218 protein-coding genes, 2 tRNA genes and 2 riboswitches (2 of these 222 cut by a window edge) are annotated in these 228973 nt (G+C 68.6%); of the genes, 104 read left to right on the forward strand and 116 right to left on the reverse strand.

Features of this window, described 5'->3' with window-relative positions; genetic code table 11:
- The 7 genes from IEV93_RS14435 to IEV93_RS14465 all read left to right on the forward strand — a co-directional run.
- Positions 1-1003: the 3' portion of a condensation domain-containing protein gene (locus tag IEV93_RS14435; protein ID WP_188490699.1), read on the forward strand. The gene continues 353 nt to the left of window position 1, outside the view; 1003 of the gene's 1356 nt are visible here — the last part of the coding sequence; its start codon lies off the left edge, out of view; its stop codon occupies positions 1001-1003.
- A gap of 91 nt (positions 1004-1094) precedes the next feature.
- Positions 1095-1979 (forward strand): sulfurtransferase, encoded by an 885-nt coding sequence (locus IEV93_RS14440; protein WP_188490700.1) that lies wholly within the window; start codon positions 1095-1097, stop codon positions 1977-1979.
- On the forward strand, positions 1976-2422 hold the full coding sequence (locus tag IEV93_RS14445) for a SufE family protein (RefSeq protein ID WP_188490701.1): 447 nt from the start codon (positions 1976-1978) through the stop codon (positions 2420-2422). Before IEV93_RS14440 ends, IEV93_RS14445 begins: the two co-directional genes overlap by 4 nt.
- An 18-nt stretch (positions 2423-2440) precedes the next feature.
- The gene (locus IEV93_RS14450; protein ID WP_188490702.1) at positions 2441-3853 is read left to right on the forward strand and encodes a condensation domain-containing protein; all 1413 of its coding nucleotides are present in this window, start codon (positions 2441-2443) and stop codon (positions 3851-3853) included.
- Between the two features lie 87 nt (positions 3854-3940).
- Positions 3941-5749 (forward strand): acetyl/propionyl/methylcrotonyl-CoA carboxylase subunit alpha, encoded by a 1809-nt coding sequence (locus IEV93_RS14455; RefSeq protein WP_188490703.1) that lies wholly within the window; start codon positions 3941-3943, stop codon positions 5747-5749.
- A 20-nt stretch (positions 5750-5769) separates the two neighbouring features.
- Complete coding sequence (locus IEV93_RS14460; RefSeq protein WP_188490704.1) at positions 5770-6147, forward strand: GNAT family N-acetyltransferase; 378 nt, start codon at positions 5770-5772, stop codon at positions 6145-6147.
- Between the two features lie 139 nt (positions 6148-6286).
- The gene (locus tag IEV93_RS14465; RefSeq protein ID WP_188491572.1) at positions 6287-7255 is read left to right on the forward strand and encodes an alpha/beta hydrolase; all 969 of its coding nucleotides are present in this window, start codon (positions 6287-6289) and stop codon (positions 7253-7255) included.
- Positions 7256-7322: 67 nt separating this feature from the next.
- On the opposite strand, the gene IEV93_RS14470 is transcribed toward IEV93_RS14465, so the two are convergent.
- From IEV93_RS14470 to IEV93_RS14485, 4 genes are all read right to left on the reverse strand, one after another.
- Positions 7323-8546: an acyl-CoA dehydrogenase family protein gene (locus IEV93_RS14470; RefSeq protein WP_188490705.1), complete on the reverse strand. Its 1224-nt coding sequence runs from the start codon at positions 8544-8546 to the stop codon at positions 7323-7325.
- A gap of 66 nt (positions 8547-8612) precedes the next feature.
- Positions 8613-9260 carry a histidine phosphatase family protein gene (locus IEV93_RS14475; protein WP_229705195.1) on the reverse strand — a complete coding sequence of 216 codons (648 nt, stop codon included), beginning with the start codon at positions 9258-9260 and terminating at the stop codon, positions 8613-8615.
- A complete protein-coding gene (locus tag IEV93_RS14480; RefSeq protein WP_188490706.1) occupies positions 9170-9979 on the reverse strand; it encodes a CbtA family protein in 810 nt (269 codons plus the stop codon). Before IEV93_RS14480 ends, IEV93_RS14475 begins: the two co-directional genes overlap by 91 nt.
- Before the next feature lie 40 nt (positions 9980-10019).
- Complete coding sequence (locus IEV93_RS14485; RefSeq protein ID WP_188490707.1) at positions 10020-10253, reverse strand: CbtB domain-containing protein; 234 nt, start codon at positions 10251-10253, stop codon at positions 10020-10022.
- A 57-nt stretch (positions 10254-10310) separates the two neighbouring features.
- A riboswitch (cobalamin riboswitch) is annotated at positions 10311-10382 on the reverse strand.
- A gap of 103 nt (positions 10383-10485) precedes the next feature.
- Between IEV93_RS14485 and IEV93_RS14490 the strand changes: the two genes are divergently transcribed.
- The 5 genes from IEV93_RS14490 to IEV93_RS14510 all read left to right on the forward strand — a co-directional run bounded on the left by IEV93_RS14490 (position 10486) and on the right by IEV93_RS14510 (position 18790).
- A complete protein-coding gene (locus IEV93_RS14490) occupies positions 10486-15192 on the forward strand; it encodes an ATP-dependent helicase (protein ID WP_188490708.1) in 4707 nt (1568 codons plus the stop codon).
- A gap of 1 nt (position 15193) precedes the next feature.
- Positions 15194-15964: a DNA-formamidopyrimidine glycosylase family protein gene (locus tag IEV93_RS14495; RefSeq protein ID WP_188490709.1), complete on the forward strand. Its 771-nt coding sequence runs from the start codon at positions 15194-15196 to the stop codon at positions 15962-15964.
- 46 nt (positions 15965-16010) lie between these two features.
- The gene (locus IEV93_RS14500) at positions 16011-16433 is read left to right on the forward strand and encodes a PPOX class F420-dependent oxidoreductase (protein ID WP_188490710.1); all 423 of its coding nucleotides are present in this window, start codon (positions 16011-16013) and stop codon (positions 16431-16433) included.
- A gap of 33 nt (positions 16434-16466) precedes the next feature.
- Positions 16467-17366 (forward strand): SDR family NAD(P)-dependent oxidoreductase, encoded by a 900-nt coding sequence (locus tag IEV93_RS14505; RefSeq protein WP_188490711.1) that lies wholly within the window; start codon positions 16467-16469, stop codon positions 17364-17366.
- A gap of 86 nt (positions 17367-17452) precedes the next feature.
- Positions 17453-18790 carry an HNH endonuclease signature motif containing protein gene (locus IEV93_RS14510; RefSeq protein WP_229705196.1) on the forward strand — a complete coding sequence of 446 codons (1338 nt, stop codon included), beginning with the start codon at positions 17453-17455 and terminating at the stop codon, positions 18788-18790.
- Here the strand turns inward: IEV93_RS14510 and IEV93_RS14515 are convergent, their stop codons facing one another.
- Entirely contained in the window at positions 18791-19216 is a 426-nt protein-coding gene (locus IEV93_RS14515; RefSeq protein ID WP_188490713.1) for an HIT family protein, read from the reverse strand.
- Between the two features lie 84 nt (positions 19217-19300).
- On the opposite strand from IEV93_RS14515, the gene IEV93_RS14520 reads away from it, so the two are divergent.
- Together IEV93_RS14520 and IEV93_RS14525 are read left to right on the forward strand one after the other, a co-directional pair.
- Positions 19301-19831 carry a putative immunity protein gene (locus tag IEV93_RS14520; protein ID WP_229705197.1) on the forward strand — a complete coding sequence of 177 codons (531 nt, stop codon included), beginning with the start codon at positions 19301-19303 and terminating at the stop codon, positions 19829-19831.
- Positions 19832-19949: 118 nt separating this feature from the next.
- Entirely contained in the window at positions 19950-20561 is a 612-nt protein-coding gene (locus IEV93_RS14525; RefSeq protein WP_188490714.1) for a class I SAM-dependent methyltransferase, read from the forward strand.
- On the opposite strand, the gene IEV93_RS14530 is transcribed toward IEV93_RS14525, so the two are convergent.
- Together IEV93_RS14530 and IEV93_RS14535 are read right to left on the reverse strand one after the other, a co-directional pair.
- Positions 20550-21710, reverse strand: coding sequence for an aminotransferase-like domain-containing protein (locus IEV93_RS14530; RefSeq protein ID WP_229705198.1), 1161 nt, complete (start codon positions 21708-21710; stop codon positions 20550-20552). The two genes, IEV93_RS14525 and IEV93_RS14530, sit on opposite strands and share 12 nt — an antisense overlap.
- Positions 21711-21839: 129 nt before the next feature.
- Entirely contained in the window at positions 21840-23267 is a 1428-nt protein-coding gene (locus IEV93_RS14535; RefSeq protein WP_188490715.1) for an NAD(P)H-quinone dehydrogenase, read from the reverse strand.
- A gap of 141 nt (positions 23268-23408) precedes the next feature.
- Here IEV93_RS14535 and IEV93_RS14540 point away from each other — a divergent pair, with 141 nt between their 5' ends.
- On the forward strand, positions 23409-23894 hold the full coding sequence (locus tag IEV93_RS14540; protein ID WP_188490716.1) for a gamma-glutamylcyclotransferase family protein: 486 nt from the start codon (positions 23409-23411) through the stop codon (positions 23892-23894).
- A gap of 18 nt (positions 23895-23912) precedes the next feature.
- Here the strand turns inward: IEV93_RS14540 and IEV93_RS14545 are convergent, their stop codons facing one another.
- Positions 23913-25172: a lipase family protein gene (locus IEV93_RS14545; RefSeq protein ID WP_188490717.1), complete on the reverse strand. Its 1260-nt coding sequence runs from the start codon at positions 25170-25172 to the stop codon at positions 23913-23915.
- Between the two features lie 110 nt (positions 25173-25282).
- On the opposite strand from IEV93_RS14545, the gene IEV93_RS14550 reads away from it, so the two are divergent.
- From IEV93_RS14550 to IEV93_RS14560, 3 genes are read left to right on the forward strand one after another with little or no spacing between them, the layout of a single operon-like run.
- Positions 25283-25882 carry a TetR-like C-terminal domain-containing protein gene (locus tag IEV93_RS14550; protein WP_188490718.1) on the forward strand — a complete coding sequence of 200 codons (600 nt, stop codon included), beginning with the start codon at positions 25283-25285 and terminating at the stop codon, positions 25880-25882.
- Positions 25883-25942: 60 nt separating this feature from the next.
- On the forward strand, positions 25943-27466 hold the full coding sequence (locus tag IEV93_RS14555; RefSeq protein ID WP_188490719.1) for a TLP1 C-terminal extension domain-containing protein: 1524 nt from the start codon (positions 25943-25945) through the stop codon (positions 27464-27466).
- Complete coding sequence (locus IEV93_RS14560; protein WP_188490720.1) at positions 27463-28254, forward strand: enoyl-CoA hydratase-related protein; 792 nt, start codon at positions 27463-27465, stop codon at positions 28252-28254. Before IEV93_RS14555 ends, IEV93_RS14560 begins: the two co-directional genes overlap by 4 nt.
- 4 nt (positions 28255-28258) lie before the next feature.
- On the opposite strand, the gene IEV93_RS14565 is transcribed toward IEV93_RS14560, so the two are convergent.
- Both IEV93_RS14565 and IEV93_RS14570 read right to left on the reverse strand, forming a co-directional pair.
- Entirely contained in the window at positions 28259-29416 is a 1158-nt protein-coding gene (locus IEV93_RS14565; RefSeq protein ID WP_188490721.1) for an amidohydrolase, read from the reverse strand.
- Between the two features lie 26 nt (positions 29417-29442).
- On the reverse strand, positions 29443-30135 hold the full coding sequence (locus tag IEV93_RS14570; protein ID WP_188490722.1) for an enoyl-CoA hydratase/isomerase family protein: 693 nt from the start codon (positions 30133-30135) through the stop codon (positions 29443-29445).
- A 74-nt stretch (positions 30136-30209) separates the two neighbouring features.
- Between IEV93_RS14570 and IEV93_RS14575 the strand changes: the two genes are divergently transcribed.
- The 3 genes from IEV93_RS14575 to IEV93_RS14585 are packed head-to-tail and all read left to right on the forward strand — an operon-like array spanning position 30210 to position 33378.
- Complete coding sequence (locus tag IEV93_RS14575; RefSeq protein ID WP_188490723.1) at positions 30210-31034, forward strand: purine-nucleoside phosphorylase; 825 nt, start codon at positions 30210-30212, stop codon at positions 31032-31034.
- Positions 31031-32575 (forward strand): phospho-sugar mutase, encoded by a 1545-nt coding sequence (locus IEV93_RS14580; RefSeq protein WP_268237494.1) that lies wholly within the window; start codon positions 31031-31033, stop codon positions 32573-32575. The genes IEV93_RS14575 and IEV93_RS14580 overlap by 4 nt, the downstream gene beginning before the upstream one ends.
- A complete protein-coding gene (locus IEV93_RS14585; RefSeq protein WP_188490724.1) occupies positions 32572-33378 on the forward strand; it encodes an ABC transporter ATP-binding protein in 807 nt (268 codons plus the stop codon). Before IEV93_RS14580 ends, IEV93_RS14585 begins: the two co-directional genes overlap by 4 nt.
- An 8-nt stretch (positions 33379-33386) precedes the next feature.
- Here the strand turns inward: IEV93_RS14585 and upp are convergent, their stop codons facing one another.
- Positions 33387-34010: a uracil phosphoribosyltransferase gene (gene upp / locus IEV93_RS14590; protein ID WP_188490725.1), complete on the reverse strand. Its 624-nt coding sequence runs from the start codon at positions 34008-34010 to the stop codon at positions 33387-33389.
- A 53-nt stretch (positions 34011-34063) separates the two neighbouring features.
- On the opposite strand from upp, the gene IEV93_RS14595 reads away from it, so the two are divergent.
- From IEV93_RS14595 to IEV93_RS14605, 3 genes are all read left to right on the forward strand, one after another.
- Complete coding sequence (locus IEV93_RS14595) at positions 34064-34369, forward strand: type VII secretion target (protein WP_188490726.1); 306 nt, start codon at positions 34064-34066, stop codon at positions 34367-34369.
- Positions 34366-35340: a C40 family peptidase gene (locus tag IEV93_RS14600; RefSeq protein ID WP_188490727.1), complete on the forward strand. Its 975-nt coding sequence runs from the start codon at positions 34366-34368 to the stop codon at positions 35338-35340. The genes IEV93_RS14595 and IEV93_RS14600 overlap by 4 nt, the downstream gene beginning before the upstream one ends.
- A gap of 68 nt (positions 35341-35408) precedes the next feature.
- Entirely contained in the window at positions 35409-36689 is a 1281-nt protein-coding gene (locus IEV93_RS14605) for a SatS C-terminal domain-containing protein (RefSeq protein WP_188490728.1), read from the forward strand.
- A 7-nt stretch (positions 36690-36696) separates the two neighbouring features.
- On the opposite strand, the gene IEV93_RS14610 is transcribed toward IEV93_RS14605, so the two are convergent.
- From IEV93_RS14610 to IEV93_RS14620, 3 genes are read right to left on the reverse strand one after another with little or no spacing between them, the layout of a single operon-like run.
- On the reverse strand, positions 36697-37824 hold the full coding sequence (locus IEV93_RS14610) for an adenosine deaminase (protein ID WP_188490729.1): 1128 nt from the start codon (positions 37822-37824) through the stop codon (positions 36697-36699).
- On the reverse strand, positions 37821-39134 hold the full coding sequence (locus IEV93_RS14615; RefSeq protein ID WP_188490730.1) for a thymidine phosphorylase: 1314 nt from the start codon (positions 39132-39134) through the stop codon (positions 37821-37823). The genes IEV93_RS14610 and IEV93_RS14615 overlap by 4 nt, the downstream gene beginning before the upstream one ends.
- Positions 39131-39544, reverse strand: coding sequence for a cytidine deaminase (locus IEV93_RS14620; protein ID WP_188490731.1), 414 nt, complete (start codon positions 39542-39544; stop codon positions 39131-39133). Before IEV93_RS14620 ends, IEV93_RS14615 begins: the two co-directional genes overlap by 4 nt.
- A 220-nt stretch (positions 39545-39764) precedes the next feature.
- On the opposite strand from IEV93_RS14620, the gene sdhC reads away from it, so the two are divergent.
- The 4 genes from sdhC to IEV93_RS14640 are packed head-to-tail and all read left to right on the forward strand — an operon-like array spanning position 39765 to position 43222.
- Positions 39765-40169, forward strand: a complete 405-nt coding sequence (sdhC, locus tag IEV93_RS14625; RefSeq protein WP_188490732.1) for a succinate dehydrogenase, cytochrome b556 subunit — start codon at positions 39765-39767, stop codon at positions 40167-40169.
- Positions 40170-40180: 11 nt separating this feature from the next.
- Entirely contained in the window at positions 40181-40624 is a 444-nt protein-coding gene (locus IEV93_RS14630; RefSeq protein WP_188490733.1) for a succinate dehydrogenase hydrophobic membrane anchor subunit, read from the forward strand.
- 37 nt (positions 40625-40661) lie between these two features.
- Complete coding sequence (gene sdhA / locus IEV93_RS14635; RefSeq protein ID WP_188490734.1) at positions 40662-42416, forward strand: succinate dehydrogenase flavoprotein subunit; 1755 nt, start codon at positions 40662-40664, stop codon at positions 42414-42416.
- Entirely contained in the window at positions 42416-43222 is an 807-nt protein-coding gene (locus IEV93_RS14640) for a succinate dehydrogenase iron-sulfur subunit (RefSeq protein WP_188490735.1), read from the forward strand. Before sdhA ends, IEV93_RS14640 begins: the two co-directional genes overlap by 1 nt.
- A gap of 37 nt (positions 43223-43259) precedes the next feature.
- Here IEV93_RS14640 and IEV93_RS14645 read toward each other — a convergent pair whose 3' ends face one another.
- Positions 43260-44234: a YihY/virulence factor BrkB family protein gene (locus tag IEV93_RS14645; protein WP_188490736.1), complete on the reverse strand. Its 975-nt coding sequence runs from the start codon at positions 44232-44234 to the stop codon at positions 43260-43262.
- A gap of 77 nt (positions 44235-44311) precedes the next feature.
- Here IEV93_RS14645 and IEV93_RS14650 point away from each other — a divergent pair, with 77 nt between their 5' ends.
- Positions 44312-45571, forward strand: a complete 1260-nt coding sequence (locus tag IEV93_RS14650) for a glycoside hydrolase family 27 protein (protein WP_229705199.1) — start codon at positions 44312-44314, stop codon at positions 45569-45571.
- On the opposite strand, the gene IEV93_RS14655 is transcribed toward IEV93_RS14650, so the two are convergent.
- Positions 45565-46500, reverse strand: coding sequence for an HpcH/HpaI aldolase/citrate lyase family protein (locus IEV93_RS14655; protein WP_188490737.1), 936 nt, complete (start codon positions 46498-46500; stop codon positions 45565-45567). The two genes, IEV93_RS14650 and IEV93_RS14655, sit on opposite strands and share 7 nt — an antisense overlap.
- Positions 46501-46554: 54 nt before the next feature.
- On the opposite strand from IEV93_RS14655, the gene IEV93_RS14660 reads away from it, so the two are divergent.
- Both IEV93_RS14660 and IEV93_RS14665 read left to right on the forward strand, forming a co-directional pair.
- A complete protein-coding gene (locus IEV93_RS14660; protein WP_268237495.1) occupies positions 46555-47022 on the forward strand; it encodes an acyl-CoA thioesterase in 468 nt (155 codons plus the stop codon).
- The gene (locus IEV93_RS14665) at positions 47019-48134 is read left to right on the forward strand and encodes an alcohol dehydrogenase catalytic domain-containing protein (protein ID WP_188490738.1); all 1116 of its coding nucleotides are present in this window, start codon (positions 47019-47021) and stop codon (positions 48132-48134) included. Before IEV93_RS14660 ends, IEV93_RS14665 begins: the two co-directional genes overlap by 4 nt.
- Here the strand turns inward: IEV93_RS14665 and IEV93_RS14670 are convergent.
- Positions 48125-48763, reverse strand: coding sequence for a DedA family protein (locus IEV93_RS14670; RefSeq protein ID WP_229705200.1), 639 nt, complete (start codon positions 48761-48763; stop codon positions 48125-48127). The two genes, IEV93_RS14665 and IEV93_RS14670, sit on opposite strands and share 10 nt — an antisense overlap.
- A gap of 156 nt (positions 48764-48919) precedes the next feature.
- On the opposite strand from IEV93_RS14670, the gene IEV93_RS14675 reads away from it, so the two are divergent.
- Entirely contained in the window at positions 48920-50434 is a 1515-nt protein-coding gene (locus tag IEV93_RS14675; protein ID WP_188490739.1) for an APC family permease, read from the forward strand.
- Positions 50424-51308, forward strand: coding sequence for a universal stress protein (locus tag IEV93_RS14680; protein WP_188490740.1), 885 nt, complete (start codon positions 50424-50426; stop codon positions 51306-51308). Before IEV93_RS14675 ends, IEV93_RS14680 begins: the two co-directional genes overlap by 11 nt.
- Before the next feature lie 24 nt (positions 51309-51332).
- On the opposite strand, the gene IEV93_RS14685 is transcribed toward IEV93_RS14680, so the two are convergent.
- Genes IEV93_RS14685 through IEV93_RS14695 form a run of 3 tightly spaced genes read right to left on the reverse strand, consistent with a single transcriptional unit; the run spans position 51333 to position 54738 of the window.
- Complete coding sequence (locus IEV93_RS14685; protein ID WP_188490741.1) at positions 51333-51800, reverse strand: SRPBCC family protein; 468 nt, start codon at positions 51798-51800, stop codon at positions 51333-51335.
- A gap of 23 nt (positions 51801-51823) precedes the next feature.
- Positions 51824-53242, reverse strand: coding sequence for an NAD(P)/FAD-dependent oxidoreductase (locus IEV93_RS14690; protein WP_188490742.1), 1419 nt, complete (start codon positions 53240-53242; stop codon positions 51824-51826).
- A gap of 5 nt (positions 53243-53247) precedes the next feature.
- Entirely contained in the window at positions 53248-54738 is a 1491-nt protein-coding gene (locus IEV93_RS14695) for a gamma-aminobutyraldehyde dehydrogenase (protein ID WP_188490743.1), read from the reverse strand.
- 109 nt (positions 54739-54847) lie between these two features.
- On the opposite strand from IEV93_RS14695, the gene IEV93_RS14700 reads away from it, so the two are divergent.
- The 4 genes from IEV93_RS14700 (at position 54848) to IEV93_RS14715 (ending at position 58984) form a co-directional block, all read left to right on the forward strand.
- A complete protein-coding gene (locus IEV93_RS14700) occupies positions 54848-55300 on the forward strand; it encodes an Lrp/AsnC family transcriptional regulator (protein WP_371873843.1) in 453 nt (150 codons plus the stop codon).
- Positions 55297-56694, forward strand: a complete 1398-nt coding sequence (locus IEV93_RS14705; RefSeq protein WP_188490745.1) for an aspartate aminotransferase family protein — start codon at positions 55297-55299, stop codon at positions 56692-56694. The genes IEV93_RS14700 and IEV93_RS14705 overlap by 4 nt, the downstream gene beginning before the upstream one ends.
- Positions 56695-56839: 145 nt before the next feature.
- Complete coding sequence (locus IEV93_RS14710; RefSeq protein ID WP_229705201.1) at positions 56840-57643, forward strand: alpha/beta fold hydrolase; 804 nt, start codon at positions 56840-56842, stop codon at positions 57641-57643.
- Between the two features lie 42 nt (positions 57644-57685).
- On the forward strand, positions 57686-58984 hold the full coding sequence (locus IEV93_RS14715; RefSeq protein WP_188490747.1) for a D-alanyl-D-alanine carboxypeptidase family protein: 1299 nt from the start codon (positions 57686-57688) through the stop codon (positions 58982-58984).
- 15 nt (positions 58985-58999) lie between these two features.
- On the opposite strand, the gene yhjD is transcribed toward IEV93_RS14715, so the two are convergent.
- From yhjD to IEV93_RS14740, 5 genes are all read right to left on the reverse strand, one after another.
- Complete coding sequence (gene yhjD / locus IEV93_RS14720) at positions 59000-60064, reverse strand: inner membrane protein YhjD (RefSeq protein WP_188490748.1); 1065 nt, start codon at positions 60062-60064, stop codon at positions 59000-59002.
- A gap of 48 nt (positions 60065-60112) precedes the next feature.
- Positions 60113-61117: a tryptophan--tRNA ligase gene (gene trpS / locus IEV93_RS14725; protein WP_188490749.1), complete on the reverse strand. Its 1005-nt coding sequence runs from the start codon at positions 61115-61117 to the stop codon at positions 60113-60115.
- Between the two features lie 36 nt (positions 61118-61153).
- The gene (locus IEV93_RS14730; protein WP_188490750.1) at positions 61154-61981 is read right to left on the reverse strand and encodes an exodeoxyribonuclease III; all 828 of its coding nucleotides are present in this window, start codon (positions 61979-61981) and stop codon (positions 61154-61156) included.
- 10 nt (positions 61982-61991) lie between these two features.
- Positions 61992-63248, reverse strand: coding sequence for an MFS transporter (locus IEV93_RS14735; RefSeq protein ID WP_188490751.1), 1257 nt, complete (start codon positions 63246-63248; stop codon positions 61992-61994).
- A 149-nt stretch (positions 63249-63397) separates the two neighbouring features.
- Positions 63398-64879: a PE-PPE domain-containing protein gene (locus IEV93_RS14740; RefSeq protein ID WP_188490752.1), complete on the reverse strand. Its 1482-nt coding sequence runs from the start codon at positions 64877-64879 to the stop codon at positions 63398-63400.
- Positions 64880-65162: 283 nt separating this feature from the next.
- A riboswitch (SAM riboswitch) is annotated at positions 65163-65291 on the forward strand.
- Positions 65292-65351: 60 nt separating this feature from the next.
- Between IEV93_RS14740 and IEV93_RS14745 the strand changes: the two genes are divergently transcribed.
- Both IEV93_RS14745 and metX read left to right on the forward strand, forming a co-directional pair.
- Positions 65352-66689, forward strand: coding sequence for a bifunctional o-acetylhomoserine/o-acetylserine sulfhydrylase (locus IEV93_RS14745; RefSeq protein WP_188490753.1), 1338 nt, complete (start codon positions 65352-65354; stop codon positions 66687-66689).
- A 2-nt stretch (positions 66690-66691) separates the two neighbouring features.
- Positions 66692-67849, forward strand: a complete 1158-nt coding sequence (metX, locus tag IEV93_RS14750) for a homoserine O-acetyltransferase MetX (protein WP_229705202.1) — start codon at positions 66692-66694, stop codon at positions 67847-67849.
- Between the two features lie 25 nt (positions 67850-67874).
- Here the strand turns inward: metX and IEV93_RS14755 are convergent, their stop codons facing one another.
- From IEV93_RS14755 to IEV93_RS14775, 5 genes are all read right to left on the reverse strand, one after another.
- Positions 67875-69308, reverse strand: a complete 1434-nt coding sequence (locus tag IEV93_RS14755; protein WP_188490754.1) for an Hsp70 family protein — start codon at positions 69306-69308, stop codon at positions 67875-67877.
- Between the two features lie 110 nt (positions 69309-69418).
- Positions 69419-69760, reverse strand: coding sequence for a DUF3017 domain-containing protein (locus tag IEV93_RS14760; RefSeq protein ID WP_188490755.1), 342 nt, complete (start codon positions 69758-69760; stop codon positions 69419-69421).
- Complete coding sequence (locus tag IEV93_RS14765) at positions 69757-70629, reverse strand: bifunctional methylenetetrahydrofolate dehydrogenase/methenyltetrahydrofolate cyclohydrolase (RefSeq protein WP_188490756.1); 873 nt, start codon at positions 70627-70629, stop codon at positions 69757-69759. The genes IEV93_RS14760 and IEV93_RS14765 overlap by 4 nt, the downstream gene beginning before the upstream one ends.
- A gap of 26 nt (positions 70630-70655) precedes the next feature.
- Complete coding sequence (locus tag IEV93_RS14770; protein ID WP_188490757.1) at positions 70656-71246, reverse strand: pentapeptide repeat-containing protein; 591 nt, start codon at positions 71244-71246, stop codon at positions 70656-70658.
- A complete protein-coding gene (locus IEV93_RS14775) occupies positions 71243-72022 on the reverse strand; it encodes a rhomboid-like protein (protein ID WP_188490758.1) in 780 nt (259 codons plus the stop codon). The genes IEV93_RS14770 and IEV93_RS14775 overlap by 4 nt, the downstream gene beginning before the upstream one ends.
- 79 nt (positions 72023-72101) lie before the next feature.
- On the opposite strand from IEV93_RS14775, the gene IEV93_RS14780 reads away from it, so the two are divergent.
- Entirely contained in the window at positions 72102-72566 is a 465-nt protein-coding gene (locus IEV93_RS14780) for a tRNA (cytidine(34)-2'-O)-methyltransferase (RefSeq protein WP_188490759.1), read from the forward strand.
- 18 nt (positions 72567-72584) lie between these two features.
- On the opposite strand, the gene IEV93_RS14785 is transcribed toward IEV93_RS14780, so the two are convergent.
- Complete coding sequence (locus tag IEV93_RS14785) at positions 72585-73877, reverse strand: reverse transcriptase family protein (protein ID WP_188490760.1); 1293 nt, start codon at positions 73875-73877, stop codon at positions 72585-72587.
- Between the two features lie 190 nt (positions 73878-74067).
- Complete coding sequence (locus tag IEV93_RS14790) at positions 74068-77367, reverse strand: error-prone DNA polymerase (RefSeq protein WP_188490761.1); 3300 nt, start codon at positions 77365-77367, stop codon at positions 74068-74070.
- Between the two features lie 64 nt (positions 77368-77431).
- On the opposite strand from IEV93_RS14790, the gene IEV93_RS14795 reads away from it, so the two are divergent.
- The 4 genes from IEV93_RS14795 (at position 77432) to IEV93_RS14810 (ending at position 83036) form a co-directional block, all read left to right on the forward strand.
- A complete protein-coding gene (locus IEV93_RS14795) occupies positions 77432-78412 on the forward strand; it encodes an arsenic resistance protein (protein WP_188490762.1) in 981 nt (326 codons plus the stop codon).
- A 96-nt stretch (positions 78413-78508) separates the two neighbouring features.
- Positions 78509-80635, forward strand: coding sequence for an SDR family oxidoreductase (locus IEV93_RS14800; protein WP_188490763.1), 2127 nt, complete (start codon positions 78509-78511; stop codon positions 80633-80635).
- Entirely contained in the window at positions 80632-81714 is a 1083-nt protein-coding gene (locus IEV93_RS14805) for an alanine racemase (RefSeq protein WP_229705203.1), read from the forward strand. Before IEV93_RS14800 ends, IEV93_RS14805 begins: the two co-directional genes overlap by 4 nt.
- Positions 81715-81749: 35 nt before the next feature.
- Positions 81750-83036, forward strand: coding sequence for a serpin family protein (locus IEV93_RS14810; protein ID WP_188490764.1), 1287 nt, complete (start codon positions 81750-81752; stop codon positions 83034-83036).
- 7 nt (positions 83037-83043) lie between these two features.
- Here the strand turns inward: IEV93_RS14810 and IEV93_RS14815 are convergent, their stop codons facing one another.
- The 3 genes from IEV93_RS14815 to IEV93_RS14825 form a co-directional block, all read right to left on the reverse strand.
- On the reverse strand, positions 83044-84618 hold the full coding sequence (locus IEV93_RS14815) for a DNA polymerase Y family protein (RefSeq protein WP_188490765.1): 1575 nt from the start codon (positions 84616-84618) through the stop codon (positions 83044-83046).
- Between the two features lie 13 nt (positions 84619-84631).
- Positions 84632-85330: a DnaE2-dependent mutagenesis accessory factor ImuA' gene (gene imuA', locus IEV93_RS14820; protein WP_229705204.1), complete on the reverse strand. Its 699-nt coding sequence runs from the start codon at positions 85328-85330 to the stop codon at positions 84632-84634.
- Positions 85331-85598: 268 nt separating this feature from the next.
- Positions 85599-86564 (reverse strand): NAD(P)/FAD-dependent oxidoreductase, encoded by a 966-nt coding sequence (locus IEV93_RS14825; RefSeq protein WP_188490767.1) that lies wholly within the window; start codon positions 86562-86564, stop codon positions 85599-85601.
- A 92-nt stretch (positions 86565-86656) separates the two neighbouring features.
- Between IEV93_RS14825 and IEV93_RS14830 the strand changes: the two genes are divergently transcribed.
- The 5 genes from IEV93_RS14830 to IEV93_RS14850 all read left to right on the forward strand — a co-directional run bounded on the left by IEV93_RS14830 (position 86657) and on the right by IEV93_RS14850 (position 91462).
- The gene (locus IEV93_RS14830; RefSeq protein ID WP_188490768.1) at positions 86657-87247 is read left to right on the forward strand and encodes a helix-turn-helix domain-containing protein; all 591 of its coding nucleotides are present in this window, start codon (positions 86657-86659) and stop codon (positions 87245-87247) included.
- Positions 87248-87256: 9 nt separating this feature from the next.
- On the forward strand, positions 87257-88033 hold the full coding sequence (locus IEV93_RS14835; RefSeq protein WP_308691244.1) for a GTP pyrophosphokinase: 777 nt from the start codon (positions 87257-87259) through the stop codon (positions 88031-88033).
- 79 nt (positions 88034-88112) lie between these two features.
- Complete coding sequence (locus IEV93_RS14840; protein ID WP_188490769.1) at positions 88113-89264, forward strand: NAD(P)/FAD-dependent oxidoreductase; 1152 nt, start codon at positions 88113-88115, stop codon at positions 89262-89264.
- A complete protein-coding gene (gene sigJ, locus IEV93_RS14845) occupies positions 89240-90166 on the forward strand; it encodes an RNA polymerase sigma factor SigJ (RefSeq protein ID WP_229705205.1) in 927 nt (308 codons plus the stop codon). The genes IEV93_RS14840 and sigJ overlap by 25 nt, the downstream gene beginning before the upstream one ends.
- Before the next feature lie 69 nt (positions 90167-90235).
- A complete protein-coding gene (locus IEV93_RS14850) occupies positions 90236-91462 on the forward strand; it encodes a serine/threonine-protein kinase (RefSeq protein ID WP_229705206.1) in 1227 nt (408 codons plus the stop codon).
- A 71-nt stretch (positions 91463-91533) separates the two neighbouring features.
- Here the strand turns inward: IEV93_RS14850 and IEV93_RS14855 are convergent, their stop codons facing one another.
- Complete coding sequence (locus IEV93_RS14855) at positions 91534-92217, reverse strand: response regulator (RefSeq protein WP_188490770.1); 684 nt, start codon at positions 92215-92217, stop codon at positions 91534-91536.
- Entirely contained in the window at positions 92214-93494 is a 1281-nt protein-coding gene (locus IEV93_RS14860) for an ATP-binding protein (protein WP_229705207.1), read from the reverse strand. The genes IEV93_RS14855 and IEV93_RS14860 overlap by 4 nt, the downstream gene beginning before the upstream one ends.
- 130 nt (positions 93495-93624) lie before the next feature.
- Between IEV93_RS14860 and IEV93_RS14865 the strand changes: the two genes are divergently transcribed.
- Positions 93625-95019 (forward strand): PspC domain-containing protein, encoded by a 1395-nt coding sequence (locus IEV93_RS14865; RefSeq protein WP_188490771.1) that lies wholly within the window; start codon positions 93625-93627, stop codon positions 95017-95019.
- Complete coding sequence (locus IEV93_RS14870) at positions 95012-95203, forward strand: hypothetical protein (RefSeq protein WP_188490772.1); 192 nt, start codon at positions 95012-95014, stop codon at positions 95201-95203. Before IEV93_RS14865 ends, IEV93_RS14870 begins: the two co-directional genes overlap by 8 nt.
- A gap of 25 nt (positions 95204-95228) precedes the next feature.
- Here IEV93_RS14870 and guaA read toward each other — a convergent pair whose 3' ends face one another.
- The 4 genes from guaA to guaB form a co-directional block, all read right to left on the reverse strand.
- The gene (gene guaA / locus IEV93_RS14875) at positions 95229-96848 is read right to left on the reverse strand and encodes a glutamine-hydrolyzing GMP synthase (protein WP_188490773.1); all 1620 of its coding nucleotides are present in this window, start codon (positions 96846-96848) and stop codon (positions 95229-95231) included.
- 25 nt (positions 96849-96873) lie between these two features.
- Entirely contained in the window at positions 96874-98679 is a 1806-nt protein-coding gene (locus IEV93_RS14880) for a GMC family oxidoreductase (protein WP_188490774.1), read from the reverse strand.
- Positions 98680-98814: 135 nt separating this feature from the next.
- Complete coding sequence (locus IEV93_RS14885; RefSeq protein ID WP_188490775.1) at positions 98815-99957, reverse strand: GuaB3 family IMP dehydrogenase-related protein; 1143 nt, start codon at positions 99955-99957, stop codon at positions 98815-98817.
- Between the two features lie 78 nt (positions 99958-100035).
- Positions 100036-101595 carry an IMP dehydrogenase gene (gene guaB, locus IEV93_RS14890; protein ID WP_188490776.1) on the reverse strand — a complete coding sequence of 520 codons (1560 nt, stop codon included), beginning with the start codon at positions 101593-101595 and terminating at the stop codon, positions 100036-100038.
- A 158-nt stretch (positions 101596-101753) separates the two neighbouring features.
- Here guaB and IEV93_RS14895 point away from each other — a divergent pair, with 158 nt between their 5' ends.
- A complete protein-coding gene (locus tag IEV93_RS14895; RefSeq protein WP_188491596.1) occupies positions 101754-102146 on the forward strand; it encodes a DUF5319 domain-containing protein in 393 nt (130 codons plus the stop codon).
- 84 nt (positions 102147-102230) lie between these two features.
- On the opposite strand, the gene IEV93_RS14900 is transcribed toward IEV93_RS14895, so the two are convergent.
- The 3 genes from IEV93_RS14900 to IEV93_RS14910 all read right to left on the reverse strand — a co-directional run bounded on the left by IEV93_RS14900 (position 102231) and on the right by IEV93_RS14910 (position 104715).
- Entirely contained in the window at positions 102231-103133 is a 903-nt protein-coding gene (locus tag IEV93_RS14900; protein WP_188490777.1) for an anti-sigma-D factor RsdA, read from the reverse strand.
- Positions 103130-103705 (reverse strand): sigma-70 family RNA polymerase sigma factor, encoded by a 576-nt coding sequence (locus tag IEV93_RS14905; RefSeq protein ID WP_188490778.1) that lies wholly within the window; start codon positions 103703-103705, stop codon positions 103130-103132. Before IEV93_RS14905 ends, IEV93_RS14900 begins: the two co-directional genes overlap by 4 nt.
- A 176-nt stretch (positions 103706-103881) precedes the next feature.
- On the reverse strand, positions 103882-104715 hold the full coding sequence (locus IEV93_RS14910) for a hypothetical protein (protein WP_188490779.1): 834 nt from the start codon (positions 104713-104715) through the stop codon (positions 103882-103884).
- 450 nt (positions 104716-105165) lie between these two features.
- Here IEV93_RS14910 and IEV93_RS14915 point away from each other — a divergent pair, with 450 nt between their 5' ends.
- Entirely contained in the window at positions 105166-105462 is a 297-nt protein-coding gene (locus IEV93_RS14915) for a WhiB family transcriptional regulator (protein ID WP_188490780.1), read from the forward strand.
- A gap of 81 nt (positions 105463-105543) precedes the next feature.
- Here the strand turns inward: IEV93_RS14915 and IEV93_RS14920 are convergent, their stop codons facing one another.
- The 6 genes from IEV93_RS14920 to IEV93_RS14945 form a co-directional block, all read right to left on the reverse strand.
- Positions 105544-106575 (reverse strand): TIGR03857 family LLM class F420-dependent oxidoreductase, encoded by a 1032-nt coding sequence (locus tag IEV93_RS14920; protein WP_188490781.1) that lies wholly within the window; start codon positions 106573-106575, stop codon positions 105544-105546.
- Positions 106572-107660 carry a phosphotransferase family protein gene (locus IEV93_RS14925; protein ID WP_188490782.1) on the reverse strand — a complete coding sequence of 363 codons (1089 nt, stop codon included), beginning with the start codon at positions 107658-107660 and terminating at the stop codon, positions 106572-106574. The genes IEV93_RS14920 and IEV93_RS14925 overlap by 4 nt, the downstream gene beginning before the upstream one ends.
- A gap of 4 nt (positions 107661-107664) precedes the next feature.
- Positions 107665-108267 (reverse strand): TetR/AcrR family transcriptional regulator, encoded by a 603-nt coding sequence (locus IEV93_RS14930; RefSeq protein ID WP_188490783.1) that lies wholly within the window; start codon positions 108265-108267, stop codon positions 107665-107667.
- A 138-nt stretch (positions 108268-108405) separates the two neighbouring features.
- Positions 108406-110031 carry a chaperonin GroEL gene (gene groL / locus IEV93_RS14935; protein ID WP_188490784.1) on the reverse strand — a complete coding sequence of 542 codons (1626 nt, stop codon included), beginning with the start codon at positions 110029-110031 and terminating at the stop codon, positions 108406-108408.
- Positions 110032-110167: 136 nt separating this feature from the next.
- A complete protein-coding gene (gene groES / locus IEV93_RS14940; RefSeq protein ID WP_045822080.1) occupies positions 110168-110467 on the reverse strand; it encodes a co-chaperone GroES in 300 nt (99 codons plus the stop codon).
- A 160-nt stretch (positions 110468-110627) separates the two neighbouring features.
- Positions 110628-112136, reverse strand: coding sequence for an MFS transporter (locus IEV93_RS14945; RefSeq protein WP_188490785.1), 1509 nt, complete (start codon positions 112134-112136; stop codon positions 110628-110630).
- 85 nt (positions 112137-112221) lie between these two features.
- Here IEV93_RS14945 and IEV93_RS14950 point away from each other — a divergent pair, with 85 nt between their 5' ends.
- Positions 112222-112713 (forward strand): MarR family winged helix-turn-helix transcriptional regulator, encoded by a 492-nt coding sequence (locus IEV93_RS14950; protein WP_188490786.1) that lies wholly within the window; start codon positions 112222-112224, stop codon positions 112711-112713.
- A 51-nt stretch (positions 112714-112764) separates the two neighbouring features.
- Here the strand turns inward: IEV93_RS14950 and tsaD are convergent, their stop codons facing one another.
- From tsaD to glmS, 8 genes are read right to left on the reverse strand one after another with little or no spacing between them, the layout of a single operon-like run.
- Positions 112765-113796, reverse strand: coding sequence for a tRNA (adenosine(37)-N6)-threonylcarbamoyltransferase complex transferase subunit TsaD (tsaD, locus tag IEV93_RS14955; RefSeq protein ID WP_188490787.1), 1032 nt, complete (start codon positions 113794-113796; stop codon positions 112765-112767).
- Positions 113793-114257: a ribosomal protein S18-alanine N-acetyltransferase gene (gene rimI, locus IEV93_RS14960; RefSeq protein WP_188490788.1), complete on the reverse strand. Its 465-nt coding sequence runs from the start codon at positions 114255-114257 to the stop codon at positions 113793-113795. The genes tsaD and rimI overlap by 4 nt, the downstream gene beginning before the upstream one ends.
- Complete coding sequence (tsaB, locus tag IEV93_RS14965; RefSeq protein WP_188490789.1) at positions 114254-114916, reverse strand: tRNA (adenosine(37)-N6)-threonylcarbamoyltransferase complex dimerization subunit type 1 TsaB; 663 nt, start codon at positions 114914-114916, stop codon at positions 114254-114256. The genes rimI and tsaB overlap by 4 nt, the downstream gene beginning before the upstream one ends.
- Before the next feature lie 11 nt (positions 114917-114927).
- Positions 114928-115422, reverse strand: a complete 495-nt coding sequence (tsaE, locus tag IEV93_RS14970; protein ID WP_188490790.1) for a tRNA (adenosine(37)-N6)-threonylcarbamoyltransferase complex ATPase subunit type 1 TsaE — start codon at positions 115420-115422, stop codon at positions 114928-114930.
- Positions 115419-116468 carry an alpha/beta fold hydrolase gene (locus IEV93_RS14975; protein ID WP_188490791.1) on the reverse strand — a complete coding sequence of 350 codons (1050 nt, stop codon included), beginning with the start codon at positions 116466-116468 and terminating at the stop codon, positions 115419-115421. Before IEV93_RS14975 ends, tsaE begins: the two co-directional genes overlap by 4 nt.
- Entirely contained in the window at positions 116465-117613 is a 1149-nt protein-coding gene (gene alr, locus IEV93_RS14980; protein ID WP_188490792.1) for an alanine racemase, read from the reverse strand. Before alr ends, IEV93_RS14975 begins: the two co-directional genes overlap by 4 nt.
- A gap of 11 nt (positions 117614-117624) precedes the next feature.
- A complete protein-coding gene (locus IEV93_RS14985; RefSeq protein ID WP_229705208.1) occupies positions 117625-119061 on the reverse strand; it encodes an NAD(P)H-hydrate dehydratase in 1437 nt (478 codons plus the stop codon).
- 4 nt (positions 119062-119065) lie between these two features.
- Positions 119066-120928 (reverse strand): glutamine--fructose-6-phosphate transaminase (isomerizing), encoded by a 1863-nt coding sequence (gene glmS / locus IEV93_RS14990; RefSeq protein WP_188490793.1) that lies wholly within the window; start codon positions 120926-120928, stop codon positions 119066-119068.
- A 64-nt stretch (positions 120929-120992) separates the two neighbouring features.
- On the opposite strand from glmS, the gene IEV93_RS14995 reads away from it, so the two are divergent.
- On the forward strand, positions 120993-121838 hold the full coding sequence (locus tag IEV93_RS14995) for a dienelactone hydrolase family protein (protein ID WP_188490794.1): 846 nt from the start codon (positions 120993-120995) through the stop codon (positions 121836-121838).
- Between the two features lie 123 nt (positions 121839-121961).
- On the opposite strand, the gene IEV93_RS15000 is transcribed toward IEV93_RS14995, so the two are convergent.
- The 8 genes from IEV93_RS15000 to IEV93_RS15035 form a co-directional block, all read right to left on the reverse strand.
- Complete coding sequence (locus IEV93_RS15000; RefSeq protein ID WP_188490795.1) at positions 121962-123197, reverse strand: hypothetical protein; 1236 nt, start codon at positions 123195-123197, stop codon at positions 121962-121964.
- Complete coding sequence (locus IEV93_RS15005) at positions 123194-123544, reverse strand: hypothetical protein (RefSeq protein WP_188490796.1); 351 nt, start codon at positions 123542-123544, stop codon at positions 123194-123196. Before IEV93_RS15005 ends, IEV93_RS15000 begins: the two co-directional genes overlap by 4 nt.
- Before the next feature lie 81 nt (positions 123545-123625).
- On the reverse strand, positions 123626-124339 hold the full coding sequence (locus IEV93_RS15010) for an HAD family hydrolase (RefSeq protein WP_188490797.1): 714 nt from the start codon (positions 124337-124339) through the stop codon (positions 123626-123628).
- Positions 124336-125688 (reverse strand): phosphoglucosamine mutase, encoded by a 1353-nt coding sequence (glmM, locus tag IEV93_RS15015; protein WP_188490798.1) that lies wholly within the window; start codon positions 125686-125688, stop codon positions 124336-124338. The genes IEV93_RS15010 and glmM overlap by 4 nt, the downstream gene beginning before the upstream one ends.
- Positions 125689-125850: 162 nt before the next feature.
- A complete protein-coding gene (gene rpsI, locus IEV93_RS15020; protein ID WP_188491600.1) occupies positions 125851-126369 on the reverse strand; it encodes a 30S ribosomal protein S9 in 519 nt (172 codons plus the stop codon).
- 44 nt (positions 126370-126413) lie between these two features.
- Positions 126414-126857, reverse strand: a complete 444-nt coding sequence (gene rplM, locus IEV93_RS15025; RefSeq protein ID WP_188490799.1) for a 50S ribosomal protein L13 — start codon at positions 126855-126857, stop codon at positions 126414-126416.
- A gap of 155 nt (positions 126858-127012) precedes the next feature.
- On the reverse strand, positions 127013-128314 hold the full coding sequence (locus IEV93_RS15030; RefSeq protein ID WP_188490800.1) for a type VII secretion-associated protein: 1302 nt from the start codon (positions 128312-128314) through the stop codon (positions 127013-127015).
- 11 nt (positions 128315-128325) lie between these two features.
- A complete protein-coding gene (locus tag IEV93_RS15035) occupies positions 128326-129276 on the reverse strand; it encodes a 4-hydroxy-3-methylbut-2-enyl diphosphate reductase (protein WP_229705210.1) in 951 nt (316 codons plus the stop codon).
- Positions 129277-129346: 70 nt separating this feature from the next.
- On the opposite strand from IEV93_RS15035, the gene IEV93_RS15040 reads away from it, so the two are divergent.
- From IEV93_RS15040 to IEV93_RS15050, 3 genes are read left to right on the forward strand one after another with little or no spacing between them, the layout of a single operon-like run.
- A complete protein-coding gene (locus IEV93_RS15040; RefSeq protein ID WP_188490802.1) occupies positions 129347-130228 on the forward strand; it encodes a lipid droplet-associated protein in 882 nt (293 codons plus the stop codon).
- Positions 130229-130247: 19 nt separating this feature from the next.
- Complete coding sequence (gene xseA / locus IEV93_RS15045; protein ID WP_371873862.1) at positions 130248-131501, forward strand: exodeoxyribonuclease VII large subunit; 1254 nt, start codon at positions 130248-130250, stop codon at positions 131499-131501.
- Positions 131502-131801 carry an exodeoxyribonuclease VII small subunit gene (locus IEV93_RS15050; protein WP_188490804.1) on the forward strand — a complete coding sequence of 100 codons (300 nt, stop codon included), beginning with the start codon at positions 131502-131504 and terminating at the stop codon, positions 131799-131801.
- A gap of 10 nt (positions 131802-131811) precedes the next feature.
- Here the strand turns inward: IEV93_RS15050 and IEV93_RS15055 are convergent, their stop codons facing one another.
- Complete coding sequence (locus IEV93_RS15055; protein ID WP_188490805.1) at positions 131812-132399, reverse strand: DUF4245 domain-containing protein; 588 nt, start codon at positions 132397-132399, stop codon at positions 131812-131814.
- An 89-nt stretch (positions 132400-132488) separates the two neighbouring features.
- Here IEV93_RS15055 and glpX point away from each other — a divergent pair, with 89 nt between their 5' ends.
- Entirely contained in the window at positions 132489-133493 is a 1005-nt protein-coding gene (gene glpX / locus IEV93_RS15060) for a class II fructose-bisphosphatase (protein WP_188490806.1), read from the forward strand.
- Positions 133494-133504: 11 nt separating this feature from the next.
- Positions 133505-134923 carry a class II fumarate hydratase gene (locus IEV93_RS15065; RefSeq protein WP_188490807.1) on the forward strand — a complete coding sequence of 473 codons (1419 nt, stop codon included), beginning with the start codon at positions 133505-133507 and terminating at the stop codon, positions 134921-134923.
- A 95-nt stretch (positions 134924-135018) separates the two neighbouring features.
- On the opposite strand, the gene IEV93_RS15070 is transcribed toward IEV93_RS15065, so the two are convergent.
- From IEV93_RS15070 to phoH2, 3 genes are all read right to left on the reverse strand, one after another.
- The gene (locus IEV93_RS15070) at positions 135019-136059 is read right to left on the reverse strand and encodes a glycoside hydrolase 5 family protein (protein WP_188490808.1); all 1041 of its coding nucleotides are present in this window, start codon (positions 136057-136059) and stop codon (positions 135019-135021) included.
- An 84-nt stretch (positions 136060-136143) separates the two neighbouring features.
- Positions 136144-136848 (reverse strand): L,D-transpeptidase family protein, encoded by a 705-nt coding sequence (locus IEV93_RS15075; protein WP_229705211.1) that lies wholly within the window; start codon positions 136846-136848, stop codon positions 136144-136146.
- Between the two features lie 119 nt (positions 136849-136967).
- A complete protein-coding gene (gene phoH2, locus IEV93_RS15080) occupies positions 136968-138266 on the reverse strand; it encodes an RNA 5'-3' helicase PhoH2 (RefSeq protein ID WP_188490810.1) in 1299 nt (432 codons plus the stop codon).
- A 344-nt stretch (positions 138267-138610) separates the two neighbouring features.
- Here phoH2 and IEV93_RS15085 point away from each other — a divergent pair, with 344 nt between their 5' ends.
- A complete protein-coding gene (locus IEV93_RS15085) occupies positions 138611-140239 on the forward strand; it encodes an alkaline phosphatase D family protein (RefSeq protein ID WP_188490811.1) in 1629 nt (542 codons plus the stop codon).
- A 103-nt stretch (positions 140240-140342) separates the two neighbouring features.
- On the opposite strand, the gene IEV93_RS15090 is transcribed toward IEV93_RS15085, so the two are convergent.
- The 3 genes from IEV93_RS15090 to IEV93_RS15100 are packed head-to-tail and all read right to left on the reverse strand — an operon-like array spanning position 140343 to position 143794.
- Entirely contained in the window at positions 140343-141209 is an 867-nt protein-coding gene (locus tag IEV93_RS15090) for an acyl-ACP desaturase (protein ID WP_188490812.1), read from the reverse strand.
- A 49-nt stretch (positions 141210-141258) separates the two neighbouring features.
- On the reverse strand, positions 141259-142569 hold the full coding sequence (gene glyA / locus IEV93_RS15095) for a serine hydroxymethyltransferase (protein ID WP_188490813.1): 1311 nt from the start codon (positions 142567-142569) through the stop codon (positions 141259-141261).
- Positions 142570-142579: 10 nt separating this feature from the next.
- Entirely contained in the window at positions 142580-143794 is a 1215-nt protein-coding gene (locus IEV93_RS15100) for a DUF885 domain-containing protein (RefSeq protein WP_188490814.1), read from the reverse strand.
- Between the two features lie 137 nt (positions 143795-143931).
- Here IEV93_RS15100 and coaA point away from each other — a divergent pair, with 137 nt between their 5' ends.
- A complete protein-coding gene (coaA, locus tag IEV93_RS15105; protein WP_188490815.1) occupies positions 143932-144864 on the forward strand; it encodes a type I pantothenate kinase in 933 nt (310 codons plus the stop codon).
- A gap of 9 nt (positions 144865-144873) precedes the next feature.
- Here coaA and IEV93_RS15110 read toward each other — a convergent pair whose 3' ends face one another.
- Complete coding sequence (locus IEV93_RS15110; protein ID WP_188490816.1) at positions 144874-145656, reverse strand: isoprenyl transferase; 783 nt, start codon at positions 145654-145656, stop codon at positions 144874-144876.
- A 221-nt stretch (positions 145657-145877) separates the two neighbouring features.
- On the opposite strand from IEV93_RS15110, the gene trhA reads away from it, so the two are divergent.
- Positions 145878-146510, forward strand: coding sequence for a PAQR family membrane homeostasis protein TrhA (trhA, locus tag IEV93_RS15115; protein ID WP_188491602.1), 633 nt, complete (start codon positions 145878-145880; stop codon positions 146508-146510).
- Between the two features lie 3 nt (positions 146511-146513).
- On the opposite strand, the gene IEV93_RS15120 is transcribed toward trhA, so the two are convergent.
- On the reverse strand, positions 146514-146993 hold the full coding sequence (locus tag IEV93_RS15120; protein ID WP_188490817.1) for a carboxymuconolactone decarboxylase family protein: 480 nt from the start codon (positions 146991-146993) through the stop codon (positions 146514-146516).
- A 46-nt stretch (positions 146994-147039) separates the two neighbouring features.
- Here IEV93_RS15120 and pdxR point away from each other — a divergent pair, with 46 nt between their 5' ends.
- Positions 147040-148515, forward strand: a complete 1476-nt coding sequence (gene pdxR / locus IEV93_RS15125; protein ID WP_188490818.1) for a MocR-like pyridoxine biosynthesis transcription factor PdxR — start codon at positions 147040-147042, stop codon at positions 148513-148515.
- Here pdxR and IEV93_RS15130 read toward each other — a convergent pair.
- Positions 148401-149510, reverse strand: a complete 1110-nt coding sequence (locus tag IEV93_RS15130) for a 3-deoxy-7-phosphoheptulonate synthase (protein WP_188490819.1) — start codon at positions 149508-149510, stop codon at positions 148401-148403. The genes pdxR and IEV93_RS15130 overlap by 115 nt on opposite strands.
- A gap of 388 nt (positions 149511-149898) precedes the next feature.
- Here IEV93_RS15130 and praA point away from each other — a divergent pair, with 388 nt between their 5' ends.
- Positions 149899-150420, forward strand: a complete 522-nt coding sequence (praA, locus tag IEV93_RS15135) for an alkane oxidation protein activator PraA (protein ID WP_188490820.1) — start codon at positions 149899-149901, stop codon at positions 150418-150420.
- 77 nt (positions 150421-150497) lie between these two features.
- On the opposite strand, the gene IEV93_RS15140 is transcribed toward praA, so the two are convergent.
- Both IEV93_RS15140 and mca read right to left on the reverse strand, forming a co-directional pair.
- Positions 150498-150815 carry a hypothetical protein gene (locus tag IEV93_RS15140; protein ID WP_229705212.1) on the reverse strand — a complete coding sequence of 106 codons (318 nt, stop codon included), beginning with the start codon at positions 150813-150815 and terminating at the stop codon, positions 150498-150500.
- Positions 150812-151672, reverse strand: coding sequence for a mycothiol conjugate amidase Mca (gene mca / locus IEV93_RS15145; RefSeq protein ID WP_188491604.1), 861 nt, complete (start codon positions 151670-151672; stop codon positions 150812-150814). Before mca ends, IEV93_RS15140 begins: the two co-directional genes overlap by 4 nt.
- Before the next feature lie 156 nt (positions 151673-151828).
- Between mca and IEV93_RS15150 the strand changes: the two genes are divergently transcribed.
- The 7 genes from IEV93_RS15150 (at position 151829) to IEV93_RS15180 (ending at position 156180) form a co-directional block, all read left to right on the forward strand.
- A complete protein-coding gene (locus IEV93_RS15150; RefSeq protein ID WP_188490821.1) occupies positions 151829-152263 on the forward strand; it encodes a DUF4307 domain-containing protein in 435 nt (144 codons plus the stop codon).
- A gap of 140 nt (positions 152264-152403) precedes the next feature.
- Positions 152404-153087: an LppP/LprE family lipoprotein gene (locus IEV93_RS15155; RefSeq protein WP_188490822.1), complete on the forward strand. Its 684-nt coding sequence runs from the start codon at positions 152404-152406 to the stop codon at positions 153085-153087.
- A 37-nt stretch (positions 153088-153124) separates the two neighbouring features.
- On the forward strand, positions 153125-153754 hold the full coding sequence (locus IEV93_RS15160) for an LppP/LprE family lipoprotein (protein ID WP_188490823.1): 630 nt from the start codon (positions 153125-153127) through the stop codon (positions 153752-153754).
- Positions 153755-153799: 45 nt separating this feature from the next.
- Positions 153800-154588, forward strand: coding sequence for a queuosine precursor transporter (locus tag IEV93_RS15165; RefSeq protein WP_188490824.1), 789 nt, complete (start codon positions 153800-153802; stop codon positions 154586-154588).
- Between the two features lie 178 nt (positions 154589-154766).
- Entirely contained in the window at positions 154767-155261 is a 495-nt protein-coding gene (greA, locus tag IEV93_RS15170; protein ID WP_188490825.1) for a transcription elongation factor GreA, read from the forward strand.
- Positions 155262-155408: 147 nt separating this feature from the next.
- The gene (locus tag IEV93_RS15175; protein WP_188490826.1) at positions 155409-155753 is read left to right on the forward strand and encodes an SDR family oxidoreductase; all 345 of its coding nucleotides are present in this window, start codon (positions 155409-155411) and stop codon (positions 155751-155753) included.
- Positions 155754-155823: 70 nt separating this feature from the next.
- Positions 155824-156180 (forward strand): hypothetical protein, encoded by a 357-nt coding sequence (locus IEV93_RS15180; RefSeq protein WP_188490827.1) that lies wholly within the window; start codon positions 155824-155826, stop codon positions 156178-156180.
- 1 nt (position 156181) lies between these two features.
- On the opposite strand, the gene ilvA is transcribed toward IEV93_RS15180, so the two are convergent.
- Together ilvA and IEV93_RS15190 are read right to left on the reverse strand one after the other, a co-directional pair.
- On the reverse strand, positions 156182-157384 hold the full coding sequence (gene ilvA, locus IEV93_RS15185) for a threonine ammonia-lyase (RefSeq protein WP_188490828.1): 1203 nt from the start codon (positions 157382-157384) through the stop codon (positions 156182-156184).
- 58 nt (positions 157385-157442) lie between these two features.
- Entirely contained in the window at positions 157443-158804 is a 1362-nt protein-coding gene (locus tag IEV93_RS15190) for a neutral zinc metallopeptidase (RefSeq protein ID WP_188490829.1), read from the reverse strand.
- 95 nt (positions 158805-158899) lie between these two features.
- Between IEV93_RS15190 and IEV93_RS15195 the strand changes: the two genes are divergently transcribed.
- Positions 158900-159613, forward strand: a complete 714-nt coding sequence (locus IEV93_RS15195) for an LpqN/LpqT family lipoprotein (protein WP_188490830.1) — start codon at positions 158900-158902, stop codon at positions 159611-159613.
- 16 nt (positions 159614-159629) lie between these two features.
- Here the strand turns inward: IEV93_RS15195 and IEV93_RS15200 are convergent, their stop codons facing one another.
- The 3 genes from IEV93_RS15200 to IEV93_RS15210 form a co-directional block, all read right to left on the reverse strand.
- Positions 159630-162713 (reverse strand): ATP-binding protein, encoded by a 3084-nt coding sequence (locus IEV93_RS15200; RefSeq protein ID WP_188490831.1) that lies wholly within the window; start codon positions 162711-162713, stop codon positions 159630-159632.
- Positions 162714-162789: 76 nt separating this feature from the next.
- On the reverse strand, positions 162790-163962 hold the full coding sequence (locus IEV93_RS15205; protein WP_188490832.1) for a cystathionine gamma-synthase: 1173 nt from the start codon (positions 163960-163962) through the stop codon (positions 162790-162792).
- Complete coding sequence (locus tag IEV93_RS15210; RefSeq protein WP_188490833.1) at positions 163959-165365, reverse strand: cystathionine beta-synthase; 1407 nt, start codon at positions 165363-165365, stop codon at positions 163959-163961. Before IEV93_RS15210 ends, IEV93_RS15205 begins: the two co-directional genes overlap by 4 nt.
- Positions 165366-165443: 78 nt before the next feature.
- On the opposite strand from IEV93_RS15210, the gene IEV93_RS15215 reads away from it, so the two are divergent.
- Together IEV93_RS15215 and IEV93_RS15220 are read left to right on the forward strand one after the other, a co-directional pair.
- A complete protein-coding gene (locus IEV93_RS15215; protein WP_229705213.1) occupies positions 165444-166433 on the forward strand; it encodes an SGNH/GDSL hydrolase family protein in 990 nt (329 codons plus the stop codon).
- A 44-nt stretch (positions 166434-166477) separates the two neighbouring features.
- Positions 166478-167701 (forward strand): acetyl-CoA C-acetyltransferase, encoded by a 1224-nt coding sequence (locus IEV93_RS15220; RefSeq protein ID WP_188490834.1) that lies wholly within the window; start codon positions 166478-166480, stop codon positions 167699-167701.
- On the opposite strand, the gene IEV93_RS15225 is transcribed toward IEV93_RS15220, so the two are convergent.
- From IEV93_RS15225 to IEV93_RS15235, 3 genes are all read right to left on the reverse strand, one after another.
- Positions 167694-169244, reverse strand: a complete 1551-nt coding sequence (locus IEV93_RS15225; RefSeq protein ID WP_188490835.1) for an MDR family MFS transporter — start codon at positions 169242-169244, stop codon at positions 167694-167696. The two genes, IEV93_RS15220 and IEV93_RS15225, sit on opposite strands and share 8 nt — an antisense overlap.
- 139 nt (positions 169245-169383) lie before the next feature.
- The gene (locus IEV93_RS15230) at positions 169384-170256 is read right to left on the reverse strand and encodes a Bax inhibitor-1/YccA family protein (RefSeq protein WP_188490836.1); all 873 of its coding nucleotides are present in this window, start codon (positions 170254-170256) and stop codon (positions 169384-169386) included.
- A gap of 136 nt (positions 170257-170392) precedes the next feature.
- Positions 170393-171007, reverse strand: coding sequence for a TetR/AcrR family transcriptional regulator (locus tag IEV93_RS15235; RefSeq protein ID WP_188490837.1), 615 nt, complete (start codon positions 171005-171007; stop codon positions 170393-170395).
- A gap of 81 nt (positions 171008-171088) precedes the next feature.
- On the opposite strand from IEV93_RS15235, the gene IEV93_RS15240 reads away from it, so the two are divergent.
- Positions 171089-171964, forward strand: a complete 876-nt coding sequence (locus tag IEV93_RS15240) for an alpha/beta fold hydrolase (RefSeq protein ID WP_188490838.1) — start codon at positions 171089-171091, stop codon at positions 171962-171964.
- A 19-nt stretch (positions 171965-171983) separates the two neighbouring features.
- Here the strand turns inward: IEV93_RS15240 and IEV93_RS15245 are convergent, their stop codons facing one another.
- The 3 genes from IEV93_RS15245 to IEV93_RS15255 form a co-directional block, all read right to left on the reverse strand.
- Positions 171984-174296, reverse strand: a complete 2313-nt coding sequence (locus tag IEV93_RS15245; protein WP_188490839.1) for an MMPL family transporter — start codon at positions 174294-174296, stop codon at positions 171984-171986.
- 56 nt (positions 174297-174352) lie between these two features.
- Positions 174353-175492: a DUF5995 family protein gene (locus tag IEV93_RS15250; protein ID WP_188490840.1), complete on the reverse strand. Its 1140-nt coding sequence runs from the start codon at positions 175490-175492 to the stop codon at positions 174353-174355.
- 77 nt (positions 175493-175569) lie between these two features.
- Entirely contained in the window at positions 175570-176202 is a 633-nt protein-coding gene (locus IEV93_RS15255; protein ID WP_229705214.1) for a TetR/AcrR family transcriptional regulator, read from the reverse strand.
- An 86-nt stretch (positions 176203-176288) separates the two neighbouring features.
- Here IEV93_RS15255 and IEV93_RS15260 point away from each other — a divergent pair.
- A tRNA-Leu gene (locus IEV93_RS15260) sits at positions 176289-176362 on the forward strand.
- Between the two features lie 59 nt (positions 176363-176421).
- On the opposite strand, the gene IEV93_RS15265 is transcribed toward IEV93_RS15260, so the two are convergent.
- Positions 176422-176769, reverse strand: a complete 348-nt coding sequence (locus IEV93_RS15265) for a hypothetical protein (RefSeq protein ID WP_188490841.1) — start codon at positions 176767-176769, stop codon at positions 176422-176424.
- Positions 176770-177122: 353 nt separating this feature from the next.
- On the opposite strand from IEV93_RS15265, the gene IEV93_RS15270 reads away from it, so the two are divergent.
- On the forward strand, positions 177123-177365 hold the full coding sequence (locus IEV93_RS15270; RefSeq protein WP_188490842.1) for a DUF6480 family protein: 243 nt from the start codon (positions 177123-177125) through the stop codon (positions 177363-177365).
- Between the two features lie 9 nt (positions 177366-177374).
- Here the strand turns inward: IEV93_RS15270 and IEV93_RS15275 are convergent, their stop codons facing one another.
- Complete coding sequence (locus tag IEV93_RS15275; protein WP_188490843.1) at positions 177375-178235, reverse strand: NAD(P)-dependent oxidoreductase; 861 nt, start codon at positions 178233-178235, stop codon at positions 177375-177377.
- A 73-nt stretch (positions 178236-178308) separates the two neighbouring features.
- Between IEV93_RS15275 and IEV93_RS15280 the strand changes: the two genes are divergently transcribed.
- Entirely contained in the window at positions 178309-179136 is an 828-nt protein-coding gene (locus tag IEV93_RS15280; protein WP_188490844.1) for an SDR family NAD(P)-dependent oxidoreductase, read from the forward strand.
- A 92-nt stretch (positions 179137-179228) separates the two neighbouring features.
- Positions 179229-180233, forward strand: a complete 1005-nt coding sequence (locus tag IEV93_RS15285) for an AF_0692 family protein (RefSeq protein ID WP_188490845.1) — start codon at positions 179229-179231, stop codon at positions 180231-180233.
- Here IEV93_RS15285 and IEV93_RS15290 read toward each other — a convergent pair.
- From IEV93_RS15290 to IEV93_RS15305, 4 genes are read right to left on the reverse strand one after another with little or no spacing between them, the layout of a single operon-like run.
- Complete coding sequence (locus IEV93_RS15290) at positions 180175-180717, reverse strand: hypothetical protein (protein ID WP_229705215.1); 543 nt, start codon at positions 180715-180717, stop codon at positions 180175-180177. The genes IEV93_RS15285 and IEV93_RS15290 overlap by 59 nt on opposite strands.
- Positions 180714-181289, reverse strand: coding sequence for a TetR/AcrR family transcriptional regulator (locus IEV93_RS15295; protein ID WP_188490846.1), 576 nt, complete (start codon positions 181287-181289; stop codon positions 180714-180716). Before IEV93_RS15295 ends, IEV93_RS15290 begins: the two co-directional genes overlap by 4 nt.
- 47 nt (positions 181290-181336) lie before the next feature.
- Complete coding sequence (locus IEV93_RS15300) at positions 181337-181663, reverse strand: hypothetical protein (RefSeq protein WP_188490847.1); 327 nt, start codon at positions 181661-181663, stop codon at positions 181337-181339.
- A gap of 24 nt (positions 181664-181687) precedes the next feature.
- Complete coding sequence (locus IEV93_RS15305; RefSeq protein ID WP_188490848.1) at positions 181688-183391, reverse strand: sodium:solute symporter family protein; 1704 nt, start codon at positions 183389-183391, stop codon at positions 181688-181690.
- Between the two features lie 129 nt (positions 183392-183520).
- Here IEV93_RS15305 and IEV93_RS15310 point away from each other — a divergent pair, with 129 nt between their 5' ends.
- The 3 genes from IEV93_RS15310 to galK are packed head-to-tail and all read left to right on the forward strand — an operon-like array spanning position 183521 to position 186536.
- Entirely contained in the window at positions 183521-184324 is an 804-nt protein-coding gene (locus IEV93_RS15310) for a DeoR/GlpR family DNA-binding transcription regulator (protein ID WP_188490849.1), read from the forward strand.
- The gene (gene galT, locus IEV93_RS15315; RefSeq protein ID WP_188490850.1) at positions 184321-185445 is read left to right on the forward strand and encodes a galactose-1-phosphate uridylyltransferase; all 1125 of its coding nucleotides are present in this window, start codon (positions 184321-184323) and stop codon (positions 185443-185445) included. Before IEV93_RS15310 ends, galT begins: the two co-directional genes overlap by 4 nt.
- Complete coding sequence (gene galK, locus IEV93_RS15320; protein ID WP_188490851.1) at positions 185442-186536, forward strand: galactokinase; 1095 nt, start codon at positions 185442-185444, stop codon at positions 186534-186536. The genes galT and galK overlap by 4 nt, the downstream gene beginning before the upstream one ends.
- Before the next feature lie 14 nt (positions 186537-186550).
- On the opposite strand, the gene IEV93_RS15325 is transcribed toward galK, so the two are convergent.
- Positions 186551-186799, reverse strand: coding sequence for a hypothetical protein (locus tag IEV93_RS15325; protein ID WP_188490852.1), 249 nt, complete (start codon positions 186797-186799; stop codon positions 186551-186553).
- A gap of 97 nt (positions 186800-186896) precedes the next feature.
- A complete protein-coding gene (locus tag IEV93_RS15330) occupies positions 186897-188249 on the reverse strand; it encodes an aspartate aminotransferase family protein (protein WP_188490853.1) in 1353 nt (450 codons plus the stop codon).
- Between the two features lie 245 nt (positions 188250-188494).
- Between IEV93_RS15330 and IEV93_RS15335 the strand changes: the two genes are divergently transcribed.
- Positions 188495-189796, forward strand: coding sequence for an HNH endonuclease (locus IEV93_RS15335; protein WP_188490854.1), 1302 nt, complete (start codon positions 188495-188497; stop codon positions 189794-189796).
- Positions 189797-189906: 110 nt separating this feature from the next.
- Here the strand turns inward: IEV93_RS15335 and IEV93_RS15340 are convergent, their stop codons facing one another.
- Complete coding sequence (locus IEV93_RS15340; RefSeq protein WP_188490855.1) at positions 189907-191046, reverse strand: Rv3169 family protein; 1140 nt, start codon at positions 191044-191046, stop codon at positions 189907-189909.
- A gap of 49 nt (positions 191047-191095) precedes the next feature.
- Positions 191096-192259, reverse strand: coding sequence for a phosphotransferase family protein (locus IEV93_RS15345; RefSeq protein ID WP_188490856.1), 1164 nt, complete (start codon positions 192257-192259; stop codon positions 191096-191098).
- Between the two features lie 135 nt (positions 192260-192394).
- Between IEV93_RS15345 and IEV93_RS15350 the strand changes: the two genes are divergently transcribed.
- Positions 192395-193138, forward strand: a complete 744-nt coding sequence (locus IEV93_RS15350; protein WP_188490857.1) for an SIMPL domain-containing protein — start codon at positions 192395-192397, stop codon at positions 193136-193138.
- 24 nt (positions 193139-193162) lie between these two features.
- Here the strand turns inward: IEV93_RS15350 and IEV93_RS15355 are convergent, their stop codons facing one another.
- Entirely contained in the window at positions 193163-194020 is an 858-nt protein-coding gene (locus IEV93_RS15355; protein WP_229705216.1) for a hypothetical protein, read from the reverse strand.
- A gap of 105 nt (positions 194021-194125) precedes the next feature.
- Here IEV93_RS15355 and IEV93_RS15360 point away from each other — a divergent pair, with 105 nt between their 5' ends.
- Positions 194126-195529, forward strand: a complete 1404-nt coding sequence (locus tag IEV93_RS15360) for an esterase-like activity of phytase family protein (protein WP_188490858.1) — start codon at positions 194126-194128, stop codon at positions 195527-195529.
- Positions 195530-195585: 56 nt separating this feature from the next.
- Positions 195586-196326 carry a trypsin-like serine peptidase gene (locus IEV93_RS15365; RefSeq protein WP_188490859.1) on the forward strand — a complete coding sequence of 247 codons (741 nt, stop codon included), beginning with the start codon at positions 195586-195588 and terminating at the stop codon, positions 196324-196326.
- 18 nt (positions 196327-196344) lie between these two features.
- Here IEV93_RS15365 and IEV93_RS15370 read toward each other — a convergent pair whose 3' ends face one another.
- Together IEV93_RS15370 and IEV93_RS15375 are read right to left on the reverse strand one after the other, a co-directional pair.
- A complete protein-coding gene (locus IEV93_RS15370) occupies positions 196345-196959 on the reverse strand; it encodes a hypothetical protein (protein WP_188490860.1) in 615 nt (204 codons plus the stop codon).
- A 27-nt stretch (positions 196960-196986) separates the two neighbouring features.
- On the reverse strand, positions 196987-197682 hold the full coding sequence (locus tag IEV93_RS15375; protein ID WP_188490861.1) for a TetR family transcriptional regulator: 696 nt from the start codon (positions 197680-197682) through the stop codon (positions 196987-196989).
- 154 nt (positions 197683-197836) lie between these two features.
- Here IEV93_RS15375 and IEV93_RS15380 point away from each other — a divergent pair, with 154 nt between their 5' ends.
- From IEV93_RS15380 to IEV93_RS15400, 5 genes are all read left to right on the forward strand, one after another.
- Complete coding sequence (locus tag IEV93_RS15380; RefSeq protein ID WP_188490862.1) at positions 197837-198928, forward strand: ferredoxin reductase; 1092 nt, start codon at positions 197837-197839, stop codon at positions 198926-198928.
- Positions 198929-198948: 20 nt separating this feature from the next.
- A complete protein-coding gene (locus tag IEV93_RS15385; RefSeq protein ID WP_229705311.1) occupies positions 198949-200115 on the forward strand; it encodes a fatty acid desaturase family protein in 1167 nt (388 codons plus the stop codon).
- Positions 200116-200186: 71 nt separating this feature from the next.
- On the forward strand, positions 200187-200462 hold the full coding sequence (locus IEV93_RS15390) for a hypothetical protein (protein ID WP_229705217.1): 276 nt from the start codon (positions 200187-200189) through the stop codon (positions 200460-200462).
- 75 nt (positions 200463-200537) lie between these two features.
- Positions 200538-201971 carry a DHA2 family efflux MFS transporter permease subunit gene (locus IEV93_RS15395; protein WP_188490864.1) on the forward strand — a complete coding sequence of 478 codons (1434 nt, stop codon included), beginning with the start codon at positions 200538-200540 and terminating at the stop codon, positions 201969-201971.
- A 104-nt stretch (positions 201972-202075) separates the two neighbouring features.
- Positions 202076-202561 (forward strand): DUF4395 domain-containing protein, encoded by a 486-nt coding sequence (locus IEV93_RS15400; RefSeq protein ID WP_229705218.1) that lies wholly within the window; start codon positions 202076-202078, stop codon positions 202559-202561.
- A 32-nt stretch (positions 202562-202593) separates the two neighbouring features.
- Here IEV93_RS15400 and IEV93_RS15405 read toward each other — a convergent pair whose 3' ends face one another.
- The 5 genes from IEV93_RS15405 to IEV93_RS15425 all read right to left on the reverse strand — a co-directional run bounded on the left by IEV93_RS15405 (position 202594) and on the right by IEV93_RS15425 (position 206844).
- Positions 202594-203535 carry a Ppx/GppA phosphatase family protein gene (locus IEV93_RS15405; protein ID WP_188490866.1) on the reverse strand — a complete coding sequence of 314 codons (942 nt, stop codon included), beginning with the start codon at positions 203533-203535 and terminating at the stop codon, positions 202594-202596.
- Positions 203532-204068 (reverse strand): DUF501 domain-containing protein, encoded by a 537-nt coding sequence (locus tag IEV93_RS15410; RefSeq protein WP_188490867.1) that lies wholly within the window; start codon positions 204066-204068, stop codon positions 203532-203534. Before IEV93_RS15410 ends, IEV93_RS15405 begins: the two co-directional genes overlap by 4 nt.
- A 10-nt stretch (positions 204069-204078) precedes the next feature.
- Positions 204079-204651, reverse strand: coding sequence for a septum formation initiator family protein (locus IEV93_RS15415; RefSeq protein ID WP_229705219.1), 573 nt, complete (start codon positions 204649-204651; stop codon positions 204079-204081).
- A 13-nt stretch (positions 204652-204664) separates the two neighbouring features.
- Positions 204665-205951, reverse strand: a complete 1287-nt coding sequence (eno, locus tag IEV93_RS15420) for a phosphopyruvate hydratase (protein WP_188490868.1) — start codon at positions 205949-205951, stop codon at positions 204665-204667.
- A gap of 152 nt (positions 205952-206103) precedes the next feature.
- Complete coding sequence (locus IEV93_RS15425; RefSeq protein WP_188491617.1) at positions 206104-206844, reverse strand: lytic transglycosylase domain-containing protein; 741 nt, start codon at positions 206842-206844, stop codon at positions 206104-206106.
- 203 nt (positions 206845-207047) lie between these two features.
- Here IEV93_RS15425 and efeU point away from each other — a divergent pair, with 203 nt between their 5' ends.
- From efeU to IEV93_RS15445, 4 genes are all read left to right on the forward strand, one after another.
- Entirely contained in the window at positions 207048-207965 is a 918-nt protein-coding gene (gene efeU, locus IEV93_RS15430) for an iron uptake transporter permease EfeU (protein ID WP_188490869.1), read from the forward strand.
- A 25-nt stretch (positions 207966-207990) separates the two neighbouring features.
- Positions 207991-209205: an iron uptake system protein EfeO gene (gene efeO / locus IEV93_RS15435; RefSeq protein ID WP_188490870.1), complete on the forward strand. Its 1215-nt coding sequence runs from the start codon at positions 207991-207993 to the stop codon at positions 209203-209205.
- Positions 209202-210509: an iron uptake transporter deferrochelatase/peroxidase subunit gene (gene efeB, locus IEV93_RS15440; protein WP_188490871.1), complete on the forward strand. Its 1308-nt coding sequence runs from the start codon at positions 209202-209204 to the stop codon at positions 210507-210509. The genes efeO and efeB overlap by 4 nt, the downstream gene beginning before the upstream one ends.
- 67 nt (positions 210510-210576) lie before the next feature.
- Entirely contained in the window at positions 210577-210999 is a 423-nt protein-coding gene (locus IEV93_RS15445; RefSeq protein ID WP_229705220.1) for a hypothetical protein, read from the forward strand.
- On the opposite strand, the gene IEV93_RS15450 is transcribed toward IEV93_RS15445, so the two are convergent.
- Together IEV93_RS15450 and mfd are read right to left on the reverse strand one after the other, a co-directional pair.
- Positions 211000-211680 carry a nucleoside triphosphate pyrophosphohydrolase gene (locus IEV93_RS15450; RefSeq protein ID WP_371873844.1) on the reverse strand — a complete coding sequence of 227 codons (681 nt, stop codon included), beginning with the start codon at positions 211678-211680 and terminating at the stop codon, positions 211000-211002. It lies immediately after the preceding gene.
- On the reverse strand, positions 211677-215429 hold the full coding sequence (gene mfd / locus IEV93_RS15455) for a transcription-repair coupling factor (RefSeq protein ID WP_371873846.1): 3753 nt from the start codon (positions 215427-215429) through the stop codon (positions 211677-211679). Before mfd ends, IEV93_RS15450 begins: the two co-directional genes overlap by 4 nt.
- Positions 215430-215435: 6 nt before the next feature.
- Here mfd and IEV93_RS15460 point away from each other — a divergent pair, with 6 nt between their 5' ends.
- From IEV93_RS15460 to IEV93_RS15470, 3 genes are read left to right on the forward strand one after another with little or no spacing between them, the layout of a single operon-like run.
- A complete protein-coding gene (locus IEV93_RS15460) occupies positions 215436-216083 on the forward strand; it encodes a pyridoxamine 5'-phosphate oxidase family protein (RefSeq protein WP_188490872.1) in 648 nt (215 codons plus the stop codon).
- Positions 216084-216122: 39 nt separating this feature from the next.
- The gene (locus IEV93_RS15465) at positions 216123-217001 is read left to right on the forward strand and encodes an SDR family NAD(P)-dependent oxidoreductase (RefSeq protein ID WP_188490873.1); all 879 of its coding nucleotides are present in this window, start codon (positions 216123-216125) and stop codon (positions 216999-217001) included.
- A 2-nt stretch (positions 217002-217003) separates the two neighbouring features.
- Complete coding sequence (locus IEV93_RS15470) at positions 217004-217504, forward strand: GNAT family N-acetyltransferase (protein ID WP_229705222.1); 501 nt, start codon at positions 217004-217006, stop codon at positions 217502-217504.
- An 11-nt stretch (positions 217505-217515) separates the two neighbouring features.
- Here the strand turns inward: IEV93_RS15470 and IEV93_RS15475 are convergent, their stop codons facing one another.
- Positions 217516-218172, reverse strand: a complete 657-nt coding sequence (locus IEV93_RS15475) for a TetR/AcrR family transcriptional regulator (protein WP_188490874.1) — start codon at positions 218170-218172, stop codon at positions 217516-217518.
- A 123-nt stretch (positions 218173-218295) separates the two neighbouring features.
- On the opposite strand from IEV93_RS15475, the gene IEV93_RS15480 reads away from it, so the two are divergent.
- The gene (locus IEV93_RS15480; protein WP_188490875.1) at positions 218296-218718 is read left to right on the forward strand and encodes a nuclear transport factor 2 family protein; all 423 of its coding nucleotides are present in this window, start codon (positions 218296-218298) and stop codon (positions 218716-218718) included.
- A gap of 15 nt (positions 218719-218733) precedes the next feature.
- Here the strand turns inward: IEV93_RS15480 and IEV93_RS15485 are convergent, their stop codons facing one another.
- The 4 genes from IEV93_RS15485 to IEV93_RS15500 all read right to left on the reverse strand — a co-directional run bounded on the left by IEV93_RS15485 (position 218734) and on the right by IEV93_RS15500 (position 224475).
- Complete coding sequence (locus IEV93_RS15485; protein WP_188490876.1) at positions 218734-218970, reverse strand: hypothetical protein; 237 nt, start codon at positions 218968-218970, stop codon at positions 218734-218736.
- An 18-nt stretch (positions 218971-218988) separates the two neighbouring features.
- Positions 218989-219060 (reverse strand) — tRNA-Gln (locus IEV93_RS15490).
- A 37-nt stretch (positions 219061-219097) separates the two neighbouring features.
- On the reverse strand, positions 219098-223615 hold the full coding sequence (locus IEV93_RS15495) for an EAL domain-containing protein (RefSeq protein WP_188490877.1): 4518 nt from the start codon (positions 223613-223615) through the stop codon (positions 219098-219100).
- Positions 223616-223719: 104 nt separating this feature from the next.
- Complete coding sequence (locus IEV93_RS15500) at positions 223720-224475, reverse strand: SDR family oxidoreductase (protein WP_188490878.1); 756 nt, start codon at positions 224473-224475, stop codon at positions 223720-223722.
- Between the two features lie 95 nt (positions 224476-224570).
- Here IEV93_RS15500 and glmU point away from each other — a divergent pair, with 95 nt between their 5' ends.
- From glmU to arsC, 3 genes are read left to right on the forward strand one after another with little or no spacing between them, the layout of a single operon-like run.
- Positions 224571-226103 (forward strand): bifunctional UDP-N-acetylglucosamine diphosphorylase/glucosamine-1-phosphate N-acetyltransferase GlmU, encoded by a 1533-nt coding sequence (gene glmU / locus IEV93_RS15505; RefSeq protein ID WP_188490879.1) that lies wholly within the window; start codon positions 224571-224573, stop codon positions 226101-226103.
- The gene (locus IEV93_RS15510) at positions 226100-227077 is read left to right on the forward strand and encodes a ribose-phosphate diphosphokinase (protein ID WP_188490880.1); all 978 of its coding nucleotides are present in this window, start codon (positions 226100-226102) and stop codon (positions 227075-227077) included. Before glmU ends, IEV93_RS15510 begins: the two co-directional genes overlap by 4 nt.
- 8 nt (positions 227078-227085) lie before the next feature.
- Positions 227086-227427 (forward strand): arsenate reductase (glutaredoxin), encoded by a 342-nt coding sequence (gene arsC, locus IEV93_RS15515; protein WP_188490881.1) that lies wholly within the window; start codon positions 227086-227088, stop codon positions 227425-227427.
- Positions 227428-227430: 3 nt separating this feature from the next.
- Here arsC and IEV93_RS15520 read toward each other — a convergent pair whose 3' ends face one another.
- Both IEV93_RS15520 and IEV93_RS15525 read right to left on the reverse strand, forming a co-directional pair.
- Positions 227431-227877 carry a limonene-1,2-epoxide hydrolase family protein gene (locus IEV93_RS15520; RefSeq protein WP_188490882.1) on the reverse strand — a complete coding sequence of 149 codons (447 nt, stop codon included), beginning with the start codon at positions 227875-227877 and terminating at the stop codon, positions 227431-227433.
- Positions 227878-227903: 26 nt separating this feature from the next.
- Positions 227904-228398 carry a limonene-1,2-epoxide hydrolase family protein gene (locus tag IEV93_RS15525; protein ID WP_188490883.1) on the reverse strand — a complete coding sequence of 165 codons (495 nt, stop codon included), beginning with the start codon at positions 228396-228398 and terminating at the stop codon, positions 227904-227906.
- A gap of 242 nt (positions 228399-228640) precedes the next feature.
- On the opposite strand from IEV93_RS15525, the gene IEV93_RS15530 reads away from it, so the two are divergent.
- A protein-coding gene (locus tag IEV93_RS15530) for a 50S ribosomal protein L25/general stress protein Ctc (protein ID WP_188490884.1) crosses the window boundary here: on the forward strand, positions 228641-228973 show its beginning. The gene runs 345 nt beyond the window's last position; the window shows 333 of its 678 coding nt (coding positions 1-333); the start codon lies at positions 228641-228643; its stop codon lies beyond the right edge, outside the window.

The raw sequence follows: 228973 nt of genomic DNA on the forward strand, positions 1-228973 counted from the left end.
CGACTCCGACGGACTCCGAGCGCACCTGTGGGACGCCCTCAACGCGTCGTGCCCGATGCTCGGGCCGCCGAGCTACCTGCTCGCCGCGGTCGACCGTACCGATCGTTCGACCATCATCTGCGGTTTCGACCACGCCCACGTCGACGCCTACTCGATGGCGATCGTCATCGACGACCTGCACCAGCTGTACGAGGGGTGCCTGGCCGAGTCCGGCGGGTTCTGCCCCCGACGCCTCCCGCAGGCGAGCAGCTTCGTCGACTACTGCGCCGCCGAGGCCGACGACGATCGCGACTACCGCACCCACCCGGCCATGGCACGCTGGCTCGAGTTCTTCGAACGGCACCGCAACACCCCGCCGTCGTTCCCCCTCGATCTCGGACTCGCCCCCGGCGAGCAGGCACCCCAGGCCGTCGACCTGAGACAGGTGCTCGACCGGACCGGACTCGAGGCCTTCGAACGCGTCTGCCGCGACCACGGCGCCAGCGTGTTCGCGGGCTTCCTGGCGGCGATGGCGCAGACGGCGCACAACCTCGGTGCGGGGCGCGAGATGTCGGTGCTGTTCCCGATGCACACCCGTCGCTCGCGGCTGTGGCACAACGCCGTGGGCTGGTTCACCACCAACGCCCCGTTGACCGTCCACTGCGGCGACGACGTGCTCGACACCCTCGCAGCCACCGGGCCGGCGTTGCGGTCGGCGGTCGCGCTCGGCGAGATCCCCGTACCCCACGTCCTCGAGGCGATCGGCGGTCTCACCTGCTCGCGCAACGACATCTTCATGGTGTCCTACATCGATTACCGCCGGCTTCCCGGCGCCGCCGCCCACGCCGAGATCGACGCGCACCACATCTCCAATGTCACCACCGCCGACGACGCACAGTTCTGGATCTCACGGACCGACGACGGCGTCGCGTTGCGCAGCCGGTACCCGGACACGCCGACCGCCCACACCCAACTGGATGCGTTCTTCGCCGAGCTGGAGTACGTCGTTCGCTCGATCATCTGATCCCGATCGCGGTGATGCGACGCTCGGGGACGGTGACCACTAGGCTCGGACGCGTACTCGTCCGCCCACCTCAAGCCCCGGGAGCCGTGCCGTGACCGTCCAGACCGACCCATATCCGGGCTTCGCCGCCTACGCTCACCCCGAGCGCCTGGTCAGCACCGAGTGGCTCAGCGCCAACCTCGGGACCCCCGGACTCAAGGTCGTCGAGTCCGACGAGGACGTCCTCCTCTACGACATCGGCCACATCCCCAGCGCGCAGAAGATCGACTGGCACCTGCACCTCAACGACCCGGTGACGCGCGACTACATCGACGGTGAGCAGTTCGCGGAGTTGATGCGCGCCAAGGGCATCCGACGTGACGACACCATCGTGGTCTACGGCGACAAGTCCAACTGGTGGGCCGCCTACGCGCTGTGGGTGTTCACGCTGTTCGGCCACTCCGACGTACGCCTGCTCGACGGTGGCCGGCAGGCGTGGTTCGCCGAGGACCGCGAGACCAGCTTCGAGGTCCCGGAGTACCCGCGGTCGGACTACCCGGTCGTCGACCGCGACGACAGCACCATCCGTGCGTTCGCCCCACAGGTCCGCGAGATCATCGGCACCGAACCGCTCATCGATGTCCGTTCGCCCCAGGAGTACTCCGGCGAACGCACCCACATGCCGGACTACCCGCAGGAGGGTGCTCTGCGCGGAGGGCACATCCCGACCGCCGTCTCCATCCCGTGGGCCAGGGCCGCCGCCCCCGACGGGCGCTTTCGCAGCCGCGCCGAACTCGACGAGATCTACGGCGATTTCGCCCCGGATCAGCCGACAGTCGCCTACTGCCGCATCGGTGAGCGGTCGTCGCACACCTGGTTCGTCCTGACCCATCTGCTCGGGTTCTCCCGGGTGCGCAACTACGACGGTTCGTGGACCGAGTGGGGCAATGCGGTGCGCGCGCCGATCGCCACCGGTGACGATCCCGGCACGCTGTGACGGTGCCCGCCGCGCTCGCGGAGATCGTCGACGATTTCGAGGCGCTGGGCGAGTCCGACCGGGTGACCTTGCTGCTGGAGTTCTCCAGGGAACTGCCCGAACTCCCCGACACCCTCGCCACCGCGGCGATGGAGCCGGTGCCGGAATGTCAGTCCCCGGTGTTCCTGTCGGTCGACGCCGCCGACCCGGCGTCGGTGCAGCTGTACTTCAGCGCGCCGCCGGAGGCACCGACCACCCGCGGTTTCGCATCCATCCTGCACCAGGGGCTCAACGGGGCCTCGGCCGACGAGATCCTCACCGTGCCCGCGGATTTCTATCACGACCTCGGGCTCGACAAGGCCGTGAGCCCGTTGCGGTTGCGTGGGATGGCGGGGATGCTCGCCCGCATCAAGAACCAGATCGCCGCCCAGGCCGGTGACCCGAACCCGGCATCGACGCCGTAGTCGTCACCGCCGCCCGCCATGAAGTTCATCCAGATGATGGACCAGCCCGTCGACCCCGGCGGACTGGTCGAGTGGTCACCGCACACCCTCGGCGGGTTCGCGAACTGGAACAGCGACCCCCGGCCGACGTCACACAACCACGAACTGCACCTGCGTGGTGCGCTCGAATACCGCTGGCGGACACAGCGTGAGGGTGGTCGGGAGTCCTGGCTGGGTCTGGCCATCGAGTTCGACGAACCCATGTCGGTACCGGCGATCCGCACGGCACTGACCCGGTGGATCGACCGGCACGAGGTACTGCGCAGCCACGTCATCATCAAGAACACCGGGATGGCGCGGTTGTCCACCCCGCCGGGATCGGTGGCCCTGAAGATGGGGCGGGTCCGGTGGTACGCCGAGGCCGGTCCGCTGCTCGATCAGCTCGCGGGCACGTTCGACCGGGCCACCGCACCGCTGCAGTGGCCCGCGTACTTGTTCGCGACGGTGGCACGCGAACGCACGTTCACGCTGCTGTTCGCCGGCGACCACTCGCTGCTCGACGGCTACTCGCTGATCCTGGCCCAGCACGAACTCGTCGAGCTCTACCGCGCCGCCCGGGAACGCCGGGAACCCGAACTGCCGCCGGTGGGCAGCTACGTCGACTTCAGCGCCGAGGAACGCCGTGTCGCCGACGCCGCCGACCGTGAGCACCCCGCGGTCGTCGCCTGGGACAACTATCTGCTGGCGACCGATCGCCAGATGCCGAGGTTCGCGACATCGGGGTCGGCTCCGGGGGAGGGCGCCGACGCCCCGCCGCAGCCCCAGTCCTCGGTGACGATGGAGCTGCTCGACGACGACGCGGCCAACCGGTTCACCGCGGTGTGTTCGGCGGCCGGGGGAAACCTGTTCGCGGGCATCCTGTCCGCACTGGCGCTGGCCTACCGCGAGGTCGGTGGCGGCGAGGAATTCCGCTGCATCACACCGCGGCACACGCGGTCCGAGGGGCGTTGGCTGGGCGCACTGGGCTGGTTCGTGGCGGTGTCGCCGCTCTACCTCGACACCACCGGGGTCGTCTCGTTCGATCAGCTCATCGGCCGCGCCACCGCCGAGCTGCGGCAGGCGCGGGTGGCCGCAGGCATCCCGTTCCTACGGGTGGCGGGATTGCTGGGCTACGAGGGCGAACCGAAGTTCGTGGTGTCGTTCATCGACACCCGGCATGCGCCCAACGCCGCCGAGGCCGACGCCGGTGGGGCGCGGGTGCTCCGCAGCCACAGCTACTCCACCGACGAGGTGTTCATCTGGGTCAACCGCACCCCGTCCGGGGTACGCATATCGGCCCGGTTCCCGGCGTCGGGACCGGCGCACGGGGAGGTCAGTCGATTCCTGGTCACCTTCGGCGACATCGTGCGCGGTATCGGCGATCAGAGCACCTTCGCGCCACACAACACTTGACCGCCGAACCGATCAATCGCTCGGTGCGTTAGGGTACTTTTCGGTGCCAGCACCTCACATCCGCGTCACATCGCCACAGGAGAACACGTGCCCAGTCATGCCAGTCCGGTGATCAGCAAAGTCCTCGTCGCCAATCGCGGTGAGATCGCCGTCCGGGTGATCCGCGCCGCGCGCGATGCGGGCCTGGGCAGTGTGGCGGTCTACGCCGAGCCCGACGCCGACGCACTGTTCGTCAAGCTGGCCGACGAGGCCTTCGCACTGGGCGGTCAGAGCTCCGCGGAGTCGTACCTGGTGTTCGACAAGATCCTCGACGCCGCCGCCAAGTCCGGCGCCGATGCCATCCACCCCGGATACGGATTCCTCTCCGAGAACGCCGACTTCGCCCAGGCCGTGATCGATGCCGACCTGGTGTGGATCGGACCGTCACCGCAGTCGATCCGCGACCTCGGCGACAAGGTCACCGCCCGCCACATCGCCCTCAAGGCCGACGCCCCCATGGCGCCGGGTACCAAGGACCCCGTCAAGAACGCCGACGAGATCGTCGCGTTCGCCGAAGAGCACGGTGTCCCGGTCGCGATCAAGGCGGCGTTCGGTGGCGGTGGCCGCGGCATGAAGGTCGCCTACACGATCGCCGAGATCCCGGAGCTGTTCGACTCGGCCACCCGCGAGGCCGTCTCGGCCTTCGGTCGCGGCGAGTGCTTCGTCGAGCGCTACCTCGACAAGGCCCGTCACGTCGAGGCCCAGGTGATCGCCGACCAGCACGGCAACGTCATCGTCGCCGGCACCCGCGACTGCTCGCTGCAGCGGCGCTTCCAGAAGCTCGTCGAGGAGGCCCCCGCGCCCTTCCTGACCACCGAGCAGCGCGAGAAGATCCACTCATCGGCCAAGGCCATCTGCCGCGAGGCGGGCTACTACGGCGCCGGGACCGTCGAGTTCCTCGTCGGCTCCGACGGCCTCGTCTCGTTCCTCGAGGTCAACACCCGCCTGCAGGTCGAACACCCCGTCACCGAGGAGACCGCGGGCATCGACCTCGTCCGCCAGCAGTTCCGCATCGCCGCCGGCGAGAAGCTCGAGTTCACCGAGGACCCCACACCGCGCGGACACTCCTTCGAGTTCCGCATCAACGGCGAGGACGCGGGCCGCAACTTCCTGCCCGCCCCCGGCCCCATCACCGTCTACAAGGAGCCGACCGGCCCGGGCGTGCGCGTCGACTCCGGTGTCGTCCAGGGCGATGTCATCGGCGGCGGATTCGACTCGATGCTGGCCAAGCTGATCGTGACCGGCGAGAACCGCGAGCAGGCGCTGGAGCGATCGCGTCGCGCGCTGGCCGAGTTCGAGGTCGAGGGCCTGGCCACCGTGCTGCCCTTCCACCGCCACATCGTCTCCAACCCCGCTTTCATGGCGTCTGTGGACGACAACGGCGTGGAGAAGTTCGACATCTACACCAAGTGGATCGAAACCGACTGGGACAACCCGATCGAGCCCTACACCGGTGGCCAGCCCATCGAGGAGGACGACGCCGCGCCGCGACACAACGTGGTGGTCGAGGTCGGTGGCCGTCGAGTGGAGGTCTCCCTGCCCGGCGACCTCGCCCTGGCCGGCGCGAACGGCGCGGGAGGCGGCGCGATCCGCAAGAAGCCCAAGGCCCGCACGCGCACCAAGGGAGGGGCCGCAGCCGTGTCCGGTGACGCCGTGGCCGCCCCGATGCAGGGCACCGTGGTCAAGGTCGCCGTCACCGAGGGCCAGGAGGTCTCCGCCGGTGAACTCGTCGTCGTGCTCGAGGCGATGAAGATGGAGAACCCGGTCACCGCGCACAAGGACGGCACGGTCACCGGCCTGTCCGTCGAGCCCGGCTCCGCGGTCACCCAGGGCACCGTCCTGCTCGAGCTCAAGTAGCACCGGCCCCGGCCTCCGCGATGGAACCCGTGGAGATCAACGCGGGCGCGTGGTACCTGCGCGCTCTGCGCGACGACGACCGGGTCACCGACGTGACCGCGCTCGGCGAGACCGGCCTGCTCGGGACCGCGAGCGACTCGCCCGCGCAGTTCGTCACCGACGCCGCATCGTGGTGGGCCGACGAGACGCGGTTCACCTGGGCGGTGTGCGAACCGACCACCGGCGAACTGATCGCGCTCATCGCGGTCACCAGGGACGACCGGCGGCCGGACCATGCGTACCTGACCTCGGCGTACCGCGCCGATCATACCGAGGCGCTCGCGGTGGGCAGTGCGGCGGTCACCCGCTTCGTCGAGGGCGCACTCGGTCTGACTGTCGCCCCTTCGGCCGAACTGTAAGACCTTGGCGTCTGCGAGCGATAGTCGAGGATAGGATCGACCAACCTCCTTCGAAAGGCCAGGACCCTTGTCTCACCGGACCCCGGTTGCCCGTGTGCGCACCGCACTGCTGACCGCAGCCGCGGCCGCCGCAGTCGTCATGGCGGGGACCGTCGTCGTCCCGACCGCGACCGCAGCCCCTCTCCCCGTTCCCGGCGCCACGTCGCCGGACGGTTCGAAACTCGTCTCGGTCACCAAGACCGGCGATCGACAGCTGAACATCGAGGTGCGTTCGGCCGCGATGAACAAGGTCATCCCGCTGTCGGTGATCCTGCCCAAGGATCGCAGTGCCCCGCGGCCCACGCTCTACCTGCTCAACGGCGCGGGTGGCGGTGAGGACGCGGCGACCTGGGAGCGACAGACCGACGTCGTGAAGTTCTTCTCCGACAAGAACGTCAACGTCATCACGCCCAATGCGGGCGCCTACAGCTACTACACCGACTGGGAACGCACCGACAAGGTGCTGGGCAAGCCGTTGTGGTCGACGTTCCTCGGCAAGGAACTGCCCACGATCATCGATCAGGCGTTCTCGACCACCGGTCGCAACGCGATCGCCGGCATCTCGTCCTCGGCGTCGTCGGTGCTGAACCTGGCCGTCGAACATCCGGGTCTGTACCGCGCGGTCGGCGCCTACAGCGGTTGTGCCGCGTCGTCGAGCCCGGCGGGTCAGGCCTACGTCCGCCTCGTGGTCGAGAGCCGCGGTGGCGCGAACGTGACCAACATGTGGGGGCGCTACCCCGGACCGAACTGGTCCGCGCACGACGCCCTGGTGACCGCCCCCAAGCTGCGCGGGACGAGCCTCTACATCTCCAGCGGTAGCGGACTGCCCGGCAAGTACGACAACCAGGCGGACCTGCGCCCGGGTGCCGACCTCGGCTCGCAGATCATCCTCGGTGGTCCGATCGAGGCCGCCACCAACGCCTGCACCCATCAGCTGGCAGAACGCCTGGGCCAGTTGAAGATCCCCGCCACGTTCCACTTCCCCGACGGGGGCACGCATTCGTGGGGGTACTGGGAGGACGAGCTGCACCGGTCCTGGCCGCAGCTCGGGCGCGCGATCGGCGCCTAGGCGCGACAGCCACAGACGAAACGACCGCCGGGCCCTGTGGGCTCGGCGGTCGTCTCGTTCTGCTCGATCACGTACCCGCGAGAAGTCCCTTGGCCACGTGGGTCACCTGGATCTCGTTGCTACCGGCATAGATCATGAGCGACTTCGCGTCGCGCGCCAGCTGCTCCACGCGGTACTCGGCCATGTAGCCGTTGCCGCCGAACAGCTGCACGGCCTCCATGGCCACGTCGGTGGCCGCCTTCGACGAGTACAGCTTCATCGCCGACGCCTCCGACAGGCTGATCGATTTCCGGTCCTTGCCGCGCTCGAGCGCGCTGAAGATCATGTTCTGCACGTTGATCCGCGCGATCTCCATCTCGGCGAGCTTGAGCTGGATGAGCTGGAACTGTCCGATGTTCTTGCCCCACAGCGTGCGGTTGCGGGCGTAGTCGACCGACAGGCGCAGGCACTCGTTGATGATGCCCAGCGACAGCGCCGCGATCCCGACACGCTCCATGGTGAAGCCGGCCTTCGCGCCCTCGCCGCCGCGCTTGTCCGCTCCGGTGTCCTCGGTCTCGCCGAGGAGACGGTCCGGCGACACGCGGACGTTGTCGAAGAACAGCTCGCCGGTGGGCGAGCTCATCATCCCCATCTTCTTGAACGGCTTGCCCTGGGTGAGTCCCTCCATGCCCTTGTCGAGCACGAAGGACAGGACCTTGCGGTCGCGGATCGGGGTGCCGTCTCCCTCGTCGAGCTTCGCGAACACGACGATGGTGTCGGCGTAGGGGCCGTTCGTGATGAAGGTCTTGTTGCCCTTGAGGATGTAGTCCTCACCGTCGCGCTTGACGGTTGTCTTCATGCCGCCCAGCGCATCGGACCCGGAGTCGGGTTCGGTGATGGCCCAGGCGCCGATCTTCTCGAGCGTCACCAGCTCGGGCAGCCAACGCTTCTTCTGCGCCAACGTGCCCTTCGATCGGATCGTCCCGACGGTGAGCTGACAGACACCCAGCGATGCGATGATGCCGAGGCTGACGCCCGCGAGCTCGGTGTTGAGCAGCATGAAGGTGCTGTCACCCATGCCGCCGCTGACGGCACCGGGCTTGGCCTCACCGGTGGCCTCGGACTCGAGTTCCTTCTCCAGCCCCTCCCGCGCCATCTGGTCGACGCCGAAGGTGGTGTACAGCTTCCGCGCGATGTCATAGGGCGGGAGCACGCCGGTCTCGAGCTCGTCGAGGTGCGGTCGGACCTCTTTGTCGATGAACCCGCGAAGGGCATCGCGGATCATGAGATCTTCTTCGGACCATTCGTACATGGGGCATTTCCTCCGCGCTGATGGCGTCACTGTCGGACAACGATGAAACAAAAAGTGAAACTTGCTTCATTTCTGTGTATCAGAGTGACACCGATCCTCGCCACTGTCCAGTGGCAGAAACACCGTGTGCTCGGAGGCCGGTTCCACCTCGATCGCCCAATAGTCGTCCGGACCGCCGTGCCGGGTGTACGCGAGGACGGCCTGCGCCACCGGCATGGAGACGACGAGGATCATCTCCGGGGTCCTGGTCCGGTCGATCCAGTCGCCTATGCGTGCAACGAAATCCGCGATGCTCTCGCCGCCGTGGGGCACCGAGGCGATGTCGGTGAACCAGTCGCGCAGTTCGCCGACCGGGATGTCCTCCGGCGCCCGACCGCGCCAGCGTCCCAGGTCGAGGGTGCTCAGGTCGGTGTCGACGCGGGCGTCGACACCGAGCACGTCGGCGGTCTGCACCACCGACGCCTCCGGACCGCAGAGCGCCACACCGTCCGGCGGGGAACCCACCGAACTCTCGACGAGCCGGCGGCAGTCCCGCCGGCCGGTCTCGTCGAGGTCGTGGTGCTCTGATCCGAACCTCAGGTCCCGGTTGGGACCCGTGCGCCCGGCGGCGATGACCCGGACGGTCAGCGAAGCGACTCCGCCGAGGCCGCCGTGGTGCGACGTGTGGCCAGTCGTGTGAGCACGACCGCGAAGACGAGTCCGAGAACCGTCCACAGGATCATCTGGTTGGCGATCGAGTAGAAGCGGAACGTCCCGACGACGTCACCGGGGAATCCCGGGAACACGATTGCCCCGTCCGGGGCGGTCAGGGCCGTGGGCACCTCGTCGAAACTCGGCAGCAGCGCCATCGCGACACCGACGACGGTGAGATAGCCGACCGCCGAGACGATCAACGCGTACAGGCCGCCGATGCGGGGCAGCAACCAGAAGGCCAGGACCACTGCTGCGATCGCGACGACCAACGACACCAGCGTCATCGTCAGGTAGGACCCGCTGCGCGAGCCGATGGTGTCGTCGTTGCCGACGGCGGGCGGGTTGGCCGGGTACTTGCCGAACGGCACGAGGTAGACCGCGACGAATCCGCCGAACGCCAGCAGTCCGGCGACGAGACGGGGATCGACCAGCGGGTACCGCCGACCGACGTAGGCCCACAGGACGGTGAAGATCACCGCGAAGACCGCGCCCATGGCCAGTCCGAAGACGATCGAGCCGACGCCGGCACCGATGTTCTCCTGTACCGAGCGGGTGAAGACCTCACCGTGCTCGTGGGCACCGTGCTCGCCGGCGAGCATCTCCTCGGCTGCGCTGCGGCCACCCTCGTAATCGATGGCCTTGGCCACCTGCGGCTCGATGAAGATCCGAGCGAACACGAACGCGAACAATCCGGCGACGAGACCCGAGATGAGTCCGGCGCCGATGAATTTCTTCTCCATGGAGTTGTCGACTTCCTTCGCTACGAGGCGTGTGGGGTGCTCAGTGGCAGGGGAAGCCGAGGAAGTGACGGGCGTCGTGGACGAACTCGTGCACGTGGGTGTCGGCGCCGAACACCGAGACGGCGCCCTGGTCGTAGCCGAGGAAGTAGTAGGCCAGCGCCGCGACTGCGGTGGTGGCGGTGAGCCACAGGGCGGTGTTGACCACCGAGATGTCCGGGGTGTCGAGAACCAGCGAACCGGGGCGGCTCGCGGTGGCGACAGATGTGTTCGACATGTTGCTCCTCTACGGGATTGCGCGTCCCGTGTCGTGGGGTGATGTGTGCCGTGCGTCGGTTACCTGACTCGCTCACCTCGCGGGTGACCTCACAGTGGCGCGACCGTCCCGGATTCTCACCGGGTTCCCCGCGCACAGCTCGCATGACTGTATTGCCGACCATCACCGCTGGTCAATACGCATCGCCCGGCGAGGCGGGAGAGTTGTCGGTGGTGTGGTGGATCATGGACCGATGACCACCACCGTCGCTGCCGACGTGCTCGCGCGGTTCAGCGCGCCCACCCGCGACTGGTTCACCGGTGCGTTCTCGGCCCCGACCCCGGCCCAGATCGGGGCGTGGAACGCCATCGCCGACGGAGCCCACACCCTGGTGGTGGCGCCGACGGGGTCCGGCAAGACGCTCTCGGCGTTCCTGTGGGCGCTCGACCGTCTCGCGTCCGAACACGCCGCACCGACCCCGGGTTCTCCCGACGCGCCGTCCCGCGTAGGCACCACGGTCCTCTACATCTCCCCGCTCAAGGCCCTCGCGGTCGACGTCGAGCGCAACCTGCGGGCCCCGTTGGCGGGGATCACACGCTCTGCGGTCGCCCTGGGTCTGCCCGCCCCCGACATCACCGTGGGCGTCCGATCCGGCGACACCCCGACCGCGCAACGCCGACTGCTGCTGCGCACACCACCGGACATCCTCATCACCACGCCCGAGTCGTTGTTCCTGATGCTGACGTCGTCGGCGCGCGAGACGTTGACGTCGGTGCACACGGTCATCGTCGACGAGGTGCACGCGGTCGCGGCCACCAAACGCGGTACCCACCTGGCGTTGTCGCTGGAACGCCTGGACGACTTGCTGACCGCGCCGGTGCAGCGCATCGGGTTGTCGGCGACGGTCCGACCCGCCGACCGCGTCGCGGGGTTCCTGGCCGGGGCCGCACCGTGCACCATCGTCTCGCCGCCCGCGGCCAAGACGTTCGATCTGCAGGTCGACGTCCCCGTCCCGGACATGGCCAACATCCCCGCCCCGCCCGGGGTCGGGGAGTTCGATGACGAGACCGCGCCCACGGCCGGCTCGTTGTGGCCCTACGTGGAGAACGGCATCGTCGATCTGGTCGAGAAGAACCGGTCCACCATCGTGTTCACCAACTCGCGGCGGCTTTCCGAGCGGCTCACCGCACGGCTCAACGAGATCCACGCCGAACGGATCGGCGATCCCGTGGAGAAGGGGCCGAACCCGTCCGTGCCCGGCGGGGCGCCCGCCTACGTCATGGGCAGCGGTGCCAGCTCCGGTGCCGAGCCGCTGCTCGCCCGCGCCCACCACGGGTCGGTGTCGAAGGAGCAGCGCGCGCTCATCGAGGACGACCTCAAGGCCGGTCGGCTGCGCTGCGTCGTGGCGACGAGCTCACTCGAACTCGGTATCGACATGGGCGCGGTCGATCTCGTCATCCAGGTCGAGACGCCGCCGTCGGTGGCCAGCGGGCTGCAGCGCGTGGGTCGCGCCGGGCACCAGGTGGGCGAGATCAGCAAGGGCGTGCTGTTCCCCAAACACCGGGCCGACCTCATCCACAGCACCGTGGCGGTCTCGCGCATGCGTGACGGGCTGATCGAGGAGATCGCGGTTCCCGCCAATCCGCTCGACATCCTCGCCCAGCACACCGTGGCGGCCAGCGCCGTCGACGTCCTCGACGTCGAGGCGTGGTTCGACACCGTGCGTCGTTCCGCGCCCTACAAGACGCTGCCCCGGTCGGCGTACGAGGCGACCCTCGACCTGCTGTCGGGGCGGTATCCGTCCGACGAGTTCGCCGAGCTACGGCCCCGCGTCGTCTGGGATCGCGACGCGTCGACGATCTCCGGGCGCCCGGGCGCACAACGACTCGCGGTGACCTCGGGCGGTTCCATCCCCGACCGCGGCATGTTCGCCGTGTTCATGGTCGGCGAGAAGGGCACGCGCGTCGGCGAACTCGACGAGGAGATGGTCTACGAGTCCCGCGTGGGCGACGTCTTCGCACTCGGCGCGTCGAGCTGGCGCATCGAGGACATCACCCATGACCGCGTGCTGGTGTCACCGGCATTCGGGTCGCCGGGCCGGCTGCCGTTCTGGATCGGCGACGCGGTGGGTCGGCCCAGCGAGCTCGGGGCCGCCATCGGCAAGTTCATGGGTGAGATCGCCGACGACCTCAGTTCGGGCACGTCGACCGTTCTCGAGGACCGTGCACGTGAGCTCGGTCTGACCGACTACGCGCGGGACAACCTGCGCACCCTCGTCGCCGAGCAGCGCGATGCGACCGGTCACCTCCCCACCGACCGCACCCTGGTCGTCGAGAGGTTCCGTGACGAACTCGGCGACTGGCGGGTCATCCTGCACTCCCCCTACGGCCTGCGGGTGCACGCGCCGTGGGCCAGTGCCATCGGTGCGCGACTGCGGGATCGACTCGGGCTCGACGGGGCCACCACCGCGTCCGACGACGGCATCATCGTGCGCCTGCCCGACACCGACGACGACCCGCCCGGCGCCTCGCTGTTCGTCATCGACCCCGACGAGATCGAGGACATCGTCACCGAGGAGCTGGGCGGATCGGCGATGTTCGCGAGCCGCTTCCGCGAGTGTGCAGCCCGCGCGTTGCTGCTCCCCCGCCGCAACCCCGGCAAGCGCGCGCCCCTGTGGCAGCAGCGTCAACGCAGCGCCCAGTTGCTCTCCGTCGCAGCCAAGTTCCCCCAGTTCCCGATCATCCTCGAGACGATGCGCGAATGCCTGCAGGACGTCTACGACCTACCTGCGCTCACCGACCTGCTCACCGGCATCTCGACCCGGAAGATCCGCATCGTCGAGACCGAGACCGACTCCCCGTCACCGTTGGCCGCATCACTGCTGTTCGGCTACGTCGGCGCGTTCATGTACGCCGACGACGCCCCACTGGCCGAGCGGCGTGCTGCGGCACTGTCGTTGGACACCGCGCTGCTGGCCCAGCTCCTCGGACGCGTCGACCTGCGCGAGCTGCTCGACCCCGGCGTCATCGCCGACGTCGAGGCCAAGCTGCAACGCACCCACCCGGATCGCCGTGCACACGACGCCGAGGGCATCGCCGACCTGCTCCGCTGGCTCGGGCCGCTCACCGACGAGCAGATCGCCGAGCGCTTCACTCTCGACGATTCCCCCGCGACTCCACGCGAGCTGGTCGAGAACCTGCAGCTGACCAACCGCGTCATCTCGGTCAACCACGCCGGCGCCGTCCTGTGGGCGGCCATCGAGGACACCGCCCGCCTGCGCGACGCCCTCGGCATCCCGGCGCCGATGGGTGTGCCTGCCGCGTTCAGCGAACCGGTGCCCGACCCCGTCGGCGACCTCGTCGCCCGTTTCGCCCGCACACACGGGCCGTTCACGGTGGCCGAGGCCTCGACCTCGGTCGGCATCCCGGTCGCGGTGGTCCGGGACACCTTGCGCAGGTTGGCATCCGAGCGGCGCGTGATCGAGGGTGATTTCCGTCCGGAGCCGGCCGACACCACCCCCGACGCCCAGCAGTGGTGCAACACCGAGGTGCTCGCCCAGATCCGCCGGGGGTCGCTCGCCGCGAGTCGCGCCGAGATCGCCCCGGTCTCGGTCGACGCGTTCTCGCGATTCCTGCTCGACTGGCAACATCTCCGACCCTCCGACCCGCAGGCGAGCGACTCCCGAAAACCCCTGCGCGGCCCGGACGGAGTGTCCACCGTGATCGACCAACTCGCCGGTGTGCCCATCCCGGCGTCGGCGTGGGAGTCGCTGATCCTGCCCGCCCGGGTCGCCGACTACCGGGCGGGGATGCTCGACGAGCTCATGTCGAGCGGCGAGGTGGCGTGGGCCGGGCACGGCCGACTCGGCACCGCCGACGGGTGGATCAGCCTGCACCCCACCGATCTGGCGCCGCTGACGCTTCCCGAACCCGCCGAGATCGACATCACCGACGTCCATCGCGGGCTGCTCGGACACCTCGAGCACGGCGGCGCCTACCAGTTCCGTCAGCTCGCCCCCGCGAGCACCGACGACGGCCCGGTTCCCGGTGACGCCGATCTCGAGCGCGCCCTGTGGGACCTGGTGTGGGCCGGTCAGATCAGCAACGACACCTTCGCGCCGGTGCGGGCATTGCTCAGCCCACGGAAGTCGCCGGGCACACCACGCGGTACGCCCGCGCATCGCAGTCGCGGACGGGCACCACGGTTGCGGGGACACCGGCTGTCCACCCGATACCTCAGCGAGTCGCAGATGTCGTTGCGGCAGACGCCGCCCACCGTCTCCGGCCGCTGGTTCGCACTCGACGCGCGGGTCGACGACCCGACGGTGTCGACGCACGGGATCTGCGAGCAGTTGCTCGAGCGGTACGGGGTCGTCACCAAGGGCTCGGTGAGCAACGAGGGGGTGTTGGGCGGGTTCGCGCGGATCTACAAGGCGCTGAGCGGTTTCGAGGACAGCGGCAAAGTCCGGCGCGGCTATTACGTTGACGGTCTCGGTGGCGCGCAGTTCGCTGCGACCGGCACCGTCGACGCACTACGCGAGCACACCGAGGACGCGACCGACGAACGTGGCGGCCCGCAGAACGCCACCGTGCTGGCCGCCACCGACCCGGCCAACCCGTTCGGCGCGGCGTTGACGTGGCCGGAGTCGACGACCACCGAGAACGCGGGGCACCGACCCGGTCGCAAACCGGGCGCCCTGGTGGTGCTCGTCGACGGGCGTCTGACGCTGTTCGTCGAGCGCGGCGGCAAGACGGTCCTGACCTTCGGCGAGCGTGCCGCCGACCTCGTGCCCGCGGCCACCGCGCTCGCCGCGACCGTCCGATCCGGCGGCGTCAGCAAACTGCTGATCGAACGCGTCGACGGCGACCCGATCTTCGGGACCGATCTGGCCACCGCGCTCACCGAATCAGGTTTCACGGCCACACCTCGGGGCATCCGACTGCGACACATGGTGCGCTGAGGTGCCCGAGGGCGACTCCGTGTACCAGGCCGCCGCTCGCGTCCGTAAGGCGTTCGAGGGCAAGGTGATCGAGTACTGCCAGTTCCGCGTGCCGCGGTTCGCCACGGTTGATCTGAGCGGGCGGACGGTCGAATCGGTGCGATCGGTGGGCAAGCACCATCTGATCGACGTCGGAGACGACCTCTCCATCCACACCCATCTGAAGATGGAGGGGGCGTGGCATGTCCATCCGATCGGGACGAAGTGGCGTCGACCCGCGTTCCACGCACGGCTGGTACTGCGCACCGACACCCACGAGGCGGTCGCCTTCGAGATGGGGATCTGCGAGATGGTGGAGGATGCCGACGGGGCGTTGGCGTACATCGGCCCCGACCTGCTCGGCCCCACCTGGGACACCGATGTCGCCGTCGCAAACCTCCTGCGCGACCCCGATCGGCCCATCGGCCTCGCGCTGCTCGACCAGCACCTGATGGCCGGCGTCGGCAACGTCTTCCGCTGTGAGGCCTGCTTCCTGCGCGGGGTGGATCCGCGCCGGAAGGTTGCCGACGTGGACGTCCCGGCGATGGTCGATCTGTGTCACCGGCTGTTGCAGGCGAACCGCTCCCGCATCCGGACGACGACCGGTGTGAACGTGAACGGCAAGCGCTACTACGTCTACGGACGCGGGCGGAAGCCGTGCTTTCGCTGCGGTACCCCGATCAGCCGGGACTTCCTGGGTGAGGGTGACAGCGAGGAACGCGTCCTCTATCACTGCACCCGCTGCCAGACCTGAGTCGACGGTTGGGAATACCCGCTCGTCGGACGGCCTTGGATGTGCCATGAGGCTGAACGACTCGGCGCGCGCACTGGTCGGATCCGGCGCGGACGCGACCCTGGTGACCCTGAACCCCGACGGCAGCCCGCAGGTGTCGGTCGTCTGGGTGGCGCTGCGCTCGACGCCCGAGGGCGACGAGCTGCTCACCGCTCACCTGGGGGTCTATCAGAAGGTGCGCAACGTCCGCCGTGACCCGCGCGTCGCGGTCACCATCCTGGGATCAGCCCCGGCGGCTCTCATGACGCCCTACCTGGCGATCAACGGCACAGCCGACATCCTCGAGGGCGGTGCGCCCGAGTTGCTGTCCGACCTCGCGGCCACGCTCGCACCTGCCGACTCCGGCTTCCCGCCACAGGACGCGCCGCCCGGATACATCACCCGCATCCGAATCGAGAAGGTCGGCGGCGTCGGCCCCTGGAAGGACTGAGCCGGCCGTACCGGCTGCCCTACCCTGGGCCCCATGGCCTCAGATCAGCACTGGACCCCGGCACGCCTCGGCGATCGCAGCGGTCAACGCATCATCGTCACCGGCGCGACGAACGGCGTCGGGCTCGCGACCGCACGCGCCCTCGCCGACGCAGGCGCACACGTCATCCTCGCGGTCCGCAACACCGAACTGGGTGCTCGTCGGGCTACCGAGATCGGCGGGTCCACCGAGGTCGCGCACATCGATCTGTCCAATCTGGCGTCGGTCCGGGCGTTCGCCGAGCGTCTCGACGACGATGTCGACATCCTGATCAACAACGCCGGCCTCGTCTCCCAGAGCCGCGAGGAGACCGCCGACGGGTTCGAGAAGACGATCGGCACGAACTTCCTCGGCCCGTTCGCGCTCACCAACCTGCTTCTCCCCCGGGTGCGGTCGCAGATCGTCAACGTCGGTTCCGACGCCCACAAGCAGGCCACCATCCGACTCGACGACCTGCACCTGCGGTCGCGGAAGTGGAACATCATGGGCGCCTACTCCCGGTCGAAGCTGGCCGTGATGCTGTGGGGGCTCGAGCTCGATCGGCGTCTACGCGAGTCGGGGTCGCCGGTGACCTCTCAGCTGACGCATCCGGGATGGGTCGCGTCGAACATCTCGAACGTCTCCGACACCCCGTTGATGTCTACCTTCCACAAGGGCGTCCAGATGGTGGCCAGCCGCCTCGCCAACGACATCGCCGCCGGTGCGGCCCCGACCCTGTACTGCCTCACCGAACCGATCCCGCCGGGCAGCTACGTCGGCATCGACAGCAGGTTCGGCTACAAGGGTGGGCCCACTCTGGCCGGGCGAACCGGCAACGCCTGCGATTTCGCCGCCGCCCGGCAACTGTGGGAGATGGCCGAGAGCCAGACCGGTACGTCGTGGCCGCTCAGCTGATCCACACCGCGTTCCGCGGAACGTTTTTGTCGGTGCCCGTCGATATCCTTCCCCCATAGATTCACCACATCCGGGGAGGGATGGCAATGGATTTCGTGGACATGTCAGACGGGGAACTCGAGGACACGGTCATCGGTCACGCCGGCCAGCTGGCCGCACAGACCTGCACGTTCCTGGATGCGCTGCGGGAGTTCGACACCCGGGGCGCGTGGAACGGGGTCAACATCCGGTCGTGCGCACAGTGGTTGTCGTGGAAGACCGGACTGTCACGGCGGACCGCGCAGGATCAGTTGCGCGTCGCCCATGCGCTCGCCGACCTCCCACACCTGCACGACGCATTCGCGCACGGGCGGCTGTCCTATTCGAAGGTGCGCGCCGTCTCGCGCGTGGCCACCGCCGACAGCGAACCCGAACTGGTCGACATCGCTCTGTCGTCGACCGCCGAACAGGTCGAACGCCTCTGCCGTGGACTGCGCACCATCAACCGGCGCGGGGCACCCGACGCCGCGCCCGCCGATTTCACGGCCAGGTGGAACTGGGACGACGACGGGACCTTGCGAGTGTCGATGCGGCTCAACCCGGTCGACGGCGCACGGTTCCTTGCCGGCGTCGTGCGCAGCGACTACGAGCGGACCCGCACCATCGACGATCCCGATGTACCGGCACCACCGGAATCGCCAGAATTGCCGGGATCGCCGGGCGACTCGGGCCTGCCCACCGATCTGTGGCGCAACGTCCCGTCGAACATCGCACCTGCGGTCATTGCGATGTCCGACATCGCCTGCGACATGATCGACGTCCCCGAAACCGCCCCCGGCGCCGAGGTGTTGATCGTGGAGGACTCCGCCACCGGCGACGCGCACATCGACGACGGCCCACCGCTCGACACCCACGAGCGTGACGAGGCCCGCTGCGACGCCATCGTTCGCGCGGTGCGTGTGCAGCAGGGCGCCGTGCTGGCCTGGGGACGCCGGCGCCGCACACCCAGCCCGGCACAGATCCGGGCGGTCTTCATGCGGGACCGCTGCTGCACGATGCCCGGGTGTGGCCGCACCCGATTCCTGCACGTCCACCACGTCGCCTTCTGGTCACACGGTGGTGCCACGGATCTCGACAACCTCGTGCTGCTCTGCGGCGAGCACCACCGTCGGCTGCACCGCGACGAATTCAGCATCGTCCCCACTGCGCCGCAACAGTTCGAGTTCCACACTGCCGCAGGCGACCTCATCGAGGTGGCGCCACCGATCGCCGCAGAACCCCGGTTCCGCCCCGACCGCACCACAGCTCCTGCAGCCATCCTGCCCAACTGGGGCGGCGAGAAGCTCGACCTGTCCTACGCCACGGATGTTCTCACCCACATCTGGGCGCTGCGCGCGCGAGAGAAGGCCGCGGACACGACACCGGCAGAGGCGATGGCCGCCTGATCAGTTCGCGGCAGCACTGAGCCGGGCGCCCAGTTCGGCGATCGTGTCCATGCGCCCCCGCGTCGGTGTCCACGGCAGGGTGAGGCGATCTCTGGCCTTGTCGACGTACCTCGGGATGACGTGCAGATGGAAATGGAACACGGTCTGCCACGCGTCGGCCCCGCAGCAGTTGAGCAGATTGACGCCGTCGGCACCGAGTTCCCGGACGGCGACCGCGGCAATGCGCTGAGCCGACAGAGTCACCGCGGTCAGGTCCTCGGCCGGGATGTCGAGCAGATCGGTGCTGTGCCGCTTCGGTATCACCAACAGGTGTCCGTCGGACGCCGGATTGATGTCCATGAACGCGAGGGTCGTATCGTCCTCGGCCACCGTCACACTCGGACTGTCACCGGCGACGATGTCGCAGAACACGCACTGTTTGCTCATCTCCTGACAGTAGGTCAGCGCGACCGGCATCCGACGACCTTCGCCGCAGGTGCGTTCAGCGGAACGCGCGCTAGTCTGCCGTTCGTGACGGACTCGATTGCCCTCACCACAGAGGAGCTACGCGCGGTGACCCGGTTTGCGACCAACTGTGCCCGGGAGGTCCTCGCTGTTTTCGAGAACGACCATCCCCTCGACGGTCGCCCACGGGCCGCAATTCGATCAGCGCAGGATTTCGTCGACGGCGGCCGCCGGACCCGATTCATGCGAATCAGCGCCTTTGCAGCGAACACCGCGGCGACCGAAGCGACTACCACGGCGGCCGCTCACGCCGCCCGTTCGGCTGGTCATGCGGCAGCAGCGGCCTACCTGCATCCATTGACGAACGGCCATCAGGTAAAACACATTCTTGGATCCGCCGGCCATGCGGCGCGCGCCGCCGAACTCGCGTACCCCGGTTTGTTCGATGCCACGCGCAACCTGCGCACTGCCACTGAACAAGCCACGTCGACGGTCGTGTCTGTCCTGAAGCGGTATCCACCCGCCCCTTCGGGCGGAGGGCGTGTGGGCGAACTCGTTCGCGAACTGGACTCCGCTCTTCGGGCTCGATCTCTCTGATGCGAGGGGACCATGCGACCGGCGCCGGAACTATCGAGGTCGTGGCCGACGGGCCCCACGTTTGCCGGAACGGCAACAGTGCTGGCGCCGGGCGGGTCTCATCCGACAGGCTGCACACATGACGGATTCACAGGCGGTCGCTGCGGAGTGGGACGAACGCTTCAGCAGTTCCGAGCAGTTGTTCAGTGGTCGACCCAATGGTTCCCTGGTCGCCGAGGTCGGTGAGCTGCCCGCCGGCCGGGCCCTGGACGTCGGTTGCGGTGAGGGCGCCGACGCCATCTGGTTGGCGCAGCAGGGCTGGACGGTCACCGCGCTCGACGTGTCCCGCGTGGCGATCGATCGCGGCGCCGAGGCTGCCCGGCGGGCCGGGGTCGAGGTGACGTGGCAGGTGTCCGACCTGTCCGGACTCGCTGCCTCCGATCAGTACGACCTGGTGACCGTGCACTACCCGGCGCTGCCCAGCTCCCCCGATCGCCGGGCCGAGCACGCCCTGATGTCCGCGGTCGCACCGGGCGGACTCCTGCTCGTCGTGCACCACGCCGACATGGACGCGGAGACGGCACGCGCGCACGGGTTCGATCCCGCCGACTACGTGGGGACCACCGACATGGTCACCGCGCTCCTGGAGGGCGCCTGGCGTGTCGATCTGGACACCCGCCGACCACGCGACGTGGCCGCCGGGGGCGGACGCCACACTCACGACGTCGTGCTGCGCGCGCTACACGCCTGACGCCGCCGCGAGGCGGGTGACCGCCCGGTCGATGTCGGCGGGGGCGAGGGTGGCGAAGCTGAGCCGCAGACAATCGCCGGCGTCGCGGGAGACCGCGAACGCAGACCCCGGGACGTAGGCCACGCCGTGTTCGACGGCTTCGCCGAGCAGTGCGGTCGTGTCCACCCCGGGAAGACGGACCCAGCAGAACATGCCGCCCTCCGGCGCGGTGAACTCCGCGGCCGATCCGAGGTGGGTCGTGAGCGCATCGACCAGTGCGGTGGCACGCGAGCGGTACGCGTCGCGGACGCTCTCGACGTGTCCGTCGAGCCAGTCGCGGTCGGTCAGCAGGTCGGCCACCATCGCCTGGGTGAAGGTCGATCCACACAGATCTGCGCCCTGGCGCAGTCGCTCCACGAGCGCGATCACCGCCGTCGGCGCCACACACCATCCGACGCGCAGCGCCGGGGCGAGGATCTTCGACACGGTGCCCAGGCTGATGATGCGGTCGCCGAAGTGCCGCCACGGCGTCGGCTCCGTCCCTCGAAACCGCAACTGCCCGTAGGGGTTGTCGTCGATGATCCAGAACCCGTACCGCTCGGCGAGGCGGGCGAGGTGAGCGCGCCTGCCGTCGTCGGCGGTCACGCCGCCCGGGTTGTGGAAGGAACTGACGGTGTGCACGATCACCGGCCGCGCTCCGGCCTCGCACCATTGCTCGAGCAGGTCGGTGTCGATGCCGCGGTCGGTCAGCGGCAGACCCCGGACGTCGGCCCGCACCGACTGGAACACCTGCAGAGCACCGACGTACACCGGATCGTCGACGACGACGAGGTCGCCGGGATCGACGAGCGCATGCGCGAGCAGGAACAACGCCTGCTGCGATCCGTGGGTGATGAGAACCTGCTCGGGATCGTCGATTCCCTCGTGCCGCGCGATGGCGTCGCGGCACTCGCGCAGCCCCGCGCTGACCGTGTACTGCAGAAGGTTTCGATCACCGACCGCTCGCTGCGCGGCCAGGGCGATCCGTTCCTGCGGGATCAACTCGGTGGCCGGCAGCCCACCGGCCATGCTGAGGACGTCGGGGCGCTCGGTGAGGCTGAGCAGGTCGCGGATCGCCGAACCGCGGACGTTGGACAGGGCGGCGGACGGGGTGACGACGGGTGCGGACACGTGGGACTCCAGGAAGTACGAGGTGAGTCGGTGATACGTGTGGTCACCAGATGACGGGGGATGTCCCGTTGCTCACGCTACGCTCCGCATTCCACAGGATGAAAGCATGTTCCCAGATGTCGAGACGACTCAATCCAGATCGTCGTGCCGGATCAACTGTCGCGCCGCCTCGGTCACCGACCCGGTGAGCGAGGGGTAGACCGAGAACGTCTGGGCCAGATCGTTGACCATCAGCTTGTTCTGGACGGCCAGTGCGATCGGCAGGATCAGCTCGGATGCATTGGGCGCCACGACGACTCCGCCGATGACAACACCGGTGGCCGGGCGGCAGAAGATCTTGACGAAGCCCCGGCGCAGCCCGCTCATCTTGGCGCGCGGATTGGTCGAGAGCGGCAACATCACGGTGCGGGCCGGGTACTCACCGTCGTCGATGGCCTGCTGGCTGACGCCGACGGTGGCGATCTCCGGACGGGTGAAGATCGCCGACGCGACCGTCTTGAGCTTGATCGGGACGACGCCCTCGCCGAGCGCGTGGTACATCGCGATGCGGCCCTGCATGGCCGCGACGGAGGCCAACGGCAACAGCCCGGTGCAGTCACCGGCGGCGTAGATGCCGGGCACCGACGTCCGCGACACCCGGTCGACGCTGAGGTAGCCGCCCTTCGACAACTCGATGCCGACGTTCTCCAGCCCGAGCCCACCGGTGTTGGGTACGGATCCGACCGTCATCAACACGTGTGATCCCGAGACGACGTTGCCGTCGGCCAGGTGGACGTCGACACCGTCATCGGTCCGGCGGACCGCGTCGGCGCGGGCGTGCTTGATGAGCGTGACACCGCGTTCGGCGAGGACGTCCTCGAGCACGAGCGCCGCATCCTCGTCCTCACCGGGCAGCACGCGGTCTCGGCTCGACACCAACGTGACCCGAACCCCCAGCTCGGTGTAGGCGTGCACGAACTCCGCACCCGTGACACCGGAACCGACCACCACGAGGTGCTCGGGCAGCTCCTCGAGGTCGTAGAGCTGACGCCAGGTGAGGATGCGCTCCCCGTCCGGCTGTGCGTCGGGCAGCACACGCGGCGACGCGCCCGTGGCGATGAGGACCACGTCGGCGTCGATGGTGATGTCCGGATCGGGTTCGACGCCGTCGGCGCGCTCGGCCACCGGGGTGACGATCACCCGGTGGGTCGACATGCCGATCTCGGCGTCACCGAGGCGTGCGCGGCCGGCGACCAGGTGGACGCCCTCGCTGACCAGACGGGACCGGATGTCGGCGGACTGCGCGAAGGCCAGGTCACGGACCCGCTGATGGATCTGCGGCAACGACACCAGCGCGTCGTCGTGATGCAGGTTGATGCCCAGGTCCACCGCTCGACGCACCTCGGTGCGGATTCCGGTCGAGGCGATGAAGGTCTTCGACGGAACGCAATCCCACAGCACGCACGCGCCGCCGATCCCGTCCGAGTCGACGACCGTCACGTCCGCGCCGTAGGCGGTCGCGGCGAGCGCGGCCTCATATCCTGCGGGCCCGCCGCCGATGATCGCGATCCTGGTCATGCGCTGACATCACTCCTGTGGTTGTGAGTTCGTGGACGGCCGTCTTGTGGACATGCCTCGCGAAGAAACGCTAGTCGATCCATGACCGACTTCGCCGACCGCGCTCTCACATGACCACCGAGGCTCATCTAGGCTTTCGCCGTGCCGATATACGCCGCCTACGGGTCGAACATGCACCCGGACCAGATGATGGAACGGGCCCCGCACTCCCCGATGGCGGGTACCGGATGGCTCAACGGCTGGCGGCTGACGTTCGGCGGCGGCGACATCGGCTGGGAGGGCGCCCTGGCGACCGTCACCGAGGACCCCGACGATCCGGATGCGCGCGTGTTCGTCGTCCTCTACGACGTCACCCCCGAGGACGAACTCACCCTGGACAGCTGGGAGGGATCCGAGCTCGGGATCCATCGCAAGATCCGCGCCCGGGTGCACACCGACGACGGCGCGGTCCTGGCGTGGCTCTACGTGCTCGACGCGTTCGAGGGCGGACTGCCGTCGGCCCGCTACCTCGGCGTGATGTCGGAGGCCGCGGAAATCGCGGGCGCACCGGCCGACTACGTCCACGCGCTGCGGGTCCGCGACGCCCGCAACGTGGGGCCCGGCCCCGGCGACACGCTCGACACCTGAGCCGTCTCGGCCGGCGGTTCAGCAGTTGCTCGGCGGCTCGGTTCCTGAGAAGCGCGCCTGAAGCCATTGCAATGCGGGCGCGACGGTGGCGAGACCGAGGACATGGCCGAGTGCGGTCTTCGGCAGGATCTGCGGCAGCGGGAGGTTCGCCGATTCGACGGTGACACCGCGTGAACACCACGCGCGCTGGAGTCTGAGCGTCCCCCGTGCCGCCACCAGGTCGTCGCCCAGATTCTGTCCGACGTACACCGGCATCGACGGCGTCAGGTTTCCCAACGTCTGCGCAGCGGTCAACGACTTCAGCGGCTCGGTACGCAGATACGCCGAGATGGACCGCCCGTCGCGGGTGTAGTCCGTCGTCGATCCGAACGGATTCATCTGTAGCGCGTTGAACACGCAGTAGCTTTGCGAGCGATACAGGAGTTCACGCCCCCGCGCGTTGAACACCGACAACAACTCTCGGGCGTGCTCGGGGTAGGCGGCGACGAATCCGCTGATCACCCACCCGATCCCGCCGGACAGGACAGAGCGGTCACCGTACTCGGCGAGATCGTTCAGATCCGGTGCTGGCGCTCCGACGAACGCGCCGACGAACGGCAACTCGGGCGCGTAACTCGACGCGAGTTCCGCCGCGGCTCCGGACGCCTGACCGCCCTGCGAATACCCCCACAGAGCAATTGGTGCGTCACGGGAGACACCCTGGGAGCCCATCGACCCTGCCGCGCGGGCGATGTCGAGCAGCGCGCGTCCCGCGTCGACGCGGTTCAGATACGGATGCACCCCCGGCGTGCCCAGCCCCATGTAGTCGGTCAACGCCACGCTGTAACCCGACGCGAGTAGCAGCCCTATCTGCAGATTCTCGTACTCCTGACCGAACACCATCAGCTTCGACGGCGCGCACTGGTCACCCATGCCCTGCGTTCCCGGGGCCATCGCAACCACCGGCCGGGGGCGCTTTCCGGTCCACGGACGTGTCGGCACCAGCAGTGTTCCGGTCACAGCGACGGGCTGATCCTTGACGTTCTGGCTGAGGTACATCACCCGGGTGACGCGAGCGTCGATGACGGCGCCGGTTCCCGGGATCAGAGCATCGACGGACGGCGCGGTCCGCAGAACGTCACCCGGCGCGCCGACGGGCAGTGGAACCGGTGGCCGATAGAAATCCGTGCCCACATTCGGCGTCGGCGCGGCGACGACCACAGGTGTCGCGGCGACTCCCAGGACCGCGAACAGGACGGTCGCCACGGCGATGGTTCGGGTGACGTGACGCCTGTACATGGGGCCTCCTGGGGTCGTTCGGCGGGTGTGATCGCGCTCACCCTATTTCAGACATTTCTTGTCCGCAATAGGCCGACAGCGTTCGGGGTCAGAGGTGAGACAATCGCCGGATGCCTCAGGACCAGCGCCGCGGCCCCGGCAGGCCTCGCGACGCCGACATGGAGGCCCGGGTCTTCGACGCCGTCCTGGAGGTCTACTGGGAGACGAGCTGGCGGGGGTTCACCTTCGACGCCGTGGCCCGTCGGGCCCGGGTGGGGCGGGCTGCCCTGTACCGGCGCTGGGCGAGCAAGGAGGACCTGCTCGTCGCCGCGCTCGAGGCCCGCAGTCCCCTGCCCGCACCCATCGACACCGGCTCGGTGCGCGGCGACCTCGTCGAACTGTCCGACCAGCTCGCGCGGGGGTACGCCGAGCTGGCCGGACTGGTCTCGATCCGCGTGACCCTCGACGCGATGGTCAACCCGGACCTGCTGGCCCACCTCACCGACACCCTCAACCAGAGCCGGTTGGTCACCACCCGGGCGATCGTCAGTCGGGCGGTCGCCCGCGGCGAACTGCCCCCGAACACGTCGACCACGCTGCTGCTCGAACTCGTCACCGGTGCGGTGCTGAGCCACGCGTTGTTCTCCCATCCGCACCGGAGCGCCGAGACCGATGCGTCCCCCCGGCACTCGGAGATCGTGGTGGAGACGGTCCTGCGGGCCCTCGTCTAGGTCTGAATCACAGCGGCGGACCTTTTACAGACAGTCACTGTCTGTATTAACGTCGACAGCGTGGCAGACCCCAGCACCGTCCCCGTCATCATCGGCGTGTCCGACCTGCGTTCTGGCGGCGCCGGCGGCGCTGTCGACCCGCGGGAACCGGCCGCGTTGATCACCGAGGCGACCGACGGCGCGATCGTCGACACCGGCGTCGCCGATCTCGGGCCGCGGATCGACACCATCTTCGCCGTCAAGACCGCGAGTTGGTCCTACGACGATCTGCCCGGCCTGATCGCGCGGCACGTCGGCGCCACATCGCCGCAGACCCTGACCAGCTCGATCGGCGGGCACTGGCCCGCCGCGTTGCTCGACCGCATCGGGTCACAGATCGCTGCGGGGACCACGTCGGTGGCTCTGCTGATCGGCGGTGAATCCGCCGCCTCGACGCGGGCACTGTCGAAGTCGGGCCTCGATCCGGTCGGGCAGGGATGGCTCTGCGAGCCCGGCGGTCCGCCGGATTTCAGCACCGACGACCTCGGCAGCGACGACATGCGCCGGGCGAACGTCGTCGCGCCGACCCGCGTGTACCCGCTGTTCGAGAACCGGTTCGGCCACGAGCGTGGCCTCACCCCGCGGGAGGCCCTGCGTGAGTCGGCGACGATGTACGCGCGTTTCTCCGAGATCGCCGCCGGACATCCCGTGGCCTGGACGCCCACCGTCCGCTCGGCCGACGAGATCGCCACGGTCGGACCCCGCAACCGTTCGGTGAGCGACACCTATCCGTTGATGATGAACGCCATGCCGTTCGTCGATCAGGCCGCGGCCGTGGTGGTCTGCTCGCTCGCCGTGGCCCGGGAGCTCGGCGTGGCGGAGGACCGAGTGATCCATCTGTGGGGCGGGGCCGGTGCCACCGACACCCCCGACGTCGTCGCACGGGAGCACTTCGGGCACTCCCCCGCTCTGACGTCGGCGGTCGACCGGACCCTGAGCCGCGCCGGTATCAGCGGTCACGACGTCGGGATCGTCGACGCGTACAGCTGCTTCCCGATCGTGCCGAAACTGCTCCTGCGCGCACTCGATCTGCCGGATTCCGTGGTGCCGAGCGTGCTCGGCGGACACTGCTCGTTCGGCGGTCCCCTCAACAGCTATTCGTTGCACGCCGTCGCCGAGGTCACCCGACTCCTGCGGGCCGGCGATCCGGGCGCGGTGGCGATGGTGCATGCAAACGGTGGCTACCTCACCTACCAGCACACTGTGCTGCTCTCGCGCGACGCACATCCCGACGGCTACATCGGTGACCCGGACCACGTCCGCATCGAGTCCGCGGCACCGGAACTCGCGATCGACTACGCCGGCGACGCCGAGATCGTCACGGCCACCGTCGAATACGACCGCGATGGTGACCCGAGAATGGCGGTGATCATCGCCGAGACCGCGGACGGACGTCGGGTGGCCGGGCACACCGACGCGGTCGACGCAGCCGAACTACTCGGCCACACCGCCGGCGGGACACGCTCGCTCGTCGGCACCGCGATCGCAGTGACCGACCGTGACGGCCTGCTCGCCGTGACCATCCGAGAAGAGGCGCACACATGACCGCAGTCGTACTCACCGAGCAGCGGGGACACACCCTGCTCGTGACCATCAACCGCCCGAAGGCGGCCAACAGCATCAATGCCGAGGTCCACCAGCTCCTCGGGCAGGCCTGGGAAACAGCGCAATCGACCGACTCGATACGTGCGGTGGTGCTGACCGGCGCCGGTGAGGCGACGTTCTGCGCCGGGGCCGACCTGAAGGCCCTCGGCACCGCGGGCCCCGAGGGCATCACCCCGCCCGACACCGCGCACTGGGGTTTCGCCGGCGTCGTCCGACACCCGATCACCAAACCGATCATCTGCGCGGTGAACGGCAACGCGCTCGGGGGCGGCACCGAACTCGCCCTGACCGGCGACCTCGTGGTGGCCGCCGACACCGCCACGTTCGGTCTGCCCGAGGTGCGCCGCGGCCTCATCGCCGGAGCCGGCGGGGTGTTCCGGCTCGTCTCGGCCATCCCCCGGGCGATCGCGATGGAACTGCTGCTCACCGGAACGCCTCTGCCCGTCGCGGACGCCGCGCGGTGGGGTCTGGTCAACCGCGTCGTCCCGGCCGCCGACGTCGTCACGGCCGCACTGGAACTGGCCGACACCATCGCCGAATGCGCACCCCTGGCCGTGCAGGCGAGCAAGGTCGTCGCGCGCGGGATCGTCGACGGTGCGATCCCGTCGGAGTCGCAGGGGTGGGAGCAGACCGAGGAGGCACTGGCGCGGTTGACCGCCTCGTCGGACACCGTCGAGGGCATCGTCGCGTTCATGGAGAAGCGTGCCCCGGTGTGGACCGGCCGGTGAGGTCCTAGGCCGCAGGCGCCCCGAGGACCAGACCGGCCAGCGTCCGCACCCCGATCGCCAGGGCACGCTCGTCGAGGTCGAAGTTGGGTTGATGCAGATCCACCGGTGACCCCGCGCCACTCCAGACACCCAGGCGTCCCATGGCGCCGGGCACGTGTTCGAGGTACCACGAGAAGTCCTCGCCGCCACCGGACTGCGGGGTGTCGGCGACAGCGTCGTCCGAAATGGCCGCGACGCTGCTCCGCAGCATGGCGGTCGCCTCGATGTCGTTCACGACCGGCGGTACACCGCGGTGGTAGTTCAACTCGTACGGCACCGCCAAGGGGGCCAACAGGCCGCCGATGACCTCGCGGACGAGCGGCTCGAGCAACGCCCATGTCGCATGGTCGCCAGTGCGCACGGTGCCCTTGAGCCGCCCCTCCTGCGGGATCGCGTTGGCGGCGTTGCCCGCATGCGCGGCACCCCACACCATGACGGTGCCGGTGCGGGGGTCGATGCGCCGCGACAACACCGCGGGCAGCCCGGTGATGACGGTGCCCATCGCGTGGATGAGGTCGGCGGTGAGGTGCGGTCGCGAGGTGTGGCCACCGGGCGAGTGCAGCAGCAGGTCGACGTGGTCGGCGGCCGAGGTGATGGCCCCCTGCCGCAGACCCACCTTGCCGACCTCCAGCTTCGGGTCGCAGTGCAGCGCGAAGAACCGGGAGACCCCCTGGGTGACACCGGCTTCCACCGCGTCACGGGCACCACCCGGCATGACCTCCTCGGCCGGCTGGAACACCAACCGGACACCGACGGGCAGGTCGCCCGCCGAGGCCAGGATCTTCGCGACCGCGATCAGGATCGAGGTGTGCGCGTCGTGTCCACACGAGTGGGACACCCCGTCGACCGTCGAGGCGAACGGCAGCCCAGTCCGTTCGGCGATCGGCAATGCGTCCATGTCGGCCCGCAAGGCGATCACCGGGCCGGCCGGACCCAGGTCGCACACCACGCCGGTACCGAGAGGCAGTCGCTGCGGGGACAGTCCGGCGGCGGTGAGTTCGGCGAGCACGAAGTCGGTGGTGCGGAACTCCTGTCGCGACAGCTCCGGGTGCGCGTGCAGGTCGCGCCGCCAGCCGATGAGTTCGTCGCCGTGGCGCGCGAGCCAGTCATCGACGTGCCGCATCGCCTCCGGGCCCGATCTGATCGGGCTCACGAACCGTTGGCCGACGGAGTCGCCAGGTCGGTGAGCAGTGTGCGACGCAGGCCCTTCTTGATCACGGCCAGATTCGGTCCCGCGAACGGCACCCGGTCAGCGGCGACCGCACGGGCCGTCTGCATCAGGTCGTCGGCACCGACCGCCTGGTCGACGATGCCGAACTCGGCCGCCTCGACCGCGCCGTAGCGGCGTCCGGTGGTCATCGCCTCGGTCACCGTGGCGTTCGGGATGCGTTCACGCAGCAGCGAGGTCATGCCCACCGGGAACGGCATGCCGAGGACGACCTCGGGCAGCGACCAGTAGCCGCGCTCGGTCCGCATCACGCGGTGATCGGCGCACTGCGCCAACATCGCACCGGCGCCGAACGCGTGGCCGTTGATCGCGGCGACGGTGGCCACCGGCAGCGACAGGACGCGGGCGTAGAGCCCGTGGACGAGGTCGATGTACGGGTCGATCTTCGACGGGTCGGAGATCTGCGCGATCTCGAGCCCGTTGCTGAAGTACTTACCGGTGGCGGTGATGACCAGGGCGCCCGAGGGCTCTTTCTCGACGGTGTCGAGCAGGCCGTGCACGGTGCTCATCCAGGTGGAACCGAACCGGTTCTCCGGGTTGTCCGGATCCAGCTCGGCACCCTCGGCGCCCAGGTAGAGCTCCCACACGGCATCGGTACGACTCAGATACGGCATCGCACGACCATATCGTGTGCACCAGAGCGGGCTCAGGTCGTGCGCACCGTTGGGATCGCTCTACCCTTTTCTCCATGAGCCGGCCGAACCCCGTCACCGATCCGACCGTCGACGCCGAGGCCGCGGCGGCTGCTGCGGCCGCGATGATCGGCGAACGCACCGGCGTCGCCGCACACGACGTCGCGGTGGTGCTCGGATCGGGGTGGGCACCGGCCGCCGAGACCCTGGGCAGCGCGTCGACGACGATCCCGATGGCCGAGCTCCCCGGTTTCACCCCTCCCAGCGCGGCCGGTCACGCCGGTGTCGTGCACTCGGTCCCCATCGGGACGCGGCGCGTGTTGGTGCTGCTCGGGCGCACCCACGCCTACGAGGGCAATCCCCTTGCGCGCGTGGTGCACGCCGTTCGCACCGCGGCGGCCGCGGGTGTGCACACGGTGATCCTCACCAACGCCGCGGGCGGTCTACGCGATGGCATGTCGGTCGGCCAGCCGGTCCTGATCAGCGATCACCTCAATCTCACCGCGCGGTCGCCGCTGGAGGGCGCGCAGTTCGTCGACATGGTCGATGCATACACACCGCGTCTGCGCGACATCGCCCGTTCGGTGAGCCCCGACCTCGCCGAAGGTGTGTACGCGGGGCTGCCCGGTCCGCACTACGAGACGCCGGCCGAGATCCGGATGCTGCGCACCCTGGGGGCCGACCTGGTCGGGATGTCCACCGTGCACGAGACCATCGCCGCACGGGCAGCCGGACTCGACGTGCTGGGGATGTCGCTGGTCACCAACCTGGCCGCCGGCATCACCGGCGAACCCCTCGATCACACCGAGGTCCTCGAGGTGGGACGCAACTCGGCCGGCGCGATGGGGGCACTACTGGCCCAGGTCATCGAGGGGCTGTGACCCGATTGCGTTTCGGCACCGCGGGACTGCGCGGTCGGGTCGGTCCCGGTGCCGATGAGATGAACGTCGAGGTCGTCGGGCGCACCACCGCCGCGCTGGCGCAGTGGCTGCTCTCCCACGGGCACCGTGGCGCGACCGTGGTCGTCGGACGCGACGCCCGGCACGGATCGGCGGAGTTCTTCGCCACCACGGTCACCGAACTCGGGGCCGCGGGCTTCGATGTCGTGGCGTTGGACTCCCCGTTGCCGACCCCGGTGCTCGCGTTCACCACCCGCGAACTCGGCGCGGCGGCCGGGGTGATGATCACCGCATCGCACAACCCGCCCGCCGACAACGGCTACAAGGTGTACCTCGACGGTGGGGCCCAACTCATCCCGCCCGCCGACGCCGAGATCGAGGAGCTCGTCGACGCCGACGCGGCCCCGCCGCCTGATCCCGCCCCCACCGCGCCGCACCCCGATCCCCGCGCCACCGCGGCCCCGGATCGCTATCTCGCCCGCATCGCGACCCGGCTGGGGACCCGCCACTCCTCGGTACGGATCGCGCTGACCCCCATGCACGGTGTCGGGGGCGATCTTGCGCTGCGTGCACTCGCCGCCGCCGGTTTCGCGGACGTCGTGGTGGTCGACGAGCAGTTCGCCCCCGACCCGGACTTCCCCACCGTCGCCTTCCCCAACCCGGAGGAACCCGGGGCGTCGGATCTGCTTCTCGCACTGGCCCAGCGGCGCGGCGCCGACATCGCGATCGCGCTCGATCCCGACGCCGACCGGTGTGCGGTCGGTGCCGTCGTCGACGGCCGCTGGCGGATGCTGACCGGGGACGAGACCGGGGCGTTGCTCGGATCGGCCGTGCTCGCCGAGGCCGACCCCGGCGTCGAGCCCTCCGTCGAGCCCCTCGTCGCCAGCACCATTGTCTCGGGCAGCATGTTGGCCGAGATCGCCGCGGCCGCGGGCGCGCGACACGTGCGAACCCTCACCGGATTCAAGTGGCTGGTGCGGGCCGGCGACGGCCTGCGGTACGCCTATGAGGAGGCCATCGGCCACTGCGTCGACCCGGATGCAGTGCGCGACAAGGACGGAATCAGTGCCGCGGTCGCGCTGGCGATCCTCGCGCACGATCGTGTGGCCGCGGGCGGCGGTCTCGGCGACGCCCTCGACGACCTCTTCATCCACCACGGCGTGCACCGCACCGGGCAGGTCGCCATCCGGGCCGAGCGCCTGTCCGACATCGCCGACACCATGGCCCGACTCCGCGCCACGCCGCCGACGACGTTGGCGGGTGTGGCCGTCGACATGAGCGACCACGCCACGCGGTCCGACGAACTGCGGACCGACGCCGTCGCGTTCACCGGGTCGTCGGATGGTGCCCGGATCCGTCTCGTCGCCCGACCGTCCGGTACCGAACCCAAGCTGAAGTTCTACCTCGAGGTGGCACTCACGCCGACCGACCTGGACCATCTGCGGGCGCACAAGGATCGGGCCGACACGGTGCTCGACCAGCTCCGGGACGAGGCGGGACAACTCGCGGGAGGTGGGTCATGATCGAGGCCGAGGCGTCGACGGTGGTCTCGGCATCCGGGATCGACGTGGTCCGCGGCGGGCGATTCCTGTTGCGCGACATCAGCCTGCAGGTGGCCGCCGGGGAACACTGGGCGCTGCTCGGCCCCAACGGGGCGGGCAAGTCGACGCTGCTGCACATCCTCGGGGCGTTCGGTCACCCGACGAGTGGCACCGTCGACGTATTGGGCAATCGTCTGGGCCGGGTCGACATGCGTGAACTACGCACCCACATCGGCCACGTCGACCCCCGACACCGACTCGATCTGCCGCTCCCCGCCCACGAAGTGGTCCTGACCGGGCTCACGAACACACCGGAACTCGACGCCCGACGCACCTACACCGCCACAGAGCACCGTCATGCCGACGAGCTGCTGGACGTGCTCGGCATGGGCGATCGCCGATCGCTGGTGTGGACGACGATGAGTCAGGGCGAACGCGGTCGGGCCCTCGTGGCGCGTGCCCTGATGGCGCGCCCGTCCCTACTGCTGCTCGACGAGCCAGCCACCGGCCTCGATCTGGCCGCGCGCGAACAGTTGCTGATCGGCATCGATCAGCTGCGCTCGGAGGTCAGCGATCTCGCGAGCATCCTGGTCACGCACCATCTCGAGGACCTCCCCGCCAGCACGACGCACGCGCTGCTGCTCCGCGACGGCGTGGCCACGGCTCAGGGTCCGGTCGACGAGGCGCTCACCTCGGAGTCGATCAGCGACTGCTTCCGACATCCGGTGGTGCTGCGCCGTGACGGGGGCCGATGGTCGGCGATGTCGTCGGCCGGGCGGGCCTGAGGGACCGCTCAGCGAGGACCGAACTGGCGGTCACCCGCGTCGCCGAGGCCCGGGACGATGTAGGCGTTGTCGTTGAGTCCGTCGTCGACGGCCGCGGTCACCAACCGGACCGGGTGTCCCGATTCGGCCAGCGCGCTCACGCCCTCGGGCGCGGCGACCACGCAGACCGCAGTGATGTCGACGGCACCGCGACCGACGAGCAGCTCGATCGTGTGCAGCATCGATCCGCCCGTCGCCAGCATGGGATCGAGCACGAACACCGGTGTACGCGACAGGTCGTCGGGAAGCGACTCCAGGTACGGCACCGGCTGGTGGGTCTGCTCGTCACGTGCGATCCCGACGAAACCGACGTTGGACTCGGGGACCATCGCGTGTGCCTGCTCCACCATCCCCAGGCCGGCGCGCAGCACCGGCACCAGCAACGGCGGGTTCGCCAGTTTCGCGCCGGTCATCGTCGCGACCGGGGTGGTGATCTCCACATCGGCGACCGGCGCGCCGGACAGCGCCTCGTAGATCAGCATCTGGGTGAGGTCGGCGAGCGCGCCGCGGAACGACGCGTTGTCGGTGCGTTCGTCTCGCAGCGTCGTCAGTCGTGCTCGTGCCAGCGGGTGATCGACGACGGTGACATCCATGGGGTGATCGTAATGGTCGGAACCGTCCGGGCGCGCGCACCGTCGAACCACCCATGAACCCCATCTCGGTCGATCCGACCACCCTCACCTCCGTGGCCGCCACCCACGCCACGGTCGCCTCCGACATCGACTCGGTGGTGTCGCACGCCGATCTCGACGCCATCGCGCTCGGTGTCGTATTCGGCATCATCGGAACGGATTTCGCGGTCGCCGCACAGTCGGCCACCCACCGGTACCGCGAACAGGTCTCGGCGGTGGCCCGGGAGTCCCACCGGATCACCCGCGACGTCGGTGCCGCCGCCACGGCGTATCGCACCACCGACCAGGACGCGGGTACCGGCATCGCGGCCACCGCATGACGCCAATCGATGCGCTCGCAGCCCCCATCCGGTCACTGCTCGACTCGGTGGGGACCGGGGCGACCTCGGCCACCGACCCGTCGGTGTCGGTGCGCGAGACAACCGCCGAGCTCGAGCGAACCGACGCGCGATTGCGCCATGCACTCGATGCCGCGATCCGCGACTGGGAGTCGACGGCCGGAGACGACGCGCAGACGACACTGGGTCGCCATCGCTCGCAGACGAGACACGCCGCCAAGGACGGCACCAGCTTGACGTCGGTGATCGAGCAGGCGGCACAGTCGGTACGGCGGGCCGCGGTCGAGCTCCGCGGCATCCTCGACTCGTTCGTCGCCGCGGCGGATGCGATGGGTCCCGCGCTGTACACGCCGACCGGCGTCGCGATGATCCTGCCCGTGGCCGCCGACCACCTGCGGCGCGCGGTGGCCGTCGTCGAGCGCACCCGGGCCGACCTCGACGGCCAGTCGCGTCGACTGCAGACCATCGGGAGAACCATCACCCCCGGCGATCCACACAGGGTCGCCGTCGTCGGCGCCGTCAGGACGCACGCGGCCTCGGCCGGCCCGCCGACTCCCGGCGCGATCCCGATCACCCTGCCGGACGGCTCGGTCGCCTACGCCCCGAACCGACGAGCGGCCACCGCGGTGCGCGCCGCGCTCGCGCAGCAGGGTGTCCCCTACGTCTGGGGCGGTACGACACCCGGGCGAGGTCTGGACTGCAGTGCCCTCACCCAGTACGCGTATCGGCGAGCCGGAGTGGAGCTGCCGCGGCTCGCCCAGGACCAGGACACCGCGGGCTACCGCGTCGATCGGGGCGAGCTGCTGCCCGGCGACCTCGCGGTGTGGTCCGGACACGTCGCGATGTACGTCGGCAACGACCAGATGGTCGAAGCGGGCAACCCGGTCCAGGTGTCACCGGTGCGCACGAACAACCTCAACCAGGCCTTCGAGGGCTTCTATCGTCCCCGCTGACACCGTTGGAAAGGCCCCGACCAGGGCCACTGGCCCGCTCACAGAACCAATGATTAGGCTTCATCCCCATGGCCGGAGACATCGTACCGATCGAGCTCGGATTGACCGACGGAAACGCGTTCACCCTCTGGGCGCCCCGTTGGCGCGAGGGCGACGACGAATGGGAGGCCTTCCTCGGCCTCGACGAAGATCTCTACGGGTTCCCCGGCGTCGCCGAACTCGTCGCGTTCATCCGTAACAACGACGACAACGACCTCGTCGAGCACCCGGCCTGGGAAACCGTGGTCGGTCTCAAGGCCGAGGAGCTGGTGCCGGCGCAGGACAAGTCCTATGACCTGATCGGTGTGCCCGAGCTTGCCTCGGAGGAGCCGACGCCCGAGGTCATCGCCGAGCTCGAAGACGTCCTGGAGATCGTCCGCATCATCGGTGAGGTCTGCGAGTTGACCACCGTCACCAAGTTTTTCAACGGGAACCCGATCCTCGGCGCGGTCACCACCGGCACGCGGAACTTCGTCGGCAAAGAGGGACAGGAGCTGTGGGGACGCATCGGCGGCCTCATCGACAAGCACTGGGATGACGTGGTCGACGCGATCGACGACGTCATCAGCAGCCCCGACGTCGACGCCACCGCGGTCACGACCGCGGAGGCCGAGTTGGAGGCCGCCGCGAGCGCCGAGGACGAGGACGAGCCCGATGACGACGACATCGAGATCGTCGGCACCGGAGCAGAGTCCACGGCGACCGACGACGACACCGAGGACGACGAATCCGACGAGGAGGAGGACGACGACGACCTCGAGGACGACTTCTGGGCCGGTGTCGGCATCGATCCCATCCGGATCGTCACCGACGCCGCCGAATACCTCACCCTCCGGTGCTACCTCGGCGACGACCCGATCTTCCTGGGCCGCAACGGGAAGATCTTCGTCTTCACCTCCGAGCGTGCGCTGACCCGCTACCTCGCCGACAACGACGACCATGAACTGTCCGAGGTGAGCACGTTCTCCGAGGTGCAGGTCGCGGCCACCGACGGGTCGCTCGAGGTCGACGTGTTCGACGAGAACGTCTACGTCTTCCCGGGCCTGGCCGCCGACATCGCCGACGGACCGCGCCGCATCGACCGCAAGCAGTTGGAGCTCGCCGTCGAGTTGCTCAACGACGCGGCCGATTTCGCCGACGACGACTCGGTGAGCGAGGCCCTCGGGTCGACGACCCCGCTGGGCTTCTTCGTCAGCTACGCCGTCAACCCGGATCCCAAGCGCCTCGCTCCGAGCGGCCCGTTCGACAACGAATCAGAGGCGTGGCGCGCGCTCGTCCACGAGCTCGAGGGTCGTCTGACCAAGAAGTAGGTCCGCGTCAGCCGATCAGGACGGCGTATCCCGGCTTGATCACATCGTCGATGAGCGCGAGCCGCTCGTCGAAGTGCACGAAGGCCGACTTCATCGCGTTGACCGTGAAGCGTTCGAAATCGGCCCAGCCGTAGCCGAACTGGTCGTGCAGCGTGATGAACTCCTTGCTCATCGACGTGTCGCTCATCAGGCGGTTGTCGGTGTTCACCGTCACCCGGAAGCGCAACCGTGCCAGCACGTTGAACGGGTGATCGGCGATGCTCGCCACCGCACCGGTCTGCACGTTCGAGCTCGGGCAGAGCTCCAGTGGGATCCGCTTGTCCCGCACGTAGTTCGCGACATCGCCGAGTTCGGCGCCTGCAAAGGTGTGCGCCGCGAGGTCGGAACCCGCGGGCAGGGAGATGTCGTCGATGACCCGCACGCCGTGACCGAGCCGGTCGGTGCCGCAGAAGCTGATGGCCTCATGGATCGACGGGAGCCCGAAGGCCTCGCCCGCGTGGATGGTGAACGGCGCGTTGTTGGCGCGCATGTACTCGAAGGCGTCGAGGTGGCGGCTCGGCGGGTACCCGGCCTCGGCGCCGGCGATGTCGAAGCCGACCACGCCGCGATGTCGGAACCGAACGGCCAACTCGGCGATCTCGCGCGAGCGGGCCGCATGCCGCATCGCCGTCACCAGGCAGCGCATCACGATCGTCCGACCCGCGTCCGCGGCGGCGGCCACGCCCTCGGCGAAGCCGTCGAGGACTGCCTCGACCACCTCGTCGAGCGACAGCCCGGCGGTGAGGTGCTGTTCGGGAGCGAAGCGCACCTCCGCGTAGACGACACCGTCGTCGGCGAGGTCCTCGGCACACTCGCGGGCCACCCGCGCGAGAGCGGCCGCGGTCTGCATGACCGCCACCGTGTGGGTGAACGTCTCGAGGTAGCGGACCAGGGAGCCGCTGTCGGCCGACTCCCGGAACCAGCGGGCCAGCGACTCGGCGTCGTCTGCGGGCAGGTCGCCGTAACCGACCTCGTGAGCGAGGTCGAGGACGGTCGCCGGACGCAGTCCGCCGTCGAGATGGTCGTGCAGCAACACTTTCGGCGCCAGTCGGAGTGCACCGGGATCGAGGGGCGCCACGGCGCGGAGATCGTTCATGATCCGACGGTAACGCGATCGATCACCAGAGGCCCCGCCAGATCGCTCACACCGTCGTGCGCGTCGGCGACGGTGACCGCGTCTCTCAGCGCTTCCCGCGCCGCGGCAAACCGCTCGGGGGTCCGGGTCGACAGGGTGAACAGCGGATCGCCGGCACGAACGCGATCACCGGGACGGGCGTGCCAGCGCACCCCGGCCTCATGTTGGACGGCCTCGCCCTGCCGAGCGCGACCGGCACCGAGTCGCCAGGCGGCCACCCCGACACCCATCGCGTCGAGTCGCGTGAGCACGCCGTCGTTCTCGACGGTGATGACGTCCTCGTGCTCGGCCCGGGGCAACGGCGCATCCGGGTCGCCACCCTGGGCGGTGATCATCGCCCGCCAGGTGTCCATCGCGCGGCCGTTGGCCAGATTGGTCGCGGGGTCGGCGTCGACGCCCCCGGCAGCGAGCATCTCCGCCGCCAACGCGAGCGTCAGTTCGACGACGTCGTCCGGGCCGCCGCCGGCGAGGACCTCCACCGACTCCGCCACCTCGATGGCGTTGCCGGCGGTGTGTCCCAACGGGGTCGACATCGCGGTCAGCAGCGCGACGGTCTGCACGCCCGCGTCGGCACCGAGCGCGACCATGGTCTCGGCCAGCTCTCGCGCGTCGTCGATCGACTTCATGAACGCACCGCCGCCGACCTTCACGTCGAGCACCAACGCCGCGGTGCCCTCGGCGATCTTCTTGCTCATGATCGACGACGCGATCAGGGGGATCGACTCCACGGTCGCGGTGACGTCGCGCAGCGCGTAGAGCCGCTTGTCGGCGGGGGCCAGACCCGACCCCGCGGCGCAGACGACCGCCCCTACGTCGGCGAGCTGGGTCATCATCTCGGCGGAGGTGACGTCGGCACGCCACCCCGGGATCGACTCGAGTTTGTCCAGAGTGCCGCCGGTGTGGCCGAGTCCGCGACCGGAGAGCTGCGGCACCGCGAGTCCGTACGAGGCGACCAACGGGGCGAGTGGGAGCGTGATCTTGTCCCCGACACCGCCGGTGGAGTGTTTGTCGACCGTGCGCAGTCCTCGGCCGTCCCGCCGCAACGCACCGAAGTCCATTCGTTCGCCGGAGTTGATCATCGCCTGTGTCCAGCGGGCGATCTCACGACGATCCATCCCTCGCAGGAAGATCGCCATGGTCAGGGCCGACATCTGCTCGTCGGCCACGGCACCGGTGGTGAAGGCGTCGACCACCCAGTCGATCTGCTCATCGGTGAGGGCGTGGCCGTCCCGCTTGGAGGCGATCACCGAGACCGCGTCGTGGGTGCTCACGCGTCGAGTCCCCGGGCGGCGGCGATGTCGTCGGGACCGAACGCGTGCGGCAGGAGATCGGACAGCGGGAGCGGACCGTCGCGGTGGTCGACGAGCAACGCCGCCCCGCCGTGCTCGAGCAGAATCTGCCGACACCGGCCGCACGGCATCAGGGCGAGGCCCCGCCGATCGGTCACCGACAGGGCGATCAGACGCCCCCCGCCGGTACGTCGCAGGTCCCCTGCCAGCGAACACTCCGCGCACAGGCCGAGACCGTATGAGACATTCTCCACATTGCATCCGAGGACTATCCGTCCGTCGTCGACCAGGGCGGCGGCGCCCACCGGGAAATCCGAATAGGGCGCATACGCGTGGGCCATGATCTCTGTTGCCTTGCTGCGCAACAGATCCCAGTCGATCGAGGGCGACATCCCGGCGTCTCCTCCCGCGCGGGGATCCGACGACTCCCGCACTGAGCTGCGATGGAAGTGATGTAAGGCAAACCTAATTCGCGAGAATCGCGACCGAGCGAGAACTCGGGCCGGTTCTTGCAACGCTCAGCATAGGTTTAAAGTCGTTGGGGTAGGCATGTCCGAGCCGGGAGAACGCTGGCTCACCGCATCCATCGACGTTGTTGGAGGCCCTTCCCTGATGAGTACTCAAACCGAGGTCGCGCCAGATCCGGTGCGCCGCCGTTCCCTGTATCGCGGGGACCCGGGAATGTGGTCGTGGGTCCTCCACCGCATCACCGGCGTGTCGATCTTCTTCTTCCTCTTCGTGCACGTCCTGGACACCGCGATGATCCGCGTCAACCCGGACACCTACGACAAGATCATCGACACGTACAAGACGCCGATCATCGGCCTGATGGAGATCGGTCTCGTCGCCTGTGTGCTGTACCACGCACTCAACGGCGTGCGGATCATCCTCATCGACTTCTGGTCGAAGGGTCCCAAGTACCAGCGTCAGATGCTCTGGACCATTCTCAGCGTCTTCGTGATCGTCTTCGCCGCAGGCGCGATCCGGATGCTCCAGCTCCTGATCCACAACCTGTAAGGGCTCCGGACATGACGACTTCGCAAGCACCCAACATCGCCAAAACAGTTGGCACCGCTCACGACCGCCCGGCGAGCCTGGACAACCCGCGTTCGCCGCGTCGCCCCAAGGGCGGCAACTTCGAGAAGAACGCATGGCTGTTCATGCGCTTCTCCGGACTCGCGCTGATCATCCTCACGCTGGGCCACATGACGATCATGCTGACCCTCGACAACGGCGTGCACCGGATCGACTCGGCCTTCGTCGCACAGCGCTGGGGACAGCCGTTCTGGCAGATCTGGGACCTGTCCATGCTCTGGCTCGCCCAGCTGCACGGCGGCAACGGCGTGCGCACCGTGATCGCGGACTACTCCCGCAAGGACTCCACGCGCTTCTGGCTCAACGTGGTTCTCGCGCTGTCGATGATCCTCACCGTGGGGCTCGGCACGTACGCAATCCTCACCTTCAACGTGTAGTTCGACCACGCCCACCAGGCTCGCAAGGAGACATCACATGCAGGAACATCGTTACGACGTGTTGATCGTCGGCGCCGGTGGAGCGGGGATGCGCGCGGCCATCGAGGCCGGCCCCCGTGCCCGTACCGCCGTGCTCACCAAGCTCTACCCCACCCGTAGCCACACCGGCGCGGCTCAGGGCGGCATGTGCGCCGCACTGGCCAACGTCGAGGAGGACAACTGGGAGTGGCACACCTTCGACACCGTCAAGGGCGGCGACTACCTCGCCGACCAGGACGCCGTGGAGATCATGTGCAAGGAGGCGATCGACGCCGTCCTCGACCTCGAGAAGATGGGGCTGCCGTTCAACCGCACCCCCGAGGGCAAGATCGACCAGCGCCGCTTCGGCGGGCACACGCGTGACCACGGCAAGAGCCCGGTCCGCCGCGCCTGTTACGCCGCCGACCGCACCGGCCACATGATCCTGCAGACGCTGTACCAGAACTGCGTCAAGCACGACGTGGAGTTCTTCAACGAGTTCTACGCGCTCGACCTGTGCCTGAGCGAGAACGAGGCCGGCGAGAAGGTCGCCACCGGCATCGTGGCCTACGAGCTCGCCACCGGTGAGATCCACGTCTTCCACGCCAAGTCGATCGTCTTCGCGACCGGCGGCTCGGGACGCATGTTCAAGACCACCTCGAACGCGCACACCCTGACCGGCGACGGCATGGGCATCGTGTTCCGCAAGGGCCTGCCGCTCGAGGACATGGAGTTCCACCAGTTCCACCCGACCGGTCTGGCCGGCCTGGGCATCCTGATCTCCGAGGCCGTCCGCGGCGAGGGCGGGATCCTGCGCAACGCCGACGGTGAACGCTTCATGGAGCGCTACGCCCCGACCATCAAGGACCTGGCGCCACGCGACATCGTCGCCCGGTCGATGGTGCTCGAGGTGCTCGAGGGCCGCGGCGCCGGACCGAACAAGGACTACGTCTACATCGACGTGACCCACCTCGGCGCCGAGGTGCTCGAGGAGAAGCTCCCCGACATCACCGAGTTCGCCCGTACCTACCTCGGTGTCGACCCGGTGACCGAGTACGTGCCGGTGTTCCCCACCTGCCACTACGTCATGGGCGGCATCCCCACCAACATCCACGGTGAGGTCCTCGCCGACGCCGACACGGTCGTCAAGGGTCTCTACGCCGCCGGTGAGTGTGCCTGCGTCTCGGTGCACGGCTCGAACCGCCTCGGCACCAACTCGCTGCTCGACATCAACGTGTTCGGCCGTCGCGCCGGCATCGCTGCCGCCGACTACGCGACCTCGGCCGAGTTCGTCGACCTGCCCGAGACCCCCACCAAGATGGTCGACGAGTGGCTCGAGCTGGTGCTCTCCGAGCACGGCCACGAGCGTGTCGCCGACATCCGCACCGAGCTGCAGGCGTCGATGGACGCCAACGCGTCGGTGTTCCGCACCGAGGAGACCCTCAAGCAGGCCCTCACCGATGTGCACGCTCTCAAGGAGCGCTACAACCACATCCGGGTGCACGACAAGGGGACGCGGTTCAACAGCGATCTCCTCGAGGCCATCGAGCTCGGCTTCCTCCTGGAGATGGCGGAGGTGACCGTGGTGGGCGCACTCAACCGCAAGGAGTCGCGCGGCGGACACGCCCGCGAGGACTACCCCGACCGCGACGACACCAACTACATGCGGCACACGATGGCGTACAAGAAGGGCAACGAGCTCCTCTCGGACATCGAACTGGGCTGGAAGCCCGTCGTGCAGACCCGCTACGAGCCGATGGAGCGTAAGTACTGATGACCACCGCCCCCGACATCGCACGTGACCCGCGGACCGACGATCCGCCGTTGCCCCCCGTCCCCGACGAGGCGACGATGGTCACGCTCAAGATCTCCCGGTTCAACCCCGAGGAGCCCGACGCGCAGGGCTGGGAGAGCTTCCGCGTCCCCGCTCTGGAGACCGACCGGCTCCTGAACCTGCTGCTGTACGTCAAGGGCTACCTCGACGGCACGCTGACCTTCCGTCGCAGCTGCGCCCACGGCGTCTGCGGCAGTGACGCGATGCGCGTCAACGGCGTCAACCGTCTGGCCTGCAAGCTGCTGATGAAGGACCTGCTGCCCAAGAACAAGGACGGCTCGTTCAAGGACAAAGAGGTCACCATCACGGTGGAGCCGATCAAGGGTCTCCCCGTGGAGAAGGATCTCGTCGTCGACATGGAGCCGTTCTTCGACGCGTACCGCAAGGTCAAGCCGTTCCTGATGACCAGCGGCAACGAGCCGACGCGTGAGCGCATCCAGAGCCAGACCGACCGCGCCCGGTTCGACGACACCACCAAGTGCATCCTGTGTGCGTGCTGCACCACGAGTTGCCCGGTGTTCTGGAACGAGGGCAGCTACTTCGGTCCCGCGGCCATCGTCAACGCGCACCGGTTCATCTTCGACAGCCGCGACGAGGGTGCCGCCGAGCGTCTCGACATCCTCAACGAGGTCGACGGTGTGTGGCGCTGCCGCACCACCTTCAACTGCACCGACGCGTGCCCCCGCGGCATCCAGGTCACGCAGGCCATCCAGGAGGTCAAGCGCGCGCTGATGTTCTCGCGCTAGACCGCACCGACAGCTCGACACGAGACGCCGTGGGACATCAGTCCCGCGGCGTCTTCTCGTCGTCCTGGTCGAATCGGACCACGATCTGCTCGAACCCCTTGGCGCGCTGCGCTTTCGCCTGCTGTGTGTAGGCCCGACGGTCCCCCTTGGTGAGGTCGACAGCGTCGGTGAACGGGGTGAGCAGGGCGCGAGGGAAGAGCTGGTTGACCCACACCGCGTTGATCTCGGCGCAGAACACCACCGCCGCAGAGGTCAGGTAGAGGAAGGCCAGCAGGCCGAGGACGACGGCGAAGACACTGTTGGTCGCGCTGGCGTTGCGGACCACACCGCCGACGTACACCGCGCCGAACGTCTGGAGCAGCTGCCAGGCCACCGCCATCACGATGGCGCCGGGCGCGACGTCGCGCAGTCGCAGCGAACGCGCGGTCCCGATCCGGTAGCCCTGCGAGAAGATGAACGCGTTCAGCACAACCGCGGCGACGGTCAGCCCCCCGGTCGACCATGCGCCCAGGGAATCGAAGAAGTTGCCCAGCAGCGACAACGCCGTGGTCGCGGCCAGGGCCATCACCAACACGACCACCAGCCGCAGGCTGTGCAGCCGCGACAGCAACGGGTTGGGGCGCGAGTTGCGCGGCACCGCCCAGATGACGTTCATCGCGTTCTGGGCGGCCTGTCCGATGCCGGACGCGCCGTAGAGCGCCACGATCACACCGATGACGACGCCGGCGGTGCCGCCGCCGAGTTGCCGGGGCTGACCGAGTTGGTCACCGATGATGGGGAACTCCCCCAACGCCGAATCCAGGAGGTTGGCCTGCATGGCCGGGTCGTCGGCGAGCAGGAACCCGAGGATCGTCGTCACCAGCAGCAGGATCGGGAACAGCGACAGGAACGCGTAGTAGGTGATCAACGCGGCGAGATACCCGCCCTGGTCGTCGATGAACTTGTAGATCACGCCGATCACGTAACCGACGGCGCGATTGCGTCGTTGCAGCGCATCGACGCGGGCCACCATCTGTACAACGCTAGTACACCGACCTCACAGCCTCGCGAGGGGAAACCTGCCAGGGTCGATGCCTACGCTCGCGGCTTGTGAGGACATCCCGAACGGTGCGGGCGATCGCCGCCGGCGCCGCGCTGTGCGTCGCCGTCGCCTGCGCCCCCGCGCCGGGTGACGTGATCGACGACGCGTCGGTGGCGATCCCCGGTGTCGCGGCCACCCCGCCGATGGGGTGGAACAGCTGGAACGCGTTCGGGTGTGACATCGACGAGACGACCATCCGGTCCCAGGCCGACGCGCTGGTCTCGTCCGGCCTGGCCGCGGCCGGATACCGGTACGTGGTTGTCGACGACTGCTGGTACTCGCCGCAGCGCGCCGCCGACGGCACCCTGACGGCGTCGTCGCAACGGTTTCCCTCCGGCATGGCCGCACTCGGCCGCTACCTTCACGCACGCGGTCTGCGGTTCGGGATCTATGCAGGCGCGAGCGAGCAGACGTGCGCCCAACTCTCGGGCACCTACCCGGGACGGACCGGGAGCGCCGGTCACGAGACGACCGACGCGCGGACGTTCGCGTCGTGGGGCGTGGACTACGTCAAATACGACTGGTGCTCGGCGAACTCCGATCTCGACGATCAGAAGGAGGCTTTCACAGCGATGCGTGACGCCATCCGGGCGACGGGACGGCCGATGGTCTACAGCATCAATCCCAACAGCGGCGTGACGAGCGACGACGGGGTGCCCGGGGCGCGCCACGACTGGGGCGGTGTCGCGACCATGACCCGATTGACCAACGACATCAGTCCGCAGTGGACCACCGACTCCGGGTCGAACGGATATCAGGGCATCGCCGACATCATCGACGCGTCCGCCGACGCCACCGCACGGGTGTCGGCCGGACGGTGGACCGATCTCGACATGCTCGAGATCGGTGTCGGGACGAGTCTGACCGCCGCGCAACAACGCTCACATCTGGCCCTGTGGGCGATGATGGCCGCACCCCTGGTGGCGGGCAACGACCTGACCGTCATGGATTCCGCGACCGCGGCGCTGCTGCGCACACCGGGTGTCCTGGCGATCGATCAGGACCGGGCCGCGCGCCCGGCGACGGCGGTGACCGCCGACGGCACCGTGCGCACCCGCGAGCTGTCCGGTGGACGACGGGCGGTGTCGCTGAGCAATCGGGGCGCCACGGCCACGACGATGTCGTTCACGCCGGGGACGGGTGTACCGGTCCACGACGTGTGGACCGGTACGAGCGTCCCGGTCGGGTCCGACGGGACGGTGCGGGTCACCGTCGCGCCCGACGACACCGCGCTGTTCGAGACGACGTCGGGCGGCTCGGGTCAGTAGTGGTAGGTGTCCGACGGCGCCGGGATGTGATCGGGATCGTCGTGGTCGGGGTGGATCTCGATGCCGTACGAGCGGGCGAGGTCGATGATCTTCGTGGCCCGCGCGATACGCGGGAGATCTGACCCGTTGCGGATCTCGCCGCCGTCACGTTCGAACTCGGTGAAGAACTCACGCGCCCAGGCGATCTCCTCCTGCGAGGGTGAGAGACCCTCGTTGACCGCGGCGCACTGGTCCGGGGCGAGACAGATCTTGCCGGTCATACCGAACTCGGAGCTCACCGCGGTCGCCTCGCTGAGCTTGAGCGCCGAGGAGCCGACGGTGGGTCCGTCGATCGCACTGGGCAGATGTGCTGCCTTGGCGGCGATGGTGAACCGCGAGCGGGCGTACGCCAGCGTGGCGGGCTGGTCGCCGAAGCCGGTGTCGCGGCGGAAGTCGCCGATACCGAACGCGAGACGGAACGTTCCTTTCGCCGCGGCGATCTCGCTGATGCGCTCCAGCCCACGCGCGGTCTCGACGAGGGCGACGATGCGCACCCCGGGGAGTTTCTTGGCGGTCTCGGTGACGTGGTCGACCGACTCCACCATCGCCAACATCACCCCGCCGACGGTGGCGCCGCTCTCCCCCACGGCACGCAGGGCGTCGAGATCGTCGGCCCACCACGGCGTGCCGAAGCCGTTGACGCGGACCCAGTCCGAGTTGCCCGCGGCGATCCATTCGATGACGTTGTCGCGGGCGGAGACCTTGTCCTTCGGGGCGACGGCGTCCTCGATGTCGAGGACGACGATGTCGGCCCTGGAGTGCGCGGCCGCCTGGAAACGGTCGGCCGACACACCGTTGACCAGGAGCCAGCTACGGGCGAGCACGGGGTCGATGCGTGAGCCGATATCCTCGGCATCGACATCGCTGTCGGTTTTCGGTGGCGGGTTCATCGCCGACCATCGTCTCCCACCGGGACGGCCAGGGCAATCGAAGGGGCGTCGAACGTGACAGAGCGAGAGCCGCGCTCGGAGCGGGAGCTCACCGCCGCCGACTACCCGGTGCAGTGGCCGGTGACGACCCGGTGGGCCGACAACGACATGTACGGCCACCTCAACAACGCCGTGTACTACCAGCTCTTCGATACCGCGATCAACGGGTGGATCATCGGCGCGACCGGAATCGATCCGATCAGCGCGCCCGCGCAGGGTGTCGTCGTCCAATCCGGCTGCAAGTACTTCCGTTCCGTCGAGTTCCCTCACGCTCTCACGGTCGGGATCCGCGTCTCGCGGCTGGGGAACTCCAGCGTCACCTACGATCTGGGCCTCGTCGACGCCGAGGGGGACGACGCCACGATCGCCGCCCGGGGCAGCTGGGTGCACGTCTACGTCGACACCGACACCCGACGCCCGGTCGCCATCCCCGAACCGATCCGCAACCTGCTCACGGGAGCAGAGACCGAGGCCCCGTCATGAAGATCGATGCAGCCGTCCTGGTCGAGTCCGGCCGGACCCGTCCCTACGCCGAGTCCGAACCGCTCGTCGTCACCGCCCTCGAGCTCGACGAGCCGGGACCCGGGGAGATCGGGGTCCGGATCGAGGCCGCGGGCGTCTGCCACTCCGACCTGTCGGTCGTCGACGGCAACCGTCCCCGCCCCCTGCCGATGGCGCTGGGCCACGAGGCCGCGGGCATCGTGGAATCACTCGGTGAGGGCGTCGACGACATCGAGATCGGCACCCGCGTCGTGATGGCGTTCCTGCCACGGTGCGGGGAGTGCGCGGAGTGCGCGACCGACGGACGCCTGCCCTGCGCCCCGGGTTCGGCGGCGAACAACGCGGGCACCCTGCTCGGCGGAGACAAGCGGCTGCACGGCACCGACGACTCCGAGATCTTCCACCATCTCGGCGTGTCCGGGTTCGCGACCCACGTCGTCGTCGACCGTCGATCGGCGGTCGCCGTCGGCGCGGACGTCCCGCCGGAGGTCGCCGCGGTCCTCGGATGTGCGGTCCTGACCGGCGGAGGCGCGGTCATCAACGCGGGCAAGCCGTCACCGGGCGACACCGTGATGGTGGTCGGGCTCGGAGGCGTCGGCATGGCCGCGGTCCTGACCGCGGTGTCGCTGGGCACCGGAGACGTCATCGCCGTCGACTCCCTGCCGGAGAAGCTGGCCGCGGCCACCGCGGCGGGCGCGTCGGCGGTGTACACGCCGGCCGAACTCGTCGATCAGGGCATCACCGCGGCGGTCGTCATCGAGGCGGCAGGCAACGCACGGGCCTTCGAGACCGCGGTCGCGGCGACCGCCGCGGGCGGCATCACCGTGACGGTGGGACTCCCCGCGCCCGACGCCCGGTCGTCGATCTCACCGCTGGGGCTGACCGCACAGGCCCGCACGATCGTCGGCAGCTACCTGGGGTCGGCCGTCCCCAGCCGGGACATCCCCATCTACGAGCAGCTGTGGCGCGAGGGCAAGCTGCCGGTGGAACAGCTCATCTCCTCGCGCATCGCGCTGCGCGACATCAACGCCGCGATGGACTCACTGGCCGACGGGGCCGCGATCCGACAGGTCATCGTCTTCGATCAGGAGTGATCGAGAGCGGGTGACGACGGGCGGTTCTTCTTCATCCGGTTGCGGATCACCAGCGCGATGATCGCGACCACGAACAGCGCGATGAAGACGTACGACGTGTAGCCGAGATCTTTCTCGACGGTCTTGTACGACTTGCCCGCGATGAATCCCAGCGAACCGACCACGCACGCCCAGATGGTGCCGCCGATCGCGTTCGCGATGACGAAGGTGCGCAGACGCACGTTCGACATGCCCGCGAGTCCGGGTATGAGAGCGCGCAGCGCGGCGATCCACCGACCGAACAGCACCGCCACCGCGCCGCGTTTGCGCAACGCCTCCCGGCCGCGTTCGACGTGTTCGGGCTTGACCAGCCGCTTGGGGAGCTTTTCCAGCAGGGCCGCACCCCATCGGCGACCGACCTCGAATCCCACGAAGTCACCGATCACCGCACCCACGCTGGCGGCGACGAGCACCTGCCACAGCTCGAGGCGGCCACCGTTGGCGATGACGCCGGCGATGAGCACGGCGATCTCACCGGGCACCACCACACCGACGAAGATCGACGCCTCGAGGGCCGGGAACGCGAAGGCCATCAGCAGGGCCACCCACGGAGGGAGGTCGAGCAGCCACTCCACCAGTGCATCGATCACCCGTTGACGATAGCCGCACGCGGTCGTGACGCGACCGGTCGATCAGACCGGCGGTTAGCGCGGGTAAAAACGACTGAATCAGTCGCTGTGTTACCGCATCGAAAACAAATCCGTCGTTCGAGCGCGGACTGGGTGCGGAAATCGTAGTGTCGGCGCATGGCCGTATCAAAGCCGGTGTCCACGCTGCCGGCACCGTCGTCCGACAAAGGACTCCGAGCGGGATCCCTGGGGCTCGTCGGGAACGTGGTGATCGGGTTGTCGGCGGTCGCGCCGGCCTACAGCCTCGCCGCCACCCTGGGGTTCGTGGTCGCCGAGGTGGGGACCAAGGCCCCGGCGATGTTCGTCCTCGCGTTCATCCCGATGCTGCTCATCGCCTTCGCCTACCGCGAACTCGGGGAGGACACCCCCGACTGCGGCACCACGTTCACGTGGGGGACCAAGGCGTTCGGGCCGTGGATCGGCTGGATGGGCGGGTGGGGCCTCGCGGTCTCGGCGATCATCGTGCTGGCCAACGTCGCCGAGATCGCGGCCATCTACATGTTCAAGTTCCTCGGCCTCGACTCGCTGGCCGACAATCTGCTCGTCAAGGTCGGTGTGGGCTGCTTCTTCATCATCGCGATGACCTGGGTGAGCATCCGCGGCATCCTGATCAGTGAACGCATGCAGAACGTCCTGATCGCGGTTCAGTTCGGGGTGTTGATCGTCGCCAGCGTGATCGCACTGGTCAAGGTCGGTTTCGACAAGGCGGGCCCGCAGGCGATCACCCCGAGTTGGAGCTGGTTGTGGCCGAGCGGGGTCTCGTCCTCATCGCTGGCGGCGGCGATCATCCTGTGCATCTTCATCTACTGGGGGTGGGACGCCTGCCTGGCGGTCGGCGAGGAGACCAAGGACTCCACGAAGACGCCCGGACGCGCTGCCGTTCTCACCACTCTGATCCTGGTCTGCACATACGTCCTCGTGGCGTACGCGGTGCAGTCGTTCGCGGGGTTCGGCGACACCGGCATCGGCCTCAACAATCCCGACAACGCCGATGACGTACTCACCATCCTGGGCAAGCCGGTCGCCGGCGTGGTCATGTCGGCGTTGCTGCTGCTCACCGTGTCGATCTCAGCGTTGTCGTCCACACAGTCGACCATCCTGCCGACCGCCCGTGGCACGCTGTCGATGGCCGTCTACAAGGCGATCCCGTCACGCTTCGCGCGGGTTCATCCGCGATACATGACACCGGCATTCGGCACCGCGGTGATGGGTGCGGCGGCATTGTTCTTCTACCTGGTGCTCGCCCTCGCCAGCGAGGACACCCTCGGCGACTCGGTGTCGTCGTTGGGCCTGGCCGTCGCCTTCTACTACGGCATCACCGCCTACGCGTGCGTCTGGTACTTCCGCCGGACGTTGTTCGCCTCGGCACGCAACTTCTTCATGCGCGGCCTGTTCCCGCTGCTCGGCGCGCTCGCGATGACCTGGGCGTTCGTACAGAGCTCGATAGACATGATCAAGCCCGACTACGGCTCGACATCCTTCGGCGGCGTCGGCGGCGTGTTCATCCTCGGGGTCGGCATGTTGGTCCTGGGCATCCCGTTGATGCTGCTGTGCGTCGCCGGCGGCAAGGACTTCTTCCGCGGCAAGACCCTCAACGCCACCACCGAGGTCAAGGTCCCCGATGTCTACTGACACCCACCCGCGCATCACCGTCGGCTATCTGGCCACACAGTCCGGCGACGACGGGGTCGCGCTCGCGGTCGCGCTGGCCGAGTCGACCGGCGCCGCGGTCGATCTCGTCTGCGTGGTCCGGTCGGAGGAACCCGACGGCACGCCCGGTCGTGCGGCGTATCAGGACATGCTCGTCGCCCGGGCGCAGGAGTGGTTGGCGCAGGGGGCGAAGCTCGTACCCGACACGGTCGGTGTCGAACTGCATGCGCCGGTGGCCGAGTCGTTCACGGAGGGGTTGATCGATTTCGCCTCGGCCACCGGTGCCGAGATGATCGTCGTCGGCGGTACCCGGGACGGACTGTTCGGTCGGCACACCCTGGGGTCGATCAGTTCCGAGCTGGTGCACTGCTCCCCGCTGCCGGTTGCGCTGGCACCCCGCGGGTACTCCGATCGCGCCGATGTGCCATTGGCGTCGATCACCGTGGCGGTGCCCACCACGACCCGCGGTGACAACCCCCTGCCGTTCGCACTGTCCCTCGCCGAGAAGGCACAGTTGTCGATCCGGCTGGTGTCCCTCGTGTCGTTGGACGACGGGCCGCTGGCCGATTCGGAGACCTCGGCACAGACCCGTGCGCGTCACGTCGCGGCGGCCACCGCCATCCTGGACGAGGCACGGGACGGCGCGGACACGGCTCAGGAGATCGAATCGGTTGTCGCCGAGGGCGACACGCTGGATGAGGCGATGGAGATGCTGCGCTGGACCGAGGGCGACATCGTCGCCGTCGGGTCCGCCCGACTCGGTCCGCCGAGTCGGGCGTTCCTCGGGTCCACCGCAGCGCGCATCCTGCGTGGCACCACCGCCCCGATCATCGTGGTCCCGAAGTCGGGCGGCTGAGATCCGAGCGGCGGCGCCGTCGGGCTATGCGCCCGTGGTCGCCGCGGCGAGGCGTCCGAGGGTGTCCTCGAGCTCTTTCTCGCTGACCAGCGGGAAGGAGATCTGCTTGAGCAGCTCCTTGTCGGTCACGTTCGACCAGTCGTAGGTGTGGCGCACGAGGGTGGCGTCGGGCCCCTGGGGCTCGAGCTCCCACAGCCACTCCCACCCGGGAGGCTCGGTGCCCGCGGGCGCGGTCTTCCACGCGAGCAGCTTGTCGTTGGCGTAGCCGCTGACGTGGTTGTCGGTCTTGTACTCGCCACCCATGTGCGGGCCGTCCATGTTCATGGTGAACACATCGCCGACCTTGCTGATCCGCTCGCCGTTCTCGTCACCGCGGACGAAGCCCGATCCGTCGAGTTCGACGTGGCGTTTCGGGTTGGACAGGATCTCGAAGATGTCCTTCGCGGACGCGTCGATGAGACGCTCGACCGTGACACTCGTCTGGTTGCTCATGTGATCCAACGTACGCGAAGCGCTCAGCTGTCGAAGCCGAGTCCGACGGCATCCATCGCTCGCAGCCACAGTCCGCGTCGGCCCTTGCGTCGATCGGATCGGGCGAATTCCTTACGGGTGATGGTGATGCCGATCCAGCGCAACGGTTCCGGCGGGAACGGGATCGGACGACTACGGACCATGGCGCTGCGCGTGCGTTCGGTGTCGCGGCCGTCGAGGAGGTCGAGCGCGGTGCGCGCACCGAAATGCGCTGCGCCCACACCGAGTCCGGTGAAGCCGAGGACCGACACGACCCGACCGCCCATGCTCGTGTCCCAGAAGGCCGAGAACCGCGAGCAGGTGTCGATGGCCCCACCCCACGCGTGACTGATCCCGATCCCCTCGAGCTGCGGGAACATCTGCAGCAGATGCTCGGCGAGCAGCGCGAACTCGTGGTCGTCGTAGGCGTGCCGGGGATCGTGGTCGGAACCGTAGTGGTAGACCGCGTCCCATCCGCCGAACAGGATGCGGTCGTCGGCGGTGACACGGAAGTAGTGGAAGCGGGAGCCGCTGTCGGCCAGCCCTTCCCGACCCGACCATCCGATGGCGGCACGCTGTTGCGCGGTGAGCGGTTCGGTCATCAGGACGTAGTCCCACACCGGGACCATCGCCCACCGGTTGCGCCGGAGCAGCGGTCGTGCGGCCGCGGTGGCCACCACCACGCGGTCGGCGGTGACGGTGCCGGTGGCGGTCCGCGCGCAGATCGAACCCTTCCGCCGGCGCAGCGACACGATCTCGGTGTTCTCCACGATCCGGACACCGAGCCGCTCGGCCGCGTCGGCCAACCCCCAGGCGAGCTTGCCCGGGTCGACCATCATCACGTTCGGATCGTGCGCGGCGGCGGCGACCATCGGCGAGTTCACCCGCGCCCTGGCCTCGGCCCGGTCGTAGAAGGTCGCCGGTTGGTCGTAGAGCAGCGCTTCGGTGACGTGCTCACGGACATCGTCGACCTGCCAGTCGAAGTTCGCGATGTCGAGCTCCCCGACACGTTCGGCGGCGGCGTCGACACCGAGCCGACCCAGCGTCGACTCGATGTCGTCGAGGGTCTCGACGCCGAGCCGCAGCAGGGTCGGCAACTCGTCGCGGTAACGCGCCACACCGTTGGCCAGGCCGTGGGTGAGGCTCGCCGAACAGAAGCCGCCGTTGCGACCCGAGGCGCCGTCGGCGATCCGCGCGCCCTCGACGAGCAGGATCCGTCGGTCGGGGTTCTCCTCCGCGGCCTGCACAGCGGCCCACAGTCCGGTGAAACCACCGCCGACGATCAGCAGGTCGGTGTCGGTGTCGCCGTCGAGACCCGGTCGTGCGTCGGGACGTTCGGGACGGTCCAGCCAGTACGGCGCCCGGGTCGCGCCGGAGACCATCGCGACGCCACGCGGGGTGGGCGTCTCGAGCCATGCCGACATCGCGATCACTCGCCTCTCGGAAGGCTGAAGACCGTGCGGTGCCAGTCCTTGCGGGCCACGCCGGTGATGTCGCTCATCACGTGTTTGACGCTGAGGTACTCGTCGAGCGAGTAGGCGGACATGTCCTTGCCGAACCCCGAGGCGCCGAAACCCCCGTGTGGCATCTCGCTGACGATGGGGATGTGGTCGTTGATCCACACGCAGCCGGCGTGGATCTCGCGTCCGGCGCGCTGCGCGCGGTAGACGTCCCGCGTCCACGCCGAGGCCGCCAACCCGAAGTCGGTGTCGTTCGCCCGCCGGATCGCGTCGTCGTCGTCGTCGAATGCGCTAACCGTGAGCACCGGACCGAAGACCTCGTCGCGGTAGACCTCCGCGTCCTCGCCGACGTCGGCCAGCAGGGTGGGCGGATAGTAGGCGCCGGGACCGTCGGGCACCGATCCCCCGGTGATCACCCGGATCCCGGAATCGGCGGCGCGGGACACCATCGCGGCCACCTTGTCGCGGTGCGCGCGGGAGATCAGCGGCCCCATGTCGGTCGCGGGATCGGACGGATCGCCCACGCGGACCCTCGACATCAGATCCCCGACCCCGGCGACGAAGTCGTCGTAGAGATCACGGGCGACGATCGCTCGGGTGGCGGCGGTGCAGTCCTGCCCGGAGTTGATCAGCGCCCCGGCGACCGCACCGTGGACCGCGGCGGTGAGATCGGCGTCGTCGAACACCACGAAGGGCGCCTTGCCACCGAGTTCGAGCTGTACGCGCGTGCCGTTCGTGGCGGCGGCCGCCATGACACGTCGTCCCACGCCGGTGGATCCGGTGAACGTCACGATGTCGACACCGCGGTGGCCCGCGAGGTGGGCGCCGACCTCTGCGCCGGTCCCGGTGAGGACGTTGAGCACCCCGTCCGGCACGCCGGCCTCGGTCGCCAGGGCGGCGAGGGTGATGGTGGTCAGCGGGGTCAGCTCCGACGGCTTGAGGACGACGGTGCACCCGGCGGCCAAGGCGGGCATGACCTTCCACACCGCCATGCCGAGTGGATAGTTCCACGGCGTGATGGACGCGACGACACCGATGGCCTCCCGCCGGATCGTCGAGGTGTGGTCGGCGGAGTACTCGGCACTGGCCTTGCCCTCGAGATTGCGCGCGATACCGGCGAAGAAGTCGGTGTTGTCGACGGCGCCGGGAAGGTCGAACTCGGTGGCCAGCCGGATGGGTTTGCCGGTCTGCGACACCTCCTGCGCCGCGAGGGCGTCGGCGTCGCGCTCGATCAACCGGGCCAGGCGACCGAGAACGGTGCTGCGTTCACCCGGGGTGGATCCGGCCCAACCGGGCAGAGCGGCCCGCGCGACGGCGATCGCGGCGTCGACATCGGCGGCGGTGGCGAGCGCCATGTGCGCCACCGGCCGGTCGGTCGCCGGATCGATGACGGTGTGCACGGCGCCGGTGCCGACGAACTCGGCACCGGACACCCAGCCTGCGGGCAGAGTGGACGTCATGGCCCGATGGTAAGGGAACGAAGACGGAATCCGCCACGAAAGCGGTCGTTGAACGACCGAATCGATGGCTTTTCTTGCGGAAAACTACGGAATCCGTCACCATTGGCTCGTGGCCAAGGACCTCGATCATGTCTCGAAACAGATCATCGAGGCGTTGCAGACCGACGGTCGTCGGTCCTACGCATCGGTGGGCAAATCGGTCGGTCTCTCCGAGGCCGCCGTGCGCAATCGTGTCCAGAAGCTCAGCGACAGTGGGGTTCTGCAGATCGTCGCGGTCACCGATCCGTTGCAGGTGGGATTCGCCCGGCAGGCGATGATCGGCATCCGCTGCACCGGCGACTCGGTGGTGTTGGCCGACAAGCTCGCCGAGATCGACGAGATCGACTACGTGGTCCTCACCGCCGGATCGTTCGACATCATGATCGAGGTGGTCTGCGAGGACGACGACGGTCTGCTCGAACTGTTGAACCAGAAGGTGCGCACCCAACCGGGTGTGACCGGCACCGAGACGCTCGTCTACCTGAAACTCGTCAAACAGCAATACAACTGGGGTACCCGATGACAACGACACCACTTCCCGTGAGCTCCGACTCCGATGCGGCCGGTACCGATCTCGGGGCCCGCAGCGCCCGACATCTCTGGGGGCACTTCGCCCGTCACGGCGAGGGCATCACCCCACCGGTCATCACCCGGGGCGAGGGGGTCCGGATCTTCGACGACCGCGGCCGCAGTTACATCGACGGCCTGTCGGGCCTGTTCGTGGTGCAGGTCGGCCACGGCCGGGAGGAACTCGCCCGCGCCGCCGCGAACCAGGCCCAGACCCTGGGATTCTTCCCGCTGTGGTCCTACGCCACCCCACCCGCGATCGAACTCGCCGAGCGACTGGCCCACCACGCCCCCGCGGACCTCAACCGTGTCTTCTTCACCACCGGCGGTGGCGAGGCGGTCGAGAGTGCCTGGAAGCTGGCCAAGAAGTACTTCAAGCTCAAGGGAAAGCCATACAAGCACAAGGTGATCTCGCGTGCCGTCGCCTATCACGGCACGCCGCAGGGAGCGCTCGCCATCACCGGGATCCCGGCGATGAAGCAGGATTTCGAGCCGCTGACCCCCGGCGCGTTCCGCGTGCCCAACACCAACATCTACCGCGCCACCGAACACGGTGACGACCCGAAGGCGTTCGGGCGGTGGGCCGCCGACCGGATCGCCGAGGCGATCGAGTTCGAAGGTCCGGAGACGGTGGCCGCGGTGTTCCTGGAGCCCGTGCAGAATGCGGGCGGTTGCTTCCCGCCCCCACCCGGATACTTCGAACGGGTACGCGAGATCTGCGACGAGTACGACGTGCTGCTGGTGTCGGACGAGGTGATCTGCGCCTTCGGGCGGATCGGCTCGATGTTCGCCTGCGACGACTTCGGTTACGTCCCCGACATCATCACGTGCGCGAAGGGCATGACCTCCGGGTACTCCCCCATCGGCGCGATGATCGCCAGCGATCGCCTGTTCGAGCCGTTCGACGACGGCATCACCTCGTTCGCGCACGGCTACACGTTCGGTGGTCACCCGGTCTCGGCGGCGGTGGCGCTGGCCAACCTCGACATCTTCGAGCGCGAGGGCATCAACGACAACGTCAAGAACAACGCGGGCGCGTTCCGCTCGACCCTGGAACGGCTGAAGGATCTGCCGATCGTCGGCGACGTCCGCGGTGAGGGCTATTTCTACGGGATCGAACTGGTCAAGGACCAGGCGACCAAGGAGACGTTCACCGCCGACGAGTCCGAAAGGGTCCTGCGCGGGTTCCTGTCGCACGCCCTGTTCGAGGCGGGGCTGTACTGCCGGGCCGACGACCGGGGCGATCCGGTCGTGCAGCTCGCACCTCCGCTCATCTGCGGTCAGTCGGAGTTCGACGAGATCGAGCAGATCCTGCGGTCGGTGCTCACCGAGGCGTACTCGCTGATCTGAGGTAGGTGACGGTGCCCGCCATTGCGCCTCTCGGCAGAAGGCCGCTCGTGGCGGCAAATGGGGTGGTACCCGGGGCAGTGGGTCGGGCACCGTCATGGGTGTTCAACCCGCGTGCGCACACGGGTATTCCGCCTACCCTGACACCATGTCCGACGCCCAGCTCCCCCGTCCCGGAACGGCCCTCGTCTTCGCCCCCGCCCCGACCGACGACGGCAGGCGTGTCGTCGTCTCCGCGCACGGCCTGACCTCGAGTCGTGCCGACGAGGACGCGCGCGGCATCTTCGACTGGCCTGCCGTCGACGACGTCGACGCCGTGCTCGTGCGCTACGACGCGCGGGGTCACGGCGAGTCCACCGGTCGTCCGGAGCCGGCCGACTACGCCTGGACCACCCTGGCCGACGACCTCCTCGCACTGATCGACGCCGTGTCACCGGACGCCCCGGTCGACGCCATCGGGGCATCGATGGGCACGGCCACCATCGTCTGGGCGGCGCTACGCCGTCCCGACCGGTTCCGTCGGTTGGTGTTGGCCATCCCGCCCACCGCCTGGCAGACGCGGGCCGCCCAGGTCGAGGGATATCTGGCCGCGGCATCGATCGCGGAGCAGCACGGCATCGACGCCTTCGTCGAGGCGATGGCCGAGCAGCCGCAGGCGGAGATCCTCACCGCGGGCGGCTGGGCCGACGAGCCGACGCGGCCGTCGGTCGGCATCGACCTGCTGCCGTCGGTGCTGCGCGGGGCCGCGATCTCCGATCTCCCCGACACCGCGGAGGTGGCCCGCCTGCGGCACCCGACCCTGCTCCTGCCGTGGGCCACCGATCCCGGCCACCCGGTGAGCACGGCGCAGGTGCTGGCCGACGCGCTCCCCGCGTCGACCCTCGAGGTCGCCGAGGACCCCGACGCCATCCGCGGCTGGGGTCGCCGGGCCGCCGAGTTCTTGCGATCCTGATATACCGGGTTTGCGTTCGTTCGCGCGGTACGTTCGACAGCAATGTCCCCGCTCTCGCGCTCGTTCCGCGTTCTCGTCGCGTCCGCCCTCCTCGCGGCGTGTGTCGCGGTCGGCGCACCCGCCCAGGCCGACCCGGTGGTCGCGACCCCCGACGTCGCCGCGCCGTCCACCCCGAACACCGAGAGATGTCCGTACCGGTCGCAACCCGCGGCTGCCGTCGACTCCTCCGAGGTGCCACCGCCCGGCCAGTCCGCACCCGCGCCGCTGCCGGTCCCCGATCCCACCGTCGGCGGTGAACGGCTCTCGGCCTGCGGCGTCGTGACGGCCGGGTCGTCGGCGATCCCACGCGGGATCACCTCAGCCGGGTGGCTCGTCGCCGACGCAGGGTCGGGCGCGGTGCTCGCCGCCAAGGACCCACACGGCAGATACCGTCCGGCCAGCACCATCAAGACCCTGCTCGCGTTGGTCGCGCTCGACGAACTCGACCTCGACAAGGTCGTGACCGGGACGCGCGAGGACTACGGCATGGAGGGTGACTCGGCGGGTATCGGTCCCGGCGGCACCTACACCGTGCGACAGCTGCTGCAGGGCCTGCTGATGGTGTCGGGAAACGACTGCGCCAACGCCCTGGCCCGCGAACTCGGTGGTTACGACGTGGCCGTGGGCAAGATGAACGAACTGGCGCACGACCTCGGCGCCGAGGACACCCGCGCGGCATCACCGTCGGGACTGGACGCACCCGGCATGAGCACATCGCCCTACGATCTGGCGCTGATCTTCCGTGCGGCGCTGCAGAACTCGACCTTCCGGGAGCTGGTGTCGAACGTCAGCGCCCCGTTCCCGGGTTACCCGAAACTCGCCGACGTCCCCGGCGACAAAGACCACCCCGGGTACCTCATGCAGACGCAGAACCGACTGCTGCTCGACCAGTATCCCGGCACCATCGGCGGCAAGACCGGTTACACCGACGACGCCCGCAAGACCTTCGTCGGCGCCGTCGAACGCGACGGCCGCACGCTCATCGTGGTGCAGATGTACGGCCTCAACGAGGCGGGCGACTCGTACTGGGATCAGGCGAAGGCACTGCTCGACCTCGGATTCGCGACCGGCGCGCAGGCGTCGGTGGGCACGCTGGTGTCGGGTCCCGCGGGCGCAGGCGCGTCGACCACGCCGTCGGCGGACACCGGCTCGGACCGGTCGGGGAATCTGGCCTACCCCTCGTCACCGGACGGACCCGGCGGCTCGGACTGGACCGGTCGCCTGCTCGTCGGCGGCGTCGGCGTAGTGGTGGTCATCGGGCTCGTCTACGCCGCGATTCGGGTCAACCGCCGCTCTCGCTGAACCAGCCGAGACCAGCTACCTCCGGCGCGACCGGAACCGGGAGAACGTCAGCGCCGCAACCGCGCCCGCGGCGATGGACGCTGCGACGGTCGTGGGTGACGGCTCCGGACGGACCACCACGGTCGGCGCGATGGTGACGGGGTCGGGCACCGCCGTCTGTTCGAAGCGGGCGTTCGCCTCGTCGGTGGCCGCCCAGGCCGTGGCGAACAGGATGATGCGGGTGGTGAAGAAAGCGAACACCATGATGCCGATGATCGGACCGAAGGTCGCGCCCGCGGGGCCACTGGTGACGCCCTTGAGGTAGAAGGTCGCGATGAACTTGAAGACCTCGAAGACGACCGCGGTCAGCAGGCCCGCCTTGACCGCGTTGCGGTACGGCAACGGGATCCGCGGCAGCCGCGCGATCACCCAGGTGAACAGCAGCGTGGAGGCGGCGAGCGAGACCACGATCGAGAGCACGCGGACCAGGATGGACACGCCGGGCAGGTGGTCGAGGTTGACCAGCTCGAGGATGGTTGTCGTCAGCCCGCTTCCCGCCAGCGCGGACAGCCCGAACGACACGACCAGGGCCACGAACAGACCGAGCAGTGCACCGAGGTCACCGAGCTTGGTCTTGACGAACGACGACGACGGCGGCTCGGTCCCCCACTGCACGGTCAGTGCGTTGCGCAGGTTGGCCATCCATCCGAGGCCGGAGTAGACCGCGAGGACCAGACCGATGACACCGATCGACGCCCGCGACGAGATCGCCTGGTCCATCAGATCCTGCAACTGGTTGCCCATGTCGCCCTGCACCGAATCGGCGATCTTGTTCTTCGCGTCGTCGAGGAGATCGGGGCTCGCGACGAACACGAAACCCGCCGCGGCGAACCCGATCATCAGCAGGGGGAACAGCGCCAGGATGCTGAAGTACGTGGCACCCGCCGCGAAGAAGTCGCCCTTGCTGCTCTGATAGCGGCCGCCGGCACGGATCAGATGATCGAGCCACGGGTACTTCGCACGCAGGGTCTCCAGGCGGGAGGGTGTGTCGTCGGAGGACTCCGCGGTCTCGGGGGTCGTGGTCTTCTGCGTGTCGGCCATCATCGCTCCCTGCTCGTCGGCGGTGGGCTGCTGCGTGCCTCGCCGAAGCTACGTCCTCGGCAGGAACCCCACCCTGTCATAGGCCGTTGCCAGCGTCTGCGCGGCCACGTCTCGGGCCCGCGCGGCCCCCCGCGCCAGGATGGCGTCCAGCTCGCCCCGATCGGCGAGCAGGTCGGTGACCCGGCCGCGCAGCGGCTCGACGAACTCGACGAGCACCTCGGCGGTCTCGACCTTCAGATCGCCGTATCCCTTGCCCTCGTATCCGGCCACCAGGTCGGCGATCGGGGTACCCGTCAGCGCGGACTGGATCGAGAGCAGATTGGACACACCGGGTTTGTGCTCGACGTCGAACCGGATCTCGCGCTCGTTGTCGGTGACCGCCGACCGGATCTTCTTCGCCGACCGCTTCGGGTCGTCGAGCAGGTTGATCAGTCCGGCGTCGCTGTCGGCCGACTTGCTCATCTTGGCCGTGGGGTTCTGCAGGTCGTAGATCTTGGCCGTCTCGCTGACGATGTGCGCGGTCGGGACGACGAACGTCTCCCCGAACCGGGAGTTGAACCGCTGGGCCAGGTTTCGGGTCAGCTCGAGATGCTGCCGCTGGTCCTCCCCGACCGGGACGCGGTCGACCTGGAATGCGAGGATGTCCGCGGCCATCAGGATGGGGTAGGTGAACAGCCCGACGCTGGAGGAATCCGCGCCCTGCTTGGCCGACTTGTCCTTGAACTGCGTCATCCGGCTCGCCTCGCCGAACCCCGTGATGCACGACAGCACCCAGGTCAGCTGCGCGATCTCCGGGACGTGGGACTGCACGTAGATCGTCGCGCGCTCGGGATCGACACCGACGGCGAGCAACTGGGCGACACTGACGTGCGTGCGCTCACGCAGCGCGGCGGGATCGTGCGGCGCGGTGATCGCGTGCATGTCCGGGATGAAGTAGAACGCCTCGAAATCGTCCTGCAGCGCCACCCACTGCCGCACCGCACCCAGGTAGTTGCCGAGGTGGAACGAATCGCTGGTGGGCTGGATACCGGACAGTACCCGGGGGCTGGTCATGGTTGCCGATTCTTCCATCCGTGCACAAACAGGTTTCTAGGCGTACTCGACGGTGACCGGGGCGTGGTCCGACCAGCGCCGGTCGTATGCCTCGGCCCGCTCCACGCGGGCCGAGGACGCGAGCCTCGCCGCCGTCGCGTTGGCCAGGTGGTAGTCGATCCGCCATCCGGAATCGTTGTCGAAGGCCTTGCCGCGCCACGACCACCAGGAGTACGGCCCCGGCTCGTCACCGCGCAGCGACCGCACCACGTCGGTCCACCGACCGGCGAGCAGGTCGGCGACCCACTGCCGCTCCTCGGGGAGGAACCCGGGACTCTTCGCGTTCGTCTTCCACGCCTTGAGGTCCAGCTCGGTGTGCGCGATGTTCCAGTCACCGCCCACGACGACCGCACGCCGCTTGCGCGCGAGGGTGTCGAGGTGGGTCGCGAAGGAATCCATGAAGCGGAACTTGTCGTCGCGCTTGGATCCGTCCGAAGCACCCTTGGGGAGGTACAGCGACCCCACCGTGAGCGCGGGCCGGTCGTCGGCGGCGGCGAAATCGGCCTCCAGGTACCGGCCGGTGTGATCGAACTCGTCGCTGCCGAAACCTCGGCGCACCGCGGTGGGCGGGAGCGTGCTCAGCACCCCGACGCCGGCGTGGCCCTTGACCGACGAGTCGACCATCGACAGGTGCCATCCGGCCTCGAGCGCGGGAGCCAGGGCCTCTCGGGCCTGCTCCTCGGTGGCCCGGATCTCCTGCATCAGCACGAAGCGTGAGCCGATCGGCTCGCCCAGCCAGGGCAGCATCCCGGGGTTGTGCGGATTGCGTTCCTTGACCGCGGCGCGGACACCGTTGACGTTGGCTGTGGTGATCGTGAAGGGCACGGCCGCGAGACTAGTGGACGGCCATCGGCGTATCGATATCGGCCGCAACGGAGTTGGCCTTGCCGGTGGTGCGTCGCTGCGCGAGGACCGCCACCGCGAGCATCACCAGTCCGGCGACGCCGAGGCCGGCCCCGAGCACCGACGGTGCGCGGTAACCGAACCCTCCTGCGATGACCAGGCCACCGAGCCAGGCACCGCCGGCGTTGGCGACGTTGAGCGCGGAGTGGTTGAGTGCGGCGGCCAGGGTCTGGGCGTCGTCGGCGACGTCCATGAGTCGTGTCTGCAGTGCGGGCACCAGCGCCGAGCCGGTCACACCGACGACGAAGACCAGGACCAGCGCGGTCCAGACGTTGCCCGCCACGGCGACGAACACCAGCAGGGCGACGACGATCGAGACCAGTCCGGCGACGAGCGTCCCGACGACGTTGCGGTCGGCGAGCGCGCCGCCGACGATGTTGCCGACGACCATGCCGATCCCGAAGAGCATGAGTGCGATCGGGACGAGGCCCCCGGGGAGACCGGAGACGTCGGTCAGGGTCGTGTGGATGTAGGTGTAGAACGCGAACATGCCGCCGAAGCCGACGATCCCGATCAGCAGGGTGAACCACACCTGCGGGCGGGCGAGGGCGCCGAGTTCGGTCATCGGATTGGTCATCGTCATGCCCGTCAGCGTGGGCAGGTACCGGATCAGGGCGGCGATGGTGAGCAGTCCGATGACGACGACCACGCCGAACGCGGTGCGCCACCCGAGCGAGTCGCCGAGCCACGTGGCGGCCGGGACACCGACCACGTTGGCCACCGACAGGCCCATCATGACCTGACCGACGGCCTTGGCGCGGCTGCCCGCACCGGCGAGGTGGGCCGCGACGAGCGCGGCGACACCGAAGTAGGCACCGTGGGGCAGACCCGCGACGAACCGGGCCGCCATCAGCGTCCCGTAGGTGGGAGCGAAGACCGTCGCGGCGTTGCCGATCACGAACGCGACCATCAGAGCGATGAGCAGGGTCCGTCGCGACATCCGCGCGGTGGCCGCGGCGATCAGGGGCGCGCCGACGACAACACCGAGCGCGTAGGCGGAGATGACGTGGCCGGCGGTGGGTTCGCTGATGTCGAGCGAGCCGGCGATGTTCGGGAGCAGCCCCATCGAGACGAACTCGGTGGTGCCGATGCCGAAGCCGCCAAGGGCGAGCGCGAGGATCGCGACCCGTCGGGTGCGGGCGACCGCCGCGCAGGACGAGTCGGGGTGGGTGTTCAGCGCGGTGGCCATGGCGCACTCCTCTCACACAGGGTGAACCGTCAGGTCCGCTTGCGATGGGGCGCAGCGCACACCGGTGGGCGCCACGAGTCACCTCAACGGTCGACCTCGTGAGAAAGATTCCGAGGATGCGGGTGAGTTGCTTCACACCCGCCCCGAGGTCAGGACGCTTCTGCGCCACCGTGGGAGTCGTCGGTGGTCGACGACTGGTCCGAGTGGGAGCCCGCCGACGGCGTGCCCGTTGTTCGGTCGGGGGTCGGCGGCGCGGTGGGCGACGCCGTGTCCGGGGACGTGGTCGGGGTCGACGGCGACGGTTTCGTCGGCCGGAACCTCGTGAGGACTTCACCGAGCCGTTCTCTCACCGCCGCCCGCAACGGACCGGGAGAGGAACCGGGCGTGGACGGGGTCATCGGGCGCGGGGGTATCGGGCTCGGGCTCGGGCTCGGGCCGTTGTTCGAGGTCAGTGCAGGCGGAGTGGACGCGGTCGGGACATCGACGTTTGCCCCGGCGCCCCGAACGGGTGCGGTGGCAGGCACACGACCGGCTACGCGCTCGCGGACGACCACGGCCCAATCGCTCGCGAATCGAATCGGGTACCGGGCGATGCCGCGAAGGGAGACGAGCAGCCGAGCCTGTGCTGCGGGATCTCCCCGGAGCGCGCTGCCGATCGTGAGCAGATCGGGAAGCGTGGCCCCGTGGCCCAACTCCGGGTACTGCGGACCCCTCGCCTGGAAGAACGCGAGCACCGGTTGGATCCGCGCGAGTTCGGGATACCGAAGCGGGATGTAGTACGAGTGGACATCGTCGAGGGCGTGCACTCCGACACGGTTGAGCAGGATCGAGATCGCCATCGGTCGGGCGAGCAGGACGGGCCCGGTCGGTTCAGGACCTTGCCCCAGCGCGGCGGGGTCCCTCATGTACTGGCCGTACTCGAAATGCTTCGTACCGAATGCGAGCAGCGCATCGAGGGCGCCGACCGGATCATGGAGGGGATCGGGCAGGTCGCAGATGGGGTCGCCGTCGACGCACACGTCGAGCACCGGGATGTCGCCGTAGCCACCGGGCCCACGCGGCCCGCGCATCCCGAGCCCCGGTATGACACCGACCATGGACAGTTCGACACCGCGCCCGCGGGAGTCCCCGGTGCGACGCGGATCGGAGTACAGCTCGCCGGACACGATCGGGGCGCCGTTGCTGTCCTTGGTCGCGATGGCCTGGTCCGGATCGGAGGCGAGCGCGTGGAGCTCGTCGCCGGCGATGGCTGCCCCTTGCGAGTAGCCCACGATGACGACCGGGCTCTCCGAACACCCGGGCGTCGCCCGGTAGGCCGCGATGTCGCGGTGCACGGCGGTACGACCGGCGGCCGCACTCGCCGCATAGGACGTGGCACCCAACGGCCACACATTTGCCGGATAGTCCACGTGTTCCACGTCGTATCCCTCGTAGCGCGAGGCGATGTCCCGGGTGTGGTAATTCAACGGATCGTCGTTGGTCCCGTCGAGGATGAAGACCTTTCCCGACGAAGGACAGGCGGCGCTCTGGGCCTCGACAGCGGACGCGACACCGCCCTGGAACAGCACCAACACGACCGGTATCGATGCCGACGCAACGGTGAGCGCGAGTCGCGCACGCAAGATCTTCACTGAAGAAACCACTTTCGTCCGGTGCCGACACCAGCACGCCTGGTTTCTCAGAATATGGATTCACGACATTGTCGGAAATCGTTTGAACGCACGAATAATTCACAGAACAATGCGCAAATGAATGCATTCATTGTGCATTCGCTAACAATTCTTTTCCTCGCGCGCGGGGGTCCGGCGACCCGATCCCCGAGGACCATCGCGAACGCAAGGCGGGCCGCCGTTGCGATCGCTCTGCGTCAGAGCCTTCCGTCGGCGAAATCCCGGTGTTATATCCTTGACGCCAGGTCATGAGTATCAGCGTCAAGCCCCGGCTTGCTGATCGGCAACCCTCCAACCGCGGTGGGGTGCTCCGGGTGATTGACCGGGTTGTGGACGCCCACCGCATGCGGTGAGGCCACGGCAAGCGCGGGTCCGAAGGTCGGACCCACACCGGGCACCGTTGCCCGGCCGACCGAAAGAGAGCTCCATTCAGATGTCTGATCTCCCGTACGACGGCACCCTCGAGCCCGAGGATCCCACTCTGAACTGGTCCTTCGAGACCAAGCAGATCCATGCCGGCCAGACCGTGGACGCGGCCACCTCGGCACGCGCACTGCCGATCTACCAGACCACCTCGTACACGTTCCGCGACACCCAACACGCGGCCGACCTGTTCGGACTCGCCGAACCGGGCAACATCTACACCCGCATCATGAATCCGACGCAGGATGCCGTCGAGCAGCGCATCGCCGCGCTGGAGGGTGGCGTCGCGGCGCTGCTGGTGGCGTCGGGGCAGGCGGCCGAGACCTACTCGATCCTCAACATCGTCGAGACCGGCGGACACGTCGTGTCCAGCCCGCGCCTCTACGGCGGTACCTACAACCTCTTCCACTACACGCTGCCGAAGTTCGGCATCGAGGTCACCTTCGTCGACGACCCGGAGAACCTCGACTCGTGGCGGGCCGCGGTCAAGCCCAACACCCGGGCGTTCTACGGCGAGACGATCTCGAACCCCAACAACGAGATCCTCGACCTCCCCGGGGTGTCCGGCGTCGCGCACGAGAACGGCGTCCCGCTCATCGTCGACAACACCGTCGCCACCCCCTACCTGATCAAGCCGCTCGAGCACGGCGCCGACATCGTCGTGCACTCCGCCACCAAGTACCTCGGTGGCCACGGCACCGCGGTCGGCGGCGTCATCGTCGACGGCGGCACGTTCGACTGGCGCGATCAGCGCGACGGAGTCGACCTGTTCCCCGGGTTCACCACGCCCGACGCGAGCTACCACGGCGCGGTGTTCGCCGACCTCGGCGCCCCGGCCTTCGCGCTCAAGGCCCGCGTGCAGTGGCTGCGTGACACCGGTGCGGCCATCTCGCCGTTCAACGCATTCCTGATCTCGCAGGGCATCGAGACCCTGAGCCTGCGCATCGAGCGGCACGTCGCGAACGCACAGAAGGTGGCGGAGTTCCTCGAGGGTCATGCTCAGGTCGAGTCGGTGGCCTACGCCGGCCTGCAGTCGTCGCGGTGGTACGAGCGCGGGCAACAGCTCGCCCCCAAGGGTCAGGGCGCCATCGTGGCGTTCGAGATCACCGGCGGCGTGGACGCGGGCAAGCGCTTCGTCGACGCGTTGACGCTGCACAGCCACGTCGCCAACATCGGCGACGTCCGCTCGCTGGTCATCCACCCGGCGTCGACCACGCACTCGCAGCTGGCTCCCGAGGAGCAGCTCGCCGCCGGCGTGGCCCCGGGACTGGTGCGCCTCGCGGTGGGCATCGAGGGGATCGACGACATCATCGCCGATCTGGAGACAGGATTCGGAGCGGCCAGGTAACTGTGAGCATCGACCCACGGGCACTCTCGGTGTCTGCACCCTCGGAGACGACATCCGACTGGGAGACCCTCCCGGACGGGCAGCTCACCAGCGTGTCCGTGGGTCCGATCTCGCTCGACAACGGCGAACGGATCGACGACGTCACCATGGCGTTCCAGCGCTGGGGCCGTCTGTCACCCGACCGTGACAACGTCGTCCTCGCCCTGCACGCGCTCACCGGCGACAGCCACGTGACCGGCCCGGCCGGTCCCGGTCAACTCTCCCCCGGCTGGTGGGACGGTCTGATCGGACCGGGGTGCGCGGTCGACACCGACGAGTGGTGCGTCGTATCGGCCAACGTGCTCGGCGGGTGCAACGGATCCACCGGCCCCTCCTCCCCCGACTCCGACGGCAACACCTGGGGGTCGAGGTTCCCGCAGATCACCGTGCTGGATCAGGTCCGGGCCGAGGTCGCCCTGATGGATGCGCTCGGGATCGACTCGGTGGCAGCGGTTCTCGGCGGATCTATGGGCGGCGCCCGTTCGCTCGAGTGGGTCATCGGCTTTCCCGAACGCGTGCGCAGCGCCTTGATCCTGGCCGTCGGACCGCGGGCCACCGCCGACCAGATCGGCACGCAGACAACGCAGATCGCCGCGATCAAGGCCGATCCGCACTGGCACGGCGGCGACTACCACGGCACGCCCGACCGGCCCACCGCCGGCCTCGGCATCGCCCGTCGGATCGCGCACATGTACTACCGTTCCGAGCCCGAACTCGACAGCCGCTTCACCAATGAGCCTCAGGGCGACGAGGATCCGCTGGTGGGCGGGCGCTACGCGGTACAGAGCTACCTCGAGCACCAGGCCGACAAACTCGTCGCGCGATTCGATGCCGGCAGCTATGTGGTGCTCAGTGAGGTGCTCAACCATCACGACGTGGGACGCAACCGTGGCGGGACGCGCGCGGCTCTGCAGGGGTGCCACGTCCCGGTGGTCGTCGGCGGCATCACCTCCGATCGGCTCTACCCGCTGCGGACCCAGGCCGAGTTGGCCGAGCAGATGCCCGGCTGCGTCGGCGGACTGCAGATCGTGCACTCCGACAACGGACACGACGGATTCCTGACCGAGTTCGACGCCATCGCCGATCTCCTCAAGCGCACCCTGGAACTCGCGCGGCGCTGACCCGGTCCCTGCGACGCAGGGGGCCTCAGCCGACCGGGGCGGTGGTGGGTGTCCCCGGCGCCGATCTGCTCGGGGCGCGGTCCAGCGGATTGGGGTAAGGCGTCAGTGTGCGCGTGGGCGCGTCCTTCGGCGGCGGCACCGATCCCGAGTACGGATTCGGCGAGCCCGTCTGCGACCCCGGCACCGCCGGTGTACTCGGACCCGGCGCCGAGTTCTCCGGCGTGATCGTGGAGGTCGGCACCTGCGACGAGGGCATGGTCGGCAATTCTGTTGTCGCCCAACCGGGACGATTCGGCACCCGCGGTGACGCGGGTGTGAAGGTCTCCACCGGCGCCTGCTCGGTCGTCGTCTCCGGTGCGATCGTCGTCGAGGACTCCGGGACCGCCGGGGCGACCGAACGAGTGGGCGAGATCGACGTCGCCGAGGTCGCGGTGGCGACGTTGACCGCCGGTTCGCCGACCACCGAGGACGCCGGGCCGGACGGGGTGAGCACCTCCGGCGAGGAGTTGCCGGTGAGGGCGGCTCCGACGGCGTAGACGGTCAACATCGTGCCTGCGAGCAGAGCACCGACGACGGCCAGCGGGACCGCGGAGAGCCAGTCCCGGTGGCGACGACCGCCGATGAAGGCCAGCCGCAGTGGGGCCGCACCACCCGACCCGGCCAGCAAGGCGGCACCGATGGCGCACAACAGTTCCGGTGACTCCGGGCGGATCACCTGGGTCGGTCCGTCGCGCTCGACGACGGCGTGCAGTGCGGGGATGTTGGCGAGACCACCGACGAGGACCACGGGCACCGACGCGGAGTCGACGAACCCGGTCACCTCGGTGATCAGCCTCTCGGCCATCGTGGCGATCGCCGCCTCGAGCATCGACACCGACATCTCCCGGTCGACCCCGGCGACCTGGAAAGTGGTCGAGTCCTCCTGCGACAGATCTTCTTTGGCCGTACGGCAGCCCGAGACGAGCGCGGCCCACCCGGCCCGCGACGTCATCGGGCTGGTCTGGGCGGCCACCTGATCGGCCAGCGCGGCGTCGAGGGCGAACCCGGACACGGCGGTCGAGCGGGTGATGTCCGAGATCGCCCCGGATGAGGTGTCGAGACGGAACATGGTCACGCCGGTGTCGCCGCAGTCGACGACGACGACGTCGGGATGCGCTGCTATCTCGCCGGATTCGGCGAGCGCACGTGCCACCGACTCGGCGTCGCCCACGAGGTGGATCTGGCGACGCGGACCGGCGCCCCGGGAGGCGATCTCGCGACCCTGGGCTGTGGTGCGACAGGCCACGCCGATCGAACCCACCGCCGTACCGTTGCTGCGTGCACGGTCGAGCATCAGGTCGATGCCGGAGTTGACCCGTCCGGCACGATCGAACCGGTCGGTGGGGTCGACGTCGATGACCCGTGAATCGACCGACCGCCGACCCCCGTCGTCCACCGTGACGAGGGCACAGTGGATCATGCCGTTACCGGCAGAGACGCCAAGGGTGGTAGCAGGACCGGAAGTCATATGGGTACAACGGTAACAGTTCGGTCACGGCGAGCACCAACCTTTTTGCCGTGACCAGGACCTCAGTCGGTTCCGAGGGGGTCGATCGAGGTGGCCAGCCAGAGGATCGCCGCACCCGCAGCGGCCATCGCCCCGACATCGAACACCCGACTGCGGACCTGCAGCAGTCCCACGCGCGAGGTGGGCAGCACGGCGCGGAGCAGCGCGGCGAGCACCGCTCCGGCGCCGAAGACGAACGCGCCGCGTCGCCAGCGGTCGAGCACCAGGAACACCACGGCCACCGCGACGAAGATCAGGACGATGGCGAACGGGATCTGCACCACGAACGCGCGGACCCGTCGGGCACGCTGGAACGCGACCGCGGCATCGCGTCGATCGGTGTCCGACGGGCGGTCGGCGGTCATCGGGCCTGCGCGCGCTGCGCGGCCAACTGCTTCTCCGCGCGCTCCACGACGTTGACGAGCAGGAAAGCCCGGGTCAGCGGCCCGACCCCGCCGGGGTTCGGCGACACGTGCCCGGCGACCTCCCACACGTCCGGGGCGACGTCGCCGACCAGTCCGGCGTCGGTACGGCTGACACCGACGTCGAGCACCGCGGCACCGGGTTTGACCATGTCGGCGGTGATCAGGTGCGGGACACCGGCGGCCGCGACGACGATGTCGGCGCGCGACACCTCTGAGGCGAGGTCGGCGGTTCCGGTGTGGCACAACGTGACCGTCGCGTTCTCGCTGCGTCGGGTCAGCAGGAGGCCGATGGGGCGGCCGATGGTGACGCCGCGGCCGACCACGACGACGCGGGCGCCGGCGAGGGGGACGTCGTAGCGACGGAGCAGGTGGACGACGCCGCGCGGGGTGCACGGCAGCGTCGACTCCGTGCCGAGGACCAACCGTCCGAGGTTGATCGGGTGCAGACCGTCGGCGTCCTTCTCGGGGGCGATGCGCTCGAGTGCGGCGTTGTCGTCGAGGTGCGCGGGCAGCGGGAGCTGGACGATGTAGCCGGTGCACGCGGGATCGGCGTTGAGTTCGTCGATGACGGCGTTGAGCTGCTCGGTGGTGGTGTCGGCGGGCAGGTCACGTCGGAGCGAGGCGATGCCGACCTTGGCGCAGTCGGAGTGCTTTCCGCGCACGTAGGCCTGGGATCCCGGGTCGTCGCCCACGAGGACCGTCCCGAGGCCGGGCGCGATGCCCGCCTCGCCGAGTGCACGCACCCGTTCGGTCAGATCGACGAAGATCTCGTCGCGGGTGGCCTTGCCGTCGAGTGCAGTCGCAGTCACCGGTCCAGTGTCCCCGACCGCGCCTGCTAGCCCAACCTCAGCCCGTGCGCCACCGCGAAATCCACGGCGTGCGCCGGGTCGACGGTGGTCTCGGTGACCGTCGCCTGCAGCCAGAACGTCGCGTCGACGCGCGCACCCCGCAGATCCGAGCCGGACACCGTCGTCCCGACCGCCCGGGCCCCCGACAGGTCGACGCCCGTCAGATCGGCGTCGACGAGGGTCGTCCCCGACAGGTTGACCTCGCGCAGACGAGACCCACGGAGGACGGGCTTGTGGATCTTCAGGCCACCCAGGGACACCAGCGTGAGGTCGCAATCGGTCATTGTCACCGCCCGCATCGTCGACTCGGAGATCGCCGAGCCCATCAGGCTGCAGTCGGAGAAGACCGCGGCGGGCATCGGACTGCGTCGGAACGTGCAGTTGCGGAACGCGCTCTGGCGGTGCCGCGAGTCGGCGAGGTTGGCCCCGGAGAAGTCACAGTCGGTGAACACGACGGTGTCGGTGATCAGTTCGCGCAGATCAGCGTCCCGGAAGGTGCAGTTCTCGAACGTGTCGTGGGAGAACTGTCGTTCGCTCAGGTCGGCTTCGTCGAACGATTCGTCGATGTGGTCGGTCACGTCCCCAGTGCATCACGAGGCGTCGACACCGTGTCGCGCGACAGTGTCCGCTCGAGCAGGTGCGGCGAGACCGGCGGCAGGCTGACCGTCCGCTCGACGATGTGCGCGGACACCGGGGGCAGTTCGACGCGCAGCGGCGTCGCGCGACCCAGTCGGGTCAGCGGGTAGCAGAGCAGCCCGATCAGGACGGCGCAGAGGTGTCCGATGTCGGTGAAGGTCCCGTGGCTGCCGTTGACCAACGGCCAGACGACCGGCGTCGCCGCGACCACCAGCAGCGCGGCGAGGTATCCGTACCGCCAGGGTCCGCGGAGTCGGTAGACCAGGATCCCGGCCACACCGGCGAGTCCGTAGCTGACGCCGATGTCGATGACGTTGAGGTCGCTCTGCGGCGCGTGGCCGGTGTTGATCGCCCACAGCAGGACCGACTGGCTGATGTAGGTGGCGCCGACGTGGGCGATGACGACGACCGCCAGCCAGCGGGCCGTACCGAGCCACCGTTCGATGGTGGCGTGGATGAGCACGTACGGCAGTACGTAGACGAACCACCCGTTCCCGTCGATCCAGAAGGCGCTGCGGAACAGGCTGGGCAGCGGATCGTGCATCAGGTGGCGCAGGTTCGTCGAACGGTTCCGCAGGATGTCGGTGAGCTGGTCGTGTCCGACGCGGTGCGCGATGACCGTGGTGACGAACAGGATGGCCAGCCAGATGAAGGTGCCCGGAGCGGATCGCACGTAGCGCCATGTGGCGGTCGCGCCCGCGCGTGACACACCGATCATCGTCTTCTGCCTTTCGGGATCGCCCGATCCCTGCCCTGCGCACCCGAACATGACGGGTGGTCAGGCAATGTAGACGCCTGTGTTCCGACTTTTGTTCCATGAGCCCCGCATACCACCCAATACGGGCAACGCGATCCGGTTGGCGGCCAACACCGGCTGCGAACTCCACCTGGTCGAACCCATGGGTTTCGACCTGACCGAGGCGAAGGTCAAGCGTGCGGGACTGGACTACCACGAGATGGCGTCGGTGACCGTCCACGCCGATCTCGCGGCCGCCTGGGCAGCACTGGCCCCCGAGCGGGTCTACGCGTTCACCGCACATGCCGAGAAGTTCCACACGGAGGTGGCGTACCGACCAGGCGATGTGTTGCTGTTCGGACCGGAGCCGACTGGATTGTCGGCCGAGGTGCTCGCCGATCCGCACGTCAGCGAGCGGCTGCGCATCCCCATGTTGGCCGGCCGCAGGTCGCTGAACCTCGCCAACGCCGCGAGCATCGTCATGTACGAGGCCTGGCGTCAGAACGGATTCGACGGCGCCGTCTGACCCGACCGCCGCGACTGGTCACCAGTCGACGTGGGACGCCATGTCGAGGAGTTTGTCTCGCCGGGCCGGACTCGTTGCGCCGATCCAGGCGATCTTGCCGTACACGTGGGCACGGAAATCGGGGTGTCCGTCGTGGTTCTGGGCCGCCCCGCCGGTCCGGATCGCGTTGTGCAGCAACGCGCGCAGGGCGTCGTGGTCGGCGCGCGACACCTGTGGGCGATCGTTGACCACGAGACCCGCCAGACGCTGCTGCTGGTGCGCATGCATGATCCGGGTCTTGGCCGGGTGCACGGTGAAACCCTCGTCGGCGACGACACGGAGTACGGTCCACAACACCCGATCAGCATCCATTCGATCGCCGGAGAGCGCGAGGTCGTCGCCGTAGCGGGTGTACCGCAGGTCGTTGTGCGCGGCGAATCCCGCCAGCCGCCGATCCATCCCGCGGAGAACGAGATTCGCGAGGTGCGGCGACGTCGGCGCACCCTGCGGGAGATGCCGCTCGCGGAGGAGACCGGCATGGACTGGGTCGAGTCCATGGATTGCGTCGGGTGGGGTCGCGGTGGTGCAGAGTTCGGTGAGGATCCGGGCGATCGCCGGCGAGCACCCGGCCGCGGAGAACACGTGTCGGACCCGCCGGGCGTCGATCGACTCGAAGCAGTGCCGCAGATCGACCCGGAGCACCACCGGACGGTCGGTGTGCGGCCAGGCGAACGCGGCCGTGGACGATCCCCGCACGAATCCGCGGGCGGCCGGATGCGGCGGGATCCGCTCGACCAGTCGGCGCAGCAGTCGTCGCTGCGTCTCGCGCATGCGCGGTTTCGGGGCCTCGATGACCCGGAACCCGTCCCGCTTCTCGACGCGGAACACCCGATAGTGGCGCAATGGCTCTCGTGCGTTTCGCAGCCATCGACCCCGGTCGGCGAACCATTCCAGCTCGGGAACCGTGAAGTTCAGCCAGTGCGCGAGTTGCTCTACGTCGTAGATGTCGGGCAGGTCGTCGCGGACCCTGCCGGTCGACGACGGTTCCGTCAACTCCCATACGGCCGGAGCCGACCGGTCATCGGTCTCGGGAAGCGGCGCGGTCCGGTCGCGCAGTGCTCCCAGAATTCTCGACTCGATGTCCGACGCCCCGGCGACGACGTCGTCCGACGGGTCGAACAGGCGTAGGCCGACGACGTCGGCGAACTCGGGCGACAAGCCCGCGGCGATCAGCGCCCTCTGCATCTCGGGCCAGGTCCATGCGGTGAGATGCGCCTCGACGTGCGCGGCGATCTCGGCGGCCTCATCCGGCGAGAACAGTGGATCAGACATTGGCGATGGACTGCGGGCGAGGTGACCGAGAACTCGTATCGCGGCGCCGCGAAGCACGCGCAGCGTGCCGCATGGCGTCGGACGCAGGGACCAACTGTGAGGTGTACCCAGGGGTTACCCCTGAGACGGGTCGTGACGACCCACTCTCATCTCGCCCGCCGTCCATCGCCACCGATGGTGCCACGACCGATCACTGCCAGTCGCGGGATCGGGTACCGACCTTGAGGTCGAGTCGCTGCAGATGTTCGGCCACCACGGTGACCGCACCCTCGGCGTTCTGCACCGTTCCGCGGATCATCAGGGCCGTCGCGCTCTGGGCGAGCTTGCGGTATCGCTTCCACAATCCGACCGAACAGACGACATTGACCATGCCGGTCTCGTCCTCGAGGTTGATGAACGTGACCCCCGACGCGGTGGCGGGTCGTTGGCGATGGGTGACGGCGCCCGCCACGAGCACCCGGGACCCGTCACGCACCGACAGCAACCCGTCGGCCGGGACGACCCCCATCGCCGACAGCCGCGGCCGGAGGAACTGCGTCGGGTAGACCGTCGGCGTCACCCCGGTGGCCCACGCATCGGCCGCGGCGAGTTCGACGTCGGTCATCCCGGGCAGCGTGGGCGCGACACCCGACGCCTGCAACGCCAGGTGATCGGCACGTTCCAGCGACGCCGCACCCGCGTCCCACAGCGCCTGCCGACGGGTTCCGCCGAAGCAGTCGAAGGCACCTGCGGTGGCGAGCGCCTCGAGTTGGCGTTCGCTCAACTCGGCCCTGCGGGCGAGATCGGCCGGGCTGCGGTACGGACCGTCGGCCACCCGACGGTCGACGACGACCTGCGCCAGCTCGTCACCGATGTGCCGCACCGAACCGAGAGCCATCCGGACCTCGAGCCCGTCGTTCTCCAGGTTCGCGTGGGCCAGGGAGATGTTGATGTCGGGTCCGTGCACGCGGACGCCGTGCCTCCGGGCGTCGGCCACCAGCGACTGCGGCGAGTAGAAACCCATCGGCTGCGCCCGCAGCAGCGCGGCACAGAACGCCGCGGGATGGTGCAGCTTGAACCACGACGAGTAGAAGACCAGCGCCGCGAAACTCTGCGAATGACTCTCCGGGAAACCGAAGTTGGCGAAGGCGGCCATCTTCTCGAACACTCGGTCGGCCACGTCGCCGACGATCCCGTGGGTCTGTTCCATCCCGGCGTAGAACCGCTCCTTGAGCTTCTGCATCTTCTCCGGCGACCGCTTCGACCCCATCGCGCGACGCAGTTGATCGGCCTCGGACGCGTCGAAACCGGCGACGTCGACGGCCAGCTGCATCAACTGTTCCTGGAACAGCGGCACGCCCAGCGTGCGTTCCAACGCGGTTTTCATCGACGGGTGCTCGTAGCTGGTGACCTCGAGCCCGTTGCGTCGTCGGATGTAGGGGTGCACCGACCCGCCCTGGATGGGACCGGGGCGGATCAGCGCGACCTCCACCACCAGGTCGTAGAACCGTCTCGGTTTGAGCCGGGGCAGCGTCGCCATCTGCGCCCGCGACTCAACCTGGAACACACCGACCGAGTCGGCGGCGCAGAGCATGTCGTACACCGCGGTCTCCGCGAGATCGATCCGCGCGAGGTCGACGTGGATGTCCTTGTGCTCGGCGACGAGGTCGATGGCGTAGTGCAGCGCCGAGAGCATGCCGAGACCGAGCAGATCGAACTTCACCAGACCGATTGCGGCACAGTCATCCTTGTCCCACTGCAGCACACTGCGACCGGCCATCCGCGCCCATTCGGTGGGGCAGACGTCGGCGATGGGGCGATCGCAGATGACCATGCCGCCGGAGTGGATGCCGAGGTGTCGCGGCATCCCCGCGATCTGCCCGGCGAGATCCATGACGTCGTCGGGGACATCGTGCTCCGGGTTCTCCTCCTCATCGACGGTGCGGCCCCACCGGCTCACCTGCTTGCTCCACGCATCCTGCTGACCGATCGAATACCCCAGTGCGCGAGCCATGTCCCGCACCGACGACCGACCACGGTAGGTGATGACGTTGGCCACCTGGGCGCTGTACTCACGGCCGTAGGTGGCGTACACGTGCTGAATGGCCTCCTCACGGCGATCGGACTCGATGTCGACATCGATGTCGGGCGGACCGTCCCGTTCCGGGGACAGGAAGCGTTCGAACAGCAGGCTGTTGCGTACGGGGTCGACGTTGGTGACCCCGAGCGCGTAACAGACCGCGGAGTTGGCGGCACTCCCCCGCCCCTGACAGAGGATGTCGGAGCGCTTGCAGAAGTCGACGATGTCGTGGACCACGAGGAAATAGCCCGGGAAGTTCAGCGAGTTGATGACCGCGAGTTCGTGCTCGATCTGCCGGTACGCCTTGGGGTTCGACGTCGGTGATCCGTAACGGTTCGCGGCGCCGGTCATCGTGAGCTCTCGCAGCCACGACTTCTCGGTGTGTCCGTTCGGGACGTCGAACGGCGGTAGTTCCGGTGCGATCAGGCGCAACTCGAAGGCACAGTCGCGACCTATCTGCGCCGAGTTGTCGATGGCCTCGGGGTGGGCGGCCAGTAGCCGCGCCATCTCGTCGCCGCTGCGCAGGTGGGCGCCGCCCACCGGACCGAGCCAGCCGGCGATCTCGTCGAGGCTCGCCCGGGCGCGCACCGCGGCCATGGCCATGGCCAGGCGGCGGCGGTCGGGGCCCGCGAAGTGGGCGCCGGTGGTGGCGACGGTGACAAGACCGTGCGCCGCAGCCAGTTCGGCGAGGGCGGCGTTGCGTTCGTCGTCGGTCGGCATGGACTGGGTGGTGAGTTCGACGGCGACGTTGTCGCGGCCGAATCGATCGACCAGCAGTCGCAGTTCTTGTGCGGCCGCCTCGGGTCCCCGGGTGGCCAGGGCCTGGCGCACGGTCCCCTTCCGGCAGCCGGTGAGAATCAGCCACGACCCGTCGGCGGCGGTGGCCAACTCGTCCATGTCGTAGCGCAGCAATCCTTTCTCACCGGCCGCCATGTGTGCGGCGGCCATCTGCCTCGACAGCCGTCGGTACCCGTCCTGACCCCTGGCCAGCACCAGCAGATGACCGCCCTCCGGATCGTTGACGCCGGTGCGGGCCGCGTCGTGCTGCATCGACAGTTCCGCGCCGAACACCGTCGGGAGTCGCCACTCCCGGGCCGCCTCGGCGAACCGGACCACTCCGTAGAAACCGTCGTGATCGGTGACGGCGAGCGCCTCGAGTCCGAGGCGGTGTGCCTCGGTGACCATGTCCTCGGGCGAGCTGGCACCGTCGAGGAAGCTGTAGGAGGTGTGCGCGTGAAGTTCGGCGTAGCGCGTCGCGCTCCGTCCCCGAGCACTGTCGTCAGCCTGGAACGGGTCACGTTTACGGGACCAGGCGGGGCTGTCACCGCCGTCGCCGGGGAACGTCTCACCCGGCCGACCACCGCTGTTCGGGCGCCCCGACAGCACCCGCTCCATCTCCGCCCAGGTGGGCGGGCCCTCGTTCCAGCCCACACCCGATGGTATCGGTATTCGAACACATATTCGACCCCGATCGGCTCGGATTAGTCTTGAGCCCATGCCTGCCCCGTGGTCCGGACGCAGCGTCGTCGCCACCGGTGAGCGGTTCCAGATCCCGTTCTATCTGCTCGCCCTCGCCGCGGGCGCGGCCCTCGGCCTGGCCGCCCCCGGTACGGCTCCGACCCTCGAACAAGCGATCAACCCCGTGTTGATCGTCCTGCTCTACGCCACCTTCCTCGCCGTGCCGTTCGCGCGGATCGGCGCCGCCCTGCGCGACGTCCGTTTCCTCGTCGGCGCCGTGGCCCTCAACTTCGTCGTCGTCCCGGTCGTGGTCTTCGCGCTCACACGGTTCGTGGCGGATGACCGGGCCGTCCTCGTCGGCGTCGTCCTCGTGCTGTGCGCGCCGTGCATCGACTACGTGATCGTCTTCAGCGGGCTCGCCGGTGCCGCGTCCGATCGCCTTCTCGCCGGCGCGCCCGTGCTGATGCTGCTCCAGATCGCGCTGCTGCCGCTCTACCTCTGGCTGTTCGTGGGCGCAGACGTGGTGGACACGATCGAGGTGGCGCCGTTCGTCGAGGCGTTCCTGGTCCTGATCGTCGTGCCGATGGCCCTTGCCGCGACCACGCAGGTGCTGGCGCGTCGGCATCGGCTCGCGACGAGGGTCACCGACGTCATGGCGGCGACCATGGTCCCGATCATGATGGTGACGCTGGCCGTCGTCGTCGCCTCGCAGATCGATGCCGTCCGGACGCGCTGGGCCGACCTCGTCGGCGCCGCCGTCGTCTTCGTCGCCTTCCTGGTGGTCATGGCCGTCCTCGGACGCGTCGCGGCGGGCGTCGCCCGACTCGACGTCCCGGCCGGTCGCGCGCTCGTGTTCTCCGGTGCCACCCGCAACTCACTGGTGGTGCTTCCGCTCGCACTGGCCCTGCCGTCGGCCCTGGCCCTGGCGCCGGTCGTGGTGGTCACGCAGACACTGGTCGAGTTGGTCGGCATGATCGCCTACGTTCGCCTGGTCCCCCGTCTGATCCCGGCCGACTGATCCCGGCTGACTGATCCGGCGACCGTACAAAAGTTACTGTTACTCTCGTAACACAAACACGGGTGAATCCCGATCATGACGGCGTCAGGATGTGCCATGAGCAGCTACTTCATCACCGGCGCGACCGGTTTCATCGGCCGTCGCGTCCTACCACGTCTGCTCGCCGCGCAGCCCGACGCAGTGGTGTACGCACTGATCCGCCCCCGGTCGGTCGAGGGCTTCACCGACATCGCCACCGGGTGGGACGGCTCGGGCCGGCTGCATCTGGTGCCCGGCGATCTGACGGCCGACGCGTTGGGTATCGCCGACGACGCCGCGATCCCCGACCACGTCGATCACGTGCTGCACCTCGGCGCCGTCTACGACATGACCGCCGACGCGACCAGTCAGCAGGCCGCGAACGTCGAGGGCACCTCCCGGGTCGCCGACTTCGCGCTGGCACACGACGCGATGATGCATCACGTCTCGTCGATCGCGGTGTCGGGCGATCACCGCGGTATCTACACCGAGGACGATTTCGATCTCGGTCAGCGCTTCCCCACGCCCTATCACCGCACCAAGTTCGGGGCCGAGAAGGCGGTCCGCGAACGAGCCGGGTTGCGGTGGCGCGTCTACCGCCCGGCGATCGTGGTCGGCGACTCCACGACCGGAGAGATGAACAAGATCGACGGTCCCTACTACTTCTTCGGCCATCTGCGTCGCCTGGGCACATTACCTTCTGGCGCAACGGTTCCGATGCCCAATCTGGGGGACACGAATGTCGTGCCGGTCGACTTCGTGGCCGATGCGATCGTAGCGTTGCTCGGACACCGGCCGGACCAGACCGGTCGGGTGTACCACCTCGTCGACCCGGACAGGCGGTCGATCACCGATCTGTACAACGCGGTGGCCCCGGCGTTCGGCGGCCCCCGCGGACGCCACGTGATCCCCCGACGCATCGTCGCCCCGGTGGTGGCGGCCGGCAGCCGTGGCGTGATCCGGACCGCACGCGATCTCGTTGCGCTGCAACAGAAGATCCCACCCGCAGTGCTCGACACGACCGAACTGCCCGCCGTGTTCATCACCGCGCGGACCACCCCGGTGCTCGATCGGTACGGCATCTCGGTGCCCGATCTCGCCGAGTACGGCCCGCGACTCTTCGAGTACTGGGCCGAGAACCTCGACCCGAACCGGTTCGCCCGCACCGACCCCCGCGGTCCGCTGGTGGGCAAGCACGTACTGATCACCGGCGGATCGGCCGGTATCGGACTCGAGACGGCCCGTATCTGCGCCCGCAAGGGCGCCACGGTGTTCATCCTCGCCCGCAAGCAGGACGACCTCGACACCGCGGTGCGTGACATCGGTTCTGACCTGCGCACCGCACCGACGGACCCGGACGCGCCGACCGGATCGGTACACGCCTACGTCTGTGACATCACCGACGCCGAGGCGGTCGCGGTGACCGTGAAGACGATCCTTACCGAGCACGATCACGTCGACGTGCTGGTCAACAACGCCGGACGGTCCATCCGCCGGGCCACCATCAACGCCACCGACCGCTCGCACGACTACCACCGCACCATGGCGGTCAACTACTTCGGTGCGGTCGAGATGGTGCTGGCGTTGCTCCCCCACATGACGGGTCGCCGCATCGGCCACATCGTCAACGTGTCCAGCATCGGCGTACAGGCCCGCGGCCCACGGTTTGCCGCCTACGTCGCGTCGAAGTCGGCACTGGAGGCGTTCAGCGACATCACCGCGGCGGAGACACTGTCCGATCGCGTCACGTTCACCAACATCCACATGCCGCTGACCAGGACCCGGATGATCGCGCCCACCGACTCCTACGACAAGGCCCTGGCGCTGACGGCCGAGAAGGCCGCCGCGATCGTGGTCCGCGGCATCGTGGAGAAGCCCAAACGCATCGACACCCCGTTGGGCACCCTGGCGCAGGTCGGCCAGTTCCTTCTACCCGGTCTGACCGCGCGAGTCCAGCACCAGGGGTTCCTGCTGTTCGGTGAATCGACTGCGGCACAGGGAAAGGCCGAGCCGACCGATGTGGTGGCCGCCGACGGCACAACCGCTGCGTCGGCGGCGCCGGTGTCGCCGACGATGTCGATCGTGCACAGCGTGCGCGACCGTGCGCAGGCCGTGGCCCACCCGGTGAAGTCCGCGGTGGTCGACAGCGGTGCGCGACGGATCGTCCGCCGTTCGCTCAACCTGGTCCCCGGGGTGCACTGGTGACCGGCGCGTTCTCCGACCTCGCGCCGGACACCCCGTACGTGACGGTCGACGCCGACGTTCTCGACGCCAACATCGCCGCGCTCGCCACGCAGACCGCCGGATCGGGCATGGCGGTGCGTCCGCACGGAAAGACCCACAAGTGCGCGCAGATCGCTCGACGCCAGGTGGCCGCGGGAGCTGTCGGACTGACGGTCGCGACGATCGGCGAGGCCGAGGCATTCGCCCGATCGGGGATCGATGACCTGTTCATCGCCTATCCGCTCTGGCTCACCGAGAACAAGGGCGCGCGACTGCGTGAACTGTCCGAGCGGGCAGCATTGCGTCTGGCCGTCGATTCGGGCGCGGGAGCTGAGTCGATGGCGCGCGCACTCGGGGATGCGCGGGACGCCGTGGAGGTTCTGGTCGAGGTCGACAGCGGTCAGCACCGCACCGGGTGCGACCCCACGGAGGCGGGTTCGGTTGCCGCACGAGCACTCTCGGTCGGTCTGCGGGTGGTGGGAGTCTTCACGTTCCCGGGCCACGGTTATCGGCCCGGCCATCGTGAGGAGACAGCCCGTCAGGAGTCCGCAGCGCTCTCGACCGCTGCCGACGCGTTGACGTCGGTCCGGGTCGACCCCGTGGTCCGCAGCGGTGGGTCGACCCCCACGGTGGAGTTCGCCGACCCCGGCGTCCTCACCGAGGTGCGTCCCGGCGTCTACCCCTTCAACGACGCTCAACAGGTGGCATTGGGACGAGCAGGCATCACCGATGTCTCGCTGGCGGCGATGGCGACCGTGGTGCATCGCGAGCCGGGGCGGTTCGTGCTCGACTGTGGCAGCAAGATCCTGGGGACCGAGCGACCCGAGTGGGTGAGCGGTTTCGGGCTCCTGCTCGATCACCCCGATGCGCAGGTGGTGGCGCTGTCGGAGCATCACGCGACCGTGGTCACCGACGCCCCGGTCCCCGAACTCGGTTCGGTGCTGCGGGTGGCACCGAACCACGTGTGCATCACCGTCAACCTCGTCGACGACCTGTTCCTGACGGCGGGCGGTGCGGTCGTCGACCGGTGGCCGGTCATGGCCCGGGGTGCCAACACCTGATCACCGCACCCATCGGGGTCGGGCACACTGTGGACATGTCATCTCGTCGCCGACTCGGCCTGTCGGTGGGCGTCGCTAGCGTGCTGCTGTTCAGCGGGTGTGCCACCGATCCGGCGCCCCCGACCACCGCACAGCTCACCAAGGCGCCCAGCGTGACGTTCCGACAGATCGGCATAGACCAGGTCCGTGCAGAATCAGCCGAGGTGGTCACTGCTACGCGGGATCTCGGTGTTGCCCTCGCGCAGGCAGAGCCCGACGCCGGCGGCGCCAACCGGGTGGTGTCGCCGTGGAGTGCGATGACCGCTCTCGGCATGGTGCGGGCGGGCGCCGACGGGGCCACCGCCGACGAACTGGACCGGGTCCTCGGCCCGTACCGACCCAAGGCCCTGGCCGCACTGCTCGGGCAACTCGACTTCATCGGCGGCGACCCCGGCACGGTCGACGAGGACAACCCGCCGACCCCACCGGTCTATCGGCAGGGCACCGGCGCCTTCATACAGAATTCCTCCTCCCTGGGCAGGCGGTATCTCACCGACCTGAGCTCGTTCTTCGACACCGGCGTCTACCCCATCGACTTCCGCACCCCGCAGGCGGCGAATGCGATCAACGAGTGGATCGCGGTCAACACCGGCGGTCAGATCACGCAGGCTCCGATCCCACCGGACCCGGACACCGTGCTCAGTCTGCTGAGCACGGTCTACCTCGGGGCCGCCTGGGACCGACCGTTCACGCAGACGATCGACGACGGCACGTTCACCACCGGCCCGGGTCGGACGGTCCCCACGGCGATGATGTCGCAGACCGACGACTTCCGACTCGCCCGCGGGGCGGGGTGGACCGCGCTCGAACTCCCCTACGGCGGAGGTGGTCTGGCCATGCAGGTCGTGCTGCCCGACCTCGGTGCGTCGGTGGGCTCCACTCTTTCCGGCGCGGTGCTCGGGGCGGTGTCGGACGGCCTGAAGCGGGCGCGACCCGCCGAGGTGTCGGTGACGATGCCCCGCTGGAAGATCGCGCAGACCGTCGATCTGACCACGGTGCTCGAAGGCCTCGGCGCCCGACGGATGTTCACCCCGGACGCCGATCTGAGCGCGATCGGTGAGGACGTGTTCGTCTCCGGTGCTGCGCAGTCGGCGACGATCACCGTCGGCGAGAAGGGCACGGTCGCCGCGGCGGTCACGCAGGTGCCGATGACGACGACCGGCCTTCCCCCGGCGCCGCCCGACACCTTCGACGCCGACCGCCCGTTCGTGTACCAGATCGTCGACACCTCGACCTCGCTGCCACTGTTCCTCGGTGTGGTGGCCAACCCGACGGCCAACTGACCCCGACTCATTCGTAGACACCCTCGACGGTCCAGTTCTGCTGTTGGTACCGCAGCAGCAGTGCCCGCGAATCATCCAGCAGCACCTGGGCTCTCGCGTGCGTTCCCACCTGCTCGGAGGGACTCGCCCACCACTGCTCGTCGGCGGGCCACGGACCGGCCCACCACCGCAGCTCCCAGGTACGCGATCCCCAGATCACGGTGGTCGGCTCGGCGCTGAACACGCCGCGTCGGGTGACCTGCACCGGCTCGTCGTACATGTCGCACACCCGCACCGGGGCGCTGAGCAACACCGACGGGGCCGGCTCTGGGACCCGCCCCGGCCAGGGCGCATCCGGGTCCGAACGCGGGGTCAGCTCGTCCCCCAACGGGACCAGGGTGATCCGCTCGGCCGTACCCCGACCACCACTGCGCACCGGCACCCGGACCGCCTCACCACCGAGCAGTCCCTGCACCCGGACCAGTGCGCGGCGGGCCCGGTCGGCCACCTCACCATCCCCTCCGGGGATACCCGCGCCGCGGAAACCGAACTGCAGCGCACCGGAATCCACCAGCTCGACCGGTTCCAGACGCAACGACGCGATGGGGGAATCCGGACGGTCCCCGGCCTTGCCGCTGAGCCATCCGTCGAGTTGCCAGCGGATGCGGTCGGCGGTGGCCTCCGGGGTCAACGGTTCGGCACAGCGCCAGGTGCGCGAGGAGTGCTGACCACCGGTGGTCGTCGCGTGGACGGTGAGGCGGGTGCAGGCCACCGCGGCCGCCATCAGCGCCCGATGCAACTCGTCGGCCAACCGGCGACCCACGAACGCGGCCGCGTCGACCCGGTCGATGGGCGGATCGCACTCGTGGGAGATGACGACGTCGGTCGCCGACAGCCGCCCCGAGGGTTGCCGGCCCGGCATCGCACGGGCGGCACGATGGGCCACCACGGCGTCGGAACCGAAACGCGTCGCGACATCGCTCGAGGCCAACTGCGCGAACCCGCCCACGGTGCGCACCCCGAGCCGCCACAGCAGATCGATCAACTGATCGCGATCGTCGGCGGACAGACTCGGCTCCGCACCGAGTTCCGAGATCGGCAGGCCGGCAAGGAACTCCGCGTCGGAGCCGGTCGGCACGATCTGTCCGTGACGCGCGGCGACGACGCTGGTGAACAGTTCGTCGGCGATCCCCGTCTGCGATTCCACCCCGCAGGCGGAGATCACGTCGATCAGCTTCTCGGCGGCCACCTCCTCACCGTCGAAATACCGGGCCGCCCCGGCGGCGGGCAACACCATCAGCCCCGGCCGCAGCACCTCGACCGTCGGGATCACCTCGGCCACCGCCGCGACCACCGGGTCGAAGTGGCGTCCGTCGCGGCCGGCGTCGACGGTGACCACGTACAGGCTCGGGCACCGGGCCTGGGACTCCCGCTTGCGCATCCCGCGTCGGACGCCCATCGCGCGGGCGGTGGCCGAGCAGGTGACCACCCGGTTGGCCGAGATCACCGCCACGGGCTGGTCCGGGGACATGTCGGCGTCGGCCGCGGCGGCCACCGCGGGCCAGTCGGGGCACCACACCGCGAGGGTGCGTCGTCCGGTCATCGGTCGGCCCCCATCAGTTCGCCACCGTCAGCGACACCGGACGCACCGTGGGCGAGTCCGCGGGCGCGGTCGTCGACGAACCGGCCGCGACCAGTTGCACCCGGTCGTCGAGGTGCACCACGTCGACACGGGCGTGTGAGCCCCGTGTCCCCCGTCCGCGCGCCTCGACCGACAGCGACATCCCCGCGATGCGCCCGTGTCCGAGATGGCGGAACGGCAGGTGCCGGTAGTCGGCGACCTGTGCGGTCAGCGACGCCTGTACGCCGGACCACCGTCCGTCGGTGACCACCAGCGCGGCCCCCTTGGCCCTCGCCCGTGCCATCACCGCCCGCGACCGGGACGGCGGGACCGAGACGCCGCCGAGCCCGACCACGACCAGATCCAGGCCGTCGAGCAGCACCGCGGCGACTTCCACGGGATCGAATCCGGGCGCTCCGTCGATGGTCGCGATGCGAGACAGGTCGGCCCCCATCTCGGCCGCGGCGTGCAGGCTCAGATGGGGCTGGCCGATCACTGCGACGTAGCCGCCCGCGGCCGTGATGGCCGCGATCATCGACAGCAACATCGACCGTGCGCCGTCGACCGAGACCACCGAGCCGCGGGCCAGACCGCCACCGGGCAACAGCTCGGCGAGGACCTCCGGGATCGGCAGCAACTCCCGCGCGCGCTGCTCCGATGCCGACACCGTGACCGTCTGCTGGTTCTGGGGCACAACCGATTTCGCTCGTCCTGCCGACGCCGCCGCCAAGCGTGCGCGCAGCAGCGCAACAGTGTCCTCTACCGTCTCTCCGGTATCAATTTTCCCAACGCTCACAGGCGACATGGCACTTCCTCAACCGACTCAGGGCCGCGTGGAAGGTGTGCACAGGGAAGGTGCGAACACTCACGACAGTTCGAACATGTTTTCGATTTCGATCGTAGGTCCGGGGTCCGACAACCGTCAATCGTGAGCCGCTGACGAGGCGATCCGCACCCATCGGCTACCCGACGGCGGTCATCGCACGCCGCGTCGCGACCGCGTCGGCGATGTCGTCCTCCATGAGACTCGCGTGCACCGCCATCGCGACGTTCACCCCGCCCGCGGCCGATGCGACCACGGTCGCACGCGCGTCGGCGACGTTGCCGGCCGCCCACACCCCGGGCACCCCGGTGGCGCCCATGGGATCGGTCGCGATCACCGTCGCCATCAGGTGATCGCCGACCCGCACCTCCTCTACGGTCAGGCCCAGCGACTCCACCACCGCGCCACCGACCCGTCCGGTGCTCGCCACCACCACCGCGTCACACGCCACCTCGGCCCCGGAGGCGAGCCGGACCCCGACGAGTCGGTCGTCGCGCACGACCACCTCGGTGACGAGGCCGTCGACGACACCGATGTCGCGTGCGGTGAGCGTCTCGAGTTGCTCACCGACGAACTCCGGCGCCGTGTGCCGGGCGATGGTCACGTCGGCACTCAGGTTCCGGAACATGTGCGCCTGATGCGCCGACATCACACTCGTGGCGATGACGACGACGGCCCGATCGCGCACCTCCCATCCGTGACAGAACGGGCAGTGCAGCACGTCGCGTCCCCACCGTTGCGCGAGTCCGGCGACGTCGGGGAGCTCGTCGACGACGCCGGTCGTGACGACCAGCCGTCGCGCACGCACGGCGCTCCCGTCGTCGAGCGTCACGGTGAAGTCGCCGACCCCACCGTCGACCCGCGACGCGGTACCGCTGACCACCCGGCCGCCGTAGAGCTCGACCTCCGCGCGGCCGGTCGTCACCAGTTCCGTCGGCGAGATCCCCTCGCGCGTCAGGAAATTGTGCACCCCGTCCGCGGGGAGGTTACGTGGCGACCCGGCGTCGACGACGACCACCGATCGCCGCTGGCGTCCCAGTGTCACCGCCGCCGCGAGCCCTGCCGCACCGCCACCGATCACGGCCACGTCCATCATCTCGTCCATCGATCTCTCCTCTGCTCGGTTCGCACTGCACCCACTGTGCGACCGCACCCAAGAGCTGGCAACGTTCTTTGCCGATCTGGCAAACTGTCGGGATGGACGACCCCACCACCGACACCGACGCCGTGCTCGCCGCCGTCGGTCCACGCCTGCGTGCGCTGCGCAACCAGCGCGACATCACCCTGTCCGACCTCTCGGAGAGCACCGGGATCTCGGTCAGCACGCTCTCGCGCCTCGAATCCGGTCAACGCCGGCCGACGCTCGAACAGCTGCTCCCCCTGGCGAGTGCGTACCGGGTGCAGCTCGACGACCTGGTGGGCGCTCCCCGTACCGGCGATCCACGCGTGGTGCTGCGACCGACGACAAGGCATGGGATGACGTTCATCCCGCTGACCGGACGTGCGGGCGGTCTGCAGGCCTACAAGATGATCCTGCCGGTGGCGCCGCAGACCCCGGTCCCGGAATTGCGGACCCACGAGGGGTACGAGTGGCTCTACGTGCTCGACGGCAGGCTTCGGCTGATCCTCGGTGATCGCGACCTGATCCTGACGCCGGGTGAGGCCGCCGAGTTCGACACCCACGTGCCGCACTGGCTCGGCGGGGCCGGCGACCACCCGGTGGAGGTCCTCGCCCTGTTCGGCAAGCAGGGCGAACGAGCACATCTGCGCACCGGTCCGCGACCGTAGAGTGCAGGCGTGAGCCGTACCGAACCCGACCATCGCCGAGCCGACGCGCGACTGACCGACCTGATGCCCACCACCGACCTGGCCGATCTGCACCAGCTGCGAGATGACTTCGCGCGCTTCATGATGCAGTACAAGTTCGGTATCGACACGGTCAACACCAAGATCACCATCCTGCGTGACGAGCTCACCCACCTGCACGACTACAACCCGATCGAGAACCTCTCGTCGCGGTTGAAGGCGCCGGAGAGCATTCTCGCCAAGATCGGGCGCAAGGGGTGCGCACCGTCGTTCGAGGCCATCCGCGCGACCATCACCGACATCGCCGGGGTCCGGGTGACCACGTCGTTCGTCTCCGACGTCTATCACGTGATGGACATGCTCTCGCGGCAGGACGATGTCACGGTGCTCGAGATCCGCGACTACATCGCGAACCCGAAACCCAACGGGTACCGCAGCCTGCACGCGCTCCTCGAGGTGCCGGTCAACATGTCCGACCGGGTCGTGCCTGTCGTCGTCGAGGTGCAGATCCGCACCATCGCGATGGATTTCTGGGCGAGTCTCGAGCACAAGATCTACTACAAGTACGCCAGAGACGTGCCGAGGGATCTGCTCGACGAACTCGGCCAGGCCGCCGAGACCGCACATCGACTCGACGCGACCATGGAACACCTGCACGAGGAGATCCGCGGTGCCGATCGCGGGTCCGCGGTCGGGGACGTGGTGCCGTCGGACGCGGTGTTGCACGAGTGGGTGGCCGCACGGACCAGGTTCATCACCGAGCAGTGACGCGGCGTTGTCACGTTTGCGCGGCCCGCGGTGTCTTGAGGGGGAGAGAATTCCCCACGAGGTACACGAGGAGCATCCGATGAGCGCACGCACCAGCGACAACCGACACGTGGTGGTGGTCGGCGGCGGCTACGCCGGCACCATGGCCGCCAACCGTCTCGCGGCCACCGACACTGCCGCGGTCACGCTGATCAGCCCCACCACCGAGTTCGTCGAGCGGATCCGGCTGCATCAGCTCGCCGCGGGTACCGGCGTGGCCACCGTCGGCTACGACACCCTGCTGCACGCCGGCATCGAACGGATGACCGCGGCGGTCGAGAACATCGACACCGCCGCACACACGGTGCTCACCTCGACCGGTGACGTCATCGGATACGACCGGATGATCTATGCGGTCGGCAGCGGGGCGGGCTCGGCGCCGGTTCCCGGTGTCGCCGAGTTCGCCCACACCGTCTCCGACCTCGACGACGCGTCCCGGCTGGCCGCCGTGCTGGCCGACACCCCCGCCCGGGCATCGGTCGTCGTGGTCGGTGGCGGGTTGACCGGTGTCGAGGTGGCCGCGGAACTCGCGCAGGCGCGCGACGACCTCGGCGTGACACTGATCTGCGGCGCCGGGGTGGTGCCGTCGGCCGGCATCCGCGGCGGCGCGTCGGTGACCAGGCGGTTGCGGCGGCTCGGTGTGGACCTCGTCGAGCACGCGCCGGTCGTCGAGGTCTCCGACACCGAGGTCGTCCTGGCCGACGGCCGGGTGATCTCCGCCGACATCACCGTCTGGACAGCCGGTTTCGCCGTCCCCGATCTCGCGACACGGAGTGGACTGAGCACCGATCCGATCGGTCGGTTGAGGGTCGATGAGACGCTCGTCAGCGTCGACGATCCCCACGTCGTCGGCGCGGGTGATGCGATCACCGTGGCCGGGCGCGAGCTGCGGATGAGCTGTCAGGCGGCGCTGCCGTTGGGCGCGCAGGCCGCGAACACGGTGCGCGCGTCCCTCGACGGCACCGCCGCCGACGAGGTGGATCAGGGGTTCGCCGCCCAGTGCATCAGCCTCGGCCGGACCGCGGGAACCGTGGTGGCCACCCACCGCGACGACCGCCCCCGCCCGATCTTCGTGGGTGGTCGGGCCGGCGCGGTGGTCAAGGAGCAGGTGTGCCGGATGACGTTGCGATGGATCGCCGGTGAGGGCCGACGCGGTGGTTCGTACTCGTGGACGAAGGGACCGCGCCGGTGACCGGGTCGTCGACGCACGCCGACACGTTCACCCACCTGCGTCCGCTGCTGTTCACGATCGCCTACGAGATCACCGGGTCGACGACCGACGCCGACGACATCCTGCAGGAGAGCTATCTGCGCTGGGCCGCTGTCGATCTCGACACGGTGCGCGACGTGCGGTCCTACGTCGCGTCGATCGTCACGCGGCAGTCGTTGAACACCCTGCGGGCCTCGGCGCGTCGTCGCGAGGAGTACGTGGGTCCGTGGTTGCCCGAACCCCTGCGGATGCCCGAGACCATCGGCGCCGCGGGTGATCCCGAGGCCGACGTCGTACTCGGCGAGTCGGTGTCGATGGCGATGATGGTGGTCCTCGAGTCGTTGGGTCCCGACGAACGGGCCGTGTTCGTCCTGCGGGAGGTGTTCGGGTTCAGTCACTCCGAGATCGCCGAGGCCGTCGGGAAGTCCGTCGACGCCGTCCGCCAGAGTGCGGGTCGCGCCCGCTCCCACGTGCAGGCCCGCCGCCGACGCTTCGAGTCGACACCGGCCGCCGTCGACGAGATCACCACAGCGTTCCTGTCCACCACCCTCTCCGGCGACCTGCAGGGATTGATGAACATCCTCGCGCCGGACGCGGTACTCATCTCCGACGGTGGCGGCAAGGTCAACGCGGCACGGCGCCCCATCCACGGTGCCGACAAGATCGCGCGGTTCCTGATCGGCATCGCCCGGTGGGAGCTGCCCGAACTCGGCCTCGAGTCCGCGATCTACAACGGCGGTCCCGCGCTGGTGATCTCGTCGCGCGGGGTGGTCGATTCCGTGTTCGTCCTCGAGGTCGTGGGCGGCGTGGTCGCCGGGGTGTACGCCGTCCGCAATCCCGACAAGCTCGCGGCGGTGCTGACCCCGTTCGACATCGCACGCTGACGACCGGTCCTGGACGCGCACAGTCGCACGTCCGAACGACTCGCGGTGGCGTCCACTAATCTTGTGGTCGTGACCGTTCCCCACCACCCCCGACAGGTTCCCGGACCCGGCTTTCTCGTCGCCGGACGCTATCGGCTCCGGTCCAAGCTCGGTGGTGGCGGGATGGGCGCGGTCTGGTTGGCGACCGATCAACTGCTCGAGCGCGAGGTCGCCGTCAAACAGGTCGTGTCCACCGAGGGCCTGACCGAGGAGTCCGCGAGCGACGTCCGTTCGAGGGCGCTGCGCGAGGGCCGGATGGCGGCCCGACTGAGTCATCGCAACGCGATCGCCATGCACGACCTCGCGCTCGAGAGCGGCGAGCCGTGGCTGGTCATGGAATACCTGCCGTCGCGCAGCGTCGCACAGATCCTGCACACCACGACGACCCTGCCGGTCGCGTACGCCGCTCACATCGGGGCGCAGGTCGCCGCGGCGATGGCCACCGCACACTCCGAGGGGATCGTGCACCGCGACATCAAACCCGGCAACATCCTCATCGCCAACACCGGTCGTGCGGCGGGCACGGTCAAGATCTCCGACTTCGGCATCTCCCGGGCCAAGGACGACATCGCCAACGTCGAGAGCGGCGTGATCACCGGTACCCCGGCATATTTCGCGCCGGAGCTCGCCCGGGGAGGGGAACCCACCGAGGCCTCCGACGTCTACTCGCTGGGCGCCACGGTCTACACGGCCGTGGAGGGCGAGCCGCCGTTCGGCGTCGACGAGGACTCGCTGGTCCTGCTGCACCGAGTGGCTCGTGGCGAGATCACTCCTCCGACCCGCGCCGGTGACCTCACGCCTGCGTTGCTGGCCATGCTCGAGCCGAGTCCGGGCCGCCGCCCGACCATGGCACAGGCCCGAGATCAGTTGGCGCGCATCGCCGCCGGCCCCGGCGGCAACGTGGGTGCGGTGCTCCAGTCGCCCCTGCCCCGCAACGACAGCGCGATCCCGATCTGGGGGCTGTCGGGACGGTCGTCGACGCGATCGAACCGCTCGGCGCCGCGCACCGAGTCGGGGCTGCCCGCCGCCCGTGTGCTGCACCCCACCTCGGCGCGACCCGCTGCCGGTCCCGCACCGGAGCCGACTCCCCCGACCCCGACACCCACACCGTCGGAACCGGTTGCCGGCCCACCCGCGCCCCCGACGCCACCGACACCTCCGACCGCGCCCACCCTGCCCATCTCACCGGCGGTGATCGGCGTGGGTGCCGTGATCCTGCTGGTGCTGCTGATGATCGTGCTCGTCGTGGCCCTCTGACGGCGGTGCGGATGTGAGTACGAGCAGCTCCTCCCACGGTGAGTCGCCCGGCGTGAACCAGCCGGCTGTCCTCAGCTGATCTGCCGGTTGGCGGCCCAGCGGGTCAGAGCATTGCGGTTGGACTGCTGTGTCTTGCGGAGCACGTTCGACGCATGTGTCTCCACGGTCTTGATCGAGATCACCAGGTCCTCGGCGATCTCCCGGTAGGTGTAGCCGCGCGCCAGCAACCGCAGGACCTCCATCTCGCGCGGCGTCAGCGAGTCGAGTTCGGGATCCAGGTGCGGTTCCGGGGCGGCGGAGCGTCCGGTGAACGAATCGAGAACGAACCCGGCCAGACGCGGGCTGAACACGGCGTCGCCCTCGGCGACTCGGCGCACCGCGTCGGCGAGGTCGGCCCCGGCGATGGTCTTGGTGACGTAACCGCGGGCACCGGCGCGGATCGTGGCGATCACGTCCTCGGCGGCGTCGGACACACTGAGCGCCAGGTACACCGGCTGGGTGTCGATGCGGGAGTCGGCGACCCCACGCACCACCGCGACCCCGCCGCCGTCGGGCATGTGCACGTCGAGGAGCACGACATCGGGTCCGGTGGCGACGATCCCGCGCACGGAGTCGGCGACGTTCCCGGCCTCGCCGACGATCTGCAGGCCGGACTCCGACGACAGCTCGGCCCGCACGCCGGACCGGAACACCGCGTGGTCGTCGACCAGGAAGACGCGACACACCGCGGCGTCGGTGGTGGTGGGCACGGTCATCGATTCCTCTTCTCGCGCTGCGGCGCCGGGGCGGAGACGTGTTCACGACGCGGCATCGACATCGCCACCTCGGTGCCGCGATCCGGCGCCGTCTTGATGACGACCGTCCCGTCGCTGCGTTCGAGTCGAGCACGGATCGACCTCGCCACGCCCTGCCGGTCCTCGGGTATCCGGTCAGGGTCGAACCCTCGTCCGCGGTCGCGGACGAAGACGTCGACCGCGTCCCCGGTCACCTCCGCGAACACGTCGACCTTGCGTTCGCCGGAGTGCTTGGCCGCGTTGATCAACGCCTCTCGGGTGGCACCGATCAGAGCCGCCCACCGTTTCGACTCGGCCACGTCGGGAGCGCCCGCGCCGCGCGGCCAGGCCAGATCACCGACCGTCACCACGTCGACCTCGATGCCGTAGGAGTCCTCGACGTCGCCCGCCACGATCTGAAGTGCAGCGGCCAACGAACTCCCCGACCGCTCCCGCTCGCCGAACAACCAGCGGCGCAGTTCCCGCTCCTGGCCGCGGGCCAGGCGGGCGACCTCGTCGGGGCGGTTGGCCTGTTTCTGGATGAGCGCCAAGGTCTGCAACACCGAATCGTGCAGGTGCGCGGCGATCTCGTCGCGTTCGGCGGTGCGGATGCGCGCGGCGCGTTCGGCGTTGACCGTGCGTAGCATGCGCATCCACAGGGGCACGGTCAGCAGCACCACGCCGAGAAGGGTCGCGCCGACGGCGAGCAGCGTCGCACTGAGACCACCGAAGGACCGGTTCGTGGCCAGCACGACCACGGCGAGACCGGCGATGACCAGCACGCCACCGCCGATGACCCGCGTCCACGTCAGAACCGCGCTGGGTGAATCCTGCTCGGGCGAAACGTGTTCGGGAGAATCGAACTCACGCCACACCAGGGTCGCACCGATCGCGACCACGACGAGCGGGACGAGGTATTCCGCCGGGGTCCCCGACGCGGCGAATCCGACGACGATCACCGCGACGATGCCCACCACCGCCAGTCCGTAGGACTGGGCTCGCTCCCCGCGTGCGGGCGGCGCCGTGTCCGTGCCGGGAGGGCAGAAGAACCAGAGGAGTCCGTAGGCGCAGACCCCGGCGCCGGCCAGCGCGCTGAGCACCACGAACACGATGCGTACACGGACCGGGTCGACGCCGAGATGGTCGGCCACGCCGCCCGCGACACCGCCGATGATGCGGCCGCCGTCGCGCCGCACGATGCGCTCGGGCAGCGGCGCCGAGCCACCCTCGGTTGAGCGTTGTCGTGTCGGTGCGTCCACACGTCGATACTGACACGGGAGCCCGCACCGGCACATCAGGGAGAGCCCTGAGTCCGACGACGCGGTCGGGGCCGATTTCAGGGTGAATCCTGATGGTGCCGAGGGCGGCGGGCCGGTGAAGATGATCGGTATGAACACGACAACCACCACGCCGAGTGCCGAATCGTTGCTGCGCATGTGGAACACGCGACCGGTCCGGCCGAACGCAGACGGCACCGTCGCCGGGGTGTGCGCCGGTATCGCGCGGCGCTACCGGGTGGATCCGACACTGGTGAAGATCGCGTTCGTCGTCGCCACCCTCTTCGGTGGCAGCGGCGTCATCCTCTACGTCCTGGCGTGGATCACATTGCCCGCGGGCGACGACCCGCCGTCGGAGTACATGAACCGCCGCCAGCGCAAGGCGGTGTACCGGCAGGCCCGCTCCGACTACCGGCGGGCGCGGCGGGAACACCGTGACGGTCGGCATCCCGGCCACGACGATGCCCGGCACCGTTCCCATCCACCGACGATCGTGCTGATCGTCATCGCGGTGATCGTGGTGACGTCGTTCACCCCGAACGTCGCGTGGAGCTCGGGTGGCCTGCTCGGCGCCGCGTTGATGCTGCTCGGCTGGTGGTTGCTCTACCAGCGCAGCCCGGACGCGGAGCCGGGTACCTCGGCCGACACGATCGGCACCGCGCCCATCGTCGCGACCGAGACGTTCACCCGGTGGATGCCCCGGGCGTGGGCCGACAACGTCACCGCCGCAACCACGTCCGGGGTACCGACATCCGGCGAGCCGGGCGTCGATGACGATCCGACCGTCCCGACACAGCGGGTCGATCTCGAGAAGCCGATCGAGGCCCCGTCCGGCCCGCCGACCCCACCGGCGTGGGATCCCCTCGGCGCGGCCCCGTTCGCCTGGGATCTGCCCGAGCCGTCGGTCGCGCCGCCGCCCACCCCGGTTCGTCGCCGCTCCGCGCTCACCCCGATCACTCTCGGTGTCGCCCTGCTCGTCGCAGCCGGTGCGAGCACCGCGGCCTTCGCCGGGGTCGACGCGCTGACCCCGGCTCGTATCGCCGCTCTGACCCTCGTCGTCGTCTGCATGGGCCTGCTCGTCGGGGCGGTCACCCGTCGCGGACCGGGTCTCGTCCCGGTTGCGGTGCTCCTGGCCGTCGTCGTGGTGTTCACCTCGGCCGCTTCGGGTCTGGGATCGCTACCGGGGGGCGGCGTCGGTGATCGTGACTGGCGCCCGGTCACCGCCGGCGACATCGAGCCGAACTACGAACTCACCGTCGGATCGGCGACCGTGGATCTGCGGTCGGTGACGTTGACCGGCAACCGGTCGGTCCGGCTGAGCGTCGGTCTCGGTGAGGCGATCGTGATCGCACCGGCCGGCATGAACCTGAAGGTGCGGTGCCGCACCACGATCGGCGACGAGACCTGCCGCAGCGGACTCGACGGCGGGTCGGACGGGACCGCGGGACCGGTGCTCGACATCGACGCGTCGAGCATCGTGGGACACGTGGAGGTCCGCCGTGGATGACCACCGCTTCTCCCCCACCCAGGCGGTGGTCGGTGTCGTCGGGCTCGCGGTCGCGGTCTGGGGACTCACCGGGGCGCCCGACATCGCCGACAGCGGCGCGGTCCGCTGGGGCGTGGTCGGCATAGCCGTACTGATCGGCGTGGTGCTGATCGTCGTCGGCGGTCTCAGCGGCCGGAACCGCTGAGCCACAACTCAGTCGGGGTGGCGGGTCACTCCCACTCGATGGTGCCCGGGGGCTTGCTCGTCACGTCGAGAACCACGCGGTTGACCTCGGCGACCTCGTTGGTGATGCGGGTGGAGATGATCTCCAACACCTCGTACGGCACGCGGGTCCAGTCGGCGGTCATGGCGTCCTCGCTCGACACCGGTCGCAGCACGATCGGGTGGCCGTAGGTCCGGCCGTCGCCCTGGACCCCGACACTGCGGACGTCGGCGAGCAACACGACCGGGCACTGCCAGATCGTGTTGTCGAGGCCCGCGCTGGTCAGCTCCTCGCGGGCGATCAGGTCGGCCGCGCGTAGGGTCTCGAGACGGTCCGCGGTGACCTCGCCCACGATGCGGATGGCGAGCCCGGGTCCGGGGAACGGCTGGCGACCGACGATGTCCTCGGGCAGACCGAGCTCGCGTCCCACTGCACGGACCTCGTCCTTGAACAGCAGCCGCAACGGCTCGACCAGCGAGAACTCCAGGTCCTCGGGTAGTCCGCCCACGTTGTGGTGGCTCTTGATGTTGGCCGTGCCGGTGCCGCCACCGGACTCGACGACGTCGGGGTACAGCGTCCCCTGGACCAGGAAGTCAATGGCTTGCGGCCCGCTCGCTTCGCTCCCGGCGCCGGTGGTGCCCTCGCTGCCGTCGAGCACGTCGGTGACCGCACCCTCGAACGACCGGATGAACTCACGGCCGATGATCTTGCGCTTGGTCTCGGGATCGCTGTGCCCGGCCAACTCCCGCAGGAAAGTCTCCTCGGCGTCGACGGTGACCAGTCGTGCCCCTGTGGCGGCGACGAAGTCGGTCTGGACCTGCTCGCGCTCGCCGGCCCGCAGCAGCCCGTGGTCGACAAACACACACGTCAGACGGTTGCCGATGGCCCGCTGGACGAGCGCGGCGGCCACCGCGGAATCGACACCGCCGGACAGCCCGCACAGGGCGCGGCCGTCGCCGACCTGCGCGCGAACCTGCTCGACGAGCGCGTCGGCGATGTTCGCGGCGGTCCAGTCGGCCTCGAGACCGGCGATCTCGTAGAGGAACTTGGTCAGGATGTGCTGACCATGAGGGGTGTGCATCACCTCGGGGTGGTACTGCACACCGGCCATCCGACGCTCGAGGTTCTCGAACGCGGCCACCGGCGCACCGGGCGTGGACGCGGTGACCGTGAAACCTGCGGGCGCTTCCTGCACGGCGTCGTTGTGGCTCATCCACACCGGTTGGGTCTCGGGCGTGCCGGCCATCAGTACCGACTCCCCGATCGACGACAGCGTCGTGCGACCGAACTCACGGCCACCGGTGTTGGCGACCACGCCGCCGAGCTCCTTGGCCATCGCCTGGTAGCCGTAGCAGATGCCGAACACCGGGATGTCGAGGTCGAGGACGGCGGGGTCCAGACCGGGGGCGTCGTCGGCGTAGACCGACGCCGGCCCTCCCGAGAGGACCAGGGCCACCGGGTTTTTCGCGGTTATCTCCTCGATGGTCGCGGTGTGCGCGATCACCTCGGAGTACACGCGGGCCTCGCGGACCCGGCGCGCGATCAACTGCGCGTACTGGGCGCCGAAATCGACGACGAGGACCGGGCGGGGTGCGGCCGATTCGACCGGATCAGGGGCTTCGCTCACCCGTGAGAGTCTACGGTGCGGCCGGTCAGGCGCTCACGCCGTCGCGTCGCACTCCCGCGACCGGGAACAGCGACGACCCGTCGACCTGTGCCCCGCTGCCGTTGGTGATGGCCACGATCGGCAGACGCAGGGCGCCGGGTGCCGATTCCGGGACGACCGGCGACTGCGGCGCGACCGCGGTGATGCGACGGTAGGCCTCGCCCTGCGTGGGTCGGGTGTCGACGCTGTTCTTGTTGGGCCAGAACGACATCGCCCGCTCGGCCTGCGCGCTGATCGACAGCGACGGGTTCACACCCAGGTTGGCGCTGATCGCGGACCCGTCGGTCACGTGCAGGGTCGGGTAGTTCCAGACGCGGTGGAACGGGTCGATCACGCCGGTCGACGGCTTGTCGGAGATCACACAACCGCCCAGGTAGTGCGCGGTCATCGGCATGTTGAACACGTCGCCCCAGGTGCCACCAGCCAGGCCACCGAGCTTGGCCGCCACACGCTGCGCTGCCTCGTTGCCCTTCGGGATCCAGGTGGGGTTGGGCTCGCCGTGGCCCTGTCGGCTGTTGACGAAGCGGAACGGTCCGAGCTTCTGCACGAACGTCGTCAGCGAGTTGTTCTTGTTCTGCATCACCAGCAGGATCACCGTGCGCTGCGACCAGTGCCGGACGTTGATCAGCGACAGCAGCGCGAACGGGTTCTTGCGCACCTCGTCGAGGAACTTGAGGAACCGGTTCCGGCCGGGCTCACCGTCGGTGAGCATCGTCTGCAGCAGGCCCATCGCGTTGGACCCCTTGCCGTAACGGCAGGGCTCGATGTGGGTGTCGGAGTCGGGGTGGATCGACGACGTGATCGCGACGCCCTCGGAGAAATCGTCGGTCGGATCGACCTTGGTGCGCATCGCGCCGAGGATCGCCTCGGAGTTGGTGCGGGTGAGTTCGCCGAGCGCGTCGGACAGCTCCGGCAGCGACCCGTCGTCCTTGGCCAGGTGCAGCAGCTTCTGGCTGTTGTAGGTGCCTGCCGCGACGATGACCTGGCCCGCGGTCAGGGTGCGGCGCCTGGCGCGCAGCTTCGTCCAGGTCCCGGTGCGCTCGGTGTCCACCGACCACGTCCCGTCGGCGTGCGGGTGCAGCCCGGTGACGGTCGTGCGATCGAGAATCTGCGCGCCGTTGCTCTCGGCGAGACCGAGGTAGTTCTTGAGCAGGGTGTTCTTCGCACCCACCCGGCACCCGGTCATGCACGATCCGCACTCGGTACAGGCGGTGCGCGTGGGACCGGCCCCACCGAAGTACGGGTCGGGAACCGTCGCACCCGGGGCGCCGTCGCCGCCGGTCTTGGCGCCGAAGAACACGCCCACCGTCGTGGGTACGAACGTCTCGGCGACCCCCATCTCCTGCGCCAGGTCCTTCATGACCCGGTCGGAGTTGGTGAACGTCGGGTTGGTGACCACGCCGAGCATGCGACGAGCCTGGTCGTAGTACGGAGTGAGTTCGTCATCCCAGTCGGTGATGTGACCCCACTGCGGATCGGTGAAGAACGGCCTCGACGGCTTGTAGAGCGTGTTCGCGTAGTTCAGCGAACCGCCACCGACACCCGCGCCGGCCAGGACCATGACGTCGCGCAGCATGTGGATGCGCTGGATGCCGAACAGGCCGAGCTTGGGTGCCCACACGAACTTGTTCAGACGCCAGCTGGTCTTCGCATGATCGGAGTCCTCGAAGCGACGTCCCGCCTCGATCACGCCGACGCGATACCCCTTCTCCACCAGACGCAGTGCACTGACACTGCCGCCGAAGCCCGAACCGATGATCAGGACGTCAAAATCAGTGGAGTCGTGCGCCATTGCAGAACCTCTCGCCGTACCGGGGGTTGTCTCACGTACCGCGGCTGTGTCACACGTCTCTGTGACCGCCGTCAACAGACAAAATGCTACCCGCCCGGTCCGCAATCCGGCGACACCTACGACGACACGGATCGGTCAGCTGCAGGCGGTGAGCCCGACCTTCTGGAATTCCTTGAGGTCGGAGTAGCCCGCCTTGGCCATCGACCGACGCAGACCACCGACGACGTTGAGCTGGCCGAACGGCTCCGACGACGGTCCGTGCAGCACCTCGGACAGCGGCGGACGGTCCTGCTCGCCGGCCACCTGCAGCAGCGCGCCCCGGGGCAGCGACGGGTGCGCTGCGGCCGCGGTCCAGAACCACCCGCGACCGGGGGCCTCGGCTGACGCGGCCAACGGGGTACCGAGCATCGCGGCGTCGGCACCGCAGGCGATCGCCTTCGCGAGGGTGCCCGACGAGTGGATGTCGCCGTCGGCGATGACATGGACGTACCGACCGCCGGTCTCGTCGAGGTACTCCCGACGGGCGGCGGCCGCGTCGGCGATGGCGGTCGCCATCGGGACGCCGATGCCGAGCACCTCGCCGGTCGTGGTCGACCCGGCGGCCGAGCCGTACCCGACCACGACACCCGCGGCGCCGGTCCGCATCAGGTGCAGGGCGGTGCGGTGGTCGTGCACGCCACCGGCGACGACCGGGATGTCGAGTTCGCTGATGAAGGTCTTGAGGTTGAGCGGTTCGCGATCGTCGTGCGAGACGTGCTCGGCGGAGATGATCGTGCCGTGCACGACGAGCAGATCGATACCTGCCTTGACCAGCGCGGGGGTCAGCTCCTGCGCGTTCTGCGGGCTGACCCGGACCGCGGTGGTGACGCCGGCGTCGCGCACGCGGGCGACGTTCTCGGCGAGCAGACCGGTGTCGAGGGGCGCGGCGTGCAGTTCCTGTAGCCGACGGATGGCCGCGGCCGGATCGACATCGTCGACCGCGATGGCGATCACCTCGGCGAGCTTGGCCTCCACGTCGCGGTGGCGGGCCCACAGTCCCTCACCGTTGAGCACACCGAGCGCGCCGAGTCGGCCGAGTTCGATCGCCGACTCCGGCGAGACGAGCGCATCGGTGGGATGCGACAGGATCGGGGTGTCGAACCGGTAGGCATCGAGCTGCCATGCCGTCGACACCTCGCTCGACGACCGGGTACGACGCGACGGGACGATGTTGATGTCGTCGAGTTCGAAGGTCTGCCGGGCGGTTCTGCCCATGCCGATGTCCACAAGATCCCGCACCGATGCGCCCTTCTGTCAACCATGGCTCAACCGACCGGGACCCGGTCGGGGCTTACGTCTACGACGATCGCTGCGCGATCACCGGGAATAGTAGTTGGGCGCCTCGACGGTCATGGTGATGTCGTGCGGGTGGCTCTCCTTGAGGCCCGCCGACGTGATCTGCACGAACCGCGCCTGCTGGAGATCCTCGATGGTCGCGGCACCGGTGTAGCCCATCGCGGCCCGCAATCCGCCGCGCAGCTGATGGATCACCTGGGTCAGGGGACCACGGAACGGCACGCGTCCCTCGATGCCCTCGGGGACCAACTTCTCCTCCGAGAGCACGTCGTCCTGGAAGTAGCGGTCCTTGGAGAACGACTTGCGGTCGCCACGACCCTGCATCGCGCCCAGCGACCCCATCCCGCGGTAGCTCTTGAACTGCTTGCCGTTCACCAGGATCAGCTCACCCGGAGCCTCGGCGGTACCCGCCAGCAACGACCCCAACATCACGGTCGACGCACCGGCGGCCAGCGCCTTGGCGATGTCGCCGGAGAACTGCAGCCCACCGTCGGCGATGACCGGGACGCCCGCGCGCTTGCACACCGCGACCGCCTCCATCACCGCGGTGATCTGCGGTGCGCCGACGCCCGCCACGACACGGGTGGTGCAGATCGATCCCGGCCCGACACCGACCTTGACCGCGTCGGCCCCGGCGTCGACCAGGGCCTGGGCCGCCTCGCGGGTCGCGACGTTGCCGCCGACGATCTGCACGCGGTCACCGATCTCGGCCTTGAGCTTCGCGACCATGTCGAGCACGAGGCGATTGTGGGCGTGCGCGGTGTCGACGATGATCACGTCCGCGCCCGCGTCGGCGAGCGCCATCGCACGGGTCCACTGGCTGTCGCCGGTACCGATGGCCGCACCGACCAGCAGACGTCCGTCGGAGTCTTTGGTGGCGTCGGGGTGCTGCTCGGTCTTGACGAAGTCCTTCACCGTGATCAGACCGGTGAGCTTGCCGTTGCCGTCGACGATCGGCAGCTTCTCGAGCTTGTTGCGTCGCAGCAGTCCGAGAGCGGCCTCTGCCGACACGCCCTCCTGGGCGGTGATCAGCGGCGCCTTGGTCATGACCTCCGACACCGGACGGTTCTGGTCGACCTCGAAACGCATGTCCCGGTTGGTGATGATGCCCAGCAGGTTGTCGTCGGAGTCGGTGACGGGCAGCCCGGAGATACGGAAGCGCGCACACATCGCGTCGACCTCGGCGAGGGTGTTGGTCGGGCTGCAGGTCACCGGATCGGTGACCATCCCGGCCTCGGAGCGCTTGACGGTCTCGACCTGCCCGGCCTGCTCGTCGATGGACAGGTTGCGGTGTAGAACGCCCATGCCGCCGGCGCGGGCCATCGAGATGGCCATCCGCGACTCGGTGACGGTGTCCATGGCGGAGCTGACCAGCGGCACCTTGAGCCGGATCTCACGGGTCACCTGCGAGGAGGTGTCGACCTCGCTCGGGATCACGTCCGACGCCGCCGGGAGGAGAAGGACGTCGTCGAAGGTGAGGCCGAGCATGGCGACCTTGTTCGGGTCGTCGCCGCCGGTCCGTACCGCGGGGACGACCGGAGCCGTCTCGGATGAGCCGTTGCGGTCTGTGGGGTGAGTCATCGCCAGTGCGCCTCTCTGGTGAAGTGCCGAGTGAAGGAACGAGTGCACTCGGGCGAAGTACTTCGGTCCATCGTATAAGCCGATCCCCCATGCACGAATTCCGCTCGGCGCGCGCGCGAGAGTGGCGCGGCGTGACAGTCGCTGACTACGGTGGTCGTGTGCGTGACCACCTGCCGCCGGGACTGCCCCCGGACCCCTTCGCCGACGATCCCGGCGGCGATCCGTCGGCCGCTCTGGATTCGGTCGAGCCGGCCCAGCCGCTCGACGCCGACGAGCGCCTGGCGGTCGAGGAGGATCTCGCGGACCTCGCCGTGTACGAGGCGTTGTTGGCCCGTCGCGGTGTACGCGGACTCGTCGTGGTCTGCGAGGACTGCCAGCAGGATCACTATCACGACTGGGACATGCTGCGCGCCAACCTGCTGCAGCTCCTGGTCGAGGGCACGGTGCGTCCGCACGAGCCCGCCGTGGACCCGTCGCCGGACGCCTACGTCACGTGGGACTACTGCCGGGGATACGCCGACGCGATGATGCACACCTCCGACGACGACTGATCGTCGCCATCGACTCGACACACCGACTCACACACGACAACGGCCGACGGGATCACCGTCGGCCGTTGTCGTGTCCGGAGAGAATCAGCCCGCGGGCGTCGTGGTGGTCGTCGTCGTCGGCGAGCCGCTCGGCTCCTCGTCGGCCGGGGTCGATGCGGGGACCTGCGGCGTGGTGGTCACCGGCGTCGACGGTTTCGTCGTCGGCTTCGTCGGCCTGGTGGGCACGATCGCGCGGGCCCGCATCTGCTTCTGCTTGTCGAGGACGCTCGACGGGATCGACGGGATGACCTGGTCGGTCGGGACCTGGATCTCGATCGGCGGCAGACCGGGGATCGACGGCAGCGACGTGAGTGAGGTCAGCGGGTTGTCGGCGATCGGACCGACCTGGGTGGCCAGTCGCTGTGCCCAGTCCTGCATCCGCTGGCGGGCGTCGTCCCCGCTCATGCCGCTCACTTCTTGCTGAGCGCTGACCAGGTACTGCGCGGCCTCGCGCTTGTCGCCGGACGACAGTGCCTGTTCGGCCTTCTCCAGGTTCGACTGTGCGTTCGCCGAGGCGACGGTCTGACTCGCCGCACTGCCGAACATCGCCTCCTTGACCTTCCACAGCGGATCTCCGGGGGTGGAGTTCTGGGCGAGGACGGTGACGGCCCCGAAGGCGACGACGGCGACCGCCGCCGCGCCACTCACCATCCGGAGTCGCTTGAGCGCGGTGTGTCGGGATCCGGCACGCTTGGTCCGGGCGATCTCGGCCTCGACCTCGTCGAGGGTGGGACCTGCCGGCATGGGACGGGCGTCGATCTCGTGGCGCCACTCGGCCAACAGCGACGCCAACTGGTAGTCGGCGGCACCGTCGAGCCCGTTGCCCGGGACCTGGTTGCGGGACAGGGCGTCCAACAGCCGGTCGTCGGCGCGTAGCGATGCCAGATCGATCGGGGTGGCGTCGTCGGGGTCCTGGGGTGAGGACACGGGATAGTCACGGTCGTTCATCTGCCCTCACCTGCTCTCATCATCTCGCTCTTCAACTTGTTCAGTGCTCTGTGCTGTGCGACGCGCACCGCTCCCGCGGTGCTGCCGATCGCGTCGGCCGTCTCCTCCGCCGACATCCCCATCACCAATCGCATGACCAGGACCTCGCGCTGCTTCTCCGGGAGCCGGTCGAGCAGCTCACTCATGCGCCGACTCGCGTCGGCGTTGAGCGCCATCTGTTCGGGCCCGTCGTCGACATCCATCGCCTCCGGGATGGTCTCGACGGGATCGGCCTTGACCCGGGCGGCCCCACGATGTGCGTCGGCGACCTTGTGGGCGGCGATGCCGTACACAAAGGCCATGAACGGCCGCCCCTGGTCTGAATACCTGGGCAGCGCGGTCATCACGGCCATACAGACCTCCTGCGCCACATCGTCGGCGGACAGCGAATGCCGTTCACCAGCCCCCACCCTCGCCCTGCAATACCGCACGACAAGGGGCCGAACACTCTCGAGAACATCAGAGAGAGCTGACCGACTGCCCCGCCCTGCGGCGGCGACAGCGCGATCTAACTCGTCACCTGTGAGGATCATCGTCGAGTGGGGTCCCTGCGTTACATGTGGCCGAACGAACGGGTCTGCGGTACGACCAGGTCGGAGTCCGTGGTCATGGCTGTGGTCGTGGAAGTCCGCTCGTCAGCTTAGCGAGCGGAGCCGGGGAAAATCGTGACCACGGGTACAGATGGGTCACGAGATGACCCCGCGCACGCTCACACGGGCGTGAATCCGCCCCCGCGGGCGTTCAGTTCCCGGCGCAGACGTGCCTCGGAGTCGATCAGGTCCTCATCTCCCTGTGCGGTGGTCCCGATCCCGACGAGCAGACTCGTCGCCGCCCACTCGAGAGGCAGCTGACCGTGCGTCCGTGCCGCGTCGGCACATTCGATGGCCACCTGCGCCGCCTCGGCCGTCGCACCGGTCGCGGCCGACGCCGCGGCGGCGATCAGGTCGGTCTTGATCCGATGTCGCACCGATGGGCACGCGTCGAGCAGCTCGACGCGTTCGAGCATCGCCGTGCGTGCCCGGTGTGCCTCACCCCGGTACAGGGCCGACTCGGTCCGCACCCACAGATGTCGTAGCCGCAGTCGGCCGGTCCAGATCCAGGGCTCGCCGTCGTCCATGCCGGCCAGGACGATCTCACAGCGGGCCAGCAGCCGGTCCGCCAGATCGAATCGGGCCGACCCGAGGCTGTCCGCGGCCAACCCGATCAACGCGTCGAGGACCGCCGCCCGGGCCACCGCGTCGGTTGCCTCACCGGTCGCCCACCACAGCGCCTCGCCGTCGTGTCGGCGTGCCCTCGCATGCCGACCGGCCTGCCGCAGGTGTGAGGCCCGGGTGGAGTACGCCAGCGAACGGACGGCCGGGTCCGCCGTCGACCTGTCCGCGCGGTCGAGTTCCGCCGATGCCGCGGCGTAGTGACCGCGGGCTCCCGCGGCAACCGCTCGCATCCACGAATCGATCGCCGTCTCGCCGCCCCGGGATCGCATCGGGGTGATCGCGGAACCCGGTCGGGATCCGAATGCGATGGCCTGCAGATCGTCATTCATGGGTATATCGTGCTGCGCTCGGCGATGTAGCGAGAAATTAACCTTGTGTTGACGCGGCACAATGGCCACTTTATGTCACCGGCATGTCACTCGAATGTGTACTCCATGTGACCCGATCCCACGCAAACGGGCAATTGTCCACCGATTCCCGGTGCACCGACCGCCGCGGCCTCGAACCCGAATTATTGTGCCTGACGAGCATTTTGATCGTCGACGACGATGCAGACCGTGGTCCGTTTGTGGGAGTCACCGCATGACAGAACTTGGCAACCCACCGTTAACATCGGGGCGATCTCGAGCCTTTTTGCGCAGGCCGGATGGCTTGTTGACTCGTTTTCACGGGTTTGCTTACCTAGATCGAGTCGGACGGGAACAACGTTGTACTCGGCCACGGAGAACTGCTTCACCCAACCAGTTCACGCCGATCTCGGCAGTTCAAGGAGCCAGCAGATGCCTCAGCCAAACAGCCTTCCCGGACCCAACGCGGATATCTGGGACTGGCAGATGAAGGGACTCTGCCGGGGCGTCGACTCGTCGATGTTCTTCCACCCGGACGGTGAGCGCGGTCGCGCCCGGGCCCATCGTGAGCGCCGCGCCAAGGAGCTGTGCCACCAGTGCCCCGTCATCGCACAGTGCCGTGAGCACGCCCTCGCCGTCGCCGAGCCGTACGGCATCTGGGGAGGACTCTCGGAGTCCGAGCGCGGGATCCTGATGAAGCGCGGCGTCGGTCGCCGCATGGCCGGCTGACCGACCCACACACACGACGCCGCGAGGGGCATCCGGGATCCGGGTGCCCCTCGAGGCGTGTTCGGCAGTGGTGTGAGCGCGTCACCGACGCCCGTAGGCCTCGATGATCGGTTCGAGTTCGCCCGGAGTGGCCCCGTGCAGTATCACCGCGTCGCACCCCAGGTCGAACTGATGTCGGATGGCGGCGACGCATCGATCGGGCGTGCCGGTGGCCGCGGCGGCCAACCACTCCTGCGGGATCAGCGTCGCCGCGTGCTCGAGTTGATCCGGCGTGCCGACGATGTCGAGGCCCGCCACGCTGCTGATCACCGGATCGGTCAGGAAACGCTGCAGGACGGCGGGATCCCATCGGTTGGTCTCGACCATGAGGGCGCCGTATCCCTGCAGATAGGTCCCCAGGCGCCCGACGGTCTTGCGCATCCGGTCCGCCTCGGGCACGTGGTCGCCGACGGTGGCCAGACACGCCCACACCCGCACGCGGTCCGGATCCCTCCCGGCGCGCTCGGCCGCCGTCTTCACGGTCTCGACGCACCGTCGGGTGGTCTCGTCGGTGAAGTAGGTGTGCAGGATGACGTCGTCGAACAGGCGGCCGCCCAGTTCGAGCGTGCGGGGTCCGAACGCGACCAACGCCATCGGCAGGTACTCGTCGAGCGACCCGTCGAGGTGCAGCACCGGGAACTTCCCGGCCGGTCCGTCGTGGCCGATGATCGTCTCCCCCCGGAACAACGCCCGCATGATGCCCACGAAGTCCTCGATGGCCGCGGTCGTGATCGGCGGGATCCCGTAGGCGTCCTGCAGCATTCGGATCCCCCGGCCCAGTCCGAGGGTGAAGCGGCCGCCGGTGAGGTCCCGCGCCGTCCGCGTCATGCCCGCGGTCACCATCGGGTGTCGGGTGTTGTGGTTCGTCGCGGCCGTGCAGATGCCGATGTCGTCGCTCGCCGCACCTGCGGCGCCGGTCAGGACGGCGGCCTCCTTCTTGTTGTAGCGCTCGGAGATGAACGCCGTTCCCAGGCCGAGTCGTTGGGCGCCGCGGACCTCCTCGACGATGTCGCGGACGCCGCCGGGCTGCCCCGCCAACAGGTACGCCCCGAGTTCGGGGTGGCGTGGGGTCACGACCGGTCGCCGACGAGATCGAGGGTTCCCAGGTCGCGTATCGCCTCGCAGCCCCGCTCGATCATCGCGATGAACATGTCGTCACCGCGGTCGGATCCGGCGGCGAAGGCGAACCCCAGCGTGGTGATGAGCGGGATCGACAACATCCCGGATCGGTAGTCCCGCCAACACGTCTGGGCGTCGTATCCGGCGACACCGTGCTCCGACAACGCCTGGTGGTAGGCCGCGACGAGGTCACGTTCGTGTTCGGCGCGGGTGTGGGGGTCGAGGCTGGTGGCGACGAAGTAGGCGAGATCACGCGCAGGCAGCCCCACGCTCAAGGTCTGCCAGTCGACCACGGTGACCTCGTCGGTCTCGGGGTGGAACAACAGGTTGTCCAGTCGGAAGTCGCCGTGCAGCAACGAGAAACGTTCGGTGTCCGAACGCAGCCACGGCGTGATGGCCTCGGCGCAGTCGGTGAGGGTGGCGCGGTCGGTGGCACTGAGCGAGTGCCCGAGTCGGTCGATCGTGGTGGTGGTGGCGATGCGCGCGAGGTCGCCGAACCCGCCGGCGCCGGCCGCGTCCGGGACCGGCATGACGACACCGTCGAGGGTCAGCCACGTCGGGTCGCACCACCGCGGACCGTGCAGCCCGGCCAACGCCCGGACCGCCGCGCGGGCCTGCGCCGGTGTGCATCCGGCGATCTGGTCGCCCTGTACAGCCGGCGCGAGATCGGCCAACACCAGCACGAAGTCGGCGGCGTCGTCGCTGATGTCGATGTGCAGACAGTCCGGGATCGGGACGGCGACGGTGTCGGCGACGCGGGAGTAGAAGACGTGCTCGGAGCGATATCCCAGCGCCACCCGCTCGCGCACGCCCGCGTCCTGCGACGGCAACTTCACCACGAGCGTGGCCGGTGCCGACTCGGTCGGGTCGGCGTAGGTGACACTCAGCCGGTAGGTCGCCCCCGTCTGGCCGGTTCCCACCGGCTCGACCGTCACCGTGTCGACGGACACCGGGTGGTCGTCGGTGCCGAGGACCGACTCGAGCCACCGGCCGGTCAACTCCTGCGGGCTCGAGGGGATCGCTGATGCTGTCGGCGACATCTGTTCACCTTTCGTCGTCGATGGGTGCGATGAGCGCGAGGCACCGGGAGACCAACTCCGACAGCCGAACCCGACCTGGCGGGGCCGTCAGCCATCGGTGGAAGGCGAACTCGCCTGCGGCGAGGAACACCTCGACCATCAGTCCCGGCCGGACGCTGTCCTGTGGTGAGACACCGAGGCGTACCGCGACCAGGTCGACGAGGGCCGTACGGTCCGACGAACCGATGAGCGAGACACGTTCGAGCAGGTGCGGTGCGCTGAGCACGGCGGTCCGCCAGTGGTCGACGTCGATGTCGTCGAAACCCGACATGCGTTCGGTGATCGCGGTGGTCAGGGCGTCGTGGGCCTCGACGTGCTCCGGCTGCGCCCGCAGCGCACGCACGATCGCCGCCCCACCGGCTCGGACGGTGTCGAGCAGCAACCCCTCCTTGGTGGGGACGTAGCGGAAGTACGTGCTCATCGACACCCCGGCGGCCGCGGCGATCTCCTCGGTGCTGACCGAGTCGTAGCCGCGTTCGGCGATCAGGGCCAGGGCTGCGCGCTGGATGTCCTCGCGCACACGCGCGCGCTGTCGCTCACGCAGTGTGCCCGCGCGCGGTTCCGGCATACCGGATGTCTAGCCCTCGTGGGAGTCACTGTCAACAGGCGATCCCATCCCAGAAACAGCATCGCAGACGACGAACGAGGGGCATCCGGGATTCCGGATGCCCCTCGTGTCGGGAGATCTGTTGCGCCGCGACCTCGGTCAGTGGCTGTGGCCGTGGTGGCCGTGTCCCTCGTGGTCGTCCTCGGAGTCGGCGGGCTTGTCGACGATGGCGCTCTCGGTGGTGAGCACCATGCGGGCGACCGACGCGGCGTTCACGACGGCCGAGCGGGTGACTTTCACCGGGTCGACGATGCCCTCGGCGAGCAGATCGCCGTAGGTCAGGGTCGCGGCGTTGAAGCCGTGTCCCCTCTCCGCGGCGGCAACGGTCGCGGTGACCACCGACCCGTCGGCTCCGGCGTTGGTGGCGATCCAGTGCAGCGGCGCCTTGACCGCGGTGCGGACCACGGCGACACCGAGTGCCTCGTCACCGCTCAGGGTCGCCGCCAGATCGTCGAGCGCTGCCGACGCCTGCACGATGGCCGAGCCGCCGCCGGGGATGATGCCCTCCTCGACCGCTGCCTTGGCCGCGGCGACCGCGTCCTCGACGCGGTGCTTGCGCTCCTTGAGCGCGGTCTCGGTCGCCGCACCGACGCGGATGACCGCGACGCCGCCGGACAGCTTGGCCAGCCGCTCGGACAGCTTCTCGCGATCCCAGTCGGAGTCGCTGGCCTCGATCTCGCGGCGCAGCTGATCGGTACGCGCGGAGATGGCCTCGGCGGTGCCTGCACCGTCGACGATGGTGGTGGCGTCCTTGGTGACGACGACACGACGCACCGAACCGAGCGAGTCGAGACCGGCCTCGGCCAGGCTGAGACCGATGTCGGTGTTGATCACGGTGGCGCCGGTGACGACGGCGAGGTCGTCGAGGAACGCCTTGCGACGGTCACCGAAGAACGGCGCCTTGACCGCGACCGCGCGGATGGTCTTGCGGATCGAGTTGACCACCAGGGTCGAGAGCGGCTCGCCCTCGATGTCCTCGGCGATGATCAGCAGCGGCTTGCCCGCCTCGGCGACCTTCTCCAGCAGCGGCAGGAAGTCGGGCAGCGAGCTGATCTTCTCGCGGTAGAGCAGGACGCTGGCGTCCTCGAGGACGGCCTCCTGGCTGTCGACGTCGGTGACGAAGTACGGCGAGAGGAAGCCCTTGTCGAACTGGACGCCCTCGGTGATCTCGAGGTCGGTGCTCAGACCCGAGCTCTCCTCGACGGTGACGACACCGTCGACCCCGACCTGCGACATGGCCTTGCCGACCATCTCGCCGATCTCCTCGTCACGCGACGAGACGGATGCGACCTGGGCGATCGCCTTCTCCCCCTCGACCGGGGTGGCGGCGGCGAGCAGGGCCTGCGAGATCGCGTCGGCGGCCTGCGAGATGCCCGAGCCGAGTGCGATGGGGTTGGCGCCGGCCGCGACGTTGCGCAGACCGTTCTTGATGATCGCCTGCGCGAGAACGGTCGCGGTGGTCGTGCCGTCACCGGCGACGTCGTTGGTCTTGGTGGCGACGGACTTGACCAGCTGCGCGCCGAGGTCCTCGAACGGGTCCTCCAGGTCGATCTCGCGAGCGATGGTCACGCCGTCGTTGGTCACGGTCGGTCCGCCGAACGCCTTGGCGAGGACCACGTGCCGGCCGCGGGGGCCGAGGGTCACCTTGACGGTGTCGGCGAGCTTGTCGACGCCGCGTTCCAGGGAGCGCCGGGCCTGGTCGCTGAATTCGAGTTTCTTGGACATGTGGTGCCTAGCTCCTTCAGGAGTCAATGCAGTGCTGTGGGGTCGTACTGGTGGAACGAAACCGCCCCGGCCACCCCCAGCAGGGAGTGTCCGGGGCGGGTCGTCCTCGACAGGCGGTACAGCCTGCGGATGAGGACTACTTCGAGATGACTGCCAGCACGTCGCGCGCGGACAGGATCAGGTACTCCTCGCCGGAGTACTTGATCTCGGTTCCGCCGTACTTGCTGTAGATGACGGTGTCGCCTTCTTTGACGTCGACCGGGACCCGGTTGCCCTGCTCGGTGACACGTCCCTCGCCCACGGCGATGACGGTGCCCTCCTGGGGCTTCTCCTTCGCCGTGTCAGGGATGACCAGGCCGGAGGCGGTCGTCGTCTCAGCCTCATTGGCCTGGACGAGGATCTTGTCCTCGAGCGGCTTGATGTTCACGCTCGCCACGATGTGAGCCCTCCACTTTCGGGGTTCTGGGCCGGACGGTGCGTCCGACCTCTTTGGAGAAAGATTTCGATGCTTATGGCGCCTAGCTCGGTTGCGTCGTCGCGGGAGCCGTAACCGCACTCGGTGCCACCTGGCACTCTATACATGCGAGTGCCAGCACTCAAGTACCTGTGAGTGCCAGAACCTCGGGACGCCGACGTCGCGCGATCACGAGCAGGCTCCCGGCCACACCGAGCATCGAGAGCACGGAGATGACCGTGATCGCGGTCGGCATCCCGCCGATCATCTGCCCGGGCACCTGCGTCCCACCCGAACTGGCCGTGATCGCGGTGACCACGGCGATCATGATCGCCCCGCCGATCTGGATGCTGGTGTTGACCAGACCGGAGGCCAGGCCCTGTTCGGCGTCGGAGACACCGGCGGTGGCCTGCGAGTTGACCGCCGGGAAGCAGAGCGCGAAGCCCAGGCCCAGCAGCAGGATCGTCGGCAGCAGGAAGTTCGCGTACCCCATGCCCGGCTGCGCACGCAGGAACAGCAGGTAACCGCCGACGAAGGCGGTCAGCCCGATCGCGATCAGGATCGGGGTGCCGACGCGGTCGAGCACGCGGTCCATGCCGAACGCACTCGCGACGACCAGCAGGCCGGCGGGGAGGAACCCGAGGGACATCGCGATCGGCGACCAGCCGAGCGAGTCCTGCAGATAGAGCGTCACCAGGAACTGGAACGAGACGTAGCTGCCGAACATGACCGCGGCGGAGACGTTCGCGTGGACCAGGGTGAGTGAACGCAGGATCCCGAGGCGCAGCAGAGGGTTGCGATGCCGGGCCTCGATGGTGAGGAAGGCGATCAACAGCGCAGCCGACGCCACGAACAATCCGATGGTCGACGGGGCGGCCCAGCCGACGTCGGGTGCGCGCACGACGGCGTAGACCACGATCAGCAGGGCCCCGGTGCTGGTGAGGGCGCCGCCGACGTCGAGGTGCCCCCAGTTGACCGCGGGACGTGCGACCGACGGGATGACCTTGATGCCCGCGAGGAGCAGCAAGACCGCGACCGGACCCGGGAACAGCAAGGTGGCCTGCCACCCGACCTCGGTGAGCAGTCCGCCGAAGACGAGGCCCAGCGAGAAGCCACTCGCGCCGCACACCGTGTAGATGCTGAGCGCCTTGTTGCGCGCGGGTCCCTCGGCGAACGTCGTGGTGATGATGGACAGGCCGGCCGGGACGGTGAACGCCGCGGCGACACCCTTGATGAACCGCAGCGCGACGATCGCCGAGTCGACCTCGACCAACGCGCTGACCACCGAGGCGACACCGAACACCGCGAGCGCGGCCAGGAACACCGTCCGCCTCCCGAAGAGATCACTGGCGCGCCCGCCCAGCAGCAGGAAGCCGCCGTATCCGAGCACGTAACCGCTCACGATCCATTGCAGTTGCGACTGATCCATCCCGAGGTCGGCGCCCATGGACGGCAGGGCGACTCCCACCATCGAGACGTCGAGCCCGTCGAGGAACAGCGCCCCCGCCAGCACCACGAGGAGGATCCATGTCGCCGTGGACCACCCCCGCGCGGTCGTGACGACCGCGGACCTCGCACCACCCCCATCCGCCGACGATGCGGTGCGCACGTCGGTCTCGTTTCCTGATGAATCACTGAGTTCCAGAGTCATGCGGAGGACTATATGCACATGCATTCAATGTGTCTACAAATAATGTCAGTGCAATAAATGACTAGACATGTGATAGTCTTCGGCCATGTCCATCGGTGAGCATGCGTCGGCGCAACCCGCCCCGGCCACCGGTCCGTGCGACGAGGACGCCCTCGCCGCCGCGTGGCATCAGCTCACCGTCCGCTATCACCGTCTGCACTGCGAGATCGACCGCGCACTCGAGGCCAGTCATCAGATCAGTGGGAGCGAGTTCGAGGTCCTCGAACTGCTGGCGTCAGCGCCGGACCACAAGCTGCGGATGAGCGAGCTGGCCGCACAGGTACACCTGAGTCAGAGCGCTCTGTCCCGTCTGGTCGCGGGGCTCGACAAGTGCGGGCTCGCCCGACGATCGATGTGCGAGAACGATCGTCGGTCGGTGTTCGCCGAACTGACCGACGATGGCTGCGCCCGGTACGAGTCCGCGCGTCCCACTCAGAGGGCCATCCTGCGGAGTCAGGCCGTCGACACCGACGGGTCGTCACTCTGCGGAGCAGACGATTTCGCCGACGTCGCACGCGCGGTCCGCACCGAGTCCTGACCCCCGGCGGAACGAAGCCCCGGCACGCGAGGTCGGGGACGTCCGACGACGTCAGTAGGCGCTGATCTGCACCGACATCCCGGGGTCGGTGGCCACGGTCAGCGCCGACGGCGGCGCTCCCCCGGCGATGACGTGGGCTCCCAGCGTCGCGATCATCACGCCGTTGTCGGTGCACAGGCGCGGCTTCGGGATCCGCAGCGTCACACCGGCGTCCGCGCACCGCGCCTCGGTGAGCGACCGGATCCGCGAGTTCGCCGTCGCACCGCCGCCCAGCACGAGGGTGTCCACGCCCGTGTCCTCGCACGCGCGCATCGCCTTGCGTGTCAACACGTCGGCCACCGCCTCCTGGAACGACGCCGCGACGTCGGCGACCGGCACGGGGTCACCTGCTCGCTCGCACTTCTCGACGAAGCGCGCGACGGCGGTCTTCACGCCGCTGAAAGAGAAGTCGTACCGTGCGTCGCGAGGTCCTGTCATGCCACGAGGGAACGCGATGGCGGTCGGATCCCCCTGCGCGGCAATCGCATCGAGAGCCGGGCCGCCGGGGTAGCCGAGTCCCAGGAGTCGAGCGACCTTGTCGAAGGCCTCCCCCGCCGCGTCGTCGACCGTCGTCCCCAGCTCGACGATGGGCGAACCCAGATCGTCCACCCGCAACAGGTGGGTGTGCCCGCCGGAGACGAGCAGCGCGATGCATGCGGGCATCGGCCCGTGTTCGAGGGTGTCGACCGCGACGTGTCCGCCCAGATGGTTGACCGCGTACAACGGGACATCCCACGCCGCGGCATACGCTTTCGCCGCCGCGACACCGACCAGCAGCGCCCCGGCCAGGCCGGGCCCGATCGTCACGGCGATGGCGTCGGGTCGGTCGACCCCGGCCGCCGCCCTCGCCCGCTGCATCGTCGGGACCATTGCCTCGAGGTGGGCACGCGACGCCACCTCCGGCACCACGCCGCCGTAGCGCGCGTGCTCGTCGACGCTGGATGCGACCTCGTCGGCCAGCAGGGTGGTCGTCGCGTCGTCATTCCATTCGACGATCCCGACACCGGTCTCGTCGCAGGAACTCTCGATCCCCATGACGATCATCTCGATGCCCCGCCGCGCCGCCGCCGCATCGTATACGCGTCGGCGCCGCTGGGCTGGTAGTAGCCCTTGCGCAGGCCGACCCGGACGAAGCCGTTGTGTTCGTAGAGCTCGATGGCGCGGTCGTTGTCGGTGCGGACCTCAAGGAACACCTCGGCGTCGACCTCGTCGGCGACCACGAGCATCTCGGCCATCAGAGCTCGTCCGTACCCGCCACCACGATGGTCGGGATCGACGGCGATGGTGTGGATCTCGCACTCCATGTCCCCGGATCGCCCCAGGACCGAGATGCCCGCGTATCCGATGAGCACGTCGTCGTCGTCGCGAACCGCGAAATACCGGTTATGGGGTGAGGCGATCTCGGCGGTGAACGCCTCGACCGGCCACGGCGAGTCACCGGCGAAGATGGCGGCCTCGAGTCGGGCGCAGCGGGGTGCGTCGGTCGCGAGCAGTGGTCCGATCATCGTTTCCGGTCCTTCAACTCGACGGCATCGGGGCGGCGGAGATAGAGCGGGACAACAGGTTCGGGTGCAGCACCGGATTCCAGCGCACGACGTGCCGTCGCCACGAGTCCCGCGGTCGTCGGTGCGGCGTAACCGTCGACGGCGTGACCACCGAACAGCCGGGTGTGCTCCGGCGATCCCAGGATCGCGTCCACGTCCTGCTCACCACGCAGGCGATCGATCAGGTCGGCGGGGGTGTCGACCGCAGGTCCGGCCACCCGTCCATCAGGGCCGTAGAGCGCCCAGTAGACCTCACGACGCCGGGCATCGGTGACGACGAGAACCCGCCCCGCGTGGGCGTCGGACCGGATCGCGTCGAGCGAGCACACGCCGTGCAGCGGGATCGCGAGCGCATCGGCGAACGCGGCGGCGGTCGCCATGCCGACGCGGAGCCCGGTGAACGGTCCGGGGCCGGCGCCGACGACGACCGCGTCCAGATCGGATCGGGCCACACCGGCCTCGGCCAGGCACTCGAGGATCAGGGTCGTCAGGATCTCGGCGTGCCCGCGTGGGGTGTCCACCCTGCGCTCGGCGCGCACGTCGACCGCGCGGCCCGGGGTCAGCTCGGCGACCCCGGTGGTCACCGTGGGTGTGGAGGTGTCGACGGCCAGAACGAGCACGGTGAGCCAGCCTATTCCGAACCGTCGGCAGACCGAACCCAGCCCCAGGTGGCGGTGCGGACGTCGGAGTCCGGTTCGCGTCGCAACCGCACCAGCAGATGACGGTCGGCGAGGCGCTCGGCCACCCCCGCGCCCCATTCCACGACGACGACGTTCTCGGTGATGTCGGTGTCGAGGTCGAGCCCGTCGAGATCGGCGAGGACGTCGCCGCCGGTCGAGCCGAGGCGGTAGGCGTCGACGTGCACCAACCCCACTCCGCCCGGACGCCCGGGGGCGTGCGCGCGGGCGATGATGAACGTCGGCGACGTCACGCGTCCGGTGACCCCGAGTCCGGCGCCGATCCCTCGGGCCAGAGCGGTCTTGCCTGCGCCCAATGGCCCATCGGTGATGACCAGGTCACCGGCGCGCAGGTCGGCGGCGAGTTCGGCGCCGAAGGCCTCGGTGTCCTCGACGGTCGTCAGGGTGCGTCGGTGCGGGAGTTGCGTGGGGTGGGGTTCCGGGCTCACCGGACGCTCCGCTGAACCAACCGCTCGATGGCCTCGGTGATCACCTCGGGTCGTTCCAGCAGCACGAGGTGACCGCAGTCCGGCACGCCCACGAGTTCGCAGTCCTTCAGCGCGCCGTGCAGCTCGACCGAGTTGGGCAGCGGGGTGACCTTGTCCTCGTAACCGCACGCGACGAGGGTCGGGATCCGCGACAGGACGGCGAGCGCGGCACTCTCGTCGTGACTCTCCAACGATCGGAGGAAGTCGACGACGGTGTCGATGGGGGTGTTCTGGATCATCGCCGCGACGAACTGGCTCAACGCCGGCGAATGAAAGGTCGAGCCGAAGCTCGCCGCGGTGAGCACCGGCAGCATGACCGCACGGGTGACGCCGCGACCGGCGCGGACCGCCCGCGGAACCCGGCGAACCGACAGTCGGAACGCGTCGACCAGCGGATTCTGCAATCCCTGGCCCAGGCCCGCCTCGGTGATCCCGCGTGCCGCCGTGGCGATGAGTCCCACGCCGATGATCCTGTCGCCGAACAGCTCCGGTGCGCGGGTCGCTAGACCCATGATGGCCATCGCCCCCATGGAGTGGCCGACGAGCACGACCGGGCCCTCGGGGACGACCGATCGGATCACGGCGTCGATGTCGGCTCCGAGCTGGGTGATGGTCGCGGTGTGCGCGGGCGCCGCCCCCGACCGGCCGTGTCCGCGGTGATCCATGAACACCAGACGGACGTTGTCGCCCCACACCGCGGCCAGCTGTTGACGCTGGAAATGCCAGCTCGACATCCGCAGGCTGAAACCGTGCGAGAACAGCACGGTCACCGCGGCGTCGGCCGGACCGACCTCGCGGATGGCCAGCGGGACACCGTCGTCGGCGGTCGCGAAGCTGGCACGATCGGCGTAGATCGCACGGAAGTCCTCGATGGAATTCGGGTCGACGCGGGCATCGGCCCGGCGGGTGACGTTGCGGGCCACGCCGCCGATCGCAACCGCGCCGAGCGCAGCGAATCCCGCTGCGCCCGCCAGGATCCCGAGGCGTTGCGGTCGGTCGGGGCTCACGTGGACACCTCCGTGTCGCCGGGCACCGACGAGGTCACGTAGCGCCGCTGCGCCCGACCACGGATGCCGGAGACGATCTCGTAGTCGATCGTCCCGATGGTCGCCGCCCACTCCTTGGCGGTGGTGCCCCCGTCGGCGCCGGAACCGAAGAGCACGGCCCGATCCCCCTCCGCCACATCGCTGTCGGTACCGAGATCGACGACCATCTGATCCATGCAGACCCGTCCGACGCCGGGATAGGAGCGTCCGTTGATCTGTACCCGCAGCCGGTTGGACAGCAGTCGAGGTACCCCGTCGGCGTATCCGGCGGGCAGCAACGCGAGCGTCGTGTCGTGCGGCGCGGTCCAGGTGTGTCCGTAGGACACCCCCTGACCGGCCGCGACCTTCTTCACCATCGACACCTCCGCCGAGAGGGTCATCGCCGGGATGAGTCCGTACCCGTCCGGCAGTGGCGAGGTGCCGTAGACGGCGATCCCCGCCCGTACGAGATCCCGGGACAGATCCGGCCGGGCCAGCGCCGCGGCGGAATTGGAGATGTGCACGACCTGCGGCGCGACACCGAGGTGGTCGAGTTCCCGGACGCACTCGTCGAGGCGACCGGCCTGCACATCGTTGAGCGGGTGCTCCGGTTCGTCACCGCGGGCGAGGTGACACATCGCCGCCCGCAGCACGATCGACTCGTCGGCCACGGCCTTGGCCAGGGCGTCGCGCAGCTCGGGCCACTCCTGCGGGCCGACGCCGTTGCGGGCCAGGCCGGTGTCGATCTTGACGCTGACCACAGCGGTCCGGCCCTCGTGCGTCGCGGCGGCCACGACCCGGTCGAGTTGCCCGGTCGACGACACCGCCAGTTCGACCCCCGCGTCGACCGCCGGTCGGAAATCCGTGGTCGGGGTGTGCAGCCAGGCGACGATCGGTGCGGTGACGCCGTCCGCACGTATTGCGAGTGCCTCGGCGACGGTCGCCACGCCGAGGTCGGTCGCACCGGCGGCCAGCGCCGCGCGCGCCACCGGCGTCGCGCCGTGCCCGTAACCGTCCGCCTTCACCACGGCCATGACCGCCGACCCCGATCGCTGCGCCACCACCGCGACGTTGTGGGCAATCGCGGCGAGGTCGATGGTCGCCTCGAGCGCGGGACGTTCCGCCATGTCCTCGACGATCATGCGCGCGAACGCATCTCGCGGATGGCCGGCCGGATGCCCGCGAGTAGGTCCGACGCGCCGATGGGGGCGCCCGCGGAGGTGTCGGCGTCTCCCCGAGCAGCCAGGATCGCGGCGTGTGCGTGGACACGTGCGGCCGACGCGGCGGCGACCCGGGCGGTGAGGCCGGCGGCCAGCAACGCACCGGCCAGCCCCGACAGCACGTCCCCGGCGCCCGCGGTCGCCGCCCAGGACGCGCCCGCGTCGTTGACCAACACCGGCCCGGTACCGTCGGCGACGACGGTGATGCGGCCCTTGAGCAACACGGTCGCACCCAACTGCACCGCGAGGTCGGTGACGGCGGCGACGCGGTCCGAACCCACCTCGGCGCCGGCCAGACGCGCGAACTCGCCCGCGTGCGGGGTGAGCAGAGTGGGTGCGTCTCGCTGCTGCACCCAGTCGAGATGCTCTGCGAGAACGGTCAACCCGTCGGCGTCGACGAGCACCGGCAGATCCGTCGCGAGGATGGCGCGCACCCTCTCGGCGGCCGCGTCGTCGGTGCCCGCGCCGGGTCCGACGACCCAGGCCTGGACGCGCCCCGCGGAGTCCAGGTCAGGTGCGGCGACGACCTCGGGGTGACGCGCGACGATGTCGCCGGCGGCGGAACCGACGTAGCGGACCATGCCCGACGTCGCCGCGACCGCGGCTCCGGTGCAGAGCATGGCGGCACCGGGGAACGTGTCGGACCCGGCGATGATCCCGGTGACCCCCTGCGAGTACTTGTCGTCCGACGGCCCCGGGACCGGCCAGTTCGTGGCGACGTCGTGGTCGTCGAGGGCGACGAGCTGCGCACCGTGGACGTCGATGCCGATGTCGATGCACTCGACCCGACCGCACTGCTCGGCGGCCAGGATGTGTGCTCGGCGCCGGGCGCCGAAGGTGACGGTCACCGCGGCGCGCACCGACGGATCGTTGACGACTCCGGTGTCGGCGTCGACGCCCGACGGGATGTCCACGGCGATGACCGGCGCGGTCACGAGTTCGAAAACTGCCGCGGCCGTGGGGCGCAGCGGCCCGGATCCGCCGAGCCCCACCACCCCGTCGACGACCAGGTCGAGATCATGCGCGACGGCCTCGACGATTCGCCCGCCGGCACGCCGGAACGCGACCAGCCCCGCGGCGTGCGCACGATCGGGCGCGAGGAGCAGGGCGCTGACGGCCACCCCGCGGGCGCGGAGGAACGCACCGGCGAACAGCGCGTCGCCACCGTTGTCGCCGGCCCCGACGACGAGTCCCACGCGCGACCCGTACACGGCACCGCGGCGGGCCCGGAGCTCGACCGCGACCACCCCGGCGAGGCCGGCGGCGGCCCGTCGCATCAGGACACCGGACGCCAGCAGGTCCCCCGTCGCCGCCTCGGCGGCGCGGATCTCGTCGGCGCAGTGGTAGCCGAGCACGGCCCTACTCCACCGTCACGGACTTGGCGAGGTTGCGCGGCTTGTCGACGTCGTAGCCACGCGCCTGGGCGACCGCGGCGGCGAAGACCTGCAGGGGGACGGTGGAGACCAACGGCTGCAGGAGCGTCGGGACCCGTGGGATCTGGATGAGGTGATCGGCGAACGCGCCGACCGCGACGTCGTCGTCCTCGGCGATCACGATGGTCCGTGCGCCGCGGGCCTGGATCTCACGGATGTTGCTGACCATCTTCGAGTGCAGCAGCGGCCGACCACTGGCCGACGGCATCACGATGATGACGGGCAGACCGTCCTCGATCAGCGCGATCGGACCGTGCTTGAGCTCACCGGCGGCGAACCCCTCGGCGTGCATGTAGGCCAGCTCCTTGAGCTTGAGCGCCCCCTCCAGGGCCACCGGGTAGCCGACGTGCCTGCCGATGAACAACACGGTCGGGCTGGTCGCCAGCGAACGGGCCAGCGCACGAACCGGTTCGACGGTGCCGAGCACCTTCTCGACGGCTGCGGGCATGGCCTCGAGCTCGGCGAACTCACGGGCCACCTCGTCGGGGTACTTGGTCCCGCGGGCCTGTGCGAGCGCCAGACCGACGAGGTAGGCGGCGGCGATCTGCGCCAGGAAGCACTTGGTCGACGCGACGCCGATCTCCGGGCCTGCGTGGGTGTAGAGGACGGCGTCGGACTCACGTGGGATCTGCGCACCGTTGGTGTTGCAGATGGCGAGCACGCGGGCCTTCTGCTCCTTGGCGTGTCGCACCGCCTCGAGGGTGTCGGCGGTCTCGCCGGACTGCGAGATGGCGACGACGAGGGTGGATCGGTCGAGAACCGGGTCGCGGTAACGGAACTCGCTGGCCAGTTCGACCTCGACCGGCAGGCGCGTCCAGTGCTCGATCGCGTACTTGGCGAGCAGACCGGCGTGATACGCCGTACCGCAGGCCACGACGAACACCTTGTCGATGTCGCGGAGGTCCTGATCGGTGATGCGTTGCTCGTCGAGGACGATGCGACCGTTCTCGAAGTGACCGACCAGGGTGTCGGCGAGCGCCTGCGGCTGCTCGGCGATCTCCTTGAGCATGAAGAAGTCGTGGCCACCCTTCTCGGCGGCGGCGAGATCCCAGTCGATGTGGAACGGCTTGCCCTCCTGCGGCGTGCCGTCGAACGAGGTGATCGTGTAGTCGTCGGCGGTGATGACGACCACCTGGTCGTGGCCGAGTTCGACCGCCTCGCGGGTGTGCTCGATGAACGCGGCGACATCCGAACCGACGAACATCTCACCGTCGCCGACACCGACGACGAGCGGGGTCGATCGACGCGCGGCGACGATCGTGCCCGGGTGATCGGAGTGGGTGAACACCAGGGTGAACGCGCCCTCGAGTCGCCCCAGGACGGCGTAGGCGCTGGCCACGAAGTCACCGGAGTTCTCGCCGGAGGCGTACTCGAGGTCGAGCATGTGGACCGCGGTCTCGGTGTCGGTGTCGGACTCGAACTCGATCCCGGCCCGCTCGACCTCGGCGCGCAACGCCACGTAGTTCTCGATGATCCCGTTGTGGACGACCGCGAACTTCCCGTCCCGACTGGTGTGGGGATGGGCGTTGCGGTCGGTGGGACGCCCGTGGGTGGCCCAACGGGTGTGTCCCATGCCGCTGGTCCCTGCGAACTCACTGCGTCCGACGGTCGCCAGCTGCTTGTCCAGGTTCTCCAGACGGCCGGCCTTCTTCTCCACGGCGGTGTGACCGTGACCGTCGAGGATGGCGACACCGGCCGAGTCGTACCCGCGGTACTCCATCCGCCGGAGAGCCTCGACGACTATCTCGAGAGCATCCCGGTTTCCCACGTATCCGACGATTCCGCACATTCGTCACAGGGTACTGGGGGTAGGACCGTCCGATCTGCTCCCCTGGTGTCATAGGCTCGTGCAGGTGACCTCGGTGAAGAAGTTGTTCGGGCAGCTACAGCGACGTGGACCACATCGCGTCCTACGCGGTGACATGGCCATCGTCGGTCTGCCCGGGGTGGTCTACACCCCCGAATCCGGTACGAACCTGCCCGGCATAGCCTTCGGCCACGGCTGGCTGACCCGCAGCAAGCAGTACATCGACACCCTCGAGCACCTCGCCTCGTGGGGGATCGTCGTGGCCGTACCCGACACCGAGCGCGGCCCGCTGGCGTCCGATCGCGCGCTCGCGGCCGACCTGGAGACCGCGTTGCAGGTGATCAGCAGCGTGCGCCTGGGCTCCGGCGACATCACGGTGCATCCCGAGCGCCTCGGACTGGCCGGCCACGGGTTGGGCGCGTCCGCCGCGGTGCTCGCCGCGGGCAACTCGTCGCGGGCCGCGGCGCTGGCGGCGCTCTTCCCCGCACCCACCAGCCCGGCGGTGCTGCCCGCCGCCCACCGGGCGCGGGTGCCCGCGCTGATCCTGGCCGCACCGAAGGATCTCGACGGTGTGACGTCCAACGCACTCGCGCTGCGCAACGCCCTGCAAGGCGACGGCGTGTCGCTACGCACCGTTCCCAAGTCCTCCAACCGCGGGCTCGCGGAGGGCTTCAGCATCCGCAAACGCCTCGGTGACGGATCCGACGACAAGAAGACCCAGCGGGCCACCCGCGCGGTGCTCGCCGGGTTCCTGCTGGCCCATCTCGGACCGGACAAGACCTACTCGGACTTCGGCGACCCCTCCACGGCGCTCGGGAAGCTGCAGACCGTCGACCCCGCCACCGCGGAGATCGAGGATCTCGACCCGGTCAGTCGTCTGCTTCGTCGCTGACCGGCTCGCGATCGGTCTCCCCGACGTCGGTACCGGGTCTTCTGCGTCTCGAGTGGGCAGCGCGGAGCTCGGTGAGGTCGGCGACCGCACGGTCGGCGGTCGCCTCGATCTGATCGGCCGGCCTCATCGGTCCCCCGCCAACGCGAGTCCACCACTGTCATCGGGGTCCGGACGACCGCGAGACGGTTCGCGATCACGCTGACGCGGCCCCACCGACGGGACGCCCAGTACCTCGGCAGGGTCCGGCGACGGCGTGTCGGAGGCGTCCGGAGCGCGAACACCCGGCACCGGGGGAACGACCTCCGGCTCGATTAGCCTGACCGACGGTGACGACGGCTCGACGCCGCCCGGAGGCTGCGGCGCCGGGGGAACCGGAGCGACGGCGGTCGGCTCGGACGGATCGGTTGTGCGCGAGGGACGTTCGGTTGCGGGAGCCTCCGGTTCGGCGCGCCTCGGCACCACCGGGGTGATCGCCCGTTCGTCGCCGTCCACCGCATCCGCACCGATCAGGTGGGTCATCACCGCTGACACTCCGCCGGCGACGGCCGTTCCCACCGACGACGCGGCCGCGAGAGCGGCACCGGCGATCGTCGCGCCTGCCGAGATGGCCGCGACCACGACGTCGGTGTCCGGCGCTCCCCGACCGGAACCGGATCCCGGCGTCGGGGTGACGACGATGTCGGTGCGACGGCGCGCGCGGGGGTCCCGACGCGGAGTCGATCGGTGGGTGGACCCCGGGCGGTGCGGCGGGCCGATCTCCCGCGGCGCGGGCAGGGCGCGGAACGACTCGGTGAGAGCGGTCAGGATCGACGCGGCGGCGGCATCGACGACGTCCATGGTGCGGGTGAAGAGTTCGGTCGCGGCGGTGATGTCGGCTCGACAGGGCTCGGGGTCGGCGGCGATGTCCTCGACGCTGATGGTCGACATGGATTGCCCCGCAATGCTGTCGGTACGCAGAATCGCCAGCGTCCGATGCTTCTCCTCCTGCACCCGACCCAGCGCGGTGGCCGCGGCGGCGATGGTCGCCGACACCGTACGGACCCCGTCGGCGACGTCCCGCGCCGACCGGAGATGCGTGCCGACCGCAGCGTCGGCGGCGTCGGCGGCGTCTCCATGCCAGACGTGGGTGAGACCGCGGCGGACGTCGTGGGCGGTGTCGGCCGTACCGCGCAGGGTGACCACGACGTCGTCGAGCATCGCCGCATCGGCGGCGAGCGCGGCCAGGTCGATGCTGTCGGTCGCGGCGAAGCGGGCGGCGATCACCGCGTCCTCGGGCACGACGACGCCGACCTGCGTCGCGATGGCGCGCACGTCGGTGAAGTACTGCAGTCCGGCGAGCGCGGCCGCGCGGGTGGTCACGGCACTCCGTCCGCGGCGCGAATCCCCGTCCCGGCGTCGGCGTCGGTCGCGTGCAGGGCACGTGCGGCCACGTCGAGATGATCGGCCAGTTCTCCGGCGGATCCCGCCAGCGCGTCGACGACGGCACCCAGATCCCGGAAGCCACGCACGTAGGCGACACCGTGCTCACGCAGGTCGGCCGCGACCGAGTGGGGGCCGAAACGCGCCGATTCCGTGTCGACGACGGCCCGACTCAGCTCATCGACGGCTGCGTCGAGACGGTGCCCGACCGCAGCCACCGCCGACGGATCGATCCGTATCCCGTTACCCACACCGAACCCCCTGATCGCGGCGTCATCGTCGGCCACCCTCAGACCATCTGACGCACCGACGACTCGTTCGGTTCCGGTCGTCGACGCCGATATGTCCGTTTCGGGCGACTGATCGGGTCAGATTATCGCGAGGGACGCGACCGCGCCCAGGAGTCCGTCGGGTCGCTCGGATATGGGCAGCGGTTCGACGTGCGCGAACGCACACCCGATCGCACGGGCGCCGCCGTCTGCCTCGACACTGTCGCCGACCATCAGGGCCCGTTCGGGGGCCACACCGAGATCGTCCAGCGCGGCGGTGAAGATGCCTGCGTCCGGTTTGATGATCCCGACCTCGTGGGACAGGGCCCACGCGCCGACGAGGTGGTCCCAGCCGTGCAGGGCGAACACCGCTCGCAGGTCGAAGGCGATGTTGCTGACGATGCCGACCGCGACACCCAGCTCGGACAGCAGCGTGAGCACCTCACCGGTGTCGGGATAGGGCATCCAGGACTCGGGGTCGGCAACCCGCGCGTACAACGACTCCGCATGACCGGGCACCGTCAGACCCGACGCCCGCAGGATCGCGAGATAGGCGGTCCGATGCAGCGTCGGGTCCAGGTCGCGGCGGTACCAGGCGTCGGTCGACTCGGCGTCGAGCTCGGCCGGGAGGCCGGTGGGCGCGGTCATCCGTCGCATGAGCTCCGCCTGCAACGCCCCGTCGATCGGGTTGCCGGACGCGTCGTGCAGCTCGGCGAACCAGTCGTCGCGTTCGGTCAGGCGGAACAGCGTCCCGGAGAAGTCGAACAGGACGGCGTCGAAGTTCAGGTCCGCGTTCACCGGTCCACCGCTCATCGGCCGACCGCGCCGACGATGTCGGCGATCCGCCCGGCGACCTCTTTCGCGTGGGGCTCGGTGGTCGCCTCCACCATCACCCGCACCAACTGTTCGGTCCCCGACGGGCGCAACAGGACCCGGCCCTGCTCCCCCAGCTCGGCCTCGGCGGCGAGCACGGCCTGCTGCACCGACTCGGCGACGGCCACCGAGTGCTTGTCGAGCACCGGCACGTTGATGAGCACCTGCGGCAGCGCGGTGATCACCGACGCCAACTCGGCGAGGGAGCGACCGGTGGTGGCCATCCGCGCCATCAACGCCAGGCCGGTGAGGATGCCGTCGCCGGTGGTCGCGAAGGACGGCAGCACGACGTGACCGGACTGCTCACCGCCGAGGCTGAACGATCCGCTGCGCAGCTCTTCGAGGACGTAGCGGTCACCGACTCCGGTGGTGCGCACCGTGATCCCGGCCGAGCGCATCGCGATGTGCAGGCCGAGGTTGCTCATCACCGTGGCCACGAGGGTGTCCGAGGCGAGCGAGCCGGAGTCCTTCATGGCGAGTGCGAGGACGGCGAGGATCGCGTCGCCGTCGACGACCGCACCGGTGTGGTCGACCGCGAGACACCGATCGGCGTCACCGTCGTGGGCGAGCCCGAGATCGGCTCCGTGTTCGAGGACCGCCGCCGCGACCACGTCGAGATGGGTGGACCCGCAGCGGTCGTTGATGTTGAGACCGTCCGGTGCGGCGTTGATGGCGATGACCCGAGCACCCGCGTCCCGATACGCCTGCGGCGCCGTCGCACTCGCGGCTCCGTGGGCACAGTCGACGACCACGGTGACGCCGTCGAGACGGGTGGGGACGGTCTGGGCGAGATGGGCCAGGTACGGCAACGCGGGATCGACGGCATCGACGACCCGGCCGATGTCCGACCCGACCGGGCCGGTCGCGGTCCACGCCGACGCGGGGTCGGCCATCGCCGACTCGATCTGCGCCTCGAGGTCGTCGGGCAGCTTGTGGCCACCGGCGGCGAAGAGCTTGATGCCGTTGTCCGGCATGGGATTGTGCGAGGCCGAGATCATCACACCGAACGCCGCACCGTGGTGCGCGGTCAGGAACGCGACGCCGGGCGTCGGCAGCACGCCGACCCGCAGTGCGTCGACGCCGGAGGCGGCCAGACCGGCGCAGACGGCGGCCTCGAGCATCTCGCCCGAGGCGCGTGGATCGCGTCCGACGACGGCGACGGCACGACCGTCACCGGCCGACGGCCCCAGGACTCGTGCGGCCGCGCGCGCGATCTCCAGCGCGAGGGCCGGGGTGAGGTCGACGTTCGCGAGTCCGCGAACGCCGTCGGTACCGAAGAGTCGTCCCATCGACGTCGTTCCCCTCATTCGTCTTCGAGGATGCGATCGCACCGGTGCCGGCACCGATGCGATCGTGGTGGCCGTGAACGCAGACGAGCAGGTGTCCAGACGTTCCTGAACACCTGCTCGTTGCCACGACCTACAGCAAGGATCCGCGCGTGAGCGCGTCGATCAGCGCTTCGAGTACTGCGAGGCCTTACGGGCCTTCTTGAGGCCGTACTTCTTGCGCTCCACCGCACGCGGGTCACGCGTGAGGTAGCCGGCCTTCTTCAGGACGCCACGGTCGTCCGGCTGCACCTCGATGAGTGCGCGGGCGATCGCGAGACGCAGCGCGCCTGCCTGTCCGGACGGGCCGCCACCATGCAGCTTGGCGATGATGTCGAAGGACTCTGCACGCTCGACCAGCACCAACGGCGCCTTGATGAGCTGCTGGTGCACCTTGTTCGGGAAGTACGCCTCGAGGCTGCGGCCGTTGAGGGTGAAGCCACCGGTACCCGGCGACACGCGGACGCGGACGACGGCTTCCTTACGACGACCCACGGTCACGATCGGACCGTCGAGCACGATGGGGGCGGCCGGTGCGGCGTACTCGCCGTCATCGGTGGCGGCACCGGTGGTCTCGTCGACCACGTAGTCGTCAGCGGCGACCTCGACCGAATCGGCCGACGTGTCACCGACGGACTCGCCGATGGACTGGGTCTCGACCTCGGGGGTCTCGGTTGCGATGGGCTCGGTCACTGGGACACCTGCTTGATCTCGAAGGGAGCGGGGCTCTGCGCCACGTGCGGATGATCCGGGCCTGCGTAGACCTTGAGCTTGCTGCTCATGGCGCGACCCAGCTTGGTCTTGGGGAGCATGCCGACGACGGCCTTCTCGATCACGCGCGTGGGCTGGGTTGCGAGCAACTCGGCCGTGGTGCGCGAGGAGAGTCCACCCGGGTGACCCGAGTGCCGGTAGTTGAGCTTGCGCTCCGCCTTGTTGCTGGTCAGAACGACCTTCTCGGCGTTGATGATGACGACGAAGTCGCCACCGTCCATGTGGGGGGCGTAGGTCGCCTTGTGCTTGCCGCGCAGCAGCGTGGCGACCTGCACGGCGAGGCGGCCGAGCACCACGTCGGTGGCGTCGATGACGTGCCACGCGTGCGTGATGTCACCGGCCTTGGGGGTATAGGTGGACACAGGTGTGATCCGTTCCGTGTGATCGGGGCTGGTCAGATACGACGGCGGGGCGCTCCCGGCGACCAGTGGGGACCCGGGACCCGGTGTGTGCCGTGTACCAGCGGTCCAGAGTACGTGGCGGGGTCTGACCAGTCAAAATGCTCCAGCGGCGACGTTCAGGGGGCGATCGCGACCGACCGCACGGCCGCCAGACAGTCGGTGTCGACCGACTGGCCCTGACCGCCGTCCTGGCACCCGACACTCACCTGGAGCGCGGACTCGACGACGACGTACCAGCGGATCTGCCCGCCCGAGACGGGTGTCTCGCGATATCCGATCACGTCGCGGTCTCCGTAGCGGGTGCGCGGAGAGAACTCGGTGACCACGTCGGACCCCCGCTGGTCGAGACGGTTGCGCAGGCTCACCGCCACGGTGTCGAGGGTGGAGTCGGTCCGGACCGAGTTCTGGACCAGGATGATCCGACGATCGTCCGAACGCGCCGCGAACGTGGTGAACGGGACGGCGCCGTCGTCGTCGACCGGGTCGCTCGTGCGGCGCCACCCGGCGGGCACGGACATCGACACCCGTCCGACGTCGGCGGTGACCCCGGGCGGGGACGTGGTGGTGTCGGCGGCCTGCCGCTCGTCGTCGGTGTCGGCGCGCCAGGGCGCGATGACGACGCCCGCGACGACGGCGATCAGCACCGCCGTCGCACCGGCGACGACCACGGCCGTCTTCGTCCGGGACCGGGGCGTGACGGATCCGACGGGAGCGCAGGCGAGCGGCGGCGCAGGCAGTCTCGTACCGCCGTACCGGTGCAGCAGGATGCGTTCGACGGCGGCGATGCGGCCGGTCGGCGTGTGATCTTCGAGAAGTCGCAGCGTGGTGGCCACCCGATCGCGGTTGTCTCCGTCGACGAGGATCGCCTCCACGGCGTCGCCGACGAGGGGCTCGAGAACATCGGCGGCCTCCTCGTCGTCGAGCGTCTCGTCGAAGACCGACGTGGCCGCGATCGACCAGTGACTCGCGTCGCGGGTCAGCCGGTGGACGTCGAGGCGACCGTCGTGACATTCCGTGACCACGCACATCTGTGCCGAGGCCTCCATGTGCGACTCCGCGATCGCCACCGCCCGCGGAATCAGCGTGATGGCGACGCCGTCGCCGACGGCCATCCCGATCGACTCGGCGAGCAACGACGTCCGCAGCGTGCCCCACGCACTCGGGTGGGCCAGGGTGATCTCCGGCGCATCGCTCCCGGTCAACACGTCGGCGAACGCCGCCGTCCATGCCTCACGCGCGGACCGGACGACACCGTCGGAGACGACGTGATCGCTGTTGATCGCGTCGACGAGGGCACCGATGCGCAGACCGGGCCGACCGGTCACCTCGAGCCGGGAGTAGGCGATGTCGACCACCGCGGCACGACGTGACGACCGCCCCGCCGCATCCCCGCGCGGCACCGTCACGGTCGACGCCATCGCCGAAGAGATCAGCCCGCGGTGCGGGCGGGACGCAACTCCCGCGGCAGCGCGAAGGTGAGGGTCTCGTTGGCCGTGGTGACCGTCTCGACGGTGCCGTATCCGTGCTCGGCGAGCAGGTCGATGACGCCACGGACCAGGACCTCGGGCACGGACGCCCCGGAGGTGACGCCCACGGTGTCCACGCCCTCGAACCAGGCGGTGTCGATGTCGCGGGCGTAGTCGACGAGGTAGGACGCGCGGGCGCCGGCCTGCAGGGCCACCTCGACCAGGCGCACCGAGTTGGACGAGTTGGTCGAACCCACGACGATGACGAGATCGCAGTGCGGCGCCATCGCCTTGACCGCGACCTGGCGGTTCTGGGTGGCGTAGCAGATGTCGTCGCTGGGCGGGTCCTGCAGCAGCGGGAACCGCTCACGCAGACGCCCCACGGTCTCCATGGTCTCGTCGACCGAGAGCGTGGTCTGCGAGAGCCAGATCACCTTGGACTCGTCGCGCACCTCGACCGCGTCGACGCCGGCCGGGCCGTCGACGAGCTGGATGTGTTCGGGCGCCTCACCCGCGGTGCCCTCCACCTCCTCGTGGCCCTCGTGGCCGATGAGCAGGATGTCGAAGTCGTCGCGGGCGAATCGCTTGGCCTCCTGGTGGACCTTGGTCACCAGGGGGCAGGCGGCGTCGATGGTGCGCAGGTTGCGTGCTGCCGCCGAGGCGTGCACGGCCGGGGAGACGCCGTGGGCGGAGAAGACGACGAGCGCACCCTCGGGCACCTCGTCGGTCTCCTCGACGAAGACCACGCCGCGCTCGGTCAGGGTCTCGACGACGTGCCGGTTGTGCACGATCTCCTTGCGCACGTACACCGGCGCACCGTGCTTCTCCAGGGCGCGCTCCACTGTCTCGATCGCCCGATCGACTCCCGCGCAGTATCCGCGGGGTTCGGCCAGAAGTACTTTTTTGGCGGTCATGGGCACCAGACTACGTGCCTTTCTCACCCCATTTGTGGTGACCACCGCGGCGATGAGGCAGAGTTGACCCATGATTCGCCCACCGTTCGCGGCTCGCGTCGTCACCGGCCTCATCGTGACCGCGCTCGAGGAGACCCGGAAGCTGCCGAGTACCGCCGTCACCCTCCCGATGACCGCAGTCAGCCAGACCCTGCAGGCCGGAATGCGTTTCCAGCAGGGAATCGCCGAGCTGGCCATCAAGGGCGACGAGGTCCTCGACGCGCTGTTCCATCGCGCGCAGGAGGAACCCGAGTGGGCGACCTTCGACGACGATGCGCCCGCGGATGTGACGCACGACCCGAAATCACAGCCGCCGAGTGGCTCGGGATCGGCGTCGGGCACCGCGACGGTGACCCCCATCACGGCTGCGCCGACCGCCACGGCGGCAACCGGGGACACGACCACCCCGAGCGCGACCCCCGGGCACATCCCGACCGCACCGGACGAGCCCACCCCCGCCGACATGCCGTCCGAACAGGCCGACACCGTGGAGCCCACTCCCCCGGTGAAGGCGGCCAAGGCCCCGGCCAAGAAGGCCGCCGCGAAGAAGGCCCCCGCCGCCAAGAAGCCCGCACCCGCGAAGGCTGCGCCCCCGAAGCCGTCGGCGGACGAGTCGGCGAACGGCGACGGCGCGCCGTCGAACACCGGACGTTTTGCGCTCTACAGCTCCGCGCCGGAGAACGTCGTGCGGTCCGACGTCGAGGCGACACCGATTGCGCCGTCCGCGGACGCACCGGAGATCGTCGAGTACCTCGACTACGACGGCCTGACCCTGGCCCAGCTCCGTTCCAAGATCCGCTCCGTCGATCTCGACGACCTGCAGGCGTTGGCCGATTACGAGCGCAGCCATCGCGGCCGTGCCCCGTTCCAGACGATGCTCGACAACCGGATCACGGCCGCGGCAGGCAAGTGAGCGCGTCGATCCACCCCGGATCGCCGCGGTGAGCGGGCCTGGCAAGTCCACGCCGGAGGACCCGTGGCCCGTACGTACGCTCAACACCAAGATCGCCGACTGGATCCACCGTCTCGGTCAGGTCTGGGTCGAGGGTCAGATCACCCAGATCAGTCGACGCGGATCGAAGACCGCGTTCCTGCAGCTTCGTGACCCGTCGGCCGACATCTCCATCTCGGTGACCTGCTCACCTGCTGTGCTCGACCGGTGCGAGGTCCCGCTCACCGAGGGCATCCGCGTGGTGATGGCCGGACGGCCGAGTTTCTACACCGGCCGGGCGACGTTGTCGTTGCGCGTCACCGAGATCCGTCCGATGGGCATCGGCGAGCTGCTCGCGCGGATCGAGCGCCTACGCCGGCTGCTCGCCGCCGAGGGACTGTTCGAACCGGGACTCAAACGTCCGCTTCCCTTCCTGCCGCACGGGGTCGGACTCATCACCGGTCGCTCCAGCGCCGCCGAACGCGACGTCCTCTCGGTCGCGCAGGGACGATGGCCGTCGGTGCGGATCGAGGTCCGCAACACCCCGGTCCAGGGGCCGACCGCGGTCCCGGCGATCCTGCGTGCGCTGGCCGAACTCGAGGCCGATCCGACCGTGTCGGTGATCATCATCGCCCGCGGTGGGGGCAGCGTCGAGGACCTGTTGCCCTTCTCCGACGAGGCACTGCTGCGCGCGGTGTCACAGGCCCGGACGCCGGTGGTCTCGGCGATCGGGCACGAACCTGACCACCCGTTGCTCGACCTGGTCGCCGACCTGCGGGCCGCGACCCCGACCGACGCCGCCAAGCGCGTGGTCCCCGACGTCGCCGCCGAGTTGGCGCTGATCGCCGAGCTCCGCGCGAGAACGGCGGGCGCACTGCGCAACTGGGTGTCACGCGAGCACCGGGGGTTGCTCGGTCTGCGCGCCCGACCGGTGTTGGCCGACCCGCTGCGGATGATCGACGAGCGCACCGAGTCCCTCGACCGAACCCTGCGCGAGGTGCGTCGAGAGGTGGCACGCTTCGTCGGACACGAGGAGCACCGCGTCGAGAGCCTGGCCGCACGCCTGTCCACGCTGGGTCCCGCGCAGACGCTGGCCCGCGGATACGCGGTGGTGCAGCGGATACACGGCGACGATCCACCCGAGGTGGTCGCGTCCGTGGGCGACATGCCCATCGGGTCGCAGCTGCGAGTACGAGTCGCCGACGGCGCCATGCGCGCCGCGGTGATGGGCACCGACAAGAAGAGGGATGCATAGATGGCCACCCGCAAGACCGACGCCGACACCGAGGAGCCCTCGGTCGACGAGCTCGGCTACGAGCAGGCCCGCGACGAGCTGGTCGCGGTCGTCCGCACGCTGGAGCAGGGCGGGCTCGACCTCGACGCGTCCCTGACCCTGTGGGAGCGCGGCGAGGCGTTGGCGCGCCGGTGTGAGGAACATCTCGAGGGTGCGCGCAGGCGTATCGAGACCGCGCTCGGCGATGTCGACGCGGACACCGACGGCGTGATCGTCGACGACGATGACGACGGCGACCTCGACGAGGACACCGGGGACTGAGTCCCGCCCTCTAGCCCGTGGGAACCGGACGGTCGCGTTGCGGCGTCAGCACCTTGGCCGACGTCACCGCGGACGCCATCGTCTGGAAGTCGCTCTCGTTTGCCTTGCTGTACAGCGCGACACGAGTCTCCCGGGTGTCGGTCACCCATACGGATTTGCCGTCGTCGGCGGCGTACCGAACCCACTGTGCGCCACCGACCTCGATGATCCCGCGGCCCAGGACCTGACCGGCGCTGAGGTATCCGACGAGGGAGTCCTCGGTCGCGTCGGTCTGGCTGAGCTGCATGTACACCCCGTCGCCGGTGAGGTAGCCGGCGTTGCTGACGGTCTTGCCGTCGATCCCGCCCCGGCTACCGGAATTGGGCTTCCAGCCGGCCGGGGTCTCGGGGAGTCGGATCGGGAACGACATGGTCTGGGCATCGGCGGTGAGGCCGGCGGTCACGTCGTAGGCGGGCGTCTTGTCGTCCCGGGCCCCGCCGGTCAGACCGACCGAACAGTTCCCGGAGACGACGGCGATCACCGCACAGATCGCGATGAGCGGGATCAGCGACCAGATCATGTCTTTGTGATCGGTCAGTATCCGGGGTTTGGCAGCCACGACACCAGTATCCACGCACGCCCGTGAAAGGATGATCACCACACCCGCCGTGGGCTCCCACCACGCGCGACCGAGCACTGGAGGCCTCCATGTCCGACCCCGTCCGCTCCCCGCAAGCCCCGGATCGAAATCTGGCGATGGAGCTGGTCCGGGTGACCGAGGCGGCGGCGCTCGCGGCCGGACGCTGGGTCGGGCGCGGTGACAAGAACGGCGGCGACGGCGCGGCGGTCGACGCCATGCGTCAGCTGCTGTCGACGGTGTCGATGCGTGGCGTCGTGGTCATCGGCGAGGGCGAGAAGGACGAGGCCCCGATGCTCTACAACGGCGAGGAGGTCGGCAACGGCGAGGGCCCCGAGGTCGACGTCGCCGTCGACCCCATCGACGGCACCACCCTGATGGCCGAGGGCCGCCCGAACTCCATCGCCGTGATCGCGGTGTCCGAGCGCGGCACGATGTACGACCCGTCCGCGGTGTTCTACATGGAGAAGATCGCCGTCGGCCCCGAGGCCGCGGGCGCCATCGACATCGACCAGTCGGTCGAGTGGAACGTGACGTCGGTGGCCAAGGCGAAGAACATCGCCGTCGCCGACACCACCGTCGTCGTGCTCGACCGTCCCCGTCACGCCGATCTGATCGGCGAGATCCGCGCTGCGGGCGCCAAGGTGCGGCTCATCTCCGACGGTGACGTCGCCGGTGCGATCGCCGCCGCGCAGGCGGAGAGCTCGGTGGACATGCTGATGGGCATCGGTGGCACGCCCGAGGGCATCATCACCGCCGTCGCGATGAAGTGCATGGGCGGCGAGATCCAGGGCAAACTGTGGCCGCAGACCGAGGCCGAGCGCCAGAAGGCGCTCGACGCCGGCCTCGAACTCGACCAGAAGCTGACCACCAACGACCTGGTCAAGGGCGAGAACATGTTCTTCTGCGCCACCGGCGTCACCAACGGCGACATGCTGCGCGGCGTGAGCTACCGCTCGACCGGCGCCACCACCCGCTCGCTGGTGATGCGGTCGAAGTCCGGGACGATCCGACGGATCGAGGGCTTCCACCAGGTGGACAAGCTGCGTGAATTCGCGACCATCGACTTCGGTTAAGGTCGTTGTCCATGAGTGATTCTGACGCCGACGGCACACCGCAGTTCCGTATCGAACACGACACCATGGGCGAGGTCCGGGTACCCATCGACGCACTGTGGCGGGCCCAGACCCAGCGTGCGGTCGAGAACTTCCCGATCTCCCACCGCCCGCTGGAGCGCACGCAGATCCGCGCGATGGGGCTGCTCAAGTCCGCGTGCGCACAGGTGAACAAGGATCTCGGACTGCTCGACGCCGAGAAGGCCGACGCGATCATCGCCGCCGCCGCCGAGATCGCCGCCGGCGCCCACGACGACCAGTTCCCGATCGACGTGTTCCAGACCGGCTCGGGCACCAGCTCGAACATGAACGCCAACGAGGTCATCGCCTCGATCGCGAAGGCCGCCGGTGTCGACGTGCACCCCAACGACCACGTCAACATGTCGCAGTCGTCGAACGACACCTTCCCCACCGCAACGCATGTGGCCGCCACGGAGGCCGCGGTGACCGACCTGATTCCCGCACTCGAGCACCTGCACGAGGCCCTCGCGGCCAAGGCCATCGAGTGGCGTGAGGTCGTCAAGTCCGGTCGCACCCACCTGATGGACGCCGTCCCGGTCACGTTGGGTCAGGAGTTCGGCGGCTACGCCCGCCAGATCGAGGCCGGCGTCGAGCGCGTGCAGGCCGCCCTCGTCCGCGTCGGCGAACTGCCCATCGGCGGCACCGCCGTCGGCACCGGGCTGAACGCGCCCGATGAGTTCGGCACCAAGGTCGTCGCCGACCTCGTCAAACAGACCGGCGTGCAGCACCTCTCGCTGGCTGTCGACAACTTCGAGGCGCAGGCCGCGCGCGACGGTCTCGTCGAGCTGTCCGGCGTCCTCAAGACCGTCGCGGTGTCGCTGACCAAGATCGCCAACGACGTCCGCTGGATGGGATCAGGGCCGCTGACCGGTCTCGGCGAGATCCGGCTCCCCGACCTGCAGCCCGGCAGCTCGATCATGCCCGGCAAGGTCAATCCCGTTCTGCCCGAGGCGGTCACGCAGGTCGCCGCGCAGGTCATCGGCAACGACGCCGCGGTCACGTGGGGCGGCGGCAACGGCGCGTTCGAGCTCAACGTCTACATCCCGATGATGGCCCGCAACGTGCTCGAGTCACTGAAGTTGTTGGCCAACGTCTCCCACCTGTTCGCCGACCGGTGTATCGCCGGCCTCGAGGCCAACGTCGACCACCTCAAGACCCTCGCCGAGAGCTCTCCGTCGATCGTGACGCCGCTCAACAGCGCGATCGGGTACGAGGAGGCTGCCGCTGTGGCCAAGCAGGCCCTCAAGGAGGGCAAGACGATTCGTCAGACGGTGATCGATCGCGGTCTCATCGGCGACTCGCTGAGCGAGGCCGAGCTCGACAAGCGGCTCGATGTGCTGAAGATGGCCAACCTCGACCACAAGCGCTGAGCACTGCGGGTTCACTCCCGCGACAACAATCCGCTCCCGCGACCGGCATTTCGGTCGCGGGAGCGAATTTGTGTCGCGGGAGTGCCGGCCGAGATCTAGCGGCGCAGCAGGTCGAACGTGGGCTTGCGCTTGTAGTCGTAGGTCAGCAGCGCGCCGAAGCGGGTCTCCCGATTCGCCAGTGACTGCGGGTCGCCCGCCGTGTCACGAATGCTGTAGATGAACGCCGGTCCGGAGTACGGCAGACGGGCCAGGAACGCCAACGTGTCGCGGATCTGGTCGCGCTGCTGGATCGGGGTGTTGCCGCCGAAACGCGGGCCGTTCGTGGGCGCACCGAATTCGGTGAACCAGATCTTCTTCCCGCCGTCGCCGTTACGCGACATGATCCCGTGGACCACCGCGATGTCGGAGATCCCGTTCTCCTGGTTGGCCCGCAGTCCGCCCGGGAACGTGTACGGGTGCATGGCCGCCGCGTCGAAGAAGCCCTTGGCCCCGTAGCGGTACATGGCGTTGATGAAGGCCGGCGGCGAGAGCGCACCGATCTGACGGCTCAGGCCGGCCGCGATCACGGTCGCTCGGGGCTGGACACGCTTGATCGCCGGGTAGGCGGCGCGCAGCAGCTGGGTGTACTTCAACGCCGGATTGGGCACGTTGCCGAAGAACAGCGGCAGGTTGGGCTCGTTCCAGATCTCCCAGTTCGACACCCGACCCTGATAACGCTGGGCCGCACGCGAGGTGAACACGGCGAAGTCGTTGACGTTGGCCGGCGGTGCGGTGCGGAGCAGTCCGCCACCCTGCAGGAGCGGCGTGTAGGCGATCACGGCCAGGACGGTGAGTCCGCGCGCGCGGGCCGCGTTGATGACCCGATCCGAGGTGCTCCAGTTGTAGACCCCGGGACCGGTCTCGATCTGGCTACGGTCGACGCCGACACGCAACCACCGGGCACCCGTCGCCGCGACGGCGTCGAGCTCACGGTTCAGGTCTCCCTGCGACAGCGCGAGCAGATCCGCACCACCGGAGAAGCCGTACCCGGCCGAGGGCGCGAGTGGTGCCGCCGACGCGGAGGGAACGGTCGAGAACCCGAGTGTGACCGCGAGGATCAGGCCGGTGATGAGAGTGCGCAGGGAAAGCCGTGACATGCGGAACATTGTTACATCACCAACGTGAATCCAGCGCATCGAAAGTGTAGGCTCACAGGAAAATCGGGAGCTCGGTCGGCAATGTCAGGCCTGGTTGGCGGTCAACCCGATCGTGATGACCGGGTCCTTGCTCGGGTCCAGCCACTTGAGTACGGAGACCATGCTCGCCTTGTCCACCGCGACGCAACCCTGCGTCGGCGAACCGTCGGTCACGTGCAGGAAGATGCCCGATGCGTAACCGGGACGACGCTGCGGGTTGTGCGCGATGTTCACCGCGTAGTCGTAGACGGGGCCGCTGTCGTACAGGTTCTCGCTGTCACCGCCGGGGCTCTTCACCTGGCGGACGTGGGTGTTGTAGGTCGGTGACGACGGGAACTCGTCCCACCAGTCCTGCCGGTCGGCCTGGAAGTAGGGAAGCTTCGTCCCCGGGTTCGGCTGACGACCGAAGGCCTGGTCGAAGGCGAATGTGCCCTCGGGGGTCCTCGGCACGTTGTCCTGCGGTGCGCCGATCCCCTGCGAACCCACGAATGCCTTGACGGGACCGATGGTGGCCTTCCAGGCGCCGTCGACCTTGTCCCAGGCCGTCAGGGTGGCGGTCGTGCTCGACCGTGCGTCCGACATCACGGTGACCATCTGCGTGGTGCTCGGGAAATCGGCGGGTGAGACGACCGTCGCCGCGTTCGCAGGTGCCAACCCCACAGCACCCGACAACGCAGCGACCATCACCACCCCGGCCGCGATAGCAGGAGACAACACACGCCACTTGAACAACTCTCGTAACTCGAACACCATAGAAGTATGGGTTCGCGCCGGCCGATGATCGATATCGACAGGGTCACAACACTGCACTGATACGGTCACCGACCGGCGTGGTGACGTGAGTCACCAACCGATATCGAACTCGCTCGCTACGCTCCCGGCGCGAACTCCTCCAGCATCTCCGTCACGAGCGCCGCGATCGGCGATCGCTCGCTACGGGTCAGCGTGATGTGGGCGAAGAGCGGATGCCCCTTGAGCTTCTCGATGACCGCCGCGACGCCGTCGTGCCTACCGACGCGGAGGTTGTCGCGCTGTGCGACGTCGTGGGTGAGGACAACCCGGGAGCCGGAACCCAGGCGCGAGAGCACGGTGAGCAGGACGTTGCGTTCGAGCGACTGCGCCTCGTCGACGATGACGAACGAGTCGTGCAGCGACCGGCCGCGGATGTGCGTGAGCGGCAGGACCTCCAGCATCCCCCGACTGAGCACCTCCTCGATCACCTCGGTCGAGGCCAGCCCCTCGAGGGTGTCGAACACCGCCTGCGCCCAGGGGCCCATCTTGTCCGACTCGCTACCGGGCAGATAGCCGAGGTTCTGACCGCCCACCGCGTAGAGCGGACGGAACACGACGACCTTGCGCTGCGTGCGACGCTCGAGGACGGCCTCGAGTCCGGCGCACAGGGCCAGCGCCGACTTACCGGTGCCCGCCTTGCCGCCCATCGACACGATCCCGACGCTCTCGTCGAGCAGCAGATCGAGCGCCACCCGCTGTTCGGCCGAACGCCCGCGCAGCCCGAAGGCCTCGCGATCGCCACGGACCAACTGCACCTGCTTGTCCGCGTTGACGCGGCCGAGCGCACTCGACGAACCGCCGAGCAGCCGAACGCCGGTGTGGCACGGCAGTTCCCGGGCCACATCGATGTCGGCGACGCCCTCGGCGAAGAGACGGTCGATGTCGGCGGATTCCACCTCGACCTCGGTCATCCCCGCCCATCCCGACACGACCACGTCCTGGGCGTGGTACTCGTCGGCGGCCAGGCCCACCGCGCCCGCCTTGACCCGCAGCGGCGTGTCCTTGGACACCAGGACGACATCGTTGCCTTCGGCCCGAAGGTTCAACGCGCACGCCAGAATTCGCGAGTCGTTGGTGTCGGTTCGAAAGCCTGCCGGCAGGACCGCGGGGTCGGTGTGGTTCAACTCGACCTGAACGGTGCCGTCCTCGTCGCCGATCGGGACGGGGAGATCGAGGCGCCCGTGTTCGATCCGGAGATCGTCGAGCATCCGCAACGACTCGCGCGCGAACCATCCCAGCTCGTGATGGTGTCGCTTGCCCTCGAGTTCGCTGATCACCACCAGCGGCAGGACGACGCGATGCTCGGCGAATCGCGTCACCGCCCACGGGTCGGACAGCAGCACGGAGGTGTCAAGGACATAGGTGCGTGTGGTCACGAAGGGCTCCTCGGCCGGCACGGCTCCCGCGCAAGCAGTTTCGACAGGACCGGGCCGGCACAGGGACCGGGGCCGGTCCCCTCGCGGTGTGTGAACAGACCACGAATAGAACCTCCCGGACGGACCACTTCCCCGCGATCCGTCATTCGCCAAGCTACGCCCGACCGACCCGGACTTCGCGTCATGCGTCCCGCGTGTCCGTGAACAACACGTAACGCCCAGACCCGCCGCGTTCGGTCGGTGTTCACCCGGCGAGGCGTTCACGATCCGAGTTCATGTGGGGGTCACCCGCACACCACCGCAGCGACCCGTGGAGGTCAACGCAACCTGGTCCGCTGGCCACCATGAGCCCACGTACTCCCGCGCCCTCGGTCGTCGTCGGCGCCGACAAGACCATCCGGCACGGTGTGACCCGCCGCCGCTTCCTGACGTGGACCGGTGTCGCCGGCGCGCTGGCCTTCACACCCGGACTGTTCGCCGACGCCGCTCCCCTGGCCGCGGCGCCGTCGTCCGGCGATCACCTGTTCACCCTCGGCGTCGCGTCCGGCGATCCGCTGCCCGACGGTGTCGTGCTGTGGACCCGACTCGCGTCGGCCCCGTTGGCCCGCGGCGGCGGGATGGGTACGGCGCCGGTGCCGGTCGAATGGGAACTGGCCACCGACGAGAAGATGACGTCGGTCGTCCGACGGGGACGCGTCATCGCGACCGCCGCCGACGGGCACAGCGTGCACGTCGACGTCCGCGGACTGTCCCCGGCGCGCGAGTACTTCTACCGGTTCCGCTCGGGAGCGCACATCTCCGATGTCGGCCGGACCCGCACCGCACCCGCGGCCGGATCCCCGCTGGCCGCGCTGACCTTCGCGTGGGCCTCCTGCCAGTCGTGGGGCGATGGGTTCTTCAACGCCTACGAGGACATGGCGTCGTTCGCGCCCGACGTCGTCTTCCATCTCGGTGACTATGTCTACGAGAAGGGGATCCCGGCCGGCGGCGGTCGACGCAACACCACCGCGCTGCCTGCCTCGTGCCTGTCCGAGATGATGACGCTGGACGACTATCGCGACCGGTACGCGCTCTACAAGCTCGACCCGCAGCTGCAGCGCGCCCACCGCGTCAGTCCGTTCATCACCGTGTTCGACGACCACGAGGTCGAGAACAACTGGGCGGGGGCCATCTCCGAGGACAACGCCCCGATCCCGCAGTTCCTGGCACGGCGTGCGCAGGCGATGAAGGCGTGGTGGGAGAACACCCCGGTGCGCGCGGCCCAACGCCCGCTCGGACCCGACGTCCAGGCCTACCGCCGTTTCGATTTCGGTGATCTCGCACGGTTCGACGTTCTCGACACGCGGCAGTACCGCAGCGATCAGGTCAACGGCGACATGGACTCCCCGCAGAACGCGCAGACCGCCGACCCCCGCCGGACCATCACCGGCGCCCGGCAGGAACGCTGGATTCTCGACAGCCTCGGGTCGAGTCGTCGGCGCTGGAATGTGTTGGCGCACCAGACGACCATCGCCGACCTCGCACGCGAGACCGGCGGCGAGCGCAAGGTCAGCATGGACGGGTGGAGCGGCTACGAGGCGTCGCGTGCGCGCATCCTCGACGGTGCCCGCGAGCGTCGGGTGCGCAATCTGGTCTCGATCGTCGGCGACATCCACCGCAGCGTCGTGTCCGATCTGCGGTCGACCTATACCCGCGAATCCCCCACCGTCGGAATCGAATTGGCGGGTACGTCGGTCGCCTCGGGCAAGGACGGCGCCGACAGCGACGCGAGCGACAAGCAGCTCAAGGCCGCATCACCGCACATCCGTTTCGGCAACGCCCAGCGTGGATACGTCCTGAACCGCCTGACGCGGGCGCAGTGGCAGGCCGAGTTCCGGGTCGCCGACTCGATCGCCGATCCACGGAACCCGTTGCACCGCAGGGCGGTCGTCACCATCCCCGACGGCCGCCCACAGGCCGACGTGTCCGCATAGGCGCACCGACCACGCACTCCACCGACGACAAAGGTCACCTCTGCGCACTCATCCGGACTCATCGTCGGAGACCGTGCACCAGAGGTGACCTCTGTGGATTGAGCTACGCGTTCGCGCGCGCGAAGAGCTCCTGGCGGGCGGCCTCGGCGTTCTCGCCGAGACCGTCGAGGGAGTTCAGGCCGAGCGAGGAGATCAGGCTCTTCGCGACACCGCCGAGCACCGCCGAATCGGTGTAGTCGCCGAGCAGCGCGTACTCCTGCTCGAAGTTCGCGATGTCGGCGCCGATCGGCACCGCGGCGTTCACCGCGGCAGCGACCGCGAGCACCGTCTCATCGGGTTCGGCGTTGAGCGCGGCGTTGAGGAACGCGATGAACGTGGCGGCCTGCACCTCGTCGTCCTTGGCCACGAGTCCGAGCATGTCGGCGAGGCTCTTCGTCTCGACCTTCTCGGCGAGAGCGCGCGCGAATCGCGAGGCCTGCAGTTCGTGCACGGCCATCAGCGCCAGCGCCAGCGCGGGACCGGTGGACTCCCGGAAGTCGCTGTTCTGCTGGTACCCCTGGGTCACGTGCGAGAGGCGCAGGGCCTCGAGCGCCTCGGGGTCGATCTGCCGGGTGACCACGAGGTGGTCGCGCAGCGCGATCGAGTGCCGGTTGTCCTCGGCGGTCCAGCGACCGACCAGATCACGCCATTCGGAGAACGGCGGGAAGTGAAGGCCCAGCACGCGGTGGAACGACGGCAGGTTCTCCTTGGTGAGGAGCAGTGCGAGAACGGCCGCACGAACCTCCGCCGACATCGTCGATTCGGCGGCGTCCCAGTCCGATCCGCCCAGGAACGCGAAGTTGCGGCCCTCGTCCCACGGCACCAGGTCGTGCGGATTCCATGTGATGGAATCCTCCTCGTGCGCGGCGGCGATCTCCGGCAGAGCCTTCTCCAGAGCCAGGATCAGGTCGTCGTAGGCAATGTTCTTCACGCGGAACACGATAGAGACTCGGCGGGACGGAAGCCAACGAACGCCGTTTTCACGCGTGCACCCCGGTGCTCAGCATGCCCCACTCCTCGAGTCCCTCGTACAGCGGGAAATCCAGGGCGAGCTGCGAGACCCGTCCGCGTAGTGCCGCGACGTCTGCATCGGCTCCGGCGGCCAGCGCGGTGCCGATGATGTCGGCGACCTCGGTGAACTCGGTGGCCGAGAAACCACGGGTCGCGAGGGCCGGGGTGCCGATGCGCAACCCGGAGGTCACCATCGGCGGACGCGGGTCGAACGGAACGGCGTTGCGGTTGACCGTGATACCGACCTGGTGCAGGAGGTCCTCGGCCTGCTGACCGTCCATCTCGCTGTTGCGCAGATCGGCGAGCACCAGGTGGACGTCGGTGCCGCCGGTGAGGACGGACACGCCCGCGGCGGACACGTCCGAGCCGGTGAGCCGGTCGGCGAGCAACTGCGCGCCCTCGATGGTGCGGCGCTGCCGGTCGACGAACTCCTCGGTGGCCGCGATCTTCAGGGCGACGGCCTTGGCCGCGATGACGTGCATGAGCGGGCCGCCCTGCTGTCCGGGGAACACCGCGGAGTTGAGCTTCTTGGCCCACTCCTGCTTGGCCAGGATGATGCCCGAGCGCGGACCGCCGAGCGTCTTGTGGACGGTGCTGGTCACGACGTCGGCGTACGGCACGGGCGACGGGTGCAGTCCGGCCGCGACCAGACCGGCGAAGTGCGCCATGTCGACCCACAGGTACGCACCGACCTCGTCGGCGATCGACCGGAACGCCTCGAAGTCGAGGGTGCGCGGGTAGGCCGACCAGCCGGCGACGATCACCTTCGGCTTCTCGGCCACCGCGATCGACCGGACCTCGTCCATGTCGATCCGGTAGTCCTCTTTGCTCACGCCGTAGGCGGCGGTGTCGTAGAGCTTCCCGGAGAAGTTCAGCCGCATGCCGTGGGTGAGGTGCCCGCCGTGCGCGAGGTCGAGACCGAGCAGCTTCTCACCCGGGTTCATCAGGGCCATCAGGACGGCGGCGTTGGCCTGCGCGCCCGAGTGGGGCTGGACGTTCGCGAAGTCCGCCCCGAACAGCGACTTCGCGCGTTCACGGGCGATGTTCTCGACGACGTCGACGTACTCGCAACCGCCGTAGTAGCGCCGACCCGGATAGCCCTCGGCGTACTTGTTGGTCAGCACGCTGCCCTGCGCCTGCAGAATCGCCCGGGGGACGAAGTTCTCGGAGGCGATCATCTCGAGCGTGTCGCGCTGTCGGCTCAGCTCACCGTTCATCGCGGCGGCGACGTCGGGGTCGAGCTCGGCCAGGGATGCGGTGTTCAGATCCTGCGCGGTCATGCCGATCAGTCTATTGCGCCAATTCCGCCCGCAACGCCGCCGGGGTCAGCGGCTCGTCGAGCAGCCGCCCGAACCGGGCGGCTCTGTCCGAACCGGACGGCCCGTCCGCGTCGGCGTCGAGCCATGTCCCCAGGAGCCGGTAGCCCTCCACGTAGGTGGTGATGTAGGCGCGCCACAGCGGCGACGACAGGAATCGGAGCATCTGTCGGGCCCGGGGCTGCGACGCCAGCAGCCACGTCTGGAGGTACTCGGCGACGGTGTCGTGGTCGGCGCCCCGATCGTGCAGCAGCAGGGCCGCGTCCTGGCGGACACCGAGCAGTCCGCCGGTGGCGCGGGAGATCCGCTGGGCTCGGTCGCCGTCGAAACGCAGTCCGAGGTCGGCGTAGATCTCCTGGGCCCAGAGCCCCCAGTCGGGACCGATGGCCGATTCCAGCGCGTGGTCGGCCAACCCCTCTGCCATCAGGCACTGCGGGGTGTTGACCAGGAAGATGCTCTGTTCACGCTGCCCGCCCGCCACCAGGATCTCCTCCTTGCGGCAGTGCTCGGTGTGATGCCCGGGGTAGGCCTCGTGCGCGATCAGGTGTGGCAGCGACGCCATGTGCTGGGTGAGATCGACATTGATGGCGACCCGCGAGCGGAAGTCGCCGAGGTAGTAGTTGAACCCCGACCACGGCTTGTCGGTGACCACCTCGAACTCGACGATCTCGGTGTCGGGTAGCGGGTGGGCGGCCCGGACGCGTTCGCGTAGGGCCGAGCTGAACGCCGCGACGCAGTCGGCGACCCGGTCGCCGGGGATCTCGTCGGAGGTGCGGTGCGCCGCGTACCGCTCGGCGAGGTCGCCGGATCCGCCGAGCACGTCCGACAGTGCAGCGTGTGCGCGTCGATAGTGGTCGGGATCACCGAGTGCGATGTCGACGTCGAAGTAGTTCCGCACCTCGTCGACGAACCCGATCTCCTCGCCGGCGAACCGGCGCGCGGAGCACTCCATGGCGCTCAGGTGCGCGACGACGAAGTCACGGCGCTGCTCGGGCAGATCGGATCCGGCGACGTCACCGCGCAGGTCGCGGATCCGTCGGGCGAGCTCCACCGGCTCGGGGGCCGGTCCGTTCACCGATTCGACGCGGAGGCGCGGGTCGCCGGTGTACGCGTCGACGAAGCCCTCCTCGAGCCGGTCGAACGCCAGACCGGCGCGCAGGTAATCGGTGATCAACGACTCGGAATCCACGGCGTCGACGCTACCCAAACGACCCCCGAGTTTCGGATTCCGCGCCGATTGGCGAGACTAGGTGCCATGTCGCCGGAGCTTGCCGAACAACCCGCATGTCCGGCCCAGGGGTCCGTGCGTCCGGCCGAGAGGCTCTTATGTCACGGGTAGCCGAGCCGAGCCCCTACATCGAGCTCGATCGCGCGCAGTGGCGAAAGCTGCGTCAGTCGGTCCCGCTGGTGATGAACGAGGAAGAGCTCCGCGGCTTGCGCGGGCTGGGTGAGCAGATCGACCTGTCCGAGGTCGCCGACGTCTACCTGCCGCTCTCCCGCCTGATCCACCTGCAGGTCGCGGCGAGGCAACGTCTGTTCGCGGCCACCTCGACGTTTCTCGGCGAGCGCCAACCCGAACGCCAGGTGCCGTTCGTCATCGGGGTCGCGGGCAGCGTGGCGGTCGGCAAATCGACGACCGCTCGCGTGCTGCAGGCGCTGCTCGCGCGGTGGGACGCCCACCCCAAGGTCGACCTCGTGACGACCGACGGGTTCCTCTACCCCACCGCCGAACTCGAGCGGCGAGGGATCATGCACCGCAAGGGTTTCCCCGAGTCGTACAACCGACGGGCGTTGTTGCGCTTCGTGACCGAGGTCAAGGCAGGCGCCGTCGACGTCCCCGCGCCGGTCTACTCGCACCTGAGCTACGACATCGTCCGCGGCCAGGAACACCATGTGGAGCAGCCCGACATCCTCATCCTCGAGGGGCTGAACGTGCTCCAGACCGGGCCGCGACTGATGGTGTCGGACCTGTTCGACTTCTCGGTCTACGTCGATGCCCGCATCGAGGACATCGAGGACTGGTACGTGCACCGGTTCCTCGCCATGCGGTCGACCGCGTTCGCCGACCCTAATTCGCACTTCCACAGCTACTCGTCGCTCGGTGATCAGGACGCGACGTCGGCGGCCCGCGACATCTGGCACGGGATCAATCTGCCCAACCTCGTGCAGAACATCCTGCCGACGCGTCCGCGCGCCACGTTGGTCCTGCGCAAGGACGCCGACCACGCGATCAACCGCGTGCGGCTCCGCAAGATCTGATCGGTCCGGTCAGCGGCCGAACCGACGGCTGCGCGCGCCGTAGTCGCGCAGGGCACGAAGGAAGTCGACGCGTCGGAACTCGGGCCAGTAGGCATCGGTGAACCAGATCTCGGAGTAGGCGCTCTGCCACAGCAGGAAGCCGGAGAGTCGTTGTTCGCCAGAGGTTCTGATGACCAGGTCCGGATCGGCCTGCCCCTTGGTGTAGAGATGGGCGTCGATCGCGTCCACCGACACCGCCTCCACGAGGTCGGCCGCGTCTGCGCCGGACCGCAGCCGGTCGACCAGCAGCGACCGCACGGCGTCGACGATCTCCTGGCGACCGCCGTAGCCGACCGCGACGTTCACGTGCATGCCGCCGTTGTCGACGGTGCGTTCCTGCGCGGTCTGGAGTCTGCGCGCGACGGGCTCGGGCAACTGATCGAGGGTGCCGACGATGTGGACCTTCCAGTCCTGCCCGGGCGCGGCGATCTCGTCGACGATGTCGGGGACGATCTCCATCAACGCGTCGAGCTCCTCGGACGCGCGCTGCAGGTTCTCCGTGGACAACAGGTAGATGGTCACCGTCTCTATCGACAGGGCAGTGCACCAGTGCAGCATCTCGGCGATCTTCTGGGCGCCGACCCGGTGCCCGTGGCTCACGTCCTCGAAGCCGGCCTCCCGCGCCCAGCGTCGGTTCCCGTCGCAGATGATCGCGATGTGTCGGGGCATGCGCTCGGGGTCCATGAGTTGAACCAGTCGGGTCTCGTAGACCCGGTAGAGCGGGATGCGGAATTGTCCGGGGATCAATTTCACCGGATGGACTCCCCAGGATCGGCGCGTTCTCGGACTTCCTCCACGCAACGAGAGGATACTCGTGAATTCACCGCCGGTTCAGGCCCCACGGGCAGAACCTACGGTAGCGTAGGTTCTGTCCGAAGAAGTCCGGCCCGTCCGCGGAGGTGAGTGCGATCGTCATCGAGACGAGCAAACAGGATCTTGCCGAGCTCTCGGTGCTCGCCGATCTCCGTCCCCGGATGCGTGGGTGGATACACCTGTATTCCGGCTTCGTCGCCATCGTCACCGGCGCCACCCTGGTCACCGTGGCGTGGGCGATGGCCGGTCCGGTCGCGGCGTTGGCCTGCGGTATCTACGCGTTGACGGTCTGCGGCGTGTTCGGGGTGAGCGCCACCTATCACCGCGTCCTTTGGACGACGGCGGCCGCGCGAACCTGGATGAAACGCGCCGACCACTCCATGATCTTCATCTTCATCGCGGGCAGCTACACCCCGTTCTGCGTGCTGGCCCTGCCTGCGCCGGAGAAGTGGGTCGTGCTCGCGGTCGTGTGGACCGGTGCACTCGCCGGGGTCACATTGAAGATGATCTGGCCGGGCGCGCCGCGCTGGCTCGGGGTGCCGCTGTACATGATCCTGGGCTGGACGATCGTGTTCGTGGCACCCGAGCTGACCGCCCGTGCCGGCGTCGCGGTGATGGTGTTGCTCGCTGTCGGTGGCCTGTTCTACACCGTGGGCGCTGTCCTCTACGCGACCCGGTGGCCCAACCCGTGGCCGTCGACGTTCGGTCACCACGAGTTCTTCCACTCCGCGACGGTCATCGCGGCACTGGTGCACTACGTCGCGGTGTGGCTCGTCGTCTTCACCGCCGTCTGATCGTCACTGGCCCCGCTCGTCGTCCCCGGCGGGATACCGGCTCGTCACCGCCACCCGGTTCCACGCGTTGATCATGATCACGTTCGCCAGCAACTGCCCCATGCCGAATTCGTCGAAATGTGCGGCCGCGCGGGCGTAGACGTCGTCGCCGACACCGTGCTCGCCGAGCCGGGTGACGGCCTCGGTGAACTCCAGCACGGCCTGTTCTCGTTCCGAGAAGAAGTTCGGTGCCTCACGCCAGACCGCGATCATGTGCAGCTTCCGGTCCGAGATGCCCATCGCGGATGCGTCCGAGACGTGCATGTGCAGGCAGTACGCGCAGCCGTTGATCTGCGAGGCCCGGATCTTGATCAGCTCGGCGAGTTCGGCGTCGAAGTCGGCCGCGGCGGCCATCTGTAGGGCGACGAGAGCCTTGTAGACCTTTGGGTTGGTCGTCGGGACGGTCAGGCGTTGGGTGGATACCGGGTGCGTGTCGGTGGTCATACACGCAACGCTAGATCTGGATTGACCCGCAGTAGAGTCCAATTCGATGACGAATTCATGGGCCGATCTGGCGGGTCGGCTGGGCGTCGACCTACTGCTCGATGTCGATACCGCGCCGGGTGTGCGCGGGCGGCGGACCGCGCTGGCGGCCGCTCTGCGTTCGGCGATCACCGACGGCCGACTGACACCGGGCACTGCACTGCCGCCGTACCGTTCGCTGGCCGCCGATCTGCAGATGGCCCGCGGCACCGTCGCGGGCGTGTACCAGGAGCTGATAGCCGAGGGGTGGCTCGTCGCCCGGGTCGGATCGGCCACCCGCGTCGCCGATCTCGCGCACCCCGTGTCGACGCCGCGCGCCCGACCGGAGCCATCGCCTGCGCCGTCCCACGACTTCTGTCTGGGCCAGCCGCAACCGGCCCTCTTCCCGCGCACGGACTGGATCCGCAGCACCCGTCGCGTCGTCGGCACCGCTGCGAACTCGGCGTTCGGTATCGGTGATCCCCAGGGGCATCCCGCGACCCGCCGATCGCTGGCCGCCTACCTGGGGCGCGTCCGAGGGGTCCGTACCGACGAACATCACATCGTGCTGACCACCGGGGTCTCGCAGTCGTTGGAATTGCTCTCGCGCAGCGTGTTCGGCGACGCGGTCGCGGTGGAGAGTCACGGACTCCCCTTCCACCGCGAGGTCATCGAGCGATCGGGCACCCGGGTCAGACCGATCCCGATCGACCGCGACGGTCTCGACGTCGGCCGACTCGCGGCATCGTCGCTGACGGGCGTCGTCCTCACGCCGAGCCATCAGTACCCCACCGGTCACGCCCTCGCCCCTCGGCGGCGCGCGACGCTGGTGGACTGGGCGCGCGAACGCGGCGGTGTCATCGTCGAGGACGACTACGACGGCGAATTGCGCTACGACCGCGACCCGATCGGCGCGGTGCAGGGGCTGGCACCCGACGACGTGATCTACCTCGGGTCGGCCAGCAAAGCACTGTCGCCCGCGGTGCGCATCGGGTGGATGGTCGTCCCGGATCGACTTCTCGCCGACGTCCTGCACGCCAAGGGATCACGCGAGGCGACGGCGAGTGTCCTCGACCAGATGGTCTTCGCCGACCTGATCGACTCGGGTGCCTACGACCGACACGTGCGGCGCAGCCGATCGTATTATCGCGCGCGCCGCGATGCGCTCACCGAGACCATGCGGAACCGAGGGGTCGAGTGCTCCGGCGTGTCCGCGGGCCTGCACGCCGTGCTGACGGTTTCCCGGGCCATGGAACCGCAGATCCTCTCCGTGGCCGCCGACCGGGGGTTCGTCGTCGCCGGGCTCGACGGTTTCCGGCACCCCGACGCCGAGCCGTCACCGTCCGGGGGCATCGTCGTCGGGTTCTCGACGCCCCCCAAGCATCGGTTTCAGGCCGACGTCGCCGCGCTCGCAGACCTGGTCGCGACCGCCCTCGCCAACGACTCGACGACCTCGACCGTCGCGGCGAAGTCCATGCACTTGTCGGTCACCGACTGTCCGTAAACCAGCGGGGCGTCGGCCGGGGACCTGCCGTCGAGCGACTGGGCTCCGGCGACGAGGAAACTCTCCAACATCACCCCGGAAACCGCCGCCTCGCCGTCACCGATCAGATCGGCGACCTCGTGGGCCACGACGACCTGTTGCCGATGATCCTTGTGGGAGTTGGCGTGTGAACAGTCGATCATGAGCCGGGCGGGCAGTCCCTGTGCGTGCAGGCGGCGCGCCGCGTCGGCCACCGAATCGGCGTCGTAGTTCGTCCCGGCCCGACCGCCGCGCAGGATGACATGGCAGTCGCCGTTGCCCACCGTCGCGACCACCGCCGCCGAACCCGCGTCGTCGACACCGAAGAACACGTGTTCGGCCGCAGCCGCCCGCACCCCGTCGATCGCCGCCTGGACATCGCCGTCGGTCCCGTTCTTGAAACCGATCGGCATGGACAGCCCCGAGGCGAGCTGGCGGTGCACCTGCGACTCCGTGGTCCGGGCGCCGATGGCACCCCAGGAGACCGCGTCGGCGATGTACTGCGGGCTGGTCGGTTCGAGGAACTCGCAGCCGACGGGCAGTCCGAGATCGATGACATCGAGCAGAAGTGCACGCGCGGTACGCAATCCACGCTCGATGTCGAAACTGTGGTCCATGCCCGGATCGTTGATGAGCCCCTTCCACCCGACCGTCGTCCGCGGCTTCTCGAAGTAGACACGCATGACGATCTTCAGTCGGTCGGCGTGCTGCTCGGCAACCCGCGCGAGACGCCGGGCGTAGTCCAGGGCGGCGGCGGGGTCGTGCACCGAGCACGGACCCACGACGACCAGGAGTCGGTCGTCACGGCCGGCGAGGATGTCGGCGATCTCGGCGCGGTCGCGGCGCACCGCGTGAGCCTGTTCCGCGGTGAGGGGCAACTCGGTGCGCAGGGTGTCCGGTGATCCGATGGTGCGGAAGGACCGGATACGTCGATCCGAGGTCCCGGTGTCGGGCGCGGTGGTGAGTCCGCTCGTCATGGCGTGCCTTTCTCGAGGAAGGGCACACGTGAGGAAATCGTCCGGTGCCCTGAAAAACAGGAGAGCAGTGACCATTCGGTCACTGCTCGGGGCTCCGGGGGGTGTGATCTCACGCGTGCGTCAGCGGCGCGCTCCATCGTCGACTCCACCCGGAGCCTCGATAAAACGACGCCAGCGATAGGCGCGCGTCACGGAGATCATGTGATCGAAAGTAGCACCCGATCGGACGCCCGTGCCACATCCGGTTGTCGGGCACCCAAATTCGTTATTTGTCATAAAGAACTTCGGAATCGGATTATTCGCCTACTTCGTTGCCCTAACGTCCGTTCTGGCACCGGACCACCGGCCGCCACTCGCAAGCTCTTCTCGCACATGGAGGACACCGAAGATGACGTTCAACACCTCAGCTCGCTCGCGCACATTCGCGACCGCCGTCGGAACCGCAGCGGCTGCCGTCGCGGTCGTCGGCGCAACGCTGGGAGCCGGCGTTGCCGGTGCCGCGACGATCTCGCCCGCCAACACCGCGTTCACCGCTCCCGGATCGATTGTCGTCACCTCGCCCGCCTCGTTCGGCCAGCCGGTGTCGTGCTCGATCACCCTGACCGGATCCACTGCGGCCGACGGCGCGACGGCGACCATCACCGCGGCGCAGGTCAGCGGCAGCAACCGCCTGTGCAACGTGCCGGTGATCAAGGGCCTGCCGTGGACGCTGACCCCCACCAGCGCCACCACCGGCGAGGTCTCGAACGTCGGGTTCTCCATCCTGGGCTCCAACTGCGGACCGGCCACCCTGGCCGGATCGTTCGACAACATGACCAACACGCTGACCTCGACCGATCAGTCGCTCTCGGGCAACTGCAAGATCAACAGCCTCTCGGTCCAGCCGAACCCGGCCTTCACCCTCTCCTGATCTCCGCGCACGACAACTCAGCACGACGACGATGCCCCCTCGAGAGATCGAGGGGGCATCGTCGTGAGGTGGGGCGATCAGCCGGTCGGGTTCCGGCCGGGCTCGTCGCGCCCGGATGAGGCGTCATCGGGGGTGGGCGCGGCGTCCGCGGGCTGTTCGGGCAGCAGTCCGGCGCTGTCGGTGCCCTCGTCGGCGGCCTGATCCGGGCCGGGCTCGCCGCGCATGAACGAACTCGGCAACTTGCGCAGGTGCTTGTTCATCGAGCGGATCAGGAAGACCGTGCCGACCAGCAGGAGCAGGACCAGCAACAGTCCCAGCGGGGACGCCTTGCCGAACTCCGGACCGTCGGCGTCACGCGCCAGTATCTCGGAGACGGCCAGGGTCGCCGAGGTCATGACGTCACCGCGTCGTCGAGACCAGCGAACAGGTCGGTCTCGGGGATGGCGGTGGTGACCCGGGTCTTGGCCAACTCGAACTCCTCGGTCGGCCACAACCGCTGCTGCCAGTCCATGGGTACCGCGAAGAAGACGCCGTTCGGGTCGATCTGGGTCGCGTGGGCGCGCAGGGCCTCGTCGCGCTGGGGGAAGAACTCGCCGCACGTCACCTGCGTGGTGACGCGACCCATGAGATCACCGCGACTCGGATCCCAGTTCGAGAGCCACTCTTTGTAGGGGCTCTCCTGATCGTGGAGCTCGAACTCCTCGGAGAAGCGGACCATGCGGTCGCGGATGAACCCGTGTGTGTAGTAGATCTTCGAGACCGTCCACGGCTCACCGGCGTCCGGGAAGCGTTCCGGGTCGCCCGCTGCCTCGTACGCGGCCATCGAGACCTCATGGCACCGGATGTGGTCGGGATGCGGATACCCGCCGCGCTCGTCGTAGGTGATCATCACGTGCGGTTTGAAGTCGCGGACGACCTTCACGAGAGCCTCGGTCGACTCCTCCAGCGGAACCAGGGCGAAGCAGCCCTCGGGAAGCGGGGGCAGCGGATCACCCTCGGGCAGACCGGAGTCGACGTAGCCCAGCCAGACCTGCGAGACGCCGAGAGCGGCGGCGGCCTTGGCCATCTCCTCCTTGCGCACCTCGGGCATCCGGTCCTTGATGCCGGGGAGATCCATCGCCGGGTTCAGGATGTCGCCGCGCTCACCACCGGTGAGGGTGACCACGAGAACCTCGTGCCCCTCGCTGGAGTACTTGGCCATCGTCCCGGCACCTTTGCTGGACTCGTCGTCGGGATGCGCGTGCACCGCCATGAGCCGAAGTCCACTCACCTGTAACGTCCTCACCTTCGTATGCCACCGGACGAGCCCCTGGCGTGCTCATTCCCTCGACCGGCCCATTCTCCCACCGACGCCTGCTCGGTGTGGTGGCGGGATACGGCCGTCGCATCTCATGGTAGGTATTGATCCATGAGCACCGGTGTCTCTCTTCCCCCCGGCCGGTACCCCACCGAACGGTCGGCGGGCAACCGTCGGCGCTGGCTCATCGGGCTGTCGGTGCTCGTCGTGGTCGCAGGCGTGGCCATCGCCTACCTCGGCTACTCGAAGTTCGCCGACCCCGCGGTGTCGGGCGAGGCCACCGGCTACCAGGTCATCGACGAGTCCACGGTGGACGTGCAGTTCACCGTCACCCGGAGCGATCCACGTCGACCCGCCGCGTGCGTGATCCGCGCCCGGTCGCGCGACGGGGCCGAGACCGGTCGCCGTGAGGTCCTGATCCCGGGCAGCAACGCCCAGCAGACCGGCGTCAGATCGCAGGTCCGAACGTCCCAGCCGCCGGCGATCGGCGAGGTTTTCGGCTGCACCGAGAACGTACCGGCGTATCTGACGGCCCCGGCCGACTGATCTGGCCGTGCGCCCCGTGGTCCGATCGGACGACAAACGATAACGGATTGATCTCAGTCCCTTCCGCGCGCTAACGAACTGCGGTGGTACTCCGAAATACCAGCATCACCCCTGGGCTTCGGACGTAGAGGACATCGAACATGGTCGCTCCACCCGGTTTCTCGCGACTGACGACTTCCGTCGCGCTGTTCTCCGCCGCGGTCGTGTCGGCCGTGGCCGTCCTCGCCGCCTGTGGCGCCGACGATTCACTGCCACGCGCATCCGAGGCGAGCGTGTCGATCGCGGCGGACCCCGCACCGACATCCGTCGCCCCGGCGACCACCGAACTCCCGCCGCTGTCGGCGACGGAGACCGTCGACCCCGGTCGCGGTTCCACCGCTCTCGGCGACGACGCCGACCGGTGCGCACCCGACATCGGTGCCGCGGCGGCCGCCGAACGGGACATCGCGACCATCCCCGCACCCGGTCCGCAGGGGCGCTGGCGTGCGTACAACTCCGGCGGCCTCTGGTGTCCGGGACTGAGTTGGATCGAGCTCGACTCCACGAGCAGCGGGAGTCCGGTTCGCCCACACCAGTTGCTGATCTACCACGCGGGACGTTTCCAGGGCACCGGGATCACCTGCGACGCACGGCACGGGCAGTACGTGCTCGCCACCACCGGCGACGCCATCACCGTCCGCTACAGCTACGTCGATGTCGCCGATCCCGAGCAGCGGACAACACAGAACCCGGTCGGCAAAGTCGTGGTGACGTTCCGCTGGAACGGATCCCGTGTCGTCATGGACGGCGCCCTGCCGTATGCGTTCACCAAAGGGAAGTGCTGACATGCCCATCATCCGAGTCCGATCCACAGGAGAACATATGCGTTCCATGATTCGTTTCGGCACATCACTTCTCGCGTTCGGCGCGATGTCGATGCTCGCCGGGTGCGGCAGCGACACACCGACCGCACAGACTCCGACCGTCACCTCGACGATCACCGCGGCCCCCTCGTCGACGCAGTCCACCTCGCCGGACCCGGCCGGTCAGGGCGGCGGCACTGCGACCGACACCGTCACGCCCGCAGCCGATCCCGCCCCGGCCACGCCCGACTGCGCCACACCCGACGTGACCGCCGATATCGGCAGGATCGCCGGGCCGCTCCGCAGCATCCCGGATGCGTACTGGGTGCGAGGCGAGTCGGGCGGGACCCGCTGCCCGGGTCTGAGCTGGGTGAGTCTGGACACCGACGGCGCGACGGCGTCGTCACCGATGCAGCTGCTGATCTACCACAACGGCTACTTCCAGGGCACCGGGATCAAGTGCAACGCGGGCTACCAGACCGTCCTGAGTTCGACGCCGAACTCGATCCAGGTCCGGTACCGATACCTGCAGGGAGATGACATCAGCGCGCGCCCGAGCGGCTCGGCGACGGTGACGTTCCGGTGGAACGGGTCCGCGGTCGTCATGGACGGAGCCCTGCCCTACGGCGTGACGCTCGGGCAGTGCTGACGCGGGGACGATCGGCGGGGCACGGACACGGCATACTTGGCCACCATGACCACTGCCAAGTCTGGGCAGCCGGTTTCGCGATCTGACAGCGATCAGCGGGCAGCACGCCCGGCGGAACCGGCCTTCGCCTCACTCTCCAGCCACTACTTCCCCATGCTCGTCGCGCTGTTCGTCGGCGTGATGATCATCAGCAACATCACCGGCACCAAGGGCGTGTTGCTGTTCCCCTCCCTCAACTTCGACATCGGTCCGTTGGCCGTGCACGGACTCGTCACCGACGGCGCGTTCTACCTGTTCCCCCTCGCCTACGTCCTCGGGGACGTGATCAGCGAGGTCTACGGGTTCCGGGCCATGCGCCGCGTCATCCTCAGCGGTTTCGCGGTCCTGCTCATCGCGTCGATCTGCTTCTGGATCACCATCGAACTCCCCGCCGCACCGTTCTACGACGGCCAGGAATCGTTCAAGACCGTCGCCGGGGTCGTGCCGCAGTTCCTGCTCGCCGGACTCGCCGGATACGTCGTCGGTGAGTTCCTCAACTCCTACGTGCTCGTCGCCATGAAGAAGCGCAGCGGCGAGAAACGCCTGTGGGCCCGCCTGATCGGGTCGACCGTCGTGGGCGAGTTCTTCGACACCCTCGTCTTCTGCTCGATCGCCGCGACCGCCCTGGGTATCTCGACCTGGGAGGACTTCGTCAACTACACCGTCATCGGATTCGTCTGGAAGACGCTCGTGGAGTTGGTCGTCATGCCCGTGACCTACGCGGTGGTGGCCGCCCTCAAGCGGGCGGAGCCGAGCTATCAGGAGGCGCTGGGGCGCACGCCGTCGACGGCCTGAGTCCCCACGCCCGGCGGGCTCGATCAGACGACGGAACACATTCATCACCCGGTAGAGCTGGTAGTATGGATCGACACACGGTCCCGCGAGGGGCCGTGTTGCTGCATTTTGCAGGTGCCTGCAGGCGATGGGCACTGCGGCCCGATTCGCGGGCACGACGATAGAAGGAGTGACACCGATGACCGATACACAGGTGACCTGGCTGACCCAGGAGTCCCACGATCGGCTCAAGGACGAACTCGATTCGCTCATCGCCAACCGTCCGATCATCGCCGCCGAGATCAACGAGCGTCGCGAAGAGGGCGATCTGAAGGAGAACGGTGGATACCACGCCGCTCGCGATGAGCAGGGCCAGCAGGAAGCTCGCATCCGCCAGCTCCAGGAACTGCTGAACAACGCCAAGGTCGGCGAGACGCCGACGCAGTCGGGCGTCGCACTGCCCGGATCGGTCGTCAAGGTCTACTACGACGACGACGAGTCCGACACCGAGACGTTCCTCATCGCCACCCGTGAGCAGGGTGCCGAGGCCGAGACGCTCGAGGTCTACTCGCCCAGCTCGCCGCTCGGCGGTGCGTTGATCGACGCCTCCGTCGGTGACACCCGTGAGTACACCGTGCCCAGCGGAGCGACCGTCAAGGTGACGTTGCTCAGCGCGGAGCCGTACCACTCCTGATCCACTCGCACTCGGTAGCCGCTGTTCCTCACCGAACACCGGCTACCGATTGCGTTGTGGCCGAAACACACAGGTGGGTCGCAGGCCGTCCACAGCCGGCCGAGGTCTCATGAGGTGAGAAGTTCACACCACGACAGGAAGACCACCATGGCAATCACCCACACCCCGGACATCGACGATGTCATCGTCGTCGCCGTCGGCGATCACTCGGCCGTCGAACTCGCCCGCGACCTCATCGGTCGCGGCCATCGCGTCGCCGTCGCCGGTACGGCGGTCGGTCACCTCGTACCGCTCGTCGCCGGCCACGCCGACACCACCATGGCCATCGTCGCCGATCTCACCGACCCCGCGCAGGTGCGGTCGATGATCGACCGCGTCGAGCGACGGTTGGGACCGATCACGGTGATGACCGACCCGGGAGGCGCCTTCGGGTCGACCCCGTGGCGCCTGCACACCATCGGTCGAGCCACGGAACATCCGGTGGCGGCCTGACAGAGAACCGTGGCCCTCTTTTCACAGGGGCAACAGAGATTCTTTAGACACCGCGGGTGTCATGGAATACATGACCAGCACAGTGATTCTCACGATCAGCACCCACTCCGACGCCGGCACCCTCGCGCAGCGACTGCTCCGCCGGGGGTGTCGCGTCGCGGTCCTCGGACCCGACGTCGGCGTCCTGCTCGACGCGGTCCGCGGGTACGGGGCCGGCCGCGCCGCGGTGTTCGTCGGCGACGTCGACGACCCCGCCGAGGCGGCCCGGCTGCGCGCCCGCGCCGAAGCGGTGATGGGCCCCGCCGACGTCATCATCCCGGCCGAGATCAGCACGGCCACACACGGGATGGCGTCGGTGCATCGCCTCCCGGTCCGATCGGCCGCCACCCGTCCGGTTCCGGCACCGCAGCACAGCGCGGTCGCCTGAGTCACCCGGCCAGATACCCCGCGTCCGCGAGCGCGGTACGCACGAGGTGCTGGTGGTCGGGTCCGCGCGTCTCCACACTGACCGTCACCTGGACCTCCCCGAGACGTAGTTCACCGGACACCCGCGAATGGATGACGTCGACCACGCTCGCGCCGGTGTCCCGCAGCAACTCGAGCAGTGCGGCCAAGCCGCCCGGCCGATCGGGAACCGTCACGGCCACGGTCAGATAGCGTCCCGCCGCCTGTAGTCCGTGCGTGGTCAGATGGGACAGCAGCAGCGGGTCCACGTTCCCGCCCGAGAGCACCGCACAGACCGGCCCCACCAACCCCAGCCCGACCGGGTTCATCATGGCGGCGACCGCTGCGGCACCCGCCGGCTCCACCAACAGCTTCGCGCGCTCCAACATCATCAGGACCGCCCGGCTGATCGCGTCCTCACTGACCGTCACCACCTGGTCGACGAACTCCGCCACATGGGTGAACGTCACCGCGCCGGGCATGGCCACGGCTATCCCGTCGGCCATCGTGCTCATCGACACCGCCCGGGTGGGTGCACCCGCGGCGAGCGAATCCGGCCACGCCGCAGCCTGTTCGGCCTGCACACCGATCACCCGAACATCCGGCTTGGCCATCTTGATCGCGATGGCCAACCCCGCCAGCAGACCGCCACCACCGAGGGGGACGACAACGGTCCCCACGTCCGGCATCTGCGCGGCGATCTCCACCCCCACCGACGCCTGGCCGGCGACGATGTCCTCGTGGTCGAAGGGATGGATGAGCGTCGCGCCGGTGTCGTCGGCGAACTGCTGTGCGTGGGCGAGACTCTCGTCGATGATGGCGCCGGCCAACACCACCTCGGCACCGTAGGCGCGGGTGGCGGTGACCTTCGGCAGCGACGCACCGGTCGGCATGTAGACGCGTGAGCTGATGCCCAGCGTGGAGGCCGACCACGCCACGCCCTGTGCGTGATTACCCGCGCTCGCCGCGACCACACCACCGGCACGCTGCTCGTCGGTCAGTCCCGAGATGCGCACGTAGGCCCCGCGGGGCTTGAACGAACCGGTGCGCTGCAGGTTCTCGCACTTGAGCCACACCTCGTGACCGCAGGCGTCCGAGAGCGCACGGGAGGCGACCATCGGCGTGCGCCGCATGACCGGTGCCAACAGGGCCACGGCCCGATCGATCTGCTCGGCGGTGATCAACATCCCTCGACGGTAACCGCTGCTGCGACGGGCCGCGGGACCGTCGCCGGACAAGCCGACCTCAGGACGTCGCGAGGCAGTTCTTCGCGCCGTCGATGACGCCGCTGCGGTATGCCTCGGTCCGGACGAACCCCGCACCCTGCCGGTCGGCGTCACCGGGACCGCGGAACGTCAGCAGGGCCTCGATGGCCTCGTCGAGGTCGCCGGGCGACAACGAGTAGCCGCTCGTCGCGTTCCGGTTCTGCAGCAGCACACTCGCGGTCCAGGCGCCCGCGAGACAGTCGGCACGCTGCGAGCTCATCGCCTCGTCGGAGGAATCCCCCATCTGCGTCAGGGCCGCGATCCCCCACTGCGTAGCCAACAGCGCGGCGACCGCGAAGTCGCCACCCTCGGCGTAGAAGTCCTGCATCGAGTCGTTCTCGAAGCCGACGTAGTTGTCCGGGACGCAGTAGAACAGCAGATACCCCTCCGCCGAGGTGTCGCCGCACGCCGGGGCCTGTGACCCGAACGGGACGACGCGTCGCACCGGTGTCCACCGCTTCCCGGTCAGCTCGGGATAGACCTGCGACCAGTAGTCCTCGAGGTCCACCGGCACGCCGGCGATGATGTCCTCGTACGGCGCGTCCCCACCGGCAGCGGCGTCGGCGGCACTCCCGAAGGGCAACTCGACCACCGCGGGCGCGCCGTCGCGATAGCCGGCGCACGTCGTCGGTCCGTTCTCGTACCCGTTCTGGAATGCGTTGATGCGGTCGAAACCACTGCCGTGCGCCGATGGATCGTCCGCGGCGGTACCGGGTTCGTCACGCAGGGAGAGGAACCCGGCGAGCGCGCGGTCGAGATCGACACTCGAGACCCGGTACTCACCGGCGTCGATCGCGTGCCTGCTCCACGCGCCGGAGAAGCAGTCGGCCTGGATCTCCCGCGTGATGGTCATGCCCTCGAAGTCCGACCGCGCCTGCAGCGCATGACCCCACTCGTGGGCGAGAACCACCGGGATCACGAAGTCGCCATACGTCTTTCGGAGGTCCGGCAGCAATCCCTTCACATCCCAGGCGACGACGTCCTTCGTCGCGCAGTAGAAGGCGTTACCCGCGATGTCCGACGCCGACTCGGCACACGGCGGAAGCGGGCCCGTACCGGGATCCACCGCGTAGAAGCCTCCGGTCACGGGTTCATACACTGCTCCGTCGTATACCCGCGGATACTCGGTCGTCCAGTAGCCCTGGATGTCAACGATCGCTCGCGCCACCAGGACGTTGACGGGGTCGGAGCGGTCACCCGTGATCGGTACCGAGGGAGCATTCGCCGACGAGGACGTCTGGGGGCCCTGGCCGACTGTTTGTCCGGACGAGCACGCGGTCGCCATCGTGACGATCGCCGCGATGGTGACGACGACAGCGGGTCGAACTCGGCTCAGACGCATGTCGCGCAGTCAACCAAGGCAGGATTGAATTATTCATGGACCGTCGGCGCGGAGGATCCAATCGAATTCCAATTCACGATCTTTATCTTGCGTCCATGAAACTCACGAAGATCGGATCGGCGACCGTCGTCGTCGGCGCAGCGCTCACCCTCGTCCTCGCCGGCTGCTCCAGCAGCTCCGATTCCGCATCGGAATCGTCCACGTCCGCATCCGCCCCGAGCTCGACCTCGAGTGCGGCGGCCCCGTCCACCGGCGAGCTCACCCCTCGCTCGGTCGACGCGACCGGCGCCAACATGACCATCGCCGACTACATCAAGCAGAACAACATCACCGAGACGCCGATCAAGATGGGCGACACGGCTGCACCCGCCATCGACCTCCCGATCCCCGAGGGATGGACCCCCGCAGGCGGCAAGACACCGGACTACGCCTACGCCGCAATCGAATACACCGGACCCGACGCGTCGTCGGCGTCCTACACCCCGAACTTCGTCGCCCTGCTGTCGCGGCTCGAGGGAGATGTCGATCCACAGAAGCTGATCGACCTGGCACCCGGCGAGGTGAAGAACCTCAAGGACGCCGACATCGTCGACCAACGCACGACGACCCTGTCGGGTTACCCCGCGTACGACATCGCCGCGACCTACGACCTCGAGGGCACCGAGGCGCTGAGCGCACAGAAGACCGTGGTCATCCCCGGCGACGGCGTGATGTACATCCTGCAGCTCAACGGCACCAGCGATCAGGCGCAGGCCGAGATCCTCGGTGCGGCCGCCAAGGCGATCGACGCGGCAACCATCTCGCAATAGGGCGAGCGGACCGCTCTCAACCGGCACTGCCGGAGAAGTGACCGTCGACGACGCGTCCGTCGGTGGACCGTGACACCCGGTTCACCGACGGACGCCTCTCCCATGCCATCTCGCCGGTGGCGCGCGCGAGGAGCTCGGCTTGTTGGTTCGAGGCGCGGGCATCGTTGACGTGGCCGTGCGCGTTCTCGACCTCGGCCAGCAGCCGGAGGTAGAACGGCGCGAAGATTCGCATGCCGCCCGCGGTGTGCAGCGCCAGGCCCTGACGGATCGCCGCGGTCGTGTCCGGCCCGCCCACGGCCATCCCACGCGCCCACCCGGCGATGATCTGCGTCGACCCGAGAAGGTCCACCGCGCCGGCCCGGTTCAGCATCCCGATCAGCTCCTCGGCCTCGGCGGCGGTACCGGGCACCACGCCACAGAACGCGTTGACCTGCAACGCGTTCACGGAGATGATCGCCTCGGCGAATGCGTTCGATCGGGCCCGGGCCAGCTGTATCCCGTTGTGCGCCATCGCTCGGCCCGTCGCAGCATCCCCCAGCGTGGCGTGGGCCAGAGCCGCGACACCGAATGCGCGGACGTCGAACAGCAGCAGATTGTCGCGCGCGGGCACCGGGGGCACCTGGGTCTGCAGGCGTTCGACGGTGCGCACCGCCGCGGCGGGTTCCCCGCGCATCAGTTCGACGACCGCACGGACGTAGAACCCGGCGGCGCCGGCCGCCGGATCGCCGTCGACGTCGAACGTCGCGATGAGTTTCTCGCCGAGCGCGGTGGCCTCGCGATACCCGGCGGTGCCCACCAGCATCGCGCAGCGCAGCGCGACCGCGGAGGTGAACAACGATGTCGCCGACATCGCCGACCCGACCTCGAACGCCCGCGCCAGAGCCTGCTCGGCGTCGGCCGACGTGTGCCCCTTGAGAACGGCGAGCACCGATGCGCGCTGCATCCAGTGTCGGGCCTCGCGCTCGAGCCGGGAATCACCGGGCGGCAACCGTTGCGCCATGTCGAGGGCGTGTTCGGTGAGATCGGCGATGTCCTGGTACTCGGCGCGTGTCACCGAGTGCTGCAGCGCGCGGTCGATGAGATTCGCCGCGACCTCGGGCGGTAGCTGCGCTCCGGCGCGCCACGCGTGGTCGGCCGCGGCGATCGTCTGGTCGTAGGCACCGACGTCGGCCCGTGCGGCGTACGCAGCGGCGATCCGCGCGTGGCCCCACTCGCGGCGCTCGGCGGGCAGCTCCTCGGCGGACACGTGCCGGATCACCGCGTGGGTGAACCAATAGCGTTGCGGTGTCTGCGCACTCGGGGTGAGAACCCCGATCCGACACGCCGGACCCAGGCGCTCGCGGAGTTCGGAGTCGCTGAGGCCGAGCACCCCGGCGAGAAACGCCGACTCGACGACGACCCCGAGCAGTGCACCGATGCCCAACGCATCCCGGGTGCGGCGCGGCAGTCCGGCCAGGCGTCGACGTACCACCCCTGCCACCGCGTCCGGCGGGACGTCGATGTCGATTCGCCGGGTGTCGGCGTCGAGGTGTCCACCGGCATGGAGCAACCGCGCCAGTTCGCGGGTGTGGAACGGGTTGCCCCCGGTCCGGTCGTGGACGGCCGCGACCAGATCAGGATGCGCTCGTACCCGGGTCTCGACGGCGACCAGCTCGCCGACGGCCTCGGGCGCGAGCGGCCCCAACCGGATGGTCACGGTGTCGGACCTGCTCAACAGGCGGTCGAATGCCTTGGGGCGCAGGGGCCGATCCGGGCCCGCGTCCTGCCAGGTGACCACGATGAGCAGGGGGAGCTCGCGGAGACGGTGTGACACCACCTCTAGCACCGCGCGGGTCGGCCGGTCCGCGCGGTGCAGGTCGTCGAGGACCAGGACGGTCGGCGTGGTCCCGATGAGCATGGCGATCACGGTCGCGATCTTCTCGGCGTCCTCGAAACGTGACGCCACCGCCGAATCCGGCTCCGGGAGGACCGATCCCGGACGCCGCGCCGAGAGGAGGTCGGGAGCGAACGCCGTCGCACGGGTGACGGCGTCGGGGTGGGCGTGTTCGACGAGTCGGTCGACGATGTGCACCCAGGTCCACATGGGCGGTTCGCGGATGCCGTCGGTCTGGGTCGACCACGCGAAGACGAAACCCTGTTCGACGGCGTCGTCGACCACGGCTGCGGCCATCGAGGACTTGCCGGTGCCGGAGTCACCACGGATGACGGTCATCGCGCCGCGCCCGCGGGGCGTGGCCGCCACCAGGTCGGCGAGCACCGACAACTCGCGGTCGCGCCCGACGATCCGGTGGTTGCGCGGGGTGTCGACCACCGCGGTCCGCAGCTCCATGCGCAGCGGCGTGAAGTCGAGCCCGGTGGATTCCTTGGCGATCTCACGCCGCAGGTGCTCGAGCGCCGCTCCCGGCGCGACACCGAGCTCGTCATCGAGCACCGTCCGGGCACGCTGGTACGTCGCCAGCGCCTCCGCGCGTCGGCCGGATCGGTACAGCGCGACCATCAGCTGGCCCCACAGTCGTTCGTGCAGCGGATCGATGCGCACCTGCTCCTCGAGCCCCGGGATCAACTCGGCGTCGCGGCCGAGCTGCAGTCCGGCCTCGTAGAGCCCCTCGGCGGCCATCGTGCGTAGCGCGCTGAACCGGTGGACCGCCGCGTCGGCGAAGCGGTGATCGCGGAAGTCGGCCAGTGCGGGCCCGCGCCACAGGTCGAGCGCGATGCGGAGGGACTCCTCCGCCCGGGCGGCCTCACCGACGGTGAGCGCCTCTCGACCCTCGGTCGTGAGGCGTTCGAATGTCGTGGTGTCCAACTCATCGGCGGCGACGTCGAGGCGGTAGCCGGTCGTGTCCGTCATCAGCGCCTGCGCGCCCATCGGGTCTGCGTCGGCGAAGGCCCGGCGCAGGTTCGCGATGTAGGCGCGGACCGAGGAGATCGGCTTGGCCGGCGGGGTGTCGTCCCACACCAGGTCGACGAGGGTGTCGAGGTCGACGCTCGACCCGGCGTTGAGCAGCAGGATCGCGAGTACCGCCCGTTGCTTGATCCCGCCCACGGAGAGATCACGCCCGTCGGCGCGCACCACCATGTGTCCGAGAAGTCGGTACTCCACTCGCGGATTCTAAGCAGTTTCTCAGCTTCGCGGGTGGCTTGTCGCGCAGCCGTACGGCCACCCGACTGTGCCGGTGTCAGCCGAGCGCGTTCTCCACGTCGCCGAGCAGGTCGTCGATGTCCTCGATACCGACCGACAGGCGCACGAGATGCGGGGGCACCTCGAGCAGCGACCCCGCGGTCGAGGCGTGGGTCATCGCGGCGGGATGCTCGATCAGCGATTCGATGCCGCCCAGCGACTCGGCGAGGGTGAAGATCTCGGTCTTCGCGCAGAACTCCTGCGCGGCCGGGGCTCCGCCCGCGACCAACACCGAGATCATGCCGCCGAAACGCTTCATCTGCTTGGCCGCGACGGCGTGGTTCGGGTGCGTCTCGAGACCGGGGTAGAGCACCGACTCGATCTTCGGGTGCGACTGCAGGTAGTCGACGATCTTCTCGGCGTTGTCACTGTGCCGGTCCATCCGCACCGCGAGGGTCTTGATGCCCCGCATCGTGAGGTAGGCGTCGAACGGTCCCGGGACCGCGCCTGCACCGTTCTGCAGGAACGCCAGATCGGCGTCGAGCTGCTCGTCGTCGGTGACCAGTGCGCCACCGACGACATCGGAATGCCCGCCGAGGTACTTGGTGGTGGAGTGCAGGACAACGTCGGCACCGAGGCGCAGCGGCTGTTGCAGGTAGGGCGAGGCGAAGGTGTTGTCGACCACGAGCTTCGTGCCTGCCTCGTGGGCGACGCCGGCCAGGGCCTCTATGTCGCCGATGTTGAGCAGCGGGTTGGTGGGCGTCTCCACCCACACGAGCTTGGTCGCGGGTGTGATGGCCGCGCGGACCGCGTCGACGTCGGAGACCGCGGCCACCGAGTAGGTGATCCCCCACTGCGTGAACACCTTGTCGATCAGGCGGAAGGTGCCGCCGTAGGCGTCGTTGGGGATGACGAGGTGATCGCCCGGGCGCAGGGTGGCCCGCAGCAGAGCGTCGGTGGCGGCCATGCCGGAGGCGAAACCGCGGCCGTACGACCCGCCCTCGATGGCGGCGAGGTTGCCCTCGAGCGCCTGACGGGTCGGGTTGCCGGTGCGCGCGTACTCGAACCCGCCGCGCATGCCGCCTACGCCGTCCTGGGCGAAGGTGGAGCTGGCGTAGATCGGGACGTTGACCGCACCGGTCAGCGGATCGGGTTCGTATCCCGCGTGGATGGCCTTGGTGCCGAAGCCCTGCCAACTGCTCGCGTCGACGCGGCTGCGCTGTTCACTCATGACGAGGCTCCGATCTTGGGTGCGGAACTGACGAATGCGAGGAGGTCGTGTCGGGTGATGACGCCGATGGGCTTGCCGTCCTCGACCACCATCAGCGCGTCGGACTCCGACAGCGCCTTCGTCGCGGCCGACACCGGCTCGCCGGAGCCGATCAGCGGGAAGGGTTCGCCCATGAACGACGACACCGGGTCGGCGAGGCTCGCGCGTCCCTCGAAGACCGCGCTGAGCAGTTCGCGCTCGGTGACCGCGCCGGCCACCTCGCCGGCCATGATCGGCGGTTCCGCCCCGACGACAGGCATCTGCGACACCTCGAACTCACGAAGGATCTCGATCGCGTCGCGCAGCGTCTCCGACGGGTGGGTGTGCACGAAGTCGGGAAGCGATCCGGACTTGCCGCGCAGCACGTCACCGACCGACGGATCGCCCTTGTCCTTGCCGTCGAGCGGGGTGCGCAGGAACCCGTAACTGCTCATCCATTTGTCGTTGAAGATCTTGCCCATGTAGCCGCGCCCGCCGTCGGGCAGCAGGACGACGACGATCGCGTCCGGGCCCTCCCGCTCGGCGACCTTGAGCGCGGCCACCATCGCCATGCCGCAGGATCCGCCGACGAGCAGCCCCTCCTCGCGGGCGAGGCGGCGGGTCATGTCGAAGGAGTCGGCGTCGGAGACGGCGATGATCTCGTCCGGGATCGACGGGTCGTAGGCGGTGGGCCAGAAGTCCTCACCGACACCCTCGACGAGGTAGGGCCGGCCGGTGCCACCGGAGTACACCGAACCCTCGGGGTCGGCGCCGATGATCTTCACGCGACCGTCCGACATCTCTTTGAGATAGCGACCGGTGCCGGTGATGGTGCCGCCGGTGCCGACGCCGGCGACGAAATGCGTCACCTTGCCGTCGGTGTCGGCCCAGACCTCGGGGCCGGTGGTCTCGTAGTGGCTCTGCGGGCCGGCCGGGTTCGCGTACTGGTTGGGCTTCCACGCACCCTCGATCTCGCGGACCAACCGGTCGGAGACGCTGTAGTAGCTGCCCGGGTCCTCCGGGGCCACCGCGGTGGGGCACACCACGACCTCGGCGCCGTACGCCTTGAGCACGTTGCGCTTGTCCTCGCCGACCTTGTCGGGGCACACGAACACGCAGTGGTATCCGCGCTGCTGGGCGACCAGGGCCAATCCCACACCGGTGTTGCCGGAGGTCGGTTCGACGATGGTGCCGCCGGGCTTCAGTTCACCGGAGGCCTCGGCCGCATCGACCATCTTGACGGCGATGCGGTCTTTCGACGACCCGCCCGGATTGAGGTACTCGACCTTGGCGGCGACCAGACCCGAACCCGGGGTGACAACCGAGTTCAGACGGACCAGCGGGGTGCCGCCGACGAGGTCCACGACGTGATTTGCGATGCGCATGTCTCCATCGTTCCAGATCCGCGCCGACGCGGTTGCGGCGTCCCGCTGAACTTTCCCCCGCACCGATAGGCTCGGGGGGTGCCAGCATCCCGACGGCGAGTGGTCCGCGACGTGACCGCGTCCATCGCGGCCACCGCGGGCAGCGCCGGGGCCGGGTGGGCAGCATGGAATTTCCTCAACGGTCAGGCGCGCGCGGCACGCGCGGTCATCCCCCATCGCACCGACAACGCACCCAACGGTGACGGCATCTATCTCCCCGACGGCTCGGGCCCGATCCGCGTCACCCCGCGCGTGACCGCCGACCTCCACATGATGGTGTTCGGCGACTCCACCGCAGCCGGGCTCGGGGCGGAGTCGCCCGACGAGACCCCCGGCGTCGCCCTGACCCGGATGGTGGTGCGCGAGACCGGCCGGTCGGTGCGGTTGAGCACGAAGGCGATCGTCGGGGCCACCTCGCGCGGGTTGTCCGGCCAGGTCGACGCGATGCTGATCGCGGGCAGGCCGCCGGACGTCGCGGTCATCCTGATCGGCGCCAACGACATCACCGCGGTCAACGCGCCCTCGCCCGCGGCCAAGCGGGTCGGATCGGCGGTCCGTCGTCTCGTCGAGGTCGACGCGAAGGTGATCGTGGGTACCTGCCCGGATCTCGGCGTGGTGACAGCCATCCCGCAGCCGCTGCGCTCGGTGCTGCGACAGTGGGGCTTTCGGCTCGCCGCCGCCCAGACCCACGAGGTGCGGGCGGCCGGTGGGCGGCCGGTGCCGCTGGCCGACCTGTTGTCGCCGGTGTTCCTCGCGTCCCCCGACCGGATGTTCTCGTCGGACAACTACCACCCGTCGGCGGCGGGGTACCAACTCGCTGCGGAGACCCTGCTGCCCGAGGTACTCGCCTCGATGGGCGAATGGGGCGCGGGTCCACTCCCCGACCCGCCGGAGGTCTCGGAGTTCGCCGAGAACAACCGGCTCGTCGTCCGGATGCGAAGGCGACTGGGGATACCCGTCCGATTGCGCCGCCGACGTGCCGACGCGACGGTCGGGAGCGATCGATCTGCGGGTCGGAGCATGGCGTAACGTCCGGTTCGCCATCCTGTTGTGCACACACGAGGAGTCACGTCATGCCCGAAGCCGTCATCGTCTCCACCGCTCGATCCCCCATCGGACGCGCGGTCAAGGGATCGCTCAAGGACCTCCGACCCGACGATCTCGCCGCGCAGATGGTCCAGGTCGCTCTCGACAAGGTCCCCGAGCTCGATCGTGCGGACGTCGAGGACATCCACCTCGGCATCGGCCAGCCCGGCGGTGGCGGTGGCTTCAACATCGCGCGCGTCGTCGCGGTGCAGCTCGGCCTCGACCACGTGCCCGGCGTGACGGTCAACCGGTACTGCTCCTCCTCGCTGCAGACCACTCGCATGGCGCTGCACGCCATCCGGGCGGGCGAGGGTGATGTCTTCATCTCCGCGGGCGTGGAGAGCGTGTCGAGCTACGGCACCCTGGGCAACTCCGACGGGTGGCCCAACAGCAAGAACCCGATCTACGCCGACGCGCAGGCCCGCACCGAGAAGAACTCGCAGGGTGGCGCCCCGGTCTGGACCGATCCGCGTGCGGAGGGGCTGATCCCCGACGTCTACATCCCGATGGGTCAGACCGCGGAGAACGTCGCGAGCTTCATGGGCATCTCGCGTGAGGACCAGGACCGCTGGGGCGTGCAGAGCCAGAACCGCGCCGAGGCCGCCATCAACTCGGGCTTCTTCGAGCGCGAGATCGATCCGGTCACGCTGCCCGACGGCACCGTCGTGTCCACCGACGACGGCCCCCGCGCGGGCACCACCTACGAGAAGGTGTCGCAGCTCAAGCCGGTGTTCCGTCCGGACGGCACGATCACCGCGGGCAACGCCTGCCCGCTCAACGACGGCGCCGCCGCGCTGGTCATCATGAGCGACACCAAGGCCAAGGAACTCGGCCTCACGCCGCTCGCGCGCATCGTCGCCACCGCGGCCACCGGGTTGTCGCCGGAGATCATGGGGCTCGGTCCGATCGAGGCGATCCGCAAGGTGCTGCGCCTGTCGGGCAAGACCATCTCCGACATCGACCTCGTCGAGATCAACGAGGCGTTCGCGGTGCAGGTGCTGGGTTCGGCCGCCGAGTTGGGCATCGACCACGACAAGCTCAACGTCTCCGGCGGCGCGATCGCGCTGGGTCACCCCTTTGGCATGACCGGCGCCCGCATCACCACCACGCTGATCAACAACCTGCGCACCCACGACAAGACCTTCGGCATCGAGTCGATGTGTGTCGGTGGCGGACAGGGTATGGCGATGGTGCTCGAGCGCCTCAGCTGAGTCGCGTCAACTCGTCCGACGAGCCCTGCACCGAGATCGTGGGTGCGGGGCTCGTCCCGTCGGGGAGCGTCTCGGCAGTAAACGTCTCGGCGGCGTTCGTGTGCTCGGGGTGGACCGACGACTTCGGCGCCCGAACGAACGCGACGATCACGATCAACACCAGACCGAGGACGCCGGCCACGGTGAACACGGTCCGGACACCGTCGGTGATCGCCTGTGCGTCGGCCTCGCCCGAGGCCCGGCCGTCGGCCGCGACCACGGTCATCACGGTGATGAACAGCGCCGTACCGGCGGCACCGGCCACCTGCTGGAACGTCCCGAGCGCGGCCGATGCGTGCGAGTAACGCGCCGGCGCAACCGATCCCAGCGCTGATGTCATGAGCGGGGTGAAGGTCGCCGCCAGCCCGAGGCACAGGGTCATGTTGGCGCCGGTCAGCAGCCAGGCCGACGTCGTCGTGTCGACGGTGGTGAGCAACCACACCCCGGCGGTGATCAACAACGCACCGGGCATGACAAGGACTCGTGGTCCGCGCCGATCGTAGATGCGTCCGACCACCGGTCCCGCGATGCTCATCAGCAGACCACCGGGCAGGGTCAGCAGACCCGTCGCCAGCGGGCTGAACCCGAGGACGGCCTGGGCGAAATACGGCACCACGATGAACGTGCCCATCATGGTGGACATCGCGACGACCATGGCCGCGATCGCCAGCGAGAACTGGAACGACGCGAACACGCGGAGATCGAGCAGCGCGCGGTCGGTCCGTTGCAGCAGTAGCTGCCGGGAAACGAAGGCGCACAGTCCGATCACGCCGACCGTGAACGGGATCCACACGGGTACCGCCGATCCGTGATCGGCGGCCTCACCGATCCCGACCAGTCCATAGACCAGACCGCCGAACCCGAGGACCGCCATCGGCACCGAAACGACGTCGATCGGGACGCTCACCGTCGGCGACACCGACCGCACGCAGACCGCGCCGACGACGAGAGCGGCCCCGGCGATGGGGATCATCACGCCGAAGATCCACCGCCACCCCAGGTGGTCGAGAACCAACCCCGACAGCGTGGGGCCCAGCGCAGGCGCCACCGCGATGACCACGGAGATGTTGCCCATCATCACGCCCCGGCGGTTCTCCGGCACGAGCGTCATGACCGTGGTCATCAGCAGCGGCAACATGATCGCCGTGCCCACCGCCTGGATGACCCGAGCGACGAGCAGCACCTCGAAACCGGGTGCGACGAATGCGAGGACTGTGCCCGCGGTGAACGACGACATCGCCGTGACGAACAACGGTCGGGTGCCGATCCGCTGGATCAGGAAACCGGTCAGCGGGATCACGACGGCCATCGTCAGCATGAACACGGTCGTGAGCCACTGACCGACGCTGGGTGGGACGCCGAGTTCGGACTGGAGCACCGGGATCGCGACGCTCATCACCGTCTCGTTGAGGATCACGACGAAGGTCGCGACCAGCAGCAGACCGATCACGAGCACGTGCTCACGCGCCAGCCGGTCGGTCGCGTCGGTGCGCGTGGTGGTCATGGGTCCCCTCGTCGTCGGTTGGGAGAAGTGTCGCCGGGTGAGACTCGTGCGCGCAAGGAAAATAATCGCCCGCCGCACGACAGCGGCCCCACACCCGGAGGTGTGGGGCCGCTGAGGTCTACTGCGTGGTGCCCGGCGACTAGTCGGAGTTGAAGTAGCTCAGCAGTCGCAGGATCTCGACGTAGAGCCAGACCAGGGTCACGGTGAGGCCGAGGGCGATGCCCCAGGCGGCCTTGGCCGGCGCGCCCGCGCGGATGAGACGGTCCGCCGAGTCGAAGTCGATCAGGAAGCAGAACGCGGCCAGACCGATGCAGACGAGCGAGAAGATGATCGCGATCGGACCACCGCTGCGCAGGCCCAGACCCTCACCGCCGTTGAAGAACCCGACGACCAGGTTGGCCAGGATGAGCACGATGACGCCCACGAGACCGGCGAACAGCATGCGGGTGAAGCGCGGGGTGACTCGGATGGCGCCCGTCTTGTAGACGATCAGCATGCCGCCGAACACACCGAACGTGCCCAGTACGGCCTGTCCGATGAGCATCCCGGCACTCACACCGACGACGACGTAGTTCGCGAAGACGAACGAGATCGCTCCGACGAAGAGCCCCTCGAGCGCCGCGTACGACAGCACGATCGCCGGGTTGTCCTGCTTGCGACCGAAGGTCGCGATCATCACGAGGACGAATCCACCGAGGCCGCCGACGAGCAGCAGCGGCATCGCCAGGCCCTCGTTCTGGTGGATCAGGAAGTAGGAGATGAGGGCGGTGACGATCAGGACGCCGAGTGTCGACGCGGTCTTGGTGACGACGTCGTCGATGGTCATCGACCGCGCGCCGACCGGTTGTCCCGGGCGGGCGTACGGGTCGGTCTGCTGCGGCTGGCCCAGCTGCTGGCCCATCACGGCGCCCTGGCCGGCCCCGGCCATCCCGCTCCCGAACCCGGCGTAACCACCATTCTTCTGGTTGTCGCGGAGAACACCCCGCATGACCGGATTGCTACTTTCTCGCACCGTCTGGTCCCTTCACTAAGTTCGATCGGCTCGATCAATTCGTCCACACTGCCCATGGCCGTCAATGGCTTCCGGTGTCACCGTGAGCGACTGTCACGTCAACGATCGACACGGTGTCCGAGTTCCGAGACCGACTTTACCTACTCTTGACCATTGCCGCAGCGACCGCCGGGCCCTCGGTCAGTCGCACGCCGCGGTAGCGGTGCGCGACCGTGGCCCCCGCGGCGAGCAGGGGTTCGGTGCTGCGCAGGGTGCGGGCCATGACGAATGCGCCCTCGAGGGCGCAGATCACCGAGATGGCCACCTCGCGGGCGACGTCGGCCTCGACGCCCCGACGTGCGCAGAACTCCGCCGCCCCGCTCACCCAGGACTCGAAGATCTCCGCCGCGGCGACTCGCAGCGATTCATCGGAATCGGCCACCTCGCCCGCCACGGTGGAGACCGGACACATGTTGGCGAAGCCGATCGACTCCATGGTGGTCGCGGCGGCGTCGAAGGCGTGGGCAATGGCGTCGCCGAGGTCGTCGTACCCCTCCATCAGGGTCGGGACCAACTGCGCGTAGGCCGCTCCGGAGTCGACCAGTGCGGCACGGGCGATCTGCGACTTGCCGCCCGGGAAGTGGTGATAGATGGAGCCGATCGGCGCCCCGGATCCGGCGACGATCTGTTTGATGCTCACCGCGGCGTACCCCTGACGGCGCATCAGTTCCGCGGTCGCGGTCACGATCGACTCCCGCGTGGATCTCGACATCGCCACCGCCCTCCTCTGGTAATCACTGGAATGATAGTTCTAGAATGATCGCTCTAGGGAGATTCGTCGAGAGGGAGCCACATGGAACTCGCGAACAGGGAGCGCCGGTCGGTGGAGTTGAGCGCAGGGCTCCTCGAGTACGCCGAGGCGGGCGATCCACACGGTCCGCCGGTCGTCCTGCTGCACGGTCTGTTCATGAACGACGCGCAGTGGGATCTGGTTCTCCCCCGGTTGCCGGAGTCGTGCCGGTACGTGATGCCCGTGCTGCCGTTGGGCGGTCACCGGGTACCGATGTCCCCCGATGCCGACCTGACGCTCGCAGCAATGGTCGACCTGCTGGCCGAATTCCTCGACACGCTCGAACTGTCGGACGTGACCTTGGTGGTCACCGACTGGGGCGGACCGCTGTTCCTTCCCGCACGCGGACGCGATGACCGGATCGGGCGGATGATCGTCCTGCCGTGCGAGGCGTACGACAACTTCCCACCGGGGCTGGCCGGGAAGATGGTCGCGCTGGCCGTGCACACGCCGGGCGGCATGCGGTTCGCCGCCTGGCAGCTGCGCATCCCGTTCCTCCGACGCATGCGACCACTCATGGGCGACATGGCGATACGCGACATCCCACAGGACATCGTCGAACGGTGGACGGACGGCGCACTGGCGTCGGCGGGCGTGCGCTCCGACGTCCGGCGGTACGCGTCGACCCGCTTCGACAAGCAGGCGTTGATCGCCGACACCGGGAGGCTGTCCGGATTCGACCGGCCGGTACTGATCATCTGGGCACCGCAGAACCGGATGATGCCGCCCGAGCACGGTCCTGCGCTGGCCGAACTGCTACCGAACGCCCGGCTCGTCGAGATCGAGGACTCCTACGTCCTGACGATGCTCGACCGGCCGGACCGCACCGCCGAGGTGATGTCGGAGTTCCTCCGCGCCGAACTGTCGCTGCCCGCCTGAAAGAGCCGACCGGTCGTCGTCACCGCAGGCGGGTGGACGCACGACCGGGTACGGCAGGAGCTGGATCGATCACGGGATTGATGGCGGCATCCGAATCGTCGCCGTCGGATTCGGTCAGCCCGAAGCGATCGTGGAACCTGCGGAGCGGACCGGGCGCCCACCAGTTGGCCCGACCGGCCAGCCGCATGAACGCCGGCACCAGCAGCACCCGCACCAGCGTGGCGTCGACGAGCACGGCGAGCATCAGCCCGAGTCCGAACATGCGCATGAACGACACCTGCGAGGCAATGATGCCCGCGAACACGATCGCCATCAGCACCGCTGCGGCGGTGACCACCCGACCGGTCCGCGCGAGTCCCATGGCGACCGCCTGCTCGTTGTCGGCGCGGGTCGACTGCCCCGTGCGCAACCACTCCTCACGGATCCGCGAGAGCAGGAAGACCTCGTAGTCCATCGACAGCCCGAAGGCGATACAGAACATCAGCACCGGCATGGTCGCGGCCAGTGAGCCGGTCACCGTGGTGCCCAACCCACCCAGGTGCCCGTCCTGGAAGATCCACACCATCGCACCGAACGTCGCGCTCAACGAGAACGCGTTGAGCACCAGTGCCTTCAGAGGCAGCAGGACACTCCCGCTGAGCAGGAACAGCAGGATGAAGGTCGTGACGGCGATCAACCCGAGCACCAGTGGGAGTCGGTCGATGATCGCGTCGACGTTGTCGCGGTTCTGCTGCGCCAGCCCGGTGAACAGGACCTGCGTCCCGCCCGGCGTCGGCACCGCACGCAACGCGTCGAGCTGGTCGGAACCCGCGCGCGACAACGGATCCAGGGACGTCGCGACGGTCACGAACTGTGCTCGGTCGATGCTGGCGCCCGGGTCGCCGCGGGCGAACTCCTGTCCGTCGACGAACGCCGCCTGCGCGGTGGTCACGCCGTTGACGTCGGCGATCCGCGACATCGTGTCGGCGTAGGCGGCCACCGCGGAATTCGCTGCCGCGTCGCCACCGACGTCAGGGAGCACGGCGGTGATGGACACACTGGCGTTCTGCGGGAAGTCCTCTCGCAGCTGCGAACCGATCTGGTACGACGACGCCGAGGTGGGCAGGACCCGCTCGTCGGGGAACCCCACCTTCATCCCGAGGAACGGCGCACCGAGCAGCAGGAGGAAGGCGATGATCGACACCCCGACCACCAGGTGGTGTCGGAACACGAATTTCGTCGACCGGTAGAACGCGGAGTCCTCCGGGTCGATGGCCGCCGGCGGCGGCTTGCGCAGCAGTCGACGGATCGGTCGGCGGACGTCGAGCGCGTCGACACGGTCACCGAGCGCGAACAGGATCGCCGGGGTCACGATGAGTGCGGCGGCGGCCGCCACGATGATCACCCCGATGCCCGCGTAGGCGAACGACCGAAGAAAATACATCGGGAAGATCGCCATGGCGCACAACGACAAGCCGACCGTGGCCGCCGAGAACAGCACCGTCCGTCCCGCGGTGCTGACCGTGCGGACCAACGCGTCCGCGCGACTGCGCCCCGCCGCCTGTTCCTCGCGATAACGGCTGATGATCAGCAGGGTGTAGTCGATGGCCAGGGCCAGTCCGAGCGCGGTGGCCAGGTTCAGGGCGAAGACCGACACGTCGGTGAACAGCGTCATCATCCGCAGGATCGCGGCGGCGCCGATGATGGCGATCAGGCCGATGACCACGGGGATCGCGGCCGCGACGAGCCCGCCGAAGACCCAGATCAGCAGGCAGAAGCTGATGGGGATCGCGATGGCCTCGGCGATGGCCAGGTCGCGCGACGTCTGGTCGTTGATCTGCTGGTAGACCAGGGCCTCGCCGCCGACGGTCACGGTGATCCCGGAGCGGACCCCGGCGAACTCGTCGTCGATGGCCTGCGCGTGCAGCGCCCCGTCGCGTTCGCCGCCCGACACCGTGAACACGATCAGTCCGGTCGTCTGATCGGCGCTCTGCAGCGCGGGCGCGAGATCGGAGTTGCGCCACAGCGACAGCACCGGTTGCTGGACGAACGTCTCGGTCTCGAGAGTGTCGGTGATCTGTTTCGCGACCCCGAGAGCCGTCGGGTCCTGGGAGATGTCGCCGGTCGTCGGCAGGCGGAGCGCGATGACGACCTGTAGACCGCCGCGGTTGAACGTGTCGCCGAGTTGCGCACCGGCGCGAGCGGATTCCGATGTCGGATCGCTGTAGCCACCGGCCGAGAGGGCTGAGCCGACGCCGAACCCCAGCGCACCGCAGACGATCACGATCGCCAGCGTGACGAGCAGGACACGGCGCGGGGCGGCGATGACACCCTTGGTCAGACGGGAGAGCATCGTGGTGCTCCTTCGGCGCCGACACGGGTGGACGGCGTCAAGTTAACACTGCGTCCTCAGAAGGTCCGCCGGGCGATGTCGTACCCGCGGTCGAAGGCCCGCATCCGGTCCACCTCGACGTCGTAGTAGAGCCGTCGGACGACCATGTCACGCAGCTCCGGCGACAACCGCCGAGCAAGCCGCAGCGGACGTGGGACGAGGTCGGCGGGGAGTTCGTCGATGAGTCGATCACCACATGTGCCGTGCAGACTCCCCAACCGGATGAAGTCGGCCCGGAATTCTTTGTAGTGCCTGGTGTCGCGGTAGTTCACACCCCACACCTCTGCGAGCGCCGCAGGTGTGTCCTCGGCGAGGTGGGCTCGGGATCCCGCCCGGATCCCGCCGAGGACTCCTCCGAACGCGCGACGCGGCGAGGTCTCCTCACACCGGGCCCACGCCGAACGCCAGACCGGCGAGATCGGGCCACCGGTGCGGTAGGCGTGCAGGTTCGAGACGTACCGACGGTGCTGATTCGACATCAGGTGCAGCAGCCAATCGGGGTTCTCGATGACGCGTGCGTCGACGAGCGCCAACGCCTCCTCGTTCGCGAGGACATGACTGCGGGCCAACCAGTACTTGGGGTCACCGGTGCGCGCGAACTCGTCGGCGATCAGTCGTTGGTGGCCGAGTTGGCGGTCGACCTCGGGGCGCAACACCGACGCCGGCGAGCGACGCGGTCGTCTCGGGTGCGGCCGACGGGCGGTCACCGCAGCGGGCGGCGGCATGAGTTTGGACTGTTCGGAGAGCCCGGCGAGGGACTTCTCCATCTCGCGTCGCAGCGTCGGCGTGGCGATCTTGCCCAGTTTCGTCGTGAACGACACGTCGACGGTCCATCGGACGGCGCATCCCGCGGGGGTCGTCTCGATGTCGATGCGGCCGTGGTGATCTCGGAGCAGCGGAGCACCCTTGTAGACCATGTAGTCGAGCCGGTGTGGTTCGTCGGCCACCGTCACCACCTCGTGCACCCGGGTGCGCAGGGGGGCGGAGATCTCCACCTCGCGCAGCGCACCGGCACGGTCGCACCGATCGTCCTCGCCGACGTCCTCGACGTGAAAGGGCGACGCGGACCAGATGGTCTTCAGATCGGGATCGGTCAGCAAGCCCCAGGCCTGCTCGGCGCTACAGGCGAGTTGTGTCGCCACATCGATACGCGTCACGTCGCCTCACCGCGCGCAGAGGTCGGTCGCGTGTACGAGAGGCACAAAAGACATGGTGTCTATTTCGGGGTCGGGAGTCAAGGGTCGGAGGGCGGTTGCGCTCCCTGGAAGCCGGACCAGAGCAGACTGGTCAGGTGGTCGACGAGTTCGTCGCGATCCATGGTGCGCTCGCGGACCCACCATCCCACAGTGACCGAGATCGCGCCGATCAGAGCGCGTGCCCACGGCCCGGCCGCGCGGACGTCGCTTCCCAGCGTCGCGAACCCCTGTTCCAGCAAAGTCTCGAGGTACCCGGTGATCGCCGAGTGACCCACCCCTCGATGCATCTGCGGCATCAGCACCGGCGCCAGCGAGGACTCGTTCTCCACCCACTCGACCAGGACCTCGACGGCCGCACGCGTCGCCGCCTGCAGGTCCGGCGCGCCGGTGACCGCGGCCCCGAGATGATCGGTGATCCGAGCCGTGTGTCGCCGTGTCAGCGACGCGATGAGGTCGTTCTTGTCATCGAAGACCGCGTAGACGGCCGACCGCGTCAGCCCGGCGAGGTCGGCGACCTGACCCAGACTGAACTCGTTGCCGCTGGCGCCGATCGCCAATTCCGCGGCGTCCAGTAGCGTCTCGCGACGCGCGAGGAGGTCGACGCCGGGTCCCGGCGGGCGGCCGCGGATGCGACGGACATCGTCGGGCCGACTCACCGCGTCCGATGTCACGCCCGACAGTCTCTCACCTCGTCGGTGGGTCGATGCGCGACCGTGAGATTCTGGACGCCGGCCGCATCAGACGTCGCGAGCCGAGCGCCCCCATAGCCCAATTGGCAGAGGCAGCGGACTTAAAATCCGCCAAGTGTCGGTTCGAGTCCGACTGGGGGCACGAGACTTGCTCCGAAACTCCAAACACCGGTCGGAGCAGTCAGACAGACCTGGCGAGAATCAGGTGACCGTTCGGTCGTCGGTGTCCTCGCGCTGGTTCTGCTGCTGCTGCTGGTGGGCCGGGTAGGCACTGCGGTAGCGAGCCCGACGAAGTCGGTTCGACCGACGCTGGACGTCGGGATCCTGCCGAACCTGCGAATTGACGCGCGTACCGACCACGGTCACACCGAACAGAACGACGGCGACGACCAGGGCGATGACACCCAGGACCGTGCGTCCGGTCAGCAGACCGACCACGCCGAGGGCGACGAGAACCACCCCGACCGCGCCGGCGAGCGATCCCACCTTGCTCAGCACCGCCGCCTTGCGTGCTTGGACGATCCGGTCATGCGTGTCGTCGTGAGTCATACGTCCTCCTCAGGATCTCCACGAAGTGAACCAAATGTTCAATAATGGAACACTAGACCAGTAGAAACACATTCCATCCAGAGGCCGAGATCACATGAGACCGGATGCACATAAACGGTAGTGACCCGGATTACTGGACAGGAAGTTCAAGATCTCCGGCCGCTCGGCGTACCGTTGCCATCAGACGCAGCGTGACTTCCGCGCTTCGCAGCCGTCGCCTCACCAGGCGTCGACGACCAGTGCGGAGCCCGTCGCACGGCCGCCGGTTCACACCCGAGCCCGGCCCGGTCCCAGACCACACGCCCCCTCCACCCGTCGGGTGGTGGCGGTTCACGTCTCAGTTCAGGAGTCCCATGACCACCGAGCCCAACCCGTACAAGCCCGACGCCGACCTCGAGGCCGGCGGAGAACTCGCCCCGGGCGCGACGCCGCCCGACAGCGGATCCACCTCGATGGGTTCGGACGGCCGTCAGACCGTGCCGAAGCGGTTCTCCCCCACCATCATCACGGTGATGATCATCGTGGGCATCATCATCGTTCTCGCTGTCGCCGGTGGCATCGCGGTCATCTTCGACGCCTTCCAACTGTTCACCTAGGCCGAACGCTCAGGCCTCGAAACCGTGGATGACCGCGGCCATGTCGTCGTGGCTGTGGCCGGCGTCCGCCGCGGCCGCGAAGCGCGACCGGATCGCCCGCATCACCGTCGAGTCCATCCCCGCCCCGTCCATGGCGTCGGCGATCAGACCGCTGTCCTTGGCCGCCCCGTCCAGTGCGAAGGACGGGTCCAAGGAGCCGGTGATCATCGCGTCACCCTTGAGCTGTGCGTACCCGCAGTCGAGCGGTCCGCCGGCGATGGAGTCGAGGAACTGCCGAGGATCGATGTCCAGTCGCTGCGCCATCCCCACCGCCTGGGCGGTCGCGGTCGTGATCGACAGCACCCATGAGTTGGCGACCAGCTTGAGTCGGTGACCGTCTCCAGCCTGCTCGCCGACCCACACCGTCGAGGCTCCGATCGCGTCGAACAGCGGTGCCACCTGATCACGGACATCCTGCGGACCGCCCGCGAGCACGGTGAGAGCACCGTTCTCGGCGGGTGCTCGCGTGCCGAGGACCGGCGCGTCGACGAACGTGACGTCGTGCTCCGCAGCGAGCGCGGCGAGACGTTCCACGCCGGCGATGCCGACGGTGCTGGTCTGTACCCACGGCACGCCGTCCGCGATTGCGCCGATGGCCTCGGACATGACCGCTTCGACCGAATCGACGTCGAACAACATCGTCACGACGATGTCAGCGTCGCGAACCGCGTCGGCGGGATCATCGGCCACCCGCGCCCCGGCCTCACCGAGATCGGCGGTCTTGTCCGCGGACCGGTTCCAGACGGTCACATCGAGTCCGGCGCGCAGCATGCTTCGCGCCATTCCCGCACCCATCAGACCGGTCCCCAGCAGAGCCACTCGCAACGCCATCACATCTCCCATTCGTCGACACCGACTACCGTTGTACCCGTCCGCACCTCGGCACGGCGAAAGCGCGAAGCACATGGCGAAGACGATTGTGATCACCGGAGCGAGTGACGGCATCGGCGCCTCGGCGGCGAAACGGTTGGCCCACAACGGTGACGAGGTCATCGTCGTCGGACGCTCAGCGGAGAAGACCAAGGCCGTGGCCGGATCGATCGGCGCGCACTTCCACGTCGCCGACTTCGCAGATCTGTCCGAGGTACGCGGGTTGGCGGAGACGCTGAAGACAGCGCACCCACAGATCGATGTCCTCGCGAACAACGCCGGCGGCATGTTCGGACAGCCGGCGCGGACGGTCGACGGGTTCGAGAAGACGCTCCAGGTGAACCACCTCGCGCCGTTCCTGCTCACCAACCTTCTCCTCGACACCCTCATCGCCAGTCGCGCAGCGGTCCTCAACACCTCCAGCATCGGCGCCCGACTCTTCGGCGACATCGACATCGACGACCTCAACAACGAGAAGAACCCGTCCCCCCACAAGTCCTACGGTGACAGCAAGCTCGAGAACATCCTCTTCACCAAGGAGCTGCACCGACGGTTCTCCGACCGCGGCCTGACGTCGGCGGCGTTCCACCCGGGCAACGTCGCGACGAATTTCGCGTCCGACACGACCAGCCCCATGCGCTTTCTCTACGCGACGCCGTTGCGCCGACTGGCGATGATCGGCCCGGACAAGGGCGCTCGGACGCTTGTGTGGCTGGCGCAGGGTACTGCCGGAGACGACTGGCAGTCCGGTGAGTTCTACATCAAACACAAGGTGCGCAAGACCAACAAGCAGGCCTACGACGTGGATCTGGCCCGGCGGCTCTGGGACGTCAGCGCGGAGATGGTCGGCGTGCCCGCCTGAGCACCGCCGTGGTCACCGTGTGACACCTGCACCACTCGATCCATGACAGGTGTCACTGTCGCTCGGCCCGCATCGCGACCACAGTCGACGACATGAGATTTCTGCGCAACCCCGTTGTCGGACTGTTCTTCCTGGCCCCGTTGATCGCCGAGTTCTTCCTCGGTGACTTCCCGGTGTACATGCTGCCGCTGATCCTGCCGCTGTCCCTCTGGTACGGCGCCGGCGCAGTGCTGATCCGCGAGGTGACCCGCAGGCTCGGTCGCGGCCGGCCGACGATCCTGTTGCTCGGCCTCGCGTTCGGTGTCGCGGAGGAAGGACTGCTGACGATGTCGTTGTTCAACCCGAACTACGCCGATCAACGCCTGCTGGACCCCGGTCACATCGCGGCACTGGGTATCGGCGTGCCCTGGACCATTTTCGTCCTGACCCTCCATGTGCTCTGGAGCGTCGCCGCGCCCATTGCCTTGATCGAGAGCGCACAGCCGCAGCGGCGGACCACACCGTGGCTGAGCAACCGCGCGATGGCGGGTGTGGGAGTGCTTCTCGTCGCCGGCGCAGCAGTGACCTTTGCCTCCAACCACAGGCTGTACGGGCACTTCGTCGCATCTCCGACGCAACTCGCCACGACGGCGGTGATCGTGATCGCGCTCGTCATCCTGGCCGTGACCCTGACCCGACGCTCGTCGGCTATGACACCGGACCGGAATGTACCGGCCCCGTGGATCGTCGGCGCCGCCACCATGATCTGCGCGGGGGCGTTCCAGGTCACCGGCCACACCGACAACGCGTGGATCGCGGTTCCCGGGATGGTCGTCTCGCTCGTCACACTGGCCGCGGCGATCTCCTGGTGGTCGCGGTCGACCGGTTGGACTGAGACGCATCGGTTCGCCGTCGCCGCCGGTCTCGTGCTGACCTATACCTGGCGCGCCTTCTTCGCGGGCTACGGACACAGCACGGCCGAACTGATCACCGCCGTGGCGAGTTACGTGCTGTACGCCTTCGCCTCGGTGGTCATCCTGGCGGTGATCGCACGGCGGATCACGATTGCTGCTCCAGCGCGATCCGCGACACCGTCGCAAGCATGTCCCGCCGTATGAGGCCACTGCCCCACCGGATCACCGCCCAGTAGGCCGCGAACCGCCACCGGGATCCCGCGTCGGTTGAACACCCGCGGGTCTCGGTGGACAGTTCGGTTCCGCCGTCGACCTCACGGAGCCGGAAGTCGGTGAGCACCTTCGTCCACCCGTGGGTGTCAAAGGATGCGAACTCGGCGAGCGAGTCGATCACCGGTCGAGGGGTGCGCGGTCGCCCTGGCGCCATGATGGCGGCCCCGACCGCGTACCACGGCTGGTCGGTCTCGAGAATCCGGATGGGGCCGTCGCTGAACAGGTTTCGTGTCTTCGTCCATTCCTTCGATCGGGGGTGGCGGATGGCCATCAGCGCACGGGTGATGCGCAGCTGACCAGCGTCGAGCGCGATCAGGGCAGCCCACACGTCATCGGCCGGCGCGGGAATCCGCCGGCGGTGATGTTCGCGGAAATCCGCCTCGGAGATGAGGTCCTGCAGGGTCGTCATCGTCATGCCTCCATCGCGGCCAACACGGATCGAACCGTTCTACGGGTGAAGTCTTCCGTGGTGCGGTCGTCGATGAGATGGACCCACGCGAAGACCATGCCGAGCACGTGGGCGTGCACATCGTCCGGGTCGACCCCGTCGCGCAACTCACCGCGCCGTGCCGCCCGCGTCACGATCGTCGTCACGACAGCGCGTTCGGGCACGATCACCGACGTCCGGAACCGTTCGGCGATCTGGGGATTCGCGCGGAGATCGGCGAGGAGAGCAGGGAGACACCCACGCACCGCGGGCGCCGCGATGAGTTCGACGATGCGCTCGACCAGCGCGGTCACCTCGCCTCGCAGATCCCCGCGATCCGCCGGTGCGGCGATCTCGGACCCGTGAATGGCCGATGCGAAGACCATCTCGGCCTTCGACGGCCACCGGCGATAGATCGCCGTCTTCGCGACCCCCGCGTCTCGAGCCACGCCGTCGACGGTCATCGCCGCGTATCCGTGGTGCGCCAGCGCGGCCATCACGGCGTCGCGCACCGCGGAGTCGATGGTCGTCGACCTGGGTCGTCCACGAGCTGGCGCCATGAGACGAACCGTATACGCTACCGACAGTAGCGTAAAGGGCGCATCGACTACGACATCGTCGCCTTCTGCTCTCCGTCTGCGTCGGCGTCGGAAACCAGTGGCCGCCACAGTGCCCAGATCACGAACACGGCGGCGACCGCCACCATGATCAGACCCACCCAGGTGTTGGCGTCGGTTCCCGCGGCCATGTCGACCCGGTTCGCGTCGCGGGGTTGGTGTTCACGGGTGCCGAAGGCGTCGGGCATCAACCCGGCGAGAACCAGCAGGATGCCGTAGATCCCGATGAGGGCGGCGATGATGTTCCGGATGTCGAACAGCCGGGCCAGGATTCGCGTCTTACGCGAGGCGCCGGGCGTGGTGTCGGGGGTGATCATGAGGACTCCTGATCTCGTGAGGCGTCAGTGGAAGACGAGGTTGAGAGCGAGGACGAGCACCAGGCCCACGCCGGCCAGCGGCACCGGCCGCTTGAACCACGGGTTGTTCGCGTCCTCGGGATCGGTGAAGTGCGACTTCGGTGTCTCTGAGTAGACGAGGCCGACCAGCGCGGCGACCGGCTTCGCAGTGGTCACCATGCTGACGGACACGCTGACCGCGATGTCGACGACGAACGCCGCCGACGCCGCCACGAACGGCATACCCTGCCCCGGCAGGTTGATCACCCCGACCTCAGACAGGATGAAAACGGTGACCGCGGAGAGGGTTCCGGCGACCAGCCCCATCCAGCCGGCCGTGGGTGTCATCTTCTTCCAGAACATGCCCAACAGGAACGTGGCGAACAGCGGTGCGTTGAAGAACCCGAACAGGGTCTGCAGATAGTCCATCAGGTTCGAGTAACCCGACGCGATCAACGCGGTGAAGATCGCCAGGATCGTCGCGCGGACCGTGGCGAGACGGCCGACGCCGATGTAGTAGTTGTCGGGCTTGTTCTTCACGATGTACTGCTGCCAGATGTCGTAACTGAACACGGTGTTGAACGCCGAGATGTTGGCCGCCATACCGGCCATGAACGACGCGATCAGTCCGGCCACGGCCACACCGAGCAGGCCGTTGGGCAGGATGTCGCGGATCATCAGCAACATCGCGTCGTTGTAGGTGACGCCACCGGCGTTGGGCCCGTTCTTCAGCGAGATCATGTCGCCGACGACCGCCGCGCAGATCATGCCGGGCACCACCACGACGAACGGGATGAACATCTTCGGGATGGCGCCGATGATGGGGGCGCGTCGCGAGGCCGACATCGACTTCGACGCCATGGCGCGCTGCACCTCGACGAAGTTGGTGGTCCAGTAGCCGAAGGACAGCACGAAGCCGAGTCCGAACACGATGCCGATCACCGACCAGACCGGACTGTCGAAGCCACTCAGCGCATTTCCCGGCCACGACGACATCTGATCGCCCACCGTGGCTGTCACCTTGCCGTCGGTGGTGGTGGCGACGATCTTCTCCTTCATCCCGTTCCAGCCACCGACCTTGATCAGGCCGATCACGGTCAGCGGCACCAACGCCGCGAGGATGACGAAGAACTGCAACACCTCGTTGTAGATCGCGGCGGACAGGCCACCGAGCGCGGTGTAGGTGAGCACGATCGCCGCCGCTGCGATGAGCGAGACCCATTGGCTCCAGCCCAGGATCACGTTGACGACGGTGGCCAGGAGGTAGAGGTTGACGCCGGCGATGAGCACCTGGGCCACTGCGAAGCTGATCGCGTTGACCAGGTGCGCGCCGGTACCGAAACGCCGACGCATGAACTCGGGGACGCTGCGCACCTTGGAGCCGTAGTAGAACGGCATCATCACGACGCCGAGGAACAGCATCGCGGGGATGGCGCCGATCCAGTAGTAGTGCATCGTCGCCAGGCCGATCTGCGCACCGTTGGCGGACATGCCCATGATCTCGACCGCACCGAGATTGGCCGAGACGAAAGCGATTCCGGTGACCCAGGCCGGGAGCCGTCGGCCGGACAGGAAGAAGTCGAGGCTCGACGAGATCTGACTGCGTGCGAGATATCCGATCCCCAGCACGAACACGAAGTAGAGCGCGATGAACACGTAGTCCAGAGCTCCGGCATCGAGGCGGAGCACATTGCCCGACGCGAGGTTCATTCGACAACTCCTTTGTTGGCGGTGAGCTGGGTCACTAGCTCAGACAACCTCACACATTTTCGAACAATTAGCAACACCGCCGATGTTTGATACTGTTCGACAACCGACCACCCGATTCAGGAGGTGTTGATGCTCGCCGTCGAGCGCCGCCGCCGGATCCTCGATGCCCTCCAACGGGACGGCACGGTTCGGGTCGCCTCTCTCGCAGCCGAACTCGGGGTGTCGGAGATGACCGTTCGGCGCGACCTGGACACCCTCGACGACCGGGAGGCCCTGCACAAGGTGCACGGCGGCGCGGTGTCACGGCACAACCGCGGCGAAGAACCGTGGTCGGCGATCAAGGCGACCCAGCAGCGGACCGAGAAGGTCGCGATCGCGCACACCGCGCTCGAACTGGTCGAGAACGGCATGACCGTGGCGATAAGCGCGGGTACCACCACCCTCGAGTTGGCTCGTCTCCTCACCGAACGCACCTCGATCACCGTTGTCACGAACTCGATCTCGATCTTCCAGGAGCTCACCGATCCGCAGCGTCCACAGTCGTCGAGCACCCCTGAGGTGTTCCTCACCGGCGGCTCGCGGACACCGTCGGACGCGTTGGTCGGACCGATCGCCGACGCCGCACTGTCGACCTTTCGCGTCGACGTCAGCTTCCTGGGTGTGCACGGGGTGGATCCCGAGGCGGGACTCACCACCCCGAACATCGCCGAAGCCCAGACCAACCGCCGGCTCGTCGACATCGGTCGCAGCCTGGTCGTACTCGCCGACCACACGAAGTACCTGGAGGTGGGCGCGAACGTCATCGCTCCGCTGAGTCGCGTGGACACCCTGGTCACCGACGTCGCGTTGACCGAGCCTGCGCGCACCGAGCTGTCCGGCCACATCTGCGACCTGCGCGTCGCACCCGTCGACCACGATCGGACGCGTCCGTGAGGGAGACCGACGGACCGGAACCGGTGCGCGCCTCGCTGGCCGACGGACGCGAGATCTTGTTCTTCGCGCTGCCGGGACACCAGCCCGATCCCCGACCCGACATCCGTCCCCTCCCCGATCGCGCACAGCTCGCGTCGGAGGTCCGCTTCGATCGGGCCACCGGCGACTGGGTGGCGGTGGCCGCACTCCGACAGGACCGCACCTACAAGCCGCCGGCGGACCAGTGCCCCCTCTGTCCGTCGGCCACCGGCGCGGTCAGCGAGGTACCCGCGGCCGATTACGACGTCGTCGTGTTCGAGAACCGGTTCCCGAGTCTGTCCGGCGCGCGGCCGGACTCGGATTTCGTTCTGCCGCAGCCCCTCGACGGGCAGCCGGTCGCAGCCGACGGGTACGGCCGATGCGAGGTCATCTCGTTCTCCAGCGACCACGACGCGTCGTTCGCGTCGCTGAACCACGCCCACGCACGTCTGGTGGTCGACGCGTGGCGCCACCGCACCCGATCACTGCTGGCCCTACCCGAGGTAGCCCAGGTGTTCTGCTTCGAGAACCGCGGCGAGGACATCGGCGTGACCCTCACCCATCCGCACGGTCAGATCTACGCGTACCCCTACCTCACGCCTCGCACGCGCTCGATGCTCGATCGGGCCGACGCCCACCGCCGCGACCACGACACCAACCTCTTCGCCGACATACTGGCCTCCGAACGCTCGCAGATCAGCCGCATCGTGACCGGCGACGAGCTCACCACCGCGTTCGTGCCGTTCGCCGCGCGGTGGCCCGTAGAGGTCCACATCTATCCGAATCGGCAGGTAAACAACCTCACCGACCTCGACGACGACGAACTCGACTCGCTGACCGCGGTCTACCTCGATGTACTCACCCGGTTCGACTCGCTGTACCCCACACAGCTTCCGTACATCTCCGCGCTGCACCAGTACTCGTCGGATCCTGCACAGCAGGAGGGCTTTTTCCACATCGAGTTGATGTCCGTGCGGCGCAGTGCCACCAAGCTCAAATTCCTCGCCGGATCGGAGTCCGCCATGGACGCGTTCATCACCGACGTCACGCCGGAGAGCATCGCAGCACGGCTGCGCGACGTCGACCCCGCGAGCCGACGATGACCGCCACGGTGGTGTGTTCGGCACCGGGCCGGGTCAACCTCCTGGGCGAACACACCGACTACAACGGTGGTTTCGCCCTGCCGATCGCCCTTGAGCAACGCACCGAGGTCGAGTTCACCCCGGACGGGTCGACCGCGATCGACATCGACGCGCACGACCACGGCACGGCCACCGTGAGCACCTCACCCAGGCCGGGAGAGGTCACGGGGTGGTCGTCCTACGTCGCAGGCGTCGTGTGGGCGTTGCGGGAGAACGGGATCGCCGTGCCCGGCGGGCGGATGACGATCCGCAGTGACGTGCCGGTCGGGGCAGGTCTGTCGTCGTCGGCAGCCCTGGAATGCGCGGCCATCGGCGCCCTGGCGGCAGCCGCCGACATCACTCTCGACCGATTGGCTTGGGCGCGGGCGGCCCAGCGCGCGGAGAACGACTTCGTCGGTGCACCGACGGGACTGCTGGATCAGCTGGCGTCACTGCACGGCCGGGTCGACCACGCACTCCTGATCGACTTCGAGTCCCTCCACGTCACACCCGTTCCCTTTCAACTCGATCCGGCCGGGATGACGCTCGTGGTGCTGGACTCGTTGTCGTCACACGGGCACGCAGGGGGCGAATACGCACAGCGCAGGGCGTCGTGTGAACGTGCGGCCGCCGCGCTCGGAGTCGAGTCGCTGCGAGCCATCACCGACATCACTGATCTGAGCGCGATCAGCGATCCCACCGATCGTCGGCGCGCCCGACACGTCGTCACCGAGAATCAACGGGTGCTCGACGCGTGCGCGGCGCTACGCGTTCAAGACCATTCCCGCGTGGGCGCGGCGATGATCGGATCCCACTCGTCGATGCGCGACGACTTCGAGATCACCACGCCCGGGATCGATCTGATGGTGGAGTCGGCCGTGCGCGCGGGCGCCGTGGGCGCACGGATGACCGGCGGCGGTTTCGGGGGGTGCGTGATCGCACTCGTGAAGTCGGCTCGCGCGGCCGCCATGATCGACGCGGTCACCGCCGACGTCGTCGCGGCGGGGTTCCCGCGACCGCGAGCCTTTGTCGCGCGCGCGGGCGACGGCGCCATGGTGCGTTCCGCCCTGTAGACGTGCCGCGCTGACTACGGCGCTCTGCGGGCGATACGGCGCACCCGCGCATCGATCAGCAGGATGAGCGCAAAGCCGACGGGCACGGTGACCCACAGGCTGATCGCAAACGCGTCGTGCACGACCCACACGCCGAACAGGACTGCGAAGTTGGCCAGTTCGAGCAACCACACCTCCGGATCGAGCCACCATCTGCGGCGGTCGACATCCACTCGGTCGACCGGTCTCATGCCGTGGTCGATGGGGAGATCGTCATCGCGCATGGTTCCCCGATCGTGGGGCGGCTCGATCGGAGACCGCGAGAACGAATACATGTTCGCAACCATGGTCGCACGACCGCGGACACCGTCTGCGAAGTCGTCAGCCTGGAGTCACCCGGGCCAGGTCGTAGCGTGTCAGGACCTGCTCGGCGGCCTCGAGGATCGCATCGATGTGGGTGTCGTCGTGCAGCAGCGACAGGTACACATGGTTCGAGCCGGGCAGGCTCAACAGGATCCCCTCGCTGATCATCGCGAGGTAGAACGACTCGACGAGCGTCATGTCGAGGGACGCGTATGTCTCGAAGTCGGGTACCGCGTCGGTGACGAACAACTGCAGCATCGAGCCGATGTGGTTGACGTGCAGCGGGATCTGGTGGTCGGCGAAGACCCGTATGAGTCCGTCGGCAAGCCGGTTCGCGAGTCCCTCCACTGCTGCATAGGCACCACCGCGCACATCCATCGTGCGGTAGACCTGAAGCGCGGCGTCGGCGGCGGCCAAGGCGACGGTGCCGTCATTGGTGGTCCCGGATTGGAACACCTGCGCTCGACGGCCGGACGGGTCTGGCGCGGTCACCTCCAGGATCTCGGCGCGGCCGGCCACCGCGGACAGCTTCTCGCCTGCGCTGAGCGCCTTGGCGAACACGGCGAGATCCGGGACCACCGAATAGAACTCCTGCGCGCCGCCTCTGGCCAGACGGAATCCGGTGATCACCTCGTCGAAGATCAGCACCGTTCCGTGCCGACCGCAGAGATCGCGGATTGCGCTGAGATGGGCGTGGTCACTCCCCCACAGGCCACCGACGTGCATCGCCGGGTCGAGGATCACCGCGGCGACATCTCGTCGGGCGAGAGTCGACCCGAGGGAAGCGAGGTCTCGGAACGAGACCGTGCGTGTGTCGGCGACCGCAGCGTCCGACACCCCGGCTCCCATCGCCGCGCGGGTCGGCCCCACACCGACCAGGAACTGGTCGTCCTGACCGTGATAATGCCCGAAGAACTTCACCACCACCGGCCGCCCGGTGTACGCCCGGGCACATCGCACCGCGGTCATCGTGGCCTCGGAGCCGGAGTTCAAAAAGCGGACCGACTCAGCACACGGCACGGCGTCCATCACGCGTTCGGCGACGTCCGCCGCCAACGACGGGTTCACCAGGAGCAGTCCCCTGCGGAGGTGCCGAGCAATCGAGTCCATCACCTCGGGGTGATTGTGCCCCAACAAGAGTGGTCCGTTGCCCAGAAAACAGTCGAGGTATCGGTGCCCGTCTGCGTCGGTGACGTGAACGCCCTCGCCGGAGTCGAAGTAGAGCGGGTACGGATCGAAATGACGAAGGTTGCCGGTGGTACCACTGACCAGGCTCCGGCGGGCACGATGGAACAGAGCATGCGAGGCGGGGGTGCGGCGTTCGTAGTCGGCGACGATCTCTGCGACGACCTCTACGGCCTTCGTTCCCATGAGCTCGATTCAAGCGGCGATCGACGCAGCCGACGCCCTCGATCAGGCCTGCGACTCACACGATCGGCATGTCGCAAAGTACTCATCCTTGGCTGTGGACAACTCTCGCGATGTCAGCTCAGATGTCGGACGTCTCGCGTAGCCTGTCGCACCCTCCGTTGAGTTCTCTCGAAATACGGTCATGTTCAACAACATTCACTGAAATCAATCATTGCCCTTTGATCGAACATGTGTACGATGGAAGCATGAGTGGGGGAACGCTTACCGACATCGCCAACGCGGTGGTCGATGAATACGGTTGTAGAGAAACGGTTGTCGGCGATGTCGATGACGAGATCGTGGCTGCGATCCGGGGTGCGGTCGCACTGCGGGCGGTGGCTGACGATGTGTTGGCGCGGTTGAGCGCGCAGGCCGAGCGCGTGGGCACCGCGAAGCGATCCGGTATGTCGCTGCGGGAGTTGTTGTGTGCGAACGGGATGGCACCTGCGGTCGCGGCACGGGTCATCCGACTGGGCCGGGCGATGCAGGTGTTGACGCGGGTGGCGCGGCACAGTCGCGACGCATCGGTGTCGGCGGAGCATCTCGATGCGGTCGCGCGAGGTGTCGAGCACGTCGTGCGCCGCACCGGCGAGACGGTCGATTCCGAGGCGATCGGCGGGTTGGAGGGCAGTCTGATCGGCCAGGCGGTCGCCGGGGCAGCACCCGCGGAGATCGTCGAACGGGCGCGCGCGGTCGCGATCGAGATGACCGTCGCTGCCCCCGGCGATGGCGACGATCCGGACCGGTTGCCTCCGGCAGAGGATTCGACCGTCAACGAGCTGGCCTGGCGAACAGGCGACGACGGGCGTCTCCGGGGTGAATTCGACCTCGACGCACTGACTGCCGAACGGTTCATCACCACACTCGACACCGCATCACGCCCACGCCCGGAACCCGACGGCTCCGACGATCCACGAACGGCCACGCGTCGGCGGGCCGACGCGTTCTCTCAGCTTCTCGAGTGCGGTAGCCGTGGCCTCTCACCGGACGCGTCGCACGGGCCACCACGAACCGAGGTGCTGCTGACCATCCCTGTCGACGCCGACGCGGCCTCCGGCACCGCCGGGCCGGCGTGGTTGTCGTGGATGGGCCCCATCAGCGACCTGTCGGCGAAACTCGTGTCGTGTGATGCACGTCTGGCGGGCGTCGGCCTCGACCTCAACGGAGCACCGGTCTCGGTCACCGCACCGGAACGATTGTTCACCGGAGCCGCCCGCAAGGTCGTGCTGCAGCGGGACCGCGGTTGCATCAAATGCGGAGCACCCGCCTCCTGGTGCGACGTCCACCACATCATTTACTTCGCAGACGGCGGACCCACCACCGTCGACAACGGTTGCCTGCTCTGCCGGTCCTGTCACGCCGCCGTCCACCATGCCGGCTGGGACATCGTCATGGGGGCGGACCGTCACCCCTGGCTCATCCCACCCGCGTCCGTCGACCCACAACGACGACCACTACCCGCCTACAACCGACGAACCCTGCGACTCGACGACCCCGTCGCCGCCTGACCGGCCGAACCCGCGGAACAGACCACCCGAATACATGCACCCGCCCCGCGGGACCGCATCAGCTCTTTGACAACTTCACAGTGTGGGGTCGAGCAGCTCGTGTCTCGACGTCAGTCTGCAACGTCGGTGTAGTCGGTGAAGCCGTACTGCTCATGCGGACCGATGACCGCGAATTCGAACAACCCTCGGGCGTGTTCGGCGCCGTGGCGCTCCGATTCGGCGCCGTCGCTGACCGTGAACTCGGTGAGATGGTCGATCGGGCAGAACAGTTTCATGGTGTCGTCGAGATCGCTGACGAGCGTGTGGCTGTTCTGTACTTCGAGCTCGCCTTGCCACATCCCGTGCCGCCAGTCCTGTTCCAACCCGTAACCCGTTCCGAATCCCAGGAAGTTGGCCAGCTGGGGTACACACTCGACGGTGGTCACGGAGCCCCCGGGACGGGTGAAGACGAGCCTGGCGGAGGCCGGTTCGCGCGTGCCGGGCCGGAACGTGATGGTGTGCTCCGCCCGACCGAGCCATTCGGCGGGCCGGTCCCGGTCATGCCAGATCCTTTGGGTCTGGTCGACCACCCGCTCGCCGGTGGAGGTCTCCTGCAGCAGAACGACGATGGAGTGGTCGCGGCACGCGATCACGGCATAGATCCAGAAGAACGACCCGTGCGTCTCGGTCACCGCACGACCGGGTGGTTCGGGCTCGCCGACAGGTCGCACACCCCAGGAGCGATCCCGGTTGCCGCGCCAGATGTCCGGAGTGACGTCGAAGGTCTCGTCGGCAACAGTCAGGCTGCCCGACCAGGAGCCGGTCTGCACGAAACGCATCGTGTCGATGAAGACCCGGTCGAGACGACGCTGGAAATGTCGGGCCTCCAATGTCGCCGGACTGATCCCGGTGAACGTCAGGTCGAACGACATGCCCGTGTTGTCGTCGTCGAGGACCAGTCGGAGTCGTTCCAGGCCCTGCTCGATCTCGATGCGGAACGGCCCGACGGCGAGGTCGGATCGCTCGGCACCGAGGGCGCGTGACGCGCGGAACACACGGTGGTCGCCGCCATGTCGCAGGACCGCGAAACAGTCGGTGACGCCCAGGTTCGGATAGACGCCGAAACCCACGATCAACCAGGGCAGGGTGGGATCGCCACCGTGACAGTTGAAGTAGTAACGGTCGTAGAAGTTGCGATCGGAGGTTCCCGGGTGGCGAATCACCTCGGCGACCTGGTGGACGGGGTAGTCATCCATGCTCGACAGGGTCATCGACTGCTCGCCCCCGGGGTCGGTGTCAGTGTTGTTCGTGGTGCCGATCTCACGATCCGCTGCTCCCGAGGTTCTTGTCGGTCCAGTAGGTCCCGGCGATCAACGCGTCCACCGTGGCACGGTGCATGATCATGTCGTCGGGGTCATCGGGGACGGTGGCGTGACCGAACGTGATCGCACGGATCTGGATGCGATACATGATGACCGCGTGAATGATCGACGCGTAGGTGATGTAGAAGTCCAGATCTCGGACCTCGTATCCGGTTGCCTCCCGGTAGATCTCGGTGACTCTCGCCGGTCTGAGGAAGTCCGGGAGTCCCGGTAGCCCCGCCATCTCGGTGATGTCCTGGAAGAAGCGGTGCAGGAAGATCGCCCACCCGAGATCCAGTTCGCGCGGACCGAGACAGGCCATCTCCCAGTCCAGTACGGCCACCGGCCGGAATTCGCCGAAGACGATGTTGCCGATACGCGCGTCTCCCCACGACAGGGCCGGGTCGGACTCGACCGGGACGTTGTCGTCGATCCACCGGAAGGCCCGCTCGATCAGCGGCGAGCGCGGGTGCCCGTCGCAGGCCCACTCGTAGAAGGTCCGGAGTCGTCGGACGTGTGCACGCAGCGGCGTCTCTCCCTCGGCGGGCGCCTCGAGCAGATCGCCGTCCACCGGTGTCGCGTGGATTGCCGCGATTGTCTCCACCGCGCTGCGTTCGAGCACCGCACGGTCGTCGTCGCTCGCCTCGGTCACCCACGAACCGAAGGTGTAGGGCATGACATCGGGAGGGATGACGCCGTCGATCCGTGCCATCACGAAGAACGGCGACCCGAGCGGGCCCGGATCGGGTTCCGACCAGAACAGGGTGGGCACGGGGACCTCGGTGGTCTCGGAGACGCGCCTCATCACCGCGTACTGGCGGTCGAGGTCATAGGTCGCGAACACCGGGTCGGACTCCGCCAGCGGCGCGACCCGGGCGACGAGTCGGTGGACCTGCCCGGACCACCGGGCATCGAACAGGAGGGTCTCGCTGGACATGCCGTTCGCCGACGGGATCTGCAGGTCCTCGATCACCGCGTCGGCGCCCTGCACCTCCTGCAACCAGACCCCGAGCCGGTCACGCAGCATCACCGGATCGCGTTGCGACTCCGTGGGGCGCGCGACGTCACCGTGGCCCGCGTCGGCACCATGACGCTGCTCGGCAGGCGAGATACCCTCAGCCATAGGCGATCCCAATCGTCACCCACGATCGTCGTCGATCTGCGGTGGTTGTGGATGCTACGCCGGGAGACCGGAACTAGAACACGTTTTAGTTCGATTCGTCGCTCGCCCCACCAGGGCATCGGGGACACTGTTCCGATGACACGTCTTCGCCAATCCCCGCGGGCTGCACTCGGCGCCGGCGCCCTACTGCTCGTCCTGACGCTGGTCACGGCATGTGGCAGCGACAGCTCGCCCGCCTCGTCCTCGGCCGACGGCCCGCCCGCGGTGACCGTCAACGGTGTCGGTGAGGTGCAGGGCACCCCGGACACACTCACCGCACAGATCGGCGTCGAGACCCAGGCCGCCGACGTGACCGCGGCGATCGCTCAGGCCAACAGCAGCGTCCGCACCGTCACCGACGCGGTGGTGTCCGCAGGCGTCGACCGCAAGGACGTGCAGACCCAGCAGGTCTCCATCACCCCGCAATACGCGGGTGCCCTCCCGGGCGGCAGCAACGCGATCTCCGGATATCAGGCCACCAACACCCTGCGGGTCACCGTCCGTGACCTGGCCAAGGCGTCCACGGTGCTCGGCGACGCGGTGTCGGCCGGTGGCAACGCCACGCGACTGTCCGGCGTGTCGTTCCGGGTCGACGACAACTCGAAACTGCTGTCCGACGCCCGGTCCCGCGCCTTCGCCGACGCGAAGGACCGCGCCGAACAGTACGCGAAGCTCTCCGACGCCGGTCTCGGGAAGGTGCTGTCGATCTCGGAGAACATCAGCGGCCAGGAGCAGTCGGCGAACTCGGACCGCAGCGCATCGTCCAGCCTGGCGGTCCCCATCGAACCGGGACAACAGACCATCAACGTCTCGGTCAGCGTGAAGTGGGCACTGGACTGACCCGACCGAGCGCCCCGGACCGGACTAGAGCCGGTCGAGGATCAGTTCGGTCTTGAGGATGTCCCCGTGGTACAGCCACGCGTTCGAGTCGGTGAGTGAGATGGCCTTCGCCCGCAAACCGGCCGCCTCGGAGCGGGTGTCGGCAGTGAACGACAACTCGATGACCGTCTGCGTCCCACTGCCCGACGCCGCGGGGACCGTCAGCACCTCGATGCTCGGCTCGGTCCCCTGCCAGGACCCGCTGTAGACCTTGGTCGTCACCGGTCCATGGGCCGCCGACTCGGTCAGGCGATCGGTACCCCAGTGCTTCCCGGTCCAGTCGTCGAGCTTGCCGGGGATGTTCGTCACGAGCAGTGACCGCGCGGTCGACACCGCGGGCAGCGAGGTCCCCGAGTAGTTCGACCCGCTCGCCGACTTGTCGTTGCTGAAGCTGAGCTCCTGCCGGCTGTACCCCCAGTCGACCTGGGCGTCGTAGTTCGTGTCCGACGAATCGAATCCGGCCCGGTTGGCGGTGTCGAGTGCCGACGTCACGTCGTCGTTCGACACGTCGAATCGCTTCTTGTAGTTGAGTTCCAGGTTCTTGCCGGTCTTGTGCCGCAGTCGCACACTCCAGCCCTGCGCCCCCAGGGCACCCGAACTGGTGTCGAAGTACTCGTAGGAGCGCGACGACGCGGTCGACGACAGCCCGAAGGCGCTGCGCACGGCCGCCGACGGCACACCCGAACTGTCCAGCGACGACGCGAGCAGATCCAGCTTGACCTCGTAGTCCGGCGTGGCGTTGGCGTCGGCCGAGGCGACCCCGGCGGCGGCGGTGATCGAGACGACGGTGGCCGCCGCGGTGACGAGGACGCGCAGGGAAAGGGGCAGTCGGATGCGGCTCATGAGCGAGAAGTTATGCCGAGGTAATGAACGGCAGGGTGCGGACACCCGCATCGTTGTTCATCTGACCGCCACCTGCGATTCGACCACGGCTGGTATCCCTTCCCGATGCACATGGTCCGAAAGTTGTTGGTCCCCGCCGGAATTGCGCTGATTGTCGCATCCAGCGCCTGCTCGTCGTCCTCGGAGTCGGGCACCGGTTCCGACACCGCGAGCGCCACCGCGACCTCCGCCGCGGGCGCATCGCGAGCGGTCACGCTCTACACCACCGACATCGCGCCACTGGCGACCATCGGCGGCGTCACGATCGGCGGGAGCGCCTACGGGTCCGCGCTGACCCCGGTACCGGGTACCCGCGACGAGTTCTACGGACTGACCGACCGCGGGCCGAACGTCGACGGCCGCACCGACACCGAGAAGGTGTTGCCGCTCCCCGACTTCCATCCGGCCATCGGACGGTTCCGGCTGTCCGACGGCCGCGCCGAACTGACAAAGACGATCACCCTGTCCGGCACCGACGGCGTCCCACTGAACGGTCGGGTGGACCCACGCGCCGACACCGGTGAATCCCTCGTCGACATCGACGGCCGCGCACTGCCGCGATCCGACCACGGCCTCGACACCGAGGGGCTGGTCGCCCTGGCCGACGGGACCTTCTGGGTGTCCGACGAATACGGCCCCTACCTCGTGCACTTCGACGCCACCGGCAAGGAGATCGCCCGCCTGTCACCGTTCGACGGCACGCTGCCGCGGGAGCTGTCGCTGCGCACCCCGAACCAGGGCATGGAGGGACTCACCATCACCCCCGACGGCACCACCCTCGTCGGCGTCATGCAGTCGGCCCTCAAGACCCCCGGGCTGAAGGGATCCGCCAAATCCGTTCCGCTGACCCGCATCGTGACGGTGAACCTGACCAGCAAGGCGGTGTCGGAGTACCTGTACCCGCTGGCCAATCCGCAGAAGACCAAGGTCGCCGTCTCGGAGATCACCGCGCTGAGCAACACACGTTTCATCGTCGACGAACGCGACGGCAAGCTCGAACCCGGAGCCGACAAGAAGCTCTACGTCGCCGACATCGCCGACGCGACCGACGTCGGGCCACGGTCGACGGTCCCCGGCGCGCGATACGTGGCCGACGCCGGCGGCCTGCAGATCGCCGGGCGCGCCATCGAGACCACGGTGGGCGTCGGCACCGACACCGCGGCGATCGAGACGCTGCGAGCGGCCCGGATCACCACCGCGACAAAGACCCTCGACCTCGATCTGGGCGCGCTGGTCACCCGGATCGACCCGTCCGGGGCGTTCTTCGGCCACGACAAGGTGGAGGGTGTCGCCGTCCTCGACGGCGGGTCGACCCTGGTCATCTCCAACGACAGCGACTTCGGACTGACCGGCCTCGCCAAGGACACCCCGCCGTTCACGCTGAGGCCGAAGATCCTGCCCGACGGCAAGCAGGACTCCGGCGAGATCCTGGTCGTCGACACGACCCGGCTCCCGCAAGCGGGCAAATGACCCACCGGCCCGACTGACCAGCGCAGTCTGCGACCGGCGTCGCTAGCATCACAGCGATGCGGCACGTGTTGATCTTCGTGGTGGTCGTCGTGGCCTCGGCGTTGATCGGTGGCGCGGCCTCGTCGACGTCGATCGACGTCCACGCCAACCGCAGGATCGGCGCGCTCTTCGTCGGGGACACCGACCGACACACCTGCACCGCGGAATCGGTCCACAGTCGCTCCGGCGATCTCGTCCTCACCGCGGCGCACTGCCTGACCGGCGAGACCGGTCCGATCACCTACGTTCCCGCATACCGGGTGTCGCAGGCACCCTTCGGTGAGTGGACGGTCACGTCGGTCTATCTCGATCCCGGCTGGCTCACGGGCCAGGACGTCAACCGGGACTACGCGGTGCTCCGCGTGCGATCCGACCCGACGACCGCGCATCGCACACTCGAGTCGGTGACCGGCCGCGGCTTCACAGTCGGGTCGTTCGGTATCGGGAGGGCCGTCCGGGTCGTCGGGTACGGCGCCGGGTCGGGTGACACCCCCATCGGCTGCCGCGGCCGTACCCGGGAGGCGCGGGACTCCCCGACGGTGACCTGCCGCGGACTCGTGGACGGGACGAGTGGCTCACCCTGGATGACCGGTCGCACCACGACGATCGGCCTGGTCGGCGGCTACAACCAGGGCGGCTGCGTCAGCTTCATCTCCCACTCCCCCGTCTTCGACTCCGATCTGACCGCGCTGATCGCACGCGCCGACGACGGCGGACCGGGCGACACGGCACCGTCCACCGGCGCCGCGGTCTGCTGAACCGCCGCACCCGATCGATCAGTACAGGTAGACCAGGGCGTCGTCGCCGCCGTTGCACGTCACGATCGGCCCCTGCGCCGCGCACATCATCGCGATCCGCTGCCCGGTCTCCGGACTCGTCGCCCGCACCGTGCGCGGGAGCTGTCCGGGCGGGCCGCTGGCGGAGTAGGCCAGCCGGACCTGCTCGGCGAAACCACAGGTCGTGGCCGATGTCCCGACCGACGACGCCTCGTAGAGGCCGGTCTGCCCGTAGACGATCGGGCACGCCCGGGAACCCTCAGGCGCCCCCGGCGCCGTGGTCACCGGCGTCGAACCGGTGGTCGACGACGTACTGCTCGCGGGTCCGCGGGTGGTGGTCGCCGGCTCGCCCGACGGTGTCACCGTGACCGTCGACGTACTCGGTGCCGTCGACGCGCTCGGTGCCGCGGACTCGATCGGCGCCGTGGTGGGAAGGGCGCCACCCGAGTCGGATCGACCGAGCACCCAGTACCCGACGATGGCCGCGAGACCGAAGACGAACACCACGATCAGCACGCCGAGCGTGATGACGACACCGCGCGACGGGCCCACGTGGCCGGTCGGCGGCGGTGCGTCGGTGTGGTCGGGGTCAGGCGGTGTCGGGTCGCCGGTCATGACAGGCAGTTTCTCACCGACGGTCGACTATTGCCGGGACGTGCGCCACGAATTCATGCCGAGGATGACCATGACCAGCTTGCGCTCCGAGCGCGCCGTCACCTCGCGGTCGTCACCGTTGTCACGCCGGTTGGCCTCGAGCATCTCGGCCACCGCCTGCAGCAGCACGTTCACCATGAGATCGGCGGCCAGTTCCAGATCGTCGGCGCCCCAGTGCGCCAGCTCGGGTATCCGGGACAGGTCGATGGCCAGTTCCTTCACGAACAACCGCAACTCGGTGTCGATGGCGCGGCGGATCTCCGACACCCCGCCGTGCTGCTCGCGGATCAGGAACCGGAACTGCTCCTCGTTCTCGCGCACCTGTGTGACGAGGATCGCCACCGAACTCTTCACGGTGGGTACGGCATTGCGGGTCGCGAGGTCGCGACGTCCCTCACGCAGCGTCTTGCGGAGGACGCGCATGGAGTCCTCGACCACGGTGACACCGAGGTCTTCCATCGAGGCGAAGTGCCGGTAGAAGGCGGTGGGGACGATGCCCGCGGCCTTGGCCACCTCACGCAGGCTCAGGCTCGCGAAACTGCGGTCGGAGACGAGCGCAAGGGTCTCGTCGAGCAGCGCCTGCCGGGTACGCCCCTTGCGCGCTGAACGACTCTCGGACGCGTCGACCGCAGCCGACCGGGTCGGCGGTCGGGGAGGCGAGGCGTGGTTTCTGGACCGCGACACGGGGCAAGTGTAGGAGAACCGGCCCTGTGACGGTTGTTACATCCCACGATGCTTGACCATCACACCCGTCGGGATGGCACACTATCCGTGTACAAGTGTTCACCGAAATCTGATGGACCGCACAGCCCCATTCCCGCACCCTCTGGAGGCAGCGATGCTCGACCGCTTTCCGTCGATGCTGAGCTCGGTGATCGAAGCCGCGCTGGCACCGCACCCGGTGGACCGCTATCTCGAACTCGTCGACCCCATGATCACGTGGAGCGATCTGCGTGGCCGCGTGGTCGACGTCCGACGGGACACCGCCCGCACCGTGACGCTCACCCTGGCGCCGACACGACAGTGGACCGGCTTCCGCGCAGGGCAGTACATCCAGCTCAGCACCGTCATCAAGGGCGTCCGCCACACCCGCTGTTTCTCGCCGGCCAACGCCGAGTGCGGTCCGGACGGGTTCATCGAGCTGACGATCACCGCGCACGACGACGGCTTCGTCTCCCGCCATCTCCGCGACCACGCGGCCACCGGCGACGTGATGGGCCTGCAGCCCGCCACTGGCGACTTCGTCCTGCCGCAGCAGCGACCCGAGCAGGCCGTGTTCATCAGTGGGGGCAGTGGGATTACACCTGTACTCTCAATGCTGCGCACGCTCGTGGCCGAACGGCACAACGGTTCGGCTGTGTTCATCCACTACGCGACCACCCCGGCCGACGCCGTCTACGCCGACGAGCTGAACGCGCTCGCCGCCGCGAACCCGTGGATCGATGTCCACACCATCTACACCCGCCACACCGACACCGACGGTCCGAACGGACATTTCCGGCCGGAGCATCTCACCGAACTCGCGCCTCGGTTCGCCCAGGCGCAGACCTTCCTCTGCGGCCCCGCCGGCCTGATGGACGCGGTTCGGGAGTTCTACACCGAACGCGACCTCGACGACGCTCTGCACAGCGAGGCGTTCACCGCGCCGTCGGTGGCGCCGGACCCGAATGAGCCGGTCAGCGGCACGCTGTCGTTCGCGTCGTCGGCCCGCTCGGCCGAGAACGACGGCCACACGATCCTCGAGCAGGCCGAGGCCGCCGGGTTGACGCCGGAGTTCGGGTGCCGCATGGGCATCTGCTTCTCCTGCAGCGCGGTGAAGAAGTCCGGGTGCACCCGCAACGTGCTCACCGGGGACGTCGACACCGATTCCGACACCCACATCCAACTCTGTATCTCCGCGCCGGTCGGCGACGTCGAGATCGACATCTAGAAGGAGACACCATGACGATCATGCAGCTTTCCACCAGCACCGAGGCCGACGACAAGTCGACCGGGTCGAAAAAGACCGAACTGATCCTGTCCTACGAGGAGGTCGAGGCCCTCGGGCGCGAGCTCGACGAACTGCGTGCGCGCATCGTCGCCGACCTCGGTCAGTCGGACCGCGACTACATCTACAAGATCATCAAGGCGCAGCGTGGATTCGAGGTCGCCGGTCGCGGATTGGCCTACCTCGGTTGGTTCCCGCCGGCCTGGATCGCCGGTGTCGGTTCGCTCGCGGTGTCGAAGATCCTCGACAACATGGAGATCGGCCACAACGTCATGCACGGCCAGTACGACTGGATGCGTGAGCCGTCGCTGAACTCCCGCGAGTTCGAGTGGGACACCGTGTGCCCCGCCGACCAGTGGCGCCACAGCCACAACTACATGCACCACACCTTCACCAACATCGTCGGCGAGGACCGCGACATCGGGTACGGCATCATGCGCATGGACCGTGACCAGGAGTGGAACCCCTACTACCTCGGCAACCTGCTGTACGCATCGATGCTGATGGTCGGTTTCGAGTGGGGCGTCATGCTGCACGACCTCGAGGCCGAGAACATCGTGCAGGGCAAGCGCAAGTGGACCGACATCAAGGGCCTCGCGAAGGGCATGTGGCGCAAGGCCAGCAAGCAGGTCCTCAAGGACTACATCGTCTTCCCCGCCCTGACCGGACCGCTGTTCCCGATCACGGTCGCGGGCAACGTCAGCGCGAACCTGGTCCGCAACCTGTGGACGTTCTCGATCATCTTCTGCGGACACTTCCCGTCCGGAGTCCAGACGTTCACCCCGGAAGAGTGCGAGAACGAGACCAAGGGTCAGTGGTACCTGCGTCAGATGCTCGGCTCGGCCAACATCACCGGCACCCCGCTGTTCCACATCATGAGCGGGAACCTCTCGCACCAGATCGAGCACCACCTGTTCCCCGACATCCCGGCCAACCGGTACCCGGAGATCGCCCCCGAGGTGCGCGCGATCTGCGAGAAGCACGGATTGCCCTACAACACAGGCACTTTCAGCCACCAGATCTTCTCGACCTGGAAGAAGATCGCGAAGCTCTCGCTGCCCAATTCCTGGACCGAGGACGACGACAACTTCAGTGTTAAGGTCGAGCGCGAACGCAAGGGAGTCGCCTGATCGGTGTGTGGGGCGCCGCGAGGCGACCCGCACACGGTGACGGCCCCGGACCGATGAGGGTGGTGTAGCCGATGGTCGGCAAGTTCGAACGCAACAAGGACCTGCTGCAGGAGGCCGTGGAGTCGACGGCCTCGCACGTCGGACGTATCGCCACCATCATCACCGGGGCCATCGTCGACATCACGCGCGAGATCGGCGACCTGGTCGCCGACGGCGTCGAGATGCGCGAGGCGGCGAAGAAGGCGCAGATCGACGAGGGCGACCTCGACGATCTGCCGCAACTCCCCTCCCCCGACGACGTGATCGACACCCAGGGTGAATATCTGCCCGACGAGCGTCGCTCCTAGCCGTTCGGCACTCCTGGTCGTTCCGCACGCTCACGGTCGTACATCTGTCCGACCTGACCGTTACTCTCTGAGCCCATGACCCGCTTCCGCGGCCTGGCCATGGCCGTTCTGACGTTCGCGATGTTCATGGATCTCATGGACGTCACCATCGTGAACGTGGCCCTGCCCGCGATCCGCGACGATCTAGGCAGCACGCCGTCACAGCTCGAGTGGATCGTCAGCGGCTATGTCCTGGCCTTCGCCGGCGTCCTGATCACCTCGGGCCGGCTGGGTGACCGCTACGGTCGCCAACGGGTCTTCATCGCGGGCATCACCGGGTTCACGCTCGCGTCGTTGACCGCGTCGCTGGCCCAGAACGGGGAGACCCTCGTCGCGTCCCGGGTGGCCCAGGGTCTCTTCGCGGGGTTGATGGTGCCGCAGGTGCTCGCCAGCGTGCAGGTGCTCTACAAGCCCAGGGAGCGGGCCGCGATCTTCGCCGTCATCGGTGTGATCACCGCGATGGCGGCCGTCATCGGCCCCGTCCTGGGCGGCTGGCTGGTCACGAACAACCCGCTCGGCGGCGGCTGGCGCTCCATTTTCTTCATCAACATCCCCATCGGGATCGTCATCGTCATCGCAGCCCTTGTGCTGGTGCCGAACTCGAAGGCCGATCGGCCCTCGCCCCTGGATCCACTCGGGGTGTTGCTCGCGGTCGGCGGCATCCTGCTGATCGTGTACCCACTGGTCGAGGGACGACAGCTCGGCTGGCCGATCTGGTCCTATCTGCTGATGGCGCTCTCACCGGTGGTGCTCGCACTGTTCGTGCTCAACGAACGTCGCCACGGCGCCGACAGCGCGATGATGCCGCTGCGGCTGTTCGCCAACCGCGGGTTCACCGGCGGCCTGACGATCCAGTTCCTGTTCCAGGGATCGATCAACGCGTTCTTCCTCATCCTCGCGCTCTACGTACAGACCGGTCTGGGGTTCACCGCCATGGTGTCGGGCGCTCTGACGCTGCCGTTCAGCATCGGCGCGACGTTGGCCGCCGGGGTGGCCGCGGCCCTCGTGGCCCGTCTCGGGCGCATCCTGCCCGCCATCGGCGGGACGTTGATGGCCGTCGGCACGGCCTGGACGATCTACGTGTTCGATTCCACCGGCGCGGACTACTCGGCGTGGGACACGGTGATCCCGATGGCCATCGCCGGGATCGGTCTCACCGTGATGATGGTCCCCCTGCTCGACATCGCCCTCGCCACGGTCGACGCGGCGGACTCCGGGGCCGCGTCCGGCGTCCTCGGCACGTTCCAACAGGTCGGCGGCGCACTCGGGATCGCGGTCACCGGGGTGCTGTTCTTCGGTGCCGCCGGCCGATACACCCAGTCCGAACTCCTCCATGCGCTCACCATCGCGGCATGGGTGCCGATCATCGGCTACGCGCTGGCGGCGCTGTGCAGTGCTCTGCTGCCCGGCATCTCCGAGGTCAAGGCACACCTGGAGACGGTCGTGGACGAGGAGTCCGTCACCGCCTGACCCTCCGGTCGGCACCGACGCGGAGAATATTCCCGATGCGGGATAAAACACCACCGTGCGGTGAACACTTGTCGCGCAGGTCAGACCCCATTACGGTCGTCACCGTGCTGCCGACATCGCTGAAGTTCCCGAACCCGGTCAACGAGTACGCCGCCCGGACCACCGCCGGACTCGTGGTGATCCTCGCGATCGTCACCATCGCGGTCGACCAGCCCGTCCTCTACGGGATCCTCGCCTTCGGCTTCCTGTTGCGTGTCATCTCCGGGCCGACGCTGTCGCCGTTCGGACAGCTGTCGGTGCGCGTCATCGTGCCGAGGCTCGGTCTCACCAAGATGGTGCCGGGGCCACCCAAGCGGTTCGCGCAGGCCATCGGCCTCACCATCACCGGGGTCGCATTCGTGCTCAGTCTGCTGGGCCACGGCCTGGCGGCGCAGATCGTCGCGGCACTGGTCGTGGTCGCCGCACTGTTGGAGTCGGTTCTGGGTATCTGCCTGGGCTGCATCGTCTTCGGCTTCCTGCAGCGTCGCGGAGTGATCCCGCAGAGCGTGTGCGAGGCCTGCAACAACATCTCGCTGCGCCAGCCGGCCTGACGTCAGGCCCGTCCCGGCCTCAGCTGATCGGCTCAGCTGATCGACAGTGCGATGCCGTCGAGGATGTCATGCTCGCTGACCACCAGTTCGGTGATGCCCGCCTCTGCCTCGAGCACGCTCGCGAGTTCCAGGGTCACCAGGGAACCGCCACCGATGACGTCGACGCGGCCGGGGTGCATCGGGCCCAGTGCCGCACGTTCGGCGCGGGTCATCGCGATCAGTCGTTCGCAGACCTCGCGTAGGCGTTCGAAGGACATCCGTGAGCGGTGGATCAGCTCGGGATCGTAGGTCGACAGATCCGCGGCCAACGCGGCCAGTGTGGTCATGGTGCCCGCGACACCGACCCACGTCGACGCCTGGGCGACCGGCACGGCGCCGAACGCGCGCGCCAGCTCGTCGCGGACAACTCCCCGAGCCGTGGTGATCTCGTCGGCGGTCGGCGGATCGGACGCCAGCACCCGTTCGGTCAGTCGGACGCACCCGATGTTCGCGGAGAACGCCGCGGTGACGTCGCCATCGCGGCCGAGGACGACCTCGGTGGACCCGCCACCGAGATCGGTGACCACGAACGGTCCGTCGGCCGTGTCGAACTCGCCGACGGCGCCGGCGAACGACAACCGCGCCTCCTCGTCACCGGTGATCACCTCGGCCACCGACCCCGCCACGATGGGGTCGAGCAGCTCGCGGGTCATGTCGAAGAACTCGCCCCGGTTGGATGCGTCGCGGGTCGCCGAGGTGGCGACCATCCGGACGGCGGTGACGTGGTGGTCGGCCATGATCGCCGCGTAGTCCGACAGTGCCGCTCGCGTTCTGGCCACGGCCGCGTCGGTGAACGACCCGGTGGCGTCGACCCCCTCGCCGAGTCGCACGACACGCATCTCGCGATGCAGGTCGACGAGTCCGTCGTCGCCACGCCGGGCGATGAGCAGCCGGATGGAGTTGGTTCCGCAGTCCACCGCGGCGACGACGCTCACGACTCGTCGCCCTCGGTCAGATCGGGGAAGTCCGACACCTGCGGCCAGTCCGCGGGCAGGGCCGTCCCCCGCAGCCGCGACTGCGCGGCCAGCGCGACCGCCTCGTCACCGAGCGGGTTGACCCCCACCCCCTTGGCCAGCGAGTGCGCCATCAACACGTGCAGGCATTTCACGCGATCGGGCATGCCGCCACCGGTGAAATCTGTTCCGAGAGAATCGATCTCGTCGCGCTCGGCCAGGTAGGCCTCGTGGGCGCGACGGTAACGCTGCGCCAGGTCGGTGTCGGTGGTCAGGCGTCGGCTCATGGCCCGCATGACACCGGCCGATTCCAACCGACTTGCCTCGGCGGTCAGTCGCGGATCGGTGAGGTAGTACAGGGTCGGGAACGGGGTCCCGTCGGGCAGCCGGGGCGCGGTCATGACGACCGCGGGCACCCCGTCGGGGGTGCGGTAGCTGACGGCCAGCACCCCACGCGGCTCACGACCGAGCTGCTCGGCGACCGCGTCGAGATCGGCCTGCGACACAGAAGTCACCGGCGCGGGCTCACTTCTCCGCCGGCGTGGACACCGACTCCAGCAGCTGCGAGTACCAGGGGTCGCCCGCACGGCGCTCGGCGCGTTTCTGCTCGTCGCTCTTCTCCGGCGGCGTCGGGAACTGCATCACCAGCGCCTTGTCCCCCGGCATGACGAACTGCAGCCGATCACGAGCCAGTGCGGCGATGTTCGCCGGATCGCTCTGCTCGTCGACCTTGGCCTGGTAATCCGAGACCTCCTGCCGCAGCGAGGAGTTGGTGCTGCGCAGCTGATCGAACTCGGACCGCTGCGAGAAGTAGGTCCGCAGCGGGACCGCGAGCGTGAGCGCGACGACGCTGAGGACCAGCGCGAGGACAACCGCGCGCTTGGGGCTCAGTCCCCGCACCCGCCCCGTGGTCGCACCGCTCTCGACGACGCCGCCGTCGGCCGCGGCGTCCGGGCGTTCGGACGACATCCGCCCCTGCAGACCACCGTCGGCACGGCGGAGGTCGCGTCGTTGTTCGCGCCTGCCCTCGACACGGCGACCCGAGGTCGGACGCGCAGTCCTCCGCGTCCGACCGTCCGGCTTCTTCCGCTGTGCCATGGCAGTTCTCGATTCAGCTCTCGAACGAGAAGCGCGGGAACGCGAGATCGCCCGCATACCGCGCGGCGTCGCCGAGTCCCTCTTCGATACGGAGCAGCTGGTTGTACTTCGCGACGCGCTCGCTGCGTGCCGGCGCACCGGTCTTGATCTGACCGCAGCTGCAGGCCACGGCGAGATCGGCGATGGTGGTGTCCTCGGTCTCGCCGGACCGATGGCTCATCATCGTCTTGTAGCCGTTGTTGTGGGCCAGCGCGACGGCGTCGAGGGTCTCGGTCAGCGTGCCGATCTGGTTGACCTTCACCAGCAGCGCGTTGGCGGCACCCTTGTTGATGCCGTCCTCGAGGCGCTCGGGGTTGGTGACGAACAGATCGTCACCCACGAGCTGGACCTTGTCGCCGATCGACTCGGTCAGCGACACCCAGCCGTCCCAGTCGTTCTCGTCGAGCGGATCCTCGATGGACACCAGCGGGTAGGCGTCGACGAGTTCGGAGTAGAACGCCGACATCTCCTGCGCCGACTTCGTCTCACGCTCGAAGGCGTATCCGGTTCCCGCGGTGTAGAACTCGGTGGCCGCGACGTCGAGGGCCAGCGCGATGTCGCGGCCCGGGGTCAGTCCGGCCTTGGTGATGGCCTCGAGGATGAGGTCGAGCGCGGCCTTGGTGCCCGCGAGGTCGGGGGCGAAACCGCCCTCGTCGCCGAGACCGGTGGACAGGCCCTTGGCCTTGAGCACCGACTTCAGCGAGTGGTAGACCTCGGCGCCCCAGCGCAGGGCCTCCTTGAAGGTGGGGGCACCCACCGGCGCGATCATGAACTCCTGCACGTCGACGCCGCTGTCGGCGTGCGCGCCTCCGTTGATGATGTTCATCATCGGGACGGGCAGGATGTGGGCGTTCGGCCCACCGATGTAGCGGAAGAGCGGCAGACCGGCGGACTCGGCCGCACCCTTGGCCACGGCGAGCGAGACGCCGAGGAGCGAGTTCGCGCCGAGGCGGGACTTGTCGGCGGTGCCGTCGAGGTCGAGCAGGGCCTGATCGACCACGCGCTGGTCGTCGGCTTCGATGCCGATCACGGCCGGGGCGATCTCGCCGAGCACCGACTCCACGGCCTTGGTGACACCCTTGCCGCCGTAGCGGTCGCCACCGTCACGGAGCTCGACGGCCTCGTGCTCACCGGTCGATGCGCCGGACGGGACCGCCGCGCGGGTGAAGGTTCCGTCATCGAGGACGACCTCGACCTCGACGGTCGGATTTCCGCGGGAGTCGAGGATCTCTCGCGCTCCCACCTGTTCGATGATGGCCACAGTTGCCCCTTCGTTGTTTTCAAACGTTCTCGGTCTCGGCACCGGGTGAGGGCACCGACCACCGACCGAGTGACGACGTCGGATCAAAGACTAGTGCCAAACACCGCGCGGTCCGGCTCTGGCTCGCCGAGCATCACCGGACCGACCCCGCCCTAGAACGCGACGTTCACCGAGTAGGCGTTCGCGTGGTCGCGGACGTCGAGGACGTATTGCATCGAACGGTTGTAGACCATCACGGCCTTCTCCCACCCCTCGGGCGTCGTCAGATCCTTGCCCGAGACGCACAGATAGCGCGCGGCCGACAGCGCGGCGTCATCGATGTTGTCCGGGTCGGCGACACCGTCCCCGTTCGCGTCGACGCCGAAGCGCTTCCACGTCTCCGGGATGAACTGGAACGGCCCCATCGCACGGTCGAGCGTCGCGTCGCCGTCGAGCTGACCGTCGTCGGTGTCGGCGATCCTGGCGTTACCGCTGGTCCCGTCGAGGAGTACACCGCGGATGGGCGGGGCGACATCACCGTTGGCGGCGATGCGCGCGCCGCGATAGGTGCCGTGTTTGCTCTCCACACCGGCGATGCCCGCCAGCGTCGTCCAGGCGATACCGCACTCGGGTCGCTGCTGGCGCTGGATCTCGGCGGCGTTGCCGTAGGCCTCGAGCGAGATACGCGGGATGCCCGTCGATTCGGCCAGCGGCGTGGCCCAGGTGGCGAGCCGGTCGGCGGTGCGCCCGGGGGCGTTGATGTCGAGGAACGGGATCGGGGCGCCCGCCCCCGGCGGGAGGCCCTCGGGGATGTCCACCGAGTCGCGACCGGGGAGGTCGACGCACGACGCCAGGGTCACCGCGGCCACGCAGGCGATCGCCGCGGCGCCGAGTGCGCGCCGGGCCCTGGTCAACGGATTCACGCCGCGTCCTCGTCTCTCGGTAGATCGTGTGGTTTGTTCACAATGCCAACTGGTCGCGGTTGGTTATGGTTCCCACGCCGCATCGGGGTACTCTCCCCAAGTTAGGCTTACCGAACGATGCATAGGCTTGGCTCCCCTCGGATCGCCGCAGCCCTGCGCGCGGCCCGCTGATCCCCGAAGGACACACACGCGACATGATCGATGCCTCCAGCGCCGTCCTCGCCGCTGACTCGACCGGACCGTCGGTTCTGTCGCAGTTGTTCGGCAGCGGTCTGATCGGCGTCCGCGAGGGTCTCGAGACCGGCATCGTCGTGATGATCCTCGTCGCCTTCCTCGTGAAATCCGACCGCCGCGACTCGCTCAAGTGGGTCTGGACCGGCGTGGCGATCGCCGTCGTGATGGTCCTGGCGGTGTTCGCGGGCATCCACTACGGCACCTCGACGATCTCCGGCCTCGCCGCCGAGGCGGTGGCGGGTGTCGCCTCCCTGGTCGCGGTCGTCATCGTCACCTTCATGGTGCTGTGGATGCGCGGCGCCGCCGCGCACATCTCCGGCGACCTCAGAGCCGGCATGGGGCGAGCCCTGGAACTCGGGGCGCCCGCCGTTCTCGCGCTGTCGTTCCTCGCGGTCGGTCGTGAGGGTCTCGAGACCGCACTGCTGATGGTCGGCTACGCAGAGAACACCTCCGGCAGCAGTTGGCCGCTGGTGGGACTGCTGATCGGTGTGGTGATCGCGGTCGTGATCACGATCGGCCTCTACTTCGGCACCGTGCGCATCAACCTGCAGAAATTCTTCACCTATACCGGCGCGTTCCTCGTGGTGGTGGCCGCGGGCATCCTCGCCTACGGGATCCGCGCGATCCAGACGGTCGGCTGGCTGCCCGGACTGAACACCCGCGCCTTCGACTTCTCGTCGGTCTACGACCAGTCATCCTGGTACGGAACGCTTCTCGGGGGCATCTTCAACTTCCGTCCGGACCCGACGCTGCTCCAGGTCATCGGCTGGGTCATCTACCTGGCCATCGTCATGACCCTGTTCTTCCGCCCTCGACGTCCGCAGGACTCCAGCCCGAGTTCTGTCGAGACGTCGAAAGTCGAGACTCCGGCCGCATAGGCGCCGGCACTGAAAGGGAACCGGTGTGAAATCACGGGTCATCACCACCGCCGCCGCCTGCGCGGCGTTGTCTGCACCACTGCTGTTCGCCGCCTGCACCGACAAGGCGTCGTCGGACTCCGAGGGGACCATCGCGGTCACCTCGACCGACAACTCATGTGACCTCGCGACCTCGGAGGCACAGACGGGCAACATCGACTTCACGGTCAACAACAACGGCAACAAGGTCACCGAGTTCTACGTCTACGGCAACAACAACCGCGTGCTGGGCGAGGTCGAGAACATCGGACCCGGCCTCACCGGCAAGCTGACCGTCGAGATCGTCGACCCCGCCACCTACCAGGTCGCGTGCAAGCCGGGCATGGTCGGCGACGGCATCCGCAAGGACCTGACGGTCTCCGGTGAGAAGAAGGAGCGCTCGGAGGCACCCGCGAGCGTCACCACCGCCAAGCAGACCTATCTCAACTACGTCCGCGGGCAGCTCAACGGCCTGCAGGCGCAGACGAAGACGTTCACCGACGCCGTCATCGCGGGCGACCTCGACGCCGCCCGCGCCCAGTTCGGTCTGACACGCACGTTCTACGAGCGGATCGAGCCGGTCGCCGAGTCCTTCCCCGATCTCGACCCGGCGATCGACATGCGCTGGGACGACACCGCTGACGGCACCGAGCCGTTCACCGGTTTCCACCGCCTCGAGCGGTTCCTGTGGCCGCCGAAGCAGTCCGACGTGGGTGAGGCGGGCAGCGACGTCGCCGCCGCCGATCTCGCCAACGCCCAGAAGACCGACACCAAGCCCGAGATCGACAAGATCGCCGCGCAGCTGAACACCGACGTGGGCCGTCTGGTCACCGAGGTCGCCAAGCCGGACTTCACCTTCGAGACGCAGTCGTTCGTCAAGGGCCCCCAGGCCCTCGTCGACGAGATCGCGGCGACCAAGGTCGGCGGTGAGGAGGACCGCTACTCGCACACCGACCTGTTCGACTTCGCGGCCAACATCGACGGCTCGGAGACGCTGATCGCGGACCTGCAGCCGATCATCTCGGCGAAGAACCCACAGCTGATGGACAAGATCACCGCGCAGTTCCAGACCATCCGCAACGACATCAACTCGTTCCGATCGGGCGACGGATACGTCTCCTACGACACGGTGCCCGCCGAGAAGCGCAAGTCGCTCTCGGATCAGATCGACGCGCTCTCGCAGTCGCTGAGCCAGGTGCCGGGATTGGTTCTGCAGCAGTGACCGAACCCACCCCCGCTCCCGACGAACCGACGAACAAGCGGCGGTTCTCCCGTCGTGCGCTCTTCGGGGCGACGGGCGCGGGGGTGGTGGTCGCCGCCGCGGGTGGTGTCACCGCCGCGAAGCTCGCCGACGACGACTCGTCGTCTAGTTCGAACGTGGTGGCGTTCCGCGGAACCCGGCAGGCCGGCATCATCACCGAGGCCCAGGATCGTCTGCACTTCGCGTCGTTCGATGTCATCACCGACTCCCGTGACGACCTGATCGACATGCTGCAGCGGTGGACCGCCGCCGCCGAGCGGATGACCACCGGCGCCGAGACGGTCGACGGTGGCGCGGTGGACCACGGCGAGTACAACCCGCCCGCCGATACCGGCGAGGCGCTGGGGCTCGACGCGTCGTCACTCACCCTGACCATCGGGTTCGGGCCGGGCCTGTTCGGTCCGAGCGCGTCGGACCCGAACCGCCCCGACCGCTTCGGGATCGCGAACCGCAAACCCGCTGCGTTGAAGGACCTCCCGGCGTTCGCCAAGGACGCCATCGAGCCGTCGCGCAGCTACGGCGACATCTGTGTGCAGGCGTGCGCGAACGACCCGCAGGTCGCGGTTCACGCCATCCGCAACCTGGCCCGGATGGGTTTCGGCGTGGTCAGCGTGCGGTGGTCGCAGCTCGGGTTCGGTCGTACCTCGACCACCACGGTGAGCCAGCAGACACCGCGGAACATGTTCGGGTTCAAGGACGGGACGGCCAACATCCGCGCGGAGCAGACCGATGTGGTCAACCGCTGGGTCTGGGTCGATCCGGCCGACAACGCCGACCCGGCGCAGTGGATGACCGGCGGCAGCTACCTCGTCGCCCGCCGCATCCGTATGGACATCGAACCGTGGGATCGCGCGAACCTCAGCGAGCAGGAGGCGATCGTCGGCCGCACCAAGGGTGCCGGCGCTCCCCTGGGCATGACGCGCGAGGACGACACCCCGGACTTCGCGGTGGCGACCGCCGACGGCCCGATGATCGCCCGCGACGCGCACGTCCGACTCGCCCACCCGGACAACCTGAACGGGATCCAGATCCTGCGACGGGGCTACAACTTCACCGACGGGTCCGACGGGTTCGGACATCTCGACGCGGGCTTGTTCTTCATCGCCTACTGTCGCGATCCGGACAAGCAGTTCGTCCCGATGCAGAAACAGTTGGCCTCCAAGGACGCGATGATGGAGTACCTCACCCACAACGGCAGCGCGTTGTTCGCCTGCCCGCCCGGGCTCAAGGCCGGCGAGTGGTGGGGTCAGCACCTCTTCACCTGACGGGTCAGCAGTTCTTCCCGCTCAGCGGGACACCCTGCTGACCATCGCGTCTCGGTACGGTGGAGCTGTGGACATCGATCGCTGGCGGGGCCGCCTCCCGGTTCGCCGACCGTCCGACCGTGAGATCGTCGGCTGGACTGTTTCTGATCAGCCGGACGACGACACCGTCGACGCGGTGAACCCGGTCGGGCAGGTCGTGGCCGCGGGCATCGACATCGCCGACGCCTACGACGTGCTGCTCGAGCGCGGGCTCGCGTCGTTGACGGCGCCCTGCTGGGCGCGCGCCCCCATACCGATCACCCGCGACACCGACTTCACTCGCCCGCAGGATGATTGGCTGTGGCGGCGTATCGCGATGACCCAGCTCGACGACACCCAGGTGTGGGTGCGCGCGGCGTATCCGCACTACTTCGAACGGTTCACCGAGGTCCCGCTGCGGTTGCCCGCCGACGACATCCTGCTGTTCGATCCGCCGACCACCGACGAGTGATCAGTCCCTCGGGAAGTGATCGCGCCAGGCCTGCGTCGAGCGCGGCTCCCCCGTCGCACGCATGCCGGCCTCGGCGCGCCGGACCCGGACCATGAACTCGCCCAGACGATTACGTTGACGGTCCTCGACACTGATCTCGGCGTCGACGGACAGGTCGGCGGCCAGGTGGATGGTCAGCAGGGCCTCGGGGATGAGGTCACGCGGGAACGACGCGGCGTCGAGCCGCTCGATCACCTTCTGGGTCAGCGCGAGCGCCGGCTGCGACACCGCGACCCCGTCGAGCACCGACTCCCGTGCCTTCTCCGCGGCCTTGCTCTCCTCCCACTGCTTGAGCTGGGTCTCGAGATCCGTCTCCCCCGCCAGCACCCCGGCGGTACGCGAGGAGATCTTCGCGGTGAACGCCCGGGCGACGTCGTCGATGTCGAACGGCTGCTCGGGGTGATCGGCCGCGATGCGCGCGTGGAACAGCACCTGCAACAGGATGTCGGCGAGTTCCTCGATGAGATCGTCGCGGTCGCCGCCGGTGATCGCGTCGAGCAGCTCGTAGGTCTCCTCGAGCAGGTAGCGCCGCAGCGACTCGTGGGTCTGCGCGGCCTCCCACGGTCCGTCCCGTCGCAGCCGGTCCATCAGTGCCACCGCGTCGAGCAAAGCCTCACCCGGGCGCGGCGAGGTGCCGGTCACGGCGCCGGACGGTCGTCGACCGTCGGTCCGCGCATGTCGCGCGATCCTGGATCGGATCCGTTGATCACCAACAGGAGATCGGCCACCACCTGGATCAGGTCGACGTCGCGGACCCGGGTGCTGCCGACCCCCGCGGTACGCGGGATCGGCATCGTGAGCACCGACGTCGTCTCGCGGTAGTTCGAGCCGGGGAACAGTCGCCGCACCCGGATCTGCTGGCTGTCGAGGAGCGTGACCGGGGCGATCTTGAGTTGTGTTCCGGCCACACCGACCTCGGTGACCCCGAGCTCACGGGCCAACAGCCGCAGCTTGGCCACCGACACCAACCGCGACACCTCGGCGGGCAGCGGTCCGTATCGGTCGAGCAGTTCGTCGACGATGCCGTTGATGTCGCCGTCGTCGAGCGCGGCGGCCAGTTTGCGGTAGGCCTCGAGTCGCAGCCGGTCGGAATCGACGTAGTCGGCCGGGATGTGGGCGTCGACCGGGAGATCGATCCGGACCTCGCGGGTCTCCTCGGACACGATCGTCTTGCCGTCGGCGGCGGCACGGTAGGCCTCCACCGCCTCGCCGACCAGCCGCACGTAGAGGTCGAAACCCACGCCGGCGACGTGTCCGGACTGCTCGGCGCCCAACACATTTCCGGCGCCACGCAGTTCGAGGTCCTTCAGCGCGACGGCCATGCCCGCGCCGAGTTCGTTGTTCTGCGCGATCGTCGAGAGACGGTCGTAGGCGGTCTCGGTGAGCGGCTTCTCCGGGCTGTAGAGCAGGTAGGCGTACCCCCGCTCGCGGCTGCGGCCGACACGGCCACGCAGCTGGTGCAGCTGCGACAGACCCAGCGCCTCGGCCCGGTCGACGATCAGCGTGTTGGCGTTGGAGATGTCCAGACCGGTCTCGATGATGGTGGTGCAGACCAGCACGTCGAACTCCCGGTTCCAGAAACCGGCGACGGTCCGCTCGAGCTGGTCCTCGCCCATCTGCCCGTGTGCCACGACCACCCGCGCCTCGGGCACCATGTCCTGGATCTGCTTGGCGGCCTTGTCGATCGAGCTGACCCGGTTGTGCACGAAGAAGACCTGGCCGTCACGCAGGATCTCGCGGCGGATCGCCGCGGCGACCTGTTTCGACTGGTAGGCACCGACGTAGGTGAGGACCGGGTGACGCTCCTCGGGCGGGGTCAGGATGGTCGACATCTCCCGGATGCCCGCCATCGACATCTCCAGGGTGCGGGGGATCGGCGTCGCCGACATGGTCAGCACGTCGACGTGTGTGCGGAGCGACTTGATGTGTTCCTTGTGCTCCACACCGAAGCGCTGTTCCTCGTCGACCACGACGAGACCCAGGTCCTTCCAGCGCACCGCGGTCTGCAGCAGCCGGTGTGTGCCCACCACGATGTCGACCTCACCCTGCGCCATCTTGTCGATGATCTCGCGGGAGTCCTTGGCGTCGGTGAACCGCGACAGCCCGGCGATGGTCACCGGGAAACCGGACATCCGCTCGGTGAAGGTCTGCAGATGTTGTTGCGCGAGAATCGTCGTCGGTACCAGGACCGCGACCTGCTTGCCGTCCTGGACGGCCTTGAAGGCGGCGCGGACCGCGATCTCGGTCTTGCCGTATCCCACGTCGCCGACGATGACGCGGTCCATCGGCACCGCCTTCTCCATGTCTTCTTTCACCTCGGCGATGACCGTCATCTGGTCGACGGTCTCGGTGAATCCGAACGCGTCCTCCATCTCGGTCTGCCACGGGGTGTCGGGGGCGAAGGCGTGACCGGGCGCGGCGTGGCGGGCCGCGTACAGGGCCACCAGCTCACCGGCGATCTCGCGAACCGCCTTGCGCGCCTTGCGTTTGGTGTTCTGCCAGTCCGACCCGCCCAGCTTCGACAGCGACGGCGCCTCGCCACCGACGTAGCGCGACAGCTGATCCAACGAGTCCATCGGCACGAACAGGCGGTCACCGGGCTGTCCACGCTTGCCGGGGGCGTACTCGATCACCAGGTATTCGCGACGCGCACCGCCGATCGTGCGCTCGATCATCTCGACGAACTTGCCGATGCCGTGCTGGTCGTGGACCACGAGGTCACCGGCGGTCAGGGCCAGCGGATCCACCTGGTTGCGACGCTTGGCCGGCATCCGCTTGCCGTCACGGACGTTCGCCACCCGCGTACCGGTCAGGTCGGCCTCGGAGACGACGACCAGCCGCGCGTCGGGACACACCAGACCACGTCGCAGCGACCCGCAGATCACCGACACGATCCCCGCGGCCGGCGTCGAACCCGGCTCCACCATCTCCGCGGGCACCTCGGCCTCACCGAGACGCTCGAGGTACCGCTGCGCGGTTCCCTTGCCCTGCACCACGATGGCGGCACGTCCACCGGTCGTGACGTGGGCGCGCAGTGAGGCGAAGGTGGTCGCGACCTCGTCCTCGGAACCACGCGGCGCGGGCCCGGCGGTGAGGTCGAGCCGCACCGCGGTGTCATTGTCGAGGTCGGGCGCGGACTCCAACGGTGACATGGTCCACCAGGGGCGTCCCGCGGCCGTCGTCGTCTCCTGCACCTCGACGAGGGGTCGGTAGCTGCTGGCCTGCAGGTCCACCCCGCCCAGGGGCGCACCCGGCGCGGTGCCGTCGAGGGGCGCGTCCCCACCGACCGAGGCCGCCGTCCACGACGCCTCGAGGAACTCCGCACCGGTCTTCGCGAGATCGGCCGCGCGCGTGCGAACCTTCTCCGGGTCCAGGACCAGGACGTGCGTGCCCGCGGGCATGACCTCGGTCAGCAGTTGCATCTGCCCGGGCACCAGCACCGGGATGAGGGCCTCCATGCCCTCCACCGGGATGCCCTCGGAGAGCTTGGTCAGCATCTCGGTGAGCGACCGGTCGGACTCCGGTCCACTCGTGTCGATCAGGTCGTTCGCGCGAGCGCGCACCTCGTCGGTGAGGATCAGTTCGCGGCAGGGATGGATGTGGACCACGGACGCGTCGACCTCGGGCTGACTGCGTTGGTCGGCCACCGAGAACGCCCGCTGCTCGGTGATCTCGTCGCCCCAGAACTCCACGCGGACCGGATGATCCGCGGTGGTCGGGAACACGTCGAGGATGCCGCCACGGACCGCGAACTCGCCGCGCTTGCCCACCATGTCGACGCGGACGTAGGCGAGCTCGACCAATCGGGCCAGCAGGTGGTCGAAGTCGAACTCCGCGCCCTCGCGCAGGGAGATCGGTTCGGTGGACCCCAGCCCCGGAGCCATCGGCTGCACGAGTGAGCGGACCGTGGTGACCACGACCCGCAGCGGCGGGCCGTAGTCGGAGTCGGTGGGGTGTCCGAGGCGGTAGAGGACCTGGAGTCGGGAGCCGACCGTGTCGGCACTGGGCGAGAGTCGCTCGTGCGGCAGCGTCTCCCACGACGGGAACTGGGCGACGGCGTCGCCGATCATCTCGCGGAGTTCGGCGGTCAGGTCGTCGGCCTCGCGTCCGTTGGCCGACACCACGAGCAGCGGCGCATCGGTGGCCTGATCATCGGCCGATCCCGTGGCGGCGACGATGACGAACGGGCGCGCCGCGTCCGGGGCGGTGATGTCCAGCAGGTCCCGGCCGTGCAGTCGGCGGATCTGTTCGATCGCCGAGTCCGAAAAGGCGACCTCGGCGAGGCCGGCCAATCCGGGCACGGTTGTACCGGGACTCGTTACCGGGGGTGATGCCACACCTGTGACTCTATTCGGCGGGTCTTTCCCCGGACACCGTGCAGGGGTCATCATCGAGGCATGGATCACGCCGCCGAGACCGTCGCCGATGCCGGGACGCACACCGTCGATTCGCTCGCCGAGTTGCGAGCGATCGTCGGCCACCCGAACCAGCGGGTTGCCGACAAGGTCGCCGAGCGTCTGTCGGAGATGCACCGTGAGTGGATCGCGCACTGCCCGTTCGTCGTTCTGGCCACCACCGACGCGGTGGGCAACGTCGACGTCTCCCCCAAGGGTGACCCGCCCGGATTCGTCCACGTCCTCGACGACACCACCATCGCCATCCCCGAACGCCCGGGTAACAAACGCGTAGACGGGTACTCCAACATTCTGGACAACCCCCACGTCGGCGCCCTGTTCGTGGTGCCGGGCCGCGGCGACACCCTGCGGGTCAACGGGGTCGCGCGCATCGTGTCCGATGCGCCGTACTTCGACGACATGATCGTCGCCGGCAACCGACCGATCCTCGCGCTCGAGGTCAGCGTCCGCGAGACGTTCTTCCACTGCGCGAAGGCGTTCATGCGCTCGGCGCTGTGGAAGCCCGAGACGTGGGAGCCCGGCGCGCTGCCGTCGACGGCCCAGATCGCCCACGCGGTGATGCCCGGCCCCTCGCTCGAGGAGTACCAGGAGCATTACCGGGACGAGAACTACCGGGCCAAGCTGTACTGAGCGCAGGTCACCACCGGATGGTCTCGTATCGTGTGCGCCATGAGTTCGGACTGGACCGCGGCGCAGATGCCCCGCCTGGACGGCGTGCGGATCGTCGTCACCGGGGCCACGCGCGGACTCGGTGAGGCGACCGCCCGCGGCGCCGCCGACGCCGGCGCGACGGTGGTCGTCGCCGGCCGGGGTGCCGATGCGGCGGCGCGGGTCGCACGGTCCATCGGCCACGGCGCCACACCCGCCGTCCTCGACCTCACCGACCGCGACTCGATCCACGCGTTCGCCGAGTCGGTCGGCGACATCGACGTGCTCGTCCACAACGCCGGCGTGCTCCCGACGCGGCGGACCGTCACCGCCGACGGGCACGAGACCACGCTGGCGACCAACGTGCTGGGACCGTTCCTGCTCACCAACCTCCTCGCGCCGCGAATCCGGGATCGGATCGTCGCGGTCAACTCGACGGTCCATCACGCCGGTCGGATCGACCTCGACGATCTCGACTTCACCCGCCGTCGTTTCACCGGTGCCGCCGCCTACAGCGCGTCCAAACTCGCGCAGGCCCTGTGGATGTTGGCCCTGGACCGCCGACTGCGCGCGGCCCGATCCGATGTCTCCACCGCGCTGACCCATCCGGGGTGGGCAGCGACCGAGATCACCGCGCTGCCAGGGGTGCCCGCCCTCACACCGTTCATCAGGTGGCTGGGCAACACCGTCGCCAACTCGGTGACCGAAGGCGCGGCCTGCACCCTCTACGCCGCGACCATGCCCTTCCCGTCCGGGAGTTTCGTGGGCCCCGCCGGATTCGGCGGCCTGCGGGGCTCACCCACGCTCGTCGGGCGGTCGGCGACCGCATCGGACACCGCTCTCGCTCAACGCTTCTGGGACACCGCAGCCGAACTGACCGGATCGGAGCTGAACCTGTGACCGTGACCCTGCGGACCGCGACCACCGACGACTGCGCACAGATCGCCGAGATCTATGCGCATTACGTCGAGCACACGGTCATCACCTTCGATTACGAGGCCCCCTCCGCACAGGAGTGGGATTGCAAGCGCAGCAACATCATCGATCGCAGGCGCCCGTTCGTCGTCGCGGTCGAGGGCACTGTCGTCCTCGGCTTCGCCTACCTCGCGGAGTTCCGCACGAAACGGGCCTTCGACTGGACCACCGAGGACACCATCTACCTGCGGCCCGACGCCACCGGTCGCGGGCTGGGGTCGACACTGTTGCGCGCGCTGTTGACCGACCTCGATCCGACGTCGGTGCGACGTGTCGTCGCGGTGATCGCCGTCATCGAGTCAGACGCCTCGATCAAGCTGCACGAACGGGCCGGCTTCGTCGACGCGGGCACACTGCGTCGGGTCGGGTTCAAACACGACCGCTGGGTCGACTGCCTGTTCATGCAGTACGACGTGCCGCAGGCCTGAGCGCGCCGCAGTCACTCCCGGCCGCCGAGTTGCGGGTCGATCTCCAGGTTCGTCAGGCCGTTCCAGCACAGGTTCACCAGGTGCGCGGCCACGACCTCCTTCGACGGCTCGCGGACGTCGAGCCACCACTGCGCCGTCACCGACACCATCCCGACGAGGGCCTGGGCGTAGAGCGGGGCCAACGTCGGATCGAACCCCCGGCGGTCGAAGTCGCCGGCGAGGATGTGCTCGACCTGGCTGATCGCGTCGTTGAGCAGGCTGGAGTACTTCGCGTCGCCGGCCGGGCTGGTCGACCCGTGCACCAGGATCCGGAACCCGTCGGTGCGTTCCTCCATGTAGGTCAGCAGCGCGAGCGCCACCTGTTCGAGTCGGGACCGCGACCGGTTCTTCGTCAGCGATGACGTGATCATCTCCAGCAGCGTCTCCATCTCCCGATCGACGACCACCGCGAACAGGCCCTCTTTGCCCCCGAAGTGCTCGTAGACCACCGGTTTCGACACCGACGCACGCTGGGCGATCTCCTCGATCGACGTGCCCTCGAAACCACGTTCGGCGAACAGGCCGCGCGCCACCTCGATGAGCTGGAGCCGGCGCTGCGGACCGGTCATCCGGGTTCGTGGCGCGGCGCGGACCTCACGTTCGCCGTCGATCGGCCGTTCGACTGCCATCAGCTCACTCCGTCGTGTTGTCGCATCGATGTCGGGTCCGCAAATCCCCGTCTGATTCATCCCCGCCTGGAATATTTTCGCATCCACTGTGGTGGCGGGGGTGTGCGCACTAGGTTGTTCGACATGCTCGGTCTGCAGGAGATCTCCGACCGCATGGAGATACAACAGCTCATCACGGATTACTCGACCGCGGTGGACACACGGGACTTCGAGCGGCTGCTCGACATCTTCACCCCCGACGCGGTGATCGACTACTCGGCCGTCGGGGGCACCGTCGGGACGCCGTCGGAGGTCGTTCCGTGGCTGCGGGAGAACCTGGCGATCTTCTCGGACTACCTCCACCTCGTGGGCAACCACTCGATCGTCGTCGACGGGGACACCGCGGCCGCCACCAGCACCTGTGTCAACCCGATGGTGTTCGCCGACACCGCGCCACAGGCGATGATGATCGTCGGAGTCTGGTACCACGACACGTTCGTGCGGACCCACGACGTCTGGCGGATGAGCGGCCGGGTCGAGCAGAAATCGTTCATGCACTCGATGTGACGGGCCGCGCCGCGATCAGGCCCTGGGGAACGCCGACCGCAGCGAGTCGATGTGCGCGCGTGCCTCGTACAGCTCCAGACGCCGCGCCCGGGCCAGGACCATCAGACGTGCACCGTTCTTCGCACCGCGCATGCTCGCGGACTTCTCGAGTGCGGTGACCTGGAGTTCGAGTTGCGTCGCGACGAGCTCGAGCTGCTCGGTGAACATGCGCGCCTGCATGAGGTTCGGGTCGGAGACCGGATCTGTGACCACGTGAACAGGATACCGTTGCTCCGCCACCAGGACTCGAACCTGGAATACCTGAACCAAAATCAGGAGTGTTGCCGATTACACCATGGCGGAAAGTCGTCGCATCGACGTAGGCGATTGTGCCATGTGACTAGGGACGCTGGGCAATCCAGTCGATGATTTCGGCCAGCGGCATGGGTCGTGCGATGTGATAGCCCTGGGCCAGGTCGGCGTGCTTCTCGCCGGCGATCGCGAGCATCTCCTCGTCCTCGACCCCCTCGAGCACGACCTTGGCGTCGAGGGCATGCGCGAGCTGGACCGCGGCGTCGAGGATGTTGACCCCGCGCTGGTCCTCCTGCGCGCGCCGTAACAGCGATCGGTCGACCTTGATGATCCCGGGTTCGAGCCGGTCGAGGAGTTCGAGGTTGGAGTACCCGGTGCCGAAGTCGTCGATGCTGATGGTGGCGCCGAGTCGGCGGAGCAGTCCGAGGGTGTCCAGGGCACGGCTGTCCGGCCCCAGCAGCACCGACTCGGTGACCTCGGCAACGATCTTGCCGAGTCCGCCCGCGGGTTCCCACGCCAGCAACCAGTCGGTGATGTCGCGCTCGTCGAGCTCGGTGACCGAGAGGTTGACCGCCACCGACGGTTGGCGATCACCCAGCGCCGCGTGCATCGCGGTGATGTCGGCGTCGACCAACTGCAGGACGATGCGTCCCAGAGCGCGCATCTGGCCCGTCTCGGCCGCGTACTCGATGAAGTCCGCCGCGGACACGACCTCCCCGTCGCGACGCCATCGCACCAACGCCTCGACCATCACCGTCCGCCCGTCGACCAGGTCGACCACCGGTTGATAATGCATCTCGAAGTCGTTGCGGCTCAACGCTGCTCCAAGTCGTTGCCGCATGGCGGCCCGTTCGTCGGCGGCCGCGTTCATCTCCTGCGCGAAGTACGCGTGCCGGTCACGTCCACGGTCCTTGGCGACGTACATCGCGGTGTCGGCGTTGTGCAGCAACCCGTCGGCGGTCGCCGCGTCCTGGGGATGCACCGCGATGCCGACCGACGCCGAGACGTAGGCCAGGGAGTCCTGCAGCGGGATCGGCTCCCGGATGGCCGCGAGCACCCGCAACGCCAGCGAGTCCAGACCGTGCAGATCCTGGCTGCGGGTCACCAGCACCGCGAACTCATCGCCTCCCAGCCGCCCGACGATGTCGTGGCGCCGGGCCGCCTGATGCAACCGGGTGGCGATGGTGGCCAGCACGAGATCGCCTGCACGATGCCCGAATCGGTCGTTGACCTCCTTGAAGCCGTCCAGATCGATCCACAGCAGAGCGACGGAGGTGACCCCCGACGCCATCAGCTCCTCGGTCTTGGACCGCAGGTAGGCCCGCGTCAACAAACCGGTCTGCAGGTCGTACTGCTGCCGATTGGCCAGCTCGGTGGTGATCTCCCGCATCCGCGAGATGTCGCGGACCAGGGCGATCCTGCGGGGGGCGTCGGCGGAATCGTCGCCGGTGACGCTGACCGTCTGCACCTCGACGGTGACCGGTCGCGACACACCGTCGGCGGTGACGATGCGGCGCGGTACGTTCGTGTCCCGGTCATCGTGTTCCGCGTGACCGGCCGGATCGGGTTCGACGAGCACGGTCATCGGCGTGCCGATCAAAAACGACGACGTGTACCCGGTCAACGCGGAGATGCCCGCGTTGGCGGAGAGCACCCGATCGTCGGCGTCGAGAACCAGCACCCCGGTGTCCTCGGTGCGCAACACCGCGTCGAGAACCGCGGAGCGCCGATCGGCGAGCTCACGCAGGTCGCGCCGATCGGTGATGTCGAGCGAACTCCCGACCACGTGACCGGGTTCGGCTCCGTTGCCGGGCACGAACTGGGCCGACTCGGCGATCCACCGCACCGACCCGTCGGGACGGACGATCCGGTACTCGATCTGCCACCGTCGGTCGGCCGAGGCCATCGCGGTCTGCACCCGGTAACGGTCGTCGGGGTGGACGGCGGCCAACAGCAGATCCGGGTCCTCGAGCACCGCGGCGTGATCGAGCCCGTAGAGCTCCTCGACCCGCGACGTCGCCATCGTCAGCTCGCCCGTGAGCGTTCTCTGCCAGACGAACTCGCGGACCGACTCGGCGACCTGGTTGAGGTTCGCCAGTGCGGCCTCCCTCCCCCGGCGCTCGGCGGCGACGTCGCCCACGTCGGTGACCACGACGATCGCCCCGCGGACCTCGTCCTCGGCGTCCACGTAGGGCTGGGTCTGCACGAGCAGATCGCGATCGTCGCTGGTGAGCTCGCGCATGTTCACCGCGCGCGATCGGATGGTCGCCTCGAGATCGGCACGCAGGTCCGGTACGGGAATGGTGGTGGGGACGGCGGGCAGCGGGCGCCCGAGGTCCTCGTTGATCAACGAGAACAGCCGTACCGACAGCGGCGTGAAACGGGTGACGCGCATCTCCCGGTCCACGATCACCAGCCCGCTGGTGATCGACGACTGGATGTTCTGCAGATCGACGTTGACGCGGATCAGTTCGTTGCCACGCAATTGGAGTTCGGTGTTGAGAGTGGTGAGTTCCTCGTTGGTGGCCTCCAACTCCTCGTTCGACGCCTGGGCCTCCTCCGACGTCGCCTGCAACTCCTCCGACGACGCCTGGAGCTCCTCGTTGAGCGCTTGGAGCTCCTCGTTGGACGAACTGAGATCCTCGATCGTGGACTGGAGCGCGTCCTGGGTGGCGTGGAGTTCCTGACTCAGAACCGTGTCGTCGTCCACGGGCGGGTGGCGCGTCACCACCTCCACGTCGATGTCCGCCGACGACGCCTCGGGCAGCGGTCGGAAGGACAGGACCGAGCCACTTCCCTTGCCCCGCAACCGGGCGGCGGTGATCTCGACCCTCCCGGCCCCGGCCTCGGCTATCACCCGGGTCACCGATTCCGGTGTGCTGTGGCGCAACTGGCTGAGCATGGTTCGAACGGTGACCTGGTAACGGTCCCGGATCAGGTCGGCGACATGCCCGGTGTGCTGACCGATCGAGACCGCACACCACGGTGAGACGTCGCCGACCACCTCGATCACCGTGTCGCTGTCGTCGAGCACGAGAGACGGGGGCGCGACCGTGGCGAGCAGTCGTCGGAACAGGACGCTCGTCGGCTCCCGTCCGGGGGTCAGGGTCGGTGGCGGGTGCACGAACACCGGCGGGACGTAGCGCCCGCTGGGCAGGTGCTGGATCCGCGCGCTGTGTCCGCGCCGGTAGAGACGATGGGCGGGGTCGACCACGCTGAAAAGGTTGTCCACCCTGGGGATTCGCTCGGACAGGCCCAACACCAGCAGCCCGCCGGGTGCCAGGGCGAATTGACAAAGGTCGAGCACCCGCTCCTGCAGGTGGTTCTGGAAGTAGATCATCGTGTTGCGCAACGAGATCACCGAGATACGCGGGAACGGCGGGTCGTAGGCGACGTTGTGACGGGCGATCACCAGCGCCTCGCGCAGAGCGGGCGTGACCTCCCACTCGCCGTCGACTCGCTGCATCCATCGGGTACGGAGATGCTCGGGCACGGTGGACACCGCGGCGTCGGAGTAGCGTCCGCGACGCGCGATCGCCAGGGCCCGTTCATCGAGGTCGGTGGCGAACACCTTGATCCGCAGCGGGTGGTCGGTCGAGCGCGGGTGCACGGCCTCGGCGGCGAGCATCGCGATGGTGAAGGCCTCCTCACCGCTCGCGCAGCCCGGCACCCAGATGCGCAGGTCATCGCTGACGGCGAGATCGGCTGCCATCGCGCGCATCTGTTCGCCCACCGCCACCCACACGTCGGCGTCGCGGAAGAACGCGGTCACGCTGACGAGGACGTTGCGGCCCAGTGCGTTCGCCTCGATGGCGTCGACGGCGACGCGCTCGAGATACTCGTCCGTGGACAGGTTGATCAGGCGCTGGCGCCGCTCGATCTGTCGCAGCAGGGTGGATCGCTTGTACCCGGAGAAGTCGACCCCGGTGACATCGCGGAGGACGGCAATGACCTGCTCGAGCGTCGAATCATCAAGGGCCAGGGCGGACTTCGACGTGTCCGACGGCCGCGTCGAGGCCGAGTCCACGATCCGCGCCAGCGCGGCCAGGATCTCTCCGGGCGGCAGCACGAGGTCGGGTGTGCCCGTCGCGACCGCCGCGCCGGGCATCCCGGCGAACGTCGCAGTCGCCGGGTCCTGTGCCGCCACCACCCCGCCCGCACTGTGCACCGACTCGACCCCCGCCGCCCCGTCGTCACCCGTGCCGGAGAGAAGGATGGCGACCGAATCGACCCCGCAGCTCACCCCCACCGAGGTGAAGAGCCGGTCGATGCTCGGTTGCGGTCGGCCCAGGTCATCGGCTTCGGCGACGCGTAGGACGCCGGCGTCGACGAGAACGTCCACTCCCGGCGGGGTGACGTAGACGACGCCCGACGCCAGGGGCATTCCGTCCACAGCGGCGCTCACCTGCAGGGATGTGACGCGGGCGAGTAGTTCGGGAAGGACACTCGTGTCGGTGGGCGACAGGTGTTGGGCCACCACGAAGCACTCGTCGCGCCCGACGGATGCGGTGGCCAACAGCTGGGACAGTGCCTCGATACCGCCGGCCGAACTGCCGACCGCGATGACACGGAGACGCGCCGACCCCGAGTCGCGCGCAGACGTCATGGGCCACCTCTCCCCCGCAAACCCATGGCCTGGGTCGGAAGGAAGCCTAACTCCATCGGAGGAGATGCACGCGGCAATCGGGGCCGGTCGCGCCGGAGGAGGACTCAGTCCCGAGGGCCGCCCGCGACGTAGAGCACCTGACCGGAGACGAACCCGGCGCCTTCGCTGGCGAAGAACGACGCAGCGTGGGCGATGTCCTCCGGGACACCGCCGCGCTTGACGGGGATCGCCTCGGCGTTGGCCTTGACGAACTCCTCCCAGTCCATACCGACGCGCTCGGCGGTCGCCTTGGTCATGTCGGTCTGGATGAATCCCGGGGCGATCGCGTTGGCGGTGACGCCGAACTTGCCGAGTTCGATGGCGAGGGTCTTGGTGAAGCCCTGCATGCCCGCCTTGGCGGCGGAGTAGTTCGACTGTCCCCGGTTGCCCAGGGCCGAGGTGCTCGACAGGTTCACGATGCGTCCCCACTTGGCCGCGACCATGTGCTCCTGGACGCCGCGTGCCATCAGGAACGCGCCGCGCAGGTGGACACCCATGACCGCGTCCCAGTCTCCGACCGACATCTTGAACAACAGGTTGTCGCGCAGGATCCCGGCGTTGTTGACCAGAACCGTGGGAGCACCGAGTTCGGAGGTGACCTTGGCGATGGCCGCGGTCACCGACTCCTCGTCGGCGACGTCGGCGCCGACCGCGAGGGCGGTTCCGCCCGCATCGGTGATCGCGGCGACCGTGTCCGCACTGGACTCCTCGGTCAGGTCGAGCACGGCGACGGCGAGGCCGTCGGAGGCCAGACGCGCCGCCACGGCTGCACCGATCCCTCGTCCTGCACCGGTAACAATTGCGGTTTTACGCTCGCTCACTGATCCACCTTTCGTCGACTGCCGGGCCTCTCAAGTTCTACCAGTGCGTAGGATCGGGCCCGATCCACATCCCTACCAGTGGAAACAGGAGTTGTATGTCTGCGCTGACAACCGATCTGGGGTCGCCCGGTCAGGCGGTTCCCACGGCTGTCCTCGTGCTCGCCGCAGGTGCGGGTACGCGAATGAAATCCACCGTCCCGAAGGTTCTGCACTCGATCGGCGGACGCACCCTGCTCGCGCACTCCCTGCACGCCGCCGCCGGACTCGACCCCGACCATCTCGTCGCGGTCGTCGGCCACGCACGCGAACGCGTCACCGCCGCCTGCGAGGAGGTGGCGACCGTGCTCGGCCGACCTGTCCCGACCGCGGTCCAGGAGACGCAGAACGGCACCGGGGGCGCGGTGCGCGCCGGACTCTCGGCTCTGCCCGCCGACTTCACGGGGGTGGTCGTCGTGACCGCCGCCGACGTCCCGTTGCTCTCCGGTGAGGCGCTGCGGACCCTGCGCGAACACCATGTCTCGACCGGGTCGCAGGTCACGCTGATGACCTCGACCGCACAGGACCCGACCGGTTACGGACGTGTGCTGCGCACCCAGGACGGCGAGGTCACCGAGATCGTCGAGGAACGCGACGCGACACCGCAGCAGCGACTGATCACCGAGGTGAACTCCGGCGTCTACGCATTCGACTCGTCCACACTTGCGGCCGCGCTGGCCGACCTCGACGACGACAACGCTCAGGGTGAGATCTACCTGACCGACGTCGTCGCGATCGCCCGCGGCATGGACAAGACGGTGCACGCCAACCGAATCGACGACGCCCTGCTGGTCGCCGGCTGCAACGACCGGTTGCAACTGAGCACCCTGGGAGCCGAGCTGAACCGGCGCGTGGTCGCCCGCCTCATGCTCGACGGCGTGACGGTGGTCGATCCGGCGACCACCTGGGTCGACGTCGAGGTCCGCGTCGCCGCGGACGTCACGCTGCTGCCGGGCACCCAACTGCACGGGACGACCGCGATCGCCGCACACGCCGTCGTCGGCCCCGACACCACGCTCACCGACGTCGAGGTCGGCGAGGGAGCAACCGTCGTCCGTACGCACGGCAGCGAGTCACGCATCGGTCCGGGCGCGCAGGTCGGCCCGTTCGCCTATCTGCGCCCGGGCACCGATCTGGGCGAGGGATCGAAGATCGGCACCTTCGTCGAGACGAAGAACGCCACCGTGGGCGCGGGGTCGAAGGTGCCGCACCTGACCTACGTCGGCGACGCGACCATCGGCGAGCAGTCGAACATCGGCGCCTCGAGCGTGTTCGTCAACTACGACGGGGTGTCGAAGAACCGCACCACCGTCGGCTCCTACTGCCGCACCGGCTCGGACAACATGTTCGTCGCTCCGGTGACCGTGGGTGACGGCGCGTACACCGGGGCCGGTACGGTGCTCAGGCAGGATGTTCCCCCGGGTGCCCTCGCGGTGTCGGGTGGGGCCCAGCGCAACATCGAGGGGTGGGTCGCCGAGAAGCGCCCCGACACCCCATCGGCACACGCGGCAGCGCGTGCTCAGGCAGCAGGCACCAACGGCGCGGGCGACGACGTGGCGCCCGGCACACCGACAGAGACGGACGAGCAGTGAACTGGACCACGGACAACCAGAAGAACCTGATGCTGCTCTCCGGTCGGGCACATCCCGAACTGGCCGAGGCGGTCTCCAAGGAACTCGGGGTCCCGGTCACCCCACAGACCGCCCGCGACTTCGCCAACGGGGAGATCTTCGTCCGGTTCGAGGACTCGGTCCGTGGATCGGATGCCTTTGTGCTGCAGAGCCATCCGGCTCCCCTGAACACCTGGCTGATGGAACAGCTCATCATGATCGACGCGCTCAAGCGCGGATCGGCCAAGCGCATCACCGCGATCCTGCCGTTCTACCCCTACGCACGCCAGGACAAGAAGCACCGCGGCCGTGAGCCGATCTCGGCCCGTCTCGTGGCCGACCTCCTCAAGACCGCGGGCGCCGACCGCATCATCACCGTCGACCTGCACACCGATCAGATCCAGGGCTTCTTCGACGGTCCGGTCGATCACATGCACGCCCAGGGGCAGCTCGCCGAGTACGTCAAGGACAAGTACGGCACCGAGAACGTGACCGTCGTGTCACCGGACTCCGGCCGTGTGCGGGTGGCCGAGAAGTGGGCCGACTCGTTCAACGGCGCGCCGCTGGCGTTCATCCACAAGACGCGAGATCCGTTGGTGCCCAACCAGGTCAAGTCCAACCGCGTGGTCGGTGACGTCGAGGGTCAGATCTGTGTCCTGATCGACGACATGATCGACACCGGTGGCACGATCGCGGGTGCCGTGCGCGTGCTCAAGGACGCAGGCGCCGGTGACGTCATCATCGCCACCACCCACGGGGTGTTCTCCGATCCGGCCGCCGAGCGTCTGGCGACCTGTGGCGCACGCGAGGTCATCGCCACCGACACCCTGCCGATCGCGCCGGAGAAGCGGTTCGAGAACCTCACGGTCCTCTCGATCGCCCCGCTCCTGGCCCAGACGATCCAGCAGGTCTTCGAGAACGGCTCGGTCACAAGCCTGTTCGACGGCAACGCCTGAGTCCCATCGTGTCCGCGACCATCTTCCACAACCCGAAGTGCTCGACGTCGCGGAAGGCACTCGCCCGGCTGCAGGAGGCGGGTGTCGAACCGGACATCGTCCGGTACCTCGACACCCCGCCGACCCGAGCCGAACTGGTTCGCCTCATCGCCGACGCCGGCATCGAGGTCCGCACCGCGGTGCGCAGGCGCGAGCCGTTGTTCGCCGAACTCGGTCTCGCCGACGCCTCGGATGACGCTCTGCTCGACGCGATGGCCGAACACCCGCGGCTCATCGAACGACCGTTCGTGGTCACCGACAAGGGGACGCGCCTGGCGCGGCCGGTCGAGTCGATCGACGAGATCCTCTAGCTCCTACCCGATCGGGCGCGGGGCGGGCAGCGGACGCTGGCTCGACGGCACCACGACAGCGATCAGCGCGCGCACGAACTTCCTCGCCATGTGGAGGTTGTCGAAGTAGTCGCGCCATCCGACGACCAGGCCGTCGCGGATCTCGAATCGACCGCACACCCAGAACTGCCAGTGGAACCGACCGAGGCTGATCTCGTCGATGCGTTCGGTCAGGACGGTGTTGCCGTCGGCGGAGACGTTGAGGAACCGCACGCCGAACCCGACCGGTCCGTCGAGACCGCGCAGCACCTTCACGGTGCCGGTGTGCCGGAGCGTCGGCAACCCGACGTTGGTGTAGACGATGTCGGGGTGCACGAGCGCGATCGCCGCGTCCGCGTCACCACGGGCCATGGCGGTGAGGAAGTCGACGGCCACGTCGGCCGCGGTCGGGATCGCTGTGGGGGTGCTCATCGTCTGATCGTCGCATGAACGCAGGTTCACGGCGGGGGCATGTGCGCCCGCATCGACGGGACCACCGCACCGAGGAGTCCACGGGAGATGGCCCGCATCAGCGCGATCCTCCCCATCTCGTCCTGCCAGCGGACGATCTTGCCGTCGTGGACCTCCGCGGTCCCCCGCACTGCGACCTGGATCCGCAGTCGACCCCGGATGAAGGCGTCGGTGCGTTCGGTGCGGACCGTGCTCCCGTCGCGGGTGACCCGATGGATGACGACGTCGAAACCCCACGACGAGCCGGCGATGCGGTGCAGATGGCGCATCACGGCCGCACGGCCGCGACGGGTGCCGGAATGGCCGACGCGGTACTCGACCTGCGGCGCGAGCATCTGCTCGGCGACGTCGGGATCGGCGAGCGCGAGGGATTCGAGGAACCGGATGGTCACGTCCTCGGGCGACCACAGCAGACAGTCGACGCCCGAGCCGCCACGCCGGGTGCGGTCGGGGTCGCTGCGCAGGGGATACACGCCTGCCATGCTCCGCCCGGTCCGCGACACGACCACCAACTCGACGTGACGCCTGGGCGAACAGTCGATGTGACAGGCCTGAGAATCGTCGGCTACGCTGTGCGACGTTGTCCCGGCGAGGGCGGATCCACAGTGGTCCCCGTTATCGGCGTGGCGGAGTTCTCCGTGTGGGCCCAGGTCCCGTGTGGAGGTCGCGGCCCGTTGTCCTCTCGCCCCGACCGACCCGACCACCACACGTTCAGGAGTACCTCATGGCCACCACGGCAAATCCGCTCACCGTCACCACGCGCACCGAGCGCGGCAAGGGTGCCGCCCGACGCGCGCGCCGTGCCGGCAACGTCCCCGCCGTCCTCTACGGCCACGGCACCGACCCCCAGCACCTCAGCCTCCCGGCGCTCGAACTGGCCGCGATCCTGCGTAACAACGGCACCAACGCCGTCATCGATCTCGACATCGAGGGCAGCAGCCAGCTCGCGCTGACCAAGCAGGTCGACGTCCACCCGGTGCGCAACTACATCGAGCACGTCGATCTCCTCGTCATCAAGCGCGGCGAGAAGGTCACCGTCGAGGTCACGATCATCGTC

It is taken from the genome of Williamsia phyllosphaerae (assembly GCF_014635305.1).
GTDB classification, from domain to species: domain Bacteria; phylum Actinomycetota; class Actinomycetes; order Mycobacteriales; family Mycobacteriaceae; genus Williamsia_A; species Williamsia_A phyllosphaerae.

Excerpts from the sequence above, each read along its gene's own strand:
- glpX (WP_188490806.1), top strand. The coding sequence starts at position 132,489 with ATGTCCGACCCCGTCCGCTCCCCGCAAGCCCCGGATCGAAATCTGGCG.
- IEV93_RS15065 (WP_188490807.1), top strand. The coding sequence starts at position 133,505 with ATGAGTGATTCTGACGCCGACGGCACACCGCAGTTCCGTATCGAACAC.
- IEV93_RS14690 (WP_188490742.1), bottom strand. The coding sequence starts at position 53,242 with ATGTCGGCATGGCTCGAGACGCCCACCCCGCGTGGCGTCGCGATGGTC.
- IEV93_RS15205 (WP_188490832.1), bottom strand. The coding sequence starts at position 163,962 with ATGAGTGAACAGCGCAGCCGCGTCGACGCGAGCAGTTGGCAGGGCTTC.
- IEV93_RS14485 (WP_188490707.1), bottom strand. The coding sequence starts at position 10,253 with ATGTCGAACACATCTGTCGCCACCGCGAGCCGCCCCGGTTCGCTGGTT.
- IEV93_RS15210 (WP_188490833.1), bottom strand. The coding sequence starts at position 165,365 with ATGCGCATCGCAAATCACGTCGTGGACCTCGTCGGCGGCACCCCGCTG.
- IEV93_RS15340 (WP_188490855.1), bottom strand. The coding sequence starts at position 191,046 with ATGACCCTGTCGAGCATGGATGACTACCCCGTCCACCAGGTCGCCGAG.
- IEV93_RS14825 (WP_188490767.1), bottom strand. The coding sequence starts at position 86,564 with ATGGACGAGATGATGGACGTGGCCGTGATCGGTGGCGGTGCGGCAGGG.
- IEV93_RS14490 (WP_188490708.1), top strand. The coding sequence starts at position 10,486 with ATGACCACCACCGTCGCTGCCGACGTGCTCGCGCGGTTCAGCGCGCCC.
- IEV93_RS15295 (WP_188490846.1), bottom strand. The coding sequence starts at position 181,289 with ATGGCGCCAGCTCGTGGACGACCCAGGTCGACGACCATCGACTCCGCG.
- IEV93_RS14830 (WP_188490768.1), top strand. The coding sequence starts at position 86,657 with ATGGACGACCCCACCACCGACACCGACGCCGTGCTCGCCGCCGTCGGT.
- coaA (WP_188490815.1), top strand. The coding sequence starts at position 143,932 with ATGTCACGGGTAGCCGAGCCGAGCCCCTACATCGAGCTCGATCGCGCG.
- IEV93_RS14510 (WP_229705196.1), top strand. The coding sequence starts at position 17,453 with ATGGATTTCGTGGACATGTCAGACGGGGAACTCGAGGACACGGTCATC.
- IEV93_RS14905 (WP_188490778.1), bottom strand. The coding sequence starts at position 103,705 with ATGATCCTCACAGGTGACGAGTTAGATCGCGCTGTCGCCGCCGCAGGG.
- IEV93_RS14785 (WP_188490760.1), bottom strand. The coding sequence starts at position 73,877 with ATGTCTGATCCACTGTTCTCGCCGGATGAGGCCGCCGAGATCGCCGCG.
- IEV93_RS14910 (WP_188490779.1), bottom strand. The coding sequence starts at position 104,715 with ATGAATGACGATCTGCAGGCCATCGCATTCGGATCCCGACCGGGTTCC.
- IEV93_RS15525 (WP_188490883.1), bottom strand. The coding sequence starts at position 228,398 with ATGGCAGGCGTGTATCCCCTGCGCAGCGACCCCGACCGCACCCGGCGT.
- IEV93_RS15160 (WP_188490823.1), top strand. The coding sequence starts at position 153,125 with ATGCGTTCCATGATTCGTTTCGGCACATCACTTCTCGCGTTCGGCGCG.
- IEV93_RS14755 (WP_188490754.1), bottom strand. The coding sequence starts at position 69,308 with ATGATCCACTGTGCCCTCGTCACGGTGGACGACGGGGGTCGGCGGTCG.
- IEV93_RS14610 (WP_188490729.1), bottom strand. The coding sequence starts at position 37,824 with ATGAACGATCTCCGCGCCGTGGCGCCCCTCGATCCCGGTGCACTCCGA.
- IEV93_RS14575 (WP_188490723.1), top strand. The coding sequence starts at position 30,210 with ATGAGCCGGCCGAACCCCGTCACCGATCCGACCGTCGACGCCGAGGCC.
- trpS (WP_188490749.1), bottom strand. The coding sequence starts at position 61,117 with ATGACCAGCCCCCGGGTACTGTCCGGTATCCAGCCCACCAGCGATTCG.
- IEV93_RS15465 (WP_188490873.1), top strand. The coding sequence starts at position 216,123 with ATGAGTTCGGACTGGACCGCGGCGCAGATGCCCCGCCTGGACGGCGTG.
- IEV93_RS14675 (WP_188490739.1), top strand. The coding sequence starts at position 48,920 with ATGGCCGTATCAAAGCCGGTGTCCACGCTGCCGGCACCGTCGTCCGAC.
- IEV93_RS14500 (WP_188490710.1), top strand. The coding sequence starts at position 16,011 with ATGAGGCTGAACGACTCGGCGCGCGCACTGGTCGGATCCGGCGCGGAC.
- IEV93_RS14655 (WP_188490737.1), bottom strand. The coding sequence starts at position 46,500 with ATGAACCCGCCACCGAAAACCGACAGCGATGTCGATGCCGAGGATATC.
- IEV93_RS15370 (WP_188490860.1), bottom strand. The coding sequence starts at position 196,959 with ATGACCGGCGACCCGACACCGCCTGACCCCGACCACACCGACGCACCG.
- IEV93_RS14465 (WP_188491572.1), top strand. The coding sequence starts at position 6,287 with ATGGCGGGGACCGTCGTCGTCCCGACCGCGACCGCAGCCCCTCTCCCC.
- alr (WP_188490792.1), bottom strand. The coding sequence starts at position 117,613 with ATGGCGGAACGTCCCGCGCTCGAGGCGACCATCGACCTCGCCGCGATT.
- IEV93_RS15495 (WP_188490877.1), bottom strand. The coding sequence starts at position 223,615 with ATGACGTCTGCGCGCGACTCGGGGTCGGCGCGTCTCCGTGTCATCGCG.
- IEV93_RS15190 (WP_188490829.1), bottom strand. The coding sequence starts at position 158,804 with ATGCGTCTGAGCCGAGTTCGACCCGCTGTCGTCGTCACCATCGCGGCG.
- IEV93_RS14525 (WP_188490714.1), top strand. The coding sequence starts at position 19,950 with ATGACGGATTCACAGGCGGTCGCTGCGGAGTGGGACGAACGCTTCAGC.
- IEV93_RS15325 (WP_188490852.1), bottom strand. The coding sequence starts at position 186,799 with ATGCGCGATGACGATCTCCCCATCGACCACGGCATGAGACCGGTCGAC.
- IEV93_RS14810 (WP_188490764.1), top strand. The coding sequence starts at position 81,750 with ATGTCATCTCGTCGCCGACTCGGCCTGTCGGTGGGCGTCGCTAGCGTG.
- IEV93_RS14705 (WP_188490745.1), top strand. The coding sequence starts at position 55,297 with ATGACAACGACACCACTTCCCGTGAGCTCCGACTCCGATGCGGCCGGT.
- upp (WP_188490725.1), bottom strand. The coding sequence starts at position 34,010 with ATGGATGTCACCGTCGTCGATCACCCGCTGGCACGAGCACGACTGACG.
- yhjD (WP_188490748.1), bottom strand. The coding sequence starts at position 60,064 with ATGGCCGACACGCAGAAGACCACGACCCCCGAGACCGCGGAGTCCTCC.
- tsaD (WP_188490787.1), bottom strand. The coding sequence starts at position 113,796 with ATGATCGTCATGGGGATCGAGAGTTCCTGCGACGAGACCGGTGTCGGG.
- IEV93_RS15280 (WP_188490844.1), top strand. The coding sequence starts at position 178,309 with ATGGCGAAGACGATTGTGATCACCGGAGCGAGTGACGGCATCGGCGCC.
- IEV93_RS14760 (WP_188490755.1), bottom strand. The coding sequence starts at position 69,760 with ATGACCGCCGACCGCCCGTCGGACACCGATCGACGCGATGCCGCGGTC.
- IEV93_RS15480 (WP_188490875.1), top strand. The coding sequence starts at position 218,296 with ATGCTCGGTCTGCAGGAGATCTCCGACCGCATGGAGATACAACAGCTC.
- IEV93_RS15360 (WP_188490858.1), top strand. The coding sequence starts at position 194,126 with ATGCACATGGTCCGAAAGTTGTTGGTCCCCGCCGGAATTGCGCTGATT.
- IEV93_RS14715 (WP_188490747.1), top strand. The coding sequence starts at position 57,686 with ATGTCCCCGCTCTCGCGCTCGTTCCGCGTTCTCGTCGCGTCCGCCCTC.
- IEV93_RS15155 (WP_188490822.1), top strand. The coding sequence starts at position 152,404 with ATGGTCGCTCCACCCGGTTTCTCGCGACTGACGACTTCCGTCGCGCTG.
- IEV93_RS14585 (WP_188490724.1), top strand. The coding sequence starts at position 32,572 with ATGATCGAGGCCGAGGCGTCGACGGTGGTCTCGGCATCCGGGATCGAC.
- praA (WP_188490820.1), top strand. The coding sequence starts at position 149,899 with ATGACGTTCAACACCTCAGCTCGCTCGCGCACATTCGCGACCGCCGTC.
- IEV93_RS14950 (WP_188490786.1), top strand. The coding sequence starts at position 112,222 with ATGTCCATCGGTGAGCATGCGTCGGCGCAACCCGCCCCGGCCACCGGT.
- guaB (WP_188490776.1), bottom strand. The coding sequence starts at position 101,595 with ATGACTCACCCCACAGACCGCAACGGCTCATCCGAGACGGCTCCGGTC.
- IEV93_RS15345 (WP_188490856.1), bottom strand. The coding sequence starts at position 192,259 with ATGGCTGAGGGTATCTCGCCTGCCGAGCAGCGTCATGGTGCCGACGCG.
- IEV93_RS15335 (WP_188490854.1), top strand. The coding sequence starts at position 188,495 with ATGAGTGGGGGAACGCTTACCGACATCGCCAACGCGGTGGTCGATGAA.
- IEV93_RS15285 (WP_188490845.1), top strand. The coding sequence starts at position 179,229 with ATGAGATTTCTGCGCAACCCCGTTGTCGGACTGTTCTTCCTGGCCCCG.
- IEV93_RS14930 (WP_188490783.1), bottom strand. The coding sequence starts at position 108,267 with ATGCCGGAACCGCGCGCGGGCACACTGCGTGAGCGACAGCGCGCGCGT.
- IEV93_RS14595 (WP_188490726.1), top strand. The coding sequence starts at position 34,064 with ATGAACCCCATCTCGGTCGATCCGACCACCCTCACCTCCGTGGCCGCC.
- IEV93_RS15040 (WP_188490802.1), top strand. The coding sequence starts at position 129,347 with ATGATTCGCCCACCGTTCGCGGCTCGCGTCGTCACCGGCCTCATCGTG.
- IEV93_RS15390 (WP_229705217.1), top strand. The coding sequence starts at position 200,187 with ATGGTCGGCAAGTTCGAACGCAACAAGGACCTGCTGCAGGAGGCCGTG.
- IEV93_RS15310 (WP_188490849.1), top strand. The coding sequence starts at position 183,521 with ATGCTCGCCGTCGAGCGCCGCCGCCGGATCCTCGATGCCCTCCAACGG.
- glmS (WP_188490793.1), bottom strand. The coding sequence starts at position 120,928 with ATGTGCGGAATCGTCGGATACGTGGGAAACCGGGATGCTCTCGAGATA.
- IEV93_RS15150 (WP_188490821.1), top strand. The coding sequence starts at position 151,829 with ATGAGCACCGGTGTCTCTCTTCCCCCCGGCCGGTACCCCACCGAACGG.
- IEV93_RS14795 (WP_188490762.1), top strand. The coding sequence starts at position 77,432 with ATGCCTGCCCCGTGGTCCGGACGCAGCGTCGTCGCCACCGGTGAGCGG.
- IEV93_RS15265 (WP_188490841.1), bottom strand. The coding sequence starts at position 176,769 with ATGACTCACGACGACACGCATGACCGGATCGTCCAAGCACGCAAGGCG.
- IEV93_RS15365 (WP_188490859.1), top strand. The coding sequence starts at position 195,586 with ATGCGGCACGTGTTGATCTTCGTGGTGGTCGTCGTGGCCTCGGCGTTG.
- groL (WP_188490784.1), bottom strand. The coding sequence starts at position 110,031 with ATGTCCAAGAAACTCGAATTCAGCGACCAGGCCCGGCGCTCCCTGGAA.
- IEV93_RS15300 (WP_188490847.1), bottom strand. The coding sequence starts at position 181,663 with ATGATCACCCCCGACACCACGCCCGGCGCCTCGCGTAAGACGCGAATC.
- rimI (WP_188490788.1), bottom strand. The coding sequence starts at position 114,257 with ATGATCGGACCACTGCTCGCGACCGACGCACCCCGCTGCGCCCGACTC.
- IEV93_RS14855 (WP_188490770.1), bottom strand. The coding sequence starts at position 92,217 with ATGACCGTGCCCACCACCACCGACGCCGCGGTGTGTCGCGTCTTCCTG.
- IEV93_RS14735 (WP_188490751.1), bottom strand. The coding sequence starts at position 63,248 with ATGGCCACCGCGCTGAACACCCACCCCGACTCGTCCTGCGCGGCGGTC.
- IEV93_RS15030 (WP_188490800.1), bottom strand. The coding sequence starts at position 128,314 with ATGGCGTCGACCGTGACGGTGCCGCGCGGGGATGCGGCGGGGCGGTCG.
- IEV93_RS15330 (WP_188490853.1), bottom strand. The coding sequence starts at position 188,249 with ATGGGAACGAAGGCCGTAGAGGTCGTCGCAGAGATCGTCGCCGACTAC.
- IEV93_RS15415 (WP_229705219.1), bottom strand. The coding sequence starts at position 204,651 with ATGGCACAGCGGAAGAAGCCGGACGGTCGGACGCGGAGGACTGCGCGT.
- IEV93_RS14680 (WP_188490740.1), top strand. The coding sequence starts at position 50,424 with ATGTCTACTGACACCCACCCGCGCATCACCGTCGGCTATCTGGCCACA.
- IEV93_RS15520 (WP_188490882.1), bottom strand. The coding sequence starts at position 227,877 with ATGAGCACCCCCACAGCGATCCCGACCGCGGCCGACGTGGCCGTCGAC.
- IEV93_RS14900 (WP_188490777.1), bottom strand. The coding sequence starts at position 103,133 with ATGAACGACCGTGACTATCCCGTGTCCTCACCCCAGGACCCCGACGAC.
- IEV93_RS15475 (WP_188490874.1), bottom strand. The coding sequence starts at position 218,172 with ATGGCAGTCGAACGGCCGATCGACGGCGAACGTGAGGTCCGCGCCGCG.
- IEV93_RS14550 (WP_188490718.1), top strand. The coding sequence starts at position 25,283 with ATGCCTCAGGACCAGCGCCGCGGCCCCGGCAGGCCTCGCGACGCCGAC.
- IEV93_RS14665 (WP_188490738.1), top strand. The coding sequence starts at position 47,019 with ATGAAGATCGATGCAGCCGTCCTGGTCGAGTCCGGCCGGACCCGTCCC.
- IEV93_RS15220 (WP_188490834.1), top strand. The coding sequence starts at position 166,478 with ATGCCCGAAGCCGTCATCGTCTCCACCGCTCGATCCCCCATCGGACGC.
- IEV93_RS14865 (WP_188490771.1), top strand. The coding sequence starts at position 93,625 with ATGAACACGACAACCACCACGCCGAGTGCCGAATCGTTGCTGCGCATG.
- glmU (WP_188490879.1), top strand. The coding sequence starts at position 224,571 with ATGTCTGCGCTGACAACCGATCTGGGGTCGCCCGGTCAGGCGGTTCCC.
- greA (WP_188490825.1), top strand. The coding sequence starts at position 154,767 with ATGACCGATACACAGGTGACCTGGCTGACCCAGGAGTCCCACGATCGG.
- IEV93_RS14815 (WP_188490765.1), bottom strand. The coding sequence starts at position 84,618 with ATGACCGGACGACGCACCCTCGCGGTGTGGTGCCCCGACTGGCCCGCG.
- IEV93_RS14450 (WP_188490702.1), top strand. The coding sequence starts at position 2,441 with ATGAAGTTCATCCAGATGATGGACCAGCCCGTCGACCCCGGCGGACTG.
- IEV93_RS14630 (WP_188490733.1), top strand. The coding sequence starts at position 40,181 with ATGACGACTTCGCAAGCACCCAACATCGCCAAAACAGTTGGCACCGCT.
- mca (WP_188491604.1), bottom strand. The coding sequence starts at position 151,672 with ATGGCGGTGCACGCGCATCCCGACGACGAGTCCAGCAAAGGTGCCGGG.
- IEV93_RS14515 (WP_188490713.1), bottom strand. The coding sequence starts at position 19,216 with ATGAGCAAACAGTGCGTGTTCTGCGACATCGTCGCCGGTGACAGTCCG.
- IEV93_RS15240 (WP_188490838.1), top strand. The coding sequence starts at position 171,089 with ATGGAACTCGCGAACAGGGAGCGCCGGTCGGTGGAGTTGAGCGCAGGG.
- IEV93_RS14840 (WP_188490769.1), top strand. The coding sequence starts at position 88,113 with ATGAGCGCACGCACCAGCGACAACCGACACGTGGTGGTGGTCGGCGGC.
- IEV93_RS15165 (WP_188490824.1), top strand. The coding sequence starts at position 153,800 with ATGACCACTGCCAAGTCTGGGCAGCCGGTTTCGCGATCTGACAGCGAT.
- IEV93_RS15085 (WP_188490811.1), top strand. The coding sequence starts at position 138,611 with ATGAGCCCACGTACTCCCGCGCCCTCGGTCGTCGTCGGCGCCGACAAG.
- IEV93_RS15380 (WP_188490862.1), top strand. The coding sequence starts at position 197,837 with ATGCTCGACCGCTTTCCGTCGATGCTGAGCTCGGTGATCGAAGCCGCG.
- IEV93_RS14605 (WP_188490728.1), top strand. The coding sequence starts at position 35,409 with ATGGCCGGAGACATCGTACCGATCGAGCTCGGATTGACCGACGGAAAC.
- IEV93_RS15290 (WP_229705215.1), bottom strand. The coding sequence starts at position 180,717 with ATGACGATGACGACCCTGCAGGACCTCATCTCCGAGGCGGATTTCCGC.
- IEV93_RS14695 (WP_188490743.1), bottom strand. The coding sequence starts at position 54,738 with ATGACGTCCACTCTGCCCGCAGGCTGGGTGTCCGGTGCCGAGTTCGTC.
- IEV93_RS14600 (WP_188490727.1), top strand. The coding sequence starts at position 34,366 with ATGACGCCAATCGATGCGCTCGCAGCCCCCATCCGGTCACTGCTCGAC.
- IEV93_RS14945 (WP_188490785.1), bottom strand. The coding sequence starts at position 112,136 with ATGACTCTGGAACTCAGTGATTCATCAGGAAACGAGACCGACGTGCGC.
- IEV93_RS14915 (WP_188490780.1), top strand. The coding sequence starts at position 105,166 with ATGCCTCAGCCAAACAGCCTTCCCGGACCCAACGCGGATATCTGGGAC.
- IEV93_RS14545 (WP_188490717.1), bottom strand. The coding sequence starts at position 25,172 with ATGTACAGGCGTCACGTCACCCGAACCATCGCCGTGGCGACCGTCCTG.
- IEV93_RS15355 (WP_229705216.1), bottom strand. The coding sequence starts at position 194,020 with ATGAGCCGCATCCGACTGCCCCTTTCCCTGCGCGTCCTCGTCACCGCG.
- pdxR (WP_188490818.1), top strand. The coding sequence starts at position 147,040 with ATGACGAATTCATGGGCCGATCTGGCGGGTCGGCTGGGCGTCGACCTA.
- IEV93_RS15070 (WP_188490808.1), bottom strand. The coding sequence starts at position 136,059 with ATGTCACGGCTTTCCCTGCGCACTCTCATCACCGGCCTGATCCTCGCG.
- IEV93_RS14505 (WP_188490711.1), top strand. The coding sequence starts at position 16,467 with ATGGCCTCAGATCAGCACTGGACCCCGGCACGCCTCGGCGATCGCAGC.
- IEV93_RS15010 (WP_188490797.1), bottom strand. The coding sequence starts at position 124,339 with ATGAGCGGTGGACCGGTGAACGCGGACCTGAACTTCGACGCCGTCCTG.
- IEV93_RS15245 (WP_188490839.1), bottom strand. The coding sequence starts at position 174,296 with ATGCTCTCCCGTCTGACCAAGGGTGTCATCGCCGCCCCGCGCCGTGTC.
- IEV93_RS15195 (WP_188490830.1), top strand. The coding sequence starts at position 158,900 with ATGAAACTCACGAAGATCGGATCGGCGACCGTCGTCGTCGGCGCAGCG.
- IEV93_RS14560 (WP_188490720.1), top strand. The coding sequence starts at position 27,463 with ATGACCGCAGTCGTACTCACCGAGCAGCGGGGACACACCCTGCTCGTG.
- IEV93_RS15140 (WP_229705212.1), bottom strand. The coding sequence starts at position 150,815 with ATGACCTCGGCGACCCTGGCCGTCTCCGAGATACTGGCGCGTGACGCC.
- IEV93_RS15235 (WP_188490837.1), bottom strand. The coding sequence starts at position 171,007 with ATGTCGAGATCCACGCGGGAGTCGATCGTGACCGCGACCGCGGAACTG.
- IEV93_RS15130 (WP_188490819.1), bottom strand. The coding sequence starts at position 149,510 with ATGACGAGCGGACTCACCACCGCGCCCGACACCGGGACCTCGGATCGA.
- IEV93_RS14800 (WP_188490763.1), top strand. The coding sequence starts at position 78,509 with ATGAGCAGCTACTTCATCACCGGCGCGACCGGTTTCATCGGCCGTCGC.
- IEV93_RS14470 (WP_188490705.1), bottom strand. The coding sequence starts at position 8,546 with ATGTACGAATGGTCCGAAGAAGATCTCATGATCCGCGATGCCCTTCGC.
- IEV93_RS15175 (WP_188490826.1), top strand. The coding sequence starts at position 155,409 with ATGGCAATCACCCACACCCCGGACATCGACGATGTCATCGTCGTCGCC.
- IEV93_RS15460 (WP_188490872.1), top strand. The coding sequence starts at position 215,436 with ATGGATCACGCCGCCGAGACCGTCGCCGATGCCGGGACGCACACCGTC.
- IEV93_RS14535 (WP_188490715.1), bottom strand. The coding sequence starts at position 23,267 with ATGACCAGGATCGCGATCATCGGCGGCGGGCCCGCAGGATATGAGGCC.
- glmM (WP_188490798.1), bottom strand. The coding sequence starts at position 125,688 with ATGGGACGACTCTTCGGTACCGACGGCGTTCGCGGACTCGCGAACGTC.
- IEV93_RS14710 (WP_229705201.1), top strand. The coding sequence starts at position 56,840 with ATGTCCGACGCCCAGCTCCCCCGTCCCGGAACGGCCCTCGTCTTCGCC.
- trhA (WP_188491602.1), top strand. The coding sequence starts at position 145,878 with ATGCGTGGGTGGATACACCTGTATTCCGGCTTCGTCGCCATCGTCACC.
- IEV93_RS15275 (WP_188490843.1), bottom strand. The coding sequence starts at position 178,235 with ATGGCGTTGCGAGTGGCTCTGCTGGGGACCGGTCTGATGGGTGCGGGA.
- IEV93_RS14925 (WP_188490782.1), bottom strand. The coding sequence starts at position 107,660 with ATGTCGCCGACAGCATCAGCGATCCCCTCGAGCCCGCAGGAGTTGACC.
- IEV93_RS14460 (WP_188490704.1), top strand. The coding sequence starts at position 5,770 with ATGGAACCCGTGGAGATCAACGCGGGCGCGTGGTACCTGCGCGCTCTG.
- IEV93_RS14645 (WP_188490736.1), bottom strand. The coding sequence starts at position 44,234 with ATGGTGGCCCGCGTCGATGCGCTGCAACGACGCAATCGCGCCGTCGGT.
- IEV93_RS14565 (WP_188490721.1), bottom strand. The coding sequence starts at position 29,416 with ATGCGGCACGTCGATGACTGGCTCGCGCGCCACGGCGACGAACTCATC.
- galK (WP_188490851.1), top strand. The coding sequence starts at position 185,442 with ATGACCGCCACGGTGGTGTGTTCGGCACCGGGCCGGGTCAACCTCCTG.
- IEV93_RS14775 (WP_188490758.1), bottom strand. The coding sequence starts at position 72,022 with ATGATCGGTGTGTCACGCGCGGGCGCGACCGCCACATGGCGCTACGTG.
- glyA (WP_188490813.1), bottom strand. The coding sequence starts at position 142,569 with ATGACCGCGCAGGATCTGAACACCGCATCCCTGGCCGAGCTCGACCCC.
- IEV93_RS14880 (WP_188490774.1), bottom strand. The coding sequence starts at position 98,679 with ATGGCGCACGACTCCACTGATTTTGACGTCCTGATCATCGGTTCGGGC.
- IEV93_RS15225 (WP_188490835.1), bottom strand. The coding sequence starts at position 169,244 with ATGACCACCACGCGCACCGACGCGACCGACCGGCTGGCGCGTGAGCAC.
- IEV93_RS14685 (WP_188490741.1), bottom strand. The coding sequence starts at position 51,800 with ATGAGCAACCAGACGAGTGTCACGGTCGAGCGTCTCATCGACGCGTCC.
- IEV93_RS14570 (WP_188490722.1), bottom strand. The coding sequence starts at position 30,135 with ATGCCGTATCTGAGTCGTACCGATGCCGTGTGGGAGCTCTACCTGGGC.
- sdhA (WP_188490734.1), top strand. The coding sequence starts at position 40,662 with ATGCAGGAACATCGTTACGACGTGTTGATCGTCGGCGCCGGTGGAGCG.
- IEV93_RS15035 (WP_229705210.1), bottom strand. The coding sequence starts at position 129,276 with ATGACCGCCAAAAAAGTACTTCTGGCCGAACCCCGCGGATACTGCGCG.
- IEV93_RS15270 (WP_188490842.1), top strand. The coding sequence starts at position 177,123 with ATGACCACCGAGCCCAACCCGTACAAGCCCGACGCCGACCTCGAGGCC.
- IEV93_RS15120 (WP_188490817.1), bottom strand. The coding sequence starts at position 146,993 with ATGACCACCGACACGCACCCGGTATCCACCCAACGCCTGACCGTCCCG.
- IEV93_RS15350 (WP_188490857.1), top strand. The coding sequence starts at position 192,395 with ATGACACGTCTTCGCCAATCCCCGCGGGCTGCACTCGGCGCCGGCGCC.
- IEV93_RS14745 (WP_188490753.1), top strand. The coding sequence starts at position 65,352 with ATGTCTGATCTCCCGTACGACGGCACCCTCGAGCCCGAGGATCCCACT.
- IEV93_RS15180 (WP_188490827.1), top strand. The coding sequence starts at position 155,824 with ATGACCAGCACAGTGATTCTCACGATCAGCACCCACTCCGACGCCGGC.
- IEV93_RS15305 (WP_188490848.1), bottom strand. The coding sequence starts at position 183,391 with ATGAACCTCGCGTCGGGCAATGTGCTCCGCCTCGATGCCGGAGCTCTG.
- mfd (WP_371873846.1), bottom strand. The coding sequence starts at position 215,429 with ATGATGACCCCTGCACGGTGTCCGGGGAAAGACCCGCCGAATAGAGTC.
- IEV93_RS14640 (WP_188490735.1), top strand. The coding sequence starts at position 42,416 with ATGACCACCGCCCCCGACATCGCACGTGACCCGCGGACCGACGATCCG.
- IEV93_RS15395 (WP_188490864.1), top strand. The coding sequence starts at position 200,538 with ATGACCCGCTTCCGCGGCCTGGCCATGGCCGTTCTGACGTTCGCGATG.
- IEV93_RS14480 (WP_188490706.1), bottom strand. The coding sequence starts at position 9,979 with ATGGAGAAGAAATTCATCGGCGCCGGACTCATCTCGGGTCTCGTCGCC.
- efeU (WP_188490869.1), top strand. The coding sequence starts at position 207,048 with ATGATCGATGCCTCCAGCGCCGTCCTCGCCGCTGACTCGACCGGACCG.
- ilvA (WP_188490828.1), bottom strand. The coding sequence starts at position 157,384 with ATGTTGATCACCGCCGAGCAGATCGATCGGGCCGTGGCCCTGTTGGCA.
- IEV93_RS15050 (WP_188490804.1), top strand. The coding sequence starts at position 131,502 with ATGGCCACCCGCAAGACCGACGCCGACACCGAGGAGCCCTCGGTCGAC.
- IEV93_RS15385 (WP_229705311.1), top strand. The coding sequence starts at position 198,949 with ATGCAGCTTTCCACCAGCACCGAGGCCGACGACAAGTCGACCGGGTCG.
- sdhC (WP_188490732.1), top strand. The coding sequence starts at position 39,765 with ATGAGTACTCAAACCGAGGTCGCGCCAGATCCGGTGCGCCGCCGTTCC.
- IEV93_RS14620 (WP_188490731.1), bottom strand. The coding sequence starts at position 39,544 with ATGTCGCCCTCGATCGACTGGGATCTGTTGCGCAGCAAGGCAACAGAG.